Origin of the sequence: Brevibacterium permense, from assembly GCF_025506275.1 — a bacterium.
GTDB lineage: Bacteria > Actinomycetota > Actinomycetes > Actinomycetales > Brevibacteriaceae > Brevibacterium > Brevibacterium permense_A.
The window spans coordinates 115,343-294,003 of the sequence record NZ_QYCP01000095.1; the positions used below are offsets into that span (position 1 = coordinate 115,343).

A 178,661-nucleotide genomic window follows, 5' to 3' on the forward strand; every position below is an offset into this window, starting at 1 on the left:
ACCGGCATCCTCGGTGCCGATATCGGTGCCGTCATCCTGGCCGGCATCGTCTTCACCATCGTCCTTCTGCCCGTTGTCGTCGTCTACGCCCGTTGGATCGGTCCGAAGCTCGAACCGGTCCTCAACGCCCAGGTCAAGCATGACGTCTACACCGAGGCGGTCGTCGAAACCTCATCAGGTTCGGCCGGCGGCAGCGTCCTCACAGCCGAAAGCGGAGACTCTGCCGGAACCGATATCGCGCCCAACTCGTCGAAGAACCCCGGTGCCTTCCTCGGCTTCCTTCCGCTCATCGTCCCGCTCCTGCTCATCGTCGCCAACACCGTGAGCACCGCGATCGACAGGAACGCTCAGGGCGAACTCGCCGGGGACGCCTACGAACCCTCCGCCTGGGTCGCACCTCTGGCCTTCCTCGGCAACCCTGTCGTCGCCCTCATCATCGGTCTCATCCTCGCCGTCTACACGCTGCTGCCCCGCGTGACCCCGCGCAACCAGGTGCAGAGCTGGCTGGCCGACGGTGCAGCCTCGGCCGGACTCATCCTGCTCATCACCGGCGCCGGCGGCAGCTTCGGCCTCGTGCTGCGCGAATCGGGTGTCGGTGACGCCCTCGCCGAGGCGATCGCTTCGATCAGCCTGCCGGCGCTCCTCGTCCCGTTCCTCATCGCCTCGCTCGTCCGCCTGGCCCAAGGATCGGGCACGGTCGCGATGATCACCGCCGCTTCGGTGACGGCTCCTCTCATCGCCCCGCTGGGACTCGATCCGCTCGTGGCCGTGATGGCCTGCACTGCCGGTTCGATGGTCTTCTCGTATTTCAACGACTCCTACTTCTGGGTCGTCACCCGGTTCGCCGGCCTCGACGGAATCAACGCCATCAAGGGCTGGTCAGGAATCACCACGGCCGTGTGGATCTGTTCCCTTCCGCTCCTGTTCGTGCTCGACTTGGTCGTATGAGCTCCTCTCGTATGACCGACTCCAGCCCGACCGCACCTGCCGCCTCGGCACCGGCGAGTCCGCGCATCCTCATCGTCGCCGACGACCTCACCGGCGGCAATGCCTGCGGAGCCCTGTTCGCCGAGGCGGGACTGCGGACGATCACTGTCACCAGTACCGGACCGGCCGGCAACATCGACATCAGCAGTCTGCTCGATGACTTCGACGCGGTCGTCGTCAACACCGACTCCCGGCACATGACCGCACATCAGGCAAGCGAGCTCTACACCGATCTCATCGACGCCGCGGGTGCCGTCGACCTCGTGGCATGCCGAATCGACACCACTCTGCGTGGGAATGTCGGGCCCGCCGCGGCCGCCGCCATCTCGGCCCGCAGACGGTCTCTCGCAGCGACCGATGGTCCGCAGCATCGCGTACTGGGCCTGTGCGTGCCGGCGTTCCCTGCCGCGGGCAGAACCACCGTGCAGGGGCGACAGCTGCTGGGCGGCCGACTGCTCGAACACACCGAGCTCGCCCACGACGTCCGCTCCCCCATGCGTACCTCCGTCATCGAGGAGATCCTTGCCGCCGGTGCGGACCTCGACTGCCGTCTCATCGATATCGCCACGGTGCTGGCCGGCCGTGGGGCCGTCCGCGCCGCCGTGCTCGAAGCCATCGGTGGAGGCGCGGAAGTGCTCGTCGCCGATGCCCTGACCAATGACCACATCGACCTCGTCGGCTCTGTCATCGCTGAGATCGGCCGGAACCTCGCCGAGGCAGCCGACCCTGATACCCGGAACCTCGCAGGTCTGGCCGACGGTGAGCAGTTGGACTGGGTGAGCATCGATCCGGGACCCGGCAGCCTCGCCCTGGCCTTGTCCAGGCTGCCTGCTCGGACCGACAGCGTCCTGCTCGGCATTTCGGGATCGGCGACAGAGGTCACCCGGTCCCAACTTGCTGCGTTGGCCGAGGACCCCATGGTCACGGTCCTCCGTGCCCCGCTGGACGATGCGGGCCTGCCCGATGTCGAGGCCACGCTCGCCGTCATCGATCGGACCGCCTCGGCGCGGGCGATCATCATCGCCACCGTCCTCGAAACCAATGATCTGCGGGAACTCACCGATGCGGAATCCGAACAGACGACACAGCGCCTGGCACTGATCGCCTCGGCAGTCATGTCCGCACTGCCGGTCTCCGGCCTCTACACCACCGGAGGGGACGTCACCGCCACGGTGATGCGCGAGCTCGGCGCGCTGGGTATGGAGATCGACAAGGAGATCGTGCCGCTGGCCGTGGGTGGTCGCCTCGTCGGCGGGAGCGCCGATGGTCTTCCGATCGTCACGAAGGGCGGGCTCATCGGAGACGCCGGCACCGCTGTCGAATGCCTCGAATTCCTCTCGACCACTGCCCGCGTCAGGCGAGACTGAAGCAGCAGAGACGAACTCAGCACCCCACCGACAAACACCCGAACCATCTGAGGAGACAGAAATGACAGCACCAGCACTCGCCGTGACCGTGGGTGACCCGGTCGGAATCGGACCGGAGATCACCGCCACGGTGCTTGCGGAGTTCGCCGCCGGAGACGATCAGCATGGAATCGCTGTGGCGGATCTGGCCGTGATGAAACGTGCCGTCGACGTCCTCGGCCTTGACGTCGAACTGCGCTCCATCTCCGAATGGTCGACCCCGTCGGCCGGTGAAGGCGTCATCGACGTCTTCGATATCGGCGTTCTCGGGGATGACCTTCCCGACTGGGGAGTCGTCGATGCCCGCGCCGGCAAGGCTTCGGTGGCCGCGATCGAGCTCGCCACCAAGGCGGCCATGGATCAGCAGGTCGCCGGCATCGTCACCGGCCCCATCAACAAGGAAGCCGTATGGCAGTCCGGTTCGCAGCACCTCGGGCACACCGAGATGCTCGGTGAGCTGACCGGAGTGACGAAGCAGGACACAATGTTCGTCGTGGAGAACACGAAGGTCCCCGACCACAGACTCCAGATCTTCTTCGCCACCCGCCATATGTCCCTGCGCAAGGCTCTCGACGCCCTGAGCGTGGACACACAGGTCGACTCCATCGAACGCGCCCACCGTGCCCTCCAGCTCTACGGCGTCGCCTCGCCGAGGCTGGCCGTCGCCGCGCTCAACCCCCACGGTGGCGAGAACGGTGCCTTCGGCGACGAGGAGATCGAGATCCTCCGCCCGGCCGTGGACAAGGTCAATGTGGGTGGCGACTTCCAAGTCGCCGGACCGATCCCGGCGGATTCCGTCTTCCACCAGGGGCTGACCGGCCGCTATGACGGAATCCTCTCTCAGTACCACGATCAGGGGCACATCGCGTCGAAGACCTTCGACTTCGACGGCACCATCTCCGTCACCGTCGGCCTGCCTATCCTGCGCACCTCCGTCGATCACGGCACAGCCTTCGACATCGCTGGTCAGGGAATCGCCGATGCAGGCACCATGCGCTCGGCCTACCGTGCGGCCATCGGATACGCTCCGTTCGTCGACGGCATCCGCGCGGAGTACCTGCCTCGCTGAGACCGGCTCGAGTTCGGCCCGAATACCAGCGGGGACCTGTGAGCCGGCGTCAGTCCGGTCGAATGAGAGAGAGGATCTGGCCATGGCCATCCGTACGGTCACGCAGAAGCGGCGTAAGGACATCCTGTCGCTGCTCAAGACCGGGACGTGGACGATCACTCGGCTGGCCGAAGAACTCGAGACCTCCGAATCCACGATCCGCCGCGACCTGCGCGACCTCGCCGAGGCCGGAGAGGTCATCCGCACCATCGGCGGAGCTACGGCGGCCGGCTTCGTCGAACCGCCGCTGGGGCAGAGGATGGAGACCAACGCCGAGGCGAAGGACGCGATCGCCGCGGCCGGCCTGGACCACCTCGGCGAGGGGGTGCGCACGATCTTCATCGATGCCGGGTCGACGACCGCACGCCTGGCCGAACGGATCCGAGACCGTGACGATCTCACGGTCATCACCCGCGGCCTCGAGATCGCCCTCGCGCTGGCCCATCCTGCGGGCCCGAGGGTGATCATGGTCGGCGGAGAGGTCTCAACGATGTCCCATGGGACGACGGGGGCACTGAGCGATCATGCCCTCGGCCGCACACACGTCGATGTGGCCTTTCTCGGGGCTGATGCTGTCGACCTCTCACGCGGGCTGGGCGAGCCCACCCTCGACGAGGCCCGGACGAAGGAGCTCGTCGCCGAACACGCACGCAGCGTCGTTGTGCTCGCCGATTCCTCGAAGTCCGGGCGTGAGGTGGCGGCCTGGGCGCCGCTGCCTCACGGCTGGATCTGGATCAGCGAGGACGGACCCCACCACAGCTGAGTGCCGAGCGCTGGTCTCGTCACCAGCGCTCGGCCGATGTCACACCCTCTGTTCCCTGGCCATCTGCCGGACGCAGAGTGGGGCGGCCACCAGTGCGGGCAGCATGACAAAACCGACCGGCACAGCCGTGATGACGATCGCCTACTGCAGAGCGTCGACGCCTCCGTCGCCGAGGCTGATGAGCACTGCTGCGGTGATTCCGATGAGCAGCGCCCACGTAGCCCTCAGCTTCGGTGAGGGCTCTCCGCTGGTCATGCACGACTGCGACATCGCAAAGGACATCGAGTCCGTCGTAGTGGCGACGAAGGTCATGGTGAGGACCAGGAATCCGATGCTGATGAGCAGCGACAGCGGCAGATCATCGCTGATGGCTATGACCGCCGCGGGAAGGCCGCGAAACTGCGCAAACGGCACATCACCATGATCACCCTCGGCGCGAGTCTCTTCGTCGGATCGGGCAACGTCATCCGTTCAACGGGACCTGCCGCGATCATGCTGCCGGCGCTCAGCATTACGCGGCGGAAAGGGCACTTGTCAGCGGGAAAGTTAACTGTCCACCGACTCGAGATAACGATATCCGGAACATCTCCTGTGAATGGAACCTTGTCGCCATCAACTCCCTACAGCGATCCTCATCGCAGGTGAGAGCCCTAAAGGGCGAGAACATCTGAAGGGACACGCCGATGGTTTGACGCGCTTCCGGCGTTGCAGCGTTCAGCTCATGCTCGTAGCGTGACTACGCACTTCTATTGCGGGGCCGACTGCTCGGCGGCCCGCACGAACGGAGGAGAACGTGAGCAACTCCAATACCCATGGTGCGCAGGCACCGGCATCCCCGCCCATCCCCGATCTCAAGACCGTCCGCAAGGCCGTCGCCGCCTCAGCGCTGGGCAATGCGACCGAGTGGTTTGACTACGGTCTCTACGCCGTCTCGGTCACCTATCTCGCCCAACACTTCTTCCCCGGCGAGCATGCTCAGCTGATGGCGCTGCTGACGTTCGCCGTGTCCTTCGTCTTCCGTCCCCTCGGCGGAATCGTCTGGGGACCGATGGGCGATCGCCTCGGCCGCAAACGCGTACTGACGCTGACGATTCTGCTCATGGCCGGTTCCACCTTCTGCATCGCGCTGCTGCCGTCCTACGCCACGATCGGCGTCGCCGCACCAATCATCCTCGTCCTGCTCCGCGTCATCCAGGGCTTCTCCTCCGGCGGTGAATATGGTGGTGCCGCCACCTTCATGGCCGAATACGCCCCGGACAACCGGCGCGGATTCTTCGGCAGCTTCCTCGAATTCGGCACCCTGGCCGGAATGGCTGCCGGTTCGCTCTTCGTCCTCCTTCTGCAGCTCGGACTCGGCGAACAGACGATGACGGACTGGGCGTGGCGGATTCCGTTCGTCTTCGCCGGTGTGCTCGGCGTCGTCGGCCTGTACCTGCGCTCACAGCTCGACGAATCACCTGTCTATGAAGAGCTGGACAACAGCGATCAAGGCAAGTCCGTCAAGGAAGTCTTCGCGACTCTGTTCGCGAACTACAAGAGGCAGCTGCTCGTCCTCGGCGGTATGGTCGTCGCGGTCAACGTGGTCAACTACACGCTGCTGTCCTACATGCCCACCTACCTGCAGAACCCGGTCGGCATGAGTCCGAACGCGTCATTGACCGTGATGTTCCTCGCCCAGGCATTCATGATGATCCTCATCCCGTTCGGCGGAATGATTTCGGACAAGGTCGGACGCAAGCCGGTCTGGTACTTCTCACTCATCAGCCTCTTCGTCGCGGCGATTCCGATGTTCATGCTCATGGCCAACGGCTTCGTCTGGGCGCTTATCGGACTGGCTGTCCTCGGCATCCTCTACATTCCACAGATCTCGACGATCTCGGCGACGTTCCCGGCAATGTTCCCCGGACCGGTGCGCTTTGCCGGCTTCGCGATCGCCTACAACGTCTCCACCGCACTGTTCGGCGGAACTGCCCCCTCGATCAGCGATGGACTCATCGGCGCAACGGGAAACACCATCGTTCCCGCCTACCTCGTCATGGCTGCGTGCGCGATCGGTTTGATTGCCACGATCTTCATGAAGGAGACGAACGGTGCCTCGCTGCGCGGCTGCGGCCTCCCCGAGACCGGCGCGGACGTCATCCTCGACGAATCGGAGCTCGTCAGCGACACGAAATGACCCATTCTGCTCTCGAACCGCGACCAGACGACTGATCTGTTCCCGGCGCCGGGAACAGACCGCCGACTGCAGAACGAACTCTCATCCTGCAGTCGGCGATTTTCTGTGCTGGCGGGCGTCAGTCAGGTGCGGCGCCCAGGATCAGGGCTCGCGCGGTCCTCTGCCAGGTGGCGAGCATCGGCTCTCGATGCGGGTCACGCCGGGAGAAGGTGTAGGTCACGGCCATTCCGCGCATGCTCGCGAAGATCATCGTGAAGACCTCATCGAACTCCGGGTTCCGCGTGACCGCCGGTCCGAAGAGCTCACGGGCGTTGTCCCTGACGCGGTCGAGGACGATCTTCTCGTGCTCACGAACGTTCACGGCCAGTTCATCGTCGGTGCGCGAAGCCGTCCACAGTTCGAGAGCGGAGAAGAAGCTGCCGTGCATCAGCCCCGTCCACAGGGTCCGAATCGCCCAATCGCTCCTGGCCTCGGCGTCGGCGGCGTCGGGTCGTTCCGCTTCCAGCATCCGACCGAATTCGTCGTCGTGGTCCTCCAGAGGTCGGCTGAGTCTCTGTTCGCCGAGGCGGCTGACCGCGGCCGTGAGCAGATCCTGCTTCGAGGGAAAATGGTGGAGCAGACGTCCTCTGGTCACCCCCGCGATCGACTGGACTCTCACCGTCGTCGTCGCCGAATATCCTTCGCGCAGCAGGCATTCGATCGTGGCATCGAGAATGAGGTCGCGTGAGCGTGCAGTGCGTTCGGCCTGGTTGCCGACATCCATCGCTTCCCCTTCTGCCACGTTCGGTTCTGAAGCAGTTCGACACCGCAGCCCTGCGGTCGAACCGGGCTGCTTCCGACTATCTCACAGATCCAGTCTGTATTGACTGTTTTTCAGGCGAATGCCAGACTGAACGCATGCTCAGTGATCGGGCACACACATTGCCGCGGCCCGAGGATCGGCTTGTCTGCCCGTCCAGCGGCAACCACTGCTTGAGAAGAGGACGCAATCGATGAAGAGGAATCTGTACAACGAGGATCACGAGGCATTCCGAGGATCGGTCGCAGCGTTCCTCGACCGCGAAGTCGTCCCCCGCTTCGAGGAATGGGAGGAGAACCACCTCGTCGATCGGGAGATGTGGCGCAAGGCAGCGCAGTCGGGCATCATCGGCCTGGCCATCCCCGAGGAGTTCGGCGGTGGCGGCGTCTCCGACTTCCGGTTCGAGATGGTGCGAGCCGAAGAGATCGCCCGTCGTGGGGTCGGTGCGGCCACGAGCGGCTGGGGCGTTTCCGACGGAATCGTTCCCGGCTATCTCATGGAGTTGGGCACTCGGGGGCAGAAAGAGAAGTATCTGCGGGGCTTGACTTCGGGCGCGATGATCGGGGCGATCGCCATGACCGAACCGGATGCCGGTTCGGATTTGCAGGGCATCACCACGAAGGCCGTCCGCGACGGCGACGATTGGATCATCAACGGCGCAAAGACCTTCATCACCAACGGCATCCACTGTGATTTCGTTATCGTCGTCGCCCGCACGAACCCGGAGGCGAAGGCATCTCAGGGCACTTCGCTGTTCATCGTCGATGCCGGCACACCTGGGTTCGAGAAGGGCCGCAAACTGAGAAAACTCGGCCTGGACGCCCAGGACACCGCCGAACTCTCGTTCACCGACGTCCGGGTGCCGGCCGATGCCCTCCTCGGCGAACTCGATCAGGGGTTCATCCACCTCATGGTCAACCTTCCCACCGAACGCCTCCTCATCGGATCGGGAACCCTGGCATCGGCGCGCGCGGCGCTGGAATGGACGGCCGAATACGTCTTCGACCGCCCCGCTTTCGGTCAGACCGTCGGCGACTTCCAGAACACCCGTTTCGAACTCGCCGAGCTTGAAACTCGCGTCGACGCGCTGGAGGCGTTCGTCGACCGATGCGTCCTGGCACTCAACGAGGGCGAACTCACCGCAGTCGACGCCGCTAAGGCGAAGTACTTGGGTTCGGACCTCGAGATCGAGGTCGTCAATCGCTGCCTGCAGCTCTTCGGCGGCTACGGCTACATGCTTGAGTTCCCCATCGCTCGCGCCTACAAGGACAACCGTATCCAGGCGATCTTCGGCGGAGCGAACGAAGTGATGAAGGAACTCATCGGACGCGATATCGCCAAGCGCCACCGCAAGAGGTGATGATGCCCGCGGCTACTCGCCGGCGACTTCGAGGAGGACCTTGCCCATCACGGAACGGGCGTCGAGCTCCTTGATCGCCGAGGAAGCCTCGGCCAGCGGGTAGTTCGCGTGGATGCGCGGGTTGAGGTCACCTGCAGCAACGTGGTCGAGGACGGCGTCCCACTGCTCGTGGATATAGTCCGGGTGACCCCAGGCCGCCGCGCCCCACGCGACGCCGTCGACGGAGATGTTCTTCAGCAGCAGGCGATTGACCTTGATCGAGGGGATCTCACCGGCAGTGAAGCCGAGGACGAGGAGCCGCCCGAAGGGAGCGAGTACTCGCGTCGAATCGGTGAATCGGTCGCCGCCGACGGGGTCGAAAACGAAGTCGACGCCGCCCGGACAGATCTCCTTCGTCGCATCTTTGAAGCCGTCGGCGAGGACGACATGCGTCGCGCCGATCTCACGAACGGCTTCGGCCTTCGCCTCGGTCGAGACGACGGCGATGACTTCGAGGCCCATCGCCAAGCCCAGCTGCACTGCGGCCGAACCGAGGCCGCCTGCGGCTCCGTGGACGAGGAGGCTCTGGCCCGGCTGAGCATTCGCGCGCACCCGCAGTGCGAAGTCAGCGGTGAGCACGTTCATCGGCATGCCTGCGGCATCGGCCAGGGAGACCGAATCCGGGACCTTCACGGTGGCCTCGTCACCGGCGACGAGGTATTCGGCGAAGGTTCCCTTTCCGGTGATCGCAGCAACGCGGTCCCCGACAGAGTAGCTGGAGTCCGGGCCCACCTCGGCGACGACACCGGAGGCTTCGGAACCTAAGGTGAAGGGTAGGTCGTGCTTGACCTGGTACATCCCGCGGGTCTGCAGCACCTCGGGGAACGTCACTCCGGCGAATGCGACCTTGATGAGCACCTGACCGGGCCCCGGCGACGGGCGCTCCACATCGAGGTGCTCCACATCATCGGGGCCGCTCAGAGCGGTGACGCGAATGGCTTTCATTGTTTCCTCGCTATCGTTGTGACGCACACGGAACACTCGAGCTCCGGTGTCGGCGGTCTTCTCACCTCTATCACACCGAGCGGCTATGACCGTGATCACTCTTGCGGCTTGACTGACCTGCTCGGGATGAATACTGTGAACTCTACTGAACGACTGTTCACTCGGGAAGGTCAAGGATGACACAATCACCGGCAGGGTTCGATGCGGACAGCATCGGCATATGGATCGAGCGGAGATTCGGGATCAGCGATTTCGATGTCGAAGTGATGTCGGTCGGTCGGTCGAATCTGACGTTCACCATCCTCGTCGACGGCAGCCCACGCTGGGTCCTGCGCCGCCCGCCCCTGGGCCACGAGGGCGGCAGCGCTCACAACGTCGCCCGTGAGGGCAGGATCATGGCAGCGCTCAATGACAGTGACGTTCCGGTGCCGACCGTCCTCGACATCGTCGACGACCCCGAGGTCCTCGACGTGCCCTTCGTATTCATGGACCACTGCCCGGGATTCCCGATCAACACTCCCACTGAGTGGGAGTCCATCCCACCTGCGAACCGCCGCGACTGTGCATTCGGCATGGTCGACGCGCTGGCGGCGATCCATTCCGTCGACGTCGATGCTGTCGGATTGTCCGATCTGCGTCGACCCGGCGGACTCATCGACCGACAGCTGCGCCGTTGGATCGGGCAGGTCGAGAAGATCGCGATGCGCGAGACTCCGATCATCCATGAGGTCCACGATGTCCTCCGCGAGGCCATGCCCGACCCTGCGGGATCGCCTGTGGGAATCGCGCACGGGGACTTCAAACCGAACAATATGATCTTCGCCCCCTCGGGGTCGGTCAATGCAGTCGTCGACTGGGAGCTGACCGCCATCGGCGAGGTGCTCACCGACCTCGGCTATTTCGTCGCCATGCTCACGGTGCCCGAGCAGTACACCAGCATCTGGGTGCCCCGAACCGATGACGGATTCCCTTCCACAGACGAACTCATCGACCGCTACCAGGAAGTCAGCGGTCACGAAGTCCACGATGTCAGCTACTACTCGGCCTTCGCGATGTGGAAACTGGCCTGCATCCGTGAAGGCGTCTACACGCGACTGGCGACAGGAAAGATGGGCGACCTCGATCTCGACCCGGAAGAGGCCGGAGCCGGAGTCGAAGACCTCGCTCGCCAAGCCCTCGACCTGTTGGAGAGATCATGACCTCGCCCCTGGCCGGCAAACGTGCAGTGGTCACCGGGGCCGCCGGAGGAATCGGCGCCGCTTTGGCCGCCGAGCTCATCGAACGCGGTGCGTCAGTCGTCCTCGCGGACCTCTCCCCCACTGTCGGCGACACCGCCGCCTTACTCGGCACCTCGGCATTCGCGTGGGCAGGGGACGTGTCATCGGTCGAAGGAATCGGTGCGCTCATCGAATCTGCCGACGACCGCCTCGGCGGGATCGATCTGTACTTCGCCAATGCCGGAATCATCGGTCCGGCGATGCTCGGAGAATCCGACGCGGACTGGGACATGATCATCGACGTCAACATGCGCGCCCATGTCCGCGCCGCGCAGGCACTCGTCCCCCGCTGGCAGGAGGCCGGTTCCGGGTATTTCGTCGCCACCGCTTCGGCGGCAGGGCTGCTCACGCAGATCGGCTCGGCCGCGTATTCGGTGACCAAGCATGCGTCGGTCGGATTCGCGGAATGGTTGGCTATGACCTATCGCGACGACGGCATCCGCGCCTCGGTGGTCTGCCCGATGGGAGTGAACACGAATCTGCTCGACGACGCCGGATCCGCCGGTGGCGCCGCCCAGAAGGCCGTGACCTCAGCCGGGACCGTCCTGGAGCCCGCCGAGGTGGCCGCCATCGTCCTCGACGCTGTCGAGAACGAGCAGTTCCTCATCCTGCCGCATCCCGAAGTGCTCGAGATGTACCGGATGAAGGGCAGCGACTACGACCGCTGGCTGCGCGGAATGTCCCGATACCAATCCCGACTCAGCGAACTGTGACACCGAGCCTCACCAGCGAGTCAGACTCGCCTGAGACCAGACCTCACAGCAGTGTGAGACCCACCGAGAAGCAAGGAGCCCACGTGTTGGAAATCAGCGAACGCGGACGCGAGTATCAGGAGCGTCTGAACGCCTTCATGGACGAATTCGTCTACCCGGCCGAACCGGTCTATGCCGAGCAGATGGCCGCGGCGGCCAGTCCCCACACGCAGCCGCAGATCCTCGAAGACCTCAAAGCCGAAGCGAAGAAGCAGGGACTGTGGAACCTCTTCCACCCGCACCCGGAATGGGGGCCCGGGCTGACGAACCTCGATTACGCTCCATTGGCCGAGATAACCGGGCGCAGCCTGGAGATCGCCCCGGAAGCGATCAACTGCAATGCGCCGGACACCGGCAATATGGAGGTCTTCACGGTCTTCGGCACGGATGAGCACAAGGAGAAGTACCTGGGGCCCCTGCTTGAGGGTGAGATCGCTTCGGCGTTTGCGATGACGGAGCCGGCCGTGGCCAGCTCCGATGCGACGAACGTCGAGATGAGCATGGAGCGCACCGACGACGGATTCGTGCTCAACGGCCGCAAGTGGTTTGCGTCGAACGCGATGCATCCGAACTGCCGAGTGCTCATCGTCATGGGCAAGACCGATCCCACCGCCGCGGTGCACCGCCAGCAGTCGATGCTCGTCGTGCCGATCGATGCCGCCGGAGTCACCGTCGTGCGCAACCTGCCCGTGTACGGCTACGCCGACCGGGAGGGCCATGCCGAGATCGTCTTCGAGAACGTGCTCGTGCCGTTCAAGGACATTCTCAAGGGTGAGGGCGAAGGCTTCGCCATCAGTCAGGCGCGCCTGGGCCCGGGCCGCATCCACCACTGCATGCGTGCCATCGGAGCCGCCGAGCGGGCGCTCGAACTCATGGTCAAGCGCGCAGAATCTCGCGTGACATTCGGTGAGAAGCTGTCGAATCGGGCGAACATCCAGGACTGGATCGCCGAGTCCCGGATCGAAATCGATCAGGCGCGGCTGCTGACCCTGCACGCCGCGGACATGATGGACAAGTACGGCAACAAGGTGGCGAAGAACGAGATCGCTGAGATCAAGGTCGTCGCACCCACGATGGCGCTGAAGGTCATCGATCGGGCGGTTCAGGTCCACGGCGGCGGCGGAGTCACCGAGGACTTCCCACTGGCCCGGATGTGGGCGCATATGCGCACCCTGCGCCTGGCCGATGGACCGGATGAAGTGCACAAGCGCTCCATCGCCCGCAATGAGATCAGGAAATACCGCGCCTGAGGTCGGCTCTTCCGCGATACAGTGAGACCCCACCGGGCCCGCACCAGTGTGCACGGGCCCGGTACAGCCTGCGAAAGGACGTTCAATGACGAACAATTGGTTTGAGGATCGCCCATGGATCACCACCTTGGGCGATCTCGCTCAGGAGCCCTATGTGCTGCCGGATTCCACGCCCTTGGCCGATCTGGCTGACACGGTCGACGCCCGTGGCGACGAGGAGGGCATCAGCTACTACGGATTCACCCTGACCTGGGCGGAGTTCGACCGGTGGTCGACAGCTTTCGCTGCCTTCCTCTCGGCCCACGGGATCAAGCCCGGCGACCGTATCGGCATCTATGATCAGAACACCCCCGCGTTCGTGATCTCCACCTATGGGATCTGGAAGGCCGGAGGCACCGTCGTCCCCCTCAACCCCATGTACCGCGGCGAGCTCGAGCACATCTTCGCCGATTCCGAAGTCAAGGGGCTCATCGTCTCTCAGGCAGCCTATCTCGACCGGGTCAAGGACTATACGTCGGACCTGCCGCTGGTTGTGCTCAATGATGACCGGAGCTTCCAGACGGATGGCCCTGATGCGATCTATGCGATGTTCGACAAGCTGCCGCGCTTCGAGGACCTGCCGCAGGCCGAAGGACGTTTTGCATTCGCAGAGGCTGTGGAGGGCAACCTCGATACCGATTTCACCCCGCACTCCCCTGCTCCTTCGGACCTCGGTCTCATCGCCTACACCTCCGGCACCTCGGGACGGTCGAAGGGAGCGGCGGCGACTCATGCGAATATCTCGAGTAACTCGCGTTACTGCCTGCGCAACCCGGTCCTGGGCCCTGGCGACGGCTATGTCTCACTGGCTCCCCTGTTCCACATCACCGGATTCATCTGTCAGTTCCTTGCGGCCGTGGCCGGTGGTGCCCGGCTCATCCTCAACTATCGTTTCGAGCCCGGTTCGCTCATCGCTCTGTGTGATCGGGAGAAGCCTGCGTACATGGCCGGCCCTGCCACGATATATACGGCGATGATGGCGCACCCCGACTTCAGCGCCGAGAAGTTCGCATCCTTCAAGTCCCTCATGTCCGGCGGCGCACCACTGCCAGAAGGACTGGTCAACAAGTTCGAAGAGCGTGCCGAGATCTATGTCGGTCAGGGCTACGGCCTGTCGGAGACCTGCGCTCAGGTCGCCACCGTGCCGCATGGATTCCAGGCCCCGGTCGACCCGGACAGCGGGAACCTCGCCTGCGGTCTGCCGCAGCCTGATGTGATGATCCGCATCCTCAATGACGACGGTCAGCCCGTAGGCCCCGGGGAGGTCGGAGAGGTTGCGATCTCCGGACCGCAGGTGGTCTCCAGCTACCTCAACAACCCGCAGGCCACCGCCGAGCAGATCCCGAACGGCGAGCTGCACACCGGCGATGTCGGGTTCATGAATGAAGATGGGTGGCTGTTCATCGTCGACCGGAAGAAGGACATGATCAATGCCTCCGGCTTCAAGGTCTGGCCGCGTGAAGTGGAGGATGTGCTCTACATGCACCCGGCCGTCCAGGAGGCAGCTGTCGTGGGCATCCCCGATGACTACCGCGGCGAGGATGTGTCGGCTTTCGTCACCCTGCAGCCCGGCGCCGAGGCGACCGCTGAGGAGATCATGTCATTCTGCCGGCAGAAGCTCGCTTCCTATAAGGCTCCGCACCAAGTGACGTTCATCGATCAGCTGCCGAAGACGAGTTCCGGTAAGATTCTGCGACGGACCATCCGCGCCGATGCCGTCGAAGCCGCCCAAGCGGCGAAGCGGGCGGCCACTCCCGCCGACTGAAGGCAGCATCCATGCTCCTTCGGCTTCTCGCCGAGGAATTCTGCCGGCGGCGCCTCCGCAATGGAGCCTGGCCTGCTCATCGCATCACGTTCGGCGCAGGTGCTCCCACATTAGGTGCACTGCCCGTTCTCATCGCGTCCCCTGCATCTGGATCGAAACAGATGCAGGGGACGAATTGTGGTCTGCGCGCCCGGATCACCGGCAGTTTGCCGAGGCGGGACGCTGTGATTCAGCTCAGGCTGACGGTTTCGGCGCCGCCGATGGAAGCGAAGCGGTCGGGCTGACAGGTGAGCAGGATGACCTGAGCCGTGCGGCCGACATTGCCGAGGATGACGTTGAGGGCGGCCAGGCGCTGCTCATCGGAGAAGCCGAAGGCATCGTCGAGGATGACCGGTGCTCCGGCTTCCGCATCGAGGAGAGTGGCGACGGCGAGTCGGCCGATGAGCGCCAGCTGTTCCTTCGTCCCACCCGAGAGCGCGTCGAAGGCCACGGTGCGTCCGTCGAGCGTGCGGGAGACGATTTCGAGGTTCTCGGAGATCTCCACCGACAGTCCCTGCCCGAAGATCACCCTACCCAGCTTCTCGATCGCCTCCTTGAACGGGGCGACGTACCTCCGCTGAGCCTCTTCCTTGTGTGCGAGCACGGTGTCGCGCAGCAGCCGGATCGCATTTGCCTGCCGCTGCATGCGAGCCTGCTTCGACCGGATGGACTCCACGTTCTGCTCTGCAGCTTTGAGCTTGTCGTAGATGCCCTCGGCCGCACGATCATCGATGAGAGCCGAGAGTTGATCGACCTCCTGCCGGTCCTTCTCCTGCTGCTTCTGTTTGCTGTCGACGAGCTGGAGAGCGTTCTGCAGTCGCATCTCAAGAGTCTCGGGGTCGGCGGCCTCGTAGGCGGAGCGTGCGGCAGCGGCTTCGTCTTCCAGCTGGGTCAGTGTCGCCGTGGCAGCGGTCAGTGCTTCGTCGAGGGACTCATCGGAGTTCGCTTCCCTGTCCGTGCTCAGGCGGGTGCTGAGGTTCTGCAGCGTCGTCGCCGCTTGTTCGCGCGTCGACTGTGCACGCACGGCTGCCACACGTGCCTCATCCCGGTCAGTGCGAATACGTTCGATCGCGGTCCTGGCCGTCTCGACCTGCGCGTTCGCATCGTCAACGGCTGCTGACGTCGATTCGACCAGTGCTTCGAGGTCGTCGATCGATGCGGCGGTTCCGCTCGTATCGGCCGGGTCCTCCGCCAAGTGTTCGGCTCGGGTGAGCGCGGCGTCGAGCTCGTCCCGGTCGTCGTCGCCGATGAGCACCCGCAGAGTCGATGAGGCTTCAGCCAGCACGGCCTCGGCATCGGTGCGCACCTCGCTGCGTTCGCGTGCCTGTGCAAGGGTGGTCACGCCGAGACGGTCGAGTTCCGCGTCGAGAAGGGTCTGCGCGGAGTCGAGGGCCCGGTCGAGTTCGGTCGGTGACTGTCCCGGACGCACGGTGATGTCAACGACGGAGTCGACGAGGATCTGCAGGTCCGAGGTGACAGCGAATTCCTCGGCGGACCCCTTGGCCACATCGGATCCGTCGATGCTCACGGCGGTATCGCCGAGGCGGCGGGCGACGATCTGTGCGGCGGCCGCAGTCTTCGCGTTCTGTGCAATGCGCAGCTCGGTGAACAGTCCTCCGAGTTTCTCCACGTCTTTCGCGGTCACGGTGATCGAACCGATCGTCGCTTTCGCCTCGGCTGCTCTGCGTTCCTGGTCGCGGATGTCGGCCAGCCTCTTCCGCAGAGTGTCGACCTCTCTGCGTGCGCGGGCCCGAGCGAGATCGGCGGCAGCGGTCTTCGCTTCGTCCTGAGCGCTGAGGAGTGCGGTCTGTTTGGCTTCGAGGCTCTTCTGCGCCGCGGCGAGACACGCGTCCTCTTCCTGCTGTGCGGTCGTGACCTTCTCGAGCGCATCGTCGGCAGTCTTCACCGACTCTTCGGCCGCGGCGACCTCGGTGATGAGTGCCCGGCGTCGGTCTCGCGCCTCCTCGGCGCGCTGACGTTCCCTCTGTGCAACGCCCGCGCGTTCAAGAGCTCGATCGAGTTCGGTCTTGAGCCCGGACACGGACCGCACGGCCTGTTCGGCGTCTTCGCGTTCGGTCACGGCCAATTCCAGCTGAGCACGCCCATTCGTCAGCCGCTCGGTTGCTCGAGCATGCCGGTCGACGAGCCCGTCCATATCGGCGCTGCGAGCCTTCAGTTCACGATGCTGCTCTTCGGCACCGGGGAGTTCTTCGGTGAGTCTGCGCAGCTCACCCGTCTCCTTGCCCTTTGCCGTGAAGAACCTCAGGTATTCGGTTTCGACTCTGTCGAGGAAGGCATCGTGATCAGCCGGTTCATCCCCGGCCTCGCCCAGAGCACCGTGCAGTGCCTTGATCTCGGCCAGGGAAGCCTGGTCGAGGCTTCGGCCCTGTGCGACGTCGAGAGCGTCGAGCAGGTCGACATCGACGGTTTCGTCGAGGATCGCCAAGAACCGCTCATGTGCTTCACTGCCGCTGAGCTGTTCGGGGACGGGCTTGAGAATGCTCAGCTCGGTGAAGGGCTGTTTGATCCAGCGTTTGCTGTATCGGAGCTCGTAGTCCCCGGTGCTCAGGTGCAGTTCGACCTGCGGACCGACGTCGGAACCGACCGGTTGGGTGTCTTTGACGCTGGCCTTGCGGGAGCTGTCCTTGTCCTCGCGCAGCTGCGTGATGGCCTGATGGATCGAGGACTTCCCGACCTCGTTCGGGCCTTCGACGATCGTCACCCCGGAGCTGAAGTCGACGGTGGCGTCGCTGATGGCGCGGTAGTCGATGAGGCGGATGGAATGGAGTCTCATGAGCCGCTCCTGGCGAATCGATAGAGCAGACCGAGTGCGTCTTGAGCCGTGACTGCTGAGTCGTCGTCTGCTGTGGCACGGGCGGAGAGTTCGTCGAGGGTCTCCTCCAGGTATCCGCTCAGTCCGAGATCGGCGAAGTCGTCGTCCGCAGCGACGACGGCCAGATCCATGTGACGCTCCCAGAGTGAGACGAGCGCGAACAGGTCGGAGAAGTGGTCGAGCAGTTCGTCGAGTCGGGTCTTCGCCGCCGTCGGCAAGGTGCCGCGCAGGATCAGCCACACCGCCGTGCGGTCCTTGTCGGGAATGGCACTCATCCGCTCTTCGAAATCGGCGACATCCTCGGCGGAGTTGAGGTCGGCTTCGATGACGGTGAATGCCCATGTGCCGACGCGGACCTTCTCGACCTCGGCACGGTGGGTGTCGGCATCGATGTCGACGAGGAGCAAGTTGCCCGGATCGGTCTCCCGCCGAGAGGTCACTTCCGGTGCCCCCGGATACCAGATGCGGTCGGCGACCTCGAAGGTCGCATGCCGGTCGCCGAGCACGACGAACTGGGCACGGTCCTCCCTCAGCAGTGCCTGCAGATGGTCGGTGTCGATGGTGGCCAGCGATTCCCGATCCGGGTCGAGGACGCTCACGGCTCCGTGGCCGGCGATGATCCGGATATCACCGGCAGACACCTCGGCGAGGTCTTTCGTCGCTGCGGCGACGAGATCCCCTTGAGGATGTTTGGAAGACCAGGGGGCGCCGATGATCTCGACCCCGGGTACGACGGTGAACGGGTCGCTGCCGCGCAGGACATGCACATGCGAGGGCACCCGTGAGGAGAAGGCCGGGGAGTCATAGATCGATGCGGCGTCCAAGGGATCGTGGTTGCCGGGAAGCAGCACGACCGGCACGGTGAATGCGTTGAGGACTTCGAAAGTCCGGGCGATGATCGCGCGGTCGAGCTGGTTGGTCTCGAACACGTCTCCGCAGACGAGGACGAACTCCGCGCGTGTCTCGGCGGCGAGCGCTCCGATGCGGGCAACGGCGTCGAGGCGGGCACGGTGGAACCTGGGCCGGGCCTCGTCGCTGAGGTAGTGCGCGGTCATGCCGATCTGCCAGTCCCCCGTGGCGATGAATCTCATCTGCTCCTCCTCAATCGCTCCCATCCTATGGTCGCAGGCCCACACTATCGGCAGGCACTGACGCGGGTGTTCTGCACCACACACATACCCTCAAACGCCGACTTAGGTTAGGCTAATCATTTGTGAACGCTATTGCACTGACTGCCACCGGCCTCAATCTGGGCTACGACCGCACCGAGGTCGTCCATGACGTGAGCCTGACGATCGTCCCCGGACGGGTCACCGCCCTGCTTGGACCCAATGGATCGGGAAAGTCCACCGTCCTGCGCTCACTGGCCCGGCTGCACCCGATCGCCTCGGGCGATGTCGTCATCACCGAGGCTGACGCAGACACTCCATCGAGCACTCTGACGGCCAGAGAGTTCGCCCGGTTCGTCACCCTGCTGTCCCAGTCGCGCCCGCACCCGTCGGGCCTCAGCGTCCGTGAGATCGTCACCTTCGGCCGCCACCCGCACCGTAAGCGCTTCGCCGGGCTCACCGACGTCGATCGCGCTGCTGTCGATCGCGCACTCTCCCTCACCGGCACCATGGTGATGGCCGACCGTCCGGTCGATCAGCTCTCCGGCGGCGAACTCCAACGCGTCTGGTTAGCGACCTGTCTGGCCCAGGACACCGGAGTCCTGCTGCTCGACGAACCGACGAATCATCTCGACCTGCGCTACCAGGCGGAGATCCTCGACCTCATGCGCGAACTCGCCGATGACCACTCCATCGCCGTCGGCGTCGTCCTCCATGACCTCGAACATGCCGCCACCGTCGCCGATCAGGTGGTCCTTCTCGAACAGGGCAGCATCCGCTCGGTCGGCACCTGCGAAGAGGTCTTCACCGCCGAGACGCTGAGCGAGGTCTACGGGCTGCCCATCTCGACACGGATCGATGCCGACACCGGCCTGGTCCGGGTCGAAGCCCTCCACCGACGGGCTCGTCGCCCGGCCGCAGCCCTCTGAGCGCACCACCGCACATTTTGACAGTCACACCCAGAAATCGCACCACCTCATCTCCGATCGCCGATCGGTTCACAGAAAGAACACCATGACCAGAACACCTCTGTCGCGCACCTCGTTCGCCGCCTTCGCATCGGCAACGGCGGTCTGTGCACTAACCCTGACCGGGTGCGGCACCACCGATACCGACGCACCTGCAGATGCGAAGGGACAGACATCCGCATCGTGTGCGGACGACTCGAGCACCACCTCGGCGGATCCGGTCACCGTCACCGACGACACCGGCCACGAGATCGAACTGGACAAGCCGGCGGCGAAGGTCGTCTCCCTCGAATGGCAGTACACCGAGGATCTTCTCTCCCTCTGCGTCGATCCCGCCGCCGTCGCCGATGCGAAGGGCTTCACCACCTGGGACACGGCAGAGAAGCTGCCCGACTCCACCACCGACGTCGGCACTCGCCAGGAACCCAACGTCGAATCGATCCTGTCGGCCGATCCGGATCTCGTCATCATCGAAACGACGAACCGCAAGGACAAGATCGTCGGTCAGCTCGAGAAGCAGGGAATCCCCGTGATGGCGATGGCCGGCGCCGACGGCAAGGACCCCGTCAAGTACATGAAGGACACGTTCACCACCGTCGCCGAGGCGACCGGTCGCACCGAGCGCGCCGACACCGTCCTCGGCGATTTCGATGCGAAGCTCGAAGAATCGAAGAAGGCCATCGCCGAGGCGGACCCGGCCACCACCGAATTCGTCTACTTCGACGGCTGGGTCAACGGTTCGAATGTGGCGCTGCGTCCCTTCGGCCAGGGTTCGCTCATCGGCGAACTCGGCGAGGAGCTGGGCCTGAAGAACGCGTGGACCGGTGAGGTCGACCCCGCGTACGGTCTCGGCCAGACCGATATCGAAGGCATCTCGAAGATCGGTGACGCGAACTTCTTCTACACCGGGACCGAAGACCCTGAGTCCGAGGACTATGTGGAGCTGCTGAAGAAGAACGACATCTGGGCGAACATCCCCGCAGTGAAGGACGACCGCACCACGGCCTTCCCCGCAGGCATTTGGACCTTCGGCGGACCCAAGTCGTCCGAGCAGGCCCTCGACGCCTACGTCGACGCACTGACCAAGTAGACCGTGGCCTCTCCCCTGACCCGCCCGAACACCTCCCAGCAGACGGCTGCGGCACCGGAACCGACCATGGTTCCGGTCCGCGGCCGCGGAGTTGGCGGTGCCCTGTCGACCGCCGCCGCTCTGCTCGGCCTCGTTGCCGTCCTCGTCATCGCCTCCGCCTGGCATATCACGCAGGGAACCTCGGGCATCGGCATCAGGGAACTGTTCACGGCCGTGACAGGCACGCTCTCCCCCGCCGAGGATGGCCCCAGTGCTCGTGACATCATGCTGGGGTCCCGGCTGCCGCGCGTGGGGGCGGGCATCCTCGTCGGCCTCGCCTTGGGTGTGGCCGGCGCCCTGTTCCAATCGCTGGCGCGCAACCCCTTGGCATCGCCGGACACATTGGCGGTCACCGGCGGTGCGTACTTCGCCGTCACCGTGGTCACTGCCTTCGGCATTGCGATTCCGATCTGGGCCTCGGGAGGGGTCGCCTTCCTCGGCGGCCTGCTTGCCGCAGCCCTGGTCCTCGGCCTGGCCGGAGGCGCAGGAGCCTCGACAACTCGGCTCGTACTGGCGGGCACGGCCACGGCGATGGCGATGCAGGCGGCGACGTCGACTCTGCTCATCCTCTTCGCCGAAGAGACGACGAGTCTCTTCTCCTGGGGTTCGGGCACTCTCAATCAGCTCGACGGGACCGCGGCCATGCGCAGCATTCCCGTCATCGCCGTCATCGCCGGCGGTGCGATCCTGCTGTCGAGGCGTCTGGACCTGCTCGGTCTCGGCGACGACGCCGCCTCGGTGCTCGGGGTTCCGGTCAGGTCGACGCGGGCCATCGGGATCCTCCTCGCTGTCATGCTCACCGCCACTGCGGTGACCCTGGCCGGTCCGATCGGCTTCGTCGGCCTCTGTGCCCCGGTCATCGCCCGACTCCTTGCCCGCGTCGTACCGAACCTCGGCCGTCATGCCGTGCTCTTTCCCGCCGCCGGTCTCATCGGCGCGATCATCGTCATCGTCGCCGATGCCCTCCTGCGCGCCATCGTCGGTGCCTCCGAGGCGATCACCCTCCCGTCGGGAGTGACGACGACTGTGCTCGGGGCGATCGTCCTCGTTCTTCTGGCGCGATCGATGCGCACGGCCTCACCGGCCGCGGCCACCTCGACGGCGAACTCGACCGTGGTCGGTCCGCGACGGGCCGGCTTCGTCATCGGCATCGGCGTCGTGGTCCTCATCCTCGTCGCCGTGACCGGTCTGCTCACCGGGGAACGGTTCTACCTCCTCGGCGATGTGCTGCTGTGGTTCCAGGACCGGGCGGCACCCGTCATCGACTTCGCCTTCGACTCACGGGCGCCCAGGGTCACCGCTGCCCTGGCCGCCGGTGCCGCGCTGGGACTCTCCGGCACCCTTGTCCAAGCCAGCGCGCGCAACCCCCTGGCCGAACCCGGCCTGCTCGGCATCACCGGTGGGGCCGGGTTGGGCGCCGTCATCGTCGTCACCCTCATCCCCGGCGCCGGCGTCGGTCTCGTCTCCGGGGTCGGCATCGTGGGGGCCCTGGTCGCCTTCGCCATCGTCTACGGGCTCTCGTGGCGGGGCGGAATGAATACCGATCGTCTCGTCCTCATCGGCATCGGGCTGTGGTTCGGTTTCACCGCGCTGACCACACTGTTCCTCGTCCGTGCGAACCCCTGGGACACGCCTGCCCTCTTCACGTGGCTGTCCGGATCGACGTACGGAAGGGCGTGGGCAGATATCGCACCGGTCGCCCTCGCCCTGCTCGTCGCCGTACCGTTGGCGTTCGTGTGGACGCGCGAGCTCGACCTGCTCGCCCTCGATGATGACACCCCACGGCTGGTCGGGGTTCCGCGTGAACCGATGCGCCTGGCGGTGCTCATCATGGCGGCCGTTCTCGCGGCGGTGAGTGTGTCGGCTGTCGGCGTCGTCGGATTCATCGGTCTCGTCGCCCCGCACGCTGCGCGCGCTCTGGTCGGCGCCCGTCATATCCGGGTCGTGCCCGCGGCGATGCTGCTCGGAGCCGTGGGCCTCGTCGTCGCCGACGCCGTGGGGCGCACTGTCATCGCTCCGGCGCAGATCCCGGCCGGTCTCATCGTCGCCCTCATCGGCGCCCCGTATTTCGTCTACCTGCTGGCACGCACCCGAGCCTGACTTTGCGTGAGACTCGCATTGTCCCGCGCTGTTCCTCGCCTGCCCGGTTGCCTTGCACTTCGATGTGCACTCACCACCCGATCCGAGTAACGATCAGCAGAGGAAAGGCCGCCGCCGAATCACGATGGCATTCGGCGGCGGCCTGTGTATCCTTCGGTTGTCAGATGATTCCCGTCGGCACCAGCAGAGCCCACGCAAGAAGCGGGGCGATGAGGACGACGAACCCGGCGTAGATCATGAGGTCGCGCCAGATTGTTTTGGCTTCGCCGCCCTGTGTGTTGGCAATGATGAGCGCACCGTCTGTCGAGAACGGAGAGACATCGACGATCGTCGCCGATACCGCGAGCGCCGACATGACGGCTGTCGCGCTGAGGGCACTCTGCTCGAGCAGAGGGATGGACATCGGAATCAGGGCGGTGAGGAGCGCAGTCGAGGATGCGAAGGCAGAACTCACTCCGATGACGTAGCAGAGGACGATCGCGACGATGAGTGGAGCACCTACTGCCACCGCCATCTTCGAGAGCGAGTCGATGACACCGGCGTGGGTGAGCAGGCTGACATAGACGATCATGCCCGACACCAGAAGGACAGTAGACCACGAGATTCCAGAGACAAGGTTCTCGGTGTTCTTCAAGGATGTGAAAGCCAGCACGAGTCCACAGGCGAGCCCGAGGAAGCCGATCGGCAGCTCGAACCCTACGGCACCGATGACCATGACGACGATGAGGCCGATCGTCAGCCACACCTGACGAGTCATACGCGTTGTCTGCGTGTGCACCTCGGTCTCAACAGCCACAGCCGTTCCAGAACCACTTCCCTGCCCAGGCGTCCTACCTTCAGAGTCGGGCCCTTTGCTTCCCGCACCGGAGTCTCCATGAGCTCCCCAACTCTCAAGGTTGTCCGGGTCGGGCACTGTACGCAGCCGCCCGAGGACCTTCATCACGACGACAGTGAGAATAGTGACCAACAAGTTGACGACATAGGCTGCGAGGAAGAGAGCGCCACCGTTGATCTCGAAGCCATTGGCCTCGGCAATGTCACGAACAATGTTTCCTGACACGGAGATCGGTGAGAACCCACCGGCGTGTGCACCGTTGATGACCATCGCTCCCATGACCACTCCGCTGTAGCCGGTCGAGGCGCAGAAGCCCATGGCTGCCGGTGCCAGCAGAGCAACTGCGGCGGGAGAGAATGTGCCCATCGCCGTCAGCAGCGAGGAGACAACGAAGAAGATCCACGGCACGATATTGATACGACCTCGGACTGCGCGGATAGCCAGATCCACGAGGACTCTGATGGTCCCGTTCTTCTGGGCGATGCTGAAGAAGACAGTCACACCGACGATCGTCAGCACGATGCTCGCGGGAAATTCCTCAAGGATCTCCTTGTCATCCATGCCGAAAACAAACGTGCCGAAGACGAAAGCTCCGACCAGGCCCATGATCCCGATATTGATGGGCCATTTGGTGGCTGCGATGAACATCACCACCAGCACCACGAGCATGAGTATCTGAACTAGGGACATGGGTGTTCCTCCAACTTCATTGTCAGCTGATCTTCCTTGAAAAGACTCAGGTATTCCTAGGGACGGTCGTTCATGAGACCAGGGGCAGATCTATGTCTGCGTGGGCAATCCGCCGCGCCACTCGTCTGACTCCGAGACGAGCGACTTGCCCCGACTCGGTGAGCTGAACTCGACAGACGATGACTCCGACAGGGGTGCCGATTCGGATAGCCGCCTCGTCGTCGGCGTCGGTGTGGTGAAGAACCCGCTTGTCGATGGCGTCGTTGACAAGGCTTCCTTCGACGAAGGAAGCCCGTGCCAGGGCGATCGCCGAAGTGATTCCGATGGCGGGATGCAGATCGAACATCGAAACCATCCGTGCAGATATGTCGTAGTCTCCGGCGAAGATCCTCTCTCCGGAGATGCTGGTGTAGTCGGACGGCGGCGCGATGAGGCCTACCTTGGGTACTGCAGGGCTCGGCTCCTCGCCTTCGGCACTCAGCCCCATTGACCTCGAGGCGGCCGATCGAATCTCGATGAGTTCCTTGAGTCTCAGACGAGTCTCCGCGGTCGGCTCGGCCCCGGACAGTCCGAGTGCAGCCGCATTGACAAAGCAGGCCGGAGCACCGGCGTCGATGCAGCTGACGGTGATCGAAGCACCGTCGCAGCTCACCTCGGTGGCTGCCTCTCCGGTCGGCAGCAGCTCGCCGGTTGAAGCACCATCGACGTTTTCGAAGAAGACGTTGACCGGAATACCCGGCATCGAGCTTCCCGGTATCGTTTCGGAGCCGTTCGATGGAATCTTCTTTCCCGGTGTAGCTACATGAGCGACCACGACGGAGCGAGTGTTCTCATTCACCATTCTCACCGGAGTGACTTCGCCGCCTGGTCGGACCAGTCCGTTCTGAATAGCGTAGAGAGCGACAGCCGAAGCGCAATTGCCGCAGTTCGACGTGAACTCGACCGCCAACTGGCCGATTCCGACCTGCGCGAACAGGTAGCTGATGTCGATGCCGGGGATCGCCGACGGCGAAATGACGGCAGCCTTGGAGGTTGTCGAGGAAGCCCCGCCGACTCCGTTGAGCTGACGGTCATCTCCCGACCCGAAGGCCGCAGACAAGGCTTGCGCGATCCCAGCTCTGTCCGCCGGCATCTCGTCATTGGCGAACAACCAGCACTTGGACGTTCCGCCTCTGTACCACTGTCCGTGGAGCTGACTTTCCACTCGCATCTCCTTGGTCCATCGCCGCTGTCTGCGACGACGAACATCAAGTTTTCACATCGGCAAGTTAAGTTCAATCAACACTTGGTAACCTCTCTATAAGCTACGCTTAAACTATGAGTTCAGCGCCCTACAACGTCGACCGCCTCCTCCTGCTGCTTCTCGTCTTTCGGACAGGCAGCCTCTCTGCCGCCGCCGACGAACTCGCGTTATCGACCTCGGCAGTGTCTCAGCAGATCAGCAAACTGGAACGCGAAGTCGGCCTTCCGCTTGTCGTCCGCCATCCGAAGGGCATGCGCCTGACAGATGCCGGAGTCAAGCTCTCGTCTTATGCGGCGACCATCGACAATGCGCTCACGGCTGCACGGAACGACATGTCCTCGTTTGCTCAGCTCGACCGAGGCGAAGTTCGGATTGCCACATTTCCGACCTTCGCCGCGTCGGTGATGCCGAAGATCCTTCAGCATTTCCATGAACTGCATCCAGACCTCGATGTGACGGTCAAGAGCTACCGTCTCGACCGCATCCAAGAGGCGCTCGAACGCCGCGAAGTCGATCTCGCGACAGTGTGGGACTACCCCTGGGCGCCGATCGACGACCAGATCCCCGTGACGACGACACTGCTCAAAGAGCCCACGATGCTGCTTCTGCCATCAACTCACGCCCTGGCACGACGCAGAGTCGTGGAGCTCAAAGAGGTGGCGGACAATCCATGGATCACTCGCTCTTCCCACCCTGTTGCTTCGGTGCTCGGACGGATATGCAGTGATGCCGGGTTCGCGCCGCGCATCGTCTTCGAGGCCAATGACTACCAAGAGCTTCTGGGCATGGTCGCCGCCGGGCTGGGGGTGGCCATCGCCCCTCGCCTTGCAGTCCATTCCCATGGCCCCGACGTGAAGGTCGTCTCCATCAGAGGAAATCCAGCGCCGAGACGCATCGTCCTTTCCCAACTGCCCGAACGAGTGCCATCACCGGCCGTGCTGTCTCTGGTTCGCGCATTCCGCAAGATCGCCAGCGCGAAGGAATGGCGGACCTAGCAGCTCGCTCCGACTCCAGGACCGAGCTTCCCCACAAGCGACGGTCTCAACGATGTACGCACTTTCGCTTCAGCCCTCGATTGCCCACGCGGCCGCGTGCTCGCGGATGAAATCGCGCAGACGCTCGACGACGCGGCCGGGCCGGCGCACAGCCGCACACAGCGCGATCTCACGCACGTATTCTCCCCCGTCCAGAGTCACCTCGGTGATTCCGTCGACCGGACGCACCGCGGGCGGGATCAATGCCACGCCCATTCCACGACCGACGAATTCGCGGATCGTCGAGAACTCGGTGACCTCGATCTTCACCTCCGGATCGAATCCGCTGGCCTGACACCAGTGGTCGGTCAGCACCCGGAGGTTGTAACTCGCAGGGGTGGCGATGAATTCCTCGTACGCCAACCGATCCAGGGCGATGCTGCGAACACCTGCCAGCGGGTGCACATCGGGCAGCGCCGCGATGATCGTCTGCCGTGCGAGCACCTCGTGGCTGACCTCGGGCGGCGGCGGAATGATGATCGCCAGATCGAGAGTTCCCCGCTGCAGATCAGCGACGAGCTCGGCGCCGTGGGCCTGCTTGAGATCGAGGCGGATGCCGGGATGAGTCCGATTGAAAGCCGCGAGCAGGTCGGGCACCTCACCGGCGCCCATCGTCAGCGGAAATCCGAACCGAATCGTGCCGTGCTCGGGATCGGCCGCCTCGGCGAGATCGGCCAACGCCGCATCGATCTCCGTCAGCGGGGCACGCACCGCAGCCACGAGGTCCAGTGCCGCCGGCGTCAGACCGATGGCGCGTCCGCGCGGAACGGTCAACGGCCCCCCGAGGTGGCGCTCGAGGGCGCGGATACGTCGGCTCATCGTGGATTGGGGTATTCCGAGGGCAGCGGCGGCCTCGGTCAGATGCCCGTCCTGATCGGCCAGTTCGACGAGTTCCCGCAGCGCCGTCGGCGGCGCCGCGCGGGAATCGGATAATCGTTCCATATTCGGATCATACAGTTCCGATCGCTCATTGGACGGATGATTCATGGGGGCGCATGGTGAGAATATGACTGCGAACCCCAAGCACACCGACCAGCTGCCCGACGCCGATGTCGTCCTCATCGGCGCGGGCATCATGTCCGCGACTCTCGGTTCGATGCTGACTCTGCTCGATCCCGATCTGCGGATCCTCGTTCTGGAGAAGGCCGAAGACATTGCCGGAGAGAGCAGCGACCCGTGGAACAATGCCGGCACCGGGCATTCGGGGTACTGCGAGCTCAACTACATGCCTGACCCCGCCGATGGCGCGAAACCGGCAGAGATCGCCGGACAGTTCCACCTCACCCGCCAGTGGTGGGCCCAGCTCGTCCGACTCGGGCTCCTCGACCCAACGGACTTCATCCGCTCGGCCCCGCATATGAACCTCGTCTTCGGGGACACGGACGTCACCTATCTGCGTCGACGTGTCGAGACCCTGAGAGCCGATCCGCTGTTCTCCGAAATGGAGTACACAGAGGATCCGGACACTATCGCCCGGTGGGCTCCCCTGACGATGGAGGGACGAGCCGACAGCGACGAGCCCATGGCGGCGGCCCGTCACCCGCGCGGCACCGATGTCGACTTCGGCGCTCTGACTTCGGCGCTGTTGAGCATCGGGTCCACCGAGGTGCGTGCGGGTCACACAGTGACCGGGCTCGAACCGCGCGCATCGGGCTGGACGGTCAGCGGATCGACGCCGGCGGGACCGTTCGCCGTGCACGCGAAGACCGTGTTCGTCGGGGCCGGCGGCTTCGCGCTGCGACTCCTGCAGAAAGCCAGGATCCCCGAAGTCCGCGGCTACGCGGTCCTGCCGGTCGGGGCCGCTTTCTTCCGGTGCTCGACTCCGGCGGTCGTCGCCTGCCATGATGCGAAAGTCTACGGTCAGGCGGATGTGGGCGCCCCGCCGATGTCGGTGCCGCATCTGGACCGCAGAGTTGTCGACGGCAAGGAACATCTGCTGTTCGGCCCCTATGCGACCTTCAGCACGAAGCTGCTCAAACACGGCCGTCTCTCGGACTTCTTCACAACCGTCCGACCGGGCAACCTGCATGTCGTCGCGGCCGCCGGTCTGCAGAACCTCAGCCTCGTGTCATTCCTCGTCAAGGAGCTCGCCGCCAGCCCGTCCCGGAAGTTCGCGCAGCTGCGACGCTATCTGCCGCTGGCCCGACGCAACGAGTGGACCCTGCTGCCGGCCGGGCAGAGGGCCCAGCTGGTCAAACCGGATCGGAAGAAGATCGGCGTCCTGCAGCAGGGCACCGAACTCGTCGTCTCCGCTGACGGCTCGATCGCGGGTCTGCTCGGAGCCTCCCCCGGAGCATCGACGGCGGTGCCGATCATGGTCGATCTGCTCAAGCAGGCTTTCCCTGCCCAATGGCACTGCACCTGGAGGTCCCAGATCGCCGAGGCGGTCCCCGACCTCGATCGCACCGACTGGACCGCCGAGGCGGTCGCTCGTTCCCACGCCACGACTGATGAGGCGCTCGGCCTGTCCCCGGTCAACCTCGCGTGACCCGCGCGGACTTCCGCTGCGCGTACTCGGCAGGGCTGAAACCGGTGACGCGAACGAAATCCGTGCTGAAGTGCGATTGATCGAACCATCCGAAGTGTGCGCCGAGGTCGGCCAGAGTTCCGTCCCATCCGCGGTCGATCGCTGCGACCGCGTCGATGATCCGTGCCCTGGCCAAGACCTTCTTCACCCCGACTCCGCAGTAGCTGCTGAATATCCGCTGCAGCGTACGCTCACCGATATCAGCTCTCTCCGCGAGGACCTTCAGGCTCACGACTTCGGGGTCGGACAGGATGTCGAGCACCCGCTTCAACCGTTCGAACGACGGGGTCATCTGCGGCCGCCAGGACAGCAGCCAGCTTTCCACCGAAGCGGCCAATTCGTCCAGCTCCGGTGCACTGTCCGACTGCGACTGCGCAAACATCTCGGAGAGTCCGAGGTCGGCTTCCAACCTCGGAAACCACAGCTCGGCAGGGACTGTCGAATCGCGGATGCTCGCCGGCTTCTGGTCGGAGAATGCCAGTGTCGCACCCGGCTGAAAGTTCACGCCGAAGACTCTGCCGCGACCGAAGATCCCCACATCGAATCGCCGCTTGGTGACCGGACCGGTCACCCACGCTCCCGGCCCGTCGACGTGTGCCCGCCGACTGTTTCCGAACTCGAAGGTCAGATGGATGGTCGGTTCGGACAAGGTCGCCGTCTGGTAGCTCTCGCCGTCCGCCAGGTCCCATTCGACGGCCCAATAGCGTTTGACGAACGGGCGCAGGCGCTCGGCGACGACACGAACGGACGAATAGCGCGCATGCTCGAGCATCTCCCCCGGTCTGAGCACGCGTCCGAGGAGATGCTGTGGCATTGACGCATTTTTCCTAGTGACGTCATCGTCCATGGCACAAGAATGTCAGACATGACCGACACACAGAAGACCGACGCCGCCTCGACCACTGCCGACACCTCCACCGCAGCACCCGTCGCCAAATTGGCGATGGTCACTCTCGACGCCCCGAACGCAGCTGTTCTCGGAGAGTTCTACTCGTCCGTCCTCGGCTGGCCCATCGCCTATTCGGACGAGAACTATGCAATGCTCACCGGTCCCAGCCATGCACTGGGCATCGGCACGATCCCGGACTACCAGCGACCGAGCTGGCCCGACGACGGAAACAAGCAGTTCCACCTCGACCTCGCCGCCGACGACATCCATGCGGCAGCCGATCGCTGCGTCGAGCTCGGAGCCACCCGGGCCGAACCACAGCCCGGTGAGACCTGGGTCGTGCTTCTCGATCCCGCCGGTCATCCGTTCTGCATCTCGGACGCAAAGAACTGGGGCTGAGCATCCCCGCAGACCTGACAGCCGAGCTCTCAGCTCCGTCCGACCTTGTCCACCCGCACAATGTAGTGAGACCCATCGAGACCATCGACGAGGATCGTCGCCTGATGCCTCGCATTCCCTCCGGAGACGATCCAGTTGGGCTTGAGCACTCCGCGCAGACCGCCCGTAGGAGTGATCTCCACGCCCATTCCGAGCTTCACCGTCCTGACGACTTTCGCACGCGCCAACGATCGCGCGGTCCGCTCCGCCTCGTCCTGAGTCGGCAGCGGTCCCGACTGTTCGCCGATCAGACTCAACCATTCCTCCGGCGCCACTGCGACACCGCAAGGGGTGAAGTCGGCGATCATGCCCCGCCCCGACACTGCGTTGACGAGCACCTCCATCCGCTGCCCCGGCCCAGATGCGCTCCGACGGAAGAACCCGCGAGTGCGCACATCGAAGCCAGCCCACCAGAACGGATGATGCACCGCTTGGACCGCGGCGAGCGCGTCAGGGAGTTTGCGCTGGAAGACGGCGAGCGCCTCGGCGGCGGTGACGTGCGGATCCATCCGCACCGGATCCTCAGCCTGCAGATCCGGGCCGACCGGGCACCCGGTTCCGATCTCGGCACTCATCTCAGGCGTTCTTCGGAACCTGACCGGCCAGGGAATCGTTCTGACCGGTGAGCATGTGTGCTGGGATCGCGCCGATCTTGTCGGTCTCCTTCATCGCTTCAAGGACGTGGGCAGGCACCGGATGCGAACGTTGAGTGGCCAGGGAGACGAGGATGAGGGCCAGGGTCGAGCACACGATGCCGACTCCCATCGGGTCGACTCCGGTCACGTCGACGAGTCCCGTCAGCTGCCACACGACCGACGACACGGTGCCGGCGATCATCGACCAGATGGCTCCGGGCACGTTCGCCTTCTTCCACCAGGCGGCGGCGATGTAGACGGGGACGAATGCGGCACCGAGCACTGTAGTGGAGAAGATGACCACCTCGGCAACGGCAGGCGGATCATTCACGGCGACGAAGTAGCCGATGGTCGCGAGGATGAGGACGGTGAACCGGGAGACCCACACGGACTGCTGGTCGGACATGTTCTTCTTGTAGAAGCGTTGGAACAGATCTTGGCTGGCAATCGTGCCCGACTGCAGCAGCAGAGCGTCGGCTGTGGACATGATCGCGGCCATGATTCCGGCCATGACGATGCCCACGGCGAAGTCCGGCAACACCGCGTCGGCGACTTCGAAGACCGCCAGCTCCGGATTGTCCAGGGTCGGCAGCAGGACGAGCGCCATGATGCCGACGATGTACGGGGCTGGGATGAACAGCAGATTGAAGCCGGTGGCATAGAGGCTGGCGCGCCTGGCCACCGAAGGTCGCTTCATCGCCATATGGCTGACGTTGACGTGCGGCCAGCCCATATAGCCGATGGAGAACACGAGGACGGCACCGACGATGACTCCCCATTGGACGGATTCGAGCCCGTCAGGACCCCACATGGTCAGCAGATTCGGGTTGATCTGGCCGACCCCCTCGTTGCCGGCCGTCAATCCGCCCACAGCCTGCAGGCAGGCGATGAGGATCCACACCATGCCGATGAGCATGATGATCGCCTGCACGAAGTCGGTATAGGCCACCGCGAGGTACCCGCCGAGGAAGGTGTAGAAGACGATGACGCCGACGGCGATGAGCAGCGCCCAAGCATACGGGATGCCGGTGACCATCTCGAGTCCGCGCCCGCCGGCGATGAACTGACTCATCACATAGAAGAAGATGCAGAACACCGCTACGGGAGCCGCGATCGCGCGGATCCACTTCGACGGATACCGATGTTCGAGGTATTCGATCGAGGTGAGTGACCCGAGGATCTGGGAGAGCTTGCGCATCCGCCGGCCCAGGATCGACAGGTTGAGGACACCGCCGCCGATGTCGCCCATCGCGTACCACAGAGAGAAGTAGCCCTTCGTATACGCCAGCGATCCCGCGCCGAGGAACATGTACCCCGACATCGACGACGACTGCAGGCGCAGAGCCGTGACCGCAGCGCCCAGGCTGCGACCGCCGAGCAGATATCCCTCGCTGCCCTTCGACCCGATCTTGAGCGTCCACACGCCGATCCCGGCCATGGCGACGAAGTAGATGACGAGGAACCAGGTTTCGATGTTCATGCCGCTCCCCCGTCACCTTTCGCCGAGGCAGCCCCGCCGTCTCGTCCGTCCGCGCGATTCGCGGTTCTCGCCAGGGCTTGATCCTCCGCCACGTCCTCGGCCTTCCACCCGCGGGAGAGGAAGACGAAGACGAGGGTGTAGATCACCCAGATCGCGGGGATGCCGACAATGATGACGACCGTCGCCGTCGGAAGACCGAACACGTTGACCACCTCGTTGTGATGCGGGAAGACAGATGATGTGAGTGAGATTACAACCTAACCCGAGGAACCTGAGATTGCCGCACCGGGTTCGCATGGTGGAATGCGGAGCACGACTGTATGACCGAGCTGTCGGTCCGATCAGCAAGACCGTTCCGCAGCGCGGACTCACTCCACGGTGAACTGGCGTTCGTGGAGTCCCGTTGCGGCACCAGGAATGGCGGGCCTGCGCTCCGAGGTCTGCACGTTGCCGTCCTGGTCGATCGCGCGCACACTGACCGTGTGCGTGCCGGTGCTCAGTCCCGTGTGCTCGCACCGCCACTGGCGCCACGTATCGGCGGTGAGTTCCTCGCTGAGTTCCGCTTCCGCCCAGTCGCCGTTGTCGATGCGCACCTGCACCTTCTCGATTCCCGTGTGTTGCGCCCAGGCCATGCCCGCGGTGACGACCCTGTCGCCGCTCTTGGGCGTGACAGTGGCCCCGGGACGGGGTACGTCGATGCGCGAGGCCACCAACACGGGACCGTGTGTGGCCCAGCCGCGCGTCGTCCAATATGCCTCTTTGTCAGCGAACCGGGTGACTTCGAGATCGGTCACCCATTTCGTGGCCGAGACGTACCCGTAGAGTCCGGGGACGACCAGGCGTGCCGGGTATCCGTGGTCGCGTGGCAGAGCATGACCGTTCATCGCCACGGCCAGCAACGCCGCCCGATCGTCGGTGAGCACTTCCAGCGGGGTGGAGGCGGTGAATCCGTCGTCGGAGCCAGAGAGCACCATGTCCGCACCGGCATGCGGTTTCGCCCGGGCCAGCAGATCCCGGATCGGATAGCCCAGCCATTTGGCGTTGCCGACGAGGTCACCGCCGACCTCGTTCGAGACGCAGGCCAGGGTCACATAGTGCTCCTGAAGCGGGAGGTCGAGAAGTTCGGCCATCGTGATCGTGAACTCGTTCTCGACCATGCCGTGGACGCGCAGCATCCACGTTCCCGCGTCGATCGACGGCGGGAAGAGCGCCGTGTCGATGCGGTAGAATTCCGCAGTCTCCGTGACCAGCGGGGTCAGTCCGGGAACGTCGAGTTCCGCTCCGGTGGGAATCTCCGGCGCCGAGGCGGCCGGCCGTGGGAGGACGAGCTTCGTCACCGTTCCTGCCGCACTGCGGGCCAGTGTGGCCGCGGACTGCCCGGCCGCGATGGCGGCGATGCCGACCGCGCTCAGTCCCGCGGCCAGCCCGAAGAAGGCCCGTCGACCCGGCCTGGCCGGAGTTCGATGCTGCGTGTCAGTTTCCTCCTCCCCCGTATCGGCGCGAGCGTGAGTGCTTGCACCGGCGCGAGCAGGAACAGTCGCGAGGTGAAGGAGGACGAGGAAGACTGCGGCCCCGGCGGCGATTCCGCCGAGACTCGGCAGGGTGGCCACCAGACCTGCGCCGGAGCTGAAGCCGACGACGGCAGGCAGCAGCCCGAAACCGATGAGCAGGACGAGCGCCAGACCGCGACGGCGAGCGCCGATCCACCCGATGATCGCACCGCATCCCGCCCCTCCTGCCACGATGGTGATGACGAGGGCGAGTTTGTCGTGAGTGCCGAAGACCGCGATCGCGGACTTGATGAGCACGGTCGGCATCAGCGGGATGAGCGCCTGGCCGATGAGCAGAGCAGGGGCCGACGCCACGTCCAGGCTGCGGGCGATGAGTTCGGCCGTGCCGAAATAGATGAGCGTCGCGACGACCCCGGCGAGCACGGACGGCCACATGCGCTGAGTGCTCCCCACCATGCCCTCCTTCTCCCCCATGCTCAGGCCAGGTTGCGACGCAGACGCACGGCCGCCTCGGTGAGGGCGCTGATGCGGTTCTCGCGATCGGGTTCGGGCAGTGCCTGCGCCGAACGCAGTCCGTGTTCGAGGAGCACGACGACCTGGTCCGCGAGGGTCTGATCTCCGAGTTCGGGGACCGGCCGGGCCTCGGAGCCGATCCATGAGAATTCGGCCAGGGCCTCACGGATGACTGCACGTCTGCTCTGCGCCGGTGGGGCCGCCTCGTCGAGTTGGGCAGTGGTCAGGGAGATGATCCGGATGCGCAGTCGGCGCACCTCGGTCTCGAGTTCCGCCGCTGCCGTGGTCATGCACTCATAATAGTCCTCGTCGATGGGAACAGCGGCGGAACCTCAGCCGTGATCAGGCGTCGGCCACCCAGACGGTCATGGTCTCCTGATAGGTGTCCAGGGCTTCCGGGCCGTTGTCGCGGCCCCAGAATCCGGACTGTCGCAGTCCGCCGAACGGGGTGGCTTCGGTACCTTCGCTGTAGCCGTTGACAGCGAGGGTGCCCACACGGATCCGGCTCGCCCACCACCGCACGTGGGCGATGTCCTCGCACCACACGCTCGACGCCAGCCCATAGGGTTCGCCGTTGATGAGGTCCACAGCGTCGTCGCGGCTGGTGCGTCGCAGCAGCTGGGTCACGGGACCGAAGATCTCGCCGCGGCCGAGTTCGCTGTTTTCGGGCACGCCTTCGATGACGGTCGGCGGGTACCAGGTGCCGGTGTCGGGAACCTCGGCTCGGGTGTTGAGGATCCGCGCTCCCTTCTCCACGGCTTCGTCGACCCAGGCGGTGATGCGATCGCGGGCGCGGGCATTGATCACCGGACCGACGTCCGTATCGGCGTCGAACGGATCGCCGACGGTGAGTGCCTCGGTCGCGGTGATGAGTGCGGTGCGGAACTCGGCGAACCTCTCGTCATCGTCGCCGACGTAGATCACCCGAGAGGCGGCGGTGCAGTTCTGGCCGCTGGTGCCGAAGGACGCACCGGCGATGTCGGCGGCGATCGCCTCGAAATCCGTGGCGTGTGCGGAGTCGACGATATAACCGGCCCGTCCGCCGAGTTCGAGGGATACCTTCTTGAGGTTCGACCGGGCCGAGGACTCGAGGAAGGACCTGCCGACGGGTCCCGAACCGGTGAAGGTGAGCGCGTCGATGTCATTGTGCAGACCCATCGCGGCGCCTATCCCTGAGCCGGTGCCGGTGAGGACGTTGAGGATGCCGTCGGGCACCCCTGCCTCGGTGGCGAGCCTGGCGAGGTGGAGGGCGCTGAGCGTCGAATCCTCGGAGGTCTTGACGACCATCGCATTGCCGGCGGCCAGAGCCGGGGCGATCTTCCAGCCGAGCATGGCCACGGGATAGTTCCACGGCAGGATCGCTCCGACGACTCCGCTGGGCACCTTTGTCACCCAGCCCCAGCCGTCAGGATTCTGCAGGTAGCGTCCGTCATCGCGGGAGATGAGGTCGGCGCTCAGCCTGAGGTTCGCGGCGACGTCGGGGACATCTTCCTCGACGCTGCAGAGGGCAACTTTTCCGGCTTCGATGCCGTCGAGGTAGGCGATCTCTTCGGCATCGGCCTCGACGAGGTCGGCGAGGCGACGCAGCACTCGCGCCCGCAGCTTCGCGTCTCCTGCCCAGTCGGCCTCGTTGAAGGCGGTGCGCGCTGTGGCGACGGTGTCGTCGAGCTGCTCGACGCTGGCCGCGGATAGGCTGCCGATCACTGTTCCGTCGCTCGGTGAGATGAGTCCGATCTCGTCGCCATTGCCGGTGACAGCGCGGCCGCCGATCCACTGTCCGACGTTGCCGTCGATGATGGCCCGCAGCGCGGTTCGACCGCGGTCGGTGAGGGTGTTGTCTGCTGAAGTCGTGGTGCTCATGCTGCGTGTTTCCTCTCCAGTTCGGCGATCGCATCGAGCAGCGTCGCCAATGAGTCGGGACCGGCTGTCGGCAGGGGTGGACGCACCGGTCCCTGTTTGTGACCGGTTCGGCCGAGCGCCTGTTTGATGAGCGAGATGAAGGCGGAGTCACCCTCGATGAGTCCGAGGGCATGCCCGAGGCTTCTCCACAGCTCGACGGCGCCGGCCCAATCACCGCTGTCGGCCAGCGCCCAGAGTCTCTGGCAGTGATCGGGCAGCAGCCACGCAGAGGCTGCCACCCAGCCGCTGGCGCCCTGGGCGAAGCCCTCGAGGGCGATTCCGTCGGCCCCGACGAAGATCTCGGTGTCGTCGCCGAGGCGGCTGCGCAGCTCCCGGGTCCGTGTGGCTTCGCCTGAGGTCTCTTTGACGCTCCAGAGTCGGCCGGTGTCCTGGAGCGCGGCGAGGTGGCCCGGGAGCAGGTCGGTGCCGGTGGAGTGGGGATTGTTGTAGACCATGACCGGCAGTTCGGACGCGGTCAGCACCGGGAGCAAGGCGGCGATGACGGCGTCTGGTTCGAGTCCGCCGTAGAAGGGAGGGGTGACCATGACGGCGTCGGCGCCCCAGCCGGCGGCATCCGAGACCTGGGCCGACATCTCTGCCGGGGTGTAGGCCATACAGCCGATGACCACGTGCGCCCGACCGTCGACGGCGGAGACGATGGTCTTGATCTGTGCTTCCCGCTCAGCGGCGCTGAGTGCCAGCGCCTCCCCCGTGGCGCCGAGGCCGAGAAGCCCGGTCACTCCTGAGGCGAGCACCTCCTCGATGCGGCCGCCCAGGGCGTCGAGGTTCTGGTCTCCGTCGTCGGAATAGGGAGTCGTCGGAACGGCGAACACACCGCGCATCGGATTCGTCATCGAATCGTCCTCTCAGGCCATGAGGTCTTGGTCCGCCTTTCAACGATGAAGACGGTCCGCCGACGCTTCTCGTCGGTATCTCAGACGATAGGCAGAAAAGTGATCACAAGCAATGGGCAGGGCAATGAACGTCCGATTTCCCGCCGTCCAAGGCCGCGCGCGAATTTCGCACGGCGTACCTGCCCATATCCGCGCGCGGACTTGAACCACGCACGACGAAGGGCGGACTCCCCTTCTCGGGGGTCCGCCCTTCGTTCAGTACTCGACCGCGACCCACTTGCGCGGGGCGGTCTCGTCTCTCAGTCTCTGAAGTAGGAGATGAGGCGCAGAATCTCGATGTAGAGCCACACGAGGGTGACCATGAGCGAGAAAGCGCACATCCAGGAGTACTTCTCCGGGATCTTTTGCTTGACACCCTCTTCGATCATCTGGAAGTCCATGATCAGGGTCATCGCGGCGAGCACGGTGGCGACGATGCCGATGATGACACCGAGGGGGAAGGTCATGCCGAACAGCGAGATCTCGACGCTGCGGGCGCCGCCGGAGCCGGTGAACATGGCGAAGAAGAAGTTGATGATCGAGAAGATCGCGTAACCGCCGACGGCGATCACCATGAACTTCATCATCTTCGAGCCGTAGCGCACGCCCTTGAACTTGAACAGGGCGAGCATGACGCCGAAGACGCTCAAGGTGGCGAGCACGGCCTGAACGACGATGCCGGGGAAGGCCGCCTCGAACATGCCGGAGATTCCGCCGAGGAAGACACCCTCGAATGCGGCGTAGCCGATGATGAGCGCCTTGCTCGGTTCCTTTTTGAAGGCGTTGACGAGGCCGAGGACGAATGCGATGAGCGCGGCAGGCAGAGCCAAGATCGGCACGAGCCAGCCGACGACAGCACCGGCGAGGAGGATGGCGAAGAGCACACCGGTCTTCATCATCACATCGTCATAGGTCATCGCACGGTCGGCGACCTGGGGGCCTGCGTTGCGGTTCTCCGCGGCAGGCTGGTTGAAGAGGTTGTTGAGCTCCTGATCGGACATGACCGGCTGGTTGCGTCCGGCCTGGGCTCCCTGGTTGATAGCCCGGTTCATCATGGGGTTACTCACGGTCGAGATCCTTTCGATCTGAGTAGAATGTGCACGGCCGGGAGGCCGCGCGGATGATCGTTCACAGTAACAGTCTAACCGGACGGTCTGGACGAGAACTGAGGATTCCCGCCTGCAGCGTCCGACGTTGCACGATCGTGATGCTGGAGTGGATAACACCCGATCCTGCGCGAGAATTCCCGGATCGGCCCATCGGGTGACCGGCTCAGCCCATCTGATAGTGAGTGGCCGCGCCCGGTCCCCACGGAATTCCGGTGGCCCACCAGATGAAGAACAGCAGTCCCCACAGGATGAACATGGCGAAGGACAGCGGGATCGTGAATGAAAGCACCGTGCCGATGCCGGCGTCCTTCTTGTATCGCTGGATGAAGCCGAGGACGACGACGAAGTACGGGCTCATCGGGGAGATGATGTTCGTCGTCGAGTCACCGATGCGGTAGAGAGCCTGGGTGGTCTCCGGGGAGATCGACAGCAGCATGAACATCGGCACGAGCACCGGTGCCATGAGAGTCCACAGTCCCGAACCTGAGGTGAGGAACAGTGCGCCCAGCGCCACGAGCAGCCACCCGCCGAGGAGGATGACGAACGGTCCCGTGTTGAGGGCCCCGAAGACCTCGGCACCCTTGATCGCCATGATCTCGCCGAGGTTGGACATCTTGAACAGCGCGAGGAACTGGCTGGCGGCGAAGAACAGGACGATGACCGGTACGAACGGCAGCAGCCCCTTGCCCATCATCTCCGGGATATCGGCGGTGTGCTTGATCGATCCGGTGGCGTAGCCGTAGACGATGCCGACGATGAAGAAGCCGAAGCCGATGATCGCGGCGATTCCGGCCATCAGCCCCGATTCGGGACCGAAGCCTCCGGCGTCATCGCGGAGGAATGACCCGGCGGGCCAGGCGAGGGCGAACAGCACTGCCGCGCAGATGACGATGGCGACGACGGCGATGATGATCCCGCGCTTCTCTTTGGAATCGAGGGCCATCTTGACGTCGAAGTTGTCTGGGTCGTCGTCGGACTCCTCGTCGAGTTCGATCTGGTCGGCTCGCTTGGACAGAACCAGCTCGGTCACCAGGGTCACCGCGGCGGCGACGACGAACATGGAGATGAAGTTGAAGTAGAAGTTCGCGACCGGGCTGACGGAGTAGTCGGCGTCGATGATCTGTGCGGCAGAGGTCGACAGGCCGCCGAGGATCGTGTCGAGAGAGTTGACCATGGGTGCCGCCGAATAGCCGCCCGAGGTCGCGGCATAGGCGACGAGGCAGCCGAGCAGCGGATTGCGGCCAACGGCTTTGAACGCGAGTCCGCCGAGGGGAATCATGATCATGTATGAGGCGTCGGAGGCGATCGACGAGGCGGTTCCGGCCAGAGCGACGATGAATGTGATCCACTTCGGGGAAGCACCTGCGATGGTTCCGCGCAGCATCGCCGGAATGAGCCCGGACTGCTCGGCCACAGCCACGCCGATGAGCACAATGAGGACGAGTCCCAGCGGCGGGAAGGTGACGAAGTTGTTCGTGGCCCCCGCAACGATCTCACGCAGCGACTCGGTGGAAAAGAGGTTCGTCACCGTAACTTTCTCGTCCGTTGCCGGATTGACGGCGTTGAGCCCGGTGGACGCGAAGATCGCCGAGAGGATCATGACGATGACTGCCAGCGAGAGGAACAGCCAGAACGGGTGAGGCAGCTTGTTGCCGGCCTTCTCGATGATGACGAGGACGCGCATCAGCCAGCTCAGTTCGGAACTGTCTTTCCTCGTCTCTGCGGTCGCAGGTGTGGTGCTCGACATCGGTTCTCCTCGGTCGGGGCGGCGCCGGCGAATATGTTGAGCCGGATATCGCTCATGAGAGAGCGATCACCTCAAGATGCAAGTGTCATGGACAATCGGCGTTGTGTCACGGGAATCTCAAATACCGGATGCACATTCGCTCCGCACCTCGCCGAGGCGGTCGTGGGGTTCAGTTCACATCGACGTCGATGAATAGACCAGGGCGCCGACCGCAGGTGTCTGCGATCGGCGCCCTCTCAGCCGGCAAGCGACTCAGCACCTCAGATAAGGGTGGGCCGCCTCGGCGATATCAGCGCTCGAGTTCGCCGCGGATGAACGCTTCGACGGCCTCGTGGGCGGCGTCGTCATCCTGCTGTTCCGGGGGCGACTTCATGAAGTACGAGGAGGCGGAGATGAGGGCTCCGCCGATTCCGCGGTCGAGGCCGATCTTCGCCGCACGCACCGCGTCGATGATGACGCCGGCGGAGTTCGGCGAGTCCCACACCTCGAGCTTGTATTCCAGGGACACGGGAGCGTCACCGAAGTTGCGGCCCTCGAGGCGGACGAAGGCCCACTTGCGGTCGTCGAGCCATTCGACGTAGTCGCTGGGTCCGATGTGGACGTCGCGGTCAGACAGCTGGGCGGAGGTATTCGAGGTCACGGCCTGAGTCTTCGAAATCTTCTTCGACTCGAGGCGCTGCCGCTCGAGCATGTTCTTGAAGTCCATGTTGCCGCCGACGTTGAGCTGGTAGGTCCGGTCGAGGACGACGCCGCGATCTTCGAACAGCTTCGCCATCACACGGTGGGTGATCGTCGCACCGATCTGGGACTTGATGTCGTCGCCGACGATCGGGACACCTGCGGCACGGAACTTCTCGTCCCATTCTTTGGTGCCGGCGATGAACACGGGCAGGGCATTGACGAAGGCGACCTTCGCGTCGATCGCGGCCTGAGCATAGAACTCGACGGCCTTCTGCGAACCGACGGGCAGGTAGCACACGAGGACATCCGCCGCGGCATCCTTGAGCGCCTTCACCACGTCGACGGCCTCGCGGTCGGATTCGACGATCGTGTCGCGGTAGTACTCGCCGAGTCCGTCGAGGGTGGGTCCGCGCAGGACCTCGATGCCGGTCGGCTCCACATCGGCGAGCTTGATGGTGTTGTTCTCGCTGGCGGTGATCGCCTCGGCGATGTCGACGCCGACCTTCTTGCCGTCGACGTCGAAGGCGGCAACGAAATCGATGTCACCGACGTGATAGTCCCCGAATTCCACGTGCATGAGGCCGGGAACCTTCGTCCCGGGCGACGCGTTCCGGTAGTACTCCACGCCTTGGATCAGGGACGAGGCGCAGTTGCCCAGTCCGGCAATCGCAACTCGAATCGATTTCGTTCCCACAATTCTCCTTTGTCTGTTTGGGTTTCACCGAGCGGCGGGAGTGTCCCACGCGGGCGGTTTGCCCTGTAGGGCTTCGCTTCGGCCCCAACTATCCATAATAATCTCCGCGTCAAAATGCCGGACACCGGCCTTCGAACGCGGCAGCGCTCGTCTCAGCTGACGACCAGAGGCTCGAGGACCAGGTCGGGGTGGTTCTTCTGCACGCCCTGCAGCCGCCACCGGTCGGAGAACAGCGCCAGCAGCTCTCCGTCGGAGCGGTGAAGGACCTCGACCGAGCGTTCCCGGGCCAGGGTCGGCACGCATTCGGGAGTGGTGCGTCGGGCGAGGGAGAAGTTGAGACGCTCCAGGGTGCAGGGAGCGTTGAATTCGTTGGTCATCCGGTCTTCGGCGACTTCGAACTGCATGGGTCCGACGGCGCCGAGCACGGGTGCCTGATCACCGCGCAGGTCCGAACGCAGCACCTGGATGACGCCTTCGTGGTCGAGCTGTTCGATGCCGCGTCGGAACTGTTTGTACTTCGAGGAGTCCTTGGCGCGGATGACCATGAAGTGTTCGGGTGAGAACGTCGGGATGCCGGGGAACTCGACCTTCTTGTCGAGGTAGAGGGAATCACCGACGCGCAGTGCAGAGGCGTTGACCAATCCGACGACATCTCCCGGGAACGCTTCGTCGACGACATCGCGGTCGCGGCCGAAGACCTGCTGAGCGTATTTCGTGGCGAAGGGTTTGCCGGTGCTGGCATGAGTGAGCACGGTTCCGCGCTCGAAGACTCCCGAGCAGACTCGGATGTAGGCGAGTCGGTCGCGGTGGTGGGAGTCCATTCCCGCCTGCACTTTGAAAACGAATCCGGAGAAGGGATCGTCGACGGGGCGGGGCTGGTCATCCTTGTCCAGGCGGGCCTCGGCGGGTGGGGCGAGGTCGACGAGGAGGTCGAGGAGTTTGTGGATGCCGAAGTTGAGCACAGCCGAGGCGAACATCACCGGGGTCGACTTGCCGGCGAGGAAGGTCTCCTGGTCATGGTTCTGGTCTTCCATCTCCAGCAGATCGGACTCATCGACAGCGGTCGTCCACGCATCGCCTTCGAGGTCGGCGGCCGCCTCGGACGTGTAGGTGTCCTCACCGGCGATAGTCGCGCCTCCGTCGGTGCGGGTGTATTTCGTGTACTCGCCGCTGATGCGATCGAGGACTCCGCGGAAGTCTCCGGACTGGCCGACGGGCCAGGTGATCGGGGTGGGCAGGAGGCCCGTGCGCTGCTGGACCTCGTCCATGAGTTCGAGCGCATCGAGTCCGGGACGGTCCCACTTGTTGACGACCGTGATGATCGGGATATTGCGGTGGGCACAGACTTCGAAGAGCTTCATCGTCTGCGCCTCGAGGCCTTTGGCGGCATCGATGAGCATGACGGCGCAGTCGACGGCGGAGAGCACACGGTAGGTGTCCTCGGAGAAGTCGGCGTGACCAGGGGTGTCGACGAGGTTGAAGACGGCGTCGCGGTACTCGAACTGCAGAGCGGCCGAGGAGATCGAGATTCCGCGATCCTGCTCCATCTGCATCCAGTCGGAGACAGTGGCGCGGCGACCGGCCTTGCCGTGGGTGGCTCCGGCCTGGCCGATGGCGCGGGCGTGGAGGGCGAGCGCCTCGGTGGTCGTCGATTTGCCCGCGTCGGGGTGGGAGATGACAGCGAACGTGCGGCGGCGGGACGCCTCGTGTCGGATGTCCTTGACGGAATACTGGCCAGAAGTCACCGCAATATCTTATCGTTCTTCGCGCTCCTCCGACGTGTCCGTTCAGTCACAGTGTGGGGTCAGCTTGTGCCGGGCGTCCGATGGCCGGAACCGTATGCGCGAGGTGGCCGACGGGCGTTGCATCCAGCGTCCTGTCGGAATCGGCCCATATGCTGGGGTGCGATGTCTGAGGAATTCGTCGAATACGCCGGCCGTTCGGAGCCGAAGGAACGCTGGCTCAAAGCTTTGCCGCTCATCGTCGCTGGAGTCCTGGGTGTCCCGCTGCTGTGCGCGGCGATCTGGTTCTCCTGGCAGATAGCGCAGACGACGAAGTACCTCTTCGATCTCGGCACCTCCGGCAGCGAGGCGGCCGGGATGGTGCTGCTCAGCCTGTCGGGGGCATTCTGCCTCATCTTCTATCTCGCGTTCCTCTTCATCGGCACTCGCCGTCGCACGTGGAAATGGCGCATCTGGTGGAGTGTCGCCACCTTACTTGCCGCCGGAGCTCTGCCGTTGTGGTGGCTCTTCAGCGGCTTCTTCGCCGACGTCTGACCTTCGCCATCGGGCCCGCACCGCGCACGGGTGGTCGCAATCCCTGCGCTTCGTCGCCGAACCACCTCGCTGGTGGCGCTTCCTACAGGTGCTCGCGCGTCGGTCACTCTTCGTGACACAACGCCCCTCTGCAACGAGGCGTTGCGCCGCTAGGAGTGCGTGATGCTCGGGTCAGAGCTGGACGAGAGACTTCGCGATGCGCTTCTCCGACACCGGATGTGCCGTGCCCAGCGAGTTCGCGAACAGCGACACCCGCAGCTCTTCGAGCATCACAACGACTTCGACCCATTCGGCAGGCAGCGACACGATCAGCTGCGGCCACTCGGACTTCGCCAGTGCCGGGAATCGATTGCCGATCTTCTTGACCACATCGCTGCTGCAGCCGGTGACTCGATCCATGAGCTGCTTGTCACGGATCGGCGAGTCCTGCATTCCGCCGATGCGCACCACTTCGGCCCGCACCCAGCGGGGCAGCTCGCGCAGCATCTGCGGAGTCATCGCCGCAATGGCGGCTGCGGTCGTCCGGGAGGCTCGCCACGCCTGCACATCGGCGAGGTTGGACAGGATCGCCAATGAGGAGGCCTTCGACACGAGCTTGTCGAGCTCGGTCGCCGCCTGCAGCGCCTTCATCAGGGACGGCAGCAGCGATGAACAGGTCAGCGGCAGCTCGGCGTCGACGTCCTTGCGCAGCTGCGCGAACTCATCGGCGGTGGCCACCCATGACGTCTCGGTCGGCCCCAACCGGTCGACGACGAGGCCGCGGATCCCGACTCGAATCAGCCCGACCAGGAGCTCGTCGGCGGTCTTCTGATGACCGGCGAGGATGAGCTTCTCCTGAGTGGTCAGCCCGTCCTGCAGGTACTTCAGTGCGTCAGACGTGTGCTGGCCCAGCAGGGTGATGATCGCTTCTCGCGTGGCCAAGCGTGCCTGCGAAGCGGTGTCGAAGGCCACGAGGTCGACCGATGTCGAACGGTCTGCAAGCCCCGGAACTACGCCGGCTGCGGCCTGATCGGGGTCGGCCAGTTCACCGAACGTCCAGTCCCTCAGGCCAGTCTTCGGGGTGAACGCGCTCTGCTTCTGGCGGGCCTTGCGCACCTGGGGTGTGGCTTTTGTTCTCAGAGCGGTCAGGTCCTCGCCGAGGCCGACGGTCTTCTTCCCATCGACGACCCGGAAGGTCAGCCGCAGATGGGCGGGGATCCGCGATCGGTCGAAATCGTCGGCGGTGACCGTGATCGGCACGAGGTCGTTCAACCCTCCCCCGCCGGCGCGTTCGCTCAAGTACGCAGCGAGCACGTCCGGCAGGCTTCCCTGGTATGGAGTGAGCGCCGGCAGGATCTCACGGGCGACGTCGGGAGCGGGAACGAAGTAGCGACGTTTGCTCTTCGGCAATGACCGGATATAGGCGGCGACGAGTTCTTCGCGCAGGCCGGGGACCTGCCAGCTGAATTCGTCCGCGTCGACCGCGGGCACCGCCTCGGCGGGGATCTCCACGGTCACCCCGTCCTCGGTGCTGCCGGGGTCGAAGGAGTAGCGCAGCTTCGCCCGCGTTCCGTCGGTCAGTTCCCATTCCATCGGGAAATCCGAGGCCACCGAGGCGGTCAGTTCCTCACTGTCGTCGCTGAGCAGCACCGAGGTGGTGAGGTCGAGCAGGTGCGCGTCCCGTCGCTTCTGCTTCTTCCACCATCCCCGGAAATCCGCCGCCGAGGTGATCCCCTCCGGAATCCGTTCGTCGAAGAATTCGTAGAGGGCATCGTCTTGGTCGAGCACGCGACGGTTCCGTGTCCGCGAGGCCAGTTCCTCGGCCTCGTCGATGACGGCCGCGTTGTGTTCGAGGAAGCCGAAGCGTTCGTGCCAGTCGCCCTCGATGAGACCCTTGCGGATGAACGCATCCCGGGCGGCCTCGGAGTCGAGGGTGCCGTATCCGACGCGGCGGTCGCTGACGAGTGTGACCCCGTAGAGGGAGATCTTCTCGTACACCATCGATGCGCCGGCCTTCGTCGACCAGTGCGGATCCGAATGTTGGCGGGTGACCAGGTCACCGGCGGCTTCGACGACCCAGTCCGGATCGATCGCGGCGACGGTGCGTGCCCACAGGCGGGAGGTCTCGACGAGTTCGGCGGCCATGACGAAGTCCGGATTGACCTTGAAGAGTCCGGATCCGGGGAAGATCGCGAACCGGGTGCCGCGAGCTCCCTGATAGTCCTTGTGCCGCTCCGACCGTGAGCCGATCATCGTCAGCAGACCGGTGAGCAGCGATCGGTGGATGGCGGCGGCGTGCGGATCGAGTTTGGCGGCTGCCACCTGCTTCTCGGTGTCCCCGGCCGGACCGGTCCCTCCCTGCTTCTTCGCGCTGCGTTTGGCGGCGCTGAGTTCGGCGAATCCGATCTTGCCGTTCGCGCCTCGTCCGCCCTGAGCGCTTCCTTCGCCCCGACCGCCGCGGGTGCCGTGACCGCCAGGAACATTCTGACCCTCACGACCTCGACCGCTGCGACCGCCTTGACCACGGTCGGAACCGTCACCGAGCCCAGCAGCATTCGTCTTGCCGCCCTCGCCATCGAGAGCGGATCCCGCCGTGTCGGCATCGTCGCCCGGCTGCCAGACTGATTTCTCGATGCGAATGCCGGCCGAGCCGAGCAGTGAGCGCAGCTGACCGACGAGGTCCTGCCATTCGCGGATGCGCACGAAGTTGAGGAATTCCTCCTTGCAGCGGCGACGGAACTTCGAAGATCCCATGTCCGCCTGCAGACTCTGCAGGTAGTTCCACAGGTTGAGGTAGGACAGGAAATCACTGCCTCGGTGGGTGAATCGGGCGTGCTTCTCATCGGCGGCGGCTCGGACCTCCGCCGGACGTTCCCGGGGGTCCTGGATGGACAGCGCGGCGACGATGACGGTGACCTCTCCCCCGCAGCCGGCCTCCGCCCCGGCGATGACCATCCGAGCCAAGCGGGGGTCGATCGGCAGCACGGTGAGTTTCCGACCGATCTCGGTGACGTGGATCTTCCCTGCCGAGTCGCTGGTCAGCGCCCCGAGTTCGGTGAGCATCGTCCGTCCGTCACGGACGGCCCTGGCCTCTGGCGGGGTGAGGAAAGGGAACTCGAGGATCTCCTGATCGCTTGCGGCGAATCCCAGTGAGGCCATCTGCAGAATGACGCTGGCGAGGTTCGTGCGCAGGATCTCCGGATCGGTGAATTCGGGACGCGAGTCGAAGTCGTCTTCCGAGTACAGGCGGATGCAGATGCCGTCACTGGTGCGCCCGGAGCGGCCCTTGCGCTGGTTCGCACTGGCTTGGGAGATCCGCTCGATCGGCAGTCGCTGCACCCGAGTGCGGTTGGAATAGCGGGAGATGCGGGCGGTGCCGACGTCGATGACGTATTTGATTCCGGGCACCGTCAGCGAGGTCTCGGCGACGTTCGTGGCCAGGACGATGCGAGGTCGTGAATGGGGCTGGAAGACCTTCTGCTGCTCCCCCGCCGAGAGTCGGGCGAACAGCGGCACGACCTCCCAGCTGCTCATCCGCGGACGTCTGCGCAGGTGGTCACTCAAGGCATCGGCGGTGTCGCGGATCTCCCGTTCGCCGGAGAGGAAGACGAGGATGTCACCGGGTGCCTCGGCTGCGAGTTCGTCGACGGCGGCGATGATTCCGTCGGTCTGCTCCTCGACTCCGGTTTCGTAGTTCCCGGATTCGCCGGGCCCGTCGACATCGTCATCGGCAGGATCGTCCCCGAGAGGCCGGTACCGGACCTCGACGGGGAAGGTGCGGCCTTCGACGGAGATGATCGGAGCGTCATCGAAGTGAGCGGAGAACGATTCGGGGTCGATCGTCGCCGAGGTGATGATGACTTTGAGGTCGGGACGTCGGTCGAGGACTTCCTTGAGATAGCCGAGGAGGAAGTCGATGTTGAGGCTGCGTTCGTGCGCCTCGTCGATGATGATGACTTCATAGTCGCGCAGCAGTTTGTCGCGCGAGAGCTCGGACAGCAGAATGCCATCGGTCATCACCTTCACCCGGGTGGAATCGGCGACCTGCGCGGTGAACCGCACCTGGTAGCCGATGGTGCTGCCGAGCTCTTCGTCGAGTTCGTCGGCGATGCGCTCGGCCACAGTCCGGGCGGCGATGCGCCGAGGCTGGGTGTGGCCGATGAGTCCGTCGATCCCGAGGCCGAGGTCGAGGCAGATCTTCGGCAGCTGGGTGGTCTTTCCCGATCCCGTCTCACCGGCGATGATGACGACCTGGTTGTCCAGGATCGCCTCGGCGATCTCGTCCTTCGCCGCGGTGACCGGCAGATCCTCGGGGTAGGTGACGGTGACCGGATGGGCAGCGCGGGCGTCCTTGAGCCGGGCCCGGCGCTGCTGATGGTGCGCTGCCGTGGTTCTGCGTCGCTGCTGCGAACGCCCACGTCCGCTCTTCCCGCGCCGAGGCGGCCGTCCTGGATTCGTGTTCGCTGGAGTGGTCGACGGGGTCGGGTTCTCTTCTGCCATTGCGTCTCCCAGCTTAGCGGCAATGCCCAGGCCCGGGCCCGCCGAGGCAGGTTACTCCCCGCCGCCCCAGAGTGGGGCGAGCGCCGAGTAGAGCTGCTGGATGCCGAGGATGATGAACAGCAGTGCTGTGATCGCCAGAGCGATGTTCGTGTGCAGCTTGTTCGCCCATTCCTTCGGGATCTTCTTGCCGTTGAGGAGGCCGAGCAGGGTGACCGCGAGGAACGGCATGAACAGCGAGCCGAGGACACCGTAGGCGAGGATGAGTCCGATCGGTTTGCCGAGTACGAACAGCAGCATCGGCGGGAACGTCAGCCACAGCACATAGAACTTGAAGTACTTGCCGCCGGTCAGGGTGTCGGGGTGTCCGCCCGGCTTCTTGCGCATATGCCCCCAGAAGTCGGCGAACATCAGGGACACTCCGTTCCATACTCCGATGATCGAGGAGAAGGAAGCGGCCCAGAATCCGACGAGGAAGCCGATGCCCACGACCTCGCCGTAGCGGGCTTTGAGGACGTCGGCGAGGTCGAGCAGTCCCTTGTCCTCGGCAGAGATAGAGACTCCCGCGGCACGGACGACCTCGGCGCCGACGATGAGCATAGCGATGACGAAGATGCCGGTCATCACGTACGCCATCGAGTTGTCGATGCGCATCACCCGCATCCACTTCGGAGTGTGCCAGCCCTTCTCGCGCAGCCAGTAGCCGTACGCGGCCAGGGTGATGGTGCCGCCGACGCCTCCGGCGAGCGCGAGTGTGTAGATCACTCCGCCCTCGGGGATGATGGGGATCAGTCCGGTGAGCATATCGGGGATATTGGGGGCGGCGATGATCGCCAGTCCAACGACGGTGATGAACATGATCCCTACGAGAACGGCGGTGATCTTCTCGAACACGCCGTAGCGGCCGAACCACACCATGACGAAGCCGGCCAGGCCCATGAGCACCGACCACACGGTGAGGTTGAGGCCGGGGAAGAGCGCGGCCAGCGGCAGCGCCGCCGAGCTCATCGCCGTGGCTCCGTAGACGAAGCCCCAGATGATGATGTACGGCCCGAAGTACCACGTGGTCCAGCGGCCGAGCGATCGCCACCCCTCGAAGATCGTCTTTCCGGTCGCGAGGCTGAACCTGCCGGCTCCTTCGACGAGGACGATCTTGAGGATGACGCCGACGATCACTGCCCACAGCAGTCCGTAGCCGAACTGGCTGCCGGCCACCAGGGTCGCCACCATATCTGCGGCACCGACGCCGGTGGCCGCGACGACGAGGCCAGGACCGATGACCTTCCATTTAGCCGGGCCGGAGGCCTCTTCGATTCCGGAAACGGTCTCTGCGTCGCCCGCGTCGCCGGGGCCGGAACCGTTCGACTGCTCACTCATGGAGTTATTCGCTTTCATCTTCGGCCGCGCACAGACTCACCGGATGGTCGGGGATCCTCCATCGGGTTCTCCCGCATATCGGCGGCGCAGCGGTCTCAGCATGTCCACAGTCATGATAGGTGACAACGGTGATTGCATGTCACCAGTCCCACGCCGTCTACGGTTATCCTCGAAGGGTGAGTGAGAACAATTCATCGCAGGACTCCCGCAGCCGCATCGCCCGATGGGCCTTCCCCGACGGAGTCGACCCCGATCCTCGCTTCACCCTGGCCAACGAGCGGACCTTCCTGTCCTGGATTCGCACCGCGTTGGCGTTCATCGGCGGCGGAATCGCCGTCGAGGCCTTCACCTCGGAGATCTTCAGCACGGGTCTGCGGGCGACCCTGTCGATCGTGCTCATGGTCATCGGCTTCGTCCTCGCCGCCGGTGCCGCCGTCCGCTGGCATCGCATCGAATCGGCGATGCGTCGCAAGACCTCACTGCCGCTGCCGCTCATCATCCCCATCGTCAGCCTCGCCTCGGCGCTGGGTGCCGGTCTTCTCGTCCTGGTGTTCGCCGGCCTGCTGTGATGCCGACCCGCTCACCGCGACCGCAGCCGCATGACGATCCGGCTCTGCAGCCGGAACGCACCGTCCAATCATGGCTGCGCACGAGTCTGACGATGACGGTCGTCAGCCTCATCTTCATGCGCTTCATCCACGTCTTCCAAGGCTGGTCGGTGGCGCTCTTCGTCGTGTGCATGGGCATGGCCATCGTCGCCATCGCCATGCAGGTCAGACGCTACCGGCTCGGTTCGGTCTCGATTCGGGCCGAACGCGGCCGGCCGTCGCCATGGGCGGTCATCTTCCTCACGACCTCGGTGTGTCTGATTTCGGTGCTGAGCATCGCCTCAGTCATCAAGATCAGCCTGCTCTGAGGCTCTCCACCCGCTCAACCTTCCAGACCGCCTGATCGGCATCCCATCTGCTTCCACCCGACACCGCGCACGCCCGCTGCGCATGCCGCGTTATGAGACCGCCGTCCGGTCCGCTGACCTGCACGCCTAAACTGGTGCGTATGAAGGATGCACGCGAAGTCTCCACCGCCCCACTCGTCGCCGTCGGCCTCATCGGCGGCTTCCTCACCGCCCGCGAGACCGGGATCCGCCCCCTCGGCGGAGTCGTCCTCGCCGCAGCGGGTGCCTACGCCGCCCGCTCCTGGTATGTGAAGAAGGGCTGGCCGGCCGCCACCGGACTGAGCTTGGCCTACCTCGGCGGGTTCGGCGCTTCCCATCCCCTGGCGAAGAAGATCGGCGCATGGCCGGCCGTGTTCGCCGTCAGCGCGGTCAGCGCCGCAGCCTCCTATATCGTCTCCGATATCGCCGAGTCGGACTGATCCCACCGTCGAGGAGGCTCGACCTCCGCACGTCGCCGTGCATTCCGCCCGGCGACGATCCCGACCGTCCCGAACTGGTACCCGCTCTACGGGACTGACACCAGCCGCACCAGACTGACCGCAGCACTCCCAGCCGCAGGAAGCGAGGACCCGAGCAGCCCATGCTGGCCGTATTCGAAGGTTTCGCCGTCATCGCCGGAGTCATTCTGGTCGGGTTCGTCCTCGGCCGCTCCGGCGTACTCGGTCCCCACGGCCAGCAGGTCATCGCGAAGCTCGTCTTCTACGCCGGCACCCCGACGCTACTCTATGTCACAGTCTCCGAGACCGACCTCGGGCTGATCTTCAACACCGCCCTCTTCGCCACCGGCGGCTCGGCGCTCATCGTCGGTGCCGCCCTCTTCGTCCTCACCAAGTGGATCAGAAAGCGCAGCACCGGGGAGGCGATGTTCTCCGCGTGGGCGACCAGCTACGTCAACATCGGCAACCTCGGCATCCCGATCGCCGCCTATGTCCTCCGCGACATCGGCTATGTCGCCCCGGTCCTGCTCTTCCAATTGCTCGTCCTCGCCCCCATCGGCATGGCCGTGCTCGACGGTGCGGGCAAGAAGCAGCATGATTCGCAGTGGTACTCCGCGATCCTCCAAGTGCTCAAGAACCCCATCGTCCTCGGTGCTGCAGCCGGTGTGGCCGCCTCGGCGACGGGCTTCGAGCTGCCGCGTTTCGTCTTCGAACCCATCGACATGATCGGCGCCACCGCGGTCCCGGGTGCCCTGTTGGCGTTCGGCATCTCGCTCAAGGACGGGTGGGGAATCCCCGTCAAGGGAAGCCGCGCACAGCTGAGCTACATCACCGGCGCCAAAATCATCGCTCAGCCGGTCATCGCCTGGGCCATCGGCGGCCCTCTGCTCGGCTACGACGGGGTCGACCTCTTCGCCATAGTCGTCACCTCCGCGCTGCCGACCGCGCAGAACGTCTACATATACTCGATGCAGTACCGACAATCCGAGGCGCTCATGCGCGATGCCGTCTTCATCACCACCGTGCTCTCCGTTCCGGCTCTCGTCATCATCGCCGCCCTCCTCGGCTGACTCCGCGAAATCGGCCGCCGTGGCGTGTCCTCCCCCGCTTGGACCCTGTGGTCACTGACAATGGGGATGTGTCCAGAGACGAGAAGAACGAGACCGAAGACCTCCTGAGCAGGCGGATGAGTTCAGGGTCTGCCAGTGCTGCCGACAAGCAGTCGCAGGCTCCTCTGGAGGCGGCCAATGATCCCTCGACCGACACCGAGGCGTTCGATCCGATCACGGATCCCATTGCCGAGGATGCCCCCAAGCATTCCGCGGATGCGAAGCCCTCGACGGGTCCGGTGAGGGTGACTCCCGCCCACTCGACGAATCCGACCTCTCAGCCCGCGACCGCAAGCACGCGTACCGCCGACCACACCGCCGCGCAGAAGTCAGCCGGCACGGATTCGGCCGCCGTTGCATCGACAGCCGGGGCATCATCCTCGACCGATGCAGGGGCCACACGCGAGGTGCCGCAGAATGCGCGCACCGCGGTGATGAGCGAAGCCGATTGGGCCGCGGTGTCGAAGGCGGCAACGTCGACCGATGCCCGCGATCCCGAGGTGCCCGAACGACGTCGGTCCGTGCTCGATGTCATCGGCACGATCTGGATCATGCTCGCCACCCCCTTCGTCCTGTTGGCTCTGGCGGTGCGCTTCGTCGCCTCGGGGATCTTCCTCAAGTTCGAGTACTTCCGGCCCGGTTTCCCGGCCGATCAGTTCGGCTTCAGTGCCGCCGACCGTGAGCACTACGGGACCTATGTCATCGACTATCTGCACAACTTCGATTCCCGGCGCTACCTCGCCGATATCGTCATGCCCAACGGGGAGCCGATCTTCATCTCCGACGAACTCAGCCATATGGCTGACGTCAAGGGTCTGATCTCGCTGCTCTACCTCGTGGCTCTCGTCGGCATCATCGGATCTGTGCTGTTCGGCATCTACATGTGCCGCAGAAACGGATCGGGCATCCATGCAGGCGTGCGTCTGGGGTCGATCTTCAGCATCATCGTCATGGCCGCTGTCGCCGTTGTCGCCGTCCTCGGCTGGGACAGCTTCTTCCGCGGGTTCCACAAGGTGTTCTTCGCCGATGGGACCTGGGAGTTCTACGCCGATGATTCGCTCATCCGCCTCTTCCCGCCTCAGTTCTGGGTCGATGCGGGCATCGCCGGCGGCGGGCTGTTCGTGCTCCTGGCGATCATCCTCTTCCTGCTCAGCTTCACCGGTCACAAGAAGCGCCGGGCGCTGCGCAAGGCACGTAAGGACGCCGAAGCAGAGATCTGATTCGGTTTCGCCGCAGTCCGGAGCATCGGCCTCCGGCGGCACAGCAGCGCGTCACTGTACAGCGGGTTCGAGTCCCGCTCCACGGTTCCGGCCGGGTGGTCTTTCCCCTTCCACCCGGCCGAATTTCTGCCCGGAGTCGGTGGACCGGACCAGCGTTCTCCCGCCTCGGTGACGGTGGGCGACTGCTGACTAGTCGTCGACGGCGTCGCGGCCGCGGCGGACCAGAAGCGGGTCGGCTTCGTAGACGACCGAGGGGTCTTTGTCCTCATAGTCGAACTGGTTGAGGAAGTAGCGCATCGCGTTGAGGCGGGCGCGTTTCTTGTCATTGCTCTTGATCGTGATCCACGGAGCGTGGTCGGTGTCCGTGCGGCGGAACGTCTCTTCCTTCGCCTCCGTGTAGTCGTCCCAGCGATCGAGGGACTCGAGATCCATCGGTGAGAGCTTCCACCGCCGCACCGGGTCGATCTGACGGATCGCAAACCGGGTCCGCTGTTCCCTCTGGGTCACGGAGAACCAGAACTTCGTGACGTGGACTCCGGAGTCGATGAGCATCTTCTCGAACACGGGAGCCTGTTCCATGAAGGTCTCGTATTCGTCGTCGGTGCAGAATCCCATGACTCTCTCGACGTTGCCCCGGTTATACCAGGAGCGGTCGAACATGACGATCTCCCCGCTCGTGGGCAGGTGGGAGATGTAGCGCTGGAAGTACCACTGTCCGGCCTCGCGGTCGGAGGGTTTGTTGAGCGCCACGACGCGGGCGGCACGCGGGTTGAGGTGTTCGGTGAAGCGTTTGATCGTTCCGCCCTTGCCGGCAGCATCGCGGCCTTCGAAGACGATGACGTGTTTGGCGCCGGTGTCCTGACCCCAGTATTGGAACTTCAGCAGTTCGACCTGCAGCTTGTACTTCTCGAGTTCGTACTCTTCGCGGTCCATCTGCTCGTCGTACGGATACCCCTCACGCCACGTTTCGACGGCCCGGCCCATGGGGTCGATGAGGTGCGGATCCGTGGTCTGACTGTCCTCGACAGTGTACCCTTCGAGGCGGAGCTTGTCGATGTACTCCCGCAGATTCTCTTGGAACAGATTGTTCACGAGATCCTTCCCTTTCGCTGTCGACACCGGCTTGTGTGCCTCGTGCACGATAATGTGCCGAGATGAATATCAGGTTATGCGATCGACGTCGCGACGCGGGATGATTCCGACGCTCAATAGTGGGGCGATGGCGATGAGTCCGAAGGACAGCGGATAGCCGAATGCCGTCACCAGGGCACCGAATCCGGGGCCGAGCAGGGCCGACATGACGAACTGTCCCGTGTTCTGGGCTCCCAGCGCTTTGCCCGACCAGCGCGGTCCGGCGGCTTCGGCCACCGAGGCGAAGGCCAGTCCGTTATCGGCCACTGAGACGGCTGAGGCGAGGATGAAGACGACTGCGGCGACGGCGGGCAGTTCCGTCAGCGACAGGATGGCGATGGCCACCACGACGATCACCGCTGCGACGGCGACGATGCGCATGAGGCCGACGCGGGATCCCGTACGGTCGGCGAGCGCGCCGACGACCATGCGACCGACTGCGCCTACGATCTGCGCGATCGCGACGATCGCTCCGGCGGCCCCTGCTCCGATCCCTTGGACGGCGATGAGCCAGACGAGTCCGTAGGTGGAGAATGCGAACTGGGGAACGACGAGCAGCGCGGAGACCGCGTGGATGCGCCACAGGAAGGAATCGCTGCGGTAGGGATTGATCGCCGAGGTGGTGCCGGGTTTCCCCTCCCCCGCCGAGGCGGTCCCGGACTCGGTCTGTCCGTGGCGTTCGGTCTCCGGATCGATGTCGCTGTCGAGTTCGGCCACCTCGGCGCGGGTGGGAGCCTGGTCCGGCGGGTTGCGGATGACGGCGAAGCAGATGAGGGCGAGCAGTCCGGTCACGGCGGCGACGAACCACAGGTAGGCGGGGAATCCGCCGGCCGCGGCGATCGCCGGGATGGTCACGGCGGCCACGCTCGTGCCCAGGGGTTGGGACATCTGGCGGATGCCCATGGCCAGTCCTCGGCGGTGGCGGGGGAACCACCCCATGACGACGCGACCGGATGCCGAGTTCACCGAGGCGGCGGCAGCGCCGGAGGCGGCGATGACGATGACCATCCAGATCGGCGAGTCGACGACGAGGACCGCAGCCGCCGAGAGCACAGCGGTCAGACCTATGCCCAAGGTCATCGCAAGGCGTTCACCGAAGCGGTCGGCAAATGCACCCCAGGCGATGAGGGTGAGGATGAGTCCGAAGCTCGGTGCGGCAGCGACGGTGCCGGCCTGGGTGAGTGTGAACCCGAGGTCGGAGTGCATATAGGGGATGAGGAAGGCGGGTCCGGCGATCGCGATGGTCGCCGCCATCTGTGTGAGGACGCCGACGACGAGGATCACCCAGGCCTGCCGGGTGGGTCCGTTCGTCGTCATCGTTCCAGGTTAGCCGTGTGCCAGGTTCGTCCGCGGGATGTCTCAGATCGCGGTGGCCGAGCTTTGCCGATAAAGTGTGTTCTGAGCATTCCCCCTATAGCCCAATCGGCAGAGGCAGTCGACTTAAAATCGATTCAGTCTGGGTTCGAATCCCAGTGGGGGGACCATAGAAAGTGGCTTTCACCTGCAATGATGCGCATTCACAAACTACGCCGATTCCGATGGGGAGTCGAGTACCCCACGCTTACCCATCTTTTTCGTTTCCGTTCTGCCCGAATCGGTTGAGGATTTCGGACATGTCCGGGACCGCGGTTGCCTTCTTCACATAGTGCTTGGCAGTGACCGTCGTTCCCGAATGCCCGAGGACTGCTGCGGCGGCCTCGAGCGTCGCCTCGGCGTCAATGAGCGTGGCCACTGACTTCCGGAACACATGTGGCGAGATCTCGCCGGAGTCTTCCACTGTTTTAAGTGCCTCACGCAGGGTGCGCCGATAGTTGTTCGGCCACTTCCAGGTGCCCTTACCAGAAGGAAACACGGCGTTCGTCTCCGTCGGAATCGCCTCAACGCTGCGCCGCAGAAGGACATCCACGACGAACTGCGGCAGAGTGAGGACCCGGAAGCCGCTCGAAGTCTTGGTATGGGACTGTCTCTGCAGACCCTTCTTCTTGAGATAGACGAGGGTACCTGTCACAGTCACGGTCGGCTGTCCACTGAGGTCGACGTCCTCCCAGCGCAAGGCGAGCACTTCGGAGATCCGCAGCCCCGTCCCGAGCATGACGTCGACCACATCAAGCACGTCGGTCCCGCGCCGCGGCCCGCGATAGCCAGCTCCCTCCTGCCATGTGCGCAGACCTTCACGAAGCGCACCGACTTCTTCGACTGTAAGGGCCTCGACAGGCTTCTTCGGCTTCGACGGCAGGCGCACGTCACGCACCGGATTGGACCGGATTGCATCGTGGCGCACAGCCAGTGTGAACATGCCGTTGAGGACGGATCGCGCGGTCCTTGCCAGCCCCGGAGTCGATGACGCAAGGTTGCGGAGGAAGCGGTCAACTCGGGAGACCGTGGCTTCCATGATCATGTATTCGCCGAGCGCGGGGAGAACATGCTGGTTCACGCTGTCTGTGTAGCGTTCAATAGTTTGGTCCGTGCAGTTGTCGGTGAGGTCCGGGTCGGCCAGCCAGATCGTCGACAGTTCCGCCACAGTGGTGCGGCCGGATATCGAGTCGCCAGCTGATTCGATCTCGTCGCGGAGAGCCTTGAGCAGGTTGCGTTCGGCCTTGGCACCGGAGGCGCCATACGCTTCCCGCTGCCGTGTCTTACCGGTGAAGTCACGGAACCTCGCTCGTGCCCGCCATTTCGGCTTCGACCTCATCGTCTATGGTCTCGTCTCGACGGCTGAAGACTCCCCGGGCGAGATCGTCGAGGTCGAAAATGACTTCGGCCTCGTCGAAACTGTCTCGACCGACGACCCACTACTCCCCCACGACAGCCTCGAGGACGCCTGGTCCGAAGTCGACCTCGTCGAACCGGGACTGGTGGCACTGCTCGGGCATACGTCCAACGGACTGCCCGGTACCTTTCCGCTTCCAGTCGAGACGTGGGTGTCGCAGCTTCCATCCACGGTGCCGACCATTCGCGGATGGCAGGCCCCACCCCCGCGAGGGAGCGAGCACATCGAGACTCCACAGACGCCGGCACAGCGCCGTCCGATCTCCCCAGCCCAGATACTCCACCGGCCGGAAGAGAGTGCCGAGATCGCAGCTCAGCTGGTACGGAGGCATCCCCCGATCGTCTCGATCACCGGCAGACCCGGCACCGGGCGCACCGCAGTGCTCCACGAGGTCGTTGCGCAATTGCGCATGTCCCGACAGCCGATGATTCTGCGTCCGTTCGTCGCGGACGGACTCTCTCCGACCGACGCGCTGCAAGCAAGGCTCGAGTCTGTCGTCGCGCACGAAGCCAGCGTTCCCGAGGCCATCGTCATCGATGATTTCGACCAGATCGCGAGGCTGGGCAAGACTGGATCGATCGACCGCGACTTCATCGAGCGCGTCAGCCAGGCTGCAGCACTGGGGATGATCCGCTTCCTCATCGTCCTTAATGACGAGCGACTCGACGCGCTTGAAGGACTCGACATTGACCTCACCGACACCATCGCGCACATCCGTCTCGGGACCCTTCCACGCGACGAAATGGTCGACATCGTCCGCACGATGGCCGGAGCTCACGTCGATGCCGCAGGGTTCAGCCTTAATGAGGACCAGTTGGCTTCAGCTCTTGCCCCAGCTGCTGCGAATGAGTATTTGGGGCAGCCGGGTTTGGCAATCAGCCGAGTCGAGACAGCAGTCGCACGAGCCCGGCAGCGAGGGGGCCGTATTATCAGCGGCAGAGACCTCGAGTGTTCAGCTTCGAACGCATCTGCCCTGTCCGCTGAAGGGCTGAAATCACGACTGCTCGCCGAGGTGCGCGGCCAGGATGCTGCCGTCAGCACTCTTGCTGGCCGGTTGGCACCTGCCTTGACTGGCTTGAAACTGCGGCCTGAGCGTCCACATGGCGTTTTCCTCTTCGCCGGCCCCTCCGGAGTCGGTAAGACCGAAACAGCCAAACGACTTGCCGATACTGTTTACGGGTCGCCCGACGCTCTCATCCGCCTCGATATGTCGGAGTATGCGAACGAAGATGACGCCAGGATGAAGCTCATCGGAGCTAGCAAGGTCTGGAAGAACAGTTCGACCGAAGGCCTCCTGACGACAAAGGTGATCGAGAAACCGCGCAGTGTCATCCTCCTCGACGAATTCGAGAAGCCCCATCCGAGCGTATGGAACGTCTTCCTCCAGGTCTTCGACGAAGGCATGCTCACGGATGGCCGGGGCCGCGTTGCCTCATTTGCGGAGTCGATCATCATCCTCACCTCGAACCTCGGAGCACGAGAAGCCAGCGTTCGATCGGCGGGTTTCGGAGAGGTAGATCAGTATGATGCCAGCCGTCAGGATGCCGCCATCAGCGATGCGTTGCCACCAGAACTACAGGGCCGCCTGACCGCGACCGTCCATTTCGACCCCCTCTCCGTCGACGCACTGCGCGAGCTCGCCCGGATGGAACTCGAGCGTGCAATGACTCGTTTCGAGCACCAGGGGTGGCAGATCGACTTCGACGACGACGTCGTCGAGTGGGTCGTTCATTCCGCCCACGATGCTCGGTTCGGAGCTCGGCAGGTTCAGCGGACTATTGAAAGTGAAATCTTCCCATTGCTCGCGTCTCGACCAATTTCAAAGTTGCGCGTCCGAGCCGAAGACGGTCAGCTCAGCGTGGATGAGGCCGAGTATCCCTGTTGAAGAGTCTGAAATGCTATCTATGTATCGTTGAACCGTTGATCGAACGGCATGCCTCGGCGCAGAACGAACTCTCCGCGTCCTTCGGGAATCAACAGTCTGGTGCGTCCGAGCTCTCCCGAATTCAGCCATGGATGCCCGTCGAATCTGCCTCGGCCTTGAGCGCAACTCCTGTGCGATCCTTGAGTAGCGAGGTCGCGATGAGTCCGATCGCGGACATGGCCAGAAGATAGACGACGATCGCCCAGGTCGAACCGAAAGCCTGCAGTAGGAGCTGCGCGATCGTCGGAGCGAACGCTCCGCCGAGTACACCGCCGATGGCGTAGCTAATCGAGATGCCCGAGTACCTGATCGAAGGCGGAAACACTTCTGCGTACCAGACTGCCTGCGGACCGTAGGTGAGTCCGAGACCGACGGCGAGCAGGCATGTACCGATGAGGACACCGGCGATACCACCGTTGAAGACGAACTCGAAGAGCGGCACGATCGCCGCAGCCTGAACGAACCAGCCGACGGTGACCACGGGCTTGCGGCCGAAACGATCCGTAAGCGTCCCGGCGGCGAAGGTCGCAATCGCCCACACGACGGCAGCGGAGAGCACTGCGAGTTGGACGCCCACGGGATCATAGCCAAGTCCTCCTTCGGCGATTGGCCGGGAGGAGAGACCCTGAACGTAGCCGCCGGTGAGCATGTAGCCTACTGCGTTGTTGCCTGCGAAGAAGAGCGCACAAAGCACGACGAGGAGGGCGTGGTGCTTGAAAACCTTGACGATCGGAGCAGACTCGCGCGCTCTGGTGTCGGCGATCTCCTTGAACACGGGTGATTCGTCAACGGTGTGGCGGATGATGAAGCCGAGGATGATGAGGACGATGGAGAAGAGAAACGGCACCCGCCATCCCCACTCGGCGAAAGCGTCCCCCGGCGCGATGATCTGCACGAGGGCAAGCATCGCCGAGGCGAGCAGCATGCCGAAAGGAACGCCGAGTTGGGGGAAGATCCCGAAGAGCCCACGGTGCTTCACCGGTGCATGTTCGACAGCGATGAGAACTGCACCGCCCCATTCGCCACCCGCCGAGAGTCCCTGGAGAATACGGAGGCAGATGAGAAGGACCGGCGCGGCGATACCGATCGACTCGTAGGTGGGAAGGAGCCCAATGCCGGTCGTCGCCAGTCCCATAAGCAGCAAGGTGAAGACGAGCATCGGCCGGCGTCCGAGACGATCGCCGAAGTGCCCGGCGAGGAAGGCTCCGAGGGGGCGGAAGAGGAATGAGAGTCCGATCGTGACGAGCGAAAGGATCTGCATGAACTCCGGACCAGCGGGCTCAAAGTAAAGCTCCGCAAGGATGAGGTTGGCGGCGAAGGCGTAGATGAAGAAGTCGTACCACTCAATGGTCGTACCGATGATTGAGGCAGCAACGACCTTGCGCTGTTCTCGGCGCGAGGTGCTTGGTGAAGTTTGCGTGGACTGGGCCATGTCGTGACGTCCTTGTCAGGGGGCGAGGTCAATAGGTTCGGCTTCGCGGTAGTTTGGAGAAGGAAGGTCTCGTCGAGCTAAGGGGAGGGCTGTGCAGCGCTACCAGGTCACCGGAAGAGCGGAAATGCCGCGAAAGACCCAACCGTTCCATCGGGTTTCGCGTTCTCGGTCGACAGTCAGCTCGGGCAGCCGGCGGTAGAGTTCGGGCAATGCGCAGCTGGCGATCGCATTCTTCGCAGCCCATCGCCCGGCGCACATGTGTACGCCACTGCCGAAGCCGAGGTGTCCACGAGCATTCCGACTGACATCGTAGACGTCGGCATCGGTGAACATATCGGCGTCCCGGTTCGCGCTTGCCAGCAGCAGCCCGACGTCGGTGCCGGACTCGATCGGGACGCCACACACTTCAGTGTCAGCAATGACCTCGCGGGGGATCATGCCGATCGGTGACTGCCAGCGCACGGTCTCCTCGAAAGCACTGTCCCATCCGGTCTCGCCGCCGAGCACTGCGGACCGCTGATCGGGATGCTCGGAGAGTGCCCAGACGAGGTTAGTGATCATATGCTGCGGCTCGTTCATCCCGCCCGAGATCGTCAGATGCACGTTAGCTCGCACGACGTTGTCGGGGAGGCCGACCTCGATGAGATGAGATGTGATCGAGGCATCCGGGGATTTTCGCAAGCGCGGTATGAGGCGGTCGAGGATCGCGTCGACCTCGGTCTGACTCTCTTCGGCCCACTTCCAGATCTGCGGTTCGTCGAGGATGTTGCCGATGCCGGCGATGTAGGACGTCGACCAACGGCGCATGCTCTCGACATCGACGTCGTCGGGGAAACCGACGAGGTCGATGAGGTTCTGGCTGGCCACAGGGGCCGCGAAATCACGGTTGAGATCGGCTTCGTCAGGCCCGACCTCAACCAGGTGATCTAGCCAGGTGAGGACATTGTCGGCGAATTTGGGCGACCATACGGACTTGATTGTCTTCGGTCGCAGGGTGGGGTTGATCGCCGAGCGTTCGGCGGCGTGTTCGGGATCGTCCTTGCGCAGCATCGGCCGGCCGCCCAGCGCCCGGACCATCGTGGGGTTCTGCCGTGAATGCGAGGAGAAGCACTCGGGGTGCTGTTCGGCTTCCGATACAGCGGCATGGGTGGTCAGGAGCACCCGGTTGACGCTCGGGGCGAAGACGACCGGCCCCAGCTCACGCAGACGGGCGAATTGCGGGTAGGGGTCCCGCATCGCCGCGTGCGGATCAAACCAGTCAGCGACCGGCATCGCGGTCTGAGCAGGCAAACTAACCATTGATACTGCTCCTTTGCAGAATGTGGGTGTCACGGTCAAAGCGACTATGGCTAGGTTCCGCCGAAACGGACCCCGGAGCAAACGGGCTTTTCCGGAGTATTAACCCGACCCGCACGGGGAAGAGTGTCACTCACCCATGATCCGACCGATCTCCCCGCCGAGATCAACGGCGGTATCGATGACGGCGTTGACCCGTGGTGGCAGGGGGTCCCGAGGCCACGTGACGAGGATGTCGATGGGCCGCGGCGGTGGGTCGATGGGGACGTAGACGACACGCTGTCCGTCCCAGGTTTCCGTCGAGACGTTGCGTCGCATGAGGAGTGTATAGCCGACCCCGCGGCCCACGAGCGACCGGCAGAGCTCGTAGTCGGCAGTGCGATGGATAACGCGTGGGGTGATGCCTTGGCTCGACATCAATTCGAGTGTGTAGGTGCGGCTGGCAACGATGTCGAGAAGGATCATCGGCTCGTCGGCGATTTCGATCAGGGCGATTCTCTTTCGGGAGGCCAGCGGATGGTCCTCGGCGAGGACAATCATCGCTTCGGTAACGCCGAGTGACCGACGGTGGTACTCCGGCGGCATTCCGAGGTCGAAGGTGACGACGAGGTCGACTTCTGCTCGATCCGCAGCGACCAGCAGTGAAGTGAGGTCGTCGATACGGTAGTCAATGCGGATGTCAGGATAGCGCTTTTCGACCTCGACGATGAGGTGGGGCAGGGTGATCGAGGCAAGTGTGTTGGTGATGCCGATGCGGACCGGTCCGACGATCGAGTTCGCATGGTGACCCACTGAAGTCATCAGCTCGGCACCATCGGCGGCGAGGCGACGGGCGAAGGGCAGCACCGTGAGTCCGTCTGAGGTCAGTGTGGCCCCGCGCGAGCGTTGCCGGCGAAAAAGTTCGACGCCGAGAGAGCGCTCCATCGCGGTGATCGAGTCGGCGACTGCCGAGTCCGAGGCGCGGATGGACTGCGCGGCGCTGGAGAATGAGCCGGTCTCGGCCACGGCGAGGAAGCACTCGACTTGGCGGAGGGTGAAGCGCATTGGCAGGGCTGGAGGGATGGCGTCGAAGTCTGGCATGAACCCATTATCACGGATTCACCGAGGAAGATCATCGGATAATCCCGCTTCCATCCCGTTAGCGTTCACTGTCACGATGATCATGTGACGTCCGCAGAGTAGCGGCCGCAGGGATTTGAGGAGGCATCGATGCCGAGAATCGTTTACGTCCATCCGGATCAAACCGAACAAATCGTTGACATCGACGACGGTGTGAGTGTGATGCGCGCCGCTATCGTCAACGGCGTCGACGGGATCGTCGGTGAGTGCGGAGGACAGGCTATGTGTGCAACCTGCCACGTCTTTGTGCAGACCTCGGACATCGAGCTGCCCGAGATCGGTGAGGACGAAGAAGAGATGCTCGACTGCACCGCGGAGGCGCGCCGGGACAACAGTCGCCTCGGCTGCCAGCTCGCTGGGGCGACAGCCTTCAACAAGATCGTCGTGCATCTGCCGGAAAGCCAGGTGTGAGATGGACTCGCGCATAGTCACCATCGGTGCAGGCCAAGCTGGACTCACTGCGTCCGTCTCGCTGCGAGAGAGCGGTTGGACCGGTCCCATCACCCTCGTCGGCGAGGAGAACCATAGTCCCTACCAGCGGCCTCCGCTTTCGAAGGGTTATCTCTCAGGCGCCGAGGGCGATGACACACTCACTCTCAAAAGCGACGCCGCCCTCGAACGCGCAGATATCGCTGTAGTCCTCGGCAAGCAGGCAATCGCGATTGACCGGCACCAGCAGCACGTTATCCTCGAAGACGGCACGACCGTGCCCTATGACTTCCTCATCTTGGCCACTGGCTCTAGCGTCCGTGAGCTCTCCATCCCGGGCAACGATCTCGAAGGCATCCATTACGTGCGCACTGTCGGTGACGCGGACGAGCTGCGCGCGGATTTCGAGCTCGGCGGTGACACTGTGTTCATCGGCGGCGGGTTCCTCAACCTCGAGATCGCTGTACAGGCGCAGAGGGTCGGCCACGTCACTATCGCCGAAGTGGGATCCCAGATCCTCGGGCGGGTGGTGAGCCAGGAGACAGCCAATGCCCTCGCCGACCGTCACCGTGAGCAAGGGATGGAGATCCTCACCGGCGTCGAGGTGGCCGAGATCTGTGGTGAGCACGGTCGTGTGGCGGGCATCACCCTGAAGTCCGGAGAGAACTTCCCCACGCGCCGGGTCGTCGTCTCGATCGGGTCGGTCGCGCGCACCAATCTTGCCGAGACAGCCGGGCTCGAGGTCGATCGTGGGATCCTCGTCGATAAGAACCTTAGGACGAGCGATCCGAGAATCTTCGCGATCGGAGACTGCGCGAAATACCCCAACCGTTACGCCGGCATCGACATGCGCGTCGAATCTGTGCAGAACGCTGCCGATCACGGACGCTTCCTCGCGACAGTGCTCACCGGTGCCTGCAAGGACGGCTACTGCTCGGTGCCGTGGTTTTGGAGCACACAAGGTGACATGAAACTGCAGATCGCGGGGATATCGATGGCCAGCGACGAATCGCGAATTGTCGAGCAGACGGATACCGGCAGGCTCGTAGTCGAGCGCTACCGTGAGGGTCGTCTCGTCGCAGTTGAGACCGTCAACGCACCAGGGCCGCACATGAAAGCTCGCCACGCTCTGGCTGCGGGCATGGTTTCGGCCTGAGCAGAGCTTGCCCATCAATGGTCATTCGGAATGGAGCAACCAGTCTGCGACCGGAGGTCGGCTGCTTGCGAAACCAAAAAAGCTTAGCCTCTACGAATCCCAGGGCTTGACACTGTGAGAGATCCACTAGTTCCCCCTCCACGTAGAGGCCGCTGAAATTGAGTTTCGGTGAGCCGTCTAGCTGTGCGCAGGACCCGTCACCAACTCCGTCGAGTGGTAGACCATCACTGCGTTGGCTGATTGGAAATCCCGCAATGACCTTGCCAGGCGTGAGACCGTCGTCGCGGCATAATGTTCGGAGTGCCACGCACCAGTCCGATACACACTCAACCGCTCGATTGGAAGGTTCCTTGAATCCAACGGCGAGAAATGAGCGAAGTTTCCGAAGATCCATCAGATGCAACGGGCGACGTCAACGGGTCGACGATGCCCCCGCGGGCCCCTTCAACCGACTCCTCGACGCCGAAGTTTTGTCGCCGCAGCAAGTGGCCGAGAGGACGAAGTATCGAGACAGTCTCAGTCCGGCGACGATCGCTGCCGAGATCGCTCGGGTCCAGGACCGGTTACTGGTGCGCTCACGCGAGAAGACCGAGCACCTCTTTCTGGCGTCGTTCCCATCAGCCCGGCCGGATGTGCGCAAGGGTGTTCGGGTCAAGAACGGGAGAGTTTCGCGGGCATTCATATGTGAGGCGTCAGCACCTTTTCGCGGGCAAATTGATAGGAGGCGCTACGACGATCACCCATCGGTCGCACGTTGCAAGTAACGTCGCCGGCCGAGTCCAGGACGAAGTCCTCAACGCGCACCGAGCGCGCCCGGTTATCGTCGCTGTGAGGGCCAGGGTTTCGAAGTCGTCGCGCCGCCGCAGGACAAAGATTGGTGCATGTGCAACAATGACGTGTGGCCCTCCCCTCGGCCCGGCGCATCGCCGCCGAATGTGTTACGAATCCATTTGAGGAGCATTCATGGCAGAGGTCCAGTTTGCCAAGATCGGTCTGATCATCGGGAGCACCCGTCCCGCGCGGGTCGGTCCGCAGATCGCCGAGACCATCCGTGCAGGATTCAACTCTCCGCGCACACGTCTGCAGGTCATCGATCTGGCGGAAGTGGGCCTGCCTTTCCTCGATGAACCGCGCCAGCCGGCACTTGGCGACTACGTCCACGAGCACACCAGGGCATGGGCTACGACCATCGACGCTCTGGACGGTGTCCTGCTGCTGACGCCACAGTACAACGGCGGGTACCCCGCATCGCTCAAGAACGCGATCGACTTCCTTTACGCCGAGTGGAATGACAAGCCCGTCACGGTGATCAGCTATGGCGGTCACCGCAGCCGCGGCGGCAGCGGCGCGCTCCAGCAGTTGGGTGAGGTCTTGCGGGTCACCAGGTCCAATCATGTCCACCCGGACGTTTCGATCGAGCTCGATCCAAGCGACTACGGCCCGGAGGGGACGCTCGTGGATCCGGTGGCGGTAGTCGCTCCTTACACCAAAGATATTCATGCCGCCATTCACCGGCTTGCGCAGGCTTCCCGAGAACGCCCTGCTGAACACTGAATCGACTGCATCAGGATTGCCGATGCACGCCGAACCTTCGAGGCGGCCGTCGATGACGGCCGTCGTTAGGTCTGGCCGGAGGCCGACCGCTTGAGGAACCGCAGGTTCGGTCTCGGCAGCGATCGTCGCCGGATTGAGACTGTCTCGATACGCCGTCATCTCCTTCACTTGTTTCGGGGCCAGCATCCCGGCGTCGAGGAGCATGTCGACCGGTGTCCGCGGAGCATCCTAGATACGTTTGCGCTACCCGTTCCTCGTCGACCCTTACCCGGTCGGATTGATCGTGGCTTCAGATCATTGACCCGATCGTTGGCTAGGTGCTATCACCTGTTGAGTGCGCGTCGTTCCAGGTCAGTGTCGTAGCGGTAATCGAACCCATAGAGGCGTACAACGTGGTAGGTCTTCGACCAGGTCGTGGCCTGGTCGTTCTTCTGATACGGCCTAAACCGGGTGAAGTAAATGCCTCGCGACCCGGCCCATTCGATGACGTACTGGTTGAGGAATTCCGATCCGTAGTCGAGGTCGAGGCCGGTGATGGCACAGGGAAGCTCCCCTATTGCGATCTTCAGCCAGGTGAGGATGCTCGTAAGGGCGTTGGTGCGCATGGTGCGCATGGTGCGCATGGTGCGCATGGTGCGCATGGTGCGAGTATAGGTTCATCCGGGGCGGAAGTCGGTGAGGTCGAACGTGCGGGCGAATTCTCCGGACCCGACGGGTCCGCGTCCTCGAGAATCCCGTAGTTGCGCAGCATGTGGGCAAACACCAGGTTCCGATGGGCGCGGTCCAGCTCCCGGCCTGCTAGTTGCGAGAAGAAGTCCAGTACAGAAGTCGAGGGCACACTAGACGCGAGCATCTGGGGACGCCTGCGTGCACAGCAACAACGAGTGCGCGGCTGGTCGCCCGGCGTTAATCGTGGGATTCTTCGGCCGATGGATATCTCCCTTCAACGAGAGCTCATTGAAGGCCTCCCCAGAGGGCTCGACTCCGACGTACTCCAGGACGTCCTCAAGCTCGCGATCCACGATGGCGGCCGCGTCGGCGGACCGGGCACGACGATGTTCTTCACCGATCCGCATTCGCCGTAGCAGAGACCGACGACGAAGTCACAAATCGGGTGGTGCGTCGGTACTTCCCGAAAGGCACAGATCTCTCGCTGTGAGGATCAGCAAGGCTCGAAGCTGTCGCTTGCTCGCCGAACAATCGACCCTGAATATTCCTCGGGTGGAGAACGTCTCAGACGTCTTTGCCGAGGAGTCAGAATCGATTGGAACTGCTGGTGTAGCAACCACCGATTGAATTCGCCGTGCCGAAATGCAACCTCGTCGAGACGTCAGTGCTGAGCCGCTCTCAACCGATCCAGACAGTCTTGATATTGCAGAACTCCCGAATTCCGTGTGCCGACAACTCCCGACCATAACCCGACCGTTTGATTCCACCGAAGGGCAGCTGCGGGTAAGAAGTGGTCATGCCGTTGATGAAGACTGCGCCGGCTTGCAAGTCAGCGATGAATCGACACTGCTCCGCGTCATCAGAAGTCCAGGCGTTTGAACCGAGGCCGAAGCTCGTGGCGTTGGCGACTTCAATTGCTTCGTCAATGTCTGCAACTCGGTAAAGACAGGCGACCGGGCCGAAGACCTCCTCTGAGTAGATGCGCATGCTCTCGTCGATGTCATCAAGCACCGTCGGCGGGTAGAACCAGCCAGGCCCGCTTTGACGCTGTCCACCCAACCGGACGTTCGCTCCGCGGGCCACCGCATCGGCAACGAGCTCCTCGAGGTCTTTGCGACCCTGTTCCGTCGCTACCGGTCCCACATCAGTCTGCGGATCTTTGGGGTCGCCCACACGCAGCGCCTCCATGCGAGAAACGAAGAGGCGGGTGAAGTCCTCATAAACGTCGCGGTGGACGATGAATCGCTTTGCAGCGATGCAGGACTGTCCGTTGTTCTGAGTGCGTGAGGTGACAGCGATCTCCGCAGCTTGGTTCAGATCGGCGGATGGCATCACGACGAACGGATCGCTGCCACCAAGCTCAAGGACGGTGTGTTTGACTTCGTCGGCACTGATGGCAGCAACAGAACGACCCGCCGGCTCGCTGCCCGTCAACGTGGCTGCCGCAACGCGCTCGTCGCGCAGAATCGACTCGACTTGCTGTGATGAGACCAGCAGGGTCTGAAACACTCCATCGGGGATTCCCCCACGACGCAGCACGTCTTCGAGATACAGCGCCGTCTGCGGCACATTGTACGCATGCTTCAGTAGTCCGACGTTGCCGGCCATGAGAGCCGGTGCGATGAACCGCATTGCCTGCCACAGGGGAAAGTTCCAGGGCATGACGGCAAGTACGACGCCGAGCGGCTCATAGCGCGCGAACGCCCGACTGGCCCCGACGGCCGGAGCGTCTGCAGGTTCGTCGGCGAGAAATTCCGCTGCGTTGTCGGCGTAGTACCGCATGGCTCGAGCGCATTTGGCGACTTCGGCTTCAGCAGCAGCAACAGTTTTTCCCATCTCGGTCGTCATCAGCTGCGCGGTGTCGACCGACTCCTCGTCAAGCAAGTCTGCGGCAGCGCGAACCCACCGCGCTCTCTCCGCGAAACTCGTCCTACGATAGTCTTCGACGGCGGCTGCCGCACGGGCCAGCTTGTGTTCGAGTTCGTCATCGCTCAGGTTGTCGAAAGTGCGTTCTGTCTCTCCAGTGGTTGGATTGATCGTAGCAATCGCCATGATGTCCTCTTCCTGTTTTCATAGTGTTGTGCAAATGGCGGCCAGCACTCGGCTGCGTCAGCGATGCTGGGCTCGGCTGCTGGCCCGTGCAGTCGACTACGGTGCTCAATATACTCCCACTGTCGTACAGCAACTCATGATCAATGAAACCAAGAACTCGCCGCTGCTTGACAGAGTTGTCCGGCCCGGCGGATCACTTGGCGTGCACGACCACCTCGGACGGGCACAGACCGGGGTCGGTGACGATGTTCGCATCAATCGCCCAGCGACTCGTTCTCGCTTCCTCGCGGTGTGCCAGGTGCCCCTACTTGACTTCGCTCTCGTTCGATCGCTGGACACCGCTATTCAACTATGGAATTGTTGATTGTGCAACAAATCGTGCAACAACCTGTGTACGAGACCCCCGACGGCTCAAGGATGATGCCGAGATAGGGCAGATTCATAAGATGCGACCGGGGTACCTGAATCCGCTAGGACGATTGTTCCGCAGAATTGCGCCTGGGTTTGGTTCTCACGGATCGCTGGTTCCAGTAAGCAACGAGGAGGCCCAGTTGTCGTGACCGATGTCGGAGCGCAAGGCCGACGTCAATCCGTGCGAACCACAATCCGGTGTGTTCGGCGTTCGCCGATCTAGACGGAGTCCTTTGCAGTCCAGCGCTCTCATGGGCAGCGTTCGACCAAATCCTAACGATGGCGTGAACCGCGCTGCGAAGTGCGAACGCAGGAAACGTCGGGCGACGGGGTGAGCGATTCCGAGACTGATCAGTCCAAAGGGGTGTGCCGATCCAGAGGCCTGCCGGGCCCGGAAGGATCCTCCCCCACAGATTCAAGGCGGCCCTGACGACACCGAAACGCCAGCTTGTGTCGCTACCGCCGCAGCTTCCTACTTGCACAACACATCACTTCCACCGCATCTCAAAGGAGAGAGAAGAATGAGCGACACACTCAAAGATTCCCACGGGGCAGAAGTCACCGTGGACCTCGACGAGGCTGGACAGGCCTATGTCATACGAGTCGACTCCGGCCAGGTCGCCGGCCGCGCCCATTTCATTGCCGGTCCCGACGCGACAGAGCGGATCTTCTACCACACGGTCATTGACGAAGAGTTCTCCGGCAGAGGTCTGTCCTCGACCCTGGTGGCCCAGGCACTGACAGATTCCCGGCAAAAAGGAATCACAGTGGTGCCGGTCTGCCCGCTGTTCGTCAAAAAGCTCCAACAGACCGGCGACGACTATCGCTCTGAGGGCGGCCAATTCCGCAACGCCACCACAACTGACTTCGACCTAGTCAAGAGGAACGCCTGAATGACCGCGGACTTCCCACCCAGCATCAGTGAAAGGGCAGCCACACTCATCTCGATCTTCACTCAGGCAGCTGCTTTAGGCCAAGGACGCGGAGCACTGCTGAGGATCGAGAGCTGAAGAAGAGCGCTGGTCGACAACAACTGGAATCAAAACTCGAGGAGTAGGAAATGAAGGTTATACGCAAAGGCCGAACATCGAAATCCGTCCAGCTCGGCGAGATTGATACGCCGAACGTCTCGTCCGAAGTCCTCGCTGCCGGCATCAATCCCGTCGATCTCGCAATCGCCGGTGGAAAGCTTCCGTTCCGGAAGCTCGACGCTAAGGCCACGCTCGGATTCGAGGGGGTCGCCCAGACAGCGGACGGAGACGTCGTGTATTTCTCTGCACCACGGCCTCCTGACGGGTCGTTCGCAGAACGAGTCTCACTCGACGGTGCAGAGACGGCATCAGTACCAGATGGACTTGACCCAGCCCTCGCGGCCGCAGTCGGAGTGCCGGGGATCGCGGCATGGTCGGCCCTGTTCGACGCCGGCAAGTTCGCCGCAGGCGATCGGGTACTCGTCCTCGGCGGAACAGGGACCGTGGGACGTATCGCCGCTCAGGCCGCCATCGCTGAAGGCGCGTCCCTGGTCGCTGGCACCGCCCGCAACGACGAGGGCATCGCGGATTTATCATCGATCGGTGTGGTGCCGGTCGACATCTCTTCGGCTTCGACGACCTCAACTCAGCTGCGTGAGGCCAGTGCCGACGGGTTCGATGTCGTGATCGACACCCTGTGGGGACCACCGCTGGCAGCCACGGTCGAACACCTGCGCACTGGTGCCAGAGTGGCGCAGGTGGGCAACTCTGCCGGAGCAGAAACAGAGTTGAGTGCCCCCGCCTTCCGCAATCGGGGGGTCACGTTCGCAGGACATTCGAACTTCCTGCTCACCGCCGAACAACGGCGAGTCGCCTACGAGAAGGTCGCCGAGTACGCATCTAACGGAAAGATCGACGTGCCATTGTCGACGATCGGCTTGGAAGAGTTTCCAGACTTCTGGGCACGAATGGCCGACGGAAACGCCCGAGGAAAGACCGTGCTCGTTCCTTAACGGAGCTCCTCCCGCCTCTAGCAATCACTTCTACTCTCACAACTCACATTTGAACGGACCGCCATGACATCTCCAGCTAGGCAACATGTTCAGCCGATCGGCACCACCGATCTCTCCGCCGGGTTCCTGACCCGTGAACTCAAAGAGGGAGTTTTCCTCCTGACGAACGGGAATTATCAAACCATCTTCTTCACCACCGGTGAAGGAATTGTGCTTCTCGACGCACCTTCGCCTCTGATGTCGTACATTCAGACCGCCATCTCCGACGTCACCGACGAGCGCCTCCGTACGTTGGTCTATTCCCACGGGCACACCGACCACATCGGCGGTGCCGCAGCCGTCGTCGGTTCCCAGCCTGATACTGCGATCGAGATCATCGCTGAAGCGGGCACGACCGAGTTCCTCGTAGCCAAGGACGATCCAGCTCGACCGCTGCCGACCTTCACCTACGAGAAGACCTTTGACGAGTACATCGGTGCCCGCCACGTCAGGCTCTTCCGTGACAATTTCCACTCCGCCGATGGCGACACTGTGCTCTACCTGCCGGACGAGAAGATCCTCGTCGCCATCGATCTCATGGCCCCAGGGTGGGTGCCGCTGCTGGACTTCGATATCACTGAGAACGTCTTCTCATATATGCGGGCATTCGATCGTTTTCTCGCTTTCGACTTCGACTACTTCCTCAGCGGGCACACGGCTGACGCGGCAGTGCGCTCCGATGTCGAGCTCACCCGCGACTACGTTATGGACATCTACAGGACCGTCAAACGCCTGCACGACAGCATCAACGAGAAGGAGCTGCTCTCTGAACACCGTGACAGCGAGCAGGAGGGAATCAAACGCATTATCGATACGGTCACTCGCCAAGCCGCCGACGAGATCATCGACCGGTGGAAGGACAGAACGATGAGAGGGACCGAGTTGTGGACTGAGAGCCACGCTCGCGCGATGGTCCTCTATGTCCGCTGGTCCGACTGAACCCGGGTCCCGCTGCTACTAACGAAACAGGAGATTGAAATGTCAACTGTCACCTTCGACTACCAGGGAGCCGTCGTCATCATCACCGGCGGGTCATCCGGAATTGGTCGTGCTATCGCCGAGGCCTACGGTCAGGCTGGAGCCAACGTCGTCATCGCGAGTCGCAATGAGGCTGACGGCGACGAAGTCGCCGCTCTCGTCAACGAAGCGGGGGGACGTGCTTTTCACCACCTAACTGATGTCAGCGATCCGGCAGACGTCGAATCACTGGTCAACACGACCGTCAGCGAGTACGGTCGCCTTGATATCGCCGTCAACAACGCGGGAACTCTGCCTCCCACTGCCGATCTCATCGACCAGAGCATCGACGACTGGAACAAAGCGGTCGCGGTCGATCTCAGCGGAGTGTTCCATTCGCTCAAGTACGAAATCTCTGCGATGCTCAAGACCGGCGGAGGCAGCATCGTCAACACCTCCTCGGTCGCCGGTCTCATCGCTGACCCCGGAATGTCGCCGTACGCCGCATCCAAGCACGGAGTGCTCGGCCTGACGAAAGCAGCGGCCCTCGACTACGCCAAGAAGAACATCCGCGTCAACGCCATCGCACCAGGCCTCGTACAAACCGCAATGATCGAAGACTGGCTCAACGACCCTGAGATGAGGGAGACGGTTCTGGGCTACTCCCCGCAAGGGCGGGTCGCCGAACCGCGGGAAATCGCTGACACTGTCCTCTATCTCACCTCGGATTCCGCGTCCTTCATCAATGGCACGGTGCTCGCGATCGATGGCGGACAGACGGCCCACTGATCGTCCAAGTCCGGCCGATCATGCCCTGCGCCTCTGCCCCTGTCCGCTGGTCGTGCGGCACCGCGCCGGCAGTTCAACTGCGCGGTGCCGAGCCCCTGAACGAGCTCGCGCTCCCAGACTCAGCTCGCGACTTGCTCACAGAGTGCTCACTGCCGTTCAGCATCCACGACACATAGCGGGGAACCAACCGAATGTGGAGTCAGCTGCTGGCCGACGAGAACAACAGACGTCGCTGAACTCCCTCCGAGGATCTTGTCACGCCCGAGGCAGCAGCGCCTGACCTTTCTCACTTCGATAGGCTCAACAGCTCCCGCAGTACCGGCACATGCACAGCGTTGTCGTTGCAGTCGCGGATATGGGCCTGGAGCAGGTTGATTAGCTCAGAAGGATTCATCACAGCCACCGGAGCGTATGTGTCATCAATGCGACGGTGATGCGGAGTGTTGGCCATCTCCACGGTCGGGCGCTGCAACTTCCCTGTCGTCGAGTGCATCACCACCACACCCCTCATGGCCACCCCGGGGAAGCGCCTCTGCATCTCCGAAAGGGCGTAGCCCAGTTTGAAAGTCTCGAGCTGTTCGCCGTCGCGGTACAGGTCCGCGTTGTCGAACCAGTACTGGCCATCCTTCATGTACTTCGAATCAATCAGCATGAGGACATTGCCGACAAGCAGAGCGTGGTCGATGTCCGCATGATCCTTACCAGGCCACGACAAGCCATGAACAACTCGAGCGGAGGGGCACAGTTCAAGTGCCGCCTTGCGAAGAACCGCCGCCGTGCGCTCTTCTCCGATCTTCCCCAGTTCCGCTCGATTGCCGAAGCGAGCGGCGCTGAGGCCCTGTCCGGGGACACCGAATTCCTGGACCCGCAGATGCTGTGGCCGCAGGTAGTCCGTCGCCAGCGGAACGCGTGGTGGTCGATTGCCCTTAATCTTGAGGATCACATAGGGCAGAGCCGCGGCGATGAGAAAGAAGATCACCGTGCCCACAATCCGGGGCATGAATTCCGTGACCGACCCGCCAGCGTCGCCTCCCACACTTTGGCGGAAGGAAGTGGCAGCCCACATGCCCACGAGTTGGAACAGAATCAGGAGTAGCCCCAAGCTCCCCACGACGATTGCCCATATCTTGGTCCAGCGAGGAGTGTTCTGCTTCACCATCGGAGGGTGCTCTGGCGGCAGGAAATGCGGTTCGGGGAAGCCGGGCGTGGGCAGGGACGGAATGTCCTCCATCGGAGCGGGACCGCGGCGCTCGGTCCGTGGCGGAGCTTCCGACTTCGGGGATTCCTGCCGTGGAGGAGGAGTGCTGTCCGTCTCGGGGGCGGGACGGCCTGCGTCGTAGTCCGCCCTTTTCCGAGGGTCGCTGAGGACCTCGTATGCGTGCTGGATGGCCCGAAACATGCCCACGGTTCCACCTGAGTCAGGGTGCGCGGTTCGCAAGAGCTTGCGATGGGCTTTCCGAATCTCGTCTTGGGATGCGCTCGGGTCCACGCCCAGGGTTTCGTAAAGGGTGATACCAGCAGTGTGGGCCATGGGTTTCCTGATCTGCAGCTCGAGCGGACGACGTCTCTTGGCATTCTACAAATTTCTGAGCAATGCAACCGGTGGTCGCACACAAGCCAAGACCGGCTGTAGATGCTGGGTTCGAAGTCGCACGGACGCGAACTCACCATTTGCGGAGTCACCAGTCCTGCTTCAGTCTCTTCTCAACGCACCACAGATCTGAGCAACAGCGATGCTGACAACCTTGTCATAGTGACCCCACCACGCTGGCACTGGCCGAGCGCGAGGATCGTGCCGGGCCCATTGCATTCCTCATGAGTTCGACCCGAGACTCGATACGAAAGGCACTATTGTGCGCTCAACGAGCGATCGACGTTCTGATTGAGGCAACATGAGGCACTGCATAGTGACTCCGTCGATCATAGCGAAGAGCTGCGAGGCCGCGTGGCTCGAGAGGTTTTGGTCGATGAACCATCGACGAAGTTCTTCATCGAGCTGAGCCGAGGCAGCAGCCAGCTCGGCATCGCCGGCTGAGAGCGCGGCGTAGGCGAGCCAGACACGGGCGCGGCGGTCGCGTTGATCGTCCAAAGGGAGCCACTGCTGCACGAAGTCCATCAGCGTGGCGGGCTGTGCGGCCACCACATCTGCGAGGAACTGTTCTCCCGCGTATTCGAAGCCTGCGCGCACCAATTCGCTCTTCGTGCGGTAGTAATACTGCACTTGCGCCGGCGATACGGCCGCCGCTGCGGCGACACTGCGGACGCTTAGAGCTCCGATTCCTTGCTCGGCGAGCACAGTCAGCACGCCGTCGAGTAGGCGGGGGACGGTCATCAGTCTTGCTGTCCTCTCGCCACGATCATCGACCATCCGGTCGCGACGATCTCGATCACGCCGAGCACCGCGATCACCAGGCCGGCTTGGCGTAAACCGATAACCGGGGTTTCGACGTCAAGGAAAACGAAGAACATTACCAGGCCCCCGATGATCATGACTGCACCGACAATAAATGCCCATACGTGCTTACTCACAGCATCTCCAATCTCTGTACGATCGTACCGTACGACTGTATGGCCGGATGGGATGTCGGTCAAGTCAGACTCTCGCCCCTATCGCGGAAGGGTCGGGCTGGCTCTGCCGAGCGGGTCATGAACCCAGCCGGTGAAGCAACGTCAGTCGTGCGGGGTGCTCACCGACACGAGGGATCCTGGTCAACCCATCGACCGGAAAAGGAAGCTTGATACGACGGCTCGTGGTCACGGAGGACATCACGCTGGGCTGGATGATCAAACATGGTGACACCAGCTTCGACCCGGCCACGGATTTCGAGCCAGAACAAGAGTGCGCCGAGGTCACCAGATTAAATCCGCGACTACACCCTCAAATGCGATGAGCCAGCAAAGCAGAGCCTGACTACGGATGCGGCTGGAAGAATGACACCGCCAAACAATTGGCGGACCGCCTTCCAAGCGATGAAGACCTGCGGCGTCACGGTCGAGACAACGAATGACAACCGCCAGGTGGCGGCTTGGTAGAGATCATCCCGCTCCTGCTCGGCTTCGCGGGCGCAGTGCTCACCGTTCCGCCGAAGTTTGCGGGGGGCCATCCAGCGTGTGGTGCGACGCAAGGTCGGCCAGCTCATCCAGAAGAACAAGAAGTGAGGCGTCTGATGAAGACCACGAAGATCACCCCCGCCACGGCGGGCCTGGCGCTGTCAGCCCTCGCCCTGACCGCCTGCGTGGTCGAGCGCGTGCCCACTGATGCGCAAGGTCAGCAGCCCCAGGCGACCTGGGCACCGTCGACCGAGCGGGAGACTCCGACCAAGGAGTCCAGCGAAGAGAACGCCGTGGAGGGCAGCCAGAAAGAGTCGGCGGGCGAGACGGTCGATCACGGCGTCGACGACGGGCAGGTGCAGTACGACCGTGGATCCAGGCGTTCAGCCCGGAACTCGAACGGTGGGTCGTCGGTCAGGAGGCCGGCGAGGTGCCGTACTCGCTGCACGACTGCCTCGGACAGACCCAGTCTGAGGGCGTCGCGACTCTCGAGCACCAGGACGGCGGCGAGGACACTTCGTTTAAGGCGACCTGGATCGGCGCGTCGCCGATCGAGAACGTCGCCGCCGAGTCGATCTTGCTCGAGATCACCGACGATACCCTGAAGAATTTCAGCGAGGTCGCAACCTCCCGCACGGACATCGAGACGGGGAGCTTCACCCGCATGTGCGCCGACGCCGGCGAGACCGCGGCTGACTTCATCTTCTGACACACCGAGAGTCGATCGCTGATGCTCGAGCACGATGTGGAAGCCCATCTCCTGGACAGGTGCCGGCAGATGGGCTTCCTCTGCATGAAATTCACCTCGCCCGGCCGAGCCGGCGTCCCCGACCGCGTCGTCGTCACGCCGATGGGCACCGTGTTCATCGAGACGAAGCGACCCGGTGGGAGACTCAGTCGGCTGCAGGAGGAGATCATCGAGAAGATGCGACGGGCCGGTGCCGAGGTCCACGTCGTCGACACCGTGGCAGGCGTCGACGAGCTGGTCGAGCACCTTGCCACGAGGTAGTTCAGTGCTATGTCCATCGGGGTCTACTACATCCATCATGCAAACCCGCCCGAGATAGTGCCCGTAGGCCGAATCCCAATGGTCACGGGACGCTCCAAGTACCATGTACCCCATGGACAAGCGGTATCAGGTATTCATCAGTTCGACGTTCGTCGACCTCATCGACGAACGTCGAGAGGTAATGCAGGCACTGCTTGAGATGGACTGTATGCCTGCGGGGATGGAACTCTTTCCCGCAGGCAACGATGATCAGTGGACGTTGATCAAGGGTGTTATCGAGCAGAGCGATTATTACCTTGTGGTCCTCGGTGGTCGCTACGGCTCCGTCACGGAAGAGGGTGTCAGTTACACCGAGAAGGAGTACGACTACGCAATCGAGCTCGGGATACCCGTGATGGGCTTCGTGCCAGCCGACGTGGACGGGATTCCCATCGGCAAGACCGACAAGAACGACGGGGCGGCGCAGAAGCTCGACGAGTTCCGCGCCAAGGTCCAGAATCGCATGACCAAAGAGTGGAAGAACGCTGAGGACCTCGGGTCGAAGGTGACTCGCGGCCTATTGCACCTGATCAAGAATAATCCGCGGCCCGGCTGGGTGCGAGGCGACCAAGCGATGACCTCGGAGACGAAGGTCCAGATCGCAGAGTTCGAAGCGAAGATCGCCAAGCTAGAGAAGCAGGAGATCGAGACTGGAAAAATCGCGGCTTCGGAGATCGACAGCAGCTTTGCCCACGGCCAGGAAGAGGTCGAGGTTGCCCTGGTACACAAGGGCTACAGCAGCAGCCACCGACGGATCGAAGAGCTCGGTGATCTCAAGTACACGTGGGACGAGATCATGGAGGTTCTTGGGCCGTTCATGATCGACGAGGCCCCTGAACCCTCCCTGCGACGCACCTTTAACAGTCACATGCTCAGTGAGATCCAGGCTGACCCTGAAGGATGGACAGACGCCATGTCCAACGAGTCTGTGGAGATCTCGGACAAGTCGTGGGGTTCAATCATCGTCCAGCTGCGGGCACTGCGCCTCATCACGACCGGAACGAAGAAGCGGACGGTGAGCGACAAGGCGGTGTACTGGAAGCTGACGCCGGCGGGTGACGACTACCTGGTCGCGCTTCGGGCCGTGCCGAGCAGTGCTCGCGCTCACGACTGAGACGCTTCGTCTACTCGCGGACTCGTTCAATAAACGGTCTGATACTGAACGCCGAGACGACCTCGGCTTGAGTGCAGGTTTCTGCGCGTTAGTTGTTCACAAACCCGTTCAACAACCTATGGGCTCGACACCAGTAGATGAACACGTTTGATGAACGGAGACGACCGTGGCACTGGTGGGCCTGGTGCGGGTGAGCACCAAGAAACAGGAGACCGAGCGCCAGTACGACGCCCTCGACCCGATCTGCGTGAGGGTCTTCGAGGAGAAGGTCAGCGGGAAGCTCTCGGTCGACCTTCGACCGGGACTGCAGGCGGCGATCGGCTACCTGCGCGAGGGCGACATGCTCACGGTGCAGGAGGTCGACCGGCTCGGCAGGAATCTCCTGGAGGGGCTCATCGCCCTCAACGACCTCTTCGAGCGCGGCATCGCGGTCAAGGTGCTCGAGGGCATCGCCTCCGGCGAGCACACGGAGCGCAGCTTCGTGCTCGACATGGCGCTGGCCCTGGCCGAGGACCGTCGCCGCGACATCGTGCGTAAGACACGGAACGGCCTCGAGGCGGCGAGAAAGAGAGGCCGGGTCGGCGGTCGCCCACGGGTGATCGATGACGACAAGCGCGCGGCCATCCTCGCCCGGCGCGACAAGGGCGAGTCGATCCGCGAGATCGCGTCGGGGGTAGGCGTCTCCGTGGGCGCGGTGCATGGGGCGCTGTCCGAGCACAGCACTCTCGAAGCCGTCGAGCAGGAGGCTTGAGGCAGGTCATGACTGCAGATCTCTTCCTCTCGTACGCTTGGACGTCAGATCAGCACCGGCAGTGGGTCCGCTTGCTCGCGGCACACTTGAAAGCGTTAGGGTACGACGTGCTGGTCGACGCCGATGTCGGCTACGGTGACAGCCTCAACGGGTTTATGCGGCGAGTTGTGGACTCCGACCACGTGCTCATGATCGTCGACGACAACTATGTGGCACGGCGGATAACCTCCCCGAATCCGGCGTCGGAACCGAGAACCGCTGGCTGCGCGAAGCGCATCCCTCGCGGCCGACGACTTGGCTCTCGGTCCTGTTCAAGGACAACCTCGACCATACGACACCGTCTTGGTTGGACGAACACAAGCCCAAGGGGTTCTCGTTCAACCATGACTCGGCGAACACGGACGACTTCCCGGGGTCGGAGCAGGTGGACGAACTCTGGCGCTGGCTCGAGGGCCTGCCCGCGAACAAGGACGCGGCTACGCCCATCTCCGTCCTGCGCGAGCGGTCCGCCCGGCTCGAGTGCCACGAACTGAGGAATGACCCGTCGCACTGGCGCAGTCCTGCGCTGGAAGGCAGTGAACGATTCATGTTCGAGGACGCCCCCTCGACGACGTTCCGGTGGGGGCACGGAGAGGCTGAGAATGCTCTCATGATCTCAGGTTGTGGGCACGATTCCGTCTACGTACTTCGGGACCCGATAAAAGCCGTCGGCGTGGTGCGGGAGGACAGCATCTCCGATTCGGCGCTCGAGAGCCAGCTCGCCCGGGGTCTCTACGTCGTGGCACACGCAGGACAGCGAGTCGTACTGATGAATCAGCACGGGATGCTCAGCGTCGTCGACCTCCTCGCCGTTCAACGAGAGGTCAACGGCGAGTCGTACGTCGCGCCGTACGTCGACATTCGCTGGCGCGTGGTCTCGAACTCGTAACGCTGAGCGAGACCTAGGAGGATTGCTCCATGACCGGCGACCTCTTCGCCATCAACGCGATCAATGTGGCGCGCGCCGCCGTGCGCGAGGCCGAGAGCGAGCTGCCCATGGACGCCCCGGTCGAGGTCACGGTCGGCAGTCGGACGAACGGCTACGAGCGGCTCTTCATCAGAGCCAGCCGGCGGGACGGCCCCGCCGTGGAGATTGACGTCGACGACGCGGCCGTGCGCGCCTGCCACGAAGAGGACGACCACGCGACCTGCCGCAAGATGGTCGACGAGCTGATCGACAAGCTGGCCGACGAGATCAGGACGGCCATGAACTCAGCGCTGGAGAGAGGCGATGACCAATGACCGATGCAACTCCTGGCGCGGGCTCGGGTGCCAGTCCGGGGCCAACGACGGAACCGGTCCAGTTCGAGGATGACGGGGAATCCCGTCACTTCGGCCCGTGGAACTCGTTCCAGTTCGAGCCGACGCTGACGCACGACGACTGCCTCGAGCTCGCTGCCCATGAGGAGAAGATCGGCTACCGGATGCTGTTCCGGCGAACGGACTGCTCGCTCGAGGAGATCCAGGAGCGCCTCGTCGACGAGGGACCCAGCTTCTTCTTGAACTTGACCTGGATCAAGGAAGATATCTCTCCCAAGGAGCCCCCCAAAGACCGCTGAGCAACGGATGTCGGACCGAATTGGGAAGCTCGCGCCGACCTCAGAGCTCCTCATCACCGATCCTTTCCTCTTCACCGGCTCCCGGAAGAGCGATTGTCACGCCTACGCCGCGTCGGTCGCGAAGATGATCGCGCCGGCGCTGGCGGACGGCCTGCACATCACGGCGGTTGTGAGCTCTTCACAGAACAATGGGACGGTACGGACTGCCGTCCTCGATCAGTTGCATGCTCAAGGCCAGAAACTCGAGGTCACTGTGGTCGAGTCGAATGACTTCCACGACCGGTTCTGGATTGCGGACCGGGCAAGGGGACTCGTCATCGGAACATCGCTCAACAAGATCGGCTGTCGGATCTTCTTCGTCGACGAGCTCAGCGGATCGGACGTGAAGGCTGTCCTTGCGGAAGCGGACCCGTTCATCGCTCGGCAGCGATAGAGAGGGACACTCCCCAACTAGGGGATCGGCTGGATCCTCGTTGGCGTCACTGCTCGCTAGTGGAAGCGCTGCCGGACGCTCACTTCTCCAGGAGCCTGTCACGCTGCACGGCGTCGACAACGTCATGACACGCAACATCGCTCGTCCCAACAAGTCAGTCTCGGTTGGGGCCCAGCGAGACAGAGTTACGAGACTGAGGCCCCCGCATGAGCGCGGGAGCCTCAGTCTCGTCCCGAGAAGGAGATCTCTCCGACACCAGGAATCTCCTATCCCGTTTGACAGCATGTCCGCTTCGACTCCGCATTCTGCATACAAAACATGGACACGCTGAATCGAGGAGATTTGATTAGAGTGGGGCCAGGCGTGTTAGGCGTGTTCGAGTTCCATTTCATTGGTCTCGTCAGCGAGAGGGTTAGAGGCAACAAAGGTCTGTCGGAGTTCGCCGAGGCCCTCGATCGTGCTAACTAGCTCGTCTCCAGCGACTAGGAACTCTTTTGGATCACGTCCAAAGCCGACGCCATCCGGCGTTCCAGTGAATATGAGATCTCCAGGACGGAGTTCAACAACAGTCGACAGATGTTCTACTAGATAAGGAAGGTCGAAGACCAAGTTCTTAGTCGTTCCACTTTGGAGGACCTGGTCTTGTCGCGAGCATGTCATAGTCAAGTTTCCTGGGTTCGAAATATCGTCTGCGGTTGTCATCCAAGGGCCAACTGGCGTAAACCCTTCGTATGATTTGCCTAGGGAGAATTGTGACGCTGTACCTCCCGCGAACTGCAGTTTTCGGTCGGATAGATCTTGGCCGATCATGTAACCCGCTATATGTTCCAGGGCCTCGTAGCGAGAGATGTTGCGGCCACCTGCACCGATGACAGCCACAAGTTCTACTTCCCAGTCCACCTGGTCAGAGGGCATTCGTACACGCCCAGTCGGGCCAGATAGCGAGGAAGCGAATTTGGTAAAGACGGCTGGAACTTCTGGAAGGTCGATGTTGACTTCAGTTGCGTGATCGGCGTAGTTCATGCCGATCGCGAAGATTTGCGCAGGGTTTGGGATCGGAGTCATCAGGTCTGGGAGTGTGATTGGTATTGTGAAAGCTGAGTCTTTGAGTGAAGCTTCCCACGCCACGACTTCGGGAATTCGCGCGGTTAGGTCAATTGCTGCAGGAGGAAATTGGCCGCTGCTTGACTCGGCGATGTCAACACCGAAGAGTCCCTCGTGAGTTCCTCGGACGGCGATAGCGCGTCCGTTGAGATTTGCGATTCGCATCTTGTTTCCTTGGTCTAAAGGTGAGTGGTTCGTGGTCTATTTGCCCATCGAGTCTTGGAGGCTTCTGAGGTGGTAGAGCGAGGTGCTGGTATTGATCTCGACCATGTCGTAGGTGATGATCTGATCGGGTTCGACGTCGCACTTGAGCTTTGCGTCTGTGAGCAGCGCCAGTGGAACGATGTTTTCTGATTTACAAGTCTCAAAATCGTCGACTAGGGAGTAAACGGTTGACCCACCGGCTCCGTCGATGGTGTCTCCCGCTGACATAGGAATCTTTGTCGCTGCAAATACCTCTGAGACAAGGCCCTGTTTGGGGTAGACAGTCGGTTCGCCGAATTCGACAGCCTGGACGATCGAGAGTGGAATTTCGTTCGATACCAAATGGTATGGGGTGTGCATCACGTAGTAGCCATCGCTGCCGTAGACGTCGAGGTAGTCCAAGTCGGCGCGGATCTGTTCATTGTCGGTGTAGATGACCATGAAGACTCCAGGTGTCACGGAGCGGAAGAAGTCGATTGTACCGTCGTCGTTTTTCAGTGGGCGGGCGTAGTCAATGACTCCGGTCGAGTTCAGCTCTCCGCCAACAGACTTTGGACGGAAGAAGCGTGAGATCTCTTCGACTCCAGCAATGGGACCGTGCATTCCACGAACGTCTGCGCGCATCCCAGTGTAATTTGATACAGCAGCCATCTCGATCATGGTCTTGGTCGCGTCTCTGAAGGTTACGAGGAAATGTGGGTTGATCCCCATTCGTTCAGCGTCAGCGCGTACCGAGTCGACAGTTGCGTATCTGTCGTACTCCCCAATACTCGAAGGTGACTTGCCTGTGGCGACGATTTCGAATCCAAGTCCTGCGTATCGGTCGTAGAGTTCTGCGATGAGGCCAGGTTCATCGCCGGAGGACACTGTGTAGACCACACCTTTGTTGGCCGCAATGGAACTGAGGATGGATCCGACGACAACATCAGTTTCTACGTTGAGCATGACGATGTGCTTGTCGTTGAGGATGGCTTCCAATGCCACTTGTGCGCCCACTTCAGGGTTCCCTGTCGCTTCAACGACGACATCGATGTCGAGAGCGAGGAGCAGTCGCCAGTCGGCGGTGGAGATGCGCTTGCCAGCGGCGATCGCGGCTTCGGCATCGTCTCGACTCGTTGCCAGTTCAATATCGGATTCCGGAACTTCTGATTTCACGAATGCTTCAGTTGCACGCTCGGGTGCGATATCCGCGATGGCCGTGACTTCCATTCCTGACATCTTTCCGATTTGGCAGATGGCTCCGGTTCCCATCCGTCCGGATCCGACGAAGCCCACTCGAATGGGTCGTCCCGCGGAGGCGCGTGTGTCCAGTGCGGTTTTGATGAGTCGTGACATAGTTATTCTCCTTACAATTTGAGATAGATTCTGCGTATGACGATTAGAGTGAGACGCCCCATTTACCGCGGGATATTTGGAATCCAACGTTCGGGACTGCTTCGATCTTCTGAACGTAGTCGCCCGAGATTACTCTCTCGAGAAGAGACATTGCTGATAGTTTGAATTCAGTCGAATCTGAAATCTGGGTCAGATGAAGATCGAAGTCGGCCGCGCGCGGGCTCTCCGCTGTTCCAAATTGCAGCGTGGGCACCATTCTGTGCGGCTGCAGTGGTCGGTAGTTGGGAAATGTTGCGAATGCGAGTGCACCAGTCGCTCCAATACCGGTGGCAATTTCCAGCCAATCGGCTTTGCTGACCTCCATCACGTGCAGACCCGGCTCGAGCAGGCCTCCTCCGTATGTTGTCGTCGATCGCACTGTCTCGATGCCAAGCTCGTCGCAGAAGTGTGTTGATGCCAGCAACGGGTCAGTCAAGCTCAGCACGACACTGATGTCATTGGAAAGTAGTGTCTTGACTAGTGAAGTGGCGGCTTGCACTGCCTCAACGCTGAGATTGTCACCGGTGTAGATTCCCACGGTGCGCAGTGTCTTCGCGACTGGTTCGGAAGTTCGGGTCGTTTCTGGAGGTCGTGAGAGGATGTCTTGAACGGTGTCAGTGACGGCTGTGATTCCCCCAGCACCTTGAATGCTTGCCCAACCATATCGGCTCGGGTCGATGTTGTGAGATTTGAGGAGGTTCTGAAAGTAATCGTTGTGTGTTTTTTCGCAACCGTGTTCTAAGAACACACCGAATCGGACACTAGGGTGTTTGGCATATCCCATCATGGTCTGGGTGTAGATTTCTTCTGCGTTGCCCCCGGACACTCCACAGCCTTCAGTGTGCGGAAGGGCGACCACGTGTCCTTTGGCTTCGTCACTTTCAGCGTTGATCTTCTCCGCGATCTGTTCTGCTACCTGGCCCGAGCACAAGCTGGTCGGAATAATGAGCAGGTTCTCCGAGGAAATGTTGTGTGTTCCCGCCGCGATGGATTCAACATTCGTTGTCGGGACCAGGGGCAGGCCATCAGGTTCAGGGGTATCTCTGGATGCTCCCCAGCTAGTCGGACATCTTTCAATGTCTTGATACCAATCCCGCCAAATCTGTACCTGGTGTTGTCCCGTCTTCTCGCCTTTGCTTACATGTCCTGATGCAGTGGCACAGGTCAGGTCGTAGAGTCGTTCGCCTGCGGCAGCCATCGGCTCGCCATCGAGGAGCCGTCCGGCATCGAAGTCCATGTCGGTTTCCAGCTGCATATACCGTTCGGTTGTTGTAACGATCTTGATCGTTGGCACAAAAGGAAAGTTTGTGATCGATCCGTTGCCAGTCGTGAACAAGATGATGTTTGCACCTGATGCGACCTGGCCCGCGATGCTCTCCAAATCATTCCCTGGACTGTCCATGAAGTAGTAGCCGGGATCGGACATGCATTCGCCGTACCCGATGACGTGGTCGATAGACGTCTGAGGATGCTTCTTCCGGCCAGCACCAATTGATTTCAAGGTGATGTTGTACAGGCCGCGGTAGATGTTCCCACCTGAGACGTTTCCCTCAGCAGTTTGCTCATGGATACGTGCATACGCTTTGAAATTGTCCTGTTTCTCAATGAACTGTTCGGCAACTTCGGGATTTGCGACTTTGCTGAGCACATACTCTTCGGCTCCTATCAGTTCGTCTGTTTCAGCGAGGTTGGCAGTACCGCCTTGGGAGATGATTGTTTGAACGGCGTGTCCGAGGACTTGGTTGGCTGTGACACCGGAAAATGCGTCAGAGCCTCCGCATTGGAGTCCGAGTCGTAAGCCGCTCAGTGGCGCAGTAGCTCGTTCAAACTTAGTGATGCGGTGAGCGAGTTTATCAGCAATATTTACGAGCCGGTCGACTCCGTCATTGAACTCGTAGGTGTCGAGGAAGTAGCGAATGATGCTCTCGCCAATTCCGCCGGATCTGGACAAGTAAGCAAGAATATCGGCGTTAGACAAAGGCGAATCTGGGTCGTTTACGAATATCGCTGCACCGAGGTTAGGGTTGAGTGCAAAACCGCTAAGTGTGCGGATCAGGAGGTCGCGGTTGTGGAACTCGTTATCGCCGCCGGCTTCCGTGTGGACAACGGGCACGATTCCATCAACGTGGGGCAGGTCAAGGCGTTTCAATCGTTCAGTCGCAGACAGCACCAATGAGCGCGACCGAGAAGTCACGCCAATGAGCGCGACATAGTTGCGGGTACCCCACCCACGAGCTGGTCCTCGCCAGTACCCTTCGAAGGTTGCATCGGGCCTGGCCATGACGTCATTCGGGGCGATGATCTGCTGCTTGGGCAGGCTGCGTGTTTTCGTGGTGTCGCGATCGGCGAAATTAACGACGAGTCCATCAGGATAGTCTTCAAGGTTGCGCAGTTTCAGGACTTGTTCCATTTTTAAGTTGCAAAGATAGTCACCGGGCCGGATGGTTTTCGTTGCGTGCCCGAACGGCAGCCCCCAGGAGAGCACCGATTGCCCAGGTTCCATTTGTTCGATGCAAAGTCTGTGGCCCTTGGGAACGACGTGAGAAACGGTGTAATCCGTGTCACCTACAGTGATTGTCTCGCCAGCCTCGATCCGGCGCGTAGCGATACCGGCGTTATCTCCTGCGGCCGGCACTAGGAATTTGGGTTTCATGACGACTCCTTACTTGATCGTGGGATCTAGTCGGGGCGAGTTGGAGATTGGGCTTCTTCTACATCGACCGGTTGCACGGTCCCGGCGTCTTCGAGTTCTTCGTTTTCATTGCGTGGATCGATTCCTCGACGGAGCTGCCACCTATAGATAAGCACCGTGAGCATGGGAGTGAGCACGGCGGTCGTGACCACCGATGCCGCCACTTGCGCTGTCGCCATATCAACGATCTGGCTATACGTTGGGTCGGCTGCAGCAACGACTGCTGGCGTAGCCACTGCAGCACCGGCCGTTGACGACTCGGCAGCTCCTGAGATGATGTTTCGTCTATGCGGGGGCCGGCGACGAACTACATGGACCATGTGGAGGGTGAGCATAGCCAGTCCGCCGGAGATAATGAGAGTGAAAAGCCCCAGAAGGATGCCTGGAGGGCCGGCCATGATGAGAGTTTTAAAGTCGATGCCCGCGCCGAGTGGGAACGCGAAGAATGGGATGAGCAACTTCTCGCCTTGCTTGAGGAAGTTCCTCATCTCGGGATCGAGGTTGCCCATGATGAACCCGACGACGATTGGGACGAGGACGGCGACGAAGGCGAGCACGGGAATCTGTGCGAGGCCTGCGGCACCTAGAGCAACGAGCGTCAGGAACGGACCGTCGTTGAGGGAGATGACAGCGATGGCTCCGCGGTCTGTTTTGTTGCCGAACTCCGAGGTCAGTGCCGCGTACAGTCCGCCGTTGGAGTTTGTCATCGCGGCGATGATCGCTAGTGGCGTCAGCGCCCAAATAGTGCCATCGGGCATGAAGAAACCTGCGATGAGACCAACGATGACGCCGGCGATGAATTTGCCGATCAGGATCGCAAACCCCTTCTCCGCAACTGGGCCGGTGGCTTTGTAGGGAAGCTGCGCGCCCATACAGACGAGGAATGCGCCGATGATGGCCAGTGCGCCGTCCTTGTAGAGTGCTTGAGTGAACCCTCCAATTTCGAGGGCTTGGGGAGCAAATGTATTGACTATTGCGCCTAAGAGCAACGGGATGATCATTAACCCGCCGGGCACTTTTTGAACGTAATGCAGAATTCTCATCGTGTCTCCATTGACTCGAGTTCAGGAAGAATGGGGCTGTCATTCTTTTTGAGTTTTAACTCGCTTACCTTGTGGGAGCCTGCATCCCAAGAAATCTGAGGCTGTAGGCCATAGTTCTTGCGCCAAGCGTCAAAGTTGGTTCGTATTCGCTATCGAGTGCCTGCAAAACTCCGCAAGCAGTGTGCGAATAGTGCTCTGCGAGAAGTTCTGCCGCGCGGGCAGGCTGTGAAGATGTACTTGCTTCGTGAATTTGCCTGTGCTCTTCCATGCTTTTCGCCCAGTTCGTGTCCGAATCGTTGAGATAGATGCGTCTGTAGCGGTCTGCATGATCGAATAGCTGGGAAATTGACTTGTTAAGTCGATCGTTCGTCCCAAGCACAAGGCTTAAGTGGAAATTTCGGTGGCTGTTTGTCCACGATTCGAAGTCGTGACGTGCGACTGCTGCTTCCATGCTTTCCAGATGCTCATGCGTCGATGTGAAGCGGTCCTTGCGGGTCGTCCGTACCGTTTCGAATATTGCGAGAGACTCTTGCTGGATCCGGAGCGAATACAAAGCGTCAAGGTCCTCCGGGGAAACCGAGGCCACCATGACCTGCTTGTTCACTTTCACTGTCGCTAACCCCTCGTGCTCGAGGAGTCTCACCGCCTCCCGCAGGGGAGTCCTACTGACACCTAGATCTTTTGCGAGTTGGACTTGGCTCAGCGAGGACGCTGAAGGCAACTCGTTTGTCAGTATCGCGTCTCTTAAGCGTTGGTGGGTGTAGTTGACAAGATGACGTGGTTCCGCTTCGTGAGTGAACAACGGTGTGGAGTCGGACTGCGTTGTCACGAGAACCTTCCCTCGGTGTTGGACTCACCAGCAGGATGCTGGCCCTGGAAACCAAGTGTATACACATAGTGCCTACAAATCAATACATACGAGACTTTTTAGGCTTCTGCATGGGTAGCACGCTATCAACTGTACACAGTTGCATGTTCGAGAATTGTCCGAATGAAACTGTGCAACAGTTCGCGGGGCACGTCGATTTCGACCCCGCAATGAACGGTCTCCCAGCCGTTGGCGACGTGAATATCGCCTACTCCGTGCACCCCTGGGCACGGGGACAAGGCGTAGCAACGGTCGCCGTTGGACTCATCTGCGACTTCATCAGTAGACAACGAATCGGCACTCGAGCAATTGCAAGGATTGAAGCCGAGAATTTCGCGTCGACGCGCGTGGTTGAACGCAACGGTTTCCAACTACTCGGACAGTTCCAATCAATTGATGATCAGCATGACGATGGCTCGCCAGTTGTCTATGCCACTTATAGCAAGGAAATCAAGGTCGGTTAGCGCCGCAGCCAAACCGGGCATTCACAGGCCTGGCATAGCAGCAGTTCGCACGGTCTCTGCACGATCGCCGTGTCAGGACTTTGGATAGATATGAAGGGCTGCCACCAGGTGCGCGCGGCGGCTCAGAATAAGCAACTGACCCGGCTCCTCGACGAGCGCGAGAACTGCCTCACCGAGATCAGTGCGGTGTCCGGCGTCAGCCGCCAAACCCTCTACCGAGCGATCGCCAAGGCGCGAGATTCCTGATCGCGAAGTCCGGCCCGTATCCTTGATGAGCAGGTGAAATCGGGAGTCAAGGAGAGCCGTCAACGTGGCCTCGAACTCGGCGAACGAGCGTCCTCCGGGACTGCACCCAGCGCTTTCGACGCGTCAAGGATTCGCCCTCCTCGAAGAATCAGCCTCCGTGCGCATCCACCTGCGCGGGACGATCGATGACATTCGCGAGATACGGTACGTAAGCGCTGACGGGCACTCGGTCTTCACCCTCGGCAGCATCGGAGCGAGAAGACGATGAAGGTCATCCTCGGCTGCAAGGCGGTCGACGACAACGGCGCTTGGCCCCTCGCGACACTGCCGTGACTACCCTGCAACGCGTCAACGACTATCGTCTGAGTGGATACTGGTACCCATTCCGACGGAAGACCACTTCAGGACGAGCAGACGACTTCTACCCAGGCAACCGGCCCAGTGACGTAGTCGCGCTCTACGACTTCGACGCCCGGCTGCGCATGGCGACCTTCTCCGCCCTAGCTCAATCGAACTGGCGATCCGAGCACTATTTGGTCACGAGCTCGGTCGCGTTGATCCCAGTGCCCATCCTGACTTCGTCCTGCTCGGCACCTCGGCACGAAGGTGCCTATCGCCGTTGGCTCGTTGGGTGTGAATTCGAGCTGAGGCAGTCGAGCGAATACTTCGCCGCCCACCATCACGCGTAGTATGGCGGGGTGCTGCCGGTCTGGGTTGCAGTCGAGTTGTTGGGTTGGGGCAGTCTGACGCGTCTGTAGGTTTCGCGTCCAGCGGCGTCCAGAACGCAGTCGCCGACGTATGTGGTCTCTCAGCTCCCCAGTTGACGAGTTGACTCAAAGCGCTCAACCTTGTGTGCAACTCCTGCGCACACCATGGTCGTGGTCGGTCCTTCAACCGCGTTCACACACTCTCGCCGAAGTCGCCGCCAGTGGGGTGTCATCCTGACTTGGACGCAGTCGCGACAGATTGGTTTCGAACCTTCAGTCAGCTGACGATAATCCAGTTTCTCCTCGACCAGCTCCACGGTAGGCCGGCCGACGTCCTTGACGACTGTGAAGACGACTTTCCCGTCCGTGCATGCGGTTCCGACCACGCACGTGGGCGCGTCGAGCGATTGGTCGAGCACGAGTCCGCTCTGGAATCGTTGAGCCGACCGGAAGCGGAACGTTCGCTTAACAGGAAACGATCAGGTTCACCCCACGGGAACGTTCAGGGGAAATCGATCTACGGTCGATGTATGCCGAAGTTGAGAATCGAAATTGCCGCTGTCGATCAGATCGAAGTCAAGCGTGTTCCGTCCGTCTACCAACGTGGAGAACGAATCGTCAGGCTTGATGATGAGGCCTCTGACGAAGCATGGAAAGCCGGGTACACGCCCGTAGGTCGCCCTGTGTTCGTCGGTCTCACGAATGGTGACCCACTGCTGTATCGATTCGACGTCTTCGTTGAAACCTCTGTGCAATAGCCCCGGCGCTACTTCCATCATTGGGCGTCAACCGAGGCTTTTGTCGCTATTCGGGTGACGCGAGGGGGCCATCGACCGAGGTAGGTCTATCCTCAACAAGCGGTTGAGGTCGACCCCGGAAAACGACAGTGACCGCAAACGCGCACAGAATTCGGACCCCTCGACTCGTGTGTGAAGCTCAGATACCCAATACTTCTCTGACACATGAAACTATACGGCGCTGGTCCCTCCGTCCACCGCCCAGTTCGCGCCCGTTGCAAAAGTCGCGTGCACGGCAAGGAATTCAATGACATGAGAAATTTCGTCAGCTTCGGCAAAACGAGCCAACGGGACAGAAGCCAACTTGTCTTCCAGAGCAAGCTTCGGGTCGGGCGAGTTGTCCAGACCATTGCGCATCATGGGCGTGTCAATAGGACCCGGGGAAATAGCATTAACCCGCACATAGGGCGCGAGCTCAGCTGCCAATGCTCGGCTCATCCCCGCCACCCCCGCCTTGGACGCACTGTAGTGGACAAGGTCTGGTGCCCCCATCGAGGCTAAATCAGATGCGACGTTAACAATCGATCCACTCTGACGCGACTTCATCAGCAGCCCTGAGGCCCTGGAGACGTAGAACGCACCAGAGAGATTCGTATCGATCACCTCCGTCCATGCGCTCGAGTCCAGATTCTCGAGCCGAGCGCTGGGTGCAATTCCAGCAGCGTTGACCACCACGTCGAGCCCGCCCAACGTTGCATCCGCACGCCGAACAGCATCTTCTGCGGCCGCGGCATCGGACACGTCCGCGACGATAGACACCACACGCTCACCCGATTCAGCAAGCTCGTCGAGAGCAGCCTCGCGCCGCGCGAGAGCAGCAACGTGGGAGCCACTAGCGGAAAATCGCCGGACAACCGCCGCCCCCAACCCTGAACTTGCTCCTGTTACCAAGACGCGCAAACCGTCTGCTTTCTCTTCAGCCACGACCACCATCCTCCAACTTAAACACGAATAGACTATTCAGAATGCAAGTTGCAAACACACTGAATCAGTAGGCCCCACGCATTGGTCACAAATCACCATTTGAAACCAATTGATACAGCAATAACACCATAGATTCAGCGCCGAAGCTTCAACGCGAAGTGTTCACACTAACCACTTTTCCACTCTGAGCAGATTCCAAAGCAGCGTCTGCCAAGCGCAGAGCTTCACGACCGTCTTCGAAAGTCGGACTTGTCGAGTCCGAGCCTTCTAGAAGTTTCACGAATTCGTCCAACTCCAGTCGATAAGCATCATCAAACCGAACCAAAAAAGATTCTTCAAAACCAACTCTCGACCCGGTGCCCCGCGCTGTCGACTGGCCGACCAAGCTGCTTTCCATATTTGAAACCGTAAAGTTCCCATCACTGCAGAAAGCTTCCAAACGTTGGTCGTATCCGAACGGACTATGTCGTGAGTTGAAGATGTTCGCGGTGCGGCCAGATTTAGACTTCAGTGACACGGTGACCGAGTCGTAATCGCCAACTTCGCGAGCTCCGGGGTCGAACAGCTGCGCGCCGAATGCCGACACTTCGTCGATGTCGCCGATAAAATGGCGGACCAAGTCGAAGTCATGTATCGTCATGTCCCTGAATATCCCGCCAGAAGTCGACAGGTATTCAACAGGAGGAGGGCCAGGGTCCCTGCTGATCAGAGACAGATGCTCCAAAGTGCCTACTTCCTGTCGCCTGATTCTCGTATGGACCTCGCTGAATGCTGGGTCGAATCGTTGGTTGAAGCCCAAGGCAATGTGAGCTTCCGAAGCTTCTACTTCCGGCCATAGGGCATCGACGCGATCGATGTCTAAATCGATCGGCTTCTCGCAAAGTATGTGCTTGTTCGCCTCAAGGCACTCGGCAATCAGATCCACGTGCGTCGATGTAGGAGAGGCTACGATGACTGCGTCGATATCCTTGTCATGGATGAGTTCTCTCGGCTCGGCCACGGCACGTGCGTCGAACCTCGTCGCAAGAAGTCCCGCCGATGAAATGTCGGGGTCAGCAATCGCGACCAATTCAGCACGAGGATGCTTCGATATATTCTTTGCGTGCTGTCGACCTATGCGCCCGGACCCAATCAGGCCGATCGCAAACTTTGCTTCAACCATAAAGTTCCCCTTATTCAGTAAGTAGCTTGTTTCGTTGAGTGAACCTTAAAATCACGCTGCTCGGCGGCGCGCAGCTAGATGCTTCGTTTAAGATTCCAGCTCGCGTTCCATGTTCTGACGCCCCAACCTCTGATAAATGGACGGGCGTTTCGAGCGGAGCACGAAGGCGTAGATGAAGCCGGCGAAGAAGAGGGCGAAGGTAAAAGTCATGAACACGATGGTGAGAGTGTTCGATCCCGCAATGAGCTCCGGGTAATTCACGATCGCCATGTATGTGACGAATCCGAGGAAGAGGACGGTAATAATTGGTGCCACGACGGTCTTCCATCCGGATTCTCTGAATCGGCTCTTGTTCTTCCGGAAGTAGGCCAGGACGGCGGCACTGGCCAGGAGCATCACCAGCAATACTGCAAACGTTCCGCTTCCGCTTGCAATCGCATAGAGTCGTTCTGGATCGGTGCCGAGGATGGCAAAGGTGAATGTCGCGCCGCACCACACTACACCAACCGCAAGTGCAGCTACACTCGGCGATTTGTGCTTGGGATGCACATAAGCGAAGACCCGGGGAAGCGCGCGGTCATTTGCCAACGCGAAGGCGTACCTAGCTGAAATGTTCTGCACAGAAAGCATGCACGCGAGCACCGAGGTGATCAGCAGCACCACGCCGACATCCGCGACGATCTTCCCAGTCAGGGCGACCATCGAATCGTTGAACAGGGATACCGTATTCGTTGTGGCTTGATCACGAACGTCGGACCGGCCGATGTAGACCACGTATGCCCACGCGGCCAATGCATAGAACAGTCCGATGCCGACTACAGCGAGGTAGGTAGCGCGGGGAATCGTCTTATTCGGATTGCGCACTTCTTCTCGGTACACGACTGTCGCCTCAAACCCGAAGAAGTTGCCAACGGCGAAGAGCAGAGCCAGGCCCAGGCTCGGATCGGTGATCCAGGGCATGTCGAAGACAAATGAGTGCTCGCTCCCAGTGCCGGAAACGAAGGCGTAGACATCGAAGGTGACAATCAGTGCGACTTCCAAGATCATGATCACTGTCAGAACCTTTGCCGACAGATCAATCCGCCTGTACGCCAAGATCGTCGTGAGAAGAATCAGTATCAGCGCGTACCAATACCATGGGATTTCTGGCCCGTGCAGGGTGTTCGATACGAAGTTCTGCACGGTCACGGCGAAGAACGAGGGTGCGAAGAATCCAATGAAGAGGTACCCGAACAGCGCCAAGAACGCGGCTCCCAAACCAGCGGGCTTTCCGAATCCAGCAGTAACGAACGAGTAGAATCCGCCAGGATTCTTCATGTGCTTGCTCATGGTGACCAGTCCTACAGCGAATACAAGTAGGAAGGCTGTGACTAAGAGGTAGATGCCCGGTGCGGAGGGACCGCTGAACATGAGTAGCACGGGCATCGTTCCGCCGACCGTCGCAATCGGCGACGAGAAGGCAAGGACGCTCATCACCAAAGCGCCTACGCCCATGTTCCCGCTCAGCTTTGATTGCCCGAAGGTGTCTTCTGGGGGCGCGCTTCCGTTCGATACAGTCGTCATCATGGCTCCTTTGCTCATCATTGAGTTACTGTCGCCGACCAATCTAGGACGGGGTGCAGCCGGATGGGTGTGCCACTTTGGAACAAGGGCAGTCCACACCTCAGTGCTTCCTACTAAGAGGTTTTGATGAGCGGATCGGCCTGTCCTCCCTCATTCCATCCAGCTGCCCTGTCAATGCGCACGACGTGCTCATAGATGACTATTGCGGCCATGGCTTCGTCGACGGCGGTAGTCGCAATAGGAATCAGCAGTATTCAGCACGAATGTTGGCCGGCCTCGATTTCACTGATGAGTGCGTCTTAGATACAACAACACGATGCTCACCGCGGCCCGACAGAGCTCACGGGTGGCACTGCCGATACAACGGGTGAAACATACTTCCAGATACCGAACACGCCACGAACTTTCACGTGACGTCGAAATGAATGGGGCTCACTGACAGCAGCGTCACCAACCCAAAGAACGTTCTCTAAGTTTCGGACGTCATCGGTCTAAAGGAATGACGGCAAGAGCGCCGACCTGACCGATTATGGTTGCTGGTGACCGAGCCGAGCATAGGCGTCTGGACGTTTTCTGCGCAGGATCAGTGCGTAGATCACTCCCCCGATAAACAGACCGAAGGTGACACCGAGAAATATCCATGAGAGGACTCCGGAGCCGCCAATGAGTTCAGAAAAATTGGTGATTGCTATGTAAGTGACGAAGCCGAGGAAGCAGGCGCTGATGAAGGGAACCAGCAACGTCTTCCAGGCGGGGAGATCGAGCCCTCTTCTGCGTCGGAGAAAGTAGACGAAGACAGCGACGCTCGCGATGAACATCAGCAGCAGTACTGAGAACGTTCCGCTTCCGCTGGAGACCGGATAGATCGTTTCGGCAGGAATCTTCAGAAGCGCCAATACCACCGTGGCGAGAGCCCAGAATACACCGACAGAAGCGGCTGCGATATAAGGCGACATATGCTTGGGATGGACTTTTCCGAAGAATCGTGGGAGTGCGCGATCTTTGGCGAGCACGAATCCATAACGTGCGGCGATGTTCTGGATCGATAGCATGCACGCCAACGCCGAGGTCAAAATGAGGATGACGACGATGTCGGTGAATAGCTTGCCGAGAAGAGCGTCCACGGACCCAGTAAAGAGATTCGCGGTGTCTGCCTCGGCAGCGGCCTGCGCACGGTCAGAGCCGAAGTAGGCAACATAGGCCCAGGCAGCAAGAGCGTAGAATACTCCGATCCCAGCCACGGACAAGTAAGTTGCACGAGGAATTGTCCGCAGAGGGTTCTTCACCTCGTCCCGGTAGATGACGGTGGCTTCGAATCCAAAGAAGTTCCCAATTGCGAAGAGCAGTGCCAAGCCCAAACCGGCATCGGTGATTGCGGGAAAAGACAGACTGGCATCGTGTGCAGCCTGCCCAGTGCCCTGAACGAATGCCGCGACATCGAACACTATGATCACGAGGACCTCTAGCGCCATGACCACAGTCAGCACTTTCGCAGACAGGTCGATCCTGTGGTAAGCAAGCACCGTCGTGATCGCAATGATCCCGAGCGCATACCAGTACCAAGCGATCTCCGGGCCGTTCAACGTCGTCTCCACGAAGCTCTGCATGGTCACGGCGAAGAATGCCGGTACGAAGAATCCGATGAACAGGTAGCCGAATAGCGCGAGAAACGCTCCTCCCATTCCTGCCGCTTTGCCAAGTCCTTCGGTAACGAACGAGTAGAAGCCACCTGGCTTATCGATGTATCGACTCATCGTCACGAAGCCCACAGAGAAGACCAGCAAGAGCGCAGTAAGAATGAGATAGATCGCCGGTGCCGTGTTTCCCCCGAACATCATGAGGACTGGCATGGTTCCAGCAACGGTGGCAAGAGGAGACGAGAAGGCCAGCACGCTCATGGCCAACTCGCCTACTCCCATGTTGCCGCTGAGCCGGCCCGACTCAGCCAAGACTCCAGTATTCGAACTCTGATAATTGAGCATGTGATCTCCATTGATAGTTAAATAACGTTGCTGGGCCCTGATCGCACAGTGCATCAGGGCCCAGCAGAAGCTTGCTGTGTCACGCGTTTGTCGACGTCGTCGAGACTCCCATTTTCGTGAGGTCGACGACGTCGTGCAGTTCATCTCCTGCCTTCCATCTCTTCAAGTTCTCTGTGAACACATCGACGACACGACCACGCCAACCCACCAGATCACCGGAAGCATGAGGCGACACCAGAATATTGCGACGCGACCAGAAAGGGTGCTGTTCGGGCAGCGGCTCATGGTCGAATACGTCGAGAGCCGCTCCCCCAAGCAGATCGTCGTCGATCGCTTCGAGCAGATCATCGGCAACGACAACGGCTCCTCGCCCAACGTTGATGAGGTTAGCACCGGAACGCATTCGGTGAATGCGTTGAGCATCGAACATCCCTGCGGTCTGTTCCGTCAGCGGAAGCGTCAAGACCACATCATCGACAGTCGGCAGAATCTCGTCCAGTGAGTCAAGCGACTGAATCTGCCCAAGGACAGGATCTGTGCGTTGTGAACGTCCGACGATGGTGACGTTCATGCCTGCAGCCCGAAGCAGGAGAGCTGTCTCTCGACCGACAGGGCCAGGTCCGACGACCACGACCCTCCGCCCCAGAATGGGGTGAGTCTCACGGTGCAGCCATCGGCGTTCTTGTTGAAGTTCAATAGTGCGCCGGAGATCCTTTGCAAACATGATGAGCACGCCGAGCACCCATTCGGCAATGGGCCGCTCACATACGCCGCGGGAATTGCTTACCAGAAGGTCACTGTTGACGATCTCGGGTGTTAAAAGAGGATCGACACCGATGCTCGATGTGTGTATCCATCTGAGATTACCCGGACCGACTTCTCGCAACAGTGTGGTTTTGAAATCGTTGATGAACAGAATTTCTGACGTCTCCTGAGCGGCGCGCAGTTCATCTGCGGTGCGAACGACTGTGACGTCGGCTTCGGCGAGAAGTTTGTCCAACGGTGGCTCGCTCGCTCCCACCGGGACGAGGACGATGACTGGAGGTTTAGACATGTGAGCTCCTGAATGGCAGCTTGCTGGGTCGCTTTTCGTTGATGCTGGTCACCAACCGCCCTGCCAGCCGCTGAAGAGACCGAAGGGAAGACGTTGCGGTTCTTCGTCCGGAAGTGATTGCAGAAAGTCGAAGTCGCATCCTTCATCGGCCTGAAGCACGTGGTCAACGAAAAGTCGACCATAACCACGTCGATAGCGAGGGTCGGGAAGTTTCAACTCTTCCAATCGACGTTCGATCTCGTCGTCGGGGATGTCGAGATCAAGGCGCTGGTTTTCGACGTCGAGGACGATGGGGTCTCCGTCGCGCACGATCGCAAGTGGGCCACCCACGGCTGCTTCCGGAGCCACATGCAGCACAGTGGTTCCGAACGCAGTTCCGCTCATTCGCGCATCTGAAATCCGGACGATGTCGCGAATTCCTCGCTTGAGCAACTTCTCGGGTATCGGCAACATTCCCCATTCGGGCATACCCGGTGCGCCAGCCGGCCCACAGTTGCGAAGAACGAGGACCGAATCTTCAGTGATCTCCAAATCCGGATCGTCGATTCGATCTCCCAGGTCGTAGATTCCATCGAAGACAACGGCGGGACCAGTATGCGTGAGTAGCTTGGGAGGGGCTGCACTGCGCTTGATCACTGCGCCCTTTGGCGCAAGCGAGCCACGGATGACGGCAATCCCGCCTTCGTCATCATAGGGTTTGTCCAATTTACTGATGACATTTCCGTCTGGCTCCGGTGCGTCGATATAGCCGTCTTCCAACGACTTTCCTGTCACAGTCAGTGCGTCGGAATTGAGCAGGGGTGCCAGTTCTTTGAGCACGGAGGCGACTCCTCCGGCGTGGAACAGCTGCTGTACGAGATGTTCGCCCGAGGGTCGCACATTCACAATCCGTGGTGTGTGCTCTGAGATCTGGTGGAAACGATCCAGGTCGAGCTCGTAGCCGACGCGCCGGGCCAGAGCGAGAAGGTGGATGACAGCATTCGTCGATCCGCCGATGGCCATGAGGAGTGTGATGGCGTTATCGAACGCCTCGGGGGTGAGGACCTCGCTGGGCTTCGGCCCCTGAGACACAGCCATTTCGGCTGCCCGACGTCCAGTCGCCTCAGCGAACTGAGATCTTCGTGCGGCAACCGCTGGAATTGATGCACTCGAGGGAAGGCACATGCCCAACGCTTCAACTATCGATGTCATCGTCGACGCGGTTCCCATCTCGCTGCAGTGACCGGCCGACGGTTTCGCCGAGGCTTCGAGCTCGTCGAAGTCTGTCTGAGTCATCTTTCCTGCCCGCAGTTCGTCTGCATATTTCCAAGTGTCGGTGCCGACGCCCAGCTGTTTGCCTCTGAAGTATGCCGGTTCCTGCGGTCCACCCGTGAGCATGATCGTTGGAATATCGGCGCTGGCAGCCCCCATCAACTGCGCTGGGACTGTCTTGTCACATCCTCCGAGCAGAACGATAGCGTCGAGAGGATAGGCGCGTATCGACTCTTCGACGTCCATTGCCATCAGATTGCGAAACTGCATAGCCGAGGGCTTCATGAGGCTCTCGCCGAGGGAAATAGTCGGAAATTCCAGGGGCAGACCGCCTGCCATGAGAACGCCTCGTTTGACGGCATCGGCCAGGAGCCGGAAGTGGATGTTGCAATTGACTAGTTCTGACCAAGAGTTGGCGATGCCAACCACTGGGCGGTCCTTGACCGCGAAACCGGAAAATCCCTCGGCCTGAATCGCGGTTCGGTGCACGAAGCCGGTGAGATCGTGCGATCCGAACCACCGTGCGCTCCGAAGCTTGCTGATGTCTGGTTCTTCCATAGTGGATCCCTTCTGTGTATTGATCATTCATCGGTCTTGATAGGAATGATCAAAGGCAGGCTGCTGACATCGATGTTCGGTGCCGTGTTCGGCGTTCGAGGCGACATGAACGCTGGACGCGGCCGTCGTCGACGGAGGCCTTTCCTCTGCTGGTTTGCTGTCGTCCACTAGTAGACCAGTCACATTGACGCGAATTATGTCCCACATTGAGACGGCTTGTTCGACTGCGTAGCTTCTAGGCTTCTGAACAGATGGGCATCCTGGGCTGACCTGGACCAGCATCATCGCACGCAAATCTCACACTTTAGGAGTTCATGTGAAACAGCAAGATCGTATTGGGGTAGGACTCATTTCGGTGGGCTGGATGGGACGCCTGCATTCGCGGGCCTATCTTGCCACTCAACAGTTCTTTCCCGAGCTGCCCCAGCACCCTGAGCTCGTCATCGCAGCTGACCCTGACGATGAAGGCCGTCGCCACGCCGAACAGGCTCTCGGTTACCGAGATACGACGACCGACTATCACGAGCTCCTTGAGCATCCTGACGTCGACGTCGTTTCCATCTGCGCACCAAATTTCCTTCATCGTCAGATTGCCCTCGACACGATCAAGGCGGGCAAGCCATTCTGGATTGAGAAGCCGATGGGTCGTAGTGCAGAGGAGTCGCGCGAAATCGCTGAGGCTGCACGAGCGGCGGGCCTCGTCACCGCAGTCGGTTTCAATTACCGTCACGCACCAGCTCTGACTGAAGCACGTCGAATTATCCGTTCCGGAGAGCTAGGACGCATCACCAATGTTCAGATTCGGATGATGGCCGATTACGCCGCGGATCCGTCGTCCGTGTTTACTTGGCGCTATGAGAACGACCGTGCTGGATCCGGAGTGCTCGGCGATGTGCTCTCGCATGGATTCGATCTGGCTCAGTATCTTGTAGGAAGGATTTCATCGGTCACCTCAGTCACCGATACCTTTGTTCCTGAGCGACCGTTGCCGGCCGGTACATCATCGAACAGTTTCAACAAGGGTGAAGCCTCAACGGAAAAGCGGAAAGTCGAAAACGAGGATTACACAGCTCTCCTCGCGCGCTTTGACGGGGGTGCGTTAGGAGTCTTCGAATCGAGTCGAGTCGCCACTGGACCGCACACTGAATATACAGCCGAAGTCTACGGCTCGACAGGTTCGCTGCGATGGAACTTTGAAAAAATGAACGAACTCCAGCTCGCAGATGATCCACGCGGATACCGGTCAATTCTCACTGATTCGTCGCACGGCGAGTTCGGTCGGTTCCAGCCCAACGCAGGGCCGGCCATCGGATTCAACGATCTCAAGACGATCGAGGCTTCCTTGTTCCTGCGATCGGTCGCGGAGAATAAGCAACTTGCCCCTTCCGTCGCTGATGGTTGGTCAGCGGCCGAACTTGTCGATGCCACTATGCGCAGCGCGGATTCCGGAGCCTGGACATCCGTACCAGAGGTCGCTGGCGAAACAACATACGACAGCTGACGAAGCCGAAGCGCGGGGGCGAGGATTTCAGTTCCATCTCCAAAAGACGGGTTCGTCTCGTGCTTCACGAAATAAAGTGAGCGGTGCCCTCCGCAGGCTGAGGAGGGCACCGCTCTTTTGTGGGCTCTTGCCGACGCACACTTTATTCCCTATTGGAGCTCCGAGAGGACGTGCGGCGGTCTGAGCCTTCCGGGACGAGAAGGAAGCGTCGTTCGTCTAGTCGTGCGGGCGAAGCGTGGCACGCTCGATGGGTCACTTTGTCCAAGGACCGTATCGTCAACATACTTGTGCCTTGAAGCTCTGATTTGGAAACTTCACCGGCCAAACATCCGGTTGGCGAATACGGAGACCCTTCAGGCGTTACTCCCTAGTCCGACACACGAAAACACGGCCGTCGATGGAAAGCCCAACGAAGGCCGTGTGACGGTTCAATGCCTGTCAATCGTCACAGAGACAGATCGTCTTTGACAGGAACGCGTGATTATGATTTTTCGGCGAATCGGAAGAGCTTCTTGTTCGCGAACTCCAGCATCCCTACTTTGCCCATCTCCCTGCCGTAGCCTGACTTTTTGACTCCGCCGAACGGAACGTCTGCACCGACCAGTCCAGCCGCGCCGACAAAGACCATACCGACATCGAGCCGAGTCCCGACGTGCTCTGCGCGTTCAACGTCATCGCAGATCACGACCGAACCGAGTCCGTAGGGAGACGAGTTGGCGATTTCAATCGCCTCGTCGTCGGTGGAGGCTCGATACAGCTGCGCTACGGGTCCGAACAGCTCCTGGCTGTACACCTCCATCTCTGGAGAGATACCGCCCAGCGCTGAAGGCGTGTAGATATTGCCGTCGGGATCGTTGTCACCGGTCAGAAGCTCGGCACCCTGCTCAAGCGCCGTTTTCACCTGCACCTGAAGATCGTCGGTGGCCGATTTCGACGAGAGTGGGCCGAAGTCTCCGCGATCGTATGAAAGTGATCGGAGCGCCTGGACGAATTTCGAGGAGAACTCGTCGTAGTACTTCTCGAGCACAATGACTCGCTTCGACGCTGTGCAACTTTGCCCGCTGTTGTCCATGCGGCCCTTCACTGCCTCGGCGACAGCGAAATCGATGTCGTCGGTGTCGAGCACAATGAAGGGATCCGCTCCCCCGAGTTCGAGAACACACTTTTTCAGATGTCGTCCTGCCTGCTCTGCCACGATCGCTCCGGCCTTCTCCGAACCCGTCAGTGATACTCCCTGGATGCGGTCGTCGGCGATCATCGTCGAGATCTGATCGTGTGACGCAAACACATTTATGTAGGAGTCGTTGGGAAATCCTGCGTCGGAGAAGAGCTTCTCCAGAGCCAGGGCTGAATTGGGGCATTGCGACGCATGTCGCAGAATCACGGTGTTCCCCAGGATCAGGTTCGGAACCGCGAACCGAACGACTTGGTAGTAGGGGAAGTTCCAGGGCATGATGCCCAGCAGCGGGCCAATGCCTTGGAACCGGAAGAAGCTCCGCAGACCGTCCTCGACTTCTAGGATCTCGTCTGCGAGCCATTCCTCTGCCTTTTGACCGAACTTTCTCGTGATTGCACTGGAGAATTCGACTTCACCCCGTGCTTGAGCCAGGGGTTTGCCCATCTCCAGATTGATGATCGATGCGAGTTCGTCTTTTCTTTCAAGGAAAAGATCAGCAAGCTTCTCAGCGTGTCGGGCTCGATCTGCTACGGACGTTTGCCGCGACCAGGACCGGTACAGCGTGTGGCTTCGGTCGAGCGCTGTCTCGATCTCCGAGTTCGACGACTCGGGATACTCGGCGATGACCTTTCCGGTCGCCGGACTTGTTACTGCAAAAACACTCATTGATACGTGTCTCCTTACTGTTCGTCAGGGGTGACCATTCTGAAAAGACCCTGCCCCGGCCCATGTGACCCTCACACTGACCTATTTTTCAGTCGAGGGGACCGTGGCAGCATAGAACCGCTGTGTGGCCCTGCCTTCAAGGTGCTTCGCGGTGCCAGCTTGGTTCCCTGGCCGCTCGGACGTCATTGGCACGCCGACGTCCCAGAACGCTCCGTTCGGAGTGAGGTAGCGCCACGGCTCCACTCGCGCGACCACGACAGCAGGGCGGTCCTGGTTCTTTGCTTCAGTCAGTGCGGTTTCGAATTCCTCAATTGTCGAGGCTGACCAGGACGCGCATCCGAAGCTGGCCGCGTTCGCGGCGATATCGACATCGACGATGGGTCCGTCGAGTCGTCCGGTTTCAGGGTTGCGTTCGCGTAACTGAGTGCCAAATTCAGCCGGGGCACCCTTGCTGACCTGGAGGGGCCAAATGCATTGATGCCCACGGTTGTCGACAACGATCACGATGATCTTCTTGTGCTCCTGAGCAGCTGTGACGAGCTCCGTCGGTTGCATGAAGTATGCTCCGTCGCCGATGAGCACATAGATCTCGCCGTCGTCGTCAGGTTTCGCAAGCCGGTGGCCAAGGCCGGCCGGAAGTTCGTGACCCATGCACGAGTTCGCATATTCGAAGTGGATCTCGGTCTCGTTCGAAGGGTCCCAGGCTTTGTGGACTCCTTCGACGACCCCGCCGGATCCCACGACCAGAGTGTCCTCGGCAGTCGCCACCTGGTTGAGTGACTCGATCACTTGCGCCTGGCTCATCAATTCGCCCGCAAAGTCCTGTATATCGTGTTCACGGATCTCTTGAGTGGCCGATTGTGCTTGTGCGATCTCCTCCCGGTAAGCGGCGGAGGTCTCGTACCTCGTCGGAGCGAGTCTGTCATGCAGCGATGCCAGCGAAGTCCGAGCATCCCCGATGACGGGGAACGACCCCATCTTGTGAGCATCAAAGGAGCCGACGTTGAGGTTGACGAACTTGACGTCGGGATTCTGGAAGAGGGAGTGCGAGGCTGTGATGAAGTCTTGCAGTCGCGTGCCCACGCAGATGACTACGTCGGCGTCGTGTGCCAACCGGTTCGCTCCGATCGTGCCCGTTGTTCCAATTCCACCGACTCCGAGCTCTCCGAGCGGCCCGGAGCCTTTTCCGGCGAAGGTCTCTGCCACAGGAATATCGAACGTAGTGCTGAACCGCGCCAGTTCCGACTGGGCCTTGGAGTATCGGACTCCTCCTCCAGCGATGACAAGTGGTTGCTTCGCTCCACGGATGATGTCTGCCGCAGCATCGATCTCATCCTCTGTCGCCGGGCGGCGGCGAATATTCCACACCCGGGGGGTGAAGAAGCTCTCGGGGAAGTCGAATTCGGCACCCTGGATGTCCTGTGGGAGACAGACGACAGCGGCTCCAGTCTCGACAGGATCTGTCAGAACCCGCATTGCCTCCGGCAGAGTTGACAGCAATTGAGCCGGGTGAGTGATCCTGTCGAAGTACCGGCTCACTGGTCGGAAGCAATCGTTGGCGGAGACATCCCGCTCGACAGGATGTTCGATCTGCTGAAGTACAGGATCGCCGTATCGGTTGTTGATGATATCGGCAGGGAACAGCAGAACAGGCAGCCTGTTGGTCGTCGCTGTCGCTGCACCAGTAATCATGTTGGTGGAGCCTGGACCAGCCGACGCTGTGCAAGCCAACGTCGCCGCGCGGTTCGACGCCTTGGCGAACCCAATCGCGGCATGGACCATGTTCTGCTCGTTCTTGCCCTGATAGTGAGGGAAGTCGGTACCGTACTCGTCAATGCCCTGCGCCAGTCCTACAGAATTTCCGTGACCGAAAATTCCGTACATTCCTGGAATAAGGCGGCGGCGTTCACCGTCATAATCGCTGTACTGAACTTGCAGATACTCGACGATCGCCTGGGCAACAGTCCTACGTCGGACTGAAGTTGCAACGTCTTTGTTCGACGTGTCTGCAGCGACAGTGGTGCTCATGAGTGCTCCTTAGTAGTTGAAGGTCGTCGGCCATATTGCCGGTATGAACGTTGTCCAGGATCACACCCCAGTGCTCCTGGAATGTGTGCCACTTTGAAACTCATGGTGCGTTCAAGTCGGAGTCTGCTCTCAATGGAGCGTCGTAGAAGAAGTTTCGACCGCTAACCATAGTTCGAACGCATCTCGATAAGATTTGAGGTTTCGACCAGTCAATTCTGTGATGCGCTTAAGCCGATATCTCAAAGTATGTTCATGGATATACAGCTGCGCCGCCGTCGCCCGCAGTTGTCCCTGGTTGTGAAAATACAGCCTCAAAGTGTGCAGCAGTTCCGTACCTTCCGCCTCGTCGTACTCGAGCACCGGCCGGAGAGTATCAACGGACAGAGTCTCGATCTGTTTTCGGTCAGAGTTCAGCCACGGTGTGAGCGTGTGATGGTCTTCGGCGAATGCAACGCAGTTTTCAGACTCTTGACTGGTCAGGGTCAGCGCCCACATCGCTTGCCGGTGCAGTTTCATCACGTCCTGGACTTCTGTCGACATCCCGCTGACACCGACGTTCGCACCGGTGTCGGAGGCGAGCTGCCAAATCACGTTGTCGCCGCAAGCGACCACAGCCACCAGAGCACCTTGAGACGTCATCAGATGAGATCGCGCCCGATCGTAAAGCCAATCGCGTATGGCTATTTCGAAGTCGTCATTGCTCGAACGACTCTCGAACCCCAGCAACCGAAAACCTTGTTCGGGCTCGATGCCCGCGTTGGCGAATCGAGCCTCCAACACCTCGGTTGGTTGGCTCTGTTCCAGTGCTGACGCTAAGGTCGTACTGTTCTGGCGATGTTCGGCTTCTCGGCGTCGTTGAACGTCGACTGCGTCCAGTGCGGCCAAAGTGCTGATGTGCTGCAGAACTGTCAGCCCCTCGGGTACAGAGTCGACGTGTTCCTGCGCGATGAGATACGCGGTGACGCGCCGACCGACGAATAGGGGAACTACGTATCCGCCGTTCACGACTTGCAGCTCATCGCTGAGGTCGAGTTCGAAATCGGTAGGCACCCACGGCCAGTCGGCCAGCAGGGGGCTCATTGCTGGAGTCACTAAAGCAAGCCTGTAGCCAGAGACTTTCTCCAGCTGCTCGTACATCGCTTGGACGTTATTCTCAGCGGTGTTTCGCAGGCGAAGAGTGTCGTAGATGCCCACATGCCTAGCCAGGCGGTCGCGTGAGGCACGTTCATTCGCGTTCGCCACAATGTATGACAACTCGATGAAAGGTATCTGGCGCGGAATGCGCAGTATAGGAAAACTGGCCTGATTGGCTGCGCGGAGAAGTTCGTCCGTCAGGACCGGAGCTCGGACACTGACGACGATTCCGGCGAGTCGGTGCTCGGCTAGGCGGTGCAGATATTCAATCTGCCGACTCGGAGTCTGAGGAATTCCGAACCCGTTGACGATCAGCAACTCGCCGCCTTCGAACCATGGACCCGGATCCTCAAGCTCCGAAGTGTGAGTCCAACGCACGACGTTGTCCGCACCGGCGGCCCCTGCGATCAGCTGCAGACCGAGGTGCGGTATCGCCATCAGCTCGGCGACGGTCATACTGCCGTCATTGATTCGGCTCCGTTGGACTCCCACCATGTCATTCCTCGCTCCTGGAAATGCCTGCCTCTCGAATGATCGAGAGGCACGATCATTAGTCAGTCGAACCTGTACGGTTCATGCGGTCCGACCGATGGCAAGGGCCGGGGCCTCTCGCAGGAGCTTTGCACGTCGACGTGCTCGCCACGTTGGGATGACTCTTCGAAGGCCAGCAGGACTTCGAGCACATGGTAAGCGAAACTTGCTCCGGTCCGCGGTTCGACTCCGGTGCGAATCGCATGTCCGAACTCCGCAAGACCGATTCCCCGGTATGCGTCGTCACGGTGAGTAAGCAGAGTCGCCCGCCAGTCACCGCCTCCGGGCGGAGTCATATCGAGAGCAAGGTCGCGTGCCTCTCCCCTGCGGAGGCTTGGCGCACCGTCGAAGTGATCAGGGTTTGGGGCAGCGATCGAACCTGCCGATCCGTAGATCTCGAAATGAGGAAGATTGTGGTTCCACACGTCCCAGCTGACAATGACTGTCGCCACCGCTCCGGATTCGAAGTCGATTGTCCCTGACACATGGGTCGGGGTTCGAATGTCGATCTCGCCGTCATAACCACCTTTGCCGTCTGGACGTGGCCGTGTCTCTGAGCTGCGGTGAGCGGAGGCCGAAACGCGCCTGACGGGACCAAAGAGGTTGATGAAGTTGGTGACGAGATAGGGTCCGATGTCGAGCATCGGGCCGGCCCCCGGACTGTAGAACGGATCGATGTTCGGATGCCAGTGCTCGTAACCGCGGTTGGCGAACGAGGCGAAAGCCGCGACCGGATCCCCGATCCACCCGTCATCGACAAGTTTGCGAGTCGTCTGCATTCCCGACCCGAGGAATGTCGTCGGAGCAGACCCGACCTCAACTCCTGCTATTCGTGCAGCGTCAACGATCTCTCGGGCTTCCTCGAGAGAAGTCGCGAACGGCTTTTCGGACAACACATGTTTGCCGGCTTTGATCGCCTGCAGCGATACCGGTGCGTGTAGGTTCGGCGGCGTGAGGTTGAGCACCAACTCCACGTCCCGGTCCGCAAATAGCTCGTCCGGTGTCAGAGCTTTAGGAATGGAGTACTCAGTCGCTCGTCTTGCAACAGCGTCGGCATTCACGTCTGCCAGTGCGACGACGTCGACATCGGGATGTACTCCGATCTTGTCTAGGTATTGGTTGAGAACGTTGCCAACACCGATGATTCCTACTCGAATCGGTTCCATTTGCATATTCCTTCAGTATTAGGGGTTGTCAGACTCGGGCCGCATGCGGATCGGGTTATGACAGTTCACGTCGGCGGACGTGTTAAACCAGCCTGTGTGCGAGCCCGACACTCAACTTGTCTCCGCTTGAACACTGTCATTGTGGTCCGCGACGATGCTGTGTCAGTTTGGGACACTTCCGCGGCTGTGTGAGAGATTCTTTCTCTGATTCTCGGTGCCCGACGAATCAATAGCGCCGCTCTCGTCGATCCGGACGCCATAAACTTCCCACGCGGCTTCGGCCGACACTCGACCGTCATTGACGTCGACCAAGACTGCTTGGGGATCTCGTTCCAGAGGATCGCCGTAACCGCCTCCGCCTGGCGTGATCGACACCACTTTCTCTCCGCGACGGAGGTCGTAACGGCCGACGACGGGAATCGCGCGCGGCTCGCTGCCCGAAACGTCTTCCACCCATGCTTCCGGCGCTGCGCCGCCGTATCCGCCGCGGACACCCTTCGGAGGGTTCTCTTTTCCTTCGATTCCATAAGTCAGAGTGACTTGGTCAACTCTTGGCTCAAAAGTCACCCGCGATGCAAGGCCACCGCGTTGTTTCCCCGCGCCGCCGGAGTCGGCGACCAGGGCTCGTTCGTGAATGAGAATGGGATAGCGCTGTTCATCGACCTCGACACTGTCATGGTAGAGCAAGGCACCGCAGACGGGACGCTGATAGGTCGGCCAACCATCTACGTAAGGAGTCGCAGGGCCCCCCACGCCTCCGACGAGGATCTGGTTGACATAGGCATTCCCGTTGCGCTCGTCCGTGCCCGAGATCACGGCCTTCGCTGGTGTCTGGCCTGCAGCGCCCTCGGCAGAGCCATACCCGTCGTCTATCCGAGCGAACGATGATTGGACAATGTTGACAACGCGGTCAGCCAAGTTCGTCGTCCCGGACGAGCATGAGTGTGGGTGCTTCGGCACACCAACGGCACAGCCTTCTCGCAGTTTGACCTCGATTCGTCGAAACGTTCCCGCGTTACTCGGCAGGGTCTCCGGAAGACCGGACAGAATTCCGGCAAGCGCGGCCCCTGTCGCTGTAGCTCGGGTAAGATTGAGACCGTTGGGTAGGTTGTCGGGATTGTCTCGAAGGTCGATCGATACCCGTCCCTGTGTCGGTTTCACTGACACCGTCGCTTGAATGTGCACTCCCTCTGGATCTGTCCCTGGGAACGGGTCGTGGGTCGACTCACCGTGCAGATCGACCTCCGGCAACGTCTCAATCGCGTTCTGAGCCAGACGCTCTGAGTAGTCAAACCACGCTTCAACGAAGTCGACGACGTCATCGGTACCGAACTTCTCAGCCAGTTCCTGAATGCGACGTTCAGCGATGCGCGAAGCACCCACTGAGGCCAGATAGTCGCCATACCACTGATCCGGAACGCGAATGCGAGAGCGGCACATCCGTACCACGTCGTCGACGTCGGTATAGTCACGCTGGACTCTCACGCAGGGAAAGATGAGAGCACCTTCTTCGTACACATCTCTTGCAGTGGCGAAGAATGTTGTCGGCAGCGAGTCACCGCAGTCTGCCTGGTGAGCCTTGGTCACAGCAGTGAAGAGATGCTTACCACCGACGAAGATAGGGACGAGAATGCAGTGATCGGCCGCATGTGAGTTTCCGAGATAAGGGTCATTGTGCAGGAAGGCATCGCCTTCTCGAATATCATCGTGCAATGCGATCATGTCTTCACCGAGCGGTCCGGCTCCGAAGACGTGAACCGGTACTCCTTCTGCTGCGGCGAGGAGTTGGTTGTCGGCCGTGAGCACTGCGCACGAAAAGTCGCGGGCGGTATTGATTACTGAGGAACGTGCTGATCGCAGGAGTCCATTGGTCATTTCTCTCACGATGCCGTCGAAGGCGTTCGCCAGTACCGAGAGTTTCACAGGGTCGAATTCGCGTGTCATGTTCACGCCTCCTTGAGGTTCAAGTAGAAGTTGGAGTTCTCGTCCAGTTGGGCATTCCACGTCGGCGGGATGACGATTGTCGTCGTCGGCAGGTCGACCACCGCAGGACCTGAGATCACGTCGCCTGGCCCCAACGTGCCGCCTCTGTAGCGAGGTGCGGAGTACTTCTTACCGTCGAAGACCATCTCGTCAGTTCGATGAGTCTCGGGTGTCTGGGAGTCGTTGGCGTTCGAATCAACGAGCTCGGGACGTGGAATTTCAACTCGCGCGCCCCATGCAATGATTTCTACGCGGCTGGTGGGATCGTGAGTCCCATTTCGGTGATCGTGTTCCTTGTGGAAAGCTGCCTCAATGCTCTCCGCTGCGCTTTCAGCCACCGGTGCTTCGCTCAGATACACGCGAAGGTCCCAGGCTTGGCCCGGATACCGGGCATCGACGAAATAGGTGACCTCGGCGTCGGCACCGGTTCCAGGGAAGCGGCGCGCGAATTCGTTCGCCTTAGCCGACACCTCTCTCACCGCGTTGGCCGCCGAACTGACATCAAAGCTTCGCGTGTCATTGTGCAACGGGGACAGGAACTCTGTAGCGATGGGCGCTTTGTGAGCGCCGAAGGCTGCAAGTACTCCAGCGGTGGCAGGTATGAGCACAGTATCGGTTTCCAACAGTGATCCGATTCCCGCTGCCACCATTGCGCCTGCGCCCCCTCCTGCAACGATGAGAGCACCGCGGGGGTCGACGCCCTGCTCCAGCGCGGACTGTCGGATCGCCGTTGCCATGTGGTGGGACGAGACGTCCAGGATCGCCTGTGCCGCCTGCTCGACCGTCATGTTCAGCGGTGTGGCAATTCGAGATTCGATCGCCTTCTCCGCCGCCCTCCGGTCGAGCGTGAAGCCGCCCTCGAATCCCTGGGCGTCGAGATATCCGAGAGCCACACACGCATCCGTGACAGTCGGTTCTTCTCCGCCGAGGCCGTAGGCTGCGGGACCTGGTGTGCTTCGCGCGCTCTGCGGTCCAACTCGTAGCAGGCCGCCTGCGTCGATCCATCCGATCGATCCTCCACCGGCACCGATGCTCGTGACTGCGACGGAGGATAGGCCGGTCAGATGCCCGACGAACGGTTCTCCGAGCCACGCCTCGCGGGTATGGCGGACGGTGCCCTTCTCAACGAGGGAGACGTCGAAGGTCGTGCCCCCCATGTCGCAGACGACGACTGTTTCCCGGTTCGGAGCGGCAGAAGCACCGACGAGGGGAGCCATTGAAGGTCCAGAATTCAGAAGCAACACCGGTCGATCGAGAACGTCGTCGACGTCAAGTACCGCTCCTTCGGACGTCACGACTAGCAAATCGCCGTCGAATCCCGACTCGACTAGGTCTCGGCGCAGATCCCCCAGGTGGGCTTCCATCAACGGCTTCAGCGATGCGTCGATGGATGCCGCCGACGTTCGGCGGTACTCACGGATGATTGGGTTCGCGTAGTTCGAGAGAGTGACCGGCACACCAGGTAGGATCTCTTCAATGAGCTCGGCGACCCTGCGTTCGTGAGCATCGTTGATGATCGACCACAGGAACGAGACAGCGATCGCCTCAACCCTTTCTGCAGCAAGGCGATGCAGAAGGGTTCGGACGTGGTCTTCGTCCAGCGGTTCGAGGACTGTGCCTTCTGCCGAGACCCGTTCGCGAACTTCGTAGGTCAATCCTCGGGGTATATAGGCCGGAGGGTAGGCAGCCTTCGAGTCGAACGCGTCTCGCCTTCCCCCCTCGCGCAGCAGCAGGGTGTCGGCGAAGCCTTCGGTGATGAGAAGAGCCGTTTTGGCGGTTTTGCCAGTCAGCACCGCGTTGGTCGCATGGGTCGTGCCATAGACGATGACTTCGGCGTTGCGCAAGACGTCGTCTCCGCTCCAGCCGACGGACTCGGCAGCGCGTCTGACGGCGGCTTCAAAGCCCGTGAAGACGCGATCGTAGGTCGTCAACGCCTTACCCATGGCAATTCCACCGGTACTGCAACCGACAACGACGTCGGTGAATGTGCCGCCGGTGTCGACAGCGATTCTGTAGCGGACCTTTTTTGACAGAGCAGTATCGTTACTCATGTGCTTTCAGCACCTCCATGGTGGTAGCTCAAGTTCAAATCGATGGCTCCTTTGAGCTCATCGACGGGCGACGGTGTTGCGCAGAATTCCGACCTCTTCAATGTCAATCTCCACCACGTCGCCGGAGTCCAACCAGACTGGTGGATTTCGCTTCGCGCCGATTCCTTGTGGAGTACCAGTGGCGATGACATCGCCTGGATTGAGAGTGAGAAAACCAGAGAGGTAGGAGACAATCTGGGCGATCGAGAAGATCTGGTGTCGGGTATTCGATCGTTGGTACTCGACGCCGTTGATTCGAGTCACCAGTGCCAGCGACTGCGGGTCACTGATGTCGTCGAGAGTCACGAGGGCAGGACCCCACGGAGTTGACCCATCGACGGCCTTGCCCGGAAGCCATTGTGTCCCTCGATACTGAAGGTCTCGTGCGGTGATGTCGTTCAAGACAGTCAGGCCGGCGACGTACTCCAATGCCTCGTCTTCGAAAACGTGGGCGGCGGCCCGACCGATCACTACGGCCAGTTCACCTTCGAAATCAAGGTTGTCTGTGACATTCCGTCCACCGATCTCGTCCGCAGGCCCGATCAGGGTTGAAGCGAATTTCGCGAAGATGTCCGGGTACTCCGGAAGTGCGCGCCCGGTTTCAGCCACATGATCCTTATAGTTCAGCCCGACGCAGAGAACTTTCGACGGCCCCACCACAGGGCCATCGAGATACACGTCGTCGAGGCTGCCGACTCGAGAGCTCGGGGACCTCAAGAGTGTCTGGCTGACCGCGTTGGACAACGAGGTGAGGTCGTCGCCGTAGTGGTTGAGCAGATCTGTCACGGAGTTGCATGCGCCTCGAGTGGCCTCGGGCGTTTCATTTAACAGCTCTTCGAGATCAAAGACTTCTCCATTGAAGAGAATGCCGCCGCGCGTACCGGACTGATTGCGGTAGGAAACAATTTTCATGGTCTGAGGTACTCGACTTTCGTATTAGCTTGCTGTGGCGACGGCGGCAATTGCAGCGGACAGTCGTTCGGCAATCTCTGCACCCACTGTGTCGTCCATAGCGGTCGACAAGGAAAGAAGGTTCGCTGGCGAGCCGAGAAGCCCGTGCCTGTACGTTGCCCACCAGAGTCGATGTTGAGTATCTTCAGCGACCTTGTCTGCCCCTTCGGGGACGGCGCGAAGCAGCGAGCCTCGTCCGCGGACCTCCCACCCGAAGTCGGCAATCGCCCTGCAGACCGTTCGGCGCACGTTATCACCGAGATCGTTTAAGCGCGTTACCTGATCTTCGGTGTACAGCCGCAGCGCGGCAGCTCCGGCCGCCATGCTGACAGGGTTGCCAGAGAACGTCCCGCCGTGAGGGAGATTGCCTGATCGGGTCGGGTCTACCTCCCCCATCAGCGAGCCGAGACCGGCGACCGCCCCGACCGGGAATCCGCCGCCGATCAGTTTCCCGGTTGTCATCAGATCAGGCTGAATTCCATAATCTCCGCTCAGCCCGTTGTAGCCGAGCCGAAGACTGATAACTTCGTCGATAATCAAGACGATGCCGTGCTTCGTCGCGAGATTACGTGCCGTACGCGCGAACTCCTCGGAGACGCTCACGAGGCCAGCGCGATTCGGAAGCAGATCGAGGATGATCGCAGCATAATCGGCAGGTGCCGATTCCACGACATACGTGAGGTGTTCGATGTCATTGAGCGGAACAGTAGTGACATCATCAATCACGCCTTGTGGGACACCGCGGGTGTAGCTGGGTCCCCCCGGGACAAGGGCCAAATCTGACGTGCCGTGGTACCCGCCCTTAGTGACGACGACCTTGTCACGACCAGTGCTGGCGCGAGCGATACGCACTGCTGACATGACGGCCTCAGTGCCCGAGTTAGTGAACCGCACTTGGTCAAGACCGGGTAGACGGTTCAAGAGCAGTTCAGCCAGTTCCCACTCGTAGAGGTTGGGGATACCCCAGCTGGATCCGGCTGACATCGCTTCGACAGCGGCTGCTTTGATTTCGGGATGGGCATTTCCGTGGATCAGGGAGGTGAAATTGTTGTTCGCGTCAATGAGCTGCCGACCACGGTCGTCCCAGACACGACACCCCTCGCCTCGGATCGCGTAGGGGCTTGGCGCGCCTGTGTAGTAGGTGGAACGTCCATAACCGCCCGGCAGCAGGGGATAGCCCCGCGGTCCTTTGCGCAGATGAGGGTCGGTCGCTGGACCGGCGACGGTCGGGTTCGCAGTGTCAGTGTTCATCATTGACCTTTCGAATATTCAGTTCACGAGATCGATCAGTGGCTGACCGGTCAAGACTCGGCGGACACGGTCGACAGCGCCATCCTGCAAGGCACCTGTGGAGCGATTCGATCGCCACGCGATGTGTGGTGTGAGGATGGTGTTTGTGGCCGACCTCAGAGGATGTTCCGGGTCGAGCGGCTCCTCTGCGAATGTGTCGATTCCTGCGCCGGCGATATGTCCGGACTCCAATGCTTGTGCCAGGGCTACCTCGTCAACGAGTCCTCCACGGGAAACGTTGACTACCACGGCACCGTTCCTCATCCGCTTCAGGACATCACCTGAGATCAGGTTTCGAGTTTCGCCGGTCAGCGGAAGATGCAATGAGATGACATCGGAGTTCTCGAGAATGTCGTCGAGATCGGCGAGTTCGAAAGTGCTTTCGGAGACGAATGGATCGTAGGCACGTACGTTCGTTCCGATGGCCGAATACATGCGCGCGACGTGCTGGCCAATGCGGCCCAATCCGACTACGCCGACCTCCAGGCTGGAGAGCACGGGAGTGTCATATCCGATGACTCCGTTCCACCCGTTGTCTCTAATGGCAGAGTCGCCGGCTGGCAGACGGCGAGCGAGTGAAAGTCCCATCGCCAGGGCGTGCGAGGCGACTTCTTCCGAAGCAGTCCCGGGAACAATTGACACAGGGATGCCGGCCTTTGTCGCGGCATCGACGTCGATATTGTCGTATCCGATCCCGTACCGGATCACTGCACGACACTTTTCCATTGCAGGAAAATCGTCGGCGGTCAGTTTCGCATATGGAGTGATCATGACAATTTCGGCATCTGAGAGCCGCTGCCTGAACTCTTCTGTGTCAGTGGCCGGTACCAGTTCGTAGTCGAGTTCTGATGCCAGCGTGTGCTCACGTTCCAGATCAGGGAAATGGTGCGGGGCAACCAGGATGATTCCCTGTCGCTCACGGTTCATCGTCATCCGTCCTATCTATTAGTCAGTTGTTGACGCCCCCGGGACTGTACTCACACAGTTCCGAGCTCGAGTTCAATTACATGACAGAAAGATGGCGGGAAACCGTACCATTCCGAGACACCTCAACGAGCTCGCCCGTGGTCGGGCCTTTGCAATCATCCGCAGACGATGACTGGACGAGTTTGCGGCGATATCAACGCAGTTGAGAAGATTGCGCGAACGGTGCCAAAGGTGAAATTGCTGACCAGGCGGCATCTGCGGAAACCGCACTATGGTTGCGGCACCATCGATACGCCGACTGCCGAGTACTGACCGGCAGGTTCAGTCAGTCTTCGCGACCAAGGTCATCACTCGCATCATGCAGGAAACTCGTCGAGCTGCCTGGGCGCTGGTCTCGAGAGCGGGAGCCGCCTTGATGGGGCCGCCTGCAATCTGATGTCAAAGTCCAGTGCGGGCAGATCCGCTGAAGGAGACGTTCACAGTGAGAATCTTGTGCCCGGGACAGCTCCGAACACCATTTCAGAAACCGCCGCTGATGGTATAAATCAGCAACACTGCCGCAAACGAAAGCAGTGACTCGATGGTCGACTGCACAGTCCAGGTCTTCAGCGTTGTCTTCACATCCATCTTCAGGAGGTTGCCGACTAACCAGAATGCGGAGTCGTTGACGTGGCTGGCGAATCGTGACCCGGCCGCGGCGGCAAGCACGATACAGACGAGCTCTATCTCGTTGAAGTTTCCCGCACTCACGGCTGTTCCAAGGAGTCCGCCGGTAGTAGCGATCGCCACCGTGGCAGAGCCCTGTGCTACGCGAAGGGCTACTGAGATCACGTATGCCGCGATGACCACCGGAAGCCCGAGACCGTCAAGGGAGGCATAAAGGGCGTCTCCTATACCGGAAGAACGAAGGACTCCCCCGAACATTCCTCCTGCACCAGTGATGAGGATGACGGAGGCAACTGGGCCAAAAGCGCCGTCGACGAGCTTTTCTAGGGCGCTACCACTTTCGCCACGGAATTTACCGAGTACGAGAATTGCAACCAGCACTGATATTAGGAGCGCGACCGGGGACGCTCCAATGACCATCACAACCTTCACCCATGTTGTTTCAGCGTCGACAACACCAGCGCTCGAAAGTGTGTCGAATCCGGTGTTCAAGAGAATGAGCATCATGGGGAGCACAAGAATAAAGATCACCCAGCCCACTCTCGGCGGCGTTTGCGGCTGATCGTCGTCAAGAGCACCGAATAGCGTAGGAATGACCATCGGGTATCTCGCGTTCACGAGGCGAGCCCACAGATATCCGCTGACGTACCACACCGGCAACGCAATGAGCAGACCGAAGACCAAGACCAGTCCAATATTAGCGCCGAAGAACTCACTGGCCATCACAGGCCCTGGATGCGGAGGAACCAGCACATGCATGATGGAAAATGCTGCAGCAGAGCTAATTCCGTAAAGCAGTAGGCTTCTACCGCCCATCCTGCGTGCAACTGCGAAGACGATCGGTATCATGACGACGATGCCAGCGTCCGCGAACATAGGTATTCCCATTATCAGAGACGAGGCTCCGAGAGCGAGTGCCGCGCGTTTCTGCCCGAACACAGCAACCATTCGTTCCGCGATCACCCGCGCACCGCCACTGGCTTCAAGCAGGCGACCGAGTATGGCACCGAAACTCACGACGAGGGCAACTGACGCCAGCGTGCTACCGAACCCATCGAGCATCGCTGGAACGATGTGCTCCGCGGGGATCCCCGCAGTTGCCGCTGTGAGCAAGGAGACAAGCACCAGGACTACGAATGCATGGAGACGGACAACAATGATGAGAAAAAGGATCAGGGCCACACCTCCTGACGCGATGAAGAGGAGCGGTACTGTCCCTAAGGTCTGAGTCCAATCTTCCATATCTTCTCTTTTCACACAGCTCGATCAATGGAGCGGAGGACCCGAAGCATGTCCTCCAAAATTTCAGCCATCGCTCATGGCTCATCCTTCACAACCCCGCGACGGGGCAGTCTGTAGATGCTTCTTTGCAGCGGGCACTTTGGCAGGCGAGATTGCCGTTCATTATTCAAAGAAGTGCGACGACAGGGGACCCGGTGGGCCGACTGTATTGGTGGTTCAACGGTTGAAAATGGCACGTGGTCACGTCCAGTCGTGAAGTGACCACGGACGTGAGCTTTATTAATCGAACAGCCTGCGCAAGGGCGCGTTCAAGAACGTGCCGCTCGGATCCATCTGTCGCCGCAATTGAATGAAATCGTCCCAGAAGGGATACACGCTTCTGTAAAAGTCTGCCGTGCGGAGATAAGGTTGTTTGCCCCAGTGCGGACGACCGGGAAACGGATCCAGTGCTTCCTCCATCGCGCGGAAGAAGGCCCGATTGTCATTTCCCCACGTGCGGACAGTGTTCAGCGATACTGCCGCGTCGCCGCCGGTCGGCGACAGCCACGCATCGTCTCCAGCGGCGGTACGCACCTCTAGGGGAAACGTGTCGGGGAACCTCTCAAGCACATGCAAGCAGGACTGAATCGCATCGAGCGCAGTGTTATAGGGGACGAAGGGTTCGACCTCCTCCCACGGCGGAGTGTATTGATCGGGATAGATCCTGTACGGGCGGTCTGTTCGGTGTGCAGGGGAGCCATCGTAATCCGTGTCCGGGTCCACCTCGTCGAAGATTCGCACCAGAGTCGGCTTCGACGTCTCAGGAAGCGGGGGAAGAGATGCCGACATGTCGTACTGCTGTCCATGCACAAAGCTGAAGTGACGATGATTATGCGTCAGCTCGTCCCATCGTTCGAGCACTTCTGTTAAAGGCCTGAACTCGAGCGTTTCCCGCAGTTTGAACTTCGGTTCGAGTTGGATGTCGAGGCTCACAATCACACCGAGCATGCCCATCGAGGCGCGAAGTGCGGGCAATCGCGGATCATTGAAACCGATCATTTCCACCTCACCCGATGAAGTGACCACCTTCGCGCCGACAACCTCACCAGACAGCAGCTTCAGCCCAAGCCCTGAGCCATGCGTCGAAGTGCTGATCGCGCCGGCGATGGTCTGTGCATCAATGGCACCCTGGTTGCGGAGGCACAGCCCCTCATCCCAAAGTGGCTCACCGAGGTCGGCAATCTTTGTCCCTGCTCTGACGGTCGCCTGCGCAGAAGAGTGATTGAGCGACTCGATCCCGCTCACTGCCGAAAGATCGAGCACTATACCGTCTGTCGGCACCAGCGGAGCAAAAGAATGGCCGCTCCCCACCGGCCGCACGGTGACGCCACGGCGTGTCGCATCGGCGACGATCTCGCTGATCTGCTCCACAGATTCAGCCTTTACGATAGCCTCGGGGCGGCAACTCTCCGTCCCTGCCCAGTTTCTCCATGTCCCGTTGTTCACGAGGTCAGCTCCAGTTCTCTCGAGGTGAGCGCGGCTACACAGCAGTCGGCACCATCTCAGCCGCTACCGACCATCGAAGTCGAAGTCCGGACGTCCCATATGTGCCAAATCGGAACATGTGAATGCCGTGTTCCGCCACAATTCGAGATGAATCGACGATGTACCAAGCGACCGCCGTAGCTGAGAAATGACTCTCCTCGACGCACGTGGATGTGATTGTTGGAGGGACCGAAGTGCTGCCGCGTACATGCAGCTCTCCTCAATCCTGTGGCCTAACTAGTTGAATGATTTTGACATCGTTCATGAAAACCACGTCCCGACGTCACTCTGCAAGACAGGCATCGGCGAATCGTCAACCAGCAGTCGCGACGAATACGATCAGTGTGTGCACATGCACTTGCGAACTTAGCTTCTCCTATCGGACATATGACGATGGCGAAGTTGTCCGCGCACGAGCTATGAAGCCAGGACATAGGCGGAGCCAGTTGGACCTCAACGACATTCACTCACTGGGGCAGGTACCCGCTTAAAGGTCGAGTCCCTTGCGGAGGAAGAAGTCCATTCTCCGATAGAGGGTAGACCGGCCGATTTGCAGGATCTCGGCCGTCTTGCGTCGGTTGCCTCCCGCTTCTTTCAGAGCGGCTCTCAATTCGCTCAGTTCGGCTTCTTCCAACCTTGAGAGTCGTCCTTGAACGAGCGATCGTTGATATTCCTCGGGAATGTCTCTCACCGATACCTCATCACCACGAGACCTTTCGAGTGCGTTGGAGATCACTGCGCGAAGTTGGTCAATATTGCGCGGCCATTCGGAGTTCGTCAATGTAGTGACTAATCGCTTCGACAGCTTTCGACCGCCGGAGTCCTCGGCAATCGACCGTGCAATCACTGGAATATCTTCCCGGCGAAGTCGAAGCGGTGGCACGGTAATTTCTATGGCACGAATACTCTCAGTCATATGCAAAGTAGCGTCAGTATGGTGCTTCGCGGTGAATACGAGCTTCGTGTGATGGCTCCGCTGGACCCGGTGGACGATTCCTTTCGCTTCGGGAACTGACAGTTCGTCGGCGTTAAGCACGACAAGCACCGAGGGGTCGACGGCAATAGCTTGGTCGAGGAGCTCGGAAAGCCTTTCGTCATCTCCTTCGGGGGCATGAGCATCTACGAACACGCTTCCGCCGATGAGGGCTACGACTTCCTCGGCGAGTCTTTGTTTGCCGGTGCCGGCTTCTCCGACGATTGCGACGGGGCGGGCCTGATCGACCGCCTTCGCTGCGAGATGGATCATCTGCTCAAACTGAGGGCTGGTTCCGTCGAGGCTTGCCTTCAGTTTGTCCGTTGTCGAGGAACGTGTTGGATGGATGACCAGATTATTATCCTCGCTGCCAACCTCACTTCGGACTGAACGGGGTCGGATCACAGCAATTGCGCCAACGCTGGTCGCGGAGAGCGACACGGCAGACACGCTCAGTTCAGACCATCCCGCACTGTGCAGACTCACTTCCGTGCTCGTCGGCCTGCCCGAGGACATCACTTCTTTTGCATAGCCTGAGACGACAGCCATATCGCCGTCATCGATCAACTCGACCGCAGCGTTGTTCATCAGCGAGTTCTTACCGTCCATCGCAATGACCGGCAGATTGCCGCGCCTACGCGAGACCGTCAGATACTCGTTCAACAGTGAACGCTCTTTCGCCGATGTCCGGTCCGCAATTTCGTGCTCAATACGAGAGGTGATGCCCTCGAGCATTAGCAGAGTCGAGGTCGGCTCGATGGCAGGCACTTGAGTTGAAGGGAAGGTGAGGCCGATCACCCCCCGCACGCGGTTGTGAAATGGATCCCGGATAAGAGTCGCAAAGCACCAGTTACCGCGCATATCTTCTCGGAAGTGCTCTTCCGGAGCCAGCCAGACACTTCGCCCTTCTTCCAACGCGAGCCCTTCCCCGTTGCTGCCGCAACTCTCTTCGAGCAACGAATAGCCTTCCGGGAACTCCTCCTCAGAACGTAAGAAGCTAGGTCGAACCAGCGCTCCATTCGGGGCGGTCAAACTGACATAACCTCCAAGGTCCGCCGCAAAGTTGTCGAGTGTCCTCAGGTGCGTATCGGCCGCTTCCAAGGTTCGATCGTCAACCCGGCCAGCATCGAACATGCCTCGATCAATCGTCGCATCCACGCCGGCCGCTCTGCTTCGAAACCATGAACGAGCGATCAACGGTCTGAGTCCAGTCAGCTCGGAGTCATGGTCACTGAGAAATCGATCTCGGATGGAGTCGACATCATGGGATTCTCGGTTTCGCTCAGGCGTCACCAGCGGGGCTAGACTCATCGTCAGCAACTCCTCGTTTCTCGGCATCTTTGACACGATTTTTGAAAGATTAGCACAACAGCTTTCAGCTTTGAATTGGCGAGATATCCAATCATCCCGACAGTCGGCTCGACTTTTCAACCATCGGACCGGACTTCTCTACACAACCCTTCCAAGTCATCAAATCCCCGATTACGCGGAACCTCGCCTATGTGTCCCATTTTGGCACACACGAGCTCTCGTAGAACGCGCCAAAGTGGGCACCGAAGATAGTCGAATGGATTTTCCCTGTCGAGTAGCCCCAGACGTCTGGGGTGCACCTCGGGTTCGCTATTTGCTAACAATGCAAGAAGGACTAATGCTTCGATTCAATTCTCGACCATACAAGCTGGGGCATCGATCGAATTTGTGCACCAGTCGACCTCGATCAATAGTCGCAATCTCCTCGTCAATCGGCGCGCCGTGGCGGTAACGCAGGTCTCCGACAAAAAAGGGTTACGCATATGGCCGCCGCGACTGAACTCTTGCCTTCCTTGAACATTCTCGAATTGGGTTCGGACACGAACACAATAAAGGTATCGCGATACGCATACGAACTGATCGTTGTCTGACCCGAATATTCGATCGAGACATATTGGCACTTAGCATCCTTCCACTTTCGACCTTACCTCCTACAGAGCCATTGACGATATACAGAAATTCCATTGAGGAAAAGATGAAGCGATACACTATTGATTGCATTGCTGGTGACGGAATTGGGCAGGAGGTAGTTCCGACTGCAGTAGCGTGCATCGATGCGGTTGCTGAACAGAATGATTCTCGGATCACTTGGCGCGAACGGAATTGGAGTTCAGATCGATACTTGTCCAAGGGCGCAATGATGCCGGTCGATGGAATTGACCAGCTAGATGGCGGAGATGGAATACTCTTAGGGGCGGTAGGGCATCCGGAAGTACCCGACCACATAACCCTGTGGGGCCTTCTCATCCCGATCCGACGCGCATTCGACCTGTATTTGAATATTCGACCAGTACGGTTGCTGCCCGGGATCGAACCTCGCGTCGTTGGAGATGGCCGTATAGACACTGTTATTGTCCGTGAAAACGTGGAGGGAGAATATTCGGAGGTCGGTGGTCGAGCGTACCAAGGCACTCGTCACGCCATGGCCTTCCAGCAAGCGCTTTTTACTCGACGTGGCGTCAAGCGTGTCACAGAATATGCCGCAGAGCTCGCTGCAGAGAGAAGTGGCAAGATCATCTCTGCGACCAAGTTGAACGGCCTCATCCACTCAATGACCTTCTGGGACGAAGTCGTCGAAGAGACCCTCTCCAGGCACACTGGTGTCGAACTGCAAAGTGTATTGATCGATGCACTCGCCGCACGACTGGTGCTTGCACCTTCTTCGGTTGACGTGATCGTTGCTTCTAATCTTTTCGGAGACATTTTGTCCGATCTTGTGGCGGCGACCGCTGGTTCTATAGGTATTGCGCCATCGGCAAATATCAATCCCGACCGGTCGCAACCATCTATGTTCGAGCCTGTCCACGGCACTGCCCCAGACATCGTCGGCAAGAACCTCGCAAACCCGATCGGTCAATTGTGGGCTGGCAGCATGATGCTAGAACACATTGGCCAAGCTGGTGCAGCAACAGACCTGATGAAGGCCGTAGAGAACACTCTTTTACGCGGCATCCGGACGGCGGATCTTGGCGGCACGGCGTCGACATCCGAGTTCGTCGCCGCCGTGTTAGAAGAGATCGATGCGGTGGCTTCAGCTGGAGTTGAACGCTGAACAGTGGCAATAGAGTCGGAACCGAACTTGTGCCTCCACCCGCAGGTGCATGCGGTTGTGCCTAATTCGCAGCGTCATGCAAGGCTATTTGGAACGGGTGATGAGTCGCCCTGATAGTCGCACCGTCCGTGGTTTACTTAAGCCGCTCACGCGAAAGTGACTCACTTCCATGCTACGAGAAGCGCAGTTACCAGAGACCCATCTGAGCTTCCGTCAGCCCGTCACGTGATTGAAAACTAGAAACCGGGACAATGAACAGCGGACAAAGCCAGACACTTTTCAGACCTTGCGATAGCGCGCACTCTCCCCGAGGTCCTCCATCCAGAACACGCCGATGTGCTGATCAAGATAGACGGGCTCGCACCTCGAACCCGCACCGGCACTCGGCGCACGCGCTTCTGGCCCTCGTCCTCCGAAAAGCCCTCGCGAGCTGCACCCGAAGTGCAAACACGGCTAGAGTACTTCGACGTCGCAGTTCGAAGCGCACTCGTTCAGACCTTTGACAAGTCTCGATTGCTCGACACTCAAGATCCACCTTTAGTCCGCACATCTTCAAGCGCGAAGTAGATTTCGTCATGCGCCCGAATCGCGTCCGTCGCTCGCCCGTCTAGCTCTTCCGTGATAACAGCCAGAAGCACGTGGATGAGGGACGAAGCCGCTACCAATGAGGGAAAATGCGAGCTTCCTTCGGCAGGAATGACCAGAATGTCGTCGACGTAGGAAGTGAGTTGGGAAAAGCGCGTATCGGTGATCAGCATGACGCGAAGCCCTCTGGCCCTGCCCACTTTGGCGATCGCTTCGAACTCGGCTGGCGTTCTCCAGAAGTTCATAATCAAGATGACGTCACCGCGAGAAGCTGACGACATTGCAGTGTGGGCGGCCTTGCCGCCCCAACCGACGGGTACGGTCGTCAAGCCCATCCGAGCGCCGACATGCGCAAATTGAGTGAGCGGCCCGAGATAGCTGCCGGAACCGAATAGCAGGATGGTTGCCGACTGTCCTTCGTCGCCGTGAAATCCCCGGATGAGGCTCTGCGCGAATCTGCGGCATTCGTCGGAGTCGAGCGTGCTCTTGAGGGAATTGATCGTCATCGCATCTGTCGACAAGGCCGCGTCTATCACCGACCCTTCTCTTTCGGAGTGGATGTCGAGCAGACCGGTGGCGTCGAGACCTGAGAGATAGAGCGCCCGAAGTTCTTGCTGAAGAGCAGTCCAACCGTTGCATCCGAGCGTCTTTGCACTACGAACTACTGTCGCGGGATCAACGCCGACCCGGTGTGCAAACTCTGCGACAGTTGCAGTCGTTGCATACTGGGGAGCCCCTGCAATCGCGCGGACCACACGTGACGATTGCTTCCCTAGTCGTCGATCACCAAGCTTCGACAGAATCCACTCCTCGACTCGACTGAGCCCGTCGCTGGACAAGGCATGACCGTCGCGCATCGATGCATTGTGTTGCATTTAACCTACTTTGCAATATAACCTCGGCTGGGACACAGCGTAGTGCAGACCAGATGCTGAGGAATCAGAAATGACCTTTGACACCCGCACCAACAGCCGGCCTCGAATCGGCGTACGTACCCTCAATGTAATCGAGAACGTCGGCAATCGACTACCACATCCAGTGTGGCTCTTTGTCATCCTGTCGATTATTCTTGCCCTCGTCAGCGCGTTACTCAGCGCTCTCGGAATGGTTGCTGTCAAGCCAGACGGCGAGGCCGCTCCGATTAACAATCTGGCCAGTCTCGAAGGCGTCCGATTCGCTCTCTCAAGCGTCATCGACAATTTCATGGCATTCCCGCCCCTGGGTGTGGCACTCGTCGCACTGCTCGGATTGGCGGTAGCCGATCGTTCCGGTCTCATCACAGCATTCATGCGTCAATCGCTTGCGCGGGTCTCACCGCGTTTTCTCACACCTGTCGTCGCTTTCACCGGGTCAGTCGCGCACGTCGCAGGTGACGCAGGATATATCATCCTGATTCCGCTCGCCGGCATCATCTACCGCTCAATGGGACGCAGCCCGATCACGGGCGCTCTCGTCGCTCTAGCGGCTTTGTCCGGAGGCTCATCGGCCAGCCCGATCCTCATACCGAATGACGCCATATTCTCGGGACTGACTACCGCGGCAGCACAGACTGTCGATCCAGACTATGTGATGACGCCAGTCGGCAACATTTACTTCACAGTGGTCTCTTCACTGTTCCTGACGCTGGTCATCACTGTCGTCATCGACGGCTTCCTATCGAAACGCATTGAACGCCGACTACCGGTTGATGTCGACGCCGAAGAGTCGGCACGGCACGAGCCCTTGTCGACAGCCGAGGTCAAGGGACTGCGCAATGTCGGGATCGCATTGTCCGCCTACATCATCGGGCTCATCGTCGCGACCATGCCCACCGGTTCCCCTCTGCGCGGTGAAGACGGCGGCATCATCGACTCGGTCCTCATCGACAGCGTCGCCGTGTTTCTCGCCCTCTTCTTCGCGATCGCGGGAACTGTCTACGGGATCTCCGTCAAGAAGATCCGCACCAGCGCAGACATCCCGGATCTTGCGGCGGACGGGCTCAAGGACATCACCCCGATCCTCGTCCTCTTCTTCGCCGTCTCCCAGTTCCTCGCCTATTTCAACTGGACGAACATCGGCACACTCATCGCAACTAGTGGGGCTCATTTCCTCGAAGGAATGAACGCACCGAACCTCGTCATCTTCGGCGGCATGCTCGTCATCGTCAGCGTCATGAACTTCTTCATCACCAGCGGCAGCGCCCAATGGTCCCTCGTGGGGCCCGTTTTCGTCCCGATGTTCATGCTCCTCGACATCTCGCCCGAGACAACGACGGCCCTCTACCGCATCGCGGACTCGTGCACGAACATCATCACACCGATGAGCCCCTACTTCGCCCTCACTCTCGGAATCATGCGCGGATACCGCAAAGAAATGGGCATCGGCAGTCTGTTCTCACTGACACTGCCACTCTCAATCGCGCTGTTCATCGTGTGGACTGCCGTTTTTGCGCTCTGGTATCTCATTGGCCTGCCACTTGGCCCTGGCGCACCAGTCCGCTGACCATTGCACCTATCCACCTAATCATCGAGCCGAAGGCACACCAATGAACAGTTCTTTTGAGCAGCCCTCCAAGATCTCAGCTTGGAAGGTAACGCCAAGCGAGTACGCCCAAGATCGCGGATTCGACTTCGAGATCCCCACGGCACCGCAGTCGCTGTACATCTCAATGTCAGACGGTGTACGGCTTGCCACCGATGTGTTCATACCGCAGGTCGCCACAGACCCAACTGCACAGCCTCGTCCGACCATCCTGGTCTTCACTCCCTATTACCGCCGCTTTGCTCACAAAGACGATCATCAGCAAAGCAGTGTCGAGCTGTCACCCAACACTGCTCGCTACCGAGATCTCTTTGTGCCGGCAGGTTACAACGTAGTCGTCGTCGACGTTCGTGGAACTGGTGCGAGTTTCGGCCATCGTGAGGGGTTCCGCTCCCCCAAAGAACGCAAAGACTACATCGAAGTCATCGATTGGGTCATTGATCAACCCTGGTCAAATGGTCGAGTCGGAATCACCGGAATCTCCTACCTCGGCGCTGCCGCCGACTTCGCCGCCAGCACCGGACACTCCGCGGTCAAAGCGATAGCACCGCTCTTCTCGGTCTGGGACACTTACGAGAACAACTATTTCCCCGGCGGAATTCAACTCAACGATCTCATCGACTCCTACGCTCAAATGATGATCGGTCTTGACCAGGACGATCGAGAAGCCATCCAACCATACGCGGCGTATGCACATCCCAGTTTCAACGGTCCAGCACCCGTCGACGCAGACTCCGACGGTTCACTGCGTGACGCCGCGGTGGCCGAGCACAGGGCGAACTACCGTCATGCCGACATGATGCGCGAATTCGTCATGCGAGAGAAACCGTTGCCCTACGATTCGAACTACTCATCTGCGAGTTTCAGCCCCTACTCTTATGGCGCGGGCACCAATGAAGATGTCGCCGTCTATTCTGTCTCGGGCTGGATGGACGGAGCCGGCTACGCCAACGGTGCTCTCGAACGTTATCTCACTCTTAGTTCCAATTCACGGCACCTGTTGCTCGGACCTTGGGACCACGGCGCACGCAGTCACGTCTCTCCGTGGAGTCCCGATGGCCTTCCGGACGAGTCGTGGTGGTATGAAATTGTCCGGTTCTTCGACGAGTACCTTCTCGGTATCGACACAGGCATTCGGCATGAAGATCCGATCCACTATTACACAATGCACGCCGAGCAATGGCACTCAGCTGACGCGTGGCCTCCTTCCTCAGATCATTTCGTCTTCGAACTCACCAGCAGCGGCGGATTGAGAGCCGCTGATAGCACTCCCGACAACGACAAGCGCGATAGAGGCGTTGACTCGGCAACAGTACTCAATTATCCAGTCGACTTCGCGACCGGGACTGGAAAGAATACTCGGTATGAGCGCATCGCAGGCAAGAACCCTGGGCCGTACTATTCGGACTGGCAAGGGCGGACAAGCACTCACCTGTGCTTCGACTCTCCTGCCCTCGACCGATCCGTTGACTTCAGCGGTCACGCGGTGGCAAGCATTTTGCTGGGCAACGACCAACCCGACGGAAATCTTTTCGTCTACCTCACCGAAGTCGAGTCAGACGGCACTGAAAGGTACGTCACCGAGGGCCTTCTCCGCCTCCTTCATCGGGCAGAGTCACAGAACCCGCCAGAGATTGCTACCAAATGGATCTACCGCACATTCAGGGAAGAGGACGCGCACCCATTCAGACCGGACGCACCGAAACTTATCCGCGTCCCGCTGCTGCCCACAGCCTGGCGGTTCGCTCAAGGTAGCCGAATCCGGCTCTCTATCTCCGGCGCGGACAGCGACCATGCGACCCAGAACCCTCATGGACGTCCGCCTCACTACTCCGTCACCGTCGGCGGACCTTCGACACTGGTCATCCCAGTAGCCGAGCAGAGATAAGCGACTGCTCCCGGCCGCACTACACGAAGTTAGACCTGACAGCGAAAGAGCATCTTCTGATGAACTCACCTATTCCACGCACAAACGCATACTCATCAATGATCGTCACTCCACAGCCCGAAGCCACCGACGCCGGCGCGATGGTCCTCAACTACGGAGGCAACGTCGTCGACGCAGTCGTCGCAGCGGCGCTAGTGCAAGGGGTCGTCGACCCGCTGATGTGCGGCATCGGCGGAATGGCGGTCATCCAGATCGTCACGCCCGACGGTGAGCGCATTGTCATCGATGGGCTCGGCCAGAGCCCTGCCGCAGTGAGCGCGAACATGTGGGAAGCCGACCTTCTCGGTCCGACTCCCGATGGCTTCGGCTACAGAGTCAAGGACTTCGTCAACGAAACTGGTGCCCAATCCGTCATGGTGCCGGGCACGCTGAAAACGCTTTCGACCGTCCACGAGCGTTTCGGATCCTTACCCTGGCCCGATCTCTTCGCCGAAGCGGTGAGATACGCCGAGGAAGGTTGGCTTGTCCGCCCGCACCTCCAAACCCTTATGGTCCAGGACGAAACGAAGTATGGTCGCATGAACTTCGACGACAAGCTTCTCTTCACCCCCGACGGCCAACGTATCTACGGGACGCATGGACGACCCCCTCGACTGGGTGACACCATTACCAATCCCGAACTTGCCTCGGTCCTCACTCACATCGCCCGGCAGGGCGCTGAAGAATTCTACTCAGGTGAGCTTGCCACCATGATCGCCGACAGCATCGCAGAAGACGGCGGGCTCCTCACTCTCGACGATCTCAAACACTATGAACTTCACGACCTCCAGCCGGTCACAGGACACTACCGCGGGCTCGAGCTGTCGTTACCTCCGCAACCAGCAGGCGGAATCCAAACAATGGAGACCTTGGGGATCCTCAACCACTTCGACCTCTCAGAGGTCGAACACAACTCCCCCGACCATCTCGAAATCCTTGTCGAAGCCATGAAATACGCGCTACAGGACAAAGAGCGGCTATGGAATCGACCTCGGACGACTTCCGAGGACTACCTCCGACTGCTAGACGAATCGTACCTTTCACGAGCGGCTACACGAATCGCAGAAGGCGAGCGTGCCGATGTCGATACAGCCCGCTACGAAACACCTCACACGACCCATCTCAGCGCGATGGACACCGATGGCTTCACCGTCGCCCTCACACACACGTTAGGAAACCCCTCAGGTTATATTCCTCGAGGCCTGGGATTCATGCTCAACGGCGGGATGAGTACTTTCGATCCGCGACCCGGAACGGAGAACTCGATCGCACCCGGTCGCAGGCGCAACACGACATCGTGCCCTACTGTTGTATTCGATGAGTCGGGACCGGTTATGAGCATTGGAGCGCCGGGCGCGTCCTGGATCACCCCTGCGATCGTCCAGGTGATCTCGAACGTCTTCGATTTCGGTATGGATGTGCAGGAAGCGGTCTCCGCCCCGCGGGCGGTCTCGACATCGAACGCAGTCGACATCTCCAATCGGATACCCCGCAGCACAGAACTGGAGCTGAACCGTCGAGGATACGAAATACGTCGATCGCCCCTCAGCTACGCATTCGCAGGCGTCCACGCCATTACTCTCTTCGACGAACAGTTGAACGGAGCAGCAGACCCACAGCGCGACGGTTATGCCGCCGGAGTCAACTAGCAGGCAAGGCAGAGTCGCCGCGCATCTAGCACGAGTGTTTCCGCACGGCTCGACAGACCCCACTCGCCCCACGTTTACCCATCTTTTTCAACGGAACCCCACGGAAACTCACGACATCTACAGGAACCCCCAAAGTGTCGAGTGCCCCAGATTCTAGGATCAGACGGCACCCCACGGAAACTCCCAAAATCGATGACTCCACATCGATTCAGTCTGGGTTCGAATCCCAGTGGGGGACGATTCTTCGTCGGTGTCGAGTGCCGACCGAGATCGCCGATTTCCGCCGATTGCGGCATGATCGTCCTATGTCGCTCCTTCTTCTCAGTCCCGGTCGTGCGCCACAGCCGATCGCCTCCGTCGACGATGATCTCGCCCGTACGCGGCACGGTCCCGCCGTTATCATCACCGCTTCCGAAGCAGCCTCCCCCATTTCGACTGTCGACTCCAACACGAACGAAATCCCGCCGCAGGGTCGCCCGGTCGCATTCCGTGAAGCCCGAGGTGACTGGACGGAAGTCGGCTTCGAGGCCGCCGATCATTGGGTGCAGATGGGTTCGGACCTGCGCAGCCGCCTCCTCGAGGATCATCTTGCGACGTTCGACGTCGCCGAGTTCAAACAGGCGACGAACGTCGGCAGCGCCTCGATCATCACGAACAACTGGGTCTACTCCGGCCAGCCGCGGATCTATCGTGTCGCCGGAGAGCTGCGTGATTTCGTCACCGTGCTCGGACAGCTCTCCCGCGGCTGATCCCTATTGCTGTTCCTCCGCAGTACGAGTGTGACGGTATCCACCACACACGACTGGTCGACATGCGACCCATCGGTTCTGCCGAAACGCCCGAACCAGCCGCCGGTTGACCGTCTGGCTCCGGTCACCGGAACGCTCGCATGCCCTCGGACGTATGTGCCTCGTCATGGCGGTCCCGGTTCTCGACGATCTCCGCGACGTTGGCCTCCGCCCACTTCCGAAGCGCGGCCACAGGGTCCTGCAGCGATCGCCCGAGATCGGTGAGCGAGTATTCCACCCGCGGCGGCACCTCGCCGAAGACCTCGCGCTCGATGAGGCCATCGGCGACAAGCGACCGCAGGGTCGAGGTCAGCACCTTCGGGGTGATCCCGCCGATGGCCAGACGGATCTCGTTGAAGCGCTTCGGACCGGAATCGAGAATGTCGACGATCAGCACCGTCCACTTGTCTCCGACACGGTCGAGAACCACTCGGGTCGGACATTCGGGGTCGAAGGCATCGCCTTCCCAGCGAACTTTCATACTCATAGCCCAATAGTATCCTTGAGGTACTCGATATCCAAAAGATACCTTAGGAAAGTCAGAATACGACATCCACCGTGCACCGCAGTCGCGCCGCACGAAGAACGAAGGGACTCTTATGAAGATCGCACTCTTTGGAGCATCGGGAATGATCGGCTCTCGCGTCGTCGCCGAGGCGGCATCCCGCGGGATCGACGTCACCGCCATCACCCGCTCCGGTGCCGAGGTGGCCGGAGCGACCCACTCAATCGCCGGTGATATGGCCGATGCGGAGCTCGGAGCACGCATGGCCTCCGACCACGATGTCATCGTCTCCACCACCGGACCCAGCCGTACCGGCGGGGACCACCAGGAATGGCTCGACGCTCTTTCGACTCTGGCCAAGGCCAGCGGAGAGACCCGCCTGTTCGTCGTCGGCGGTGCCGGTTCCCTGTTCGCCGGGGACACGATGCTCAAGGACACCGAAGGATTCCCTCCTGCCTACAAGGCCGAGGCAGAAACCGGCACTAAGGCCCTCGAACTGCTGCGTGCCGCGAATCCGTCTCCGTGGACGCTCATCTCCCCCGCCCCGGAGATCGCTCCGGGTGAGCGCACCGGTTCCTACAATGTCGAGCTCGAGGTGCCCGCAGGCGACTCGATCTCGGCCGAGGACTTCGCCGTGGCCATGGTCGATGAGATCGCCGATCCCAAGCACATCGACGCCCGCTTCACTGTGGCGAACTGAGCAGGACGCACTCGCAGCAGGGTCTGCAGATATGACTGACGCCGGGGATGCATCTGCATCCCCGGCGTCAGTCGTCTCATCAGGGCTTGTCGCCGGATGGCACCGGCTGCCTCGAGTCAGGCCTTGGCAGGCTCCTTCTTCGGAGCCGGCTTCGAGTTGGCGGCCTCGACGAAGTTCTTGCGCGGAACATCGAGGTCTGCCAGAGGCATGGCGTCACGGCCGAGGACGGCGCTGACGAACCAGTTGCCGAAGACCCTGACCTTGCGATCCATGGTCGGGATCGCGTAGCCGTGGTAGGCGCGGTGCATGAGCCAGGCGAGGAGTCCGCGGGCTTCGAAGTCACCCATCTGCGAAACACCCTTGTACAGACCCAGGCCTGCGACCGTACCGATGGTCTTGTGGAAGTACTGCTTGAACTCGGTCTCTCCGCGCAGTGCGGCGAGCACGTTGGCAGCCAGCACCGGAGCCTGACGCACAGCATGCTGAGCGTTGGGCACGCAGAAGCCTGCCACTCCGCCCCCGGACAGGTCGGGAACCGCGGCATTGTCGCCTGCCGCCCAAGCACCCTCAACGACACCGTCATCGCCCTCGACCCGCAGGTCGGCGCGTACGGTGACGTTGCCGCGTTCGTTGATCGGCAGGTCGGAGTCGATGAGCATCGGGTTGGCCTTGACACCGGCGGACCACACGATCGTGTCGGCGTCGAACTCTTCGCCGTTCGAGAGCTTGATGTGCTTGTCGGTGCAGTCCTGGAGGAAGGTCTCGAGGTAGACGTCGATTCCGCGTTCGCGCATGTGCTCGACGACCCAACGGGCCTGAGCTTCGCCGACCTCGGGCATGACGCGGCCGAGAGCCTCGACGAGGACGAAGCGGACATCGGCTTCGGTCAGCGTCTCGTACTGGGCGATGGCCGAACGGACCATGTCCTCGAGTTCGGTCAGCAGCTCGATGCCGGCGAATCCGCCGCCGACGAAGACGAAGGTCAGAGCCTTGCGGCGCTCCTCGTCGTCTTCCATCAGAGCGGCATCGGCCAGGCGGGAGAGGAGGTGGTCGCGCAGAGCGACGGCTTCCTCGATGCGCTTGAGCGCGATCGCATTCTCCTTCAGGCCCGGGATCGGCAGCGCACGGGCAACCGAACCGGAGGCGAGGATGATGTGGTCGTAGTCGAGCTCGAACGGTTCATCGTTCTCGGGTTCGATGGTGGCGAACTTCTCGGCGTGGTTGATCGAGGTGACCTTCGCGGTGATGACCTCAGCACCCGGCAGGTTGCGGCGCAGCGGCACCACAGCGTGACGAGGCTCGATCGACCCGGCTGCCACCTCGGGGAGGAACGGCAGGTAGGTCATGTACGGGTTGGGATCGACCACGGTGACGGTGGCTTCGCCCCGACCGAGGTTCTTCAGCAGATTCTGAGCGGCGAGCAGGCCGACCGAGCCGCCACCGACAACGAGGATTCGTGGACGCAGTTTTGAGTTTCTGATGAGTGCCATAATCCCATGCTAGACCCTTGTGAAAACTTTCACTAATTGTTTGTCCCACGGACTCGAACGCCCCAGATCAGAGCAGTTTCTGCACCTGGTCTCAGCGGCGACGGCGGGCGAAGGAGACGATCGAGATGATCATGAGAACCACGGCGATCAGGGCTCCGGCACCGAGGACGGCGAAGCCGAGTGTCGGTGTCGACTGCGTGGCGACGATATCGGTCGGCGCGATAGCCTTCGGGCTCTCGGTCTCATCCGGTGCCGCGGTTTCGGTCTCTTCCGACTTCGCATCCCCGCGACGATGCATCTTCACCCAATCCGCCAGCTCCTCCTCGGCGGAGGAGACGTTCTTGGGCGCTTTCGCTTTGATGGCGCTCTGCGGGTCGACGCGCCCCCAGCCGACGATCGGGTCGGGCTTGCCCTTCTTGCTCACGCCCTTGTGACCGTCCACCGGTTCGGCACTCGACTGCAGTATGGCTCGGACTTCATCGGCGCTGAGGTCGGGGTTCTCGGAGCGGATGAGCGCTGCCACACCGGACACGACGGGTGAGGCGAAGGAGCAGCCCTGGCCTTCGGCGTAGCCGCCGCTGTAGTACGGAATGGGAATGTCCTTGGCCGGACCCATGAGGTCGACGGCGGTGCCGGGTGCGGTGGAGTCGTCGAGGACCTTCCCGTTCTGGCCGAGTCCGCCCACCCCGATGACGCCCGGAACCGTCGACGGCGACCATGCTTGGGTCGCTCCCTGCGAGGCGTTGCCGACGCAGGCGACGACGAGCACGTCCTTTTTGTAGGCGTAGGCGAAGGATTCGTCCCAGCTCTCCGGCCAGCCCGGATCGTCCCATCCCAAGGACATGTTGATGACCTTCGCACCGGAGTCGACGGCCCACCGGATGGCTTCATCGGCCTGTTCTCGAGTCGATCCGGATTCCTTGGGGCGGTCGGGGCCCAGCCACATCGACGCCGACAGGATCTCTGCGTCCGGGGCGACGCCGGTCGGTCCGGCACCGACTCCTCGGCCGGCGATGACTCCGGCCACGGCAGTGCCGTGGTGGATCGTGGTCTTCCCGCCGAGCGGGGTCTTTCCGTCTTTGCCCAATCCGCTGAAGTCCTTGGACTTCTTCACGACGCCCTTGAGGTCTTCGTGGTCGGAGTTGACACCGGAGTCGATCACTGCGACCTTGACGCCCTTGCCCGTTGACTTCTTCCAGACCTTGTCGATTCCGTAGTCCTTGATGAACCACTGGCCGGGCCCGGCCTTCGGCGCGGCCATGACGGGCTGGGTGGTACCGACGACGAGTCCGAGGACGACGGTCGTGACGGCGAGGAGTCGCGCGGCGGCTCTCACGAGCTCGTCAGCGCGAGGTCGAGCGCGGTCCCGTCGAGGATGTCGGTTTCCGAGATCCGAATATCCAGCGATCCTCCGGCGGCTGACACGGCTTGGTCGAAGCGGGCGACGATCCTGGCGAAGAGCAGCGATCCGGCGCCGATGACGTCGACGCGTCCGGGATGCATATACGGCAGCTCTGTGCGTGCCTGGCGGTCCATGGCCAGCAGCTTTCGGGATTCGTCTGCGACGTCGGCGACGCTGATATGTGCTCCGTGGATGCGCTCTCGCTGGTAGCTCTCGAGTCCGAGGATGCCTGCGGTGATGGTGGTGACGGTGCCGGCGACTCCGATGAAGGTGCGCGGGACGGCGAAGTCGACGATCTGCGCGGCCTGGTCCAGCTGGCCGTCGATATCGGCCAGTGCCGCCTGGATCTGGTCCTGGCTGGGGGTCTCGACCGGCATGTGCCGTTCGGTCAGACGTACAGACCCGATGTCCATGCTCACGGCCGCTTGGACATCGTCTTGGCCGAGGACGAGCTCGGTCGAGCCGCCGCCGAGGTCCATGACGGCATAGGGTCCGTCAGCATCTGTCAGGCCCGCAGTGGCGCCGAGGAAGGACAGCCGGGCCTCTTCTTCACCGGCGATGACGTCGGGGACGACGCCGAGGATCGAGAAGATCCCGGCGAAGAACTCATCGCGATTCTTCACGTCGCGGCTGGCCGAGGTCGCGACGAACCTCAGCTTCTCAGGGCGGTACTCGGCGGCCACCTCGGCGAACTCCTTCGCCACGGCGAAGGTGCGCTCTAGCGCCTCAGGTGCGAATTCGCTGGTGGCGTCAACGCCTTGGCCGAGGCGGACGATCCGGGTTTCGCGACGCAGGTCGGTGAGGGTGCCGTCGGCGGCGACATCGGCGATGAGCAGGCGCAGGGAGTTCGTCCCGCAGTCGAAGGCAGCAACACGCATGTCAGGTCCTAGTCGGTGGATTCGGTGGTGGCAGCGGTCTCGGCCAGCGGCGGCACATCGCTCATGAACGACAGTGCGCGGTCGCCGATGGGGTTGATGTCGAGTCCGGCGGACAGCGAGTGGCCGACGAGGGCGTGGAGGCATTTGACCCGGTTCGGCATTCCGCCTGCGGAGTAGTCCTTGATCTCTTCGACCTCCGCCAGGCCCGCTGCGGAGCCGATCTCAGAGCGGACGTCGAGGTAGGCCCGGTGCGCGGCGGCGTAGGCAGCGGCGAGCTCGTCGTCTTCGCCGATCTCCGTGGTCCATTCGGCCATGATTCCCGATGCTTCCAGACGTGAGCATTCGGCCACATAGGCAGGGTGGGTGAGGTAGAAGGTCGTCGGGAATGGGGTGCCGTCCTCGAGGCGCGGGGCCGTGGCGACGACGAGAGGCTCACCTGTTGCGCTGCGGGCGGCGATGCCGACGACGCCTCGGGGAATGCGTCCGAGTTGGTCTTGGAGGACAGCGAAATCCGCCTCGGTGCACTCTGTGATCATCAGCTCTTCTCCACGGTGTTGCCGGTCTCCTGAATGGACTCCAGCAACTCAAGGTACCAGGCCTGCTTGCGAACCGGCCGTTCGGGCTCGGATTCCTCGTCGACGGCCTCTTGATTCGTGACGATGACCGCGTTCTTGCCCTTTTCCACGTAGTACTGGTCTTCGCGAGCCTTGCGTTTGATGTAGGCGGGGTCCCTGAGGTTCTCGTTCTTCTCTTCGAGGCTCTTGACCTCGGCCTTCGTCGTCTCGATCTCGTTATTCAGGGCCGCGATCTGCTGGGCCTGTTTGAGTGCGGAGTTCAGGGGTGAAAGGAACGCAAGGAGGACGATGGCGACAACGAGGAGGAAGACGCCCGTGCGCACCGACATGCGGCGGCCACGCGCCTCGGCGTCCATGCCGGCCTCGGCTTCGATGACCGGTTTCGGGCGTCGACGAGGGGTGGCTTTGCCAGGAGCCGATTTCGGGGCACTTCGTCTGGGCTTGCTCGGGACCATGCTTCTTTCCTCTGCGACTGGGGATCGGGGAAGAGTGTCGCAACATCTCCAAGTGTGCCGTGTCCGCATTCCCTGCGCGAGGATTTCGAGCTCGTGGCGTGTTCGATTCTCACGTATCCTCCGTCACGTCTCGTCCCGCCCACTCCTCCCCCGCGAGCATCTCTCACCTTCACCTCTGAGTCCTCCCGGCAGTCACTTCTCCTACACCTGCCAACGCATTCCTCGCTGTCGGCGCCAAACCACCCTGTTCCAGCGGTGCGTTATGCGCCTCCTGGTGCCCGATGCCCGCAAACCGTCACCGGCGATCAGGCAGAATGCGACCAGCCATCTCGCGCAGCCCCCTTCTCCATCCCTGTTCTATCCACAGAGTTATCCACAGAATAGCCACTACTCATTGCCGTTTACTGATTTTTATTGCATTTTGGATGCATGTATAAATTACTGAGCACTGATGACATCATTCGACTCGGATTCAACCATGGGGACATCAGGCGCGCCCGCGGATGTTGCCTCCGACGACTGTCGCGGGGCACATATCTGGTCCGCCGTGTCTGCGAGCTGGACTTCCATCGCCCGCTCTGGGCGAGCATCGACGAGCAGATCCACCAGGTCTTCATCGAACACGGAGACATTCGGGACGAGATCAACGATCTCAGCGCCTCGGTGATGGCTCACTTCGCTCAACGTTCCGATCGGAGAACCGACGATGCGAAAGCGAACCCACCGACGGAGATCTTCTCGCACATCTCCGTGGCCCTCATCCACAATCTGCCCATCTCCCACCCTGTCACTCATCAAGTCGAGGTCGTCCGGCCCGGTACCAACCGCAAGTTCAAGACCATCCACGTCCGCGGCAGTCGCATCCCGAAGAACCATCGCGCTGCGATCGACGGCGCCGAGGTGACCACGCTCGAACGCACACTGATAGACGTCGCCCGCAGCTATAATCTCGACGTCTCCGTGCCGATGATCGATGATGCGCTGCACCGCGAGCTGACAAGCAGAGAGAAGATCCTCAGGACATTCGCCCAATGTTTGGAGAAGCGCAACTCCGCGAAAGTGCGATTGGCCATCGATCTGTCCGATTCTCGTCGAGAATCCCCCGCCGAGGCGGTCGCCGCGGTGCGATTCTACGAACACGGGATCACAGGGCTGGAACCACAAGTCACGTTCCGGGCTGACAGCATGAACCGGAATATCCGCGTCGACTTCTGTTACCGCCGGGCTCGACTCATCATCGAGATCGACGGCATCGGCAAGCTCTATCTCGGCTCAGGTGTCCCCCGCGAGGAGCTCGAACAGGAACGCCGTCGCGAGCAGTGGCTGCGCGACCAGGGGTGGCAGGTGATTCGGATCAGTTGGAAGGAACTGTTCGAAGAGGCGAAATTCTATGACATCCTCCGCGTCATCCGCCGCTCGCAGAATTTCACCGCCTGATCCCCGCCGCGGTCAACTATCCCCACAATGCATCGCAAACCGCAGGCGCATCCTGCACCGTTGCTTACACGCACTCCCTTTGCATCGGGCATATGGGCGCAGATGGCGCAATTCAGAGAGTTTCATCCCGCACCGTCGCTGGCAACTCCTACATGTGCTCGGCCATCCTTCACCCGCAGCGACTCGTCAGAGTGGTGCACCGGTGCCATTTGCGAGGAACGCGTGGCTAAGCCGCCAGTGGGCGGATATGAGACCACCGGTGACAGATGGTGACGCGGAGAGCCGGGCCTGGCAACGGAGAATCATCGCGATGAGGAGACTTCGCGGTGAGAAGTGCAGCCTCGGATGAGGGAACGCCGAAGCTGGAAACAACGAGGCGGGACCGGGCGATCGTTGTGATCGTCCGGCCCCGCCTCGGGGAGTTCAGAGCCCTGCTCGCCTCAGGCTTCGAAGCGCGGGAAGGCGCTGCGGCCTGCGTAGCGTGCGGCATCTCCGAGCTGCTCTTCGATGCGCAGCAGCTGGTTGTACTTCGCCACCCGCTCCGATCGTGCCGGGGCGCCGGCCTTGATCTGACCGGCGTTGGTCGCCACGGCCAGGTCGGCGATGGTCGTGTCCTCGGTTTCGCCGGAACGGTGCGAGATCATCGTGGTGTAGCCGTTCGTCTGCGCCAGAGACACAGCGTCGAGGGTCTCGGTCAGGGTGCCGATCTGGTTGACCTTGACCAGCAGCGAGTTCGCCGTGGCGTTGTCGATACCACGCTGCAGACGCTCAGGGTTGGTCACGAACAGGTCGTCGCCGACGAGCTGCACCTTCGAGCCGATCGTCTCCGTCAGAGTCGCCCAGCCGTCCCAGTCGTTCTCATCGAGGGGGTCCTCGATCGACACGAGCGGGTACTTCGCCAGCAGCTCTTCGTAGTAGGCGGCCATCTCCTCGGCGGTCTTCTTGCTGCCTTCGAACTCGTAGGCACCGTCGGTGTAGAACTCCGAGGATGCCACGTCGAGGGCGAGGGCGATATCGCGTCCGGGACGGTGCCCGGCGATGTCGATGGCCTCGATGATGAGGTCGAGCGCCGCGGCGTTCGAGTCGAGGTTCGGAGCGAATCCGCCCTCATCGCCGAGTCCGGTCGCGAGTCCGCGTTCCTTGAGCACTCCCTTGAGCGCGTGGTAGACCTCGACGCTCCACTGCAGCGCTTCGTGGAAGCTGGCGGCGCCGATCGGGGCGATCATGAATTCCTGGATGTCGACGTTCGAGTCAGCATGGGATCCGCCGTTGAGGATGTTCATCATCGGTACGGGCATGACGTGCGCATTCGGTCCGCCGAGGTAGCGGTAGAGGGGCAGATCGGCCGAGACCGCTGCCGCGCGGGCCACGGCCAGCGAGGTGCCGAGCATCGCGTTCGCGCCGATGCGGGACTTGTTGTCGGTGCCGTCGAGTTCGATGAGCGCCTGGTCGACGAGACGCTGATCGTCGCTTTCGAGCCCGACGATGACTTCGTGGATCTCGTCGACGACTGCGTCGACAGCCTGGGTGACGCCCTTGCCCAGGTAGCGCTCGGGATCTCCGTCGCGCAGCTCCACGGCTTCGAATTCTCCGGTGGAGGCACCGGAGGGAACGCCGGCGCGACCGACGGACTCATCGGCCAACAGCACTTCCACCTCGACGGTGGGATTTCCCCGGGAATCCAGGATTTCACGGGCGTTTGCGGCAACGATCTCGGCCACTGAGTACTCCTTAGCGTTTGGTTTCACATGGGGAACATGTGCCTGGAGGACAGCTTAATGCACCGCGCGTCCAGGCTCACCCTCGGTCCGGGCCCCGGTTGGGCTCGGATTCGAGCAGGCATTGCCGCAGTCGCTCGGGCGTCGCCGGGTCCATCCCGTGCGCGAGCAGGTAGGCTTCGACTCCCCCTGGCTGTCCCCCGTCCTTCGCCGAGGCGGTCCCGTGCTCGGCCTCGATACGGTCGAGGACCTCATGCATGAGTTCGGGAGGAGCAGCAGTGGCGGTCTGGGCGAGGTTGCCGGAGATCCCGGCATCGGAGAAGTTCCTGGTGATCGCCTCGAGGAAACCCCCGGACAGGTGTGTGGAGGTGATCGCATATTCGTCGACGATCTCCTGCCGTCCCACACCGAGGAGGTCGAGCAGGAATGCTCCGATCACACCGGTGCGATCCTTCCCGGCAGAGCAGTGGAACACCACACCATCAGCGCAGTGTTCGGCGATCAGGTCGACGGCGGCAGCCAGCCGGTGACCGAAGTGCGTGATCATGAGTTCGTAGATGCGGCCGAGGCTCCGGTCGCTGAGATCCATCCCTGTCGCCTCGGCGGCGGCTTTCATCTCTTCCCTGCTCAACGGTCGGCTGGGGAAGAAGTGGTCGTCGAAGACGGGCAGCTCGATTTGTCGGATGTCGAGGCCGTCGAGCGCATCAGGCAGTTTCGCCCTCTCGCCGATATCGCGCAGATCGATGACGGTGCCGATGCCGAGTTCGCCGATATCGGCGCGCGCCCGATCGCTCAGCTGCGCCAGACCGTCGGCGCGGAACACCTTCCCGGATCGCACTCGGCTCTCCCCCACCTCGGTGGCGGGCCCTCCGAGGTCACGGAAGTTGAACGTGCCTTCGATCTCAAGCCTCTCCAGACTCATCGACTTCCGTCCTCTCCTCGCGCTGCGGCCTTCTCTTCCGCTTTGATCCGGCGGTACTCGCGTTCGACGTCTTCCAACGATGCCATCTCATCTCCGGGATCGTCGGTGAAGGCCAGGGGGTGACGACGGATGAGCTTGGCTTCGAGACCATCGATGATGGCGCCGAGGCTGTGACCGTAGTCTCGCCCGCTGCTTTCATCGAGCAGGGCGGAGTGGAAGAGCACTTGGTAGAACACGTCGCCGAGCTCGTCGACGACGGCCGCCCGATTCTCCGCAGTGGGTTCTGTCGCGAAGTCTTCAAGAGCGACGATGAGTTCATTCGTCTCTTCCCGTGCGTACTTCTCGAGGCTCTGATGATCTTGTCGGCTCGACCAGGGGCAACGTCGTCGCAGAGTCGCCATGGCTTCGATCACCGCTTGGAGTCCCGGTTCGTCACGTTCACCCACGAAATATCCTCCTGCCGGCACGAAAGACCCCCACCGCAGAAGCGGTGAGGGCCGATTCGTCGGTCACTTCGAGAATTTGTCCTTGACCGAGGCACCGAGGTCCTTGACCGACTCGCCGACGTCCTTGGTTTTGGCCTTGAGCTGATCGGTGGCACCTTCGGCCTTGAGCTGGTCGTCACCGGTCACATCACCGACGGTCTCCTTGGCACGGCCGCCGAGGTCTTCGGCCTTGTTTTCGAACTTGTCGTCAACACCCATGGGGATTCTCCTTAGTGGACAGCTGCGTGATCTGCACTTGCTGCGGATGTCTCCGCGTTTCGCACTCTACGCCACCGCCCTGGCTCGTGGACCGAACAGCGGTGAACAGTCGGAGAGTTCTCAACCGTTCTGCGCAGCTCCGGCCTCCTTGACTTCCGTGGCATCCGACTCGACGACAGGCAGGATGGCGTCGAGGAACTGGTGTGCCCACCGCAGGATGTCCGAATCAGTCATCTCCTTGGAATCGAATCCGGTGCCCGCCATCGGCTTCGGGACGAGGACCGAACGCAGCGCCGGTTTGAGCAGAGACTTCGGGTACAGACGCTTGAGCCTGACCACCTGGGAGTCTGAGAGTTCGACGGGTCCGAAGCGGATGAAGTTGCCCTGCATGACGATGTCGTTGACCCCGGAAGCGCGGGCGCGAATGCGCAGCCGGGCGACATCTGCGAGGACACCGACGGGTTCTGGATAGGGGCCGTAGCGGTCGGTGAGTTCGTCGAGGACCTCCTGCAGCTGTGCTTCGTCGGTCGCCGCGGCCAACTTTCGGTAGGCCTCGAGACGCAGTCGTTCGTGGTCGACATAGTCGGCCGGCAGGTGGGCGTCGACGGGCAGTTCGATGCGCATGTCCGCCTCGGGTTCGGTCTCCTCGCCGCGGAACTTCGCCACGGCCTCTCCGACGAGTCGGACGTAGAGGTCGAAGCCGACGCCTTCGATATGGCCGGACTGCTGGCCGCCGAGCAGATTGCCGGCCCCGCGGATCTCGAGGTCTTTCATCGCCACCTGCATTCCGGCACCCAGTTCGGTGTGCGCGGCCAGAGTCGTCAGACGATCGTGTGCGGTCTCGGTCAGCTGAGTGTCCGGCGGGTAGAGGAAGTAGGCGTAGGCCCGTTCGCGTCCACGTCCCACGCGTCCGCGCAGCTGATGCAGCTGGGAGAGCCCGTACTTGTCGGCGTTGTCGATGACGAGCGTGTTCGCATTGGCGATGTCGATTCCTGTTTCGACGATCGTCGTGCACACGAGCACATCGTATTTCTTCTCCCAGAAGTCGACGATGACCTGTTCGAGTCGGGTCTCGTTCATCTTGCCGTGGGCGATGGCGATTCGCGCCTCGGGCACCATTTCGGCGATGTGTCCGGCGACTGCTTCGATATCGCGGACCCTGTTGTGGATGTAGAAGACCTGTCCTTCGCGCATGAGCTCGCGTCGGATCGCGGCCTTGATCTGCTTGTCTTCGCGTTTGCCGACATAGGTCAGCACCGGGTGCCGCTCTTCCGGAGGTGTGGCAAGAGTCGACATCTCGCGGATGCCGGTCACCGCCATCTCCAGAGTGCGTGGGATCGGGGTCGCGGACATGGCGAGGACGTCGACGTTCGTCCGCAGCGCCTTGAGAGTCTCCTTGTGTTCGACGCCGAAGCGCTGCTCCTCGTCGATGATGACGAGGCCGAGTTCTTTGAACCGCACCTCGCCGCTGAGCAGTCGGTGGGTGCCGATGACGAGGTCGAGCTTGCCGTCGGCCAGATCCTCCTTGACCTTCTCCGATTCCTGCTTGGTCTGGAACCGGGAGAGGGCGCCGATGGTGACGGGGAATCCCGAGTAGCGCTCGGCGAAGGTCTCATAGTGCTGTTGGACGAGCAGAGTGGTCGGCACGAGCACGGCGACCTGTTTGCCGTCCTGGATTGCCTTGAACGCGGCACGGACCGCGATCTCCGTCTTCCCGTAGCCCACATCGCCGCAGATCAGACGGTCCATCGGCACGGTCTTCTCCATGTCCGATTTGACCTCGTCGATGGTGGTCAGCTGATCGGCGGTCTCGACATAGTGGAAGGCGTCTTCGAGTTCGCGCTGCCAGGGGGTGTCCGGCCCGTAGGCGTGGCCGACGGTGGCCTGGCGGGCCGAATACAGTCGGATGAGTTCCCCGGCGATCTCCTTGACGGCCTTGCGGGCCTTCGCTTTCGTCGTCTGCCAGTCGGCGCCGCCCATCTTATTGAGATTCGGGCTCTCTCCGCCGACATAGCGGGTGACCTGGTCGAGAGCATCGCTGGGGACGTAGAGGCGGTCGCCGGGCTGTCCGCGCTTGGCAGGCGCGTATTCGATGATGAGGTATTCGCGAGTGTGCTTGTTCGCACCTCGCCCTGTGGACCGCTGCGTCATTTCGACGAATCGTCCGACGCCGTGCTGGTCGTGGACGACGTAGTCGCCGGGGGCCAGGTTGAGCGGGTCGACCTGGTTGCGTCGACGGCGGGTGGGCAGCTTGCGCATATCCCGCGTCGAGGTGGCCGCCGCCCGACCGAGCACATCGGCCTCGGTGAGCACGGCGAGTTTGAGATCGTCGAAGACGAAGCCGCCGAAGGACGCGGCCGTCGTCACGGTCACCAGGGCTTCGGGCAGATCGGTCGGGTCGTCGACGAATGAGGCGGGCACTCCGGCTTCGGAGAACACCTCGACCATGCGTCGGCCCGGACCCTGGCCTTCGGTGAGCACGAGGATGCGCCACTTGTCGTGGATGAGGCCCTTGACGTCGGCGAGGATCGCCTCGACGTCTCCGGCATAGCCCTTCGGGCTGCGGGCAGGAACGGAGAAGATGTTCTCCTCGGGGCCGGCGAGCTCCTCGTCGGTGGCGAATCCGCCGATCTCCCACCAGGCCAGCCCGATGAGGCGAGCTCCTTCGGCCATCTCGGCCACGGTGCGGAAGCTGGCGGCAGACAGGTCGATCGGGGTCTCTCCCCCGCCGGCGGCTCCGGTCCAGGCGGCTTCGAGGAATTCGTTCGTCGTCTCCACGAGGTCCGCGGCGCGGGCGTCGACGCGTTCGGGTTCGGTGATGATGATCTTCGATCCGGCCGGCAGCAGGGCGATCATCGGCTCCATTCCGTCGGCGAGGACGGCGGAGAGCGATTCCATCCCTTCGACGGCGACTCCGCCGGCGATCTTGTCGAGCATATCGGCGGCGCTGGGCACATCCTCGGCGAGTTCCGCGGCCCGCTTCCGCACCGAATCGGTCAGGAGCAGCTCCCGGCACGGCGGTGCCGACAGGCGCAGGGGCTCGTCACCGTCGTCGGTGGGGATGGACCGTTGGTCGCTGACGGAGAATTCGCGGATCTCGTCGACCTCGTCTCCGAAGAGCTCCACGCGCAGCGCTCGCTCCGAGGTGGCCGGGAAGATATCGACGATTCCGCCGCGCACAGCGAATTCGCCGCGTCTGGAGACCATGTCGACTCGGGAGTATGCGAGTTCGGTGAGCCGTTCGGCGAGGTCATCGATCTCGTATTCGTCGCCGACGGCGAGCTCGACCGGTTCGATGTCGCCGAGCCCCTTGGCCAGGGGCTGGAGGAAGGCGCGCACGGGCGCGATGATGAAGGTCAGTTCCCGGCCGGGAGTGGGGTGGGCGAGGCGGCGCAGCACCTCGAGGCGCTGGCCGACGGTGTCCGACCGCGGCGACAGCTTCTCGTGCGGCAGGGTCTCCCAGCTGGGGAAGATCGCGATCGACGCCGACGGCACCCAGTCGGCCAGTGCCTGGGCGAGGTCTTCTGCCTCACGTGTCGTGGCGGTGACGATGAGCTGAGGCGCCGAGGCGGCCCCGTCGGTGGTGACGGTGCGGCGCAGGATCGACGGCCACAGTCCCTTGATCGCATCGATCGTGCCACCGTCGGTGTTCGCATCGTTGAAGGCCGCGACGAGTTCGGTGATGGTGGGATTCCGGCGGGTGAGATCGAGTCCGTTGAGCACCTGAACAGTCTAGGCTACGCGGCTGACACGACCCATTCGGTGCCCGCTCGACAGGGCCCGAGGACCACGGGAGTCGAAAACGTGTGAGGATGAGCATATGGCCATGAAGAGACCCGTCCTTGCAGGTTTGGCTGCGGCGACGCTCCTGCTCGCAGGGTGCACGGCCGATGCCGATGACGACATCGCAGTCGCCGAACGGTGGGACTTCCATTCCCGCCCCGAACTCGGCCCGCCGAAGGTCGATATCGACTCCGGGGCCTTCCCCGACGACAACGGAGACCTGGAGACCTTCCTCGCCCCGAAGGGACAGACGCAGACCGATGACACGTCGTGGGTGGGCGGCCTCATCCTCGACTCCGCCGGTGACCCGGTGTGGATCAGAGATGACTCCGGGGCCCTGTGGGATCTGCGCGTCCAGGAATATCAGGGGAAGCCGGTGCTCACCTGGTGGGAGGGTCTGGCCGAGACCCCGCACACCGCCGGCGAGGTCGTCGTGCTCGACGACTCGTATCAGGAGATCGCCCGTGTCGGCATGGGCGGAGAGCTTCCCAAGGACACGTCCGACCTGCACGAGACGACGATCACCGCCGATGACACAATGTTCCTCATCTCCTATGTGAAGACGCAGACGGATCTCAGCTCAGTCGGCGGAGCCAAGGACGGCTGGGTCTGGGAGGGCATCGTCCAGGAGGTCGACATCGCAAGCGGTGATCCCCTGTTCGAATGGCGCTCCCTCGACGTCGTGCCCGTCGATCAGACCGAGACGGAGCTCAAGGAGGGTGAGGGCACGAAGGACGAGCCCTTCGACTACATCCACCTCAACTCCGTGTCCGAGGACGACGACGGCAGGGCTCTCCTCGTCTCGGCGCGCAATACCCACGCTGTCTACCAGCTCGACCGGAAGAGTGCCGATCTCAACTGGGTCCTCGGCGGCAAGGCCTCGGACTTCGAGATGGGCGAGGGCGCACAGTTCGCCTGGCAGCACGATGCCCAGCGCCGCTCCGATGGGACGCTGACCCTGTTCGACAACCACGCCGCGCCTCGGCTCGGCGACACCCGCGGTCTGCGCCTCGACGTCGATGAGAAGAAGAAGCGCGCCGAGGTGGTCACGGAGTATCTCGCCCCCGACGACCGTTCGTCGGGCAGTCAGGGCAACTTCCAGGAGCTGCCCAACGGCAACATCGTCCTCGGCTGGGGTTCGGAGCCCTATGTCTCCGAGTTCACCAAGGACGGGCAGCTGCTCGCCGACCTCACCTTCACCGGCGGATCGAACTACCGTGCCTACCGCTTCGACTGGCATGCCCAACCGACCGCTCCCCCGACCGCCACGAAGTCGCAGCCGCAGGCCGACATCACTCGGGTGCACATGAGCTGGAACGGTGCCACCGAGGTGGCTTCGTGGAGAGTACTCAGCGGTGACGATGAGGAGCACCTCGTCGAAAACACCGAGGTCGAGCGCACCGGCTTCGAAACGGCGGCGGACATCACCCCGAACGGTTCGACGATCATCGTCGAAGCTCTCGACGCGGACGGCAAGTCCCTCGGGTCGACCAGAGCGGAGCCTCAGAACAGATAGTTTCGAGGGTTGGACCCGTCGTGCATATTTCGAGGCGATAACGGGCCTAACGGAACGATCACGATTGCCCGGATGGCCCGGATGTTCGGGGTTCTCCAATCTTCATCACCCACAATTGGAACATGACCGACAACTCCCCCCGTTTCTCCGCCGAGGAATCCCGACTCCTCTTCGGCCCTGACTCCACCGACTCCGGATCTCCCCGCTCCGGCCGTTCCGCGAATCCCCCGGTTGCGCACCTGAACACCACCGCCGACCGGCCGCATCTGCTCTCTCGGTTCGCTCCGGTGCTGATCGTCCTGGCCGTCATGTGGGTCATCGAGATCGTCGATGCGATCCTCCCCGCCGACCTCGACGTCTTCAGTCTGGAGTCATGGAATCCGCTCTCGCTCTACGGCCTGGTCACCTCGCCGCTGCTTCATTCGGGATTCGGCCATCTGCTGGCCAATACCTTCCCGTTCCTCGTCCTCGGCATCGTCATCGCCTTCGAAGGCAAGCGGCGGTTCTGGACGGTCACGGGCATCACCGCGCTGAGCTCCGGGCTCGGGGCGTGGCTGACCACACTGCCCGGCCAGCACATCGTCGGCGCTTCGGGCATCGTCTTCGGATTCTTCGGCTACCTCGCGCTGCGCACCTGGTTCACCGATGACCTGCTGCGCAAGATCATCTACTTCGCCATCGGCCTTTTCATCTTCGTCACCTACGGCGCATCGATGATCTTCGGCATGCTGCCGCAGACGAACGACATCTCCTGGCAGGGCCACCTGTTCGGATTCGCCGGCGGCATCTTCGCCGCATGGTGGCTGCACCGTCGCCCGGAGAAGCAGAAGACGGCCTGAGCCCCGGGCAGCGCCCGCTGCTTGGTCAGCACCCGAGGTGCGATCAGCGGGAGTGGAACTTCTGCTGCATGTCGGTGAGCCCCTTGACGATGAGCTCTTCGACGGCATCGGCGAGGTCGGAGACGAACATCGGCAGGGTCGCGCGTTCGTCCTTCGTGAACGGACGCAGCACATAGTCGGCGGTGTCCTGTCGTCCCGGCGGGCGTCCCACTCCCGCACGCACCCGCAGATAGTCCTTCGTCCCCAGCGCCGAGGTCATTGAGCGCAGTCCGTTGTGCCCGCCCTCTCCCCCGCCGAGCTTGGCTTTGATGGCGTCGAAGTCGAGGTCGACATCGTCATGGACGGCGATGATCCGGTCGGTGTCGATTCCGTAGAAGTCGGCCAGTGACCGCACCGGTCCGCCGGATTCGTTCATATATCCCGTCGAGGTGGCCAGCACCACCCGCGGACCGGGCAGGCCCGGAACGCTGCCGCCAGGCAGCCGCCCGGTGCCGACGTTCGCGCGCAGCTTCGTCCGCGTCAGTGTCGTCCCGATGCGGGAGGCGAGTTCGGCGATGACCATCTGTCCGATGTTGTGCCGAGTCGCTTCGTACTTGGATCCGGGGTTGCCCAGTCCGAAGACCAGCCATGCTTCGTTCGACATTGCCGTCCTTGTCCGTCCTGTCCGTGCTCGCTGACCGAGTGGTGGGGCTTCTGTTCACCGCGGGGCGAGAGATGTGCCGGGTTCGCTCTTGAGAAACGCATTCGGTGGGCCGCCCAACAGGCGACCCACCGAACAGCGTAGTCAGTCAGTGCTCCTCACGGCATGTTGAGTACCGGGAGGAGAGAAGATCACTCCTCTTCGGAAGCCTCTTCCGCACCGGACTCCTCAGCAGCCCCTTCCTCCGTCGACTCCTCAGACTCTTCCTCGGCGTCGGACTCGGTGTCCATCTCGATCTCGTCCGAGACGTTGACGATGAGCTGCTCTTCGTCGGCGATAAGCTCGACGCCTGCAGGCAGCTCGACCTGACCGGCCAGGACGTGCTCGCCGGCGGGGCGGCCCTCGATGGAGACCTCGATGAGCTCGGGCAGCTTGGTCGCATCGGCCTTGACGGCGATGGTCGACTCTTCCTGCGAGACCATGGTGCCGGGAGCGGCTTCACCGATGACGTGGACGGGCACGTCGACCTCGATCTTCTCGCCGCGCTTGACGATGATGAGGTCGAGGTGTTCGATATCACGACGAACTGGCTCGATCTGGACGTCACGCGCGATGGCGAGGACGTTCTTCGATCCGTCGGTGCTTTCGATCTCGAGCAGCGCGTTGGCGTGCTTGAGAGCCAGCATGGTGGCGTGGCCCTCGAGCGACACGTGCACGGGATCTCCGCCGTGACCGTAGATGACAGCGGGAATGCGGCCCGCGCGGCGGATGCGGCGCGCTGCGCCCTTGCCGAACTCGTTGCGAGCTTCGGCCAGAAGTTTGAAGTCAGCCATTTTCTCTCCTTCGTGGTGAACTTACCTTCGAGCACCACGGCGAAACAGCCTGAGCACCCACGCGAACCTCGAACCCGATGGGTTCGTTTCGTGGGGCAGGACCGCGTCGATCACGGAGACATCAGTCTCCCTCGCCGAGGCAACCCGGCTATTCTACGGCACCGTCCGTTTCGGCACCAATCCGAGAGGTCACGGCTGCAGCGCACGCATCGATTCCGGTTTCGGTGAGGAGGATGTCGTAATGGTTCGTCCCCTGCACATCGACGATGTCCATCTGCGGCCATCGCCGAGCGAAGTCGTTGGTCGTCTCCGGCGGGTACAGGCCCGGTTCGGCGGCGACGAGGTCGCGCTCGGCGAAGAGGAAGACCACTTCGGACTGGGTTTCGTCACTGCCCATGATCGTATCCAGGGCATCGCGGTAGGCGGAGCCGGTGTACATGTCGGCCGAATCGGCCTGCATCGCCTCCACCGACGTCGACGGTTGGAACGAATGGTCGTCCTTGGCCGCCAGATCGTAGACGAAGCTCTCGGTCGCCACGGTGTCGAGGCCGTCGACGAAAGCGGGGTGAGCGGCGAAGAACGCCAAGTACTCCTCGACGCTACCGAAGGTCATCGACAGCCGCTCGGCGGCCGGGCCGAGGACGGCTGCGATGAGATCATCGGTGTCGAGGTCGTCATCGTTGAGGTCATCGACGGGGCCGTCTCCGTGGGGCTGCCCCACGGGCAGGGGAAGTCCCCCGTCGATGAGGACGGGTCCGCGGAAACGGCGGGCCGCCTCGGTGCCGGTGTCGACGTTCTGCTCAGCCGACATTCCGGCCAGGGTCATGGCGACGAACCCGCCCATGGAATGACCGACCAGGGTGACCGGGCCCTCCGGGGCGAAGGCTTCGAGCACGACGGTGACATCCTCGGCGTGGGCGGCCATCCCGAACGGGCCGGGCAGGGTGCGTGAATCGGCTCGTCCGCGCAGATCGGGCCCGATGATGCGGACGCCGGGCAGGGCGGAGACGAGGCCCGCGAAGAACAGGTGGTTGGAGGTGATGCCGTGGATGACGCACACGGTGGGCACACGCCCGGGGCCGCTCGCCACCGGCTCCCACACTCCCACGGACAGCTGCCCGCCGGGGACGTCCACGCGGTACCGGTTGTAATCGTGTGAGGACATCGTCCCTGATCCCTTCGCCGAAGTCTTGTCTCCAGTGTAGGACCACACGGCAGTCCAGACGATGCGAACCCCGAGCCGCATCGACTCGGGGTTCGCATCAGATCCGGCGCAATTGCGCGGATCACGGGGCCTCAGCCTTCGGGATCAGACCTCGAAGAGGCTTGTGACCGATCCGTCTTCGAAGACCTCGTGCACGGCCCGGGCGATGAGCGGGGCGATCGAGAGCACGGTGAGTTTGTCGAAGATCTTGTCCTCGCTCAGCGGCAGGGTGTTCGTGACGATGACCTCGTCGGCCACGGAGTTCGACAGGCGTTCGACGGCCGGGCCGGAGAACACGGCGTGGGTGGACACGACGATGACGCCCTTGGCGCCGGCGGCCATGCAGGCATCGGCGGCCTGGACGATGGTGCCGCCAGTGTCGATCATGTCGTCGACGAGCACGCAGGTGCGGCCCTCGACCTCACCGACGACGCGGTTGGCCTTGGTCTCGTTCGGTCGGGTGATGTCACGGGTCTTGTGGATGAAGGCCAGCGGCACTCCGCCCAGCGAGTTCGACCAGTTCTCCGCGACCTTGATGCGACCGGCGTCGGGCGAGACCACGGCGAGGTCGCCCGGGTACTTGTCCTTGACGTAGCCGGCGAGGATCGGCATCGCGATGAGGTGGTCGACGGGGCCGTCGAAGTAACCCTGGATCTGCGCGGTGTGCAGGTCGACGGTGATGATGCGGTCGGCACCGGCGGTCTTGTACAGATCGGCGACGAGGCGAGCGGAGATGGGCTCGCGACCGCGGTGCTTCTTGTCCTGCCTGGCGTACGGGAAGAACGGTGCGATGACGGTGATGCGCTTGGCCGATGCACGCTTGAGGGCGTCGACCATGATCAGCTGCTCCATCAGCCATTCGTTGATGGGAGCACAGTGGGACTGGAGGACGAAGACGTCGCTGCCGCGCACTGACTCGGAGTAGCGGACGTAGATCTCGCCGTTCGCGAAGTTGTAGATATCGGTGGGGAGGAGTTCGGTCCCCAGATTCTCCGCGACTTGCTCGGCGAGTTCGGGATTTGCCCGACCGCTCACCAGGACGAGCTTCTTATCGCCCGCCGTCGTTATCTCATTCACTGATCCGTTCCCCTTCGGATGCGTTTTCGGCCGCCTGCGCTGCAGGCGTGCCCGGACGGTTTGTCTGAACCCAGCCCTCCAGGTTGCGCTGTGGGGCCACCGAGATGGCCAGCGCTCCTGCAGGGACATCCTTGCGCACCGTCGTGCTTGCACCCGAATAGGCGCCGTCGCCCACGGTGACAGGGGCGACATACATATTGTCCGAGCCCATGCGTGCATGCTTGCCGATGATGGTGCGGTGCTTGTTGACGCCGTCGTAGTTGACGAACACCGAGGCGGCTCCGATGTTCGAGCCCTCCCCGATCTCCGCATCGCCGACGTAGGAGAGGTGGGGCACCTTCGCACCCTTGCCGATATCGGCGTTCTTCGTCTCCACGAAGGTGCCGATCTTTCCGGACTCGCCGAGCTTGGTGCCCGGACGCAGGTAGGCGAACGGTCCGACGTTGGCTTCCGGGCCGACGACCGCGAGTTCACCGTGGGTGCGCACGACCTTGGCGTTCGCCCCCACCTCGGTGTCCTTGAGCGTGGTGTCGGGGCCGACGACGGCACCGGCGCCGATGTCGGTGGCGCCCAGCAGCTGGGTGCCCGGCAGGATCGTCGCATCGGCGGCGATGGACACGTCGACGTCGATCCACGTGGTGTCGGGGTCGATGATGGAGACACCGGCACGCATGAACTTCTCGCACTGCCGGCGGTTGAGCTCCTTGCCGAGGTTCGCCAGCTGCACGCGATCATTGGCTCCCTCGACCTGCCACAGGTCGTCGGTGGCCGTGGCGGCGACGGGGCGGCCCGCCTCACGGGAATGTCCGATGACGTCGGTGAGGTACTTCTCACCCTGCGCGTTGTCGGTCGTCAGCGAGGCCAGGCCCTCCTTGAGCGCCGCGGCGTCGAAGGCGTAGATGCCGGAGTTGATCTCACGGATGGCCCGTTCTTCGTCGCCGGCGTCCTTCTGCTCGACGATGCGCAGCAGGGATCCGTTCGCGTCGCGGACGATGCGGCCGTACCCGGTCGGGTCGTCCACCTCGGCGGACAGGACGGTCACGGCGTTGGCGTTGGATTCGTGGATCTCGACGAGGCCGTTGATGGTCTCCGTCGTCAGCAGCGGCACATCGCCGTAGGTGACGACGACGGTTCCGCTGAGGTCCTCGGGCAGCTGGGTGAGCGCACATTCGGTGGCACGGCCGGTGCCCGGAACCTCATCCTGATCGGCGATGAGCAGGGTTCTCTGGGAGGAGACGGGAAGGGAGTCGAGGTGGGCGACGAGCTGATCGCGCTCATGGCGGACGACGACGATGAGGTGTTCGGGAGAGGTTCCGGCCGCCGCGGCGACGGAGTGATGGAGCAGGGAGCGTCCGCCGATGGGATGCATCACCTTGGGAAGAGCCGACTTCATTCGAGTGCCTTGGCCCGCTGCCAGAACGATGACGGCGGTCGGATGAGTCTGCGACATAGTTGAATCCTTCGCATGTCGGTTTGGGCCAGCTCCGCCCATAGGATTCGAACCTATACTGCACGGCTCCAAAGGCCGGCGTGCTGCCATTACACCAGGGCGGAACAGCGTGCACCAGTAGAGGGGCCCGCGCTCACGAGACACCATCATGCCACTACGATTAACTGTATGGAAATTCTACGCGAGATTCTTCTGACCCTGCATCTGCTGGGTATGGCCATCATCGTCGGCGGCTATTTCACCGTCATCCGCTCCCCCAAAGTGATGCCCGGAATGCTGCACGGCGCTTATCTGCAGCTGGTCACCGGCCTGCTGCTCATGGGACTGGCCGAGATGGGCGATGGCGACGTCAACCATATGAAGCTCGGCATCAAACTGGTCGTGGCGATCCTCGTCACTGTCTTCGCGTTCATCGGCAACAAGAAGCAGAAGGCCTTCGCCGCCTCTGCCCCTGCAGAGGGCGGGGCAGGCGTGAAGGTGGCGAACCCGTCGGCGACCATGGCGCACCTGGTGGTGGCCTTCGCGGTCATCAACGTCATCGTGGCCGTCTTCATCCACTGACCCTCCCCAATTACTACCTGACGGCGGCCCAGCAACCTCGCGCGAGGTTGCTGGGCCGCCGTCAGGTAGTTTTGAGGGGTGTGAGCTCGTGTCTGAGGCTGACGGTATCGTTGGGGGCGACATGACTGCTGCAGCTGAACACACCGACCATGCCGCCGGCGCCGACTCCCGAGCGGCCGAACTCCTCACCGGACTCAACCCCAGGCAGCGCGAGGCCGTGATCCATACGGGATCCCCGCTGCTCATCGTCGCCGGAGCCGGATCGGGCAAGACGACCGTGCTCACCCGACGCATCGCCTACGCCTTGGCCACCGGTCGCGCCCACCCCGGCGAAGTCCTGGCGATCACGTTCACGAACAAGGCTGCGAAAGAGATGGCCGAACGTGTGTCCTCGATCGTCGGCCCTGCCTCCCGCGCCATGTGGGTCTCGACCTTCCACTCCTCGTGTGTGCGCATCCTCCGCCGCGAGGCGAAGGTGCTGGGCATGAAGTCGAATTTCACGATCTACGACGCCCAGGATGCGCAGCGGCTCGTCGCCCAGATCCTCAAGGAGCTCGGCCTCGACACGAAGAAGTACGCCCCGCGGGCCATCCTGCACCGGATCTCGAACCTCAAGAACGAACTTCAGACCCCCGACGACTTCATCCCGCGGCCCAACAATCCCGCCGATGAGGTGCTCGCCGACGTCTTCAAGCGCTACACCTCCCGTCTGCGCCTGGCCAATGCCTTCGACTTCGACGACCTCATCGCGGAGACCGTCCACCTCTTCGGCGCCTTCCCCGAGGTGGCCGATTCCTACCGTCGCCGGTTCCGCCATATCCTCGTCGACGAGTACCAGGACACGAACCCCGCACAGTACGCCCTGATCAAAGCCCTGGCCGGTGACGGAGCAGGAGAGCCGACGGGTGCCGAACTCACCGTCGTCGGCGACGCCGACCAGTCGATCTATGCCTTCCGCGGCGCCACGGTGCGCAACATCGTCGAGTTCGAGAAGGACTTCCCGAACGCTGACACCATTCTGTTGGAACAGAACTACCGGTCGACGCAGAACATCCTCGACGCCGCCAATGCCGTGATCGCGAACAACGACGACCGCCGCGAGAAGAAGCTGTGGACCTCGGAGGGTTCCGGCGAGCAGATCGTCGGCTGGGTGGCCGAGAACGAACAAGGTGAAGCCCGGTTCATCGTCGACCGCATCGATGACCTCATCGACGAGGAGAAGTACACCTATGGTGACTTCGCCGTGTTCTACCGCACGAACGCTCAGTCGCGCGCCATCGAAGATGCGCTGGTCCGCTCCGGAATCCCGTACAAGGTCGTCGGCGGCACCCGCTTCTACGAGCGCAAGGAGATCAAGGACGCCCTCGCCTACCTGCGCGTCGTCGCCAACCCCGATGACGACGTCAATCTGCGCCGCATCCTCAATGTGCCCAAACGCTCCATCGGCGACCGCACCGAGGGCATCATCGCCGACTTCGCCGACCGGGAGAATATCAGCTTCTTCACCGCACTGGGACGCCTCGACGAGATCCCTCACCTGAGTTCACGCGCCCTGACCTCGGTGCAGAAGTTCTACGATCTCATGCAGGATCTGCGCTCCACCGCCGAGTCCTCCCCGCTCTCCCGCGTCATCGAGGCGATCCTCGAACAGTCCGGATACCTCGAATCGCTGCAGAAGAGCACCGATCCGCAGGACGAGTCCCGTGTCGACAACCTCGCCGAACTCGTCGCCGTGGCCGAGGATTTCGTCGCCACTCGGGAGACTGCCGCGGTTGCGGAACCGGACACCCCGGATGACACCGACACAGGCACCGACACCGACACCGACACCGAGGCGACCACCGCGCCTGAGACGACCGGCACAGAGACCGAAACCACCGCCGAGGCGGTCGACCCCGACGTCGATGACGCCGGTTCCGCAGACGCCTCCGCCGCTCCGGGCGTCGGCGCGGCGGTCATCGATCAGTTCCTCGAACAGGTGGCTCTGGCCTCGGACACTGATCAGATCCCCGATGCCGAACTCGGTCAGGTCACACTGATGACTCTGCACACAGCCAAGGGACTCGAGTTCCCGGTGGTCTTCCTCACCGGGCTCGAAGACGGAGGATTCCCGCATTCGCGTTCCTTCGAGAATCCGCAGGAGCTGTCGGAGGAGCGGCGTCTGGCGTATGTCGGGCTCACGCGTGCACGGCAGCGTCTGCTCGTCACTCGCGCAGAGACTCGAAGTATGTGGGGTCAGCCTCAGTACAATCCGCCGAGCCGGTTCCTGTCCGAGATCCCGGAGAACCTCATCAATTGGGAGAACACGGGCAGCTTCTCCGGCGGGTTCGCTTCGGGCGGCTTCGGTTCCGGGGGTTTCGGCTCCGGCGGCTATTCGTCCGGATACTCGGGAGGATCGCTCGGCTTCGGGTCATCACGGTCGTCCAGTGGCAGCTCCCGCTCACGCGCGAGTGCGAGTTCGTCGACACCGGTTGCCGGATTCCCCAATCGGATCCGACCCAATCGTGAGGTCATCTCCGTGGAGGTCGGCGAGAAGGTCTCGCACGAGTCCTTCGGGCTCGGCACCGTCACCGAAGTCAACGGTGTCGGAGACAAGACCGTTGCCGTCGTCGACTTCGGTTCGGCCGGATCGAAGCGGCTGCTGCTGCGCTACGCCCCGATCGAAAAACTCAGCTGAGGCAACAGTGCAGGTGGATGCACGGCTTGGCCGTGCATCCACCTGCACTGCGCCGTTAGTTCGCGCAGCGGTGCCACTCATGCCCCGATAGTTGGTATCGACTGACGCTAGCCAGAAGACCAGAAAGCGCCGAGGAGAATCACATTCTCCTCGGCGCTCATCCATGCCGGACGCGGCTATGGATTAAAGATCATTCGTTGCCGAACTTGTCATCGGCTCCGTCGCGACCCTGATTGATCTGGTCTTCGAACTTTCCACCGGTGACATTGTTGGCTGCGTCCGAGGCCTTGTCCAGGCCCTGGTCGCTGATCTCTTCACCCTTATCGCTATTCAAGGCGTCCTTGGCTTTGTTAGTAAGATCGTCGAGTCCCATGCTGTCTCCTTCCATCGGAAAAGGTTCGAAGCGAACCTCTGACGCCACTCACCTTGCCACTATTGTCGACATGACGACACCTGCGCGTCCCATTTCTCAGCGAATGCACATAAAGAACCTCGCCGAGACCGACTCCTCAGCGGGTCAGCGGCACGAGGAACGCAAGTCCGACCAGCAGTCCGGCGAACAGCAGGCAGGTCGTGATGTCGACGGCCTTCGACCGATTCGCCCACACTTCGGTCCACGGCGGCGGCATCGCCCGGAACCCGGCGAGACCGGCGGGGACAACCGCGAGGACGACAGCACCGAGGCGGAAATCGATGACGGAGCAGGCCGCGGCGGCGGCGACGCCCAGGAGACAGCCGAGCAGCACCCAGTCACGCCGGGTGGGATGCGCGTATCGCCGTTTCCAGTAGATCCATCGCTTCGCGATCGGCCCTCTCCCCCGCCGTGCGTGGCGGGGGTGAGGCCGCTTCATCTCAGTGGAAGAAATGGCGGCTCCCGGTCAGGTACATCGTGATCCCTGCCGCCTCCGCGGCCGCGATGACCTCATCGTCGCGGATCGATCCGCCGGGCTGCACCACGGCGGTGACTCCTGCGTCGATGAGGATCTGCAGACCGTCGGGGAACGGGAAGAAGGCGTCGGAGGCTGCGACCGCACCGGTGGCGCGTTCGGCTCCGGCACGTTCGACAGCGAGTTTGGCCGAGTCGACGCGGTTGACCTGGCCCATGCCCACACCCACCGAGGCTCCGCCCTTGGCGAGCAGGATCGCGTTGGACTTCACAGCCCGTCCGGCCTTCCACGCGAATTCGAGATCCGCGAGGACCTCGGGTGCAGCTGCCGGACCAGCGGCCAGGGTCCAGTTCTCGACGGAGTCGCCGTCCGCCTGGAAGGCGTCGCGGTCCTGCACGAGGAACCCACCGCTGATCTGCTTGACCTCGTCTGTGGGCACAGTGATGTCGCCGAGCTCGAGCAGTCGCAGGTTCTTCTTCGTCGTGAGGATCTCAAGTGCCTCGGCGCTGAACGACGGAGCGGCCAAGCATTCTGTGAAGATCGGCTTGATCGATGCTGCGAGCTCTGCGTCGACCTCGCGATTCGTGGCGATGACACCGCCGTAGGCCGACAGCGGATCGCATTCGTGGGCGGCCTTGTGCGCTGCGGCAGCGGTCTCACCGACGGCGATTCCGCATGGGTTCGCATGCTTGATGATGGCGACGGCCGGCTGCTCGAAGTCGAATGCCGCGCGGATCGCGGCATCGGTGTCCGTGTAGTTGTTGTAGGACATCGCTTTGCCGCCGAGCAGTTTCGCACCGGCGATTCCGGCGGTGCCGTCGGAGTACACGGCGGCAGCCTGGTGCGGGTTCTCTCCATAGCGCAGGTCGGCGATCTTCTCTCCGGTGAGGCCGGCGAAGGCGGCCTTCTCATCGGTGGCGAGTTCTGAGGCGAACCAGGAGGCGACGGCCGCATCGTAGGCCGCAGTGTGGGCGAAGGCACGGGCGGCGAAGGTGCGGCGGGCATCGATATCGAAGCCGTCTCCGGAGGCTGCGTCGAGCACGGCCGAGTAATCGGCCGGATCGGTCACGACGGTGACCGTGGGGTGGTTCTTCGCCGCTGCACGCACCATCGAGGGTCCGCCGATGTCGATCTGTTCGATGCAGTCATCGAAGCCGGCTCCGCTCGCGACGGTGTCGGCGAACGGATAGAGGTTGACGACGACGAGGTCGAAGGGCTCGATCTCGAGTTCGGACAGCTGTTCCAGGTGCTCAGGCTTACGGGAGTCGGCGAGGATGCCGGCGTGGACGCGCGGATGAAGGGTCTTGACCCGCCCTTCGAGGCATTCGGGGAACCCGGTGAGGTCTTCGACCCTCGTCACCGCGGCTCCCGCCTCGGCGATCTTCGCTGCCGTGGATCCGGTCGACACGATCTGGACTCCGGCGGCGTGGAGGCCGCGAGCCAGCTCCTCCAGCCCGGTCTTGTCGTAGACGCTGATCAGCGCTCTCTTGATCGCGCGGGTTCCTGTCACAGATCCTCCTCGAGGTTCGGTTGCCGGTCGGTTCTTCTCACGGCGGGGTCAGTGGGCGGTCATCGCCGAGGCGACATATCCGCGGACATGTCGCCCTTCGACGACGAGGTCGGTGTGGGCCAGATGTGCCAGCAGACGCACGAGCTCTTCGCGTTCCCGGGCTTTGATGTTCTCGTGCACAGTCTCCTCGGTGTCGTCATCGCCGATGGGCACCGCGTACTGAGTGATGATCGGTCCGGTGTCGACTCCGGTGTCGACGAGGTGGATGGTTCCGCCGGTCAGCTTCACCCCGTGGGCGAGCGCGTCGCGGACCCCGTGTGCACCCGGGAACGACGGCAGCAGCGCCGGATGGGTGTTGATGATCCGGGACGGGAAGGCCTCGACGAAGCTGGGACCGAGGATACGCATGAAACCGGCGGAGACCACCCAGTCCGGGGCGAGCTCGGCCACCGTGTCCTTCAGCGCCAGGTTCCACTCGTCGCGGTCGGCGAAGTCCTTGGGCCGGACGACAAAGGAGGGAATCTCATGCTGTTCGGCTCGGGTCAGGACCCCTGCGGTGGCCGAGTCGGCCCCGATGGCGACGATGTCGACTCCGCGGGTCCCGTCGGCGAAAGCGTCAATGACGGACTGCGTGAGGGTACCGGATCCTGATGCCAGAAGAACGATGCGCACCCGCACAGTCTAACGTCTGCAGCACAAGGACGATGCCCTGCTGTCATCGTGCGGACACGGCCCGCCGAGGCATTTGTCAGTCGACTGTGAGAAACTGATCCGGTGACGTCACCGCAGAATACCGAAGAGAAGAAGGCGCCGACTCCCGAAGAGGAGGCACAGGCCGCACCGGCACGACACGGGCTCGTCCTGATACTGCTGATCCTCGCGTCGGTGCTGACGTTCACGTATCAGCTGCCGTTCAAGCTCGCCGCCATCGGCTTCGCCATCGCTGCAGTCGTCTGGTCGGTGAAGTACATCGTCGCCGTCGTCAAGACCAAGCAGCGCCGGAACATGTCCTTGGGCATCCTCGGCGGTCTGCTCAGCATCTACCTCATCTTCTCCACGATGTCCTCGGTCATCCTCTGGCCGGTTCAGTCGAAGTACGAGGAATGCCTGCGCGACGCGATCACGCAGCAGGCGCAGCTCTCATGCTCGGGTGAGTATCAGTCGGGTCTGGGTGACTGGTTCAAGCAGGTCACCGGCCAGGATCTCGACCTGCCCGGCACCAAGTGATCCGCGGGGCCACGGTCCCGATCTTTCAGCGCTGATCCCCTCACCGAGGATGTCCTCGGTTCACGCCTGTCCCCTCACCGAAAATCGTCTGACCCCTCACCGAGGCGGCCCACCCATCACCGAGGCAGCGCCCTCGTCTACCGCGGTTCGTCTTCGCTGACGATGTCGTCGGCAAGCGATTCCGGTTCGTCCTCGTCGAACGCAACCGCTGTGCCGTCCTCGACGTCGGCGTCCACTTCGTCATCCTCGGCAAATTCGGAATACTCGGGGTGCAGGCCGGAGAGTCTGATCAGCAGGAGGCCGGCGGCCATTCCCACACCGATCCACCCCGTGATCGCCAGCGCCGACGTCAGTGCCGAGGGTCCGAATTCGGACAGACCCAGCGGGCCCAGGGCCCCACCGGCGAACAGTGCGAGTACCTCGAGGGCGACGAACAGAATACCGATCGCAAGCCCCAGTCCCATCCACGACTGTGTGGAGATGTCGCGGGCTCGGTCGCGGCCGAGGATGACGCACAGCAGGCCGAGCAGCACGAGAAGCCCCGGTGCGGCCGCCGTCCACGCTGGATAGTCACCTTCCAGCAGCTGCAGCACGTGCACATCGGGCGCGGGCGCTGAGGTCGACGTGAATGCAGAGCTCGTCCCGGCCCCGCCGATGCTCACTCCCGTCCCGGCGGTCCACGACAGGGCTGAGAAGAGGATGCTCGGGGCGAAGAGCGCCTGAACGACGATGAGGCCGGTGCCGGCGGCGACAGGTGAGCTGTAGACCTGCACGGTGTCGGCGACATCGCTCCAGCGGATCACGATTCCGACGACGAGCACGATCGCACCGAGTGCAGCAGCGGCCCACAGCAGACGGCGTGCGAGTCCGGCGGAGACAGTCCAGGTGTCGTCGGCGATCACGGCCAGTCCGGGGATGTCACCGATTCCTCGCACCCGAGTGAAGGCCCACGCCACAGCAGTGACGAGGAAGAGGAAGAGCCGAAGGAATCCGAGCGGAGTCACCGTGGCCTGGCCGACCAGGATCGCCACGACGAGCATAGGACCGGCGTAGGCCACGACGAAAGTGCCCAGAGCCGTCCCCATGAGCGCCCACCATCCGCCGGGATCTTCGTCGCTCTCGCTCGGGCTGTCCGCTGCCGTGCCGCGGGCGACCCGTTTGGCCCCCGTTGCCACCAGCAGCCACAGGCCGACAGTCACGAGGCTCGGCGCCAGCGAGAAGTCGAATCCGAGGGTCGAGACACTCAGTCCTGACACCGTCGCCCACAATGCGAACGCCCATTCGGGAATCGCCGAGTACGGCAGCTGCGAGCCGAGCCCGATGATCCAGAAGACGATGGCGACGACGAATCCAGCGGGAACGACGATGAGGTCGATCTTCACGACTTCCATGAGGGCTGCGAAGATCGTCCGACGGTAGGGCTGAGGGTGAGGAGAAGTGTGCATCAGGACCATTTTCGCTTAACCCGGCTCGGCTTCCCGGTATTGACCACGCGATTCCCTGCTCCGGGAAGTACAATTGCGCCAGGACAGGCTTGTACACGCAAAGGATGACCCCACGATGAGCAACGGGAACGATCACCCCAATTTCCCGCCACCACCCAGCGAGCCTCCGGAGAACGGCGGGCCGAAGCCCGAGTCGGAGCCGCAGATTCCGGCTGACAACGGCTCTTCGGTCTCCGATGACGCCCCCACCGCAACCGGCGGTTCGGCTCAGTCCGGCAGCGGTTCCTCGGTGCCCGATGACCAGGCACCGCCCTTGGGAGCTCCGGGCAACGATGCGCCGGAACGACCGACGGTCGCTCCGGCTGCCTCTCAGCAGAACGAACCGCCTCAGTATTCGGGTCCCGGCGCCCTGAACGATCAGTCCTTCAACTCCGGCCAGCAGGGCGGAGCCAACGTTCAGGGCGGCCCACAGGCGGGTCCCTATCCCGGTGCCCCGTCTCCGAGCGACCCGCCTCAGAACGGGCAGTATCCGAACAACCAATACCAGAGCCCGCAGCAGCCGAACGGCGGCTACCCCGGGGCTCAATCGCAAGGCGCTCAGCCGCAGGGCGGCCAACAGCCAGGCGGTCAGTATTCGAATGCGGCATATCCGGGGGCGTCTAATCAGTCCCCGTACCCCGGCACCCAGAACCAGCCGGGCCATTACAACTCCGCTCAGAACCAGTCCGGGCAGTATCAGACGGGGTCGGGTCCGAACGCCCAACAGACCGGATCCGGTCCGGCGCAGGCGATTCCGCAGCCGGCACCGGCTCCGGGTTTCGCCGGCGGTCAGACCACCGCGACGCGTGCCGACAATCGCCCCGAAAAGAAGAAGAGCAAGCTTCCGCTCTTCATCACCCTCGGCGCGGTCGCGCTTGTCATCATCCTCGTCCTCGTCGGGTTCTTCGTCATCGGCAGCGTGAACAAGAACAAGTACGGACCCGACAAGGTCGCAGAGGACTACGTCGAAGCCCTGAACAAGGGTGATTTCGCAGCCGCGGAGAAGATCGCCCCCTCGACACGGCCTGAGGGAACGAACCTCGATCTGCTGCAGAAGGAATTCACCGATTCCTCATCGGCGAAGATCGAGAAGGCCAAGGTCGAATCGTCGAAGACCGACGGGGACAAAGGCACCGTCGTCGTGTCCTACGAGCTCGACGGCAGCCCCTACAATGTGGAGCTCGCCGCGACGAAGGACGGCAAACAGGATCTGTTCTTCGACAAGTGGACGATGAAGGGCCCCGACCTCAACGTCATCTCCCTCGACATTCCCGCTGCCGACGGTCTCGCCGTCAACGGCAGGGACTACAAGGCGAAGTCGGGCACCACTTCGTTCGCTGTCTACCCCGGCAGCTACGACTTCACGATTCCGAAGAGCAAGTGGATCTCCGAAGCTTCCGATACGGCCAAGGTGAACTTCCCGAAGGCCTTCGCCCCCGGCGGACAGCCGAACAAGGGCCAGGTGTCCCCCACCACCCTCAACCTCGATCTGTCCCCGACCGGCGCCTTCGACAAGGAAGTTCAGAAACAGGTCGAGAAGGAGCTCAAGAAGTGCTTCGACAACAAGAGCATTGAGCCGAAGTGCGACTTCATCAAGTACGACCCGACCGAGATCCCAGTCGGCGGTTCGGACAAGAAGCTCGATGATCTGGCGAAGAAGAACACCGCCAAGTGGGACATGAAGGAGATGCCGAAGGTGAAGGCCAGCTTCGGCGCCGGAGACACGAACACCGGCTCTTTCTTCACCGAGAAGCCAGGCAAGTTCAATTTCTCCGTCGACGGCAAGAGGGCCGGCTCCTCGTACTTCTCCAACGGCAACTCCCTGTCGGTGTCCGGAAGCGTGAAGATCGACGGAGACAAGCTCTCGGTCGAATTCTTCGACTTCTGATCCCAGGGTCCACCGCCGACACGGTGCACCACACCTCCCCCGAGGTTGGGCACCACCATCACCGAGGCGACGTTCAAGTCACAGCGGGCCTGTGACGACCGATTCCCGGTCGTCACAGGCCCGCTGTCGTCGTTCGCTCAGACCCCGACCGACCGAGTCGGCAGCTCGAGGTCGGCCACGGCTTCGAACCAGGCACCGGCGGCAATGACGAGTTCGTCGGCGAACCGTCGTCCGGCGATCTGCACTCCGATGGTCCGACCGTCGTCCATGGATCCGGCCAGCACCGTCGCCGCCGGCTGTTCTGACATATTGAACGGCATGGTGAACCCGATATGCCCCATCGGTTCGTGCACCTGCGGGTACGGCATCGGCTGCTCGGCCGGGAATGCTGCGTCCGGAGCTGTCGGCGAAATGACCAGGTCGAACTCGGCAGTTGCTTCGATCGTCCGCTGCCGGATCTCCTGAACGCTGTGATAGCAGCGCATCAGGTCGACTCCGCTGGTATCGGCTCCGTCCTGTGCCCACTGCTGGATATAAGGCAGGATGAGGGCCTGTTCGTCGACAGGCAGCGCCTTGAGGTCAGCCCACGACCGGACCCGCCAGAACAGATCCATGTCGCGGAGCAGATCATCGTCGATGAAAGGATCGACCGTGACGATTTCTGCACCGGCCGCAGAGAACCTCTCTGCCGCCTCGGTGACGGCCGAGCGCACCTGCGACGCTGCGGCGACCCCGCACCCGGCGTCGAGCTGCACGCCGATGCGCAGTCCCCGCGGGGCGAAGGCTTCAGCCGAGTCGCTGCCCGGCAGAGACTGCGCATCATCGGCGGCGAAGCGCGGCAGCCGCGAATAGTCGCGATCGTCCGGAGCGGAGATGATGTCCATGGCGGTTTTGACGTCGGCCATCGTCCGCGCCAGCGGTCCCGCGCATCTGCCCAGGTAGGGGGCGTCGAGCGGCACGCGGCCGAAGCTGGGCTTGAGCCCGGCCAGACCGAGCCACGTGCATGGCAGGCGAATGGATCCGCCGATGTCGGAGCCGATGTGGATGGGTCCGTATCCGGCGGCTGCCGCGGCTCCGGCTCCGGCGCTCGACCCTCCGGTCGTCAGGCTCGGGTCCAGCGGTGAACGGGTGATTCCGTGCAGAGAGGACACTCCTGAGGAGAGCATTCCCCAGTCGGGCATCGTTGTCGACCCGAGGATGACGGCTCCGGCTTCTTCGAGGCGCTCGGTGATCGGGGCATCGTGGCCGGCCACCGGCATCTCCACCCAGGCGTGGCCGCTGGGCAGCGGGACTCCGCGGCGGGCGATGTTCTCTTTGATCGTCACGGGCACCCCGTCGAGGTCGCTCAACGGGCGTCCCTCTCGCCAGCGTGCTGCGCTGGCAGCGGCGGCGTCCCGGGATCGTTCGTCGTCGCGGTGGAACAGGGCATTGATGGTCGGTTCGCAGTCGTTCATACGGTCGACGACCGCGGAGTGCACCTCGACCGGGTCGAAGTCCCCGCCGGCGAATCCGGCTGCCATTTCGGCCGCACTGCGGTCGGCAAGCGATGTGGTCATATGCTGCCCTTTCTCTCGATGGTTCGTCGCGTCCCGCGCGAACCGGTCTATCCGGCGAGCGCTTCGGCCAGGCTCGGGGTGGCGGCGATGAGGCGCCGCGTGTACTCCTCCTGCGGGTTCGCGTAGATGTCCTCCGTCGCACCCGATTCGACGATCCGTCCGGCTCTCATGACGATGACCTCGGAGCACAGGTGTTTGACGACGCCGAGGTCGTGGGAGACGAAGAGGAGAGTCAGCGCGTACTCGTCGACGAGGTCGGTGAGCAGGTTGAGAACCTGCGCACGCACCGAGACGTCGAGGGCGGAGACCGGTTCATCGGCGACGAGGATCTGCGGTCTGGTCACGAGGGCCCGGGCGATCGAGATGCGCTGTCGCTGCCCGCCGGAGAACTGGTGTGGGTACCGGCGCAGGGAGTCCGCGTCGAGGTCGACGGCGGCGATCATCTCCTCGACCCGTGCTGCGCGTTCGCCCTTGTCGACTCCCGCGGCGATGAGCGGTTCGGCGACGATATCGGCGATGCGCATCCGTGGGTCGAGCGAGGCGAACGGATCCTGGAACACGATCTGCAGGTTCTCGCGCAGGCGGCGCAGAGCCTGTGAGCTCGCGGCTTCGACTCGGATGTCGCCGACGCGCACACGCCCGGTGGTCGGTCGGTCGAGGCCGGAGAGGATGTTCAGCAGCGTCGACTTCCCCGATCCCGACTCCCCCACGATGCCCAGGCGGGCTCCGGCCGCGACGCTGAAGTCGATCCCGCCCAGGGCGGTGACGTCCGATCGTCTGCGACCGAAGAGTCCGCGTCCGCGGAAGATCCGGGTGACGTCCGAAACCTCGATGAGCGGCACCGATTCCCTCACCGAGGGGGTTCGGTGGTCATCCCTCACCGAGGCGCCCCTGACCCCGCCCCCCGCCGAGGCGGTCCTGACGCTGTCTTCGTCCGTCGACCCTGCGACGGACGTGCCGGTATGATCCGGTCGGGTCGAGATCTGCGGTTCGTCGCGAAGATCCCCCGGCTCCCCCACATCGACCGAAGCCTCTGCTTCGCCGATCTGCGGCCCCGTGTAGGCGAGCGCGGTCTTGAGCGTGAAGAGTCGGCCGCGGTCGTCTGTGGCTTCGAGATCCGAGGATGCCAGGAGCCCTCGCGTGTACTCGTGCTTGGGGGCGGTGAAGATCTCGTCGACGCTGCCGGTCTCGACGATGCGGCCACGGTACATGACGATGACCCGATCGCAGACTCCGGCGACGACCGCGAGGTCGTGAGTGATGAACAGCAGCCCTGCCTCCACTGCCGAGACCCTCTCGGCGATGAGGTCGAGCATATGCTTCTGCACGGTGACGTCGAGGGCGGTGGTGGGCTCGTCGCAGATGAGCAGCCTCGGCGAATTGGCCAGGGCGATTGCGAGCATGACCCGCTGCCGCTGCCCGCCCGACAGCTGGTGCGGGTACGCGAACCGGGCGCTGTCGGGGTCGGGCATGTGGACGTCGCGGAGCAGTTCGCGCACACGCGTCGGAATCTGCCCCCGCGACGCCTTGCCATGGAGGCGCAGCACTTCGGCGATCTGGTCCCCGATGCGCATGAGCGGATTGAGGGCGCTCATGGGTTCCTGGAACACCATGGACACGATGTCCGAGCGCAGCCCGGCCAAGGTCTTCTCGTTCGCCTCGAGAAGGTTCCCGGAATGCCCCTGCAGGTGCACCTGGCCACGGGCGTGCAGCTCGTCGGGCAGCAGACCCATCACGGATTGAGCTGTGAGTGATTTCCCCGACCCGGATTCGCCGATGAGTCCGACCCGCTCACCCGGCGCCAGGCTGAGGCTGACATCGTGGAGCACCGGAGCGTCCGCTCCGGCAGGGGTGATGGTGAGGTCACGGACCTCGAGCAGGTTCTCAGGCACCTCGCGCCTCCATCTTCGGGTCGACCCGGTCGCGCAGCCCATCGCCCAAGAGGTTGAACCCGAGCACGGCGAGAGCTATGAACACTCCCGGCCACAGAGCGAGTTCGGGGTGGGTGGACAGGTACTGCTGGGACTCCTGCAGCATCCGGCCCCACGACGGAGTCGGGGCCTGGGTGCCGAGACCGAGGAAGGACAGCCCCGCCTCGGCGAGGACGGAGATCGCGAACGCCACGGACGCCTGGACGATGACCATTCCGGCGATGTTCGGCAGCACGTGGACGACGGCGATGGCCGGGATCCGACGGTTCGAAGCTCGCGCGGCGCGGACGTATTCGGAGCCCAGCACCTGCAGCGTCCCGGAGCGTGCGACGCGCGCGAAGCCGGGGATCGCGGCGATGCCGACGGCGACCATGGCCGGCCCCGTCCCCGGCGAGTAGACGGCGGCGAAGAGCATCGCCAGCAGCAGAGCGGGGAAGGCCAACAGGATGTCGTTGGCCCGCATGATCACCGCATCGATCCACATTCCCCACGGCTGTTTCGCGAAGAATGCGGAGATGATTCCGATCGGGGTGCCGATCAGCAGTGCGATGCCGACGGCGACGACCCCGACGAGCAGCGTGATCCGTGCTCCGACCATCACCCAGGTCAGCGTGTCCCGTCCGAAGGTGTCGGTGCCGAACGGGTGGGTGAGGCTGCCGCCCTGCAATCGGGCGGCGGGGTCGATCGTGGTCGGGTCGTACGGAGTCCACACGAAGGAGATGAGAGCGAGTCCGACGATGAGCACGACGAGGCCCGCACCGATGATCATCGATGCGTTCGCCCGCCGTCCGCTCCTGCGGGACCGGGCCGGCCCGATCTTCGCCGAGGCGGTCGCGTCGTGAGCGACGAGATCGACGTGATCACGGGGGCTCTGGGCACCGGTCGGGGTCGTGTTCATGCGGCGTTCCTGATCCGGGGGTCGACGATGGGCACGAGGATGTCGACGATGAGGTTGATGATGAGCACGAACAGGACGAGGACCATGACGATGCCCTGCACCGCTACGAGGTCGCGATTGGCGACGGCGCGGACGAGCTCGGAGCCGATTCCGGGCAGAACGAAGATCTGTTCGATGATCACGGCCCCGACCAGCAGGGTGGCCAGTTGGACTCCGGCGACGGTGATGACAGGAATCGCCGCATTGCGCAGTCCGTGCGCGAACAGCGCCTTCGTCTTGGTCAGTCCCTTGGCGCGGGCGGTGCGGATATAGTCTTCCCGCATCACATCGAGCACGGCCGAACGAACGTAGCGAGTGAGGATCGCCGCCTGCACGAGAGCAAGCGACACGACCGGCAGAACCAGGCGGAGCAGGAAGCCTCCGAGGCCCTCGATCGGAGCCATCCAGCCTTGGGACGGGAACCATCCGAGGGTCAGAGAGAAGATGATGACGAGGATGATCGCAGCCAGGAAGTTCGGGATCGCAATGCCGACCTGGCTGATCGCCGAGATCGTTACGCCGATCCAGTTGCGCTGCTCTAGGGCGGCGAAGGTGCCCAGGGGCACGGCGATGAGGATGGACACGGCGATGGCGGCGATGACGAGGATCGCCGTGACCTGGACGCTGTCGACGATGACGGGAGTGATCTCGGCACCGGTGACGTAGGAGGTGCCGAAGTCGCCGGTGAGCATTCCTCCCATCCAGTCGAAGTACCGGATGAGAGGTGGCCGATCAAGCCCGTATTGGGCTTCGAGCGACGCTACTGCCTCCGGGGTGGCGTTCGTTCCCAGCGCCACCTGTGCCGCATTGCCCGGCAGCAGGCTCATCAGGGCGAAGATCACCACCGAGGCGACGAGGAGGGACAGCGCGAACTGGATCGCGCGGTTGATTGCGTAGGTGAGCATCGACGTGCGCGGTCAGGACCAGCTGAGGTCGGCGATCTTGAATGCGTCGGAGACGCGGTTGGCGGGTATCCCCTCGACTCCGGACTTGGCGATGACGAGATTCGGGAACAGGAACAGGAAGTCCGAGGCGGCATCCTCGGTGATCGTCCGCGCGATCTTCTTCATTCCCGAGATGTACTCGTCTTCGGTTCCGGTATCGGCTTCGTCTGCCAGCTTCTTGATCGTCGAATCGTCGTAGCCGATGTAGTAGTCCTTCGAGAACACGGTGAGGATGTCGCGCGGTTCGGCGTGGTTGATCACCGACATGTCGTAATCGTGTTCGGTGAAGGTTTTGTCCAACCACACGGCCGGGAACTCCTGAGTCGCGATCTTCGCCTTCAGTCCGACCTCTTCGAGCTGCGCGGAGACGATTTCGGAGATCGCCTTCGCGTACGGCAGGTTCGGCACGGTGAAGGCGAATTCCTCGCCCTTGATCCCGGCTTCGTCGACGAGCTGCTTGGCTTTCTTCGGATCGTACTTCCACACCCCGGTGAGGTCTTCGTAGTACGGGTCGGTCGGGGGCACCATCGAGCCGATGAGCTCGCCGTAGCCCGCCCAGGCCGTGTCGAGGACGGCCTTGCGGTCGATCGCGTGCATCACGGCTTCACGGGCTTTCTTGTCTTCGAAGATGCCCTCGGCGTTGTTCATCGACAGCACGACTTCGCCGTTCGTGGTGCCGGAGACGATCTGATAGTCGTCGCTTTGGAACTCTCCGGCCAGTTCGGGTGCCTGGAGGTTGGAGACGAGGTCGATCTCTCCGGACTTCAGGGCGTTCGAGGCCGAAACCGCGTCCTTGAAGTATTTGAACTCGACCGAATTCAGGGACGGCGTCTCGCCCCAGTAGTCGTCGCGGGCGGCGAAGTCGATGGACTGCCCGCGTGTGAACTTCTCGATCGCGAAGGGACCGGTGCCGATGGCTTCGTTCGCCAGGTCGTCGGTGCCTTCGGTGTCGAAGACGGCCCCGACGAGGCTGGTGAGGTTGAACAGCCAGGTGTTCGACGGCTTCTTCAGTTCGATCGTGACGGTGGAGTCGTCCGGGGTTTCGATGGACTCGACGATGTCCATCTTCGACTTCAGCGCGTTCTTCCAGTCCTTCTGCACTCGTTCATAGGAGTACTTGACGTCTTCGCTGGTGAAGTCCGCACCATTGGAGAACTTCACACCGTCCTGGAGTTCGAAGGTGTAGGTCTTGCGGTCATCGGACAGTGTCCAGTCCTTGGCCAGTGCGGGCTGGATCTCCCCCTCGCCGTCCAGGCGGACGAGAGATTCGTAGACGTTCTCCATCAGCGCTTCGGGAATGGCGACTCCCGAGGTGGAGGTGAAGTCGAGGTTGACCGGCTCGGCGGTGAAGGCGATCGTCATCGAGTCCTTCTTCTGCGCATCTCCTCCGGTGTCGGAGGCGCCGGCCGAACAGCCTGTGATCAGCAGGCTCGTGGCGGCCGCTGCCGCCACCCACGTCATGATGCGCGGAGTCTTCATTGTTCTCCTCGATTTCGCCGACCACGAAGAGGGTCGTTCGCCAACACTCAAGCATCGTCAGTGTATCCGAAGTTCTCAGCTGGTGAGGCGGCTGTGTTCAGATGCTGGGCGTCTCGAGCAGGTGCTTCAGAGATTCGGCTCGTCAGCGAGAATCGCGGCCAGTGCGTCGAAGGCGAACCGGCGGTGGGAGCGTGAGTTCTTCTCCTCAGGCCTCATCTCGGCGGCGCTGAGTTCGGAACCATCGGGCACGAAGATCGGGTCGTAGCCGAAGCCGTTCTCACCCTTGGGTTCAGTGGCCAGGCGCCCGGGCATGACTCCTTCGGCGGTGAACTCGCGACCGTCGGCGGTCACAGCGGCCGCCGCGCAGCGGAACTGCGCACCGCGGTGTTCGGCTGCGATGTCGCCCAGCTGAGCGAGCAGGAGTTCGAGGTTTGCGCGGTCGTCTCCGTGCCGGCCTGACCAGCGAGCGGAGAAGATGCCCGGTGCACCGCCGAGCACGTCGACGCTGATTCCCGAGTCGTCGGCGATGGCGGTGTGTCCTGTCGCAGCGGCCGCGGCACGCGCCTTGATAAGCGCGTTCTCGGTGAACGTGACTCCGGTTTCGGCGACATCACTGAGTCCCGCCTCGGCGGCGGTGAGCACCTGGGTGTCGGCGCCGAGGACGGGTCCGAGAATGGTCAGCAGCTCTCGCTTCTTGCCCTCGTTGTGAGTGGCCAGGACGAAGGTCGTCATCCGGCGAGCACTTCGGACTGGATGCGGGTGAGTTCGGAGCACCCGTGGCCGGCGAGGTCGAGCAGTTTGCCGAGCTCATCCCGGTCGAACGGTGCGCCCTCGGCGGTGCCCTGGACTTCGATGAACTTTCCGGACCCGGTCATGACGACGTTCATGTCCGTCTCGGCGCGGGAGTCCTCGACGTACGGCAGGTCGAGGAGGGGCTCTCCGTCGATGATGCCGACGCTGACGGCCGCCACTGAGTCGATGAGCGGCTGGTGGGCGGCGGGGATCAGCCCGGTCGAGCGCCCCTTGTCGATGGCCTTCGCCAGCGCAACGTAGGCACCGGTGATCGAGGCAGTGCGGGTGCCGCCGTCGGCCTGGAGGACGTCACAGTCGAGGACGAGGGTGTTCTCTCCGAGCTTGTCCATGTCGATGACGGCGCGCAGGCTGCGACCGATGAGACGGGAGATCTCGTGAGTGCGTCCGCCCTGTTTGCCTTTGACCGACTCGCGGGTGCTGCGGGAGTCGGTGGCGCGCGGGAGCATGGCGTATTCGGCGGTGACCCAGCCGCGGCCCTGGCCCTTGAGCCAGCGCGGGACTCCTTCGGTCAGCGAGGCCGCGCAGAGGACGCGGGTATTGCCGAATTCCACGAGCGCGGATCCTTCGGCGGTGTTGATCCAGTCCGGAGTGATCCGGACTTCACGGAGTTCGTCTGCTGCACGGCCGTCTGCTCGCACTGTCTGCCTCTTTCGTCTCGGTGGTGATGTCTGCTGGTCGTCGGCGATCATCGCCGGTTCACACGGTCCAGGTGGCTCCGGGCTTCGCCAGCTCGATGGGTCCACGGTACTCCCCGGCCGCCTCACCGCGAACGATGGAGCAGTCGGTCCAGACCGGGATGTGGGTGAGCACGAGCGCGGACGCCGCGGCGTTCTGCGCCACTCGTCCGGCGCGCCTGCCGGTGAGGTGGATGCCGCGCGCAGTGTCACGGTCCTCCTGGAAGGCGGCTTCGCAGAGGAAGAGGTCGGCATCTTTCGCCGCTGCGACGAGGTTGTCACACTCATCGCTGTCGCCCGAATACGTGATGACCTTGCCGACCGCATCCGTGATCCGCAGAGCATAGGCCTCGACGGGGTGGTCGACGAGGAAGGATTCGATGGTCAGGGAGCCGATCTGGTGACGACTGCCGTGGTCGATGTCGGTGAATTCGAAGGCGTGGTCGAAGTCCGAGTCGTCTCCCCCGTTGGCCACCGGGGACTTTCCGGGATCCGTGTAATAGGCCCTGAACAGGCGTTCCTTCGCACCGGCCGGTGCGAACACCGGAGTGCGCGTGCGGATCGTTCCGGTGTCGGAGATGTCGCCGTTGAAGAACTTCGGGTCGAAGCAGTGTTTGACGTAGAGGCCGGTCATATCCATGCAGTGATCCGGATGGAGGTGGCTGAGCACGATTCCGGAGAGACGATCGGTGTCGATCGTCTCCTGCAGGGGGCTGAGCGCACCGGACCCGAGATCGAGGATGATGCGAGTGGGTGTGTCCTCATCGGTTTCGATGAGGTAGCAGCTGGCGAGGGCACCGCGTCCTGGGAAGGAGCCTGCGGTGCCGATTGCGGTGAGTCTCATATCTCGTCATCCCCCTGCGTCTGCTCGAGCAAGGTCGTCGTCAGTCGGTCCTGAATCCACGTCAGGAAGTCGTACAGGGTCAGAGTGAGGTCTTCGGATTCGGAGAGGTCCTCACGGTGGGCGTACTTCTCCTCCTGCGCCTCCTCGGTGTCGATCCCGAGGCGGACAGCGAGGACGAGTCGCAGATCGTTGAGGCCCTTCATCCAGGCGAGCACCTCGTCCCGTGTCAGGGAGATGTCATTGCCCTTGCTCAGTCCCAGCAGCACGATGCGCACATTGTGCGCTTTGGCCTGTTTGAGATCGAACTCGGTGAGGCGGCGGAACTCCGCTGAACGCTCGTCGTCCTCGGGATCGACGTCGGGCAGCAGCCGCAGCAGCGCCGGGTCCTGCGGACGGGGACGGTCGACGAGTCCGAGCCGGGCTTCCCAGTTCTCCGAGTCCGGACGGTCATCATCGCTGTCGCTGTCTTCAGCCAGCAGAGCCGCAAGATCGGTGAACACCGTGAGCATGAGCGAGCGTTCGTTGTCTTGCAGGGTGAGGACGACGTCGTCCCCTCGTGCGTCGATAGCGGCCATGTGTCAGTCGGATCCTGAATCAGGTTGGCACGCGGCCCACAGGCCGTACTCGTGCATCGCTTGGGTGTCTCGTTCCATGGCTTCGCGACCTCCGGTGGCAACGACGGAGCGCCCGTTCTCATGGACTTCGAGCATAAGTGAGTGGGCTTTCTCCTCGGAGTAGCCGAAGTAGGTCTGGAACACGAAACTGACATAGCTCATGAGGTTGACCGGGTCGTTGAAGACCACGGTCCGCCAGGGCTTGGCCAGGTTCTCGGAAGGTCGGACGTCGACTTCCGGCTCCAGGACTGGTGTCGTTGGGTTGCTCACGTTTCCACCATACGGCAGAACACTGACGCTGTCGTGACGTAAGATCGCGCCTATGAGTGATCTCACACGGACCGATTCGACGGCTTTCTTCACGGATCAGTACGAATTGACGATGGTGCAGGCGGCCCTGGAATCCGGTGCCGCTCACCGGAAGAGCCTCTTCGAGGTATTCGGCCGCAGCCTTCCCGCAGGTCGCCGCTACGGTGTCGTCGCCGGCACCGGTCGGATCCTCGAGATGATCCGCGACTTCCGCTTCGACGATGCCGAGCTCTCGTTCCTCAGCAGGGAGAACATCGTCGACAAGCGCACCATCGACTGGTTGGCCGACTATCGGTTCTCCGGCAATATCCGCGGCTACGCAGAAGGGGAGATCTACTTCCCCGGTTCACCGCTGTTGACGATCGAATCGACGTTCGCCGAGGGCGTCATCTTGGAGACGCTCATCCTGTCGGCGATGAACTATGACTGTGCGGTCGCCTCGGCGGCGTCCCGAATGGCTCAGGCGGCCGGCGATCGCCCCTGCGCGGAGATGGGCGGGCGACGCACGAACGAGCATGCGGCCGTGGCTGCGGCTCGGGCCGCGGTCATCGGCGGCTTCGCCTCGACGTCGAACCTTGCAGCCGGCCTCCAGTACGGTCTGCGCACGATCGGAACCTCGGCTCACTCGTTCACTCTGCTCCACGATTCCGAGCGGGAGGCCTTCGCCGCCCAGCTGAAGTCGCTGGGCACCGATACGACTCTGCTCCTGGACACCTATGACGTCGAGGAGGCGCTGACCACGGCGATCGAGCTGGCCGGGCCGAACCTCGGCGGAGTGCGCATCGATTCCGGTGATCTCATCGAACAGGCCAGTGAGGTGCGCGAGAGCCTTGACCGCCTCGGCGCCCGCGACACGACGATCACCGTCACGAGCGATCTCGACGAGTATGCGATCGCCGCGTTGGCCGCCTCCCCCGTCGACTCCTACGGTGTCGGCACGCGGGTGGTCACCGGTTCAGGTGCCCCAGCCGCCGGACTGGTGTACAAGCTCGTGGCTCGTGCCGATGAGGCCGGCGAGTGGACTTCGGTTGCCAAGAACTCCACCGGCAAGCCCTCACGCGGCGGACACAAGGCGGCGCTGCGACTCGTCGACGGCCCGATCGCCGTGGAGGAAGCCGTCGGCATTCCGAGCCTGCCCGATGATCTCGGCGAAGGACGTCGGCTCAGCGTCGATCTCGTCGTCGACGGTGAGGTCGATGAGTCGTTCATCGGCGCGGCAGGAGTGAAGAAGGCCTGCGCCCGACATGACGAGTCTTTGGCGGAGCTGCCGCGTTCGGCCAGGCGCCTGCAGGACGGCGAGCCCGCCATTCCCACCGTGTTCTACTCCGCCTGATCCGCCCCCGGCCCAGCGCGAATCGACGAAGCCGCCGAGGCAGACGCACTGTCTGACTCGGCGGCTTCGTCGGCCTCATGCCGACAGGGCTTCCCCTGCCGACATCCGGTGCTCACTTCTTGCCGACGAACCAGCCCTGCAGCTTCTTGATCCGAGCCTGGATCTGCTCCCGTGTAGCTTGGGCGACGGCCGGGCCCCCGCATGCCTTGCGCAGTTCGACGTGGACGTTCTGGTGCGGCGTTCCGGTGCGTCTGGACCAGGCGCCCACGAGGCTCTGGAGCTGGTTGCGCTCTTCCTTCATCGCTCGGTGCTCGAGTTCGCTCGTCTCCGTCTCAGGGGCCGGAGGAGCCGCCGCGGTCTTGCGCTTCGCCTGCCGGGCCTGCTGAGTGCTCAGCAGCTCACGCACCTGATCGGGTTCGAGCAGGCCGGGGATGCCGATGAAGTCGAGTTCATCCTCGGAGCCGATGGCTCCACCGGTGCCGAATTCACCGCCGTCGTAGAGAACACGGTCGAACAGGGCTTCGGCGCCGAGCGCTTCGAAGGAGCCGAGCTGGTCCGACGAGGCACCCTCGTTTCGGTTCGCCTGCTCCATGGCCTGATCGTCGAAGACGACGACATCGTTCTCGTCCTCGTTCTTCGGGCGATCGAGGGCATGATCGCGTTCGGCTTCCATCGAGTTGGCCAGGGCCAGCAGCACGGGCACCGACGGCAGGAACACCGAGGCGGTCTCGCCGCGTTTGCGGGCACGCACGAAGCGCCCGATGGCCTGCGCGAAGAACAGCGGCGTCGACGAGGAGGTCGCGTAGACGCCGACACACAGTCGGGGAACGTCGACGCCTTCGGAGACCATCCGCACGGCCACCATCCACCGGTCGGTGGAGTTCTGGAACTGTTCGATCCGCTCCGAGGCTCCCGCTTCGTCGGAGAGCACAACGGTCGGCTTCTCACCGGTGATCTCGTGCAGTCGTTTGGCGTAGGCTCGGGCCGCCTCTTGGTCCGTGGCGATGACGAGGCCGCCGGCGTCGTGGACGGTGCGTCGGACCTCGGTCAATCGCATATCTGCGGCTTTGAGGACCGCCGGTATCCAGTCGCCCTTCGGGTCGAGGGCCGTGCGCCAGGCCTGCGAGTTGATGTCCTTCGTCGTCTCCTCGCCCAGGACGTGCGACATCTCGTCGCCGGCCTTGGTCCGCCAGGTCATGGCGCCGGCGTAGGCGAGGAAGAGGACAGGGCGGACGACGGAGTCCTTGAGCGCTCGACCGTAGCCGTAGGAATAGTCCGCCACCGAGGTGCGGATGCCGTTCTCGTCGGGGGCGTAGGTGACGAATGGGATCGGTGAGGTGTCAGAACGGAACGGTGTTCCGGTCAGGGACAGCCGACGGACCGCGGGGCCGAAGGCCTCTCGCACGGCATCGCCCCACGACAGGGCGTCACCTCCGTGGTGGACCTCGTCGAGGATGACCAGAGTGCGGCCGGCGGCCGTCCGGTTGTGGTGGAGAACGGGTTTGGCAGCGACCTGCGCGTAGGTCAGAGCCACGCCGTGGTAGCCGGGTGCGTGTTTGCCCTGGGAGTTCTTGAAGTGCGGGTCGAGCTTGATGCCCACGCGTGCAGCCGAGTCGGCCCACTGCACCTTGAGGTGTTCGGTGGGAGCGACGACTGTGACACGGTTGACGACTCGCTGGGCCAGCAGTTCGGCCGCCAGCCGCAGAGCGAAGGTGGTCTTACCTGCTCCTGGGGTCGCGACCGCGAGGAAGTCCTTGGGCTGCTTCTGGAAGTAGAGTTCGAGAGCCTCAGCCTGCCAGGCACGCAGCTTTCCCGCCGTTCCCCACGCTGCGCGCTCGGGGAATGCCGGTGGAAGCTGTTCTGCCGCGGAGGTCCCTGGTGCTGTTGGGAGACGATCCGCGGACATCTACTCCTGCGGTCCTTCGGACATCGTCTCGTAGATCTCTTTGCACTTGGGGCAAATCGGGAACCGCTCGGGGTCGCGCGTGGGGACCCACACCTTTCCGCACAAGGCGATCAGCGGAGTCCCGGTCACCATGGACTCCATGATCTTGTCCTTGGGCGCGTAGTGGCTGAAGCGCTCGTGATCGCCGGGCTCGACTAGCTGCTCGGACTGCTCGCGCTCGATCGTTGCTGAACCGCCTGAAGCTGGAATGGTCATGGCTCCATTGTAGTTCCCTAGAATGAGAGTCATGGACCAGGCCTACGACGATTCCCTCACAGAACGCTACCGCGAGCTCAGCGATGACATCGCTGCGGCGGTCGCCGTAGTCTCCGCTACCCGCGGCAGTGCCCTGCATGCGATCACCGTCGATTCGTTTCTCGACGTGTCGTACGATCCCCCGACGATGGCAGTCAGCGTCTATTCCGGCTCTCGGATGATGGAGACTCTGGAGACGAGTTCCCACTTTGCGATCTCGCTGCTCAACTCCGACCAGCGCGACATCTCCGAACGCCTCGGCGCTTCGGGCCAACCACTGTACGGATCGCTCAAAGGCATCGACACTTTTCCGGCCCCTCACGCCGGACAGCCGGTGCTCACCGAGGCGATCGCCTGGTTCGAGCTCAAGCTCACCGAGGTTCTCGAGGTCGCAACCCACAATCTCGTCGTCGGCGAAGTGGTGTCCATGGGCGCGGGCGCCGATGCGGGAACGAGTCGTCCCCTGCTGCGTTGGCGAAAAGGCTACGGAACCATCGGACAACGCTGACCACCTCGTCTGGCTCTGACCGGTCCCTGATCACGAGCCCACCCAGCACGGTCGACACGGACCGACAGGCAGGACACGGCTATCGGGATCGACCGCGCGCTCACAGGGTACGACAGAGGCTCTGCTCAGGACCGACGGCTTCGTGGAGAAGTTCACCGGTTCTGCGCAGAGCCTGTCTTGTAGTTTGGGTCGTCAGCCTCGGCTGCCAGCGCTGATCGCGGTCGTCCTGTCGGCCGTGCACAGGCGCTTTGGTCGCCCGACCGCCGGTGGATCAGACGATCAGACGACTCCTTGGGCGAGCATTGCCTCGGAGACGCGGATGAAACCTGCGATGTTGGCACCGGCGACGTAGTCTCCGGGCTGCCCGAACTCATCGGCCGCAGCCGCGCAGCTGTCGTGGACATCGCCCATGATCTCGGCCAGGCGCGCCTCGGTGAAGTCGAAGTCCCACGAGTCGCGGCTGGCGTTCTGCTGCATTTCGAGCGCACTGGTCGCGACACCGCCGGCGTTTGCGGCCTTGCCGGGGGCGAAGAGGACGCCGGCCTCGGAGAAGATCTTCACGGCTTCCGGCGTGCAGGGCATGTTCGCGCCTTCGGCGAGGGCGATGACTCCGTTCTTGACCAGAGTCGCAGCCGAGTCTCCGTCGAGCTCGTTCTGAGTCGCACATGGCAGTGCGACGTCGACTTCGACGTCCCAGACGTTTCCACCCTCGTGATAGGTCGCGCGTCCCCCGCGCTGCTTCACGTATTCGGAGATGCGTCCCCGCTCTTCGAACTTGATGCGCTTGACGAGTTCGGTATCGATTCCGTCCGGGTCATGGATGAAGCCGGCCGAGTCGGACATCGTGATGACGGTGCCGCCGAAGGCCGTGACCTTCTCTGCGGCGAACACTGCGACATTTCCCGAACCGGAGATCGAGACAGTGCGACCGTCGATGTTCTTCTTCGCGGCGGCAAGCATGTCCTTGAGGAAGTACACGACGCCGAAGCCGGTGGCTTCGGTGCGGACCATGGAACCGCCGTAGGACAGTCCCTTGCCGGTGAGCACACCTGCTTCATAGGAGTTCGTCATGCGCTTGTACTGGCCGAAGAGGTAGCCGATCTCCCGACCGCCGACGCCGATGTCACCTGCGGGCACATCGCGATATTCACCGATATGACGGTACAGCTCGGTCATGAACGACTGGCAGAACCGCATGACTTCGCGGTCGCTGCGGCCCTTCGGGTCGAAGTCAGATCCGCCTTTGCCGCCGCCGATGGGCAGGCCGGTGATGGCGTTTTTGAAGATCTGCTCGAAACCGAGGAACTTGACGATGCCGAGGTTCACCGAGGGGTGGAACCGCAGACCGCCTTTGTAGGGGCCGAGAGCCGAGTTGAACTGCACGCGGAAGGCGCGGTTGATCTGCACAACCCCGGAGTCATCGATCCAGGGAACCCGGAAGATGATCTGGCGTTCGGGCTCGCAGAGCCGCTCGAGCGCGGAGAGTTCCAGGTATTCGGGGTGCTTGTCCACGACGGGGCCCAGGGAATAGAGAACTTCCTGTACCGCTTGGTGAAACTCCGACTCTCCAGGGTTACGTTGGAGCACTGTGTCGAAGATTGGCTGCAGTGATGGATGTAGACTCATGCGCACAAACATACCGTGACCCGTATAACAACAATCCGAGCGACCAGATAATGGACAGCGTTGTCCGGTCACTTCAAGTGGGATATAAGTCATCCGCGCAGTTCCAGGGCCATTGAACAGGAAAGAATGGGCACAAGGCACATGGACATCTCGGAGATCTGGCCGCCGTTCGCACTTCATCTGCGATCACATGATATGGAGCTCTCGCCCGTAAAAGACGCCGATATTCCGGAACTCGCACAGATCGCGCGAGGCGGAGTGAGACGTGATGGAATCGAAGCCTTCCTCGTCAATTGGGATTCGGGCACCGATGAGCAGGTAGCACGAAGCCTCGCCCAATACCACTGGTCCACTCGAGCGAACTTCACCATAGATGAGTGGACGATCGAGTTCACAGTGAGGGTCAATGGCCGAGCCATCGGAGTTCAGGGTGTGAACGGGCATCGGTTTCCACTGACGAAGACAGTCTCGACAGCATCATGGTTGGCGCTGCCTGAACAGGACCGCGGATACGGCACCAGAATGCGAAGGATGATCATCGAAACCTTCACCAGCTACTTCGGTGCCTCACGATTCGACACAGCGTACTTCGATGGCAATGACGCCAGCCGGCGGGTATCGGAGAAGCTCGGGTACTCCCCCAATGGCGATCGCAGCGTCGTCGGACAGAACGGCACAGCCCTGACCGAACACCACATGGTGCTCCGCTCGAAGGACTATGTCCGCACAGACAACGACCTACAAGTCACCGGCGCCGACGCCTTCCGAACCTTCCTCACTATTACTACCTGACGGGGGCGCAGCAACCCCGCGCCAGGTAGCAGAGCCCCCATCAGGTAGCAACAAACACGGGCATCACACCCACACGTGAATACAGTAATGGCCCCGCCCAAAACTGGACGAGGCCATCACCCCAAAA

The 178,661-nt window shown here is 62.1% G+C and carries 152 protein-coding genes, 2 tRNA genes and 2 pseudogenes (1 of these 156 cut by a window edge); 62 read left to right on the forward strand and 94 right to left on the reverse strand.

The features are described from left to right. The 4 genes from D3I60_RS16845 to D3I60_RS16860 form a co-directional block, all read left to right on the forward strand. A protein-coding gene (locus D3I60_RS16845; RefSeq protein WP_262777797.1) for a GntP family permease crosses the window boundary here: on the forward strand, positions 1-948 show its 3' portion. 498 nt of this gene lie to the left of the window's left edge; the window shows 948 of its 1,446 coding nt (coding positions 499-1,446); its start codon lies beyond the left edge, outside the window; it ends in the stop codon at positions 946-948. Next, positions 945-2,354, forward strand: coding sequence for a four-carbon acid sugar kinase family protein (locus tag D3I60_RS16850; protein ID WP_262777798.1), 1,410 nt, complete (start codon positions 945-947; stop codon positions 2,352-2,354). Before D3I60_RS16845 ends, D3I60_RS16850 begins: the two co-directional genes overlap by 4 nt. A gap of 61 nt (positions 2,355-2,415) precedes the next feature. Next, on the forward strand, positions 2,416-3,462 hold the full coding sequence (gene pdxA, locus D3I60_RS16855; RefSeq protein WP_262777800.1) for a 4-hydroxythreonine-4-phosphate dehydrogenase PdxA: 1,047 nt from the start codon (positions 2,416-2,418) through the stop codon (positions 3,460-3,462). 82 nt (positions 3,463-3,544) lie between these two features. Next, positions 3,545-4,264: a DeoR/GlpR family DNA-binding transcription regulator gene (locus tag D3I60_RS16860; protein WP_262777802.1), complete on the forward strand. Its 720-nt coding sequence runs from the start codon at positions 3,545-3,547 to the stop codon at positions 4,262-4,264. A 141-nt stretch (positions 4,265-4,405) separates the two neighbouring features. Here D3I60_RS16860 and D3I60_RS16865 read toward each other — a convergent pair whose 3' ends face one another. Then, positions 4,406-4,678, reverse strand: a complete 273-nt coding sequence (locus D3I60_RS16865) for a BCCT family transporter (protein ID WP_262777803.1) — start codon at positions 4,676-4,678, stop codon at positions 4,406-4,408. 379 nt (positions 4,679-5,057) lie between these two features. Between D3I60_RS16865 and D3I60_RS16870 the strand changes: the two genes are divergently transcribed. Continuing rightward, on the forward strand, positions 5,058-6,440 hold the full coding sequence (locus D3I60_RS16870; protein ID WP_262777805.1) for an MFS transporter: 1,383 nt from the start codon (positions 5,058-5,060) through the stop codon (positions 6,438-6,440). 118 nt (positions 6,441-6,558) lie between these two features. Here D3I60_RS16870 and D3I60_RS16875 read toward each other — a convergent pair whose 3' ends face one another. Then, complete coding sequence (locus tag D3I60_RS16875) at positions 6,559-7,203, reverse strand: TetR/AcrR family transcriptional regulator (RefSeq protein ID WP_262777807.1); 645 nt, start codon at positions 7,201-7,203, stop codon at positions 6,559-6,561. A 229-nt stretch (positions 7,204-7,432) separates the two neighbouring features. On the opposite strand from D3I60_RS16875, the gene D3I60_RS16880 reads away from it, so the two are divergent. Beyond that, positions 7,433-8,599, forward strand: a complete 1,167-nt coding sequence (locus D3I60_RS16880; protein ID WP_262777809.1) for an acyl-CoA dehydrogenase family protein — start codon at positions 7,433-7,435, stop codon at positions 8,597-8,599. Positions 8,600-8,611: 12 nt separating this feature from the next. Here the strand turns inward: D3I60_RS16880 and D3I60_RS16885 are convergent, their stop codons facing one another. Then, positions 8,612-9,583, reverse strand: coding sequence for an NADPH:quinone oxidoreductase family protein (locus tag D3I60_RS16885; protein WP_262777811.1), 972 nt, complete (start codon positions 9,581-9,583; stop codon positions 8,612-8,614). 176 nt (positions 9,584-9,759) lie between these two features. On the opposite strand from D3I60_RS16885, the gene D3I60_RS16890 reads away from it, so the two are divergent. The 4 genes from D3I60_RS16890 to D3I60_RS16905 all read left to right on the forward strand — a co-directional run bounded on the left by D3I60_RS16890 (position 9,760) and on the right by D3I60_RS16905 (position 14,666). Next, positions 9,760-10,782, forward strand: a complete 1,023-nt coding sequence (locus D3I60_RS16890) for a phosphotransferase family protein (protein WP_262777813.1) — start codon at positions 9,760-9,762, stop codon at positions 10,780-10,782. Then, the gene (locus D3I60_RS16895; RefSeq protein WP_262777815.1) at positions 10,779-11,573 is read left to right on the forward strand and encodes an SDR family oxidoreductase; all 795 of its coding nucleotides are present in this window, start codon (positions 10,779-10,781) and stop codon (positions 11,571-11,573) included. The genes D3I60_RS16890 and D3I60_RS16895 overlap by 4 nt, the downstream gene beginning before the upstream one ends. 83 nt (positions 11,574-11,656) lie before the next feature. Further along, positions 11,657-12,862 carry an acyl-CoA dehydrogenase family protein gene (locus tag D3I60_RS16900; protein WP_262777817.1) on the forward strand — a complete coding sequence of 402 codons (1,206 nt, stop codon included), beginning with the start codon at positions 11,657-11,659 and terminating at the stop codon, positions 12,860-12,862. An 85-nt stretch (positions 12,863-12,947) separates the two neighbouring features. Beyond that, a complete protein-coding gene (locus tag D3I60_RS16905; RefSeq protein WP_262777819.1) occupies positions 12,948-14,666 on the forward strand; it encodes a class I adenylate-forming enzyme family protein in 1,719 nt (572 codons plus the stop codon). Positions 14,667-14,895: 229 nt separating this feature from the next. Here D3I60_RS16905 and D3I60_RS16910 read toward each other — a convergent pair whose 3' ends face one another. Together D3I60_RS16910 and D3I60_RS16915 are read right to left on the reverse strand one after the other, a co-directional pair. Next, complete coding sequence (locus D3I60_RS16910) at positions 14,896-17,499, reverse strand: AAA family ATPase (RefSeq protein ID WP_262777820.1); 2,604 nt, start codon at positions 17,497-17,499, stop codon at positions 14,896-14,898. Next, positions 17,496-18,629, reverse strand: coding sequence for a metallophosphoesterase family protein (locus D3I60_RS16915; RefSeq protein ID WP_262777822.1), 1,134 nt, complete (start codon positions 18,627-18,629; stop codon positions 17,496-17,498). Before D3I60_RS16915 ends, D3I60_RS16910 begins: the two co-directional genes overlap by 4 nt. Before the next feature lie 122 nt (positions 18,630-18,751). Between D3I60_RS16915 and D3I60_RS16920 the strand changes: the two genes are divergently transcribed. From D3I60_RS16920 to D3I60_RS16930, 3 genes are all read left to right on the forward strand, one after another. Then, a complete protein-coding gene (locus tag D3I60_RS16920; RefSeq protein ID WP_262777823.1) occupies positions 18,752-19,576 on the forward strand; it encodes an ABC transporter ATP-binding protein in 825 nt (274 codons plus the stop codon). 85 nt (positions 19,577-19,661) lie between these two features. Continuing rightward, positions 19,662-20,705 carry an ABC transporter substrate-binding protein gene (locus D3I60_RS16925; protein WP_262777825.1) on the forward strand — a complete coding sequence of 348 codons (1,044 nt, stop codon included), beginning with the start codon at positions 19,662-19,664 and terminating at the stop codon, positions 20,703-20,705. A gap of 3 nt (positions 20,706-20,708) precedes the next feature. Beyond that, positions 20,709-22,844, forward strand: coding sequence for an iron ABC transporter permease (locus D3I60_RS16930; RefSeq protein ID WP_262777827.1), 2,136 nt, complete (start codon positions 20,709-20,711; stop codon positions 22,842-22,844). A 160-nt stretch (positions 22,845-23,004) separates the two neighbouring features. Here D3I60_RS16930 and D3I60_RS16935 read toward each other — a convergent pair whose 3' ends face one another. Together D3I60_RS16935 and D3I60_RS16940 are read right to left on the reverse strand one after the other, a co-directional pair. Beyond that, the gene (locus D3I60_RS16935; protein WP_262777829.1) at positions 23,005-24,369 is read right to left on the reverse strand and encodes an SLC13 family permease; all 1,365 of its coding nucleotides are present in this window, start codon (positions 24,367-24,369) and stop codon (positions 23,005-23,007) included. Positions 24,370-24,439: 70 nt separating this feature from the next. Next, entirely contained in the window at positions 24,440-25,573 is a 1,134-nt protein-coding gene (locus tag D3I60_RS16940) for a PrpF domain-containing protein (protein WP_262777831.1), read from the reverse strand. A gap of 113 nt (positions 25,574-25,686) precedes the next feature. Here D3I60_RS16940 and D3I60_RS16945 point away from each other — a divergent pair, with 113 nt between their 5' ends. After that, positions 25,687-26,607: a LysR family transcriptional regulator gene (locus D3I60_RS16945; protein ID WP_262777833.1), complete on the forward strand. Its 921-nt coding sequence runs from the start codon at positions 25,687-25,689 to the stop codon at positions 26,605-26,607. Positions 26,608-26,676: 69 nt separating this feature from the next. On the opposite strand, the gene D3I60_RS16950 is transcribed toward D3I60_RS16945, so the two are convergent. Next, a complete protein-coding gene (locus D3I60_RS16950) occupies positions 26,677-27,588 on the reverse strand; it encodes a LysR family transcriptional regulator (protein WP_262777834.1) in 912 nt (303 codons plus the stop codon). A gap of 64 nt (positions 27,589-27,652) precedes the next feature. On the opposite strand from D3I60_RS16950, the gene D3I60_RS16955 reads away from it, so the two are divergent. Next, entirely contained in the window at positions 27,653-29,134 is a 1,482-nt protein-coding gene (locus D3I60_RS16955; protein ID WP_262777836.1) for a malate:quinone oxidoreductase, read from the forward strand. Here the strand turns inward: D3I60_RS16955 and D3I60_RS16960 are convergent. Continuing rightward, a complete protein-coding gene (locus tag D3I60_RS16960; RefSeq protein WP_262777837.1) occupies positions 29,121-29,987 on the reverse strand; it encodes a helix-turn-helix domain-containing protein in 867 nt (288 codons plus the stop codon). The two genes, D3I60_RS16955 and D3I60_RS16960, sit on opposite strands and share 14 nt — an antisense overlap. 51 nt (positions 29,988-30,038) lie before the next feature. On the opposite strand from D3I60_RS16960, the gene D3I60_RS16965 reads away from it, so the two are divergent. After that, the gene (locus D3I60_RS16965; protein ID WP_262777838.1) at positions 30,039-30,461 is read left to right on the forward strand and encodes a VOC family protein; all 423 of its coding nucleotides are present in this window, start codon (positions 30,039-30,041) and stop codon (positions 30,459-30,461) included. Between the two features lie 29 nt (positions 30,462-30,490). On the opposite strand, the gene D3I60_RS16970 is transcribed toward D3I60_RS16965, so the two are convergent. The 11 genes from D3I60_RS16970 to D3I60_RS17020 all read right to left on the reverse strand — a co-directional run bounded on the left by D3I60_RS16970 (position 30,491) and on the right by D3I60_RS17020 (position 43,407). Beyond that, positions 30,491-31,075: a hypothetical protein gene (locus D3I60_RS16970; RefSeq protein ID WP_262777840.1), complete on the reverse strand. Its 585-nt coding sequence runs from the start codon at positions 31,073-31,075 to the stop codon at positions 30,491-30,493. A gap of 1 nt (position 31,076) precedes the next feature. Beyond that, on the reverse strand, positions 31,077-32,615 hold the full coding sequence (locus tag D3I60_RS16975; protein WP_262777841.1) for a sodium/proline symporter: 1,539 nt from the start codon (positions 32,613-32,615) through the stop codon (positions 31,077-31,079). Further along, complete coding sequence (locus tag D3I60_RS16980; RefSeq protein WP_262777843.1) at positions 32,612-32,818, reverse strand: hypothetical protein; 207 nt, start codon at positions 32,816-32,818, stop codon at positions 32,612-32,614. Before D3I60_RS16980 ends, D3I60_RS16975 begins: the two co-directional genes overlap by 4 nt. A 165-nt stretch (positions 32,819-32,983) precedes the next feature. Continuing rightward, the gene (locus D3I60_RS16985) at positions 32,984-34,582 is read right to left on the reverse strand and encodes a molybdopterin-dependent oxidoreductase (RefSeq protein WP_262777845.1); all 1,599 of its coding nucleotides are present in this window, start codon (positions 34,580-34,582) and stop codon (positions 32,984-32,986) included. A 20-nt stretch (positions 34,583-34,602) separates the two neighbouring features. Next, complete coding sequence (locus D3I60_RS16990) at positions 34,603-34,929, reverse strand: DNA sulfur modification protein DndB (protein WP_262777846.1); 327 nt, start codon at positions 34,927-34,929, stop codon at positions 34,603-34,605. Positions 34,930-34,981: 52 nt separating this feature from the next. Beyond that, positions 34,982-36,499 (reverse strand): aldehyde dehydrogenase family protein, encoded by a 1,518-nt coding sequence (locus D3I60_RS16995; RefSeq protein WP_262777848.1) that lies wholly within the window; start codon positions 36,497-36,499, stop codon positions 34,982-34,984. After that, the gene (locus tag D3I60_RS17000) at positions 36,496-37,392 is read right to left on the reverse strand and encodes a dihydrodipicolinate synthase family protein (protein ID WP_262777850.1); all 897 of its coding nucleotides are present in this window, start codon (positions 37,390-37,392) and stop codon (positions 36,496-36,498) included. The genes D3I60_RS16995 and D3I60_RS17000 overlap by 4 nt, the downstream gene beginning before the upstream one ends. Before the next feature lie 299 nt (positions 37,393-37,691). Further along, positions 37,692-38,486: a Bax inhibitor-1/YccA family protein gene (locus D3I60_RS17005; RefSeq protein ID WP_262778016.1), complete on the reverse strand. Its 795-nt coding sequence runs from the start codon at positions 38,484-38,486 to the stop codon at positions 37,692-37,694. A 217-nt stretch (positions 38,487-38,703) separates the two neighbouring features. Further along, on the reverse strand, positions 38,704-40,287 hold the full coding sequence (locus D3I60_RS17010) for an AbgT family transporter (protein ID WP_262777851.1): 1,584 nt from the start codon (positions 40,285-40,287) through the stop codon (positions 38,704-38,706). A gap of 289 nt (positions 40,288-40,576) precedes the next feature. Further along, on the reverse strand, positions 40,577-41,662 hold the full coding sequence (locus tag D3I60_RS17015) for an inositol-3-phosphate synthase (RefSeq protein WP_262777853.1): 1,086 nt from the start codon (positions 41,660-41,662) through the stop codon (positions 40,577-40,579). Positions 41,663-41,814: 152 nt separating this feature from the next. Then, on the reverse strand, positions 41,815-43,407 hold the full coding sequence (locus tag D3I60_RS17020) for a peptide chain release factor 3 (RefSeq protein WP_101545124.1): 1,593 nt from the start codon (positions 43,405-43,407) through the stop codon (positions 41,815-41,817). Between the two features lie 162 nt (positions 43,408-43,569). Between D3I60_RS17020 and D3I60_RS17025 the strand changes: the two genes are divergently transcribed. Further along, the gene (locus D3I60_RS17025; protein WP_262777855.1) at positions 43,570-43,938 is read left to right on the forward strand and encodes a hypothetical protein; all 369 of its coding nucleotides are present in this window, start codon (positions 43,570-43,572) and stop codon (positions 43,936-43,938) included. 171 nt (positions 43,939-44,109) lie between these two features. On the opposite strand, the gene hrpA is transcribed toward D3I60_RS17025, so the two are convergent. Then, a complete protein-coding gene (gene hrpA / locus D3I60_RS17030; RefSeq protein WP_262777857.1) occupies positions 44,110-48,417 on the reverse strand; it encodes an ATP-dependent RNA helicase HrpA in 4,308 nt (1,435 codons plus the stop codon). Between the two features lie 51 nt (positions 48,418-48,468). Beyond that, positions 48,469-49,791 (reverse strand): Nramp family divalent metal transporter, encoded by a 1,323-nt coding sequence (locus tag D3I60_RS17035; protein ID WP_262777858.1) that lies wholly within the window; start codon positions 49,789-49,791, stop codon positions 48,469-48,471. A 176-nt stretch (positions 49,792-49,967) separates the two neighbouring features. On the opposite strand from D3I60_RS17035, the gene D3I60_RS17040 reads away from it, so the two are divergent. From D3I60_RS17040 to D3I60_RS17060, 5 genes are all read left to right on the forward strand, one after another. Continuing rightward, entirely contained in the window at positions 49,968-50,360 is a 393-nt protein-coding gene (locus D3I60_RS17040) for a YidH family protein (protein ID WP_262777860.1), read from the forward strand. After that, positions 50,360-50,707 (forward strand): DUF202 domain-containing protein, encoded by a 348-nt coding sequence (locus D3I60_RS17045; RefSeq protein ID WP_139907387.1) that lies wholly within the window; start codon positions 50,360-50,362, stop codon positions 50,705-50,707. Before D3I60_RS17040 ends, D3I60_RS17045 begins: the two co-directional genes overlap by 1 nt. Before the next feature lie 140 nt (positions 50,708-50,847). Further along, positions 50,848-51,165: a hypothetical protein gene (locus tag D3I60_RS17050; protein ID WP_262777862.1), complete on the forward strand. Its 318-nt coding sequence runs from the start codon at positions 50,848-50,850 to the stop codon at positions 51,163-51,165. A gap of 161 nt (positions 51,166-51,326) precedes the next feature. Further along, on the forward strand, positions 51,327-52,253 hold the full coding sequence (locus tag D3I60_RS17055; protein ID WP_262777864.1) for an AEC family transporter: 927 nt from the start codon (positions 51,327-51,329) through the stop codon (positions 52,251-52,253). 68 nt (positions 52,254-52,321) lie between these two features. Beyond that, on the forward strand, positions 52,322-53,512 hold the full coding sequence (locus D3I60_RS17060; protein WP_262777866.1) for a TIGR01906 family membrane protein: 1,191 nt from the start codon (positions 52,322-52,324) through the stop codon (positions 53,510-53,512). A 189-nt stretch (positions 53,513-53,701) separates the two neighbouring features. On the opposite strand, the gene ppk2 is transcribed toward D3I60_RS17060, so the two are convergent. Then, positions 53,702-54,604: a polyphosphate kinase 2 gene (ppk2, locus tag D3I60_RS17065; RefSeq protein WP_262777867.1), complete on the reverse strand. Its 903-nt coding sequence runs from the start codon at positions 54,602-54,604 to the stop codon at positions 53,702-53,704. Between the two features lie 69 nt (positions 54,605-54,673). Then, the gene (locus tag D3I60_RS17070) at positions 54,674-55,960 is read right to left on the reverse strand and encodes an MFS transporter (RefSeq protein ID WP_262777869.1); all 1,287 of its coding nucleotides are present in this window, start codon (positions 55,958-55,960) and stop codon (positions 54,674-54,676) included. 90 nt (positions 55,961-56,050) lie between these two features. Between D3I60_RS17070 and D3I60_RS17075 the strand changes: the two genes are divergently transcribed. Further along, a tRNA-Leu gene (locus D3I60_RS17075) sits at positions 56,051-56,127 on the forward strand. Positions 56,128-56,204: 77 nt separating this feature from the next. On the opposite strand, the gene D3I60_RS17080 is transcribed toward D3I60_RS17075, so the two are convergent. After that, positions 56,205-57,335, reverse strand: coding sequence for a tyrosine-type recombinase/integrase (locus D3I60_RS17080; protein ID WP_262777870.1), 1,131 nt, complete (start codon positions 57,333-57,335; stop codon positions 56,205-56,207). Here D3I60_RS17080 and D3I60_RS19240 point away from each other — a divergent pair. Further along, positions 57,286-59,298, forward strand: a complete 2,013-nt coding sequence (locus D3I60_RS19240; protein ID WP_262777872.1) for an AAA family ATPase — start codon at positions 57,286-57,288, stop codon at positions 59,296-59,298. The genes D3I60_RS17080 and D3I60_RS19240 overlap by 50 nt on opposite strands. Positions 59,299-59,419: 121 nt before the next feature. Here D3I60_RS19240 and D3I60_RS17090 read toward each other — a convergent pair whose 3' ends face one another. The 3 genes from D3I60_RS17090 to D3I60_RS17100 all read right to left on the reverse strand — a co-directional run bounded on the left by D3I60_RS17090 (position 59,420) and on the right by D3I60_RS17100 (position 63,145). Continuing rightward, positions 59,420-60,769: an MFS transporter gene (locus D3I60_RS17090; RefSeq protein WP_262777873.1), complete on the reverse strand. Its 1,350-nt coding sequence runs from the start codon at positions 60,767-60,769 to the stop codon at positions 59,420-59,422. A 99-nt stretch (positions 60,770-60,868) separates the two neighbouring features. Then, positions 60,869-62,068 (reverse strand): cytochrome P450, encoded by a 1,200-nt coding sequence (locus D3I60_RS17095; RefSeq protein ID WP_262777875.1) that lies wholly within the window; start codon positions 62,066-62,068, stop codon positions 60,869-60,871. A 126-nt stretch (positions 62,069-62,194) separates the two neighbouring features. Then, positions 62,195-63,145, reverse strand: coding sequence for a LysR family transcriptional regulator (locus D3I60_RS17100; protein ID WP_262777877.1), 951 nt, complete (start codon positions 63,143-63,145; stop codon positions 62,195-62,197). A gap of 129 nt (positions 63,146-63,274) precedes the next feature. On the opposite strand from D3I60_RS17100, the gene D3I60_RS17105 reads away from it, so the two are divergent. The 3 genes from D3I60_RS17105 to D3I60_RS17115 all read left to right on the forward strand — a co-directional run bounded on the left by D3I60_RS17105 (position 63,275) and on the right by D3I60_RS17115 (position 66,323). Next, entirely contained in the window at positions 63,275-63,595 is a 321-nt protein-coding gene (locus tag D3I60_RS17105; protein WP_262777879.1) for a 2Fe-2S iron-sulfur cluster-binding protein, read from the forward strand. A gap of 1 nt (position 63,596) precedes the next feature. After that, a complete protein-coding gene (locus D3I60_RS17110; RefSeq protein ID WP_262777881.1) occupies positions 63,597-64,769 on the forward strand; it encodes an NAD(P)/FAD-dependent oxidoreductase in 1,173 nt (390 codons plus the stop codon). A 963-nt stretch (positions 64,770-65,732) separates the two neighbouring features. Continuing rightward, the gene (locus D3I60_RS17115; protein ID WP_262777882.1) at positions 65,733-66,323 is read left to right on the forward strand and encodes an NADPH-dependent FMN reductase; all 591 of its coding nucleotides are present in this window, start codon (positions 65,733-65,735) and stop codon (positions 66,321-66,323) included. 323 nt (positions 66,324-66,646) lie between these two features. On the opposite strand, the gene D3I60_RS17120 is transcribed toward D3I60_RS17115, so the two are convergent. Next, positions 66,647-66,964, reverse strand: a complete 318-nt coding sequence (locus D3I60_RS17120) for a hypothetical protein (RefSeq protein ID WP_262777884.1) — start codon at positions 66,962-66,964, stop codon at positions 66,647-66,649. A 198-nt stretch (positions 66,965-67,162) separates the two neighbouring features. Continuing rightward, entirely contained in the window at positions 67,163-67,321 is a 159-nt protein-coding gene (locus D3I60_RS17125; RefSeq protein ID WP_262778018.1) for a glutaminase, read from the reverse strand. On the opposite strand from D3I60_RS17125, the gene D3I60_RS17130 reads away from it, so the two are divergent. After that, a complete protein-coding gene (locus D3I60_RS17130) occupies positions 67,253-67,408 on the forward strand; it encodes a hypothetical protein (RefSeq protein ID WP_262778025.1) in 156 nt (51 codons plus the stop codon). The genes D3I60_RS17125 and D3I60_RS17130 overlap by 69 nt on opposite strands. Before the next feature lie 262 nt (positions 67,409-67,670). Here D3I60_RS17130 and D3I60_RS17135 read toward each other — a convergent pair whose 3' ends face one another. Further along, positions 67,671-69,044 (reverse strand): NADP-dependent succinic semialdehyde dehydrogenase, encoded by a 1,374-nt coding sequence (locus tag D3I60_RS17135; protein ID WP_262777886.1) that lies wholly within the window; start codon positions 69,042-69,044, stop codon positions 67,671-67,673. A 932-nt stretch (positions 69,045-69,976) separates the two neighbouring features. Between D3I60_RS17135 and D3I60_RS17140 the strand changes: the two genes are divergently transcribed. From D3I60_RS17140 to D3I60_RS17155, 4 genes are all read left to right on the forward strand, one after another. Beyond that, positions 69,977-70,348, forward strand: a complete 372-nt coding sequence (locus D3I60_RS17140) for a GNAT family N-acetyltransferase (protein ID WP_262777888.1) — start codon at positions 69,977-69,979, stop codon at positions 70,346-70,348. 167 nt (positions 70,349-70,515) lie between these two features. After that, positions 70,516-71,439: a quinone oxidoreductase family protein gene (locus tag D3I60_RS17145; RefSeq protein ID WP_262777890.1), complete on the forward strand. Its 924-nt coding sequence runs from the start codon at positions 70,516-70,518 to the stop codon at positions 71,437-71,439. Between the two features lie 63 nt (positions 71,440-71,502). Further along, entirely contained in the window at positions 71,503-72,417 is a 915-nt protein-coding gene (locus D3I60_RS17150; RefSeq protein ID WP_262777892.1) for an MBL fold metallo-hydrolase, read from the forward strand. 39 nt (positions 72,418-72,456) lie between these two features. After that, positions 72,457-73,224 (forward strand): SDR family NAD(P)-dependent oxidoreductase, encoded by a 768-nt coding sequence (locus D3I60_RS17155; RefSeq protein ID WP_262777894.1) that lies wholly within the window; start codon positions 72,457-72,459, stop codon positions 73,222-73,224. Positions 73,225-73,510: 286 nt separating this feature from the next. On the opposite strand, the gene D3I60_RS17160 is transcribed toward D3I60_RS17155, so the two are convergent. From D3I60_RS17160 to D3I60_RS17170, 4 genes and pseudogenes are all read right to left on the reverse strand, one after another. Then, on the reverse strand, positions 73,511-74,455 hold the full coding sequence (locus D3I60_RS17160; protein ID WP_262777895.1) for a nuclease-related domain-containing protein: 945 nt from the start codon (positions 74,453-74,455) through the stop codon (positions 73,511-73,513). A 114-nt stretch (positions 74,456-74,569) separates the two neighbouring features. After that, positions 74,570-74,755: pseudogene (locus tag D3I60_RS19405) on the reverse strand (J domain-containing protein); the annotation flags it as partial. Positions 74,756-75,037: 282 nt separating this feature from the next. After that, on the reverse strand, positions 75,038-75,556 hold the full coding sequence (locus tag D3I60_RS17165) for a TetR family transcriptional regulator C-terminal domain-containing protein (RefSeq protein ID WP_262777897.1): 519 nt from the start codon (positions 75,554-75,556) through the stop codon (positions 75,038-75,040). Beyond that, the gene (locus tag D3I60_RS17170; RefSeq protein ID WP_262777899.1) at positions 75,556-75,753 is read right to left on the reverse strand and encodes a hypothetical protein; all 198 of its coding nucleotides are present in this window, start codon (positions 75,751-75,753) and stop codon (positions 75,556-75,558) included. Before D3I60_RS17170 ends, D3I60_RS17165 begins: the two co-directional genes overlap by 1 nt. A 952-nt stretch (positions 75,754-76,705) precedes the next feature. Here D3I60_RS17170 and D3I60_RS17175 point away from each other — a divergent pair. The 9 genes and pseudogenes from D3I60_RS17175 to D3I60_RS17210 all read left to right on the forward strand — a co-directional run bounded on the left by D3I60_RS17175 (position 76,706) and on the right by D3I60_RS17210 (position 81,219). After that, entirely contained in the window at positions 76,706-76,984 is a 279-nt protein-coding gene (locus tag D3I60_RS17175) for a hypothetical protein (protein ID WP_262777901.1), read from the forward strand. 21 nt (positions 76,985-77,005) lie between these two features. Further along, complete coding sequence (locus D3I60_RS17180) at positions 77,006-77,284, forward strand: VRR-NUC domain-containing protein (protein ID WP_262777903.1); 279 nt, start codon at positions 77,006-77,008, stop codon at positions 77,282-77,284. Positions 77,285-77,396: 112 nt separating this feature from the next. Continuing rightward, positions 77,397-78,437, forward strand: a complete 1,041-nt coding sequence (locus D3I60_RS17185) for a DUF4062 domain-containing protein (RefSeq protein WP_262777904.1) — start codon at positions 77,397-77,399, stop codon at positions 78,435-78,437. Positions 78,438-78,612: 175 nt separating this feature from the next. Beyond that, complete coding sequence (locus tag D3I60_RS17190; RefSeq protein ID WP_262778020.1) at positions 78,613-79,188, forward strand: recombinase family protein; 576 nt, start codon at positions 78,613-78,615, stop codon at positions 79,186-79,188. Between the two features lie 8 nt (positions 79,189-79,196). Further along, positions 79,197-79,394, forward strand: a pseudogene (locus tag D3I60_RS19410) (toll/interleukin-1 receptor domain-containing protein); the annotation flags it as partial. A 140-nt stretch (positions 79,395-79,534) separates the two neighbouring features. Continuing rightward, positions 79,535-80,116: a hypothetical protein gene (locus tag D3I60_RS17195; protein WP_262777905.1), complete on the forward strand. Its 582-nt coding sequence runs from the start codon at positions 79,535-79,537 to the stop codon at positions 80,114-80,116. Positions 80,117-80,145: 29 nt separating this feature from the next. Continuing rightward, entirely contained in the window at positions 80,146-80,469 is a 324-nt protein-coding gene (locus D3I60_RS17200; RefSeq protein WP_262777907.1) for a hypothetical protein, read from the forward strand. Next, positions 80,466-80,786, forward strand: a complete 321-nt coding sequence (locus tag D3I60_RS17205; protein ID WP_262777909.1) for a hypothetical protein — start codon at positions 80,466-80,468, stop codon at positions 80,784-80,786. The genes D3I60_RS17200 and D3I60_RS17205 overlap by 4 nt, the downstream gene beginning before the upstream one ends. 7 nt (positions 80,787-80,793) lie before the next feature. Then, entirely contained in the window at positions 80,794-81,219 is a 426-nt protein-coding gene (locus D3I60_RS17210) for a hypothetical protein (RefSeq protein WP_262777911.1), read from the forward strand. A gap of 366 nt (positions 81,220-81,585) precedes the next feature. Here D3I60_RS17210 and D3I60_RS17215 read toward each other — a convergent pair whose 3' ends face one another. The 5 genes from D3I60_RS17215 to D3I60_RS17235 form a co-directional block, all read right to left on the reverse strand. Continuing rightward, positions 81,586-82,488 (reverse strand): fumarylacetoacetate hydrolase family protein, encoded by a 903-nt coding sequence (locus D3I60_RS17215; RefSeq protein ID WP_262777913.1) that lies wholly within the window; start codon positions 82,486-82,488, stop codon positions 81,586-81,588. A gap of 36 nt (positions 82,489-82,524) precedes the next feature. Beyond that, the gene (locus D3I60_RS17220) at positions 82,525-83,862 is read right to left on the reverse strand and encodes an NAD(P)H-dependent oxidoreductase (RefSeq protein ID WP_262777915.1); all 1,338 of its coding nucleotides are present in this window, start codon (positions 83,860-83,862) and stop codon (positions 82,525-82,527) included. A 43-nt stretch (positions 83,863-83,905) separates the two neighbouring features. Continuing rightward, on the reverse strand, positions 83,906-86,554 hold the full coding sequence (locus tag D3I60_RS17225) for a UxaA family hydrolase (protein ID WP_262777917.1): 2,649 nt from the start codon (positions 86,552-86,554) through the stop codon (positions 83,906-83,908). Positions 86,555-86,580: 26 nt separating this feature from the next. Then, positions 86,581-87,636, reverse strand: a complete 1,056-nt coding sequence (locus D3I60_RS17230) for a 2-keto-3-deoxygluconate permease (RefSeq protein WP_276584695.1) — start codon at positions 87,634-87,636, stop codon at positions 86,581-86,583. A gap of 64 nt (positions 87,637-87,700) precedes the next feature. After that, positions 87,701-88,465, reverse strand: coding sequence for a GntR family transcriptional regulator (locus tag D3I60_RS17235; RefSeq protein ID WP_262777918.1), 765 nt, complete (start codon positions 88,463-88,465; stop codon positions 87,701-87,703). A 170-nt stretch (positions 88,466-88,635) separates the two neighbouring features. Between D3I60_RS17235 and D3I60_RS17240 the strand changes: the two genes are divergently transcribed. The 4 genes from D3I60_RS17240 to D3I60_RS17250 all read left to right on the forward strand — a co-directional run bounded on the left by D3I60_RS17240 (position 88,636) and on the right by D3I60_RS17250 (position 90,679). Further along, positions 88,636-88,968 carry a GNAT family N-acetyltransferase gene (locus D3I60_RS17240; protein WP_262777919.1) on the forward strand — a complete coding sequence of 111 codons (333 nt, stop codon included), beginning with the start codon at positions 88,636-88,638 and terminating at the stop codon, positions 88,966-88,968. 90 nt (positions 88,969-89,058) lie between these two features. Continuing rightward, complete coding sequence (locus D3I60_RS17245) at positions 89,059-89,214, forward strand: hypothetical protein (RefSeq protein ID WP_262777920.1); 156 nt, start codon at positions 89,059-89,061, stop codon at positions 89,212-89,214. A 329-nt stretch (positions 89,215-89,543) separates the two neighbouring features. After that, the gene (locus D3I60_RS19415) at positions 89,544-89,903 is read left to right on the forward strand and encodes an Abi family protein (protein WP_369415458.1); all 360 of its coding nucleotides are present in this window, start codon (positions 89,544-89,546) and stop codon (positions 89,901-89,903) included. A gap of 548 nt (positions 89,904-90,451) precedes the next feature. Beyond that, positions 90,452-90,679: a hypothetical protein gene (locus D3I60_RS17250; RefSeq protein ID WP_262777922.1), complete on the forward strand. Its 228-nt coding sequence runs from the start codon at positions 90,452-90,454 to the stop codon at positions 90,677-90,679. A gap of 210 nt (positions 90,680-90,889) precedes the next feature. Here the strand turns inward: D3I60_RS17250 and D3I60_RS17255 are convergent, their stop codons facing one another. The 6 genes from D3I60_RS17255 to D3I60_RS17280 form a co-directional block, all read right to left on the reverse strand. Further along, positions 90,890-91,642: an SDR family NAD(P)-dependent oxidoreductase gene (locus D3I60_RS17255; protein ID WP_248283950.1), complete on the reverse strand. Its 753-nt coding sequence runs from the start codon at positions 91,640-91,642 to the stop codon at positions 90,890-90,892. Positions 91,643-91,790: 148 nt separating this feature from the next. Beyond that, complete coding sequence (locus D3I60_RS17260; protein ID WP_262777925.1) at positions 91,791-92,804, reverse strand: Gfo/Idh/MocA family oxidoreductase; 1,014 nt, start codon at positions 92,802-92,804, stop codon at positions 91,791-91,793. Between the two features lie 87 nt (positions 92,805-92,891). After that, a complete protein-coding gene (locus D3I60_RS17265) occupies positions 92,892-94,367 on the reverse strand; it encodes an APC family permease (protein ID WP_262777927.1) in 1,476 nt (491 codons plus the stop codon). 527 nt (positions 94,368-94,894) lie between these two features. Further along, the gene (locus tag D3I60_RS17270; RefSeq protein WP_262777928.1) at positions 94,895-96,349 is read right to left on the reverse strand and encodes an APC family permease; all 1,455 of its coding nucleotides are present in this window, start codon (positions 96,347-96,349) and stop codon (positions 94,895-94,897) included. Positions 96,350-96,428: 79 nt separating this feature from the next. After that, a complete protein-coding gene (locus D3I60_RS17275) occupies positions 96,429-97,403 on the reverse strand; it encodes a D-2-hydroxyacid dehydrogenase (RefSeq protein WP_262777930.1) in 975 nt (324 codons plus the stop codon). A gap of 48 nt (positions 97,404-97,451) precedes the next feature. Next, the gene (locus D3I60_RS17280) at positions 97,452-99,212 is read right to left on the reverse strand and encodes an IlvD/Edd family dehydratase (protein WP_262777932.1); all 1,761 of its coding nucleotides are present in this window, start codon (positions 99,210-99,212) and stop codon (positions 97,452-97,454) included. A gap of 316 nt (positions 99,213-99,528) precedes the next feature. Here D3I60_RS17280 and D3I60_RS17285 point away from each other — a divergent pair, with 316 nt between their 5' ends. Next, positions 99,529-100,713 carry a Gfo/Idh/MocA family protein gene (locus D3I60_RS17285; protein WP_262777934.1) on the forward strand — a complete coding sequence of 395 codons (1,185 nt, stop codon included), beginning with the start codon at positions 99,529-99,531 and terminating at the stop codon, positions 100,711-100,713. Between the two features lie 481 nt (positions 100,714-101,194). On the opposite strand, the gene D3I60_RS17290 is transcribed toward D3I60_RS17285, so the two are convergent. From D3I60_RS17290 to D3I60_RS17345, 12 genes are all read right to left on the reverse strand, one after another. After that, positions 101,195-102,556, reverse strand: a complete 1,362-nt coding sequence (locus D3I60_RS17290; RefSeq protein ID WP_262777935.1) for an NAD-dependent succinate-semialdehyde dehydrogenase — start codon at positions 102,554-102,556, stop codon at positions 101,195-101,197. 81 nt (positions 102,557-102,637) lie between these two features. Next, the gene (gene iolD / locus D3I60_RS17295) at positions 102,638-104,584 is read right to left on the reverse strand and encodes a 3D-(3,5/4)-trihydroxycyclohexane-1,2-dione acylhydrolase (decyclizing) (RefSeq protein ID WP_262777937.1); all 1,947 of its coding nucleotides are present in this window, start codon (positions 104,582-104,584) and stop codon (positions 102,638-102,640) included. A gap of 129 nt (positions 104,585-104,713) precedes the next feature. Further along, complete coding sequence (locus D3I60_RS17300) at positions 104,714-106,174, reverse strand: PucR family transcriptional regulator (RefSeq protein ID WP_262777939.1); 1,461 nt, start codon at positions 106,172-106,174, stop codon at positions 104,714-104,716. Positions 106,175-106,272: 98 nt separating this feature from the next. After that, complete coding sequence (locus D3I60_RS17305; RefSeq protein WP_262777940.1) at positions 106,273-107,415, reverse strand: Gfo/Idh/MocA family protein; 1,143 nt, start codon at positions 107,413-107,415, stop codon at positions 106,273-106,275. Between the two features lie 162 nt (positions 107,416-107,577). Beyond that, positions 107,578-109,359: a hydantoinase B/oxoprolinase family protein gene (locus tag D3I60_RS17310; RefSeq protein WP_262777942.1), complete on the reverse strand. Its 1,782-nt coding sequence runs from the start codon at positions 109,357-109,359 to the stop codon at positions 107,578-107,580. A gap of 2 nt (positions 109,360-109,361) precedes the next feature. Beyond that, positions 109,362-111,449 carry a hydantoinase/oxoprolinase family protein gene (locus D3I60_RS17315; RefSeq protein WP_262777944.1) on the reverse strand — a complete coding sequence of 696 codons (2,088 nt, stop codon included), beginning with the start codon at positions 111,447-111,449 and terminating at the stop codon, positions 109,362-109,364. Positions 111,450-111,506: 57 nt separating this feature from the next. After that, positions 111,507-112,400: a fumarylacetoacetate hydrolase family protein gene (locus tag D3I60_RS17320; protein ID WP_262777946.1), complete on the reverse strand. Its 894-nt coding sequence runs from the start codon at positions 112,398-112,400 to the stop codon at positions 111,507-111,509. A 24-nt stretch (positions 112,401-112,424) separates the two neighbouring features. Further along, on the reverse strand, positions 112,425-113,690 hold the full coding sequence (locus tag D3I60_RS17325) for an aspartate aminotransferase family protein (protein WP_262777948.1): 1,266 nt from the start codon (positions 113,688-113,690) through the stop codon (positions 112,425-112,427). Positions 113,691-113,708: 18 nt separating this feature from the next. Next, on the reverse strand, positions 113,709-114,656 hold the full coding sequence (locus D3I60_RS17330) for a C-terminal binding protein (RefSeq protein ID WP_262777949.1): 948 nt from the start codon (positions 114,654-114,656) through the stop codon (positions 113,709-113,711). Between the two features lie 519 nt (positions 114,657-115,175). Next, positions 115,176-116,564, reverse strand: coding sequence for a GntP family permease (locus D3I60_RS17335; RefSeq protein ID WP_262777951.1), 1,389 nt, complete (start codon positions 116,562-116,564; stop codon positions 115,176-115,178). Positions 116,565-116,843: 279 nt separating this feature from the next. Continuing rightward, positions 116,844-118,049: a D-arabinono-1,4-lactone oxidase gene (locus tag D3I60_RS17340; RefSeq protein ID WP_262777953.1), complete on the reverse strand. Its 1,206-nt coding sequence runs from the start codon at positions 118,047-118,049 to the stop codon at positions 116,844-116,846. Between the two features lie 526 nt (positions 118,050-118,575). After that, entirely contained in the window at positions 118,576-120,372 is a 1,797-nt protein-coding gene (locus D3I60_RS17345) for a sigma-54-dependent Fis family transcriptional regulator (protein WP_262777954.1), read from the reverse strand. A 694-nt stretch (positions 120,373-121,066) separates the two neighbouring features. On the opposite strand from D3I60_RS17345, the gene D3I60_RS17350 reads away from it, so the two are divergent. Further along, a complete protein-coding gene (locus tag D3I60_RS17350) occupies positions 121,067-122,143 on the forward strand; it encodes an isocitrate/isopropylmalate family dehydrogenase (protein ID WP_262777956.1) in 1,077 nt (358 codons plus the stop codon). A gap of 524 nt (positions 122,144-122,667) precedes the next feature. Here the strand turns inward: D3I60_RS17350 and D3I60_RS17355 are convergent. Then, entirely contained in the window at positions 122,668-123,603 is a 936-nt protein-coding gene (locus D3I60_RS17355) for a MurR/RpiR family transcriptional regulator (protein WP_262777958.1), read from the reverse strand. A gap of 70 nt (positions 123,604-123,673) precedes the next feature. On the opposite strand from D3I60_RS17355, the gene D3I60_RS17360 reads away from it, so the two are divergent. The 4 genes from D3I60_RS17360 to D3I60_RS17375 all read left to right on the forward strand — a co-directional run bounded on the left by D3I60_RS17360 (position 123,674) and on the right by D3I60_RS17375 (position 129,573). Beyond that, positions 123,674-125,209 (forward strand): AbgT family transporter, encoded by a 1,536-nt coding sequence (locus D3I60_RS17360; protein WP_262777960.1) that lies wholly within the window; start codon positions 123,674-123,676, stop codon positions 125,207-125,209. A gap of 43 nt (positions 125,210-125,252) precedes the next feature. Then, the gene (locus D3I60_RS17365; RefSeq protein ID WP_262777962.1) at positions 125,253-127,136 is read left to right on the forward strand and encodes a CocE/NonD family hydrolase; all 1,884 of its coding nucleotides are present in this window, start codon (positions 125,253-125,255) and stop codon (positions 127,134-127,136) included. Between the two features lie 98 nt (positions 127,137-127,234). Further along, positions 127,235-128,824: a gamma-glutamyltransferase family protein gene (locus D3I60_RS17370; protein WP_262777963.1), complete on the forward strand. Its 1,590-nt coding sequence runs from the start codon at positions 127,235-127,237 to the stop codon at positions 128,822-128,824. 305 nt (positions 128,825-129,129) lie between these two features. Beyond that, positions 129,130-129,573: a hypothetical protein gene (locus D3I60_RS17375; protein WP_262777964.1), complete on the forward strand. Its 444-nt coding sequence runs from the start codon at positions 129,130-129,132 to the stop codon at positions 129,571-129,573. 124 nt (positions 129,574-129,697) lie between these two features. Here D3I60_RS17375 and D3I60_RS17380 read toward each other — a convergent pair whose 3' ends face one another. Continuing rightward, positions 129,698-130,093, reverse strand: a complete 396-nt coding sequence (locus D3I60_RS17380; RefSeq protein ID WP_262778022.1) for a winged helix-turn-helix transcriptional regulator — start codon at positions 130,091-130,093, stop codon at positions 129,698-129,700. A gap of 118 nt (positions 130,094-130,211) precedes the next feature. Between D3I60_RS17380 and D3I60_RS17385 the strand changes: the two genes are divergently transcribed. Next, the gene (locus D3I60_RS17385; protein WP_262777965.1) at positions 130,212-130,817 is read left to right on the forward strand and encodes an NAD(P)-dependent oxidoreductase; all 606 of its coding nucleotides are present in this window, start codon (positions 130,212-130,214) and stop codon (positions 130,815-130,817) included. Positions 130,818-130,933: 116 nt separating this feature from the next. Here the strand turns inward: D3I60_RS17385 and D3I60_RS17390 are convergent, their stop codons facing one another. The 5 genes from D3I60_RS17390 to D3I60_RS17410 form a co-directional block, all read right to left on the reverse strand. After that, positions 130,934-132,307: an NAD(P)/FAD-dependent oxidoreductase gene (locus tag D3I60_RS17390; protein WP_262777966.1), complete on the reverse strand. Its 1,374-nt coding sequence runs from the start codon at positions 132,305-132,307 to the stop codon at positions 130,934-130,936. Positions 132,308-132,398: 91 nt separating this feature from the next. Beyond that, the gene (locus tag D3I60_RS17395; RefSeq protein WP_262777967.1) at positions 132,399-133,643 is read right to left on the reverse strand and encodes a S8 family peptidase; all 1,245 of its coding nucleotides are present in this window, start codon (positions 133,641-133,643) and stop codon (positions 132,399-132,401) included. Beyond that, on the reverse strand, positions 133,640-134,587 hold the full coding sequence (locus D3I60_RS17400) for a Ppx/GppA phosphatase family protein (RefSeq protein WP_262777968.1): 948 nt from the start codon (positions 134,585-134,587) through the stop codon (positions 133,640-133,642). Before D3I60_RS17400 ends, D3I60_RS17395 begins: the two co-directional genes overlap by 4 nt. Before the next feature lie 8 nt (positions 134,588-134,595). Further along, the gene (locus tag D3I60_RS17405) at positions 134,596-135,123 is read right to left on the reverse strand and encodes a DUF501 domain-containing protein (protein ID WP_262777969.1); all 528 of its coding nucleotides are present in this window, start codon (positions 135,121-135,123) and stop codon (positions 134,596-134,598) included. After that, a complete protein-coding gene (locus tag D3I60_RS17410; RefSeq protein ID WP_262777970.1) occupies positions 135,123-135,617 on the reverse strand; it encodes an FtsB family cell division protein in 495 nt (164 codons plus the stop codon). Before D3I60_RS17410 ends, D3I60_RS17405 begins: the two co-directional genes overlap by 1 nt. A 429-nt stretch (positions 135,618-136,046) precedes the next feature. Between D3I60_RS17410 and D3I60_RS17415 the strand changes: the two genes are divergently transcribed. Further along, positions 136,047-137,054, forward strand: a complete 1,008-nt coding sequence (locus D3I60_RS17415) for an endonuclease domain-containing protein (protein WP_262777971.1) — start codon at positions 136,047-136,049, stop codon at positions 137,052-137,054. Between the two features lie 440 nt (positions 137,055-137,494). Here D3I60_RS17415 and eno read toward each other — a convergent pair whose 3' ends face one another. The 5 genes from eno to mfd form a co-directional block, all read right to left on the reverse strand. Continuing rightward, positions 137,495-138,775 (reverse strand): phosphopyruvate hydratase, encoded by a 1,281-nt coding sequence (gene eno, locus D3I60_RS17420; RefSeq protein ID WP_262777972.1) that lies wholly within the window; start codon positions 138,773-138,775, stop codon positions 137,495-137,497. 76 nt (positions 138,776-138,851) lie between these two features. Next, positions 138,852-139,694, reverse strand: a complete 843-nt coding sequence (locus tag D3I60_RS17425; RefSeq protein WP_262777973.1) for a tyrosine-protein phosphatase — start codon at positions 139,692-139,694, stop codon at positions 138,852-138,854. Continuing rightward, positions 139,691-140,140 (reverse strand): MazG nucleotide pyrophosphohydrolase domain-containing protein, encoded by a 450-nt coding sequence (locus tag D3I60_RS17430; protein ID WP_229663869.1) that lies wholly within the window; start codon positions 140,138-140,140, stop codon positions 139,691-139,693. Before D3I60_RS17430 ends, D3I60_RS17425 begins: the two co-directional genes overlap by 4 nt. Positions 140,141-140,203: 63 nt before the next feature. Further along, the gene (locus tag D3I60_RS17435) at positions 140,204-140,398 is read right to left on the reverse strand and encodes a CsbD family protein (protein ID WP_262777974.1); all 195 of its coding nucleotides are present in this window, start codon (positions 140,396-140,398) and stop codon (positions 140,204-140,206) included. A gap of 120 nt (positions 140,399-140,518) precedes the next feature. Beyond that, positions 140,519-144,121 carry a transcription-repair coupling factor gene (gene mfd / locus D3I60_RS17440; protein ID WP_262777975.1) on the reverse strand — a complete coding sequence of 1,201 codons (3,603 nt, stop codon included), beginning with the start codon at positions 144,119-144,121 and terminating at the stop codon, positions 140,519-140,521. Positions 144,122-144,218: 97 nt separating this feature from the next. Here mfd and D3I60_RS17445 point away from each other — a divergent pair, with 97 nt between their 5' ends. Both D3I60_RS17445 and D3I60_RS17450 read left to right on the forward strand, forming a co-directional pair. Further along, positions 144,219-145,697 (forward strand): arylsulfotransferase family protein, encoded by a 1,479-nt coding sequence (locus tag D3I60_RS17445; RefSeq protein ID WP_262777976.1) that lies wholly within the window; start codon positions 144,219-144,221, stop codon positions 145,695-145,697. 122 nt (positions 145,698-145,819) lie between these two features. After that, the gene (locus D3I60_RS17450; RefSeq protein ID WP_262777977.1) at positions 145,820-146,536 is read left to right on the forward strand and encodes a rhomboid family intramembrane serine protease; all 717 of its coding nucleotides are present in this window, start codon (positions 145,820-145,822) and stop codon (positions 146,534-146,536) included. 43 nt (positions 146,537-146,579) lie between these two features. Here the strand turns inward: D3I60_RS17450 and pth are convergent, their stop codons facing one another. The 6 genes from pth to D3I60_RS17480 form a co-directional block, all read right to left on the reverse strand. Then, positions 146,580-147,179, reverse strand: coding sequence for an aminoacyl-tRNA hydrolase (gene pth, locus D3I60_RS17455; RefSeq protein WP_262777978.1), 600 nt, complete (start codon positions 147,177-147,179; stop codon positions 146,580-146,582). A gap of 188 nt (positions 147,180-147,367) precedes the next feature. Beyond that, positions 147,368-148,009 (reverse strand): 50S ribosomal protein L25/general stress protein Ctc, encoded by a 642-nt coding sequence (locus tag D3I60_RS17460; protein ID WP_262777979.1) that lies wholly within the window; start codon positions 148,007-148,009, stop codon positions 147,368-147,370. A gap of 148 nt (positions 148,010-148,157) precedes the next feature. Beyond that, entirely contained in the window at positions 148,158-149,174 is a 1,017-nt protein-coding gene (locus tag D3I60_RS17465) for an alpha/beta hydrolase (RefSeq protein WP_262777980.1), read from the reverse strand. 144 nt (positions 149,175-149,318) lie between these two features. Then, positions 149,319-150,290 carry a ribose-phosphate diphosphokinase gene (locus D3I60_RS17470; protein ID WP_262777981.1) on the reverse strand — a complete coding sequence of 324 codons (972 nt, stop codon included), beginning with the start codon at positions 150,288-150,290 and terminating at the stop codon, positions 149,319-149,321. Further along, positions 150,283-151,740, reverse strand: a complete 1,458-nt coding sequence (gene glmU / locus D3I60_RS17475; RefSeq protein WP_262777982.1) for a bifunctional UDP-N-acetylglucosamine diphosphorylase/glucosamine-1-phosphate N-acetyltransferase GlmU — start codon at positions 151,738-151,740, stop codon at positions 150,283-150,285. Before glmU ends, D3I60_RS17470 begins: the two co-directional genes overlap by 8 nt. A 32-nt stretch (positions 151,741-151,772) precedes the next feature. After that, positions 151,773-151,844 (reverse strand) — tRNA-Gln (locus tag D3I60_RS17480). A 64-nt stretch (positions 151,845-151,908) separates the two neighbouring features. On the opposite strand from D3I60_RS17480, the gene D3I60_RS17485 reads away from it, so the two are divergent. Together D3I60_RS17485 and D3I60_RS17490 are read left to right on the forward strand one after the other, a co-directional pair. Continuing rightward, positions 151,909-152,301, forward strand: coding sequence for a hypothetical protein (locus D3I60_RS17485; protein ID WP_139469675.1), 393 nt, complete (start codon positions 151,909-151,911; stop codon positions 152,299-152,301). A 121-nt stretch (positions 152,302-152,422) separates the two neighbouring features. After that, positions 152,423-154,978 (forward strand): UvrD-helicase domain-containing protein, encoded by a 2,556-nt coding sequence (locus D3I60_RS17490; RefSeq protein WP_262777983.1) that lies wholly within the window; start codon positions 152,423-152,425, stop codon positions 154,976-154,978. Positions 154,979-155,168: 190 nt separating this feature from the next. Here D3I60_RS17490 and D3I60_RS17495 read toward each other — a convergent pair whose 3' ends face one another. From D3I60_RS17495 to purN, 4 genes are all read right to left on the reverse strand, one after another. Further along, positions 155,169-155,351 carry an antitoxin gene (locus tag D3I60_RS17495; protein ID WP_262777985.1) on the reverse strand — a complete coding sequence of 61 codons (183 nt, stop codon included), beginning with the start codon at positions 155,349-155,351 and terminating at the stop codon, positions 155,169-155,171. A 136-nt stretch (positions 155,352-155,487) separates the two neighbouring features. Then, a complete protein-coding gene (locus D3I60_RS17500) occupies positions 155,488-155,829 on the reverse strand; it encodes a DUF3017 domain-containing protein (RefSeq protein WP_262777986.1) in 342 nt (113 codons plus the stop codon). Position 155,830: 1 nt separating this feature from the next. Continuing rightward, positions 155,831-157,375 (reverse strand): bifunctional phosphoribosylaminoimidazolecarboxamide formyltransferase/IMP cyclohydrolase, encoded by a 1,545-nt coding sequence (purH, locus tag D3I60_RS17505; protein ID WP_262777987.1) that lies wholly within the window; start codon positions 157,373-157,375, stop codon positions 155,831-155,833. Between the two features lie 48 nt (positions 157,376-157,423). Beyond that, complete coding sequence (gene purN / locus D3I60_RS17510; RefSeq protein ID WP_139907326.1) at positions 157,424-158,047, reverse strand: phosphoribosylglycinamide formyltransferase; 624 nt, start codon at positions 158,045-158,047, stop codon at positions 157,424-157,426. A 102-nt stretch (positions 158,048-158,149) separates the two neighbouring features. Here purN and D3I60_RS17515 point away from each other — a divergent pair, with 102 nt between their 5' ends. Further along, entirely contained in the window at positions 158,150-158,602 is a 453-nt protein-coding gene (locus tag D3I60_RS17515) for a hypothetical protein (protein WP_262777988.1), read from the forward strand. A 137-nt stretch (positions 158,603-158,739) separates the two neighbouring features. Here the strand turns inward: D3I60_RS17515 and D3I60_RS17520 are convergent, their stop codons facing one another. After that, entirely contained in the window at positions 158,740-160,047 is a 1,308-nt protein-coding gene (locus D3I60_RS17520) for a cell division protein PerM (protein ID WP_262777989.1), read from the reverse strand. Positions 160,048-160,162: 115 nt separating this feature from the next. Between D3I60_RS17520 and D3I60_RS17525 the strand changes: the two genes are divergently transcribed. Continuing rightward, complete coding sequence (locus D3I60_RS17525) at positions 160,163-161,974, forward strand: hypothetical protein (RefSeq protein WP_262777990.1); 1,812 nt, start codon at positions 160,163-160,165, stop codon at positions 161,972-161,974. 137 nt (positions 161,975-162,111) lie between these two features. On the opposite strand, the gene D3I60_RS17530 is transcribed toward D3I60_RS17525, so the two are convergent. The 10 genes from D3I60_RS17530 to clpS all read right to left on the reverse strand — a co-directional run bounded on the left by D3I60_RS17530 (position 162,112) and on the right by clpS (position 172,036). Continuing rightward, positions 162,112-163,530: an amidase gene (locus D3I60_RS17530; RefSeq protein ID WP_262777991.1), complete on the reverse strand. Its 1,419-nt coding sequence runs from the start codon at positions 163,528-163,530 to the stop codon at positions 162,112-162,114. A gap of 47 nt (positions 163,531-163,577) precedes the next feature. Then, positions 163,578-165,422: a dipeptide ABC transporter ATP-binding protein gene (locus D3I60_RS17535; RefSeq protein WP_262777992.1), complete on the reverse strand. Its 1,845-nt coding sequence runs from the start codon at positions 165,420-165,422 to the stop codon at positions 163,578-163,580. Beyond that, positions 165,415-166,359 (reverse strand): ABC transporter permease, encoded by a 945-nt coding sequence (locus D3I60_RS17540; protein WP_440588588.1) that lies wholly within the window; start codon positions 166,357-166,359, stop codon positions 165,415-165,417. The genes D3I60_RS17535 and D3I60_RS17540 overlap by 8 nt, the downstream gene beginning before the upstream one ends. Continuing rightward, entirely contained in the window at positions 166,356-167,303 is a 948-nt protein-coding gene (locus D3I60_RS17545) for an ABC transporter permease (RefSeq protein WP_262777993.1), read from the reverse strand. The genes D3I60_RS17540 and D3I60_RS17545 overlap by 4 nt, the downstream gene beginning before the upstream one ends. 12 nt (positions 167,304-167,315) lie before the next feature. Beyond that, positions 167,316-168,821 carry an ABC transporter substrate-binding protein gene (locus D3I60_RS17550; protein ID WP_262777994.1) on the reverse strand — a complete coding sequence of 502 codons (1,506 nt, stop codon included), beginning with the start codon at positions 168,819-168,821 and terminating at the stop codon, positions 167,316-167,318. Positions 168,822-168,947: 126 nt separating this feature from the next. Beyond that, complete coding sequence (gene rdgB, locus D3I60_RS17555) at positions 168,948-169,553, reverse strand: RdgB/HAM1 family non-canonical purine NTP pyrophosphatase (protein WP_262777995.1); 606 nt, start codon at positions 169,551-169,553, stop codon at positions 168,948-168,950. After that, positions 169,550-170,323 (reverse strand): ribonuclease PH, encoded by a 774-nt coding sequence (rph, locus tag D3I60_RS17560; RefSeq protein WP_440588589.1) that lies wholly within the window; start codon positions 170,321-170,323, stop codon positions 169,550-169,552. Before rph ends, rdgB begins: the two co-directional genes overlap by 4 nt. A gap of 7 nt (positions 170,324-170,330) precedes the next feature. Beyond that, entirely contained in the window at positions 170,331-171,152 is an 822-nt protein-coding gene (locus D3I60_RS17565) for an MBL fold metallo-hydrolase (protein ID WP_262777998.1), read from the reverse strand. Further along, the gene (locus tag D3I60_RS17570) at positions 171,149-171,727 is read right to left on the reverse strand and encodes a DUF2017 domain-containing protein (protein WP_262777999.1); all 579 of its coding nucleotides are present in this window, start codon (positions 171,725-171,727) and stop codon (positions 171,149-171,151) included. The genes D3I60_RS17565 and D3I60_RS17570 overlap by 4 nt, the downstream gene beginning before the upstream one ends. A 3-nt stretch (positions 171,728-171,730) precedes the next feature. Then, entirely contained in the window at positions 171,731-172,036 is a 306-nt protein-coding gene (gene clpS, locus D3I60_RS17575) for an ATP-dependent Clp protease adapter ClpS (RefSeq protein WP_101545203.1), read from the reverse strand. Positions 172,037-172,088: 52 nt separating this feature from the next. Between clpS and D3I60_RS17580 the strand changes: the two genes are divergently transcribed. Then, the gene (locus tag D3I60_RS17580) at positions 172,089-173,408 is read left to right on the forward strand and encodes a nicotinate phosphoribosyltransferase (protein WP_262778001.1); all 1,320 of its coding nucleotides are present in this window, start codon (positions 172,089-172,091) and stop codon (positions 173,406-173,408) included. A gap of 112 nt (positions 173,409-173,520) precedes the next feature. On the opposite strand, the gene D3I60_RS17585 is transcribed toward D3I60_RS17580, so the two are convergent. Then, positions 173,521-175,314 carry a DEAD/DEAH box helicase gene (locus D3I60_RS17585; protein WP_139469693.1) on the reverse strand — a complete coding sequence of 598 codons (1,794 nt, stop codon included), beginning with the start codon at positions 175,312-175,314 and terminating at the stop codon, positions 173,521-173,523. After that, positions 175,315-175,569, reverse strand: a complete 255-nt coding sequence (locus D3I60_RS17590; protein WP_035320920.1) for a DUF3039 domain-containing protein — start codon at positions 175,567-175,569, stop codon at positions 175,315-175,317. It abuts the gene before it with no gap. Positions 175,570-175,600: 31 nt separating this feature from the next. Between D3I60_RS17590 and D3I60_RS17595 the strand changes: the two genes are divergently transcribed. After that, positions 175,601-176,116 (forward strand): flavin reductase family protein, encoded by a 516-nt coding sequence (locus tag D3I60_RS17595; protein WP_262778006.1) that lies wholly within the window; start codon positions 175,601-175,603, stop codon positions 176,114-176,116. A 279-nt stretch (positions 176,117-176,395) separates the two neighbouring features. Here D3I60_RS17595 and gdhA read toward each other — a convergent pair whose 3' ends face one another. Beyond that, positions 176,396-177,742, reverse strand: a complete 1,347-nt coding sequence (gene gdhA, locus D3I60_RS17600) for an NADP-specific glutamate dehydrogenase (protein WP_262778008.1) — start codon at positions 177,740-177,742, stop codon at positions 176,396-176,398. 126 nt (positions 177,743-177,868) lie between these two features. Here gdhA and D3I60_RS17605 point away from each other — a divergent pair, with 126 nt between their 5' ends. After that, complete coding sequence (locus D3I60_RS17605; protein WP_262778009.1) at positions 177,869-178,534, forward strand: GNAT family N-acetyltransferase; 666 nt, start codon at positions 177,869-177,871, stop codon at positions 178,532-178,534. The last annotated feature ends 127 nt before the right edge of the window (positions 178,535-178,661 follow it).

What these genes read in the sequence shown, in the direction of transcription:
- pdxA (WP_262777800.1), top strand. Translation starts at nt 2,416, where the DNA reads ATGACAGCACCAGCACTCGCCGTGACCGTGGGTGACCCGGTCGGAATC.
- D3I60_RS17550 (WP_262777994.1), bottom strand. Translation starts at nt 168,821, where the DNA reads ATGAAGACTCCGCGCATCATGACGTGGGTGGCGGCAGCGGCCGCCACG.
- D3I60_RS17105 (WP_262777879.1), top strand. Translation starts at nt 63,275, where the DNA reads ATGCCGAGAATCGTTTACGTCCATCCGGATCAAACCGAACAAATCGTT.
- D3I60_RS17090 (WP_262777873.1), bottom strand. Translation starts at nt 60,769, where the DNA reads ATGGCCCAGTCCACGCAAACTTCACCAAGCACCTCGCGCCGAGAACAG.
- D3I60_RS17305 (WP_262777940.1), bottom strand. Translation starts at nt 107,415, where the DNA reads ATGGAACCGATTCGAGTAGGAATCATCGGTGTTGGCAACGTTCTCAAC.
- D3I60_RS16850 (WP_262777798.1), top strand. Translation starts at nt 945, where the DNA reads ATGAGCTCCTCTCGTATGACCGACTCCAGCCCGACCGCACCTGCCGCC.
- D3I60_RS17485 (WP_139469675.1), top strand. Translation starts at nt 151,909, where the DNA reads ATGGAAATTCTACGCGAGATTCTTCTGACCCTGCATCTGCTGGGTATG.
- D3I60_RS17290 (WP_262777935.1), bottom strand. Translation starts at nt 102,556, where the DNA reads ATGAGTGTTTTTGCAGTAACAAGTCCGGCGACCGGAAAGGTCATCGCC.
- D3I60_RS17200 (WP_262777907.1), top strand. Translation starts at nt 80,146, where the DNA reads ATGACCGGCGACCTCTTCGCCATCAACGCGATCAATGTGGCGCGCGCC.
- D3I60_RS17265 (WP_262777927.1), bottom strand. Translation starts at nt 94,367, where the DNA reads ATGACGACTGTATCGAACGGAAGCGCGCCCCCAGAAGACACCTTCGGG.
- D3I60_RS16890 (WP_262777813.1), top strand. Translation starts at nt 9,760, where the DNA reads ATGACACAATCACCGGCAGGGTTCGATGCGGACAGCATCGGCATATGG.
- D3I60_RS17025 (WP_262777855.1), top strand. Translation starts at nt 43,570, where the DNA reads ATGTCTGAGGAATTCGTCGAATACGCCGGCCGTTCGGAGCCGAAGGAA.
- D3I60_RS17400 (WP_262777968.1), bottom strand. Translation starts at nt 134,587, where the DNA reads ATGCGTGTTGCTGCCTTCGACTGCGGGACGAACTCCCTGCGCCTGCTC.
- D3I60_RS17365 (WP_262777962.1), top strand. Translation starts at nt 125,253, where the DNA reads ATGAACAGTTCTTTTGAGCAGCCCTCCAAGATCTCAGCTTGGAAGGTA.
- D3I60_RS17000 (WP_262777850.1), bottom strand. Translation starts at nt 37,392, where the DNA reads ATGACGAATCCGATGCGCGGTGTGTTCGCCGTTCCGACGACTCCCTAT.
- D3I60_RS16955 (WP_262777836.1), top strand. Translation starts at nt 27,653, where the DNA reads ATGACTGCGAACCCCAAGCACACCGACCAGCTGCCCGACGCCGATGTC.
- D3I60_RS17315 (WP_262777944.1), bottom strand. Translation starts at nt 111,449, where the DNA reads ATGAGTAACGATACTGCTCTGTCAAAAAAGGTCCGCTACAGAATCGCT.
- D3I60_RS16970 (WP_262777840.1), bottom strand. Translation starts at nt 31,075, where the DNA reads ATGAGTGCCGAGATCGGAACCGGGTGCCCGGTCGGCCCGGATCTGCAG.
- D3I60_RS16875 (WP_262777807.1), bottom strand. Translation starts at nt 7,203, where the DNA reads ATGGATGTCGGCAACCAGGCCGAACGCACTGCACGCTCACGCGACCTC.
- rph (WP_440588589.1), bottom strand. Translation starts at nt 170,323, where the DNA reads ATGATCGCCGACGACCAGCAGACATCACCACCGAGACGAAAGAGGCAG.
- D3I60_RS17465 (WP_262777980.1), bottom strand. Translation starts at nt 149,174, where the DNA reads ATGTCCTCACACGATTACAACCGGTACCGCGTGGACGTCCCCGGCGGG.
- D3I60_RS17045 (WP_139907387.1), top strand. Translation starts at nt 50,360, where the DNA reads ATGCCGACCCGCTCACCGCGACCGCAGCCGCATGACGATCCGGCTCTG.
- D3I60_RS17385 (WP_262777965.1), top strand. Translation starts at nt 130,212, where the DNA reads ATGAAGATCGCACTCTTTGGAGCATCGGGAATGATCGGCTCTCGCGTC.
- D3I60_RS16925 (WP_262777825.1), top strand. Translation starts at nt 19,662, where the DNA reads ATGACCAGAACACCTCTGTCGCGCACCTCGTTCGCCGCCTTCGCATCG.
- D3I60_RS17070 (WP_262777869.1), bottom strand. Translation starts at nt 55,960, where the DNA reads ATGACGACGAACGGACCCACCCGGCAGGCCTGGGTGATCCTCGTCGTC.
- D3I60_RS17215 (WP_262777913.1), bottom strand. Translation starts at nt 82,488, where the DNA reads ATGCGAATCGCAAATCTCAACGGACGCGCTATCGCCGTCCGAGGAACT.
- D3I60_RS16960 (WP_262777837.1), bottom strand. Translation starts at nt 29,987, where the DNA reads ATGCCACAGCATCTCCTCGGACGCGTGCTCAGACCGGGGGAGATGCTC.
- D3I60_RS17005 (WP_262778016.1), bottom strand. Translation starts at nt 38,486, where the DNA reads ATGATGAACCGGGCTATCAACCAGGGAGCCCAGGCCGGACGCAACCAG.
- D3I60_RS16895 (WP_262777815.1), top strand. Translation starts at nt 10,779, where the DNA reads ATGACCTCGCCCCTGGCCGGCAAACGTGCAGTGGTCACCGGGGCCGCC.
- D3I60_RS17010 (WP_262777851.1), bottom strand. Translation starts at nt 40,287, where the DNA reads ATGTCGAGCACCACACCTGCGACCGCAGAGACGAGGAAAGACAGTTCC.
- D3I60_RS17050 (WP_262777862.1), top strand. Translation starts at nt 50,848, where the DNA reads ATGAAGGATGCACGCGAAGTCTCCACCGCCCCACTCGTCGCCGTCGGC.
- D3I60_RS17540 (WP_440588588.1), bottom strand. Translation starts at nt 166,359, where the DNA reads ATGAACACGACCCCGACCGGTGCCCAGAGCCCCCGTGATCACGTCGAT.
- D3I60_RS17160 (WP_262777895.1), bottom strand. Translation starts at nt 74,455, where the DNA reads ATGGAGGACATTCCGTCCCTGCCCACGCCCGGCTTCCCCGAACCGCAT.
- D3I60_RS16995 (WP_262777848.1), bottom strand. Translation starts at nt 36,499, where the DNA reads ATGAGCACCACGACTTCAGCAGACAACACCCTCACCGACCGCGGTCGA.
- D3I60_RS17355 (WP_262777958.1), bottom strand. Translation starts at nt 123,603, where the DNA reads ATGCAACACAATGCATCGATGCGCGACGGTCATGCCTTGTCCAGCGAC.
- D3I60_RS16880 (WP_262777809.1), top strand. Translation starts at nt 7,433, where the DNA reads ATGAAGAGGAATCTGTACAACGAGGATCACGAGGCATTCCGAGGATCG.
- iolD (WP_262777937.1), bottom strand. Translation starts at nt 104,584, where the DNA reads ATGAGCACCACTGTCGCTGCAGACACGTCGAACAAAGACGTTGCAACT.
- D3I60_RS17120 (WP_262777884.1), bottom strand. Translation starts at nt 66,964, where the DNA reads ATGCGCACCATGCGCACCATGCGCACCATGCGCACCATGCGCACCAAC.
- D3I60_RS17545 (WP_262777993.1), bottom strand. Translation starts at nt 167,303, where the DNA reads ATGCTCACCTACGCAATCAACCGCGCGATCCAGTTCGCGCTGTCCCTC.
- D3I60_RS17570 (WP_262777999.1), bottom strand. Translation starts at nt 171,727, where the DNA reads ATGGCCGCTATCGACGCACGAGGGGACGACGTCGTCCTCACCCTGCAA.
- D3I60_RS17185 (WP_262777904.1), top strand. Translation starts at nt 77,397, where the DNA reads ATGGACAAGCGGTATCAGGTATTCATCAGTTCGACGTTCGTCGACCTC.
- D3I60_RS17410 (WP_262777970.1), bottom strand. Translation starts at nt 135,617, where the DNA reads ATGGTCCCGAGCAAGCCCAGACGAAGTGCCCCGAAATCGGCTCCTGGC.
- D3I60_RS17165 (WP_262777897.1), bottom strand. Translation starts at nt 75,556, where the DNA reads ATGACCGTCCCCCGCCTACTCGACGGCGTGCTGACTGTGCTCGCCGAG.
- D3I60_RS17405 (WP_262777969.1), bottom strand. Translation starts at nt 135,123, where the DNA reads ATGATCACAGAGTGCACCGAGGCGGATTTCGCTGTCCTCCAAGACCAA.
- D3I60_RS17445 (WP_262777976.1), top strand. Translation starts at nt 144,219, where the DNA reads ATGGCCATGAAGAGACCCGTCCTTGCAGGTTTGGCTGCGGCGACGCTC.
- D3I60_RS16935 (WP_262777829.1), bottom strand. Translation starts at nt 24,369, where the DNA reads ATGTCCCTAGTTCAGATACTCATGCTCGTGGTGCTGGTGGTGATGTTC.
- D3I60_RS16985 (WP_262777845.1), bottom strand. Translation starts at nt 34,582, where the DNA reads ATGGTGGGGAGCACTCAGCGCATGTGGCCGTCCGTGCTCGCCGGGGTC.
- D3I60_RS17595 (WP_262778006.1), top strand. Translation starts at nt 175,601, where the DNA reads ATGGACCAGGCCTACGACGATTCCCTCACAGAACGCTACCGCGAGCTC.
- D3I60_RS17370 (WP_262777963.1), top strand. Translation starts at nt 127,235, where the DNA reads ATGATCGTCACTCCACAGCCCGAAGCCACCGACGCCGGCGCGATGGTC.
- D3I60_RS17415 (WP_262777971.1), top strand. Translation starts at nt 136,047, where the DNA reads ATGTATAAATTACTGAGCACTGATGACATCATTCGACTCGGATTCAAC.
- pth (WP_262777978.1), bottom strand. Translation starts at nt 147,179, where the DNA reads ATGTCGAACGAAGCATGGCTGGTCTTCGGACTGGGCAACCCCGGATCC.
- D3I60_RS17310 (WP_262777942.1), bottom strand. Translation starts at nt 109,359, where the DNA reads ATGACACGCGAATTCGACCCTGTGAAACTCTCGGTACTGGCGAACGCC.
- D3I60_RS17220 (WP_262777915.1), bottom strand. Translation starts at nt 83,862, where the DNA reads ATGTCACGACTCATCAAAACCGCACTGGACACACGCGCCTCCGCGGGA.
- D3I60_RS17435 (WP_262777974.1), bottom strand. Translation starts at nt 140,398, where the DNA reads ATGGGTGTTGACGACAAGTTCGAAAACAAGGCCGAAGACCTCGGCGGC.
- D3I60_RS17345 (WP_262777954.1), bottom strand. Translation starts at nt 120,372, where the DNA reads ATGAGTCTAGCCCCGCTGGTGACGCCTGAGCGAAACCGAGAATCCCAT.
- D3I60_RS17525 (WP_262777990.1), top strand. Translation starts at nt 160,163, where the DNA reads ATGAGCAACGGGAACGATCACCCCAATTTCCCGCCACCACCCAGCGAG.
- D3I60_RS17230 (WP_276584695.1), bottom strand. Translation starts at nt 87,636, where the DNA reads ATGAGAATTCTGCATTACGTTCAAAAAGTGCCCGGCGGGTTAATGATC.
- D3I60_RS17115 (WP_262777882.1), top strand. Translation starts at nt 65,733, where the DNA reads ATGGCAGAGGTCCAGTTTGCCAAGATCGGTCTGATCATCGGGAGCACC.
- D3I60_RS17375 (WP_262777964.1), top strand. Translation starts at nt 129,130, where the DNA reads ATGTCGCTCCTTCTTCTCAGTCCCGGTCGTGCGCCACAGCCGATCGCC.
- D3I60_RS17130 (WP_262778025.1), top strand. Translation starts at nt 67,253, where the DNA reads ATGGATATCTCCCTTCAACGAGAGCTCATTGAAGGCCTCCCCAGAGGG.
- D3I60_RS16905 (WP_262777819.1), top strand. Translation starts at nt 12,948, where the DNA reads ATGACGAACAATTGGTTTGAGGATCGCCCATGGATCACCACCTTGGGC.
- D3I60_RS17450 (WP_262777977.1), top strand. Translation starts at nt 145,820, where the DNA reads ATGACCGACAACTCCCCCCGTTTCTCCGCCGAGGAATCCCGACTCCTC.
- D3I60_RS17325 (WP_262777948.1), bottom strand. Translation starts at nt 113,690, where the DNA reads ATGAACACTGACACTGCGAACCCGACCGTCGCCGGTCCAGCGACCGAC.
- D3I60_RS17380 (WP_262778022.1), bottom strand. Translation starts at nt 130,093, where the DNA reads ATGAAAGTTCGCTGGGAAGGCGATGCCTTCGACCCCGAATGTCCGACC.
- D3I60_RS17530 (WP_262777991.1), bottom strand. Translation starts at nt 163,530, where the DNA reads ATGACCACATCGCTTGCCGACCGCAGTGCGGCCGAAATGGCAGCCGGA.
- hrpA (WP_262777857.1), bottom strand. Translation starts at nt 48,417, where the DNA reads ATGGCAGAAGAGAACCCGACCCCGTCGACCACTCCAGCGAACACGAAT.
- D3I60_RS17210 (WP_262777911.1), top strand. Translation starts at nt 80,794, where the DNA reads ATGTCGGACCGAATTGGGAAGCTCGCGCCGACCTCAGAGCTCCTCATC.
- D3I60_RS16990 (WP_262777846.1), bottom strand. Translation starts at nt 34,929, where the DNA reads ATGACCACGGCAGCGGCGGAACTCGAGACCGAGGTGCGCCGACTGCGC.
- D3I60_RS17260 (WP_262777925.1), bottom strand. Translation starts at nt 92,804, where the DNA reads ATGGTTGAAGCAAAGTTTGCGATCGGCCTGATTGGGTCCGGGCGCATA.
- D3I60_RS17490 (WP_262777983.1), top strand. Translation starts at nt 152,423, where the DNA reads ATGACTGCTGCAGCTGAACACACCGACCATGCCGCCGGCGCCGACTCC.
- glmU (WP_262777982.1), bottom strand. Translation starts at nt 151,740, where the DNA reads ATGTCGCAGACTCATCCGACCGCCGTCATCGTTCTGGCAGCGGGCCAA.
- D3I60_RS17495 (WP_262777985.1), bottom strand. Translation starts at nt 155,351, where the DNA reads ATGGGACTCGACGATCTTACTAACAAAGCCAAGGACGCCTTGAATAGC.
- D3I60_RS17180 (WP_262777903.1), top strand. Translation starts at nt 77,006, where the DNA reads ATGCTCGAGCACGATGTGGAAGCCCATCTCCTGGACAGGTGCCGGCAG.
- D3I60_RS17360 (WP_262777960.1), top strand. Translation starts at nt 123,674, where the DNA reads ATGACCTTTGACACCCGCACCAACAGCCGGCCTCGAATCGGCGTACGT.
- D3I60_RS17270 (WP_262777928.1), bottom strand. Translation starts at nt 96,349, where the DNA reads ATGCTCAATTATCAGAGTTCGAATACTGGAGTCTTGGCTGAGTCGGGC.
- D3I60_RS16885 (WP_262777811.1), bottom strand. Translation starts at nt 9,583, where the DNA reads ATGAAAGCCATTCGCGTCACCGCTCTGAGCGGCCCCGATGATGTGGAG.
- D3I60_RS17460 (WP_262777979.1), bottom strand. Translation starts at nt 148,009, where the DNA reads ATGGCTGACTTCAAACTTCTGGCCGAAGCTCGCAACGAGTTCGGCAAG.
- D3I60_RS16860 (WP_262777802.1), top strand. Translation starts at nt 3,545, where the DNA reads ATGGCCATCCGTACGGTCACGCAGAAGCGGCGTAAGGACATCCTGTCG.
- D3I60_RS16975 (WP_262777841.1), bottom strand. Translation starts at nt 32,615, where the DNA reads ATGAACATCGAAACCTGGTTCCTCGTCATCTACTTCGTCGCCATGGCC.
- D3I60_RS16965 (WP_262777838.1), top strand. Translation starts at nt 30,039, where the DNA reads ATGACCGACACACAGAAGACCGACGCCGCCTCGACCACTGCCGACACC.
- D3I60_RS17150 (WP_262777892.1), top strand. Translation starts at nt 71,503, where the DNA reads ATGACATCTCCAGCTAGGCAACATGTTCAGCCGATCGGCACCACCGAT.
- D3I60_RS17100 (WP_262777877.1), bottom strand. Translation starts at nt 63,145, where the DNA reads ATGCCAGACTTCGACGCCATCCCTCCAGCCCTGCCAATGCGCTTCACC.
- gdhA (WP_262778008.1), bottom strand. Translation starts at nt 177,742, where the DNA reads ATGAGTCTACATCCATCACTGCAGCCAATCTTCGACACAGTGCTCCAA.
- D3I60_RS17135 (WP_262777886.1), bottom strand. Translation starts at nt 69,044, where the DNA reads ATGGCGATTGCTACGATCAATCCAACCACTGGAGAGACAGAACGCACT.
- D3I60_RS17280 (WP_262777932.1), bottom strand. Translation starts at nt 99,212, where the DNA reads ATGGAAGAACCAGACATCAGCAAGCTTCGGAGCGCACGGTGGTTCGGA.
- D3I60_RS17320 (WP_262777946.1), bottom strand. Translation starts at nt 112,400, where the DNA reads ATGAAAATTGTTTCCTACCGCAATCAGTCCGGTACGCGCGGCGGCATT.
- D3I60_RS17205 (WP_262777909.1), top strand. Translation starts at nt 80,466, where the DNA reads ATGACCGATGCAACTCCTGGCGCGGGCTCGGGTGCCAGTCCGGGGCCA.
- D3I60_RS17140 (WP_262777888.1), top strand. Translation starts at nt 69,977, where the DNA reads ATGAGCGACACACTCAAAGATTCCCACGGGGCAGAAGTCACCGTGGAC.
- D3I60_RS17565 (WP_262777998.1), bottom strand. Translation starts at nt 171,152, where the DNA reads ATGAGACTCACCGCAATCGGCACCGCAGGCTCCTTCCCAGGACGCGGT.
- D3I60_RS17275 (WP_262777930.1), bottom strand. Translation starts at nt 97,403, where the DNA reads ATGTCTAAACCTCCAGTCATCGTCCTCGTCCCGGTGGGAGCGAGCGAG.
- D3I60_RS17155 (WP_262777894.1), top strand. Translation starts at nt 72,457, where the DNA reads ATGTCAACTGTCACCTTCGACTACCAGGGAGCCGTCGTCATCATCACC.
- D3I60_RS16915 (WP_262777822.1), bottom strand. Translation starts at nt 18,629, where the DNA reads ATGAGATTCATCGCCACGGGGGACTGGCAGATCGGCATGACCGCGCAC.
- D3I60_RS17330 (WP_262777949.1), bottom strand. Translation starts at nt 114,656, where the DNA reads ATGAACCGTGAGCGACAGGGAATCATCCTGGTTGCCCCGCACCATTTC.
- D3I60_RS17335 (WP_262777951.1), bottom strand. Translation starts at nt 116,564, where the DNA reads ATGGAAGATTGGACTCAGACCTTAGGGACAGTACCGCTCCTCTTCATC.
- D3I60_RS17605 (WP_262778009.1), top strand. Translation starts at nt 177,869, where the DNA reads ATGGGCACAAGGCACATGGACATCTCGGAGATCTGGCCGCCGTTCGCA.
- D3I60_RS17225 (WP_262777917.1), bottom strand. Translation starts at nt 86,554, where the DNA reads ATGAAACCCAAATTCCTAGTGCCGGCCGCAGGAGATAACGCCGGTATC.
- D3I60_RS17035 (WP_262777858.1), bottom strand. Translation starts at nt 49,791, where the DNA reads ATGAGTGAGCAGTCGAACGGTTCCGGCCCCGGCGACGCGGGCGACGCA.
- D3I60_RS17250 (WP_262777922.1), top strand. Translation starts at nt 90,452, where the DNA reads ATGCCGAAGTTGAGAATCGAAATTGCCGCTGTCGATCAGATCGAAGTC.
- D3I60_RS17580 (WP_262778001.1), top strand. Translation starts at nt 172,089, where the DNA reads ATGAGTGATCTCACACGGACCGATTCGACGGCTTTCTTCACGGATCAG.
- rdgB (WP_262777995.1), bottom strand. Translation starts at nt 169,553, where the DNA reads ATGACGACCTTCGTCCTGGCCACTCACAACGAGGGCAAGAAGCGAGAG.
- D3I60_RS17425 (WP_262777973.1), bottom strand. Translation starts at nt 139,694, where the DNA reads ATGAGTCTGGAGAGGCTTGAGATCGAAGGCACGTTCAACTTCCGTGAC.
- D3I60_RS17390 (WP_262777966.1), bottom strand. Translation starts at nt 132,307, where the DNA reads ATGGCACTCATCAGAAACTCAAAACTGCGTCCACGAATCCTCGTTGTC.
- D3I60_RS17520 (WP_262777989.1), bottom strand. Translation starts at nt 160,047, where the DNA reads ATGCACACTTCTCCTCACCCTCAGCCCTACCGTCGGACGATCTTCGCA.
- D3I60_RS16910 (WP_262777820.1), bottom strand. Translation starts at nt 17,499, where the DNA reads ATGAGACTCCATTCCATCCGCCTCATCGACTACCGCGCCATCAGCGAC.
- D3I60_RS17350 (WP_262777956.1), top strand. Translation starts at nt 121,067, where the DNA reads ATGAAGCGATACACTATTGATTGCATTGCTGGTGACGGAATTGGGCAG.
- D3I60_RS17300 (WP_262777939.1), bottom strand. Translation starts at nt 106,174, where the DNA reads ATGACCGTCGCCGAGCTGATGGCGATACCGCACCTCGGTCTGCAGCTG.
- D3I60_RS17585 (WP_139469693.1), bottom strand. Translation starts at nt 175,314, where the DNA reads ATGTCCGCGGATCGTCTCCCAACAGCACCAGGGACCTCCGCGGCAGAA.
- D3I60_RS17500 (WP_262777986.1), bottom strand. Translation starts at nt 155,829, where the DNA reads ATGAAGCGGCCTCACCCCCGCCACGCACGGCGGGGGAGAGGGCCGATC.
- D3I60_RS17055 (WP_262777864.1), top strand. Translation starts at nt 51,327, where the DNA reads ATGCTGGCCGTATTCGAAGGTTTCGCCGTCATCGCCGGAGTCATTCTG.
- D3I60_RS16945 (WP_262777833.1), top strand. Translation starts at nt 25,687, where the DNA reads ATGAGTTCAGCGCCCTACAACGTCGACCGCCTCCTCCTGCTGCTTCTC.
- D3I60_RS16950 (WP_262777834.1), bottom strand. Translation starts at nt 27,588, where the DNA reads ATGGAACGATTATCCGATTCCCGCGCGGCGCCGCCGACGGCGCTGCGG.
- D3I60_RS17245 (WP_262777920.1), top strand. Translation starts at nt 89,059, where the DNA reads ATGAAGGGCTGCCACCAGGTGCGCGCGGCGGCTCAGAATAAGCAACTG.
- D3I60_RS17080 (WP_262777870.1), bottom strand. Translation starts at nt 57,335, where the DNA reads ATGAGGTCGAAGCCGAAATGGCGGGCACGAGCGAGGTTCCGTGACTTC.
- D3I60_RS17145 (WP_262777890.1), top strand. Translation starts at nt 70,516, where the DNA reads ATGAAGGTTATACGCAAAGGCCGAACATCGAAATCCGTCCAGCTCGGC.
- D3I60_RS17095 (WP_262777875.1), bottom strand. Translation starts at nt 62,068, where the DNA reads ATGGTTAGTTTGCCTGCTCAGACCGCGATGCCGGTCGCTGACTGGTTT.
- D3I60_RS17590 (WP_035320920.1), bottom strand. Translation starts at nt 175,569, where the DNA reads ATGACCATTCCAGCTTCAGGCGGTTCAGCAACGATCGAGCGCGAGCAG.
- D3I60_RS17110 (WP_262777881.1), top strand. Translation starts at nt 63,597, where the DNA reads ATGGACTCGCGCATAGTCACCATCGGTGCAGGCCAAGCTGGACTCACT.